We start from the raw sequence: 222,334 nt of genomic DNA on the forward strand, positions 1-222,334 counted from the left end.
CTCGGCCACCGCCGCGACGGGACCGGCTCGTGCGACGCCGCCGGCTCGACCGGCGCCCGCGCCCGCCGTTTCCGCCAAGCCGGCCGGCGCCCCGGCACGCCCCGCCGGCCCGGTGATCACCAAGCCGCCGATCCGCAAGCTGGCCAAGGACCTCGGCGTCGACCTCAGCCAGGTGGAGCCCACCGGCCGGTTCGGTGACGTCACCCGCGAGGACGTGCTGCGCGAGGCCACCCAGGCCAGCGTGTTCCGCAACATCCAGACGCCGGAGTGGCCGACCGACCGCGAGGAGCACATCCCCGTGAAGGGCGTGCGCAAGGTGATCGCGCAGACCATGGTGCGCAGCGCCTTCACCGCCCCGCACGTGAGCCTGTTCGTGGACGTGGACGCCACCCGCACCATGGAGTTCGTCAAGCGGCTCAAGGTCTCCACCGATTTCGCCGGCGTCAAGGTGTCGCCGCTGCTGATCATGGCCAAGGCCATGATCTGGGCCGTGCGGCGCAACCCCACCGTCAACTCGGTCTTCACCGACGAGGAGATCGTGATCAAGCACTACGTGAACCTCGGCATCGCCGCGGCCACCCCGCGTGGGCTGATCGTGCCCAACATCAAGGAAGCCCAGGACATGAGCCTGCTCGAGCTGGCCGGCGCCCTCGAGAAGCTCACCCTCACGGCCAGGGACGGGAAGACCAGCCCGGCCGAGATGGCCAACGGCACCATCACGATCACCAACATCGGCGTCTTCGGCATGGACACCGGCACCCCGATCCTCAACTCCGGCGAGGCCGGCATCGTGGCGCTGGGCACGATCAAGCTCAAGCCCTGGGTCGTCGACGGCGAGGTGCGCCCGCGCTTCGTCACCACCATCGGCGCGAGCTTCGATCACCGGGTGGTCGACGGCGACGTGGCCAGCCGGTTCCTGGCCGACGTGGCCAGCATCATCGAGGAGCCGGCGCTGCTCCTGGAGTAGTTCACCTGGCGAGATCGCTGGGGCCGGTGACGGACTCCGGTCACGCCGAACGGATGCCGATCACGACGGTGGCATCCAGCGCCCGGGAGCGTGTGACGTGCGGGGTGAGGCCGTGCCGGGCGAAGATCGCGAGGGTCTCCGGCGCCTGCCCGGCGCTGGTCTCCACGAGCAGCCGGCCCCCGGGGGACAGCCACTCCGGGGCCGCCGCCACGAGCCGGCGCTGAACGTCGTGGCCGTCGTGGCCGCCATCGAGAGCGACCCTGGCCTCGTGCAGCCGAGCCTCGGGCGGCATCCGAGTTATCGCATCCGTGGGCACGTAGGGGGCGTTGGCCACAATGACGTCGACCCGGCCGAGCAGGGTGCGCGGCAGTGGGGAAAACAGGTCGCCGGTGAGGGCGATACCGCCCAGCGGCTCGATGTTCTCCCGGGCACAGTTCGTCGCCGCCGGGTCGATGTCTACGGCGTAAAGCGTCAGCCCCGGCTCGCCAGCGAGCAGTGCGGCCCCCACGGCTCCTGTGCCGCAGCACATGTCGACCGCCACAGAGCCGGGCCGGAGGAGCCGGGCCGCCCGCCGCACCAGCAGGCCGGTGCGTCGACGCGGCACGAATACGCCCGGCCGGACGATGATCCGCAGGCCGCAGAACTCCACCCAGCCGAGCACCTGTTCGAGCGGCAGACCGGATTCGCGCAGGCCGAGCAGTTGCTCCAGTTCGGCCGGTGTTCCGGCGGCCGCCGTCAGCAACTGGGCCTCGTCTTCGGCGAAGACGCAGCCGGCCGCGCGCAGGCGTTCGATCACTTCAGGCGGGGCGGCGCGGCGCGGCGACATCGCGGCTCAGACCGTGCGGCTCTGTCGCCAGCTGCGCAGGGTGGCCAGCTCGGTGTCGGTGATGCCCGCCGCGGCGAGCACTGCAGGCAGGTCGAGGCCCGCCAGGGCCGTGCGAAAGGCGCCCTCCGTTGTGGTGCCGAAGGATCGGCAGAGCGCCTCGCTTTCGGCCTCCTCGTGTGCCCGGCCGGATGCGACGGCCCGTTGGTCGCCGCGGCGCACGGTCTCCAGGTAGTCGTCCACGATGGCCTCGGGCTCGGCGCCGGCGATGGTGAGCAGCAGGAGGGCGATCTGCCCGGTGCGGTCCCGGCCCGCCGCGCAGTGGAAGAGCACGCCGCCCGGTGCCGCCCGGGCCAGCGCCGCCAGCGCGGCCCCCGACCGTTCCGGCATCGCGGCCAGGTGCGGCAGGTAGTACAGCGCGGTGCCGACCAGGCCGTTGTCCCAGTAGTCCGCCCAGAATGCGGTGTTCTCCAGCCCGTCGAGGTCGATGGGCACCGTGGTGAGCCAGCCCGGTCGCGGTTGGCTGTCTTGGGCGCGCTCGCCGGGTTGGCGCAGATCGACGACGGTACGGATGCCCGCCGCGTAGAGCTGATCCCAGCCGGCGCGGGTGGTCTGGTCCAGGTTCTCCGACCTGAAGAACACGCCCGCCGCGGTCGTACCGCCGGTGCGGTACGGGATGCCGCCCAGGTCGCGGGCGTTCGCCAACCCAGCCACCGCCAGGAGCCGGTCGGCCGCGCGGGCAGGTGCCGGTGCTGACGGCGGTGTTGACGACGGCTCGTCCATCGACCCGGCCTAGAAGGTGACGGTGGACAGGAGGCGGACCGGGGGACGCGGATCGGTGCGGAGCCGGGCGTGGGTCTCCACATCGAAGCGCTCGGTGCCGTACTTCAGTTTCTGCCGCTCGATGCCTTCGGCCGCGAAACCCGCCGTGGTGGCGACCCGGCAGGAGGCCGGATTGTTGGTGCGGTGGCCGAGCTCCAGCCTGTGCAGGCCCTGCTCGGTGAAGGCCCAGTCGGCGATCGAGGCGAGGGCGAGCGTCGCCAGGCCCTGGCCCCTGGCCTCGGCCGAAACCCAGTAGTAGACCCAGCCGGTTCCGTGCCGGTGTTCCATGCTGCCCACACCCACGTTGCCCACCGCGACGCCGTCGAGGCTGATCGCGAAGTTCTGCCGCGAGACCGTCGCGGGGGCGAGGTTCTCGGTGATGAAACTCTCGCAGCGCGCGACCGTCGACAGCTCGATCGCACCGACCTGGGCGGCCAGGTCGCCGCTCACTGTGAAGGCGGTCTGCAGGCTGGCCGCGTCGTCGAGCCGCCACGGGCGCAGCATCGCCACCGGGGCGGGCGGCACCGACCGGTCAGCACGGCCGGCCCGGCTGGTCCGACCGAGGCGAGTGCGTGCGGGCAGGCTCCCGGCGGGCGGGGCGGTGCCCTTGGCGGGGCGTGCTCTCATGGCAACAGAGTAGACGGCGGGCGTCGCCACCGCGACTTGCCGCAATATCCCCCTGTGCGGGCTCTGAAACGGGAGTGTGCCCGATGTCACCGTCGGGCGCAGCGCCCGAGTTGCCGCAGAATCCCCCTTCGACACCGCTGACGGGGGTGTTTGCCGCAAGTCGGGGCCGCCGCACGGCGGCGAACCGGATGCGCGAATCGCGGCACGGCGGGGGAGGATGGGGCATGGCCTTCGAGAGCACACCTTTGCGTCGGATCGAGGAAGACCCGCAGCATCCGCTGACCAGGAACACCTGGCCAGCCACCCTGCCGCCGGTGGCCCAGCTGCTCGAGACCGGAATCGACCTGGGGCCGGCCACGGTCTTCGTCGGAGAGAACGGCGCCGGCAAGTCCACGCTCGTGGAGGCCATCGCCCTGGCCTGGGGTCTCTCCCCGGAGGGTGGCTCCACCGGCGCACGCAACTCCACCCGGCCCAGCGAATCCTCGCTCCACGACCACCTGCGCCTGGTGCGCAGCGGCGGTAGCACCCGCCGCGGCTACTTTCTGCGCGCCGAGACCATGCACGGCTTCTTCACCTACCTGGAGGAGAACCCGGGCAGTGGGCCTGAGCCGCGCTTCCACGAGATCTCGCACGGGGAATCGTTCCTCGAGCTGGCTATCGACAAGTTCCGCGGCCGGGGCCTGTGGGTGCTCGACGAGCCGGAATCCGCGCTCTCGTTCTCGGGCTGCCTGGTGCTGCTCGGCCACCTCAAGGAGCTGCTGGCCGCGGGCGGTTCGCAGGTGATCATGTCGACGCACTCGCCGTTGCTCGCCGCGCTGCCCGGTGCCCGGATCCTCGAGGTGGGCGAGTGGGGGCTGCGCGAGATGGCCTGGCGCGATCTCGACCTGGTCACCAACTGGGCCGGCTTCCTCGACGCCCCGGAGCGGTACCTGCGGCACCTCTGACCCGCCACCATCGGCTCTAATGGTTTTGACAATCATTATCAATAGGCGTAGCGTTTCGATCGTGAAGACCCCCAGACTCCTCCTCCCCGCCCTGGCCGCCTCCGCCGCCCTCGTGCTGGCCGGATGCTCGACGACCGCCACCAACGCCGCGGGATCGGACGGTGACCTCAAGGTCGTCGCCACGACCACCCAGATCGCCGACCTCACCCGCAACATCGTCGGCGACGCCGACGGCGTCACGATCACCCAGCTGATCCAGCCCAACCAGAGCGCGCACAGCTACGACCCGTCGGTCGCCGACCTCACCGCCCTGGGCGCGGCGGATGTGCTCGTGATCAACGGCGTCGGGCTCGAAGAGTGGCTCGACGACGCCATCGAGGCTTCCGGCTTCGACGGGGTCACCATCGACTCCGATGAGGGCATCACCATTCAGGGTGTCGAGGCCGGCCACGAGGAGGAGGCCGCTCACGAGGATGAGGCCGCGCAGGAGGAGGAGGCCGGCCACGAAGATGAGGCCGAGCACGACCACGACCACGCCGGCGGCAACCCGCACATCTGGACCGACGTGAAAAATGCCGAGGCCATGGTCGCCACCATCGCCGATGGCCTGGCCGGTGCCAGCACCAGCCACGCCGCCGACTTTGAGGCCAACGAGGCCGTCTACACCGCCCAGCTCGCCGAGCTGGATGGCTGGATCCGCGAGAACGTCGACGCCGTCCCGTCCAGCGAGCGCCTACTGGTGAGCAACCACGACGCCTTCGGCTACTTCACCGCCGCCTACGGCATCACCTATGTCGGCAGCGTCATCCCCAGCTTCGACGACAACGCCGAGCCGAGCGCCGCCGAGATCGACGCCCTCGTGGCCGCCGTCAAGACCACCGGTGTCAAGGCCGTCTTCTCGGAGGCGTCAATCAACCCGAAGGCGGCCGACACCATCGCCGCAGAGGCCGGCGTCGCGGTGTACTCCGGAGACGACGCCCTTTACGGCGATTCGCTGGGCCCGGCCGACAGCGCCGGCGCCACCTACATCGCCAGCCAGCTGCACAATGTGCGCCTCATCCTCGAGTCCTGGGGTGTGACGCCCAGCGCCGTACCCGCCGACCTGCAATAGTTGAACAGTGAACGAGAACCCTTCTCAGCAGCGGATGCCCGCACCGCTCGCCCTCCGCGTCTCCGGGGCCTCGTTCGCCTACGCCCAGACCCCGGCTCTGACCGGCATCGACTTCGATCTGCATCCCGGTGAGGCCGTCGCGCTGATCGGGCCGAACGGCTCGGGCAAGTCCACCCTGCTCAAGGGCATCCTGGGCCTGATCCACCGCACCGAGGGCACCGTCGAGGTGCTCGGCCACGCCACTGCCCCGGCCGGCACCGTCGGCTACGTGCCGCAGACCGACGAGCTCGACCCCGAGTTCCCGGTCAGTCTCGAACAGGTGGTCATGATGGGCCGCTACCGCGAGCTCGGCTGGCTGCGCCTGCCCGGCAGGAAGGACCGCAAGGCCGTGGCCGCGGCGCTGGAGACTGTCGGCCTCAACCACCTCGCCAAAACCCGGTTCGGCGAACTCTCCGGCGGCCAACAGCAGCGCGGCCTGCTCGCCCGCGCCGTGGCGGCCGGCCCCCGGCTGCTTCTGCTCGACGAACCCTTCAACGGGCTCGACCAGTCCAACCGGGAGGCCCTCGTCGGCACCGTCGAACGGCTCAAAGCCGAGGGCGTCGCCGTGCTCGTGTCCACCCATGACCTCGAACTGGCCCGCGCGGTCTGCGAGCGAGTGCTGCTGCTCAACGGCAACCAGGTCGCCTTCGGACCACGCGAGAGTGTGCTCACCCTCGACAACGTGCAGCGCACTTTCCACGAGGTCGGCGTCGAGATGGACCAGCACACGCTCGTCGTTCCCGGCCACGAAGGCCACTGAATGGCCGACCTGCTCGGACCCCTCTTCACCGCGTTCACCCTGCCGTTCATGGCGCGGGCGCTGGTGGTGCTGCTCGCCCTCAGCCTGGTCGCCGGCATCGTCGGCGTGCTCGTCAACCTGCGCAGCCTCGAATTCATCAGTGACGGTCTCACCCACTCGGTCTTCCCGGGCATCGCCATCGGCTTCGTCTGGGGCGGCCGCGAGGGACTCTTCGTCGGCGCCATGATCGCCGCCATCCTGGCCGCGGTCGTGCTCACCGTGATCACCCGGCGCGCCGTGTCGGGGGATGCGGCGATCGCGATCGTCTTCACGGCCATGTTCAGCATCGGCATCCTGGTCGTCTCCCGGCAGACCAACTATGCCGGCCAGCTCGAACAGCTGCTCTTCGGCAGGCTGCTCACGGTCACGGCCGCCGAGGTGACCCAGACGCTGGTCATCTGCGCGATCGCCCTGCTCCTGGTGGGCCTCACCCTCAAGCAGCAGGTGTTCCGGGCTTTCGACCGCACCGCGTTCGCCGCGGCCGGCTACCGGCCGCTGCTGCTCGACCTGATCCTGAACGTCGCCATCGCGCTCGTGGTGGTCGCCGCATCGAGCGCCGTCGGCAATCTGCTCGTCCTGGCCGTACTCATCGTGCCCGGCGCCGTCGCCCGGCTGGTCACGGTGCGGCTTTGGGCTCTCTTCCCGCTCGCGGCCGGCTTCGCCGCCCTGTGCGCCTGGGTGGGCTTGACGCTCGGCTTCGAAGCCTCCGTCTCGGCCGGCATCGACCTTCCCAGCGGCGCCACCGTGGTGCTGGTACTCGTGGCCGGCTACCTGCTGGTGCTCCTCGGCCGCCTCGCGGTTGACCGGATGCGCCGCCCCGCCCAGCCGGCCGTCGATCCGGAACCGGTGACCGCCTGATGGGCTACTTCGAGAAGGCCCTGCTGGCCGCAGCCGTCATCGGCGCGCTGAGCGGCCTGGTCGGCACCCTGGTGCTGCTGCGCCGGCGCACCTTCTTCGCCCAGGCGCTCACCCACGCCACGTTTCCCGGCGCCGTCGCGGCGGCGTTGCTGGGAGTGAGCATCCCGCTGGGCGCCGCCGTCGCCAGCGCCGTGATCGTGGCGGTGATGACCCTCCTCGGCCGGGTGCGCCGCCAGGGCAGCCAGGTGGCGTCGGGCATCATGCTGACCGCAGGGTTCGCGCTCGGTGTGCTGCTTCAGGCACTCAACCCGTCGTTGCCCGTGCACGTGGAGTCCTACCTGGTCGGCTCCATCCTCACCGTCACCGACGGCGACGTGATTCTTGCCGTCTCGGTTCTGACCGCGGCGGTGCTCGCGGCCATTCTCTTCGGCAAGGAGATCCTGTTCTCCACCTTCGACCGCACCGGCTTCCGGGCGGCCGGGTACCGGGAGTGGCCGATTGAACTTCTCACGCTGGTGCTCATCGCCGCCACTGTCGTGACGGCGATGCCCGCGGTGGGCGCCATCCTCGCCATCGCCCTGATCGCCGCTCCCGCCGCGGCCGCCCGACTGGTGATGCGGACCGCGCCGGGCATCGTCCTGCTCGCGCCTCTCATCGGCGCCGGATCCGGGGTCGTCGGCGTGTTGCTGTCCCGCATTCTCGATGTGGCGGCGGGGCCAGCCATCGCGCTCACCGCCGCCGCCTGCTTCCTCCTCGCACTGGGGGCACGCTCACTGCGTGCGCGCGCCGGAGGCGTTCCCACTCCCGTCCGCGCCGGGCTACGGTTGAAATCATGAAGCGAAACACCTGGCAGCGAGAGGCCGTGCGCACCGAGCTCGGCCGCGTCGAGGGGTTCGTCAGCGCCCAGGGCCTGCACTCGGCCCTGCACACCAGCGGTTCCCCGATCGGCCTGGCCACGGTCTACCGTGCGCTCGCCGACCTGGCACTGGAGGGCGACGCCGATTCGCTGCAGTCGCCCGACGGCGAGAGCCTGTACCGGGCGTGCAGCACCACGGATCACCACCACCACCTGATCTGCCGCAACTGCGGACTCACCGTGGAGATCGAGGTGGACGCCATCGAGAACTGGGCCACCGAGGAGGCGGCCAAGCACGGTTTCACCGAAGCCGCCCACGTCATCGACATCTTCGGCCTGTGCGCGGCGTGCACCGCGCTTGCATCAGACCGCCCCACCCCGTAGGCTGGGTAGCTGCTGCGCATATCTGTGCGTGCATTGCTTGTTCGTGACTTTTCCTCCCACCGAATCAGCCGCTGAAACTCACCTTTCGGCAGGCCGCTTCAGGGTGGAATCCAACGCGAACCGGCCGACAAGAGATCTTGGGAAGGGCATTCGCCCTTCGGTATTGGAGGAAAACCATGGCAGCAACCTGCCAGGTGACCGGAGCCGTTCCCGGCTTTGGACACAACATTTCGCACTCGCACCGGCGCACCAAGCGTCGTTTCGACCCGAACGTGCAGACCAAGAAGTACTTCGTGCCGTCGCTTCGCCGCAACGTCACGTTGACCCTCTCGGCAAAGGGCATCAAGGTTATTGATGCTCGCGGCATTGAGTCGGTCGTCAAGGACCTGCTCGCACGTGGGGAGAAAATCTAATGGCTAAGGCTCAGGACGTACGTCCGATCATCAAGCTGCGTTCGACGGCAGGAACCGGTTACACCTACGTGACCAAGAAGAACCGTCGCAACAACCCCGACCGTCTCGTACTCAAGAAGTACGACCCCGTAGTGCGCAAGCACGTTGACTTCCGTGAGGAGCGCTAAAAATGGCGAAGAAGAGCATGATTGCCAAGAACAACCAGCGCAAGGTCATCGTTGAGCGTTACGCCGCGAAGCGCCTCGAGCTGAAGAAGGCTCTTGTCGACCCGGCCGGCACCGACGAGTCCCGTGAAGAGGCTCGCAAGGGCCTCCAGAAGCTGCCCCGCAACGCCTCGCCGGTTCGCCTGCGCAACCGCGACGCGGTTGACGGTCGTCCCCGTGGCCACCTCTCCAAGTTCGGCATCTCGCGCGTACGTTTCCGCGACATGGCGCACCGCGGCGAGCTGCCCGGCATCACCAAGTCCAGCTGGTAACCAGCTACTGATCGCGTAACCGCGAACAGCGCAGTATCAACAGGGGATGCCCGACTTCGGTCGGTCATCCCCTGTTCTGCGTCTGCGCCCGAACGGCACCGTCGTCCCCGTACGGGGGCGCACAGTTCGCGCACAGCACAAACACACCCCAATCCGCCGGGCAAAGCGTCCCGAAACGCCGTAAATCCGCGGAATCTCGCGGATCAATGCTAGATTCAACGCGGTCGAACCGACCAACGGAGGCGTTGTCTCAACGTCGCCCGCTTCACGTGAATACCTGTTTTTTTACAGACGAAGGTCCGAGGAGGACACTCAATGGCTGACAAGTCGCTGAACAAGACCGAGCTCGTTGCCAAGGTTGCCGCAGATTCTGGCCAGAGCCAGGCTGCTGTCGACGGCGTTCTGAACGCTTTCTTTGCAACCCTCGCCGACACCGTTGCGAACGACGGCAAGGTCACCATCCCGGGATGGCTCGGCGTCGAGCGCACCGCAACCGCCGCTCGCACCGGCCGCAACCCGCAGACCGGCGAAGAAATCGCCATTGCTGCCGGCCACCGCGTCAAGCTGACCGCTGGTAGCAAGCTCAAGGCTGCCGCCAAGTAGGTTTCAGCTTTTGTAGTGCCGGTGGGCGTCGACTTCGGTCGGCGCCCACCGCTGGTTAACCGGCGTCGCCCGAAGGCGCCCGGCTGCGCGGTGGCCGGCCACGGCGGGTTCGGCTTCCCCCGCCGGTTAAGCTGGAGTGGTGTCCCGTTATGTGCGAATCATCGGGCCGGCAGCCCTGCTGTTGGCCGCGATTGTGGCGACGGTGGCGGGCCTGGTCTACGGCGGCGGTGCCGAGGCCCAGCTGCTCGCCGATCCCGGCGCTGTGGTGCGATGGGGCCTTCCGGTGGCCAAGCTGCTCGTCAACCTCGGCGCGGCCGGCACCATCGGTGCCCTGGTCCTGACCTGTTTCGCCCTGAGCCCGAAGGAACGTGAGTACGGCACCGCCATCGACCTGGCCGCCGGCTCCGCCGCCTTCCTCACCATCGCGTCGGCGATCACCGGCTTCCTCACCTTCCTCCAGGTGACCAACGCGACGATCAGCTTCAACGACACTTTCAGCGCCACCGTCGGTCAGTTCTTCAGCCAGATCGAGCTCGGCCAGGCTTGGCTGTCCACCACCCTGATCGCCGCCGCCGTCACCGTGCTCTGCTTCGCCGTGCGCAACCAGACCGCGCTGGTCTTCGTCACCGTGCTCGCCCTGCTCGCGCTGCTGCCGATGGCCCAGCAGGGCCACTCCGCCGGCGCCGAGGGCCATGACGCGGCCATCACGGCGCTGGGCCTGCACCTGGTCTTCGCAGCCGTATGGTTGGGCGGAATTCTCACCATCATCCTGCTGCACAAGCAGCTGTCGTCCGCGCGCCTGCGTGAGGTCGTCGGCCGGTATTCCACCCTCGCGCTGGTCAGCTTCGTGGTCGTCGCCGCCTCCGGCTACGTCAGCGCCGAGCTGCGCGTGGGCAGCTGGGACCGGCTGCTCACCGGCTACGGCATCCTGGTGCTCGCCAAGGTGGCGCTGCTGCTCGTGCTCGGCGGCTTCGGCGTGCTGCAGCGCCGGTACCTGATCGGCCGGATGCGCACCGGCGCCGGCCGCACCGACACCTTCTTCTGGTGGCTCGTGGTGGGCGAGATCGCGTTCATGGGCCTGGCCAGCGGCGTGGCCGCTGCCCTCGCCCGAACGGCCACCCCGGTCGCCCAGGTGGTCACCACGGCGATCCCCACCGCCACCCCGGCGCAGATCCTCACCGGCGAGCCCCTGCCGCCCGAGCTCACCTTCGCCAGGTACTTCACCGAGTGGAACTTCGATCTCGCCTGGGTGCTGTTCTGCGCGTTCGGCATCTTCTTCTACCTCGCCGGGGTGCGGCGGCTGCGCCGCCGCGGCGACAGCTGGCCGCTGCACCGCACCATTTTCTGGACGCTGGGCATGGTCACCCTGTTCTACATCACCAACGGCGGCGTGAACGTGTACGAGAAGTACCTCTTCTCCACCCACATGCTCGCGCACATGGCCCTGACGATGCTGGTGCCGGTGCTGCTGGTTCCCGGGGCTCCGGTCACCCTGGCGGCCCGCGCCATCCGGATGCGCCGCGACGGCAGCCGGGGCCCCCGTGAGTGGATCCTGCTGGCCGTGCACTCGCGCTTCGCCGGCATCATCTCGAACCCGATCGTGGCCGCGGTGCTTTTCGCCGGGTCGCTGTGGGTGTTCTACTACACGTCGCTGTTCAGCTGGGCGACGACGGACCACATCGGCCACCAGTGGATGATCGTGCACTTCCTGATCACCGGGTACCTTTTCGTGCAGTCACTGATCGGCATCGACCCGGTGCCGTTCCGCCTGCCGTACACGTTCAGGCTGCTGCTGCTGCTGGGCACCATGGCGTTCCACGCCTTCTTCGGCCTGGCCCTGATGACCGGCACCGGTCTGCTCCTCGCGGACTGGTACGGCGCCATGGGCCGCGACTGGGGGCTGAACGCCCTGGCCGACCAGCAGGCCGGCGGGGGGATCGCCTGGAGCGTCGGCGAGATCCCCACCATCGCATTGGCCATCATCGTGGCCATCCAGTGGGGCCGCAGCGACGACAAGGAAACCAAGCGCCGGGACCGCAACGCCGACCGCACCGGCGAGGCCGAGCTCAACGACTACAACGACCGCCTCGCACGCCTGGCAGCGCACGACAGATAGCGCCGGACCGGGCCCGGAGCCGGCACCCGCCGCTAGCGCAGCTGGATGGCCAGGGCGCCGTCGGGCTGGATCGTGACGGAGAGGGCCACCGAGAACGGGACATCCTCATCGCGGGTGCTCAGATCGCCGTCGTACAGGGACTGCACGTCGACCACGATGTGAGCCTGGCCGCCGGTGCTGGGCATGTCGAAGGCCGTCTCGCCGGCGGTGAGTACGACCTCCGGGTACTGCGCGATCGACCATGCCGGGGCGGACTTGACCCTGTTGTCGATCTCGATGCCGAAGGGGCAGTTCGACGGTTGCAGCACCTGCTGGGTGGCGCACTCGTCGAGGAACTCATTGAGCTTGGTCTGCACCTGGCCGGTGAAGGTCGTGTTGGGCACCGCGTCCACCGTGACGTCGGCGGCACCGGAGGCCACGACGGGCACACTCTGCACGGGCGCGGTCAGTAACGTCGAATCGTGGGAGATGTCGTAGACCGCCGGAGCGAAGGCCAGGTACGCACCCCGGTTCGAGAACGTGATCGGTGCGTCGGCCGCCGCATGGGCCCGGGTATCGAGGGTGAGTCCGTTCACCGAGAAGTCGGCCTCGTGCAGCACCGTCACCTGCAGCACCGCCAGGGGACTCGCGGCGAAGCCCCAGGTGCTGAACAGGCCGGCAACGGTGCCGAGGCGTTCCACGGTGAACTCCATCGAGGTCTCGGTGCCGTCCAGGCGGAAGTCGAACACCACGGTGTGCTGGCTCTTCTGGCCCACCTCGCTGTCCGCGGAGCTGGCCGTGTCGCTGACGAATTCGATGTCGGTGATCGAGCCCAGCACCGACGGACGTAGCAGAGTGCGCGGCAGGTCTTGGGGGAGACCGGCCGCTTCGAGGTCGGCATCCGTCGGTTCGGCGCCGGGAAGTGCCAGCGCGGTGTCGGTGTTGTGCGTGGCCAGCGCGTCGAGGTACTGCCGCACGAACCCGCCGGCACTGTACAGATCGCGGTTGAGAGCGCCGATGGTGGCGACCAGGGCGGCGCCGAGCAGGGCGCAGATAACGCAGACCGCAAGCGTGGCACGCAGATAGCGCGCCCGCCGCACCCCGTTACCGACCCCGTAGCTCACCTCCACATCCTACGGGGACCACCTCCAAGCTCGGTGCGGCTGCGCCGCCTGATGCGGGCCGGGCTGACCGGTGCACCGGGCCGAGCTCGGTGAGTTATCCACCGGCAGGCCGGGGCGCGGGTTGTGGGCCCGGCCGGACGGTTACAGTGGAAGGGAAACGCGATGCTCCTCGTGCCTTCGCGCCGCATCGCCCCGCATCCCACCGAAAGTTCCCTGTGACCGCGCTTCCCCCCGAAATTCCGCTTTCGCGCGAGCAGGCCGAGGTGTTCGCCGCCATCGAGGGCACCAAGCAGAACGTCTTCGTCACCGGTCGGGCCGGAACCGGTAAGTCCACGCTGCTCAACCACCTCTCCTGGAATACCAGTAAGCAGATCGTCATCGCGGCGCCGACCGGCGTTGCCGCCCTGAACGTGGGCGGTCAGACCCTGCACTCGTTGTTCCGGCTGCCGATCGGCGTCATCGCCGATCACGCGATCGACCAGAACGATCAACTGCGCAAGCTGCTCAACACGATCGACACCGTGGTCATCGACGAGGTCTCCATGGTCAACGCCGACCTGATGGACGCCATCGACCGCAGCCTCCGTCAGGCCAGGCAACGCCCGCACGATACCTTCGGCGGCGTGCAGATCGTGCTCTTCGGCGACCCGTACCAGCTCGCTCCGGTGCCGGGGGATCCCGAGGAACGTGCCTACTTCGCCGACACCTACCGCTCGATGTGGTTCTTCGACGCGAAGGTGTGGCAGAGCGCCGAGCTGAAGATCTTCGAACTCACCGAGATCCACCGCCAGCACGACGCCGGCTTCAAGACGATGCTCAATGCGGTGCGCTATGGCCAGGTGACGCCCGAGATCGGTGGGGCACTCAACGGTGCGGGTGCCCGCACCCCGCCGAGCGAGGGAGTCATCACGCTGGCCACCCGCAATGACGCGGTCAATCGCATCAACGCTGCCGCGCTCAAGCGGCTGTCCGGCAAGTCCCTCTCGGCCAAAGCCGAGGTCACCGGCGACTTCGGTGGACGCACCTACCCGGCCGACGAGGTTCTCGAACTCAAGGTCGGTGCCCAGGTGATGTTCCTCCGCAACGACAACCCGCTCGACGGGGGTCCGCGCTGGGTGAACGGCACCATCGGCACCGTGACACGGGTCGACTCCACCGTGTACGTCGACATCGACGGCACCACCCACGAGGTGGAGCCCACGGTGTGGGAGAAGTTCAAGTACACCTACAACGCGGCGACGAAGAAGCTCAGCAAGGACGTCGTGGCCGAGTTCACCCAGTTCCCGCTGCGGCTGGCCTGGGCGGTCACGATCCACAAGTCGCAGGGTGCCACCTACGAGCGGGCGATCGTCGACCTCGGCACCAGGGTGTTCAGCCCCGGCCAGACCTATGTGGCGCTGAGCCGGCTGACCAGCCTGAACGGCCTCTACCTCACCCGGCCGTTGCGCCCGAGCGACATCATCGTCGACGAGAACGTGCTCCGTTTCATGGAGGGCCTGCGCGTCACCCCCGCCGTCGAGGGCGCCTGACCCCCTCCCGGACAACCCATCGATTCGGCCCAACCATATGAAGGCCACGGGTGCTCACTGCGTGGCTGGGTTCTTGCTGGGCATTTCGATGAGTGTTTGGCCGGGGTCGATGGTTGCCGGTGGTCGTAGCCAGTATTGGTCCTGGTGTTCGAGGATTTGCCAGCCTCGGGTGTGTAGTAGTCGGTGGTGGGGGTTGCAGAGCAGGATGCCGAGCCGGAGGTCGGTGCTGCCGTGGTCACGGGCCCAGTGTTGGATGTGGTGGGCTTCGGTGAGGGTGGGTGGTTTGTCGCAGTCGCCCCATCGGCAGCCGCCGTCTCGGGCGGCTAGGGCGATGCGTTGTGCGGGGGTGAAGAGGCGTTCTTCGCGGCCGACGTCGAGGGGTTGGCCGGTGGGGTCACGGAATGAGCGCGGGCTAGAAGACCACCGGACTCGCTGCGAAGGCGCCGGTTCGCGCGAGCTGGATGGCGGGGTCTGCGCAGCCGTCGATGGGGTTGGGGGTGGCGACCCGGCTGCTCTGGTCGGTGTTCGGCGGCGTCACGGCGAGCTCGGTGACCGGGATGAGTGGGCAGCCGTACACTCCGGCCCGGGTAAGGTGCAGCAGGCTGAACGCCGAATCGCCCGGCTGCAGCAGCACGGCGGATGGCGCCGCACGCGGTTCCAGGCCCGAAGCGGCACCAATGGGCTGACCGGTGTCTGCGGACACCAACTGCACGCGGGGATATCCATTGGCGGTGCAGGCGACGGCGCCGGAGTTGGTCACGGAGAGGTCCCAGAAGAAGCTGCCCGCGCCGCTGTCGGCCGGGCGTTCCTGCAGGGCGAAAGACAGCCTGTCGGTGGTGCACGCGGATGCGGCACCCGGTTCACCCGGCGACCCCGGCGAACCGGGACCGCCGGTCGGCTCGGGCGAGGGGACGCTCGACGGCGTGGGCGTGGGCGTGGGCACCGGGGCTGCGGAGGGGAGGGCGGTGGGGGTGTCCGTCGGGTCAAGGGTGGGGATCAGCGGTACTCCGCAGGCGGTCAGCGTCACGGCGGCGCCGACCATTACGAGAAACACTGTGCCGAGTCGTCGGGCCGTGAAGCCGCGCGAGCGACCCGTCCCTACGCGGATCATGCGCCCAGTATTGCACCGACTGGGCTTCTAGGCGCCGCGGGCGCGACGGGCGCGCGCCCTGGGTACACTCCCGGCAATGGGCTCTTCCGGCATTCCCCGCGGGGGTGGAATGCAGGGGGCACGGGATGGGCAGCGGGTCGTCATGACAGGTCAGAAGGCACGACAGCGGGGAGGACTTCCGCGGAGCCGAACCGGCACCGTGAGCCGGCTGAGCCGGCTGAACGCGCTGGGCCGGCGGCACCGGCGGCCGGGGGTGGCCGCGGTGGCCCTCCTGACGGTGACCCTGGTGCTTCCCCTGCCGGGTTGCGTGGATGCGGCGGCACTGTTTCCCATCGGCCCGGATACGGCGTCGGGCGCACTGGCCACCGAGGCCGTTGCTTCGCTCGACGCCGCACTGGCCGAGGGAATGGACCTGGCCGGCGCGACCGGCGCTATCGCTGGCGTGTGGGCGCCGTGGGCGGGGCAGTGGCTGGCGAGCCCGGGTGCCGAGGGCTCCGGCATCGACCCCACCACCGGCCGTCCGGCCGGCGGCGGGGCGCTCACCACCGACATGCGATTTCGCATCGGCACCCTGACGGGCGCGATGACCTGCACGGTGTTGCTCCGACTCGTGGATGAGAAGCGCGTGGGCCTGGACGACCCCGTGTCGTCATACCTGACCCGCCTGCCCGGGGTGCAGGGCATCACCCTGCGTCAGCTGTGCCAGCACACCGCCGGCCTCGGCCAGCCGAACCTCGAGCCGCAGTTCGTCAACAATCCCACCCGACAGTGGCCGCCCCTCGAACTCGTCTCCGGCGGGCTCGGGTCCACCAGGACCGGACAGCCTGGTCGGGTGTGGAACCCTTCCGACGCCGGCGTGCAACTTCTCGGGATGGCGCTGGAAGAGGCGACGGGCGACAGCTGGCCGGAACTCTACCGGCGGTACGTGTTCGAGCCGTTGGGGCTGCGCGACACGTCGTATCCCGATCCGCAGGACTTCGACCTGCCCGGCGACCACCCGCGGGGATGGGCCGCCGCTCTCGACACCGAAGGCACCCCGGACTGCACGCGTCCGGTCGATGTCACGCAGCTGTCCAACTCCATGAGCGGGGTGGCCGGCGGGGCCGTGTCCACCCTGGCTGATCTCAAGACCTGGTCGCAGGCGCTGGCCACCGGAGGATTGCTCTCCCCAGACGCAGCGGAACAGCAGTGGCGGAGCGTGCGGGAAGAGGGCGCCCCCCAGTGGCGGCGATACGGGCTGGGGGCGGAGCAGCTGGGCCCGATGCGCGGCGGCGGCGGCGCGATCCCCGGTTTCCTGTCGGCGACGCTCTCCGACCCGGAGAGCGGCCTGACCGTGGTGGTGATGGTCAACGATTCCAGCGCGGGTGCGGAGTTAGCCCTGGCCCTGGCGCAGCGCCTGGCGGCGATCGCAGCGGAGATGCCCGTATCGGAGGGGCAATCGGATGCGGGGCTTGAGCTGCCCTGGACGGCGGAGGAAGCGACGGCCCAGATGCGCGTGAACGCGGTCTGTCCGACCGGCACAACCGGGATTCCGGCGGCGCCGGTCGGGTGACCGGTAGGAGCCTACTTCTTGAACGCGTCCTTGACGTTCTCGCCGGCCTGCTTGAGGTTGGCGCCGGCCTGGTCTGACCGGCCCTCCGCGACCTTGGAGTCGTCGTTGGTGACCTTTCCGAGGGTTTCCTTGGCCTTGCCCTTGAGGTCCTGGGCGGTGTTCTCGGCCTTGTCTGATGCACTCATCGTGTTCTCTCTTTCTCTTGGGGGTGGTTCGGGATGGTCGGATTGGTTGTTGGGTCGGTCACAGGTCCATGCGGCGGATCATGACCGTGGGCAGCAGCGTCGGGCGCAACGAGTCGTAGGTGATGGCCTCAACCTCGGGTCGTTCCTGACGCTCGGGCAGCAGCGCCGCCAGCGCGAGCACAGTGCCAACGCCCGCCACCAGGATCACCATGACCGGTGTACTCAGGTTGACCTGGCCCAGGTAGCGCAGGACATCGCCGGGGGCAGCGATCAGCGCGGGCCGGTCGAGCAGCGCGAGGACGAGTTCGGCGCCGAAGTAGAGGCATCCGGCGATGATGACCGAAGCCAGAGCGATGGCAACGACCGACCATGACGAGGGGGTCTCCCGGCGCGGCTGCTGAGTGTACGTGGACCGGGTGGCCCGGCCCGCCGGGTGGCGCAGCTGCAGTGCCGCAACGGCCTGGCGCGCTGCGAGCGTGCCGGGGGCCGAGGAGGGGATCGTGCGGGTCATGGCGTGGTTTTCCTTTGTGGTGTCGTGCGGAGGGAGGGAGGTCAGTCCACCGGTTTGGGCGGTCGACTGCCGGCGCCGGTGAGGCGCACGGTCACCCCGGCGATGTCCGCCCCGGTGAGGGTGGCCACGGTGCCGCGGATGTCGTGCTGGGCGCGTTCGGTCCGGTCGAGGGCATCGTCGACCGACGTATCCGTCTCGCCTCGGTCGAGCGGCAGCAGGCAGAGAGGGGTGCGCACGGTGAGGTCCAGACGGCCGGCCGCGTCGGCCACGTCGACCTTGACCTGGCTGGGCTGCACGGCGAGGGCGTCGGCGGCCACGGCCGAGACCAGTCTGGTCATCGCGCGCGCGGTAATGCGGTTTGCGCCGTGCGGGGTGACGGTCACGCTCGAACCGCTCATGGCTGCGAACCCTCGTCGGTCTCGTCGGCTTCGTCAGGCAGGTGCACGTCGTTGATGGTGACGTTGACCTCGGTGACTTCCAGGCCCACGAGAGTCTCGATGGCGTCGATGATCGCGGTCCGGGCATCGTCGGCGACCTGCTGCAGCGGCAGCGGGTACTCCGCCACGATGCTCAGGTCGACGGCGACGTGCGGCCCGTTGACCTTGACGCTCACGCCCTGGCTGCGGTCGGTGCTGCCGATCGCATCGCGGATGGCACCGAGGGCGCGAGCGGCGCCGCCGCCGAGGGCGTGCACACCGGTGACCTCGCGGACGGCGAGGCCGGCGATCTTGGCGACAACGGCATCGTTGATGACGGTGCTGCCGCGCGATGTGCCGGCGGGCAGATCGGTGCGGACCGAACCGATATCGGGGGTGAGGCTGGTCATGAGGCGGGCTCCTGTGCTCGTCGACCGCGCTGGCGCGGAACTGCTGTGACAATAAAGCTGGATGGTGAGATAGTCACTATGCTGCACGAAGAGTGCGGTGGGCGATTTTTCTCTTGCCGATTCTCATTGATACTGTTCAGACGCATCTCACGGCCGGTTCGTCACGAAATCCGTCGGCGAGATCGGTCGTGAGTAGAGAGAGGTCTCCGGTGGCAGGTACGGGGTCGATGGAGCGTGCGCCCCTCGGCGACGCCGCAGACTCGATACTCGCCGCCCGTGCCGCGGATGGTGACCTGCGCGCCTTCGAGGTGCTCGTCCGCCGCCACGGGCCGCTGATGCGCGCCTATGCCACTCGCATTCTGGGCTCCAACAGCGATTCCGACGATGTGGTTCAGGAGACCTTCATCACCGCCTGGGAACGTCTGCCCGAGTTGCAGGACCCCGCCGCCACGAAGGCCTGGCTCATGAGAATCACCAGCCGCAAGGCGATCGACCGCATTCGTGCGCGTAAGCAGGACCAGCCCCTGGGTGAATGGGATGCGCCGGCACCGGAGTCGGAATCTCCCCACCAGAGGGCCGAAGCGGCATCGCAGCGCGAGCGGCTCACGCGTGCACTCGGTACTCTGAGCGAAGCGCAGCGGCAGTGTTGGACGCTGCGGGAGATTGGCGGGCACAGTTACGCCGAGATCGCCGAGGAACTTGATTTGCCTCCGTCGACGGTTCGCGGTCTCTTGGCCAGGGCCAGGCAGAAGCTGATGCAGGAGATGGAGGAATGGCGATGACATCACGTCACGACGACGACGCCGACAACGACCTCCTCGAGCAGCTCAGCGAAATCATGGACCGCGGCGAGTCGCCGACGGACGCTTTCCTGAACCGGGCGCCGGAAAATCGGATCGCCTTCGACGCGCTCACCCGATTCCGGGCGATGGCCAAGAACATCCTCGACGACGACGTCGCGTCCGAGCCCGAACGCGACGACAGCTGGGTCACCGGCATCCTCAGCAACATCCACCGGGAGGCCAGGGCGGGACGCTCGATCCCGGTCTCGCACCCCTCGCCCAAGGCCGACCTGAGCCTGACCGAAGGCGCCGTCAGGGGCCTGATCCGTTCGGCCGGCGACGCCGTCGCCGGCACCTTCATCGGCCACTGCCGCCTGGAGGGCGACGTGGCGACCCCCGGCAGCCCGGTCACGGTGAACGTCGAGGCGAGCATGTTCTGGGGCGAGCGGATGCCGCAGACCGCGCAGCAGCTGCGGGAGGCCATCACGACGTCCCTGCTGCACCACACCGAGCTGAACATCGTCGCGGTGAACGTCACCATCACCGACGTGCACCTGCGCCGGAATCCGAAGGACGAGGACCGCTCGGCCCCGAACGGCTAGGGGAGCCGGCGGGTTTCGATCAGCGTGCGGTACCAGAGGGCGCTGTCCTTGAGGGTGCGCTCCTGGGTCTCGTAGTCCACCCGAACGATACCGAATCGCTTCGAGAACCCGTAGGCCCACTCGAAGTTATCCATCAGCGACCAGACGAAGTAGCCGCGCAGGTCGACGCCGTTCTGGATGGCACGATGCGCCGCCGTGAAGTGCCGACGCAGGTAGTCCACCCGGTTGTCGTCGTGCACCGCTGCCACGCCCTGGTCGTCGATCGTGACGACATCCTCGAACGCCGCCCCGTTCTCGGTGACCATCAGCGGCAGGCCGGGGAACTCGTCCCGCATCGCCTCGAGGAGTTGCAGAAGCCCGCTGGGTTCGATGTTCCAGTCCATTTCGGTGAACGGGCCGGGCTGGTCGAGCCGGGGAATGTCGTCGGTGCCGGGGAAGGCCGAAGCGCGCGAGGCGGCTCCCGCCGCCGAGTCTGCCGCGTGGGCCGCTCCCGCGGCCGGCCCCACCAGGGTGGTGTTGTAGTAGTTGATGCCCAGCACGTCGATCGGCTGGTGGATGAGCTCCTCGTCTCCGGGCCGCACGAACGCCCAGTCGGTGATGGCGGCGGTGTCCTCGATCAGGTCGGCGGGATAGGCGCCGTGCAGCATCGGACCAGTGAAGATCCGGTTGCCCACGGCCTCGATGCGCCGCACCGAGTCGGCGTCCCCGCGGATCACGTGCAGATTGTGGGTGACCGAGATCTGCGCGGTCGCGGGCACGACCTCCCGCAGCGCGCTCACACCGAGCCCGTGGGCCAGGTTGAGGTGGTGCGCGGCGGTCAGGGCGGCGGCGTTGTCCTGCCGGCCAGGTGCGTGCTCGCCGGAGCCGTGGCCGAGGAAGGCGGAGCACCACGGTTCGTTGAGGGTGGTCCACACCGGCACCCGGTCGCCGAGTGCCGCGCCGACGAGCCGCGCGTAGTCCGCGAACGCGTATGCGGTGTCGCGGTTGGTCCAGCCGCCCTCGTCTTCCAGAGCCTGCGGCAGGTCCCAGTGGTACAGGGTGGCCACCGGGGTCACGCCGCGCTTGATCAGTCCGTCGACGAGTCGTTCGTAGAAGTGAAGGCCGGCCGCGTTCACGGGTCCGCGACCGGTCGGCTGGATGCGCGGCCAGGCGATCGAGAACCTGTACGCGTCCAGGCCCAGGCTCATGATCAAGTCCAGGTCGGCTTCGAGCCGGTGGTAATGATCGTCGGCCACATCGCCGGTGTCGCCGTTCTGCACCGCGCCCGGAGTGTGCGAGAAGGTGTCCCAGATCGAGGGGCCGCGGCCGTCTTCGTCGACGGCACCCTCGATCTGATACGAGGCCGTCGCGGAACCGAAGACGAAGGAATCGGGGAACTGCAGGCCGCTGTCGCGGAAGTCGGGGGAGCCGTCGATCATGATGCGAGTGTTACCGATTCTGTTGGCGGAACGTATGGCGTGGGTCGCGCTGGGTGCGGCTGTGGGGCGCCGGGAACGGCGCGGCAGGTCAGTCTGCCGGACCGCCGGACGCTGTGTCGTCCTCGGTCGGGGAACTGTCGTCGCTCTGCGATCCGTCCGCGAGCTTCTCGGTGCGTTCGGTCTCTTCGCTGCTGACCTCGGTGGAGCCGTCGGGGATCTTCGGGTTCTTCGTGTTGTCGGTAGTCATCCCACCACTATAGGCAGCGACGATGGCACCTGGGCGGGCCGGTGACCCGGCGTCGCCGTATCCGCCCGACCTCTCGCCCGCCTCTAGGGTGGGAGCATGGCGGGGATCGTGCAGCGGCTGGAACACCGCCAGGTGGCGCTGTACCTGGCCGCGATGGCGCTCGGCGCCCTGGTCGGCCGGCTGGCCCCCGTCACGGCCCCCATGCTCTCGGTCGCCATCACCCCGCTGCTCGGGCTGCTGCTGTTCGCCACCTTCCTGGGTGTGCCGCTCGTGAGCGTCGGGCGATCGTTCCTGGACCTCCGCTTTGTGGGTGCCGTCCTCACGGTCAACTTCGTGATCGTACCCGTGGTGGTCTTCGGCCTCAGCCGGTTCGTCGCCGCCGACCGGGCCCTGCTCCTGGGGGTGCTGCTGGTGCTGCTCACCCCGTGCGTGGACTATGTGATCGTGTTCACCGGGCTGGCCGGTGGGGCCCGCGACAAGCTGTTGGCCGCCACGCCGTTGCTGATGCTGCTGCAGATCGTGCTGTTGCCGGTCTACCTGACGCTGTTCGCCGGGCCTGCCGCGGTGGCGCAGATCGAGGTGGGCCCGTTCGTCGAGGCGTTCCTGGCCCTGATCGTGCTGCCCCTCGCCGCCGCGGCGGCGGTGCAGTTCGGTGCCCGCAGGCGACGGGTGGCCGGGGCGGCCCGCGCCATCGTGATCCTCCTGCAGGCGCTCATGGTGCCGCTGATGATGGCCACCCTCGCGGTGGTCGTCGGGTCGCAGCTGGCAGCAGTGGGGGCCCAGGCCGCGGCGTTGCTCACCCTCGTCCCGCTCTACGTCGCCTTCCTGGTCATCCTGGTCGGGGTCGGTCTGGTCGCCGCCCGGCTCGGCGGCCTCGACGTGCCGGCCTCCCGCGCCCTGATCTTCAGCGGCGCCACCCGCAACTCGCTGGTGGTGCTGCCGTTGGCCCTCGCCCTGCCGGCCTCCCTGGCCTTGGCGCCGCTGGCCGTGGTGACGCAGACGCTGGTCGAGCTGGTCGGCATGGTGATCCTGGTGGGGTTGGTACCGCGACTGGTTCCGGGTTCTCCGTCGGGTGCTGACCGCTCGTAGTCTGTGTCGTTCTGTGACGGCACCGGCGTGACAGCCGAAAATCGCGAACCTACACTCGAGGCAACGAACGCCGATCGTGAAGGAGGCTCAATGATCACGCAACCGCTGCACATCCTGCAGTGCAACAGCACGGGTAGCGATGGCTGCGTCAACCACGGAGCCGGCCACGCGACCCAACCCATTCACGTGCGGGTCGCCGAGGCCACCCCGAGCAAGTGGGCCGACGGCATCGTGCTGCGCGCGACGTCCGACGGGTGGATCGGGATCGCCCTGTTCGGCCCCGACGACACCGCCGCCGACAGCGACACCGCCACGGTGTGGGTCTGGAACCACGCCGACCTGACGGCGCACCTCAGCGCCGGAGCGCCGGTGGCGTTGCACTCCGTCTACAACGTGCTCGCGAGCGGCCGCAGCCGTATCAGCGTCGTGCGGCTCTAGTCAGCCCTCCCGCACTCAGCCCTCCAAGCGGCCCACTCGCAGCGGTCGGTTCGGCCACGGGTCAGCTCGTGGGCATCATCCCGGTCATGGCGTCCATCATCTTCTGGCAGGCCATCGCGCACTGACGGCACGCCTCGGCGCACATCCGGGCGTCCTCGCTCATGCCGGCGTGCTTCATACACTCCTCGGCGCAGGCGGTCGCCATCGTCATGGTGGCCGTGTGCATGGATATCATGCCCTCCATGTGCATCCCGTTCGGGCGCAGCATCGCACGCATCATGGTGCCGGCCAGGTCGGCCATGGTGGCGCACAGGCTTCGCCCCGTCGCCATACCCTCACCCATCATCGAGTCCGCGCACATCGTGCAGGCCTGCTCGCAGGCTGAGCACGCCTCGATGCATTCCTGCATCAGCATCATGTCCATCCCCTGCATGGGCATGTCCTTCATGTGCATTTCCATCATCTGCATGGTCGTGTTCGTCATCGTCACACCATTCCTTCGCGGGAGACCGGGCCCGGGCCCATCCCGATGCCGTCAGCGGCGCCCGCCACGGCCGATGCTACGCCGCGGGCGCCGCGAAGTCAGGAGAAATGCACTGCGCGAGCATCCGTAAAATAAGCGCATGGTGGGAATGCAGGACCGAGTCATCCTCGACGTCACCGTTCAGGAATGGGAGGCCTACCTGGCCGGCGAGCCCGATGACGGCGGCGTGCGCCTGAAGCTGCGTAAGAAGAACTCGAAAGCTTCGGGAATGACCTGGTCGGAGGCCCTGGACGTGGCGCTCTGCTACGGCTGGATCGACGGTCAGACCAACCGGCTCGATGACGACTACACTCTCACCGGCTTCTCACCGCGGCGCAAGAACAGCCCGTGGTCGCAGATCAACCGGGAGCACGTGGCGCGGCTCATCGACGAGGGGCGGATGCGGCCGGCCGGGATCGCGGAGATCGAGCGGGCCCAGGCGGATGGCCGGTGGGACGCCGCCTACCGGCAACGGGATGCCGTCGCCCCGCCGGACCTGCAGGCGGCCCTGGATGCCGACCCGGCGGCGGCCGCGTACCTGGCCTCGCTGACGAAGGTGGACCGGTTCCGGATCTACTTCCGGCTGGCCAACATCAAAACCCCCGCGGTGCGGGCCGCACGCATCCGGGACGTGGTGGAGAAGGCCGCCCGCGGCGAACAGCACTACCGCTGACGGCGAGTTGCCCGCGGGTGGCTACGCCGTCCCGCCGGGCACGAGCAGGCCCGACTCGTAGGCGACGATCACCAGCTGGGCACGGTCGTGCGCGCCGAGCTTGGTCATCATGCGGTTCACGTGGGTCTTGGCGGTGTGCGGGGAGATCACCAGCTCCTCGGCGATCGCGCTGTTGGCGTGGCCGCGGCCCACGAGCAGCAGGATCTCCCGCTCCCGCTCGGTGAGCAGTGCCAGTGCCGGCGGAACCGAGAGCGCGGCCGGCTCGACGGGCGCCGTGTACCTGTCGATCAGGGCCTTCGTGGCGCGCGGCGAGAGCAGGGCTTCGCCGCCGTGCACCGTGCGGATGGCGTTCATCAGGTCGGGCGCCTCGGTTCCCTTGCCGACGAATCCGCTGGCGCCCGCGCGCAGGGCCTGCAGCACGTACTCGTCTTCCTCGAAGGTGGTGAGCACGATGATGCGGGTGCCGGCCAGCTCCGGGTCGGCGCAGATCGCCGCGGTCGCCTGGATGCCGTCCATCACGGGCATCCGGATGTCCATCAGCACGATGTCCGGGCGCAGCGCCCGCACCAGATCCACGGCTTCGCGCCCGTTGCCGGCCTGCCCGGCCACGCTGAAGCCGGGCTCGTGCGACACGAGCTCGGCCACGGCTGTGCGGATCAGGGACTGGTCGTCGGCGAGAACCACGGAGATCATGAGGCACCATTCGGTCGGGGGTCTGCGGGTTCTCTCGGAACAGGTGCGTCGGCACCGGCCGGTGTCATGGTGTCGGCGGGATCGGTGGGCAGCCAGGCGGTGAACCTGAAGACCGGGCCGGGGCCCCTGGTGGCGGTGAGCCGGCCGGCCACCGACCCCACTCGTTCCCTGGCGCCGAGCAGACCGTGCCCGGCGCCGCCCGCGGTGTCCGCCGCCGACGATCCGACGCGGGGCTGCGCGGCCACGGTATTGGTCACCGTGATCTCCAGGCCCGCCGGCCGGTAGTCCAGGTGCAGCAACGCGGTGTGGTCGGCGCCGTGTTTGTGCGCATTCGTCAGCGCCTCCTGCACCACCCGGAACGCCACCATGTCGACGGCGCCGGGGAGCGGTCTCGGGGTGCCGGCCAGCCGGTGCTCCACGCGCAGCCCGCTGCGTTCGAAGTCGATCAACAGCGGTTCCAGGTCGGCGAGCCCGGCGACGGGAGCCGACGCCAGGCCGGTTCCGCCGGCATCCGTGGCGCGCAGCACGTTGAGCAAGCTGCCGATCTCGCCGAGTACGGTGCGGGCGGCCGCACGGATGGTGGCCAGCGACGTCTCGGCGTCGTCCGGCCGGTCGGGCAGCGCCTGGGAGGCGACGCTGGAGTGCAGGTTGATCACCGCGATCTGGTGCGCGAGCAGGTCGTGCAGGTCGCGGGCGATGCGCAGGCGCTCCTCCGCCACCCGGCGCAGGGCCTCGGACTCCTTGGTCTCCTCGGCACGGCGGGCCCGCTCGGTGATGCCCCGGATGTAGGCGGCGTGCGACCGGTTTGCATCGCCGGCGGCGGTGGCGAAGCCCACGAACGCCGCCAGCTGCAGCATCGCGCGGGCGTCGTGCCAGGACGAGTCGAGGAAGGCGAGGGTGGCGCCGGCCAGGAGCACCACGGTGCAGCCGGAGAAGAGCAGCGAGGTGCGCCGGGGCATCCGCGCGGCCACGGAGAACACCCCGACCAGAACGGCCAGCAGATACGACACGATCGGCCCGTCCACCGCCAGGCCGAGCACGCAGGCCACCACGGCCACGGATGCGCCGACCAGCGGCGCCCGCCGGCGCAACAACATCGACCCGGCCGAGGCAGCCACCAGCACAGCGGCGGCGGGGCTCGAGAACACGGTGCCGCTGAAGTCGGTGCCCGCGAAACCGGGGCCGAGTACGAGCAGAACCGCGAGCAGGTCGCGCAGCCAGAACGGCAGCCGCGACAACGGCGAAAAGGTGCCAGGGGCCGGATCGGTACTGCCGCGGCGGGGGAGTGGCAGGCCGGGGCCGGTCTCGGATGCACGCGTGCGCTGGCTCGGCATACTGTTCCTCCCGCCCGCGGATCGGGTCAGACCCATTCTGTCAATCGATCCGGGCGGAGGCAGCCCGCGGGCGCGGGCGCCCGGCGTACTGCGTTGGTGGTACGCCGGGGCCGGCACCGGCAGAAACCGTGTCAGCGGCGGTACCGGCAGGTTCCTACGGCCGGAGGACGCCGGGGCCTGGACACGTCCGGGAGACTGGAGTCGTGTCGTTGGGCCGGTCGCGAAGTGGCCGGTTGAACGGCACGCCAACCCCCGCTGCCCGCCGACGCGCAGCCCGCACAACACAGCGGCACCCGCCGCATCCACAGGAGAGCCCAGCCATGACCGTGCCCATTCTCGCCGCCCGCGACATACACAAGTCGTATGGCCGCGGCGCCACCCGGTTCGACGCCCTCAAGGGGGTCTCGCTCGACATCCACCAGGGCGAGTCCATCGCCATCGTCGGCAAGAGCGGGTCGGGCAAGTCCACCCTGATGCACCTGCTGGCGCTGCTCGACAACCCCAGCTCCGGTGCTGTCGAGCTCAGCGGCCGCGATGCCAGCGCGCTGAGCGGCAAGGTCGTCAACCAGACCCGCAACGAGACCTTCGGTTTTGTGTTCCAGCAGTTCTTCCTCACCCCCAACACCAGCGTGCTCGACAACGTGACACTGCCGCTGCAGATCGCCGGCATCGGCGGCGCCGAACGCAAACGCCGCGGGATGGCGGCCCTGGAGCAGCTGGAACTGGCCGACAAGGCCAAGAACAAGGCCACCGACCTCTCCGGCGGCCAGAAGCAGCGGGTGGTGATCGCCCGGGCGCTGGTGAACAATCCCAGCGTGATCTTCGCCGACGAACCCACCGGCAACCTCGACTCCGCCACCGGCAAGGTCGTGGAGGACATCCTGTTCTCGCTGCAGAAGGACAACGGCATCACCCTGATCATCGTGACCCACGACGAAGACCTCGCGGCGCGTTGCGACCGTCGGGTGTACATCCGCGACGGCCTCATCGTCGACAGCCTCCACGCGGTGCCCGCCACCCCGGCCTCGGCCACGAGCACCGGGGAGGTGCGCGCATGAACGCCTTCGACCTGATCCGCTCGGCCGTCAGGAACAGCCTGCGCAGCAAGACCCGCACCACCCTCACGGTGCTCTCGATCTTCATCGGCGCGTTCACCCTCACCCTCACCAGCGGGGTCGGCACGGGAATCAACCAGTACATCGACACGACTGTCGCCTCGATCGGCGCCGACGACGTCATCACGGTCACCAAGGCGGCCGAAGACAGCACGGATGGTCCGGTCGAGTACGATCCCTCCGCGGTCGCCATCGATTCCCCGAACTCGCCACCCGGCGCTCCGGGATCCAGCCTGATCGCGCTCACCTCCGACGACCTCGACACGATCGGCGCCGTTGACGGCGTCCTCTCCGTCCAGCCGCAGCTGAGCGTGAGGCCCGACTTCGTCCAGGTGGCCGACGGCACCGCCTACGAGGCCAACGTGGGGAGCTTCATCCCCGGCATGGCGCTGGACCTCGCCGCGGGCGCAGAACCCGACGCGGAAAGCAGCGACTACCAGGTCGCCATCCCGGTCTCGTTCGTCGCGCCCCTGGGCTTCGCGGATGACGCCGACGCCCTGGGCGCCACGCTCACCCTGGCCATCACCGACGTCACGGGAACCCAGTCCGAGCTGACCGCCACCATCGTCGGCGTCTCAGAGGAAGGCCTGACGGGCTCGACGGCGTTCACGGCCAACGAGGTGCTCACCGAGGCGCTCTACGACGCCCAGAGTGTGGGCCTGTCCGAGACCAGTAAGGACAGCTACGCGCAGGCCGTCGTCCGGTTCGATCCGACCGGTAGCGAGGCAGACCTGGCCACGCTCAAGGCCGACCTGACCGACCTGGGCTACACCGGCACCACGGTGGAAGACCAGATCGGCTCCTTCAAGGCCGTCATCGACGGCATCGTGCTGGTGCTCAACGCCTTCGCCGTGATCGCCCTGCTGGCCGCCGGCTTCGGCATCGTCAACACGCTGCTGATGAGCGTGCAGGAGCGCACCCGGGAGATCGGCCTGATGAAGGCCATGGGCCTGGGCGGCGGCAAGATCTTCGGCCTGTTCAGCCTGGAGGCCGTGTTCATCGGCCTGATGGGCAGCGCGCTCGGTGTCGCCGTGGGCATGCTGGCCGGCACCGGCGCCAACGCGCTGCTGGCCGACACCCTGCTGGCCGACCTGCCCGGGCTCACTCTGGTGGCGTTCGACCCGGCGGCGCTCGCCACGATCGTCCTGGTGGTCATGGGCCTGGCGTTCCTGGCCGGCACCATCCCGGCGCTCCGTGCCGCTCGTCAGGACCCCATCGAGTCGCTCCGCTACGAGTAGCCGCGTAGCCGGCAGCGCTCGGGGCCCGCATCCGCTCACGCGGGTGCGGGCCCTTGCGCGCGCGCCGGCCACGCGCTGAGATGGCCGGTATGAAGGTGACGAGCGTAACCGTAGGCCTGCCCGTTCGCGATCTGCCGGCCGCCGAGCGTTGGTACCGGCGGGTGTTCGAGGTGTCCACTCCCTCGGTGGAACCGGCCCCAGGGGTGATCGAATTTGTGGTCGGTCCCATCGACCTGCAACTCAGCGAGGAGCCGCCGAAGCGCTCGGGCGCCCAGGTCACCCTGCGGCTGGGCGTGCCAGACGCCTCCGCCGAGTACGAACGCCTCACCGGGCTGGGCGTGATTCTCGGCACTCTCGAGCACGTGCCGGGGGCCGTGGACTACTTCGACTTCACCGATCCGGACGGCAACGCGCTCAGCATGTACTCCCTGAACGCCTGACCCGGCCGGCGCCGGCCCGTCGGCGCCGGCCCGTCGGCGTCAGTCGGCCGGGGTGCGGTCGGGTTCGCCCTGCTGGTAGGCATCCGGGATGCCGTCACCGTCGGCATCCACCGCGTCGGCCTGTTCGATGCGGCGGTAGAGGCGATTGCGGGCGCGCAGGATCACCGAGGCGAGCAGGGCGGCGGTGATCGACGCCACGAGGATACCTACCTTGGCGTGGTCGTTGGTGAGAGAGCCGGCACCGAAGCTCAGGTCGGCGATGAGCAGCGACACCGTGAAGCCGATGCCCGCCAGAACCGCCACGCCGATCAGGTCGATCCAGCGGAGCGCCGGATCGAGCTTCACCGGGGTGAGCCTGGTCATCAGCCAGGTGGTGCCCACGATGCCCACGGGCTTGCCGAGCACGAGGCCCACGATGATGCCGATCGCGACGGGGTCGGTGAGGGCGCCCACCAGGCCGTCCCAGCCGCCCACGGTGACGCCGGCGGAGAAGAACGCGAAAACCGGCACGGCGAAACCGGCCGAGAGCGGGCGGAACCGGTGTTCGAAGGTCTCCGACAGGCCGGGCCCCTCCTCGGCGGCCACGCCCGGGCGGGTGCGGCGGTGGATGACCGGCACGGCGAAGCCGAGCAGCACACCGGCCACGGTGGCGTGGATGCCACCGGCGTGGACGAGTGCCCAGGTGGCGAAGCCCAACGGCAGCAGGATCAACCAGGCCGCCCAGGCCCGATCGGCGAAGAAGCGCCGGTACTTCTGTGCCAGGAAGGTGTACAGGGCCAGCGGGATCAGGGCGAGCAGCAGCGGGCCGACCTGCACGTCGTCGGAGTAGAACACGGCGATGATCGAGATGGCCAGCAGGTCGTCGACCACGGCCAGGGTGAGCAGGAAGATGCGCAGGGCGCTGGGCAGGTGCGAGCCCACGATGGCCAGGACCGCCACCGCGAAGGCGATGTCGGTGGCCGTGGGGATAGCCCAGCCCTGCAGGGTCTCCGGGCTGACCAGGTTGACGCCGGCATAGAACAGCGCGGGCACGGCCACGCCGCCCATCGCGGCGGCGACGGGCACGATCGCCCGGGACGGGGAGCGCAGGTCACCGGCCACGAACTCCTTCTTGAGCTCCAGGCCCACCAGGAAGAAGAAGATCGCCAGCAGCCCGTCGGCCGCCCAGGCGCCCAGGCTCAGCTCCAGGTGCCACGGCTCATAGCCGATGCGGAAATCGCGCAGGGCGAAGTAGCTGTCTGCGGCGGGCGAGTTGGCCCAGATCAACGCGACGGCGGCCGCGAAGACCAGCAGGAAACCGCCGACGGTCTCCTTGCGCAGGATCGCGCCGATGCGGAGCTTCTCGCGGTAGCTGCCGCGCGAGGGAACGGTCTGCGGGGCGGAAGGAATGGGGGTGTCGTGTGGCAAGGCACTCCAGAGGGTTTGGGGTCGGTCATGCGAATGCTGACCAGACTTCCCAGCTCACCTCAGGGTAGTTTACCGAAGTCTCCTGATCACCTCATGTAAACGCGGGGCCTCTCGAGTTCGTCCGTGTCGGCAGGGTGAGGATCTCGGCGCCGTCCTCGGTGATCGCGATCGTATGCTCGCTGTGTGCCGTGCGGCAGCCCGTCGCGCTGCGCAGGGTCCAGCCGTCGGCGTCGGTGATCAGCGCAGCCGTGTCCACCATGACCCACGGTTCCAGGGCCAGCAGCAGGCCGGGGCGCAGTCGGTAGCCGCGGCCGGGTCGCCCATCGTTCGACACGTGCGGGTCCTGGTGCATGGTCGATCCGATGCCGTGACCGCCGAATTCCAGGTTGATCGGGTAGCCCGCCGCGCTGAGGACGGAGCCGATGGCGGCGGAGATATCCCCGATCTGCGCTCCTGGCGCGGCGGCGGCGATCCCGGCGGCCAGGGCTCGTTCGGTCGCGTCGATCATCGTGACGCTCTCCGCGGGCTTCGAGTCACCCACGAGAAAGCTGATGGCCGAGTCCGCGGCGATCCCGTTGGTGGACACGGCGAGGTCGAGAGTGAGCAGGTCCCCGTCGGCCAGGGCGTAGTCGTGGGGCAGCCCGTGCAGCACCGCGTCGTTGACTGACGTGCAGATGTAGTGGCCGAACGGCCCGCGGCCGAAGGATGGCGCGTAGTCGACGTAACAGGACGATGCGCCGGCCTCGACGATCATGGCCTGCGCCCACCTGTCGAGGTCCAGGAGGTTGGTCCCCACCGTGCTGCGGCGCTTGAGCGTGTGCAGGATGTCGGCGACCAGGGCGCCCGACTCTCGCGCTCGGGTCAGTTCGGTGGGGGTCAGGATCTCGATCATGTGGCACCTTTCGCGGGAAACCAATAACTATACCGGCCATATTATCCCGGTAGAATCGGTGTCATGGTCAGATTGCCGCTCACACCCGCAGAGCTCGACCGTGGAGCGCGCCTCGGCGCCCTCCTGCGTTCGGCCAGGGGGGAGAGTTCGATGCTGCACACCGCGCTGGCTGCCGGCGTCTCGCCGGAGACCCTTCGGAAGATCGAGTCCGGCCGAATCGCGACTCCGGCGTTCCCGACCATCGCGGCGATCGCCGAGGTCCTCGGGCTCTCGCTGGATGCGGTGTGGGCGGAGATCACTGAGCCCGGACGTGCCGCTGACAGAGTCGGCGCCGGCGCCTCCGAGCGATTGGCGTCCTGAGCCGCTAGTGCTGCTCGTCCTCGTCGACGAGCTCAAGCGCGCGGTGCGCGGCCGGGGTTGCCACGGCCGCACCGATCAGGACGAGGACCACTGCCACGACTGCGGCCGCGAGCACGAGGGGTCCGGTCGTGTCCTCGTCCGGACGCAGCGCGAGGACGGCGGCGCCGGTCAGGAACATGACCAGTCCGGCCAGGCCCACCGGGATCCGGGCGGCCCGGTGGCCGGCGATCCAGGCCGCCTCGGACATCATCAGGGCGCGCGTGCGGATGCCCGCCACCGAGTTGACCCCGAGTCGCCCGCGAGCGGCGGCCTCGCTGACCGCCGCCACCAGGATGCCGCCGAGCATGAGGACGATTCCCGAAACGATCATGCCTGGACACTATCGGCCGGCTCGCTCCGGCGGATCCGCCTAGGGAATGAGACGCTCGGCGCGGTACCTGGCGAACAGGTCCAGGAACGCCTGCTCGGTGTTGCGGTAACCGGTGAAGCCGGCCGCCCGGCTGCGGCCCATGTCGGCGAACACCTCCATGGTGCGACCGAGGTCGGCGTCGCTGTGCCACCAGGACGCCAGCCGGGTCAGGTCGGACTCGACGAGGCCGTGGCTGGCCACGATGCGGTCCCAGACCGGCTGGGCATCCGTCATCTGCGTTTCGAGCGGCCGCGGGGCGCCGGCGAAGCCCTCCGGCGCGACGCCGAAGTGAGCGGCCAGGCGTGGCCAGAGCCAGCGCCAGCGGAAGGTGTCGCCGTTGACGATGTTGAAGGCGGTGTCCGCGGCGGCCGGGGTGGTGGCGGCCCAGACCATCTGGTCGGCGAGCAGGCCGGCGTCGGTCATGTCGGTGACGCCGTTCCATTGGGTCTCGGACCCCGGGAAGATGAACGGGCGATCCAGTTCCTTGCAGATGGCGGCGTAGACGGCCAGCGTGGAGCCCATGTTCATGGCGTTGCCGACGGCGTGGCCGATCACGGTGTGGGCGCGGTGCACCGACCAGGTGAAGCCGCGCGCCCGGGCGGCGGCCCAGAGCTCGTCCTCCTGCGCGTAGTAGAAGTTCTCCACCGACAGGCGCGGTTCGTCTTCGTGGAACGGGGTGTCGGGAACCTCGCCCTGGCCATAGGCCTCGAACGGGCCGAGGTACTGCTTGAGCCCGGTCATCAGGGCCACGTGCTGCACCGGGGCGTCAGCCAGGGCGCTGAGCAGGTCGCGCACCATGGCGGAGTTGACGACGATGTTCTCCGCCTCGGTGTCCTGTCGGAGCCACGCGGTGAAGAACACGTGGGTGGGCGAGTGTGGGGCCAGGGCGGTGCGCAGCGAGTCGACACTGCGGAGGTCGGCGCCGACCGGGATCACACCGGGCCGCGCGGCGACGGGGGTGCGGGAGAGGGCGATGACGCTCCAGCCCTCGGCTGTGAGCAGGTCCACCAGCGCCGATCCGGCTATGCCGCTTGCGCCCGCGACGAGGGCGGTGCGACCGGGCTGGCTCGGGGTGCCGGTGGGGCCGGCGGTGTCGGGATCTGGAACGGGCAGGGCTTCGCTGGAAATAGGCATCGCAGGAGGCAACGTCCCGACCGGTCGGGGAATTCCGTGCCGTGCCGTGCCGTGCCGTGCGGTGCGGTGTGGTGTGGTGTGGTGCGGTGCGGCGGACGGGTCAGCTCCGGCCGGCACCTTGCCGGAGAGGGGGAGCGCGCCTACCGTGTGCGACGTCGGCCGGGGCGCCACGCGGCGCCTGCCGCGGCGTGATGTTCCTCGTTGTGCGGGCCACGCGCCGTTATGCGGGCGGCGCGCCACCCGCATAACGGCGCCTACCCCGCATACTGCAGGCGGGCCGGGCCGGGCCGGGCCGCATCCGCCGCCCGGCTCAGGCCACCGAGTAGCGCACGCTCATCTCGTGGCCGGCGCCCGGCGCCAGGGTGATCGCGTTGTCGCGGACGTTGCAGGTCTCCACGCACACCATGCCGGTGTACTCGTTGTCGCCGAAGTCGGCCATCGCGGCGGCCTTGTCGATCCACGGGTTCCACACGACGGTGCTCGCCGAGCCCTGCTTCATGATGGTGATCTGCCGGCCGGTCGCGGTATCCGTCACCGTCGTGGCGGCCGTGCTGTTCAGGTAGATCCGGTCGGTTTCGGCATCGAAGCGCACCGGCTCGCTCTCGGCGGGGCGCGGGCCGGTGAGGCGGTCGGTGAACGGGGCGCCCTCCAGACCCGACACCTCGGTCTGGCGGATGTCGGCGACGGCGAGGTAGGTGTGCAGGGCCTCCTCGTAGCTCAGCTGCGCCGTGTCGAGGTTGGTGACCTGCAGCGAGAGCGCCAGCTGGGCACCGACCGTGACCGTGTAACGCGCCTCGAACCGGTGTGGCCAGGCCGACGCCCGGGTGGCCTCCGTGTCGGTGAGCACAAAGACCAGCACCACGTCATCGCCGGCTTCGCGCGCCTCGGCGAGCCGCCAGTCGGCCAGGCGGGCGAACCCGTGCGACGGGGCTGTGGCATCCGTGGGGTGCGCGCCGAACCAGGGGAAGCAGATCGGTACCCCGCCGCGGAGCGGTACCCCCGGCGCGTATTCGCTCTGCTCGCTCATCCAGATCACCGGGCTGCCGCCGGTGGGCACCCAGGCGCTCACATGTGCGCCGCGGAGGTAGATCTCGGCGGAGCCGGCGCGGGCGAACACGCGGGCCACGGCCAGGCCGCCCTGACCCATCCCCAGTTCGACGGATGACGGCAGTTCGGGTAGTTGCGAGTCGATGGCAGACATGATGACCTCCGTGGTCGATGGGCGTGATCCCATCCTAGGAACCTGGACCTCTTTGGGCCCCTTGCGGAGGAAGGTAGGATCACCTTTCGAGCGACGGAATGGGCCGTATCGGGTCTCACAACGGGCGCGCCGGAGAATCATCCCGATCGGAAGGATCCCATGCAACTGCTCCTCCTTGCCAACTGCACCAGCCCCGGCCACGGTTACCTCGAGCACGCGCTGCCCGAGATCCTCGCCTTCCTGAACGGGGTGACCGAGATCACCTTCGTGCCCTTCGCCGGCGGTGACCACGATGCGTACACGGCGACTGTGCGGGCCGCATTCGAGCCGCACGGCATCGGGGTGCGCAGCCTGCACGAGGCCGCCGACCCTGTCGCCGCTGTCGCGTCAGCGCAGGCGCTCTTCGTCGGCGGCGGCAACACCTTCCGCTTGCTCGCCGCCCTGCAGCGACTCGGACTGATACCGGTCATCCGCGCGCGGGTGCAGAACGGTCTGCCCTACCTGGGCTCCAGCGCCGGCGCCACCATCACCGCGCCCAGCATCCGCACCACCAACGACATGCCCATCGTGCAGCCGGAGTCGTTCGAGGCGCTCGGCCTGGTGCCGTTCCAGATCAACCCGCACTATGTGGACGCCGACCTGGTCGGGGCCCACGCCGGAGACTCCCGGGAAACCCGCCTGACCGAGTTCCTCGACGAGAACGACGTGCCGGTGCTGGGCCTGCGCGAGGGCACCCACCTCAGTGTCACGTCGACCCTCGCCTGCGCCCTCGCCGTGGTCGGCGGCGGCCCGGCCGGCCTGCTCTCCACCGAGCCGGGCATCGTGTTCGAACGAGGACGCGCGCCGCACAACGTCGCTGGAGACGTCAGCCCACTGTTGGTGCGGCGCCCCCGGTACGACCGCCCGCTGGCGACGGCGGTGAGCTGAGCCGGCTGATCAGGGTGAGGGCGGCGGCGGTGGCGAGGTCACGGTCGTGGGTCAGCACGAACTCGTACGCGCCCTCGCCGTGGTTGTCGGGATCGACCTCGCGGGCGGCCAGGACGGCGGCGAAATCCGCGGTGAGCACCACGATGTCCCACTCGTCGAGCAACGGGTCGGTCGGGTCGATCTGGGCCACGCGGATGCCGTTGGCCCCGTCGAGGCCGGCATCCCCGGCGACGTAGACCGCCACCAAGCCGGCCGTCCCGGCGAGTGTCTCGTAGCGTCGCCGGGTGGCGGGGGTGAGGTTGGGGTGGTGCTGGAACGTCGAGAGCACCACGGCCGAGTCGCCGCTGGCCAGTGCCCGCGATTCCAGGAAGATACTCATCTGCACCAGCAACGCCCGGTTGGACGACCGGGAGGTGCGCAGCGGAGCCACCACACTGTACGGGGTGCCGCTGGTCGGCAGCGACGCCGAGGGGTCACCGGGGAAGCTGATCCCGGCGAGTGCGGCGGCGTTCGGGACCTCGGCCACCGGGCGGCCGAAGAGCCAGCCCTGCCCGTAGGTGGCTCCGAGCGCGCGAGCGGTCACCCGGTGTTCCTCGGTCTCGATGCCCTCGGCAAGCACCACGGCCCCGGTGCGTTCGGCGTGCGCGGCGACGGCGCTCATCACGCGGGCGGCGTCCTGGTCGGGGCGCTCACGGATGAGCGCCATGTCGAGCTTGATCAGGTCGGGCGCCAGCAGCGGCAGCAGGGCAAGCGAGGCCGGATCGGCGCCGAGGTCGTCCACGGCGATGCGGTAACCCATCGCCCGGGCCCGGTCGATGGCGTAGAACAGTCCGGCCGGGTCGTTCATCAGTGCGCGTTCGGTGACCTCGAGCACAGCGGGCGCCGGCGGATGCGGTGCAGTGGTGAGGTCGGCACGGCGCAGCGATCCCGGCTCCACATTGACGAAGAGCGTGTGCGGAGTGGTGAAGCCCTGTTCGGTGGCGGTGTGCACGCTCGACAGCCAGCAGGCCAGGTCGAGATCGCCGACCCTGCCCAGCTCGTGGGCGCGGTCGAAGAGCGCGGCCGGATTGTGGAACTCGGTGTCGACAGGACCCCGGCTGAGGGCCTCATAGGCGACGACGGTGCCGGAGTCGAGCTCGACAATGGGTTGGAACCTGCTGCTGATCAACCTGTCGGCGAGAATCTCGCTAAACAGGGCGTCGGACTCGCGCTCGCTCGTCGTCGTGCCCACAGCATCCCCCATCAGCGCCGGGGCGCATCGTTCTGGCAGTCTACCGACGCGCTGAGCCCCAGGCGCCCTGACCCGCAGATCGCCGCCGCCGGCATCCGCTCGGCTCAGGCGGGTGGCGGCGCGTCGGGCGCGAAACGGTAGCCCATACCGGCCTCGGTGAGCAGGTAGCGGGGCCGGGATGGGTCGGGCTCGAGCTTCTTCCGCAGCTGGGCGAGGTAGAGCCGCAGGTAGCCGGTGTCGGTCATCTTGTGCTGGCCCCAGACCTCGGCGTAGAGCGCCTGCCGGCTCACCAGTTTGCCCGGTGTGCGCAGCAGCAGCTCGAGGATCTGCCACTCGGTGGGGGTCAGCCGCACGTGTTCCGGCCCGGCGGCCGTGGCTCGGGTGATGGTCTTGGCCGGCAGGTCCACCGTGATGTCACCGAAGGTGACCACCGGTTCGTCGCCGCTGGTGGGCATCCGGCGGGTGAGGGCCCGGATGCGCGCCAGCAGCTCGTCGATCGAGAACGGCTTGGTGACGTAGTCGTCGGCGCCCCGGTCCAGGGCCTCCACTTTGTCGGAGGCACCGCTGCGGCCGCTCACCACCAGGATCGGCACGCTGTTCCAGGCGCGGACAGAGTCGATCACAGCGAGCCCGTCGAGGTTGGGCATGCCGAGGTCGAGCATCACCAGATCGGGGTGCTGCTCCACGATCGCGGCCAGCGCGGTACGACCGTCGTGTGCGGTGACGATCTCGTAACCGCGGGCGCCGAGAGTGATGCGCAGGGCCCGCAGGATCTGCGGGTCATCGTCGGCGATCAGGATCTTCATGGGCTGACCTCGTTGCTGGCAGGGACTGCGGTGGACGTGACGGCCGGCAGGGTGATCACCATGGTGAGCCCGCCGCCGGGGGTGTCGTCGGCTTCGAGGGTGCCGCCCATGCCCTCGACGAATCCCTTAGACAGGGCCAGGCCGAGACCCAGGCCGGTGGCGTTGTCGGTGTCACCGAGCCGCTGGAACGGCACGAACACGTCGCCCCGCCGGTCGGCCGGGATGCCGGGTCCCTGGTCCATGATGCGCAACTGCACGGTGTCGGCGAACCGGCTGGCTGACACCCTGGCGGGTGTGCCGGCCGGCGAGAAGCGGATGGCATTGGTGAGCAGGTTGACCACCGCGCGTTGCAGCAGGCCGGGGTCTGCGAGCACCGGTGCGGTCTCGACCGGCAGGTCCAGCTGCACGGTGTCCGGCCCGAGGCCGAGCTCGTCGAGGGCCGGCAGCACCACGTCGGCGAGGTCGACGGGCCCCAGCGCCACGGCCAGCGCCCCGGCCTGCAACCGGCTCACGTCGAGCAGGTTGGTCACCAGCGAGGCGAGGGTGTCCAGGCTTTCGCCGGCCGTGGCGAGCAGCTCGGTGCGGTCGCTGTCGGTGAGGGTGATGTCGGTGGCCCTGAGCCCGCTGATGGCCGTGGTCGCGGCGGCGAGGGGCCGGCGCAAGTCGTGACCGACGGCGGCGAGCAGGGCGCTGCGCATCCGGTCGGCCTCTTCGAGCGGGCCGAGTTCGCTGGCCGTCTGGGCGAGATCGCGGTGCTCGAGGGCTGCATCGATCTGGCTCGCGATCACGCTGAGAAGCCGGCGTTCGGATGCGGCAAGGTCGGGTCCGGAGAGCTCCAGGGTGGCCCGGCTGCCGGTGGGCACCATCGTGGCCGGGGGTGCCGGAACGTCCGAAGCGCCCGGCGCCGCCGCATCCGCCGCGCTCGCCTCGACCAGCACCGCGCCGCCGGCGAGCAGCCGCACCCTGTCGAGGCCGAACGCCTCCCTGGTGCGGGTGACCAACGCCTGCAGGGCGTCCTCCCCGCGCAGCACACTGCCGGCCACGGTGGCCAGCAGCTCGGATTCGGCCGCCGCCCGCCGGGCCGTACGGGTGCGTCGGGCCGCCTGGTCGACGACGTAACTCACCAGCAGGGCGTTGACGAGGTACAGCGAGAGGGCGAAGAGGTGCAGCGGTTCGGCCACGGTGACCGTGTACAGCGGTTGCACCAGGAAGTAGTCCAGGGTGAGGCCGGACAGCAGGGCCGCGAACAGGGCCGGCCAGAGCCCGCCGACAAGCGCGACGACCACCACGAGCAGCTGGTAGCTGAGCACGTCGCTGGTGATCGACTCCTCGCTGCGGAAACTGACCAGCAGCCAGGTCAGCAGCGGCCCGCCGATCAGGGCCAGGGCGAAGCCGGCCAGGCGCCGCCGCACGGTGAGCGACCCGCCGAGCCTGGGCAGCACGAACTTCCCGCCGGCCGCGGAGTGGGTGACGATGTGCACGTCGATATCGCCCGATTCGCGGGTGATGGTGCTGCCGATGCCCGGCCCGGACAGCGCCGCGGTGAGCCGGTTGCGTCGGCTCACGCCGATCACGAGCTGGGTGGCATTGGCGGCGCGGGCGAACTCCACCAGCGCACGGGGGATGTCGTCGCCGACGACCTGGTGGTAACTGCCGCCGAGCTCCTCCACCAGCGCCCGCTGTGTCGCGAGCGCGCCCGGATGCGCCGCGGCCAGGCCGTCCTGGCTGATCACGTGCGCGGCGACGAGCTCACCGCCGGCCGAGCGGGCCGCGATGCGGGCGCCCCGGCGAATGAGGGTGTCGCCCTCCGGCCCCCCGGTGAGCGCCACGACCACGCGTTCGCGGGCCTCCCACTTGGTCGAGATACCGTGCTCTGCCCGGTAGCTCTGCAGGGCGGTGTCGACCTCGTCGGCCAGCCAGAGCAGCGCCAGCTCACGCAGGGCGGTGAGGTTGCCGAGCCGGAAATAGTTCGACAGGGCCGCGTCGATGCGGGCCGCCGGGTACACATTGCCCTCGGCGAGCCTGTCGCGCAGCGCCTGCGGGGCCAGGTCGACGACCTCCACCTGGTCGGCGGCGCGCAGCACCGCATCCGGCAGGGTTTCGCGCTGCGGCACCCCGGTGATCTGCTGCACCACGTCGTTGAGCGATTCGATGTGCTGGATGTTGACGGTCGAGATCACGTCGATGCCCGCCGCCAGCATCGCCTCCACGTCCAGGTAACGCTTGGGGTTGACCGAGCCGGGCGCGTTGGTGTGCGCGAGCTCGTCGACCAGGGCGATCTCGGGCCGGCGGGCGAGCACGGCCGCCAGGTCGAGTTCGCTCAGCTGGATGCCGCGGTGCTGCACGAGCATCCGCGGCACCACCTCGAGTCCCTCAGCCAGGAGCGCGGTGGCCGCGCGGCCGTGGGTTTCCACGATCGCCACGACCACGTCCGCGCCCTCGCCCTGTAGTCGGCGGCCTTCTTCGAGCATGCTGTAGGTCTTGCCGACGCCGGGGGCGGCGCCGAGCAGCACGCGCAATCGACCGCGTTTCATGGGTTACCTCACCTACCGGAATCGAGCGTTGCGAGCTCGAGGTTCAAGTTGAGCACATTCACGGTCGGTTCGCCGAGATAGCCGAGGTCACGGTCCTGTTCGACGGCTTCGACCAGGGCGCGCACCTCGGCCTCCGGCAGGTCGCGGGCCGCCGCGACCCTGGGCACCTGCAGCAGGGCGTAGGCCGGGCTGATGTGCGGGTCCAGGCCGGACGCGGACGCGGTGACGGCATCCACGGGGATCTCGTCGGCCGGCACCCCGTCGAGGTCTTCGATGGCGGCCTGCCGGTCGCCGATCGCCTGGATCAGGTCGGGGTTCTCCGGCCCCCAGTTGCTGCCGCTGGAGCTGTGCGCGTCGTAGCCGTCTCCGGCCGCGGACGGGCGGGACTGGAACCACTCGGGCAGGGCCGCGCCGTCGGCATCCGTGAAGGACTGCCCGATCAGGCTGGAGCCGACCACGGGTGACCCGTCGCCGGCTGAGACGAGCGAGCCGTTGGCCTGCCCGGGCACGCCCAGCTGGCCGACCAGGGTGATGCTCAGCGGGTAGGCCACGCCGAGCACGACGGTGAAGACGAGCATGGCCCGCAGGGCCACCCAGTAGGGCCGGGCCAGGGGGCCGGTGCGGGGTCGGGAGGCGCTCATGAGGTGATCCGTTTCGGTTGGTAGGGCAAAGAGAACGAGAGCATGGTGGTCAGAATCCCGGCAGCAGCGACACAACGAGGTCGATCAGCTTGATGCCCACGAACGGGGCGATCACTCCGCCGAGCCCGTAGATCAGCAGGTTGCGGCCGAGAACGCTCGACGCGCTCGCCGCCCGGTACTTCACGCCGCGGAGCGCCAGCGGGATCAGCACGACGATGATGATCGCGTTGAAGATGATCGCCGACAGGATCGCCGAGGCCGGTGAACTCAGCTGCATGATGTTGAGCACCGCCAGGCCCGGGAACACCCCGGCGAACATGGCCGGGATGATCGCGAAGTACTTGGCGAGGTCGTTGGCGATCGAGAAGGTGGTCAGCGCCCCGCGGGTGATCAGCAGCTGCTTGCCGATCCGCACGATGTCGATCAGTTTGGTGGGGTCAGAGTCGAGGTCGACCATGTTGCCGGCCTCCTTCGCGGCGGAGGTGCCGGTGTTCATCGCCACCCCCACGTCGGCCTGAGCCAGCGCGGGCGCGTCGTTGGTGCCGTCGCCGGTCATCGCCACGAGGTTGCCGCCCTCCTGCTCCCGGCGGATGAGGGCGAGCTTGTCCTCAGGGGTGGCCTCGGCGAGGAAGTCGTCGACGCCGGCCTCGGCCGCGATGGTGGTGGCGGTGAGGGCGTTGTCGCCGGTGACCATGACGGTGCGGATGCCCATCGAGCGAAGCTCCGCGAAGCGCTCCTTGATGCCCTCCTTGACGATGTCCTTGAGGTAGATCACGCCGAGCACGGTGCGCTCGCCGGATGCTGCGGGGGTTTCTGATGCGCCGGTGGCGACCACGAGTGGGGTGCCGCCCAGCCGGGAAATGCGCTCCACCTCGAGGGTCAGCTCGGCTCTCACGCTCGCCGGCACCGGGCCGGCCTCGCCCACCCAGGCCAGCACGGCGGAGCCGGCGCCCTTGCGGATCTGCCCGCCACCAGCGCCGTCGCCAGCCAGGTCGATGCCGCTCATGCGGGTCTGCGCGGTGAACGGCACGATGTCGCCGGCCAGGCTCTCCGGCCGGTGGAAGCCCCGTTCTGCGGCGAGGTCCACGATCGACTTGCCCTCCGGGGTGGGGTCGCTCAGCGAGGAGAGCGCGGCGGCCCGCACCAGCTCGGCCTCGGTCACGCCGGTCAACGGCGCGAACTCGCGGGCCTGCCGGTTGCCGTAGGTAATGGTGCCGGTCTTGTCGAGGAGCAGGATGGTGACGTCGCCGGCCGCCTCGACGGCCCGGCCCGACATGGCTAGGACGTTCCGCTGCACGAGCCGGTCCATGCCGGCGATGCCGATCGCCGAGAGCAGGGCGCCGATGGTGGTGGGAATCAGGCAGACCAGCAGGGCGATGAGCACGGGCAGGCTCACGGTGGCGGCGGAGTAGCTCGCGATCGGGTTGAGGGTGAGCACCACCACCAGGAACACGATGGACAGGCTGGCCAGGAGGATGTTCAGCGCCATCTCGTTGGGGGTCTTCTGTCGGGCCGCACCCTCGACGAGGGCGATCATTCGGTCGACGAAGGTCTCACCGGGCTTGCTGGTGATGCGCACCACGATCCGGTCGGAGAGCACTCGGGTGCCGCCGGTGACGGCGCTGCGGTCGCCGCCGGATTCCCGCACCACGGGGGCGGATTCGCCGGTGATCGCGGATTCGTCGATGGAGGCGATGCCCCAGACGATGTCGCCGTCGCCCGGCACCAGTTCGCCGGCGGTGACGATCACGGTGTCGCCGAGGCCGAGGTCGGCCGAGGAGACGGTCTGCACCCTGGCGCCCTCGGCGCCGGGGTTGGTGTCGGGCTGGTAGTCGAGCACCTGGGTGGCGTTGGTGCTGGTGCGGGTCTGCCGCAGGCTGTCGGCCTGCGCCTTGCCGCGGCCCTCGGCCACGGACTCGGCCAGGTTGGCGAAGATCACGGTGAGCCAGAGCCAGAAGGCGATGCCCACGGTGAACGAACCGGGCACGGCGGAGCCGCCGGAGTCGCCCGGGCCGCCGAGGAACGGTTCGGCCACCGCGAGAACGGTGGTGAGCACCGCGCCGATCTCGACGATGAACATCACCGGGTTCCGCCACATCAGGCGCGGATCGAGCTTTCGCACCGCGCCGGGTAGCGCGGCCACGAGCTGGCCGGAGCTGATCGTCTTCTTGGGTGCCGGCTTGTGCGACGGCTGAGTGGGGGTGTCTATGAGAGTGGTCATGGCTTACTGCAGCCCTTCCGCCAGGGGACCCAGCGCGAGTACGGGGAAATAGGTGAGAGCGGTGATGATGATCGTCACGCCGAGGAGCAGGCCCACGAACAGGGGCCGGTTGGTGGGCAGGGTGCCCGCGGTGGCCGGCACCCGGTCCTGCGCGGCGAACGAGCCGGCCAGGGCCAGCACGAACACCATCGGCAGGAAGCGGCCGAGCAGCATGGCCACGCCCAGCGCGGTGTTGAACCAGGGCGTGTTCGCGGTGAGGCCGGCGAACGCGGAGCCGTTGTTGTTGGCCGCAGAGGTGAAGGCGTAGAGCACCTCGGAGAGCCCGTGCAGGCCGGGATTCCAGATCGACGTGGCCTCCACATCCGCTCGCACGGCGGGGATCGCAAAGGACAGCGCGGTGCCGGCGAGCACCAGGGTCGGCGTGATCAGGATGTACAGGCTGGCCAGTTTGATCTCCCGCGGGCCGATCTTCTTGCCCAGGTACTCCGGGGTGCGGCCCACGAGCAGGCCGGCCACGAACACCGCGATCACGGCGAGGACGAGCATGCCGTAGAGGCCGGAGCCGGTGCCGCCGGGGGCGACCTCGCCGAGCATCATGTTGAGCATCGGCATCATGCCGCCGAGCGCCGTGTATGAGTCGTGCATCGAGTTGACCGCACCCGTGGAGGTGAGGGTCGTCGAGGTGGCGAACAGGGTGGAACCGAGAATGCCGAATCGGGTCTCCTTGCCCTCCATCGCACCCCCGGCCAGCCCGGGGGCGGTGCCGGCGCCGTTCAGTTCGAACAGGGTGAGGGCGGTGAGCGAGACCACGAAGATCGTGGCCATGGTGGCCAGGATGGTGTAGCCCTGCTTCTTGTCGCCCACCATGGTGCCGAAGGTGCGCGGCAGGCTGAACGGGATGGCGAGCATCAGCACGATCTCGAACAGGTTGGTGAAGCCGTTCGGGTTCTCGAACGGATGCGCTGAGTTGGCGTTGAAGAAGCCGCCGCCGTTGGTGCCGAGCTCCTTGATCGCCTCCTGGGAGGCCACCGGGCCGCCGGGGATCGACTGGGTGGCCCCGGTCAGTGTCGTGACATCGGTGAATCCGGTGAGGTTCTGGATGACGCCGCCGAAAAGCAGCACGATCGCGCCGATCACCGCCAGCGGCAGCAGCAGCCGCAGCACCCCGCGGGTGAGGTCCACCCAGAAGTTGCCGATGGTGCCCGAGCGGCGCAGCATCAGGCCCCGCACCAGGGCGATCGCCACGGCCAGGCCCACGGCGGACGAGACGAAGTTCTGCACCGCCAGCCCGGCCAGCTGCACCGTGTAGCCCAGGGTGACGTCGGGGGAGTAGGACTGCCAGTTGGTGTTGGTCACGAACGACACCGCGGTGTTGAACGAGAGGCCTTCCGGCACCGCGTCGAAGCCCAGCGAATAGGGCAGCACGGCCTGGGCGCGCTGGAGCGCGTAGACGAACAGCACTCCCACCAGCGAGAACGCGAGCACACCGCGCAGGTACGCCGACCAGGTCTGCTGGCCGCGCGCATCCACCCCGATCAGCCTGTAGAAACCGCGCTCGACGGCGAGATCCTTGTGCGAGGTGTAGATGGTGGCCATGTAGTCGCCGAGCGGGCGGTGCAGCACCACGAGAACGGCCACGAGGGTGAGGGCCTGCAGGATGCCCAGCCAGAGCGCCATTAGAACCGCTCCGGTTTCACGAGGGCGAAGACCAGGTAGACGATGGCGCCCACGGCGAGTACGGCGGCCACGATGTCGAACACGATCACAGTTTCGCCACCCCCCAGGCCACAAGGCCGATCAGTGCGAACACGGCGATCACGCCGAGCACGTAGACAAGGTCGAGCATGCGATTCTCTCCATCCGTAGGCCGCCGGTGTACCGGTCGGCATCCGCGCTCCGCACGAGCACGAACCGAGTAAACACCCGTGCCGTGCCGCCCCACCGTTTCCTAACGAACCCCTAACGCCCGGCCTGCATCCGGCCGACACCGGCCGGTGTGCGCGGCCCGGCCACGTCCTGACCGTTCACCCGACGCCGGCCCGGCATCGGGCATAACTCCTGATGGATTGCCCCGGCCGGGCCGAACAGGCCGTTTGGTTCACCTCCCGGATCTAGGGTGGGGGCATGAGGATGCCCAGAACGGTGCGGAGGGGCGGCGCGGGGTTGGTCCGCACTGGGTTGGTCCGTGCAGGGTCGGTCTGCATCGGGCTGGTCTGCGTCATGGGCGTGGCCGGCTGCTCGGCGTCGATCGCCGGGTCCGCGTACGACGGGATGCTGCCCGACGAGGCGATCACGACGCCCGCGCCGGCAGATGAGGAGGCCAACCTGCTGGCACCGTTCCCCACCGCGGGTTGGCTCGATGGCGGCGACCGGTTCGCGATCGTCCTGGGTGGCAGCTCGAGCTGCCCCAGCTACCCGGTGTCGATGGTCGTCGATGACAGTCGCACCCTGAGCATCGAGATCGGGCAGAGCGGCGGCCCGGCCTGCACGGCCGACATGAAGCTGCGCACCCACGTGCTCACGACACCGGCCGGGCTGGACCCGACCGGGGAGATCACCATCCGCTACAGCGAGTCGGAAACCGCGGTTCTCCCCGCGCTCTGAGCCCCTGCCTGGCGGGCGGAGGCGCCCGGGCGTAAAAAAGCCCCGGCACCGCTCACGCTTTGGGGGAAAGGGAGCTGGCACCGGGGCCAATCGTTGGAGTGGGGGAACTCCAGGTGTAACCGTACGCCCTGTGCGCTGAATGTGCGCTGCACGCCGCCTTAGAGTTTTCTATGTGCCGGCCGTGGGCGGCACTGCTCCGGCGGTGTTCCCCGGTCGGGTGGGGCTAAATGCCGGTGCCGGCGAGTGAGCCGGTGGTCTTGTTCTCCGCCATGGCGAGGCAGAGAATTTCTCGGTCTCCGCTGTCCCAGCTGCCCTCGCTGGGGGAGAGGTAGTTGAAGTCCAGGGTGGATTCTTCGTAGGACTTGCCGATAAAGGTGGCGAACTCGGCGACACAGCGTTCCTCCGCGATCTGGGCGAGGGCCTCGTCACCGGGGAAGGCGCCATCCTCGCTCACGTCGAAGGCGAAGTAGGCCTCGAAGTCATGGGCATCCGCACACGGAATGGCCGTTACGCTCTCGACCGCGTCGGCGTCCTGGTCGTTGAAGCAGTCGCCGACCGCCAGCGAGAAGACATCGGCCTCACCGGCCTCGCTGATCTCCTGAGTCTCGGCATCCCGTGCCGCTTGCTGGGGAAACAGGTCGCTGATCGCGGTGCACCCGGAGAGGGTCAGCGCGCCGACCGAGAAAGCGGCGATGATTAAACCGGTGCGCAGGCGTGCGGTGGTGCGGGACATAGTGGTGCCTTTCAACCGATGCTGGGGTCCAGAGCGCAGGGCGGTGTGCGCACACAGTCAGAAAATGCCACCCGGTGCGCGAACCCCAAGAAAATTGGCACTGGTGGCGCCTCCATCTTGGCCGACGCCGAAACACCAGCGCAAGCCACACCCGCGGCGCTGACTCGCAGGAATCGCCGAAGCTCTCATCGCAAAAGCCCCGAAAACCCCGGCCGGAACCGAGAGCGTCCTGAGTCGCGGTTTTGTCGGCGACCGCTGCTAGTGTGTGCTCTCAGAACAGGCGGGGCATCGGCCGACCATTCGGCCGAAATCCATTCCCGCCGGTGACGAAGGGAATTCCATGAAGGCATCCGCAGAACTCGGCAGCAACCTGCAGTCGGTCCTGGTCGACCTGATCGAACTGCACGTCCAGGGCAAGCAGGCGCACTGGAGCGTCGTGGGAAAGAACTTCCGCGACCTGCACCTGCAGCTCGACGAGATTATCGACGACGCCCGAATCTTCACCGATGAGCTGGCCGAGCGGATGCGCGCCCTCGACGCCCTGCCCGACGGCCGCACGGAAACCGTCACCAAGACCACGCACCTGCCCAAGTTCCCCGCTGGCGAGGTCGACACCACCGAAACCGTGGGCCTGGTCACGGCGCTGCTCACCGCTACCGTCGACAACATCCGTGAAATTCACGAGGCTGTCGATGAAGAAGACCCGGCCAGCGCCGATATCTTGAACGGCTTCATTCTGAAGCTCGAGCAGTACATCTGGATGGTCAGCGCGGAGGACCGGAAGCCCCGGAAGCCCACCGCGAAGGACTCGACCCGCCCGGTCGGCAAGGCGTAAGTCGCCTCCGGCGGCCGGATTCGGCTAAGAATTCGGCCGCCGCCGTGACGAATGGGCGCGTGAATGCGTCATAGGTAAGACGAACACATCGCACTACCCAGTCCGCCCACCCGGCTGTGACCCGTCCGCCAGACCTGATCGGCGAGACCGAGTCATGATCGGTAAGACGGGGCGCCCGCTCAAGGAATAGAGGATGAATCCCGTGACCCAGGTAATCGAGACAATCGACGTAGACGTTCCCGTGCGGACCGCGTACAACCAGTGGACCCAGTTCGAGTCTTTCCCGCACTTCCTCGACTTCGTCGAGAGCATCACGCAACAGGACGACACCCACACGCACTGGAAGGTGAAGATCGGCGGAGCCGAACGTGAGTTCGATGCTGAGATCACCGAGCAGCACCCCGACGAGCGCGTCGCCTGGAAGAGTATCTCCGGTGACGAGAAGCACGCCGGCGTGGTCACCTTCCACCGACTTAGCGACACGACGTCCAGGGTCACCGTGCAGCTGGACTGGGAGGCCGAAGGCTTCCTCGAGAAGGTTGGTGCCGTGTTCGGCGTCGACGACCACGTGATCCGCAAGGACCTCAAGCAGTTCAAGACCTTCGTGGAGAACCCGGCCAACCAGGCCGGCGGCTGGCGCGGAGACGTTTCGGTCTGACCCACCCGCGGTTCGCTCCATCGTCGACCCTCTGGCCGCGGTTCCCCCGCCAGACTATGCTCCGTGCGAGAGGCCTAGCAGCAAGCTAGATTCCCTCTCGAGCCGTGCAACGGATGGGCCGACCGGTGACCGAACTGCAGCACACGACGGGCATTGCCCGGCATGGACGACTGAAGAGGCCCCACGCCGTGACGGGGGTGCTGAGCGCGGTGGCCCTGGGCCTGGCCGTGCTCCTCGTCAGCGGCGGGGCCGTCACGGCGTTCGCGCTCTGGCAGTTCCGCACTGCGGTGGTCGCCAACTCGATCGACATCGACGGTCCCGACGCCGACGCCGATCCGCCCCCGGGGATCGGCAGCTACGAGAACGGTTTCAACCTGCTCATCGTCGGCGTCGACAACGACTCGGCCCAGGGCGCGACGTACGGCGTGCGGGAGACCACCCTCAACGACGTGAACATCCTGGTGCACGTGTCAGCCGACCACAGCAACGCCGTGGTCGTGAGCATCCCCAGAGATCTCGTGGTGGCGCATCCCGAATGTATCGATACCGCCACCGGCGCGGTGGTCGGCGAACTGGCTGCCGCCCCGGTGAACGAGGCGATGGGCCGCGGCGGTCTGCCCTGCGTGGTCAGCACCGTGGAAGAACTCACCGGGCTGGAGATCCCCTACGCGGGACTGACCTCATTCGCCGGTGTGGTTCGACTCAGTGATGCCGTCGGCGGCGTGCCGATCTGCCTGTCCGAACCCGTCGACGACCCGAAGGCCGGCCTCTCCCTGCCCGCCGGCACCAGTGTCGTGTCCGGCGATACCGCCCTGGCCTTCCTGCGCAGCCGTCACGGCGTCGGCGACGGCAGCGACCTGGCCCGTATCTCGTCGCAGCAGCTGTACCTGGCCTCGCTCATGCGCACGGTGCGGGGCGACGGCACCTTGACCGACCTGCCCAGGCTGTACACCCTGGCCAATGCGGCGGCCGGCAATATCAGTCTCTCCACGAGCCTCGCCCACACCGACACCATGGTGTCGATGGCGCTGGCGTTGGCGGACATCGACCTGGACAGGCTGGTCTTCGTGCAGTATCCGGGCACCACGGAGGATCCGGCCTTCCCCGGCAAGGTGGTTCCGCTGCAGGGCCTCGCCGACACGATGTTCGCCAAGATCGCCGCCGACGAGCCGTTCACCCTCGGTGCAGCCCCGCCCACCGACGAACCGCTCGTCCTCGGACCGCCGGCCGAGACCCCAGAGGCCCCCGGCCAAACGGATGCCGCGGCGCCGCCCGCGACACCGACGCCGCCTCCCGTGGCGTTGGACGGTCTCACCGGGCGCACGGCCGACGACGAGTCCTGCGCAGAAGTGAACGGCGGCTGAGCGACTATCTCAGTTCGGCCGGCTGCACGTGGTCCATGTCGTCGAAGGCCTTGTTCTCGCCTGCCATCGCCCAAACGAATGAGTAACTGCCGGTGCCGAATCCGCTGTGCAGTGACCAGCTCGGGGAGATGATCGCCTCGTTGTTGGCCACGACCAGGTGACGGCTTTCGGTCGGTTCGCCCATCAGGTGGATCACGCGGTGTTCCGGAGCGAGGTCGAAGTACAGGTAGCACTCGGTGCGACGGTCGTGGGTGTGGGCCGGCATGGTGTTCCACATGCTGCCGGTGCTCAGCACCGTGACGCCCATCACAACCTGGCAGCTCTGCACGCCATTGGCGTGGATGTACTGGTTGATGGTGCGCTCGTTGGAGGTGGTGGCGTCGCCCAGCTCGCGCACGGTGCCCTGGCCCTTGCCGACCAGCGTGGTCGGGTACGCGGTGTGGGCGGTGGCGGAGAACAGGTAGAACGCGGCCGGTGCGGCCCCGTCGGCGCTGGCGAATACCACATCCCTCACTCCGCGCCCGATATAGAGGCACGCTCCCGGCTCGAGGTCGTAGGCGGTGCCGTCGACCGAGATGGTGCCGGCGCCGCCGACGTTGACGATGCCCGCCTCGCGGTTTTCGAAGAACGTGTCAGTGCGGAGCGCGTCGTATCTTCCGAGCGTGATCGGGCCGGTCACCGGGCGGGCGCCGCCGAGCACGATGCGATCTTCATGGGTATAGGTGGCGCGGAACTCGTCATCGGCGAAGAGGTCGTCGACGAGGTAGTTCTCGCGCAGGGCCGCGGTATCGAAACTGCGGATTTGGGCGGGATTGGTGGAATGACGCAACTGCATTGTTTTTCTCATTTCCTCTGGAGGTATGGGTCATCTGCTGGCGGATGCCGCGGCAGAGCCTGACGTTCCGTCTCGCGGAACAACCTACCAGTATTTAACCGGGGAGCGGAACTCTTTTTGCGAAAATAGGACTTTAGTCCCGTTTGAATCAGGCGTAGCACACCTACTCTAAGTCTGTACCACGGCCATGCGTTCCGCCCAGCGGAATCCGCTTCTTGGCACTGAAGCTCAACGAGGAGGAACCAGTGAACGCGCACGCATCCACGCCCACCTCGCCGGCGCTCGGCGCCCGCACCAGCTTCGGCTGACCACGTCCTCCCTGCTGCCCCGGCCACGCCGGAGGCCGCGCCTGGAACCCTTCCGGCCTGCCGCTCACGGCAACGTCGCCCGCACTACCCACTGATTGCAACCGAAAGAGTGATAGCGCCCCATGAGTATCCAAGACAACATTGACGTCGTCCCGGACGCAGCGCCCGTCGTCGCAGCTGATGAGGCTGAAGGAACCCTGACCGGGAAGGAGAAGGTGGCTTACGGGGTCGGTGACCTCGGTAACGGGTTCATGTTCGACCTCGGCCAGGTCTATCTGACCAAGTTCTGGATCGACACGGCCGGCATCGGCCCGGCAGTTGTGGCGCTGATCTTTGTTCTGGTCAAGCTCTTCGACGCCGTGATGGACACCGTCGCGGCGCTCTTCATCGACGGCCGCAAGGTCGGCAAGCGCGGCAAGTTCCGCCCGGTCATGATGGTCTCCGCCTGCATCCTTGCCGTGATGACCGTCGTCACCTTCACCATGCCCGACGTGTCGCTGGGCTGGAAGATCGCCTTCGCCGCCGGTTCCTACGCCATCTGGGGCGCTACCTTCTCCTTCGCCAACGGCCCGTACGGTTCGCTCGCCTCGGTGATGACCCGCAACATCAAGGAACGCGCCCAGCTGGCCACCTCCCGCCAGGCCGGTTCGCTCGGCGCCCAGTGGATCTGCGGCATCGCCTTCATCCCGATCATGATGATGCTCGGTGGCATGACCTCCCGGAACTATATGTGGGCCGCCGTCGTCATGGCCGTGCTCGGCATCATCTGCTTCTGGATCTGCTACAAGGGCACCAAGGAACACGTCGTCGTGAACCGGGAAGCCAATAAGGAGAAGACGAGCCTCAAGGACTACGGCCGCGCCGTGCTCACCAACCGCCCGCTTCTCGGCCTGGTGTTGATGAGCCTGTTCACCATCTCCTCGATGAACGTGAACAACATGATGATGATCTTCTTCGCCGAGTTCAACCTGGGCAACATCGCCCTGATGGCCGTGCTCAACTTCGTGATGATCGGTGCCTCCATCGTGGGCATCATGTTCATCCCGAAGCTGGTCGTGCGCTTCGGCAAGAAGCGCACCGTCATGGTGAGCTTCGCCGTCGCGGTTGTCGCCAACGGCTTGAACTTCATCATCCCGACCAACCTGTGGACGTTCATGATCCTCGTCACCATCGGGTACGTCGCGCTGTCGATCCCGAACGGCATCACCTGGGCCTTCGTCTCCGACACCATCGACTACGGCGAGTGGCACACGGGCGTGCGCCGCGAAGGCATGACCTACGCCGCCTTCAGCTTCTCGCGCAAGGTCTCGCAGTCCCTCGCCGCCCTAGTCGGTGCCGGCATGCTGGCCGTCTCGGGCTATGTCGCCCAGGCGACCAGCCAGTCGGAGGGGACACTGCTCGGCATCAAGGCCGTGATGACGCTGTACCCGGCCGTCGCTCTCACCATCGCCGCCGTCATCGTCTACTTCGTCTACAACGTGAGCGATGACAAGTACCGTCGCATCGCCAAGGACCTGAACGAGGGTCGTTGGGAACACGGCATCATCGGCGAGAGCACCCGCGCCACGCTCGCCACGAAGTAACCCAGCACCCATAGGAGGGGCGCCGTGTGCACGCACGGCGCCCTGTTCGTCTTTTCACTCCTCTTTCGGAAAGTAGCTCATGCGCATCGCCAGGCTTGACACCCCCGCCGGCCCCCGTCACGCAGTCGCCCTGGGCGACCGCTGGCACGTGATCGCCAGCCCATTCGCCGCGCCCCTGGTCTACACCGGGGACTCGATCCCGGCCGACGAAGCCGTGCTCCTCGCATCCGTCGACCCGCGCGTGGTGGTCGGCATCGGCCACAACCAGCCGGGCCACCCCCTGCCCATGCAGGCCTGGCACAAGTCGGTGCACTCCGTCGCGGGCTCCGGCGACGACATCTACGCGGTGCGGGACGTGGGCACCGTGAACATCGAGGGCGAGCTCGCCGTCGTGATCGGCACCTCGGCCACGAACCTCACTCTCGAGAATGCCTTCGAGGCCGTACTCGGCTACACGGTGGCCAATGACGTCACCAACGTGGATCAGTGCCCGATCGACCAGCGCAACTTTCAGGGCAAGAGCGGCAAGAACTACACCCCGCTCGGCCCCTGGATCGAAACCGAACTGGCCGACCCGGAGAACGTCGCCACCGAGGTGGTCATCAACGGAGCCGTCGTGGCCAACTCGGGCTCGTTCAACCTACCCTCCTCGGTCGCTGCCACTCTCGTCTACGTGACGAAGTGGCTCACCCTCGAGCCCGGCGACGTGGTGCTCACCGGAGCCCCCGGCACCGACCTCCCCGTGCAACCGGGCGACACCGTCGACATCACCCTCGCCGGCATCGGCACCCTGAGCAACACCATCGCCTGAGCCAAAAAACCCAACTTGCCTGCCGATTCAGCGGGCGACAACAATAAGGAGCACACATGCCCAATATCACCGTTCAACTACTCGCGGGCCGCGACATCAACCAGCGCCGGGCTTTTGTTCAAGACGTCACCAACAGTGCCGTTCTGACCCTGGGCGCTCGTCGCGACGACGTCCGGATCGTTTTCGAGGAGATCACGCCGGACATCGTCGCGAACGGTGGAGTCTTCGCCAGCGAAGACGAAAGCCGCGCAGAGGTCGTCAGTCGTTTCGTCCCCGAGGCCAGCTCGTAGCAACACCCGCCGGCGACGAGTCCTGCGCTCAGGCCTACAACGGCTGAGCGGACCCGCCGCCGCGAGATCGCTAGCCGGTGACGACCGCGATCTCGTTCGGCGTGGTCGGCAGCTCCACAGAGGTGACGACCTTTCCGGTGGTGAGGTCGACGGCGTGCAGCGAGTTCGTGGCCGGTTCGGTCACGTAAGCGGTGCTGCCGATCACGACGAGCGCCGGGTGCGCATCCTGCCACTCGACAGGGCTCTCCCAGGCACCGATCACCGGGAAGGAATCGCCGAGCTCGCCGGTCTCGGGGTCAAGCACGTAGAGCGAGCCGTCCGAGGCCAGGATCAGGGCCTCGTCGTTCGGGCCGCGGGAAACGCCCCGCCAGGTGTATTCCACGCCGGTGGGCAGGTCGATCACCGTGGAGGTCTTGGCCACGGTGTCCACGAGCACCAGCTCGCTCAGCAGGTAGCCCTCGGAGTCGGGGTCGGAGTTGTAGTCACCCACGGCAATGGTGGAGGTCTCGGAAACGTACATATTGCCGGTGCGGCCGTAGGCGTCCGGCGCCGCGATCTTGCTGATCTTGCCGTCGTCGTAGACCAGCACGCCGTCGCTGCAGCCGAACACGGCCACCTCGTTCGCGGCCGCGCCTTCGCCATGTACCGAGGGGCACTCGGCGTTGCGGGCGGTCTCCTCCCGGTCGGCGTTCAGCACGCGGATGCCGGTGCGAGCCTCCGAGGTGCCGACCGTGCTGAGCAGGGTGCCGTCTTCAAGCTCGATGGACACGCCGTGGTGCGCGGCTTCGGCGGGAATGACCTCGGTGGCTGGCAGTTTGTCGGGGGCTTCGAGCAACGCTGTGGTCTCGAAGATCGTGGTGTCGCCGGTGCCGTCGGCGTAGAGGATGGTCTTGTCGCCGTGCCTGACCACATGCCCGGCGGCCGGAGCCTCGAAGACCAGGTCGGTGAGCGCGGGGTCCGCGGTCTGGGCATCGCCGGAGGAATCGGTCCAGGTGCCGGTGTCGAGCACCCGGAAACCGTCGGCGGTGGTGACCAGCACGTGCCGGCCGTCCCCGGCGGTGTTCAGTCTGTTGAACCCGGCCAGGGGCAGGTCGGCTTCGAGGTCCAGGGTGTCGCCGTCGAGCACGTAGAGCCCGCCATCGTAGGTGAGGGCGACCCGGGGTTGCGCGGCGGTCGTGGTGGTGCCGGTGGCCGAGCCGGAGTCTCGCGGGGCGGCATCCGTGGAGGCGCAGGCGGACAGGAGGACGGCCGAGGCGGCGATGACGGCTGCGAAGGCCGTGCTGCGGTGCTGTGGTCTCATGTTTTCTTTTCTGTGTTGGAGGGCGCCCGATTAGGGGGAGAGCCCGGTGGTGATGCGCTCGGTGTTGGTGCGCATCATGGTGAGGTAGCTGTCGGCGCCCGCCCCCGGTTCGCTGAGCGATTCGGTGAACAGTTCCACCACGGCCACGTCGAGGCCGGCCTCGTCGGCGAGCACTTGCACGAGCCGGTCGGGCTGGGAGGACTCGGCGAAGATGGTGGCGACGCCGGCGGTGTCGATCGCGTCGACGAGGCTCTGCAGGTCTGAGGCGCTCGGTGCGGCGAGGGTGGAGCCGCCCGGGATCACGGCGCCCACGACGGTGAAATCGAACCTGTCGGCCAGGTAGCCGAAGACGTGGTGGTTGGTGACCAGGTTGCGGCGCTCGGACCCGATGGTGGCGAAGGCCGTGGTCATCTCGGCGTCGAGGGCCTGCAGCTCGGTCGTGTATGCCGCGGCCTGCGCCTCGATCAGAGCGGCATCGACGCCCGCCACGTCGGTCCGCACGGCCGCGGTGACGGCCTCGACGACCTCGACCATGCGGGCCGGATCGGTCCAGAAGTGCGGGTCGGCCGTGTCGCTGCCGGTGCCGCTGGCGTAGGGCAGCGGGTCGATCACGGTGCCCGCGGCAAGCATCGCCACCCCCGCCGTATCCGCCGCGTCGAGCTGCTGTTGCAGGCCCTCCTCGAGTCCGAGACCGTTGGACACCACGAGGTCGGCGCGCAGGATGCGCGCGGCCTCCTGTGCGGAGATCTCGAACGAGTGCGGGTCGGAGTTGGGGCGCATCAGGGTGAGAACCTCGGCCTGGTCGCCGACGATGTTCCCTACGACGTCGCCGAGGATGTTGGTGGTCACCACGATGAGCGGCCGGTCGCCGGCCGGGGCGGCGCAGCCGGATAGGGCGCCGAGGCCGACGGCGGCGGCGAGAGCCAGGGAGAGGGAGCGGATGGAGCGCATCGGTCTACCGGCCCGTCTCGGCGAGGAAGCGTGGTTCGCCGTCGATGGGGAAGGTGCGGGCGATACGCGCGCCGTCGGCGTAGTCGATCTCGTAGACCAGCCCGTCGGCGGGGGCGTTCAGGTAGGCCCGGCCGGCGTCCACGGTGAGTTCGACGCCGGCGACCAGCGCCTCGGCACCGGCGGCGACGAGGGTGGCGGGCAGCAGCGGCTCGGTCGCGGCAAGGGTGCTGCCGGTCGCCGCCTCAAGAACGAGCACCCGCCCGTCGTCGGCGAGGGCCACGACGTGTTCGGCGGAGTCGTCGACCGCCGACACCTGCAGCAACGGGGTGTCGGTCATCAATGGTGACCAGCGGCGCTCCCGGGTGTCGAGCAGCCAGGCGCCGGTGTCGCCGGCGACGGCGGCCACGGTGGGCCGGCCGGCGCGGTTGGCGAACTCGAGGGCCCGGTCGGTGGCGGCGACGCCGGCGGGGTACGGGATGCGTTCGAAGGTGATCGTGGACTCTGCCGCCCCTTCGCCTGCGCTGGCGGTGTCCGCCGTGGCTAGCAGGGCTCCGTCGGAACAGCCGAACACCACCCCGACGGCAGTGCTGATCGTTCCGGAGAGCTCGGCGCAGTCCGCGGTCGCCCCGGCGATCGGGGCGCCGGACGACGTGAGCACCTGCACGGCGTCGATGCCGTTCGTGGCGCTGCCCGGCGCATCCGTACGCCCGGCGATCACCCGGTCGCCCACCGGCACCAGCATGCCGGGGCCTGGCTCGACATCGATTCGGGCGAGCTCGGTGATCGTGCCGTCGCCGAGGTCGCCGGTGTCAAGGATCACGGCGGTGCCGGAGTCGGCGAAGCGCACCGTGGTGAGGGTGCCGCCGCCGGAGGTGACGCCGGCGCCGCTGCCGGTGACGGTGCCGACCACGGCAGGATCGGCCCGGTAGTAGTGCTGGTGGTCTTCGTGGTCCACGGTCCAGGCGCCGCTGTCGACGATCGTGACGGCGCCCTGCTCGGCGGCCGCGGCGAACACGAAGCGACCGTCGGTGGAGACGCCGCTCACCTGCTCGAGGGTGGTGACCGAGGTGGAGGTCCCGTCGAGCAGATCGAGCAGGTCGAGGCGGCCGGCGGAGTTGACCGTGGCGAGGTGCAGCTGCGGTTCGGCCATTTCGGCGGCGCCGGCCACGTATCCGTGCGGAGCGGTGCTTGCAGTTGGCGCGGGCGCTGTGCTCGCGGCTGGGCTGGAGCAGGCGGTGATGCCCAGCAAAGCGGCGGCGCCGAGCACGGATGCGACGGTTCGGGTGGTCAGGGGAGCGGTTGTCAGGGAACTACTGGGAGGCACTGGCGACTTTCTGGTCGGGCATGGAGGGGGCGATGGCCGGCCGTGCGGCCGTAGGGAAGGCGGAGTGCGCACGGACGAGGCTGACGAGCCGGCGCCCGGCTGCCGAGACGGCGACGAGGCCCACGGATGCGGCGGCGATCGTGGCGCCGGCTGCGGTGCCGGCATGCCAGGAGACGAGGAGCCCGACGACCACGGCTGCCGCGCCGAGCAGGGCGGCGAGCAGCATGATCGCGGGGATGCGGCGCAGCCAGTGTCCTGCGGCGACGGCGGGCGCGAGCAGCAGGCCCACTACGAGCAGGGAGCCGACGGCGCCATAGGAGGCGACCACGGCCAGGGTGACCAGGCCGACCAGCACCAGCTGGGCCAGGCGCGGTCGGAGGCCCAGGGTGCGGGCGAGGCGCGGGTCGAAGGCCAGCGCCACGAAGGCACGGTGGAACAGAGCGGCCAGGACCACGGTGACGGCGAGGGCGATGGCCAGCCCGGCCAGGTCGCCGGCCTGGATGGCGAGCACGTCGCCGAACAGGATCGCGGTGAGGTCCACCGCGAAGCTGCGCGAATGCGACACGATGATCACACCGAGGGCGAGCATCCCCACGAAGAGCAAGCCGATGCTGGTGTCGGAGGAGAGCCGCCCGCGGCGGGTGATCAGGCCGACACCCAGGCTCATCACCAGCGCACTCACGGCGGCGCCCACGATCACCGGCAGGCCCAGCAGCGAGGCGAGAGCCACACCGGGCAGCATGCCGTGCGCCATCGCCTCACCGAGGAACGCCATGCCCCGCACGACCACCCAGGTGCCCACGACGGCGCAGATCGCGGCCACGAGCACACCACCGAGGAGGGCGCGCAACATGAAATCCGCTGAGAGCGGGTCGGTGAGCCAGGTCATGACAGCGACTCTAACTGATAATGGTTCTCATTATTGATAAGGTGGGTGCATGCAACCCACCCGGACCTCCCCTCAGATCCCCGTGAATCCGCCGCGGATCACCGTCCGGAACATCCGGGTGACTCATGGGCACACCGTTGCCCTCGACGGCGTGTCGGCCGCTATCGAGCCCGGCCGGGTGACCGCTCTGGCCGGCGCGAACGGCTCGGGCAAGTCCACCCTGCTCGGGGTCCTGGCCGGAATCCAGCCCTGGCAGGCAGGCGAGCGCCACGCGGTGGGCGCCGGCCGGATCGCGATGGTGGTGCAGCGGAGCGCGGCCCCCGACACGCTGCCGCTCACCGTGTTCGAGACCGTGAGCATGGGGAGGTGGGCACGCCGGGGCCTGTGGCGGCCGCTGTCCGGCGAGGATCGCGCCATCATCGCCGACAGCATCGGCGCCCTCGGCCTGACCGGGCTCGAGCGGCGCTCGCTCGGGGAGCTCTCCGGCGGCCAGCGCCAGCGCGCCCTGGTGGCCCAGGGGCTTGCCCAACGGGCGGATGTGCTGTTGCTCGACGAACCTGCCGCCGGGCTCGACGGTGACGCGCTGCTGCTCATCGACCTGGCCATCCGCGCCGAGGCCGACCGGGGCGTCGCCGTCGTCTGCGCCACCCACGACCCTGCGGTGATTCGCCGAGCCGACCGGGTAATTCGGTTAGCGGCGGGTGTCGTCGTCAGCCACACAGCCACGGGAGAGCTTGGCGAGAGGAGTTGACGCGATGGCGCTCAGCCGGCCTGAGCCCAGGCCTCGCGCAGGCAGGCGAGCACGCCGGGTTCGAGATCGTCCGCGGAGTGCAGCTCGAGATGGTGCATGAAGTGGTTGAGCGTGGGCTCGACCACCTCCTTCCACCGCGACGAGGTGTCGAACCGGTCCAGGTCGACCGTGAGCACGAGCGGGGCCACGCTGCCGGAGAGGTACTGGCCCGGTAGCCAGGTCCACGCGAAGGAGCGTTGCCGGCGGAATGCGATCTGGCTCGTCGTCACGCGGACCTCGGCGTCACCGATCGACAGGACGGCCGCAGAGACCGCATCGAAGAGCGTCCGCGCGAGCGGATCGCGGCCCGCGAAGTACTGCTCGAGCGGGATGGTCTTCGCCAGTGCGGTCATGTGCGCCAGGGTAGCCCCGTCCGCCCGGTTGCGCCCGAACCGCCGGTTGCGCCAGCACCCGCACCTCTGGTTGAGCTTGCACCCGCTGGTTGCGCCTGTCGAAACCGGGTGAGTTGCCCGCCCTGACCCGCCACGGGCGCCCCGACGGGAGTAGCTTGGCCGCGGTAGGGCCGGCGGCCCGGCGCATCCGGGCAGAGCGGGTGCGCATCCACTAGCTGAGGAATGACCCGCCATGTTGCGAAAACTGGGCGTGAGCGTCGCCCGCCACCGTCTCATCGCCCTGCTGTGCTGGGCGGTGGCGCTCGCCGCCTGCCTGGCCACGGCCCTGCTCGGGGTCACCGGGGAGAGTCTCTTCCAACGGCTGTCCAGCGCAGGCCCGTCGGTGGACGGTGAGGCCCAAACCGCCACCGACCTGATCGAGGGCCCGGCCGACCAGCAGACCGAATCACTCTCCTTGCTTGTGCACCCCACCGACCTGGCCTCACCCGACCTCGCCGCGATCCTCGACTCCGCCACCCTGCGACTCGAACAGGTCGACGGGGTCGCCCAGGTGGTCAATCCGCTCGTCATCCCGCCGCTGCCCGACGGAAGCCCCAACCCGGCGGCCGCGCCACTGCTCTCCGCCGACGGCGCGGGGATGCTCCTGACCGTGGCCATGGACACCACAGACGGAACCGTCAGCGATCCGCTGCTCACCTACGTTCAGCGCCGCCTCCAGGTGGCCGCCGACGAGATCGGCCAACTGGACCCCAACGCCCAGGTGGAGGTCGGCGGAGCGCCCCTGATCGTGGAGTCCCTCGTCGCCGTCGCCGAGTCAGACCTGCAGAAGGGCGAACTGATCGCGCTGCCGATCGCGCTGCTGGTGATGCTGATCATCTTCGGCGGTTTCCTCGCCGCCGGCATCCCGCTGGTCGGTGCGATCGCGTCGATCATCGGGGCGCTCGGGATGCTCTACGCCTTCACCTACGTGTCGGACATCGGCATCACGGTGATGAACGTGATCACCGTGATCGGGCTCGGCCTGTCCATCGACTACGGCCTGCTGATGGTCAGCCGGTTCCGGGAGGAGTTCCGGGCCCGGGTGGGCGGCGGCGGCCCCGGCGCCCCGCCGGGCCCGCACGGCGAGCCGTTCGGGGACCTGCCGCCGCTGAAAACCGGGGAGCTGGCCACCCTGCCGCACCACCGGCACAGTCGTCACGAATTGATGCTCCAGGCCGTTGGCGCCACGGTCAACACGGCCGGACGCACCGTTTTGTACTCCGGGCTGACCTTCGCGATCGCCACCGCGGGGCTGCTCGTGTTCGAACCGTCGATCATCCGGGCCATCGCCATAGGCGCCATCTGCGTGGTGCTCATCGCCATCCTCACCGCGCTGGTCCTGGTGCCGGCGCTGCTCGGCTACCTCGGCGAACGGCTGGTGCAGCCCGGCCTGCTCACCCGAATCCCCGGAGTCGGCCGGTGGCTCACCCGCTTCGGTGACATCGCGCCGGCGGAAGGCGTCTTCTCCAAGCTGGCCCGGCTCGTGCAGCGGGCGCCGGTGCTCGTCGCGCTCGGCGGCACCGCCGTGCTCCTCCTGCTGAGCAGCCCCGTGCTGTCGATGACGGTCGCCAACAGCGCCGACGACGCCATCCCGCCCTCGTCCACCCAGTACGACTTCATCACCACCCTGAACGAGGAGTTCCCGCTGGCAACCGCGCCGCGGGTGCTGCTGGTGTCGAACACCGACGAGGCCGCAGCGGTCGCCTGGGCGACCGAGGTCGCCACCCTGCCCGGGGTGACGGATGTGGCGCCGCCGGTCGACCAGAACGGCTACTGGGTGTCCAGGGTGGAGGTCGACACCCACCAGGGCGACGACGTGGTGCGCCAGATCCGCGCCGACCGGCCGGCCTTCGACAACTGGGTCGCCGGCGCCGACGCGCAGGCCGTCGACTACCTCGACTCGCTGGCCGGGGGAGCGCCCTGGGCGGTGCTGATCATCGCGCTCGCCACCTTCGTGCTGCTGTTCCTGATGACCGGATCGGTGATCATCCCGCTCACCGCCCTGGTGATCAGCGCGATCTCGCTGGGCGCGGCCGCCGGCGTCCTGGTCTGGGGGTTCCAGGAGGGCAACCTGTCCGGCCTGCTCAACTTCGACCCCGTCACCATCTCCGGCGTCGACGCCCTCGTGCTCACCCTGGTGCTCACCTTCGGGTTCGGTCTCGCCATGGACTACGAGATGTTCCTGCTCGCCCGGATCAAGGAGCACCACGACCGCGGCGAGAGCACCCGCTTGTCCATCGAGACCGGCCTGCAGAGCTCTGGCCGTATCATCACCTCGGCCGCGCTGATCATCGTGCTGGTCTTCGCGGGCTTCGCCACCGGGGAGCTGATGCAGATGAAACAGATCGGCACGGCCCTGGCCGTGGCGGTGCTGCTGGATGCGACGCTGGTGAGGATCGTGCTCGTGCCCGCCGTGATGACCTCCCTCGAGCGAGTCCTCTGGTGGGCCCCGCGCTGGACCGCCCCCATCCACTCCCGCTTCGGCCTCAGCGAATAGCAACACGTGCCGCGCCCGGGCCCGGGCAGGCCCGGCCGGGCCGGCGTGGTTGACTTGCGGCATGGGTACTCGGGGGCGCACGGCGCAGGACCGCGCCCCGGGCGGTGCCGGTCCGTTCGCCTTCGCGCCGTTCCGCTGGCTGCTCACCGCCCGCACCATCGCCACCCTGGGCAACGCCGCCGCCCCGATCGCCCTCGCCTTCGCGGTGCTCGACCTCACCGGGTCCGCGGTGGACCTCGGCATCGTCGTAGCCAGCCGCTCCCTCGCCAACGTGGCCGTGCTGCTGTTCGGCGGGGTGATCGCCGACCGGCTGCCCAAGCACCTGCTGCTCGTGGGCACCTCCCTCGCGGCCGCGGCCACCCAGGCCGTGGTGGCCGCGCTCGTCCTGTCGGGCTCGGCCACCATCCCGTTGCTCGTGGTCCTCAGCATCCTCAACGGGGCCGTGGCCGCCGTCAGCTTTCCGGCCTCGGCCGCGATCGTGCCGCAGACCGTGCCGGTCACCGAGTTGCGCCCGGCCAACGCTCTGCTGCGGCTGAGCCTCAACGGCGGCGCGATCCTCGGTGCCAGCCTCGGCGCGATCCTGATCGCGGCGGTCGGGCCCGGCTGGGGACTCGCGCTGAATGCCGCATCCTTCGCCCTGGCCGGCATCGTCTTCGCGTTCGTTCGCACGCCCAACGCACAGCGCACCGTCTCTACCGGCGCCGCCGCGCCCCCTGCCAGCGTCTTCCGGGAGCTGCGGGAGGGCTGGCAGGAATTCTCCAGCCGCACCTGGGTGTGGGTGGTCGTGGCCCAGTTCGCCCTCGTGAACGCCGCGTTTGTGGGAGCGATCGCGGTGCTCGGCCCGCTCGTGGCCGACGAGAGCTTCGGCCGCGCCGCCTGGGGCCTGATCATCGCCGCCGAAACCGTGGGCCTCGCTCTCGGCGGGATGCTCGCGCTGCGCTGGCGACCCCGGCACGCCCTGGGCATCGGGGTGGGTCTGGTCGCGGTGACGGCCTTGCCCATCGTGGGACTCGCGCTGGTGCCGTTGGTGCCGCTGCTCGTCATGGCCTTCCTCATCGGCGGGGTGGCCATCGAGCAGTTCGGGGTGGCCTGGGACCAGTCGCTGCAACAGAACATTCCGCAAGGCAAGCTCGCCCGGGTGTACTCCTACGACGCGGTCGGCTCGTTCATCGCCATCCCGGTGGGGGAGATCCTGGTGGGACCGCTCGCGCATGCCTGGGGCACCACGCCGGTGCTGCTCGGCTGCGCCGCGGTGATCGTGGTCGCGAGCCTCGCGGCGCTCTCCGTCCCCAGCGTCCGCCGGCTCACCGTCGGCGTGCCCACGGCCGATGCCCCGCCCGCCCAGGCTGCCGGCACCGATGCTGCTGTGCCTGCCGACCCCGCGCCAAGCCAGCCTTAACTGTTCCCGGTGCGGACATCTGCACCCGGTACGCCGGGTGCAAATGTCCGATTCGGCAACAGTTGCCACCGAGGTCGGCGGGCGGGCGGCAGCAGCGGGGAGGTCGACGGTCAGTCGCCGATGCCCAGGATGCTGACGCCGGCCTCGCGCAGGCCGGCCAGAGTCGGATCGTCGGCCGCGGTGTCGGTGACGAGGCCCGCGATCTCGTCGAACGGCAGCACCCGGTAGGGCGAGGCCACCCCGATCTTCTCGGCACTCGCCAGCACGTAGGTGTCGGCCGCCCGGCCCGCCAGCGCCCGCTTCATCGCGGCCTCCTCCACATCGCCGGTGGTCAGGCCGGCGGTGGGATGCACCCCGGTGACGCCGAGTAGGAACAGGTCGGCGGTGATCGCCTGGGCGGCCTCGACCGCGGCGGCGCCACAGGTCACCGCGGAGTGCTTGAACAGCCGGCCGCCGAGCAGGAAGACCTCGACGCCGTCGTGCGGCACCAGCGCGGCGGCAATGGTGGGGCTATGGGTGATGATCGTGCAGGTCAGGGTCGAAGGCAGCGCCTGCACCACCGCGAGGGTGGTCGTGCCGCCGTCGAGGATCACGGTGCTGCCCGGCATGATCAGCCGGGCCGCACGCGCGGCGACCCGGTCCTTGCTGTCGGGTTCCACGAGCCTGCGCTCGGCATACTGCGCCAGTGCGGGCGACACCGGCAGGGCACCGCCGTAGACCCGCTGGCATAAGCCCGCGGCGGCGAGTTCGCGCAGGTCGCGGCGCACGCTGTCGTCGGAGAGGCCCAATTCCGCGGCGATCTCCTTGGCCACGACCTTGCCGTCCCTGGCGAGGCGGTCGAGCACGAGGGCCTGGCGTTCCGCAGCGAGCATTTCACGTTCCTTCCGAGTTATGCATGTTTCTGCACGTTGTATTACTGTAGCGGACATGACCAGCTCCCTGATGATCCTGATCGCCGGCCCCTACCGTTCGGGCACCGGCGACGACCCCGTGCTCCTTCGCCAGAACCTCGCCCGCCTCGAGGAGGCGGCCTGGCCGATCTTCCAGGCCGGCCACCTGCCGATGATCGGCGAGTGGGTGGCGCTGCCGGTTCTCGCCAGCGCCGGGGTGACGGATGTGGGCCACCCGCTGGCCGCCGACGTGATGTATCCAACGGCCGAGCGCCTGCTCGAGAGGTGCGACGGCGTGCTGAGGCTGCCCGGCGACTCCCGCGGCGCCGACCAGGACGTCGCCATCGCCCGGCGCCGGGGCATCCCGGTGTACACCAGCATCACTGAGATCCCGGGCCTCGCCGAAGCATCGGCGCACCGGTGACCCCGGTCGCACTCGGGCGGCTCGGCGTCGACCTGCCGGACGGTCGGGGGCGTACCGGCCTGGACCAGGCCGGCACCGGCCTGCACGGCAACCCGGCCGTCACGGTCGAGCGGGTGGAGGTGACCTCCGACGGATGGCATGTGCTGCGGCGCACCACCTTCGGCTACCGGCGGCGCAATGGCCAGGTCGTCACCGAGCAGCGGGAAACGTACGACCGCGGCAACGGCGCCACCATCCTGCTCTATGACCCGGACCGGCGCACCGTGCTGCTCACCCGGCAGTTCCGCTACGCCGCCTACGTCAACGGCCACGCCGACGGCATGCTCATCGAAACCGCGGCCGGGCTGCTCGACGACGACGCCCCCGAGGTGGCGATCCGCCGGGAAGCCGGCGAGGAGCTCGGCGTGAGGGTCGGCGCGGTGCGGCACCTCTTCGACCTGTACATGAGCCCGGGCTCGGTCACCGAGCTGGTGCACTTCTATCTGGCCGGGTACGGGCCGGCCGACCGGGTCGACTCCGGGGGCGGTCTCGCCGAGGAGGGCGAAGACATCGAGGTGCTCGAGGTGCCCATTGACGACGCCCTGGCCATGGTGGCCGACGGCCGCATCGTCGACGGCAAGACAGTCATCCTGCTGCAGTGGGCGGCACTGGCCGGCATCTTCCAGGCCTGCGCGAACCCGGCGTCCCGTACGGTGGCGAGGTCCGACTAGTCGGCCGGATGCTGACCGCGCGTGGCCACCTCGGCCTCGGCGAGCTGGGTGAGCTTCTCGAGGCTCAGGGGCCACTGTTCGCCGAACATACCGGCCCACTCATCGTCCACGTCCACATCCACCGTCAGGGTGGTGACCCCGTCGGCCTCGGTGAAGGTGTAGTTCTCGTGGGTGCCGATCAACCGTTTGGCGGCGTCACTGGTGGTGTCCTCGATGCCGTTCACGATCTGCCCGCGGTACTCGATGGAGAGGAACTCGTGCGGGCGGTGCTCGACGATCACCCCGACCATGCCGCCCTCGTCCCCGTCCTCGTCGCTGCCGAAAAACCGGATCTCGCTGCCGGGCAACCAGCTGCCGAGGAAATATGACCCCGGGTTGAACACGCTGGTCCACTGCCGGTAGGTGGCGTCGTCGAGCATCGTCTCCCAGACGATTTCGGCCGGGGCATTGATCTGGGTTGAGAAATGCATGGTTTCCATGGCGGGAGTGTAGCTCCGGTCACGCGTCCGCGCAGCCGGTTCGGCTGCCCGCTGCGCCCAGGCTGCCTCTGCCAGACCCTTGAGCTTGGCCAGCCCCTTTGGCCACAGCTCACCGAACAGTTCGGCGTAGGTGTCCGCGGTGTCCACGTCGATCGTCACCGTCGTCACCCCGTCGACCTCGCTGAAAGAGTAGGCCTCGCGCGCGCCGATCAGTTGCCTGGCCTCCCGGCTGGTGGTGTCATCGACGTCGTTCACGATCTGGCCCTGGTACTCGATCAGCACGAACTCGTACGGACGATGTTCGGTGATCACCCCGTACATGCCGTTCAGGCCGTTCAGTTCACCGCCGGGATTGCTGCCGAGAAACCGGATCTCGCTGCCGGGCAACCAGTCACCCTCGAAGTAGGAGTCCGGGTTGAACACGCTCGTCCACTGCCGGTAGGTGGAATCGTCGAACATCGTCTGCCAGACGATGGCGGCCGGTGCATTCACCACAATTGAGAAATGCTGCGTTTCCATGCGGTGAGTGTAGCTCCGGCCGCATCGCGCTCCTAGGGCTCGGCACCGGACCCGAATACCGGGAGTACGAGATTGTTCGAAAGTACTTTCCCATTCCAACCTGTGGATAACCCTGTGGACAGGGTGTGGAAAACCCCGGAATCACCGCGCTGAGGCTGTGGATTGGGCTGTGGAAAAGCTGGGGAGAGAGCTGTGCACTTCTCTGAAACGGTCCGGCGCGGCGAAGTCCGCCACACGCCTCCCGCGTGCTAGCACTCTCGAAAGCGGATTCGTCTGCGCGCGGTTCGGGGGCCGCCCGGAATTCCGTGGTCACGGCCGGAGGCGTGGAAGGTCTAGCCTGATCCTCAGCGGCACTGTGGCCGCGGGGGGCACGCACCGGCGCGGAGGCCCCGGAAAGCGGCCAGTGAGTTCGACGGATATGACACGATCGGCGGAATTCGATGCCTTCGGCCCCTGGGTGGACCGGGTGCACGACGCCACAGAGGTCCCCGGCCTGTACCGGGACTACCCGGTGGATTTTGTCACCAGCCGGCTTGTGCTCAAGGTGCCCCGCAACATCAGCCGGCGCGATGCGCTGCCCACGATGGACCTGTACGACCACCTGATCATCGCGGCCCCGGAGACGCTCGTCGTGCTGAGCCGTGTGAACGCCGACACCAGCGGGAGCCCCCGCGGCTACACCGAGAGGACCCTCGGCTACGGCGACGTCGCTGCGGTCACCGAAACCATCGACATGGTGGACGGCCGCCTCGACATCCTGGCCCGCACGGGCGAGACCCTCACCGTGCCGTACAACGGGTCGTCGCAACAGGTGATCACCCGCCTCATCGACGTGCTGAGCGAACTCACGCTGGCGGCGCTGCGGCCCACGCCCGCCGTGACGATCCCCGAAGCGGATGCCCCGCCCGCCGACCTCGATCTGCTCGACCTGGGCAAGGAAGATGTGGGCCTGGTCACCTCATACTTCGACGTGATGCGCCACGAGCTCGGGGCGATCCTGCTCGCCGCCCACGGCCGGATGGTCTTACCGCCCCGCGGCGGCCTGGTCAATCGGGCCGTGCACGCTTTCTACCCGATGACCCTGCACGGAGCGGTGCTGTGCCGCACCGACCGTGAGCTGCACATCGTCGGCCGCAAGGGCTGGCTGGTGCGCGGAAGCACCCCCGATCTGTCGCGCTCGCACACGAGCATCCCGTTGGCCGCGATCGATGAGATCGTGCTGGCGCCGCACCCGACCTACCTGGGCGCATCCGTCGTCACCGTCCGTCTGGGCGCGGCGCGGATCGACCTGGTGCTGCCCGAAGGATCGGCCGCCGTGCAGGCGCTCGTCGGGTAGCAGCTGCCCGGCCGAGGTCATTCCCAAGACCCCGCCGCGCGGTTATCGTCGGTGGCATGAAGCTCATCACCTACGCCGGTGGCACCATCCTCACCGGCGACGACGTCGCGGAAGCCTTACTCGACTACGTCACCGCGCACTCCCAGGGTGAGGAGAGCATTGCGGTGGAGATCCAGGTGCTCGAACCCGACGGCAGCACCCGCACGCACACTCTCGTGCTCGGCCCGGCCACCGAATTGAATGTGGCCGATGTCGCGGAGGACTCGCTCGCGGGTGAGATCGCGCTCTTTCCCCTGCCGGTCTTCCCGCCCAGCCACATCCTCGCGGTGAAGGAGCCATCGGCCGAGACCGAGGCAGAGGCCGAGGAGCACGCCGCGGACTTCAACAGGGCAGTCGAGGAAATCGACCAGGGCAGCGACGGGTTGTTCGACCGGTGACGACCGGCGGGTGCCGAGTGTCATAGCCAGCGAAGCCACCTCGGCCTACACTCCGTCGTGAGACACCAGTCCGCGCCGGTCCTCGCATCGTGCGGGCCCTCCGGTCACAACGAGGAATGTGCAAAACGAGGAATGTGATGGGCAAGTTCATCTACGGGACGCCGGCGATCTCGGTAGAGATCGACGACCGCACACTCGCGCACCTCAAGGTCGTGATCGTGGCCAAGCTGCGCCGGGGCGAGAGTTTCGCATTCTCCTGGGAACGGTCCAAGGACTCGGGCAGTGGCCACAGCTCCATCTGGCTGAACCCCGCGGTACCCCTCGATTTCGAGTTCTCCGGCAAGCGGGAGCCCACGCTCAACCGCACCTGGATCGATGAACTCGTGCAGGTGGCGAACACCCCGGCCGGCCTGCGCATCCTCCCCGAACCGCCAGAGCGGACCCCGCGAGCCGAGTGACCCACGCGCCTCAGGTGAGGTCGTCGAAGTCGCCGCGCACCCAGCCCCAGTGCCGGTCGGCCGATCGGCGCACCACGGCGCGGGCATCCGCCGCGATCACGGTGTCGAAGTTGCCGTACAGCCGGTCGAAGGTCAACCGCTCGAGGGTGCGGGCGATCCGCTCCACCACCGGACCCGACAGCGGCAGCCGGTTGGGGTAGCTGCGCATGAAGCTCACCGAGGTGCGGTCGGGGTTGGCGAACACTGTGTCGCCGCTGAGCAGCACGCCGCGCCCCGCCGCGCCGGCCGCCCAGTGCAGTACCCCGCTGCCGGGGAAGTGGCCGCCCACCTGCATCAGCGTGACGCCGGGCAACAGGCGCACCTCGCCCGACCATGCCCGGATCACCGGGTCGGGTCGGGCCACCCAGGCCAGGTCGGCCTCGGCCACCAGCACGGGCACACCGCCGAGCGCCCTACTCCACTCCACCTGCAGGCCGAACATGTGCGGATGGCTGGCCACGATCGCGCGCACCGGCCCGCGTTCGAGCACCCGGCCGGCGATGTCGTCGTCCACGAAGCCGATCGGGTCCCAGAGCACGCTGCCTGTGGGGGTGCAGAGCAACTTGGTCTGCTGGCCGATGCCCACGGTCGGGGTGCTCTCGATGCCGAACAGGTCGGGTTCGAGCTCGAGGAGCTCGGCCCGGTAGCCCGCCTCGTACAGGTCGGCCAGCGTGGTCCACCGCTGGCCGTCGGCCGGCACCCACTGCCGTTCATCGGCGCAGATGGCGCAGACGCCGGTGTTCTCGGCGTGCTCGACGCCACAGGTGGCACAGATCCAGAAGCTCACGGGGTACCTTCCGCAGGTGTCACAGACGGATGTTGCCGTCAGTATGCCGCCGCGGCACCGGGTTGCCCACCCGCGGACGAGCAGCCCCGCCCCACCATGTTGCCGTCCGTCTGGCCGCTCAGCGCGGGGTGAACGCCGCGTGGAAGAGACCCCAAGCCCGCCGGGCCACATCCGGGCGGTCGGCGGCGTCGCTGCGGGCCAGCACCCCGGCCAGCATCGACACCGCGAGGATCACATCGGCGGTACCGACGTGTTCGCCGATCCGGCCGGCCGCCTGCTCGCGCACGAGGAGACGCGCCACGACGATGTCGAGCCGGTCGGCCAGGTGCACCGCGCGGGGATCGTGGGCATCCGCCATCACCAGGTCGATGAGCGCCGTCGAGGCCAGCGCCTGTTCGATCACCCGGTCCAGCAGGTCGTCGAGGGTGCTCTCCGGCCGGTCCACGAAGGTCTCGAGCGCCGCGAGGTTCTCGTCGAAGATGGCGATCGCCAGGGCGGTGCGATCGGGGAAATGCCTGTAGAGACTGCCCTGGCCCACGCCGGCCCGGCGGGCCACCGCGCTCAGCGGCGCGGAGAAGCCGTCGGCGGCAAAGACCTCCCGCGCGGCGGCGAGGAGCGCCCGGCGGTTTTCGGGTCCGGCACTCGGCCCCCGATTCGCTTTGGAATTTGTGCCCACCGAGGTAGGTTACATCCGGACAGTGTTGTCCGGATCGAGGAGGAGTCATGACCGCCCACTGGGATCGCGAAGTTGACGTACTTGTAGCAGGATCGGGCGCCGCGGGATTGACCGCCGCCATCACCGCCGCCGACGCTGGACTCACCGCCCTCATCGTCGAGAGCACCGGCCGCTGGGGCGGCACCACCATGCTCAGCGGTGGCGGCCTGTGGATGCCGAACAACCCGTTGATGAAGAAGCTCGGCATCCAGGACTCCCGCGCCGACGCCCTCGCCTACATGGCAGCGGCAATCGGTGACGCCGGCCCGGCCAGTTCCATCGAGCGTCGAGAGGCCTTCGTGGATGCCGTGCCGCGGGTGTTCGGCCTGCTCGCCGGCCTCGGTGTGCGCTGGTGCGCGGCGAAGGACTACCCCGACTACTACCCGGACCGGCCCGGCGGCAGGGTCGGCCGTGGCATCGAGGTGCAACCCTTCGATGCCAAGCGCCTGGGCGACTGGGTGAAGTCCTCCCGCGCCGATGAGGGCATCCCGGCACCGTTGAAGACCGACGACGTCTGGCTGCTGTCCAGGGCCTGGTCCACGCCGAGCGGCTTCGTGCGCGGCGCCCGCTTCGTCTTCCGCACTCTCGGCGGCATCGTCACCGGCAAGCGCCTGCACGGGCTCGGCGGCGCCCTGGTGATGTCGCTGATGGAGATCGTGCGCAGGCAGGGCACCGAGGTGCTCCTGGACTCCCCGGTCACCGAGCTGGTGCTCGAGGACGGCCGCGTGGTCGGCGCGATCGTCACCACCTGGGCCGGACCGGTGCGCATCCGGGCCCGGGCCGGCGTGGTTCTCGGCGCCGGCGGCTTCGCCCAGAACCAGGAGTGGCGCCAGAAGTACCACGGCATGCCCGGCAACAGCTCGGCGGCCGCCGGCGACCAGGGCACCGCCATCGACGTGGGCGTCAAGGCCGGCGGTGCGCTGGCGATGATGGACGACGCCTGGTGGGGCTCCGCCGTGCCGATGGTCGACGGCACGGCCCAGTTCATGCTCTCCGAGCGGTCGATGCCGTTCGGCATCATCGTCGACCAGGCCGGCTCCCGGTACACCAATGAGTCCGAGAGCTACATCGACTTCGGCCACGACATGATCGAGCACCACCGGCACACGCCGACGATCCCGTCGTGGTTGATCGTGGACGTGCGGCACCGCCGCCGGTACCTGTTCTCGCCGCTGATGACGGGCGGCAAGGCCCTGCGGGCCAACGGCATCGTCGTCACCGCGGACACCCTCGAGGAGCTCGCCGACCGGCTGAACATCGACCCGGGAGCACTGCGGGCCACCGTCGAGAGGTTCAACGGCTTCGCCCGAAGCGGGGTGGACCTGGACTTCGGCCGCGGCCGAACCGTCTACGACAACTACTACGGCGACCCGAGCGTCAAACCCAACCCCAACCTCGGCCCGCTCGAAAAAGGCCCGTTCACGGCGGTCAAGGTGGTGCCGGGTGACCTCGGCACCAAGGGCGGCCTGCTCACCGACGAGAACGGCCAGGTGCTCACCGAGGCCGGCACCCCGATCCCGGGACTCTACGCCGCCGGCAACACCACGGCCTCCGTGATGGGCCACACCTACCCGGGTCCCGGCTCCACAATCGCCCCCGCCATGGTGTTCGGCTACCTCGCCGCCCTGCACGCGGCCGCAACTTCCGTCTCCGTCAACCCCGCGGAGACGGTCATCCCGAAAGAAAAGGAACCACTCGCATGACCCAGAGCATCCTCACCGCCGATTCCTCCGTAGGCTCCTGGCTCGACGACCCGATCGGCGGACCCATCCTGCGCGACCTGCTCGCCCAGGGCGGCCAGAGCGCCGACGCGCTGCGCCCGGTGCGCAAGCTCGCGATCAAGCGTCTGGTCAAGCTCAGCAAGGGTCAGTTCCCGCCCGAGCTGATCGACGACCTGGTGCGCCGGGTCGCGGCCGGTGACGTGCCGGCCTCCGCCGCGGCAACGGATGCGCCGCCCGCCGCCCCGGCAGCCGCCGGCCCCGCCGCCGTCGAACGCCCCGAGTGGGTCGAACGCATCGACGCGGGCCGGTTCACCGGCAAGACCGTCATCGTCACCGGAGCCGGTTCCGGCATCGGCCGGGCCACCGCCGCCAGGGTCGCCCGGGAGGGCGGCCGGGTGATCGCCGTCGACATCTCCGGGGAACGCCTCGACGATTTCGTGGCCGAGCTCGCCGGCGCCGACATCGTTCCGGTGGTGGCGAACATCACCGACGACACCGCCATCGCCGCGATCGTCGAAGCCGCCGGCGGCCAGATCGACGCCCTCGCCAACGTCGCCGGCATCATGGACGACATGACCCCGGTGCACGAGGTGACCGACGCCGTCTGGCAGCGGGTGTTCGCGATCAACGTGGACGGCAGCATGAAGCTCATGCGCGCCGTGGTGCCCGGAATGCTCGAGCGCCAGTACGGCTCCATCGTCAACGTGGCCTCAGAGGCGGCACTCCGCGGCTCCGCGGCCGGCGTGGCCTACACGGCGTCCAAGCACGCCGTCGTGGGGCTGACCAAGAGCAGCGCGTACATGTACGGACCCAGCGGCATCCGGGTGAACGCGGTGGCCCCCGGCCCCGTCATCACCAACATCGAGGCGAAGTTCGCGTCTGAGCTCGGTGCCCAGCGGGTGCGCGCCGGCATGGCGGTGCTGACCGACGCCGTCGAGGCGGATGCGCTCGCCGCGTCGATCACCTTCCTGCTCAGCGACGACGGCGTGAACGTGAACGGCCAGGTGCTGGCCAGCGACGGCGGCTGGTCGGTGGCCTAGCCGCCAGGTCTCGACAAACTCCACCGGACTGGTCGTGACCCCGGATACGTCGCCTGTGGGCGGTCAGGCGGACGCGACCAGCCCGGCGGACACGTCCCACAGCCGGCGGGCGGTGTCGGGGTCGAGCGCGTGGGGGAGCACCCCGTGGATGCCGTCGACGATGGCGGGCACCACGGCCGCCGGGTGGCAGTCCTCGTAGTAGCCCGGCGTTCCCGCGCCGAGCGTCGCCCGGGTGGCTACGAACACCGAGGTCGCGGCTCCCCGCGCAGGGCTCTTGCCCGGATACCGGCTCTTCATCCCCGCCAGCACCTCGGGGTCCCAGTGCCGCTGCAGGTTCGTCCAGATGCCGCCCGGCATCAGGGCGGCTGCGGCGATGCCGTCGTCCGCCCACCTCCGGGTGGCCTCGAGGGCGAACAGCACGTTCGCGGTCTTCGACTGCCCGTACGCCAGCGATGAGTCGTAGGCATCCCGCTCAAAGAACAGGTCGTCGAACCGGATGCCGCTCGAGCCGTGCCCGCTGGAGCTCACCGCCACGATCCGGGCCCCGTCGGCGGCGGCCAGCGCCGGGTGCAGCGCCGTCGCGAGAGCGAAGTGGCCCAGGTGGTTCACCGCGAACTGCATCTCCCACCCGGAGAGCGTCCGCAATTCCGGGGTGTGCATGATGCCGGCGTTGTTGACCAGGATGTGCAACGGGCCCGACCACCCCGCCGCCAACGCCCGCACCGTGCCCAGGTCGGCGAGGTCGAGGTGGGCCACCCGCACGGCACTGTTGCCGGTGCTCGAGCGGATCTCCTCCGCGGTGCGGGCGCCGGCCGCCAGATCCCGCACCGCGAGGGTGACGCTCGCGCCCGCGGCGGCCAACGCCCGCGCGGTCTCCACCCCGATGCCGGAACTGGCCCCGGTCACCAGGGCGGAGCTTCCGCCCAGGTCGAGGCCGCGCACCACGTCGAGTGCGGTCGATTCGGCCCCGAAGGGCGATCGGGAATCGGGGGACAGGGGCTGGGGCTGGGGCTGGGGCTGGGGCTGGAGTTCACTATTGGACTTCACGGTCCATTCGTACCACACCCTGGACCGTGCGGTCCAGTACGCTACGATCGACGCATGGAGGAGACGAAGATCACCGCGCGGGGCCGGGCCACCCGCCAGCGGATCATCGAGGCCACCGGAGAGCAGATCCTTGCCGCGGGCATCGGCGGCACCACCCTGGACACCGTTCGCGCCGCCACCCTCACCAGCAAGAGCCAGCTCTTCCACTACTTTCCCGGCGGCAAGACCGAACTGGTGCGCGAGGTCGCGACCTGGGAAGGCCAGCAGTTGCTCGCGGCGCAGGAGCCCTACATCCACGACCTGAGCACCTGGGAGTCTTGGAACGCGTGGCGCGCCGCGCTGGTGGATTACTACCTCGGCCTCGGCCGGTGGGCGTGCCCGATCGGGTCGCTGGCGACGCAGGCCGCGATGACCGACCCCGACCTCGAAGCCTTCTTCAGCGCCAGCATGGCCCAGTGGCGGGACACCCTGGCAGCGGGCGTGACGAAAATGCAGGCCGGCGGGCTGATCGACCAGGCGGTCGACCCCCAGCGCATCGCCGTGGTGATCCTCGCCGCGATCCAGGGTGGCCTCGTGCTCAGCCAGCCGATGCGCTCGGCCTGGCCGCTGGAAGCGGCCCTCGACTCCGCGCTCGAGCCGTTGCATCAGGCGGCAACCTAGTCCGGCCTCCCGGTGCCGCGTCGACGCCGAGTGGTCGCACAGTGCCGCATGGTGAGCGTCCAAGGGGCGCTTCGCCCGAAGTCGCCGAGCGGAATCTTCGCCAGTTGCCGAAAACACCTCGTCGGGCGTCCCGAACGGGGAATGTGAAGCAACTCGGGGTGGCGCGCGAACCGGCAGCGTTACCTCGCTGAGCCGGCACCGACGGTGCTCGAGCGGCGGAGCCGGTACCGGCCCGAGAGCACGCCGATCAGCCACTCGATCGGGCCCTTGCCCACAAACCGCCACCAAAGGATCCCCACGATCGGCACGCCGATCACGAGCACAAGCCAGGCGACCGGGTCGGTGCTGCCGTAGCTGATCCCGTTGCCGGCCATCCACCCCACCACGGCCACCTGGAACACATACAGCGACAGCGAGATCGAGCCGATCGCCTCGAACGGCAGGAACACCGCACGCACCACGGCCGCGGTTCGCCGCCCCCGCAGCGACGCGAGCAGCATGATCACGCCCAGCACCCCGAGCACCAGCCCGGCATCGTGCAGGGTGTCGAGGTAGCTGCCCGACGGGCTGAACTCAGCCCCGGTCGCGCCGCGCCAGAGCGGCCCGAGCCACCAGGCGGGCACGGCGATCGCCATCAGAATCCAGCCCGCCCGGCGGCCACCGAAACGGATGCGGAACAGCAGGGCCCCGAACAGGAACCAGGGCAGCAGATTGGTCACCCGGTAGTGCGGGCTGAGGAAGAGCCACTCGAGGAGGAAGCTCGCCGGGGTGCGCTCACCCAGGGTGATCAGCGGACCGGTGGCGGCCAGCATCAGCTCATTGAGGGGGGCGCCGAGCACCAGCACCGCCGCCAACACGGCGACCAGCGCCCGGGTGCCCAGCAGCACCAGTGGGGTGCCGATGGCGAGCACGATGCCCAGGAAGGAGAGCACTATCGCGATCCAGCTGCCCCAGGTGGACAACAGCAACCCGAGCAGCACCAGGACGGCGCCCCGGATGACGTTCTGCAGGATCACCGTTCGTTGGGCGGACGCGGTGCCGGCCTTGGCGAGCACGATCGCCGCGGCGGCGCCCATGGTGGTGGCGAACAGTGGGGAGGCCACATCGTTCAACTGGCCCTGCAGGAAGGCCGTTGCGGCGGGCTGGTCGAACATCAGCGGGCCGGCGTGCGCGATGAGCATGGCCAGGATGGCGACGCCGCGTGCCACATCGGGCACCAGGAACCGGTCCCGCTGCAGACGGGGCGCGACCGGGGTGACTACGGCGGAACCGGCCATCCGTTCACCTCTCGAGTGTGGTCGTTCGGGAGAACACGCCAACGCGGTCCCGATTGCATGTGCGTTCACCGTACTGCAGGTTGTGGCCCGTGGCCCGAGGTCGCTGGCAGGACCCGAGAGCACCTGCTCCGACAGAGCCTGCACCGATGCCGCACGCGGGCTGTGGCTGGAGACACCCGGGCCACCTCGACGGCGTAGTGATCGCTCCGCCGCGGCTGTTCGCGGCACGGTTTATGCCCGGCGGCAGGGTTTATGCCCGGCGGCACCCGCTACAGCGCGTGCCGCGGGGACGAGCGCGGGCCGGGCCGGGCCGCCCGAGCGGGCCAGGTCAGCCCAGCGCGACGAGCACCGTGAGGCCGGCCAGCACCGCGCAGAGGGGCGCCATGGTCCACCGCTCCGGCTGCGACCGTGAGGCGGCATTGAGCACGATGCCGAGCAGGAAGTAGCCGGCCAGGACCCAGGTCGCAACGATGACGAACCCGGGCCACGGGATGATGTCGGCCAGTCCGGCGCGCTGCACAACGAGCACCCCGAAGATCAGGTAGAGACCGATCGACGTGGCACTGCCCAGGCGCTTCCGGATGGGCAGCACCCGGTCCTGCCCGCCCCAGGCGAACTGCCCCAGTGGTGCACCGGCGATGAGTGCGGCCTGGAAGACAATCAGACTGGCCATGAGCACACAGAACAGCACGGCCGCGCCGGTCACCACCCCGGCGCTCACCGGGGCACCCCCGTCGGCCCGGCCCGTGGGCCTTCTCGCTCACTGCGCGCCAGAAGCAGCGTCAGACCGAACAGCACGGCCGTGAACGGGGCCCAGCCGTACCGTTCCCAGGGGCTGGATGAGGCCAGGTTCATGAGCACGCCCAGCGCGAGATACCCCACCAGCACCCAGGTGCCCCAACGGCTCAACGCGGGTGGCACGCGCATCCCGAGCCCACCCCGAGCGAGCACGATGACCGCGGCGACAACCCAGATCACCGCGCTCACGGCGCTGACCATCCGCAGCTCGGCCGGCAGGGTGCCCGCATTCGCGCCACCGAGCGCGGCGGCGCCGAACGGTGCACCGAGCATCAGGCTGATCTGGAAGATCACGACAACGAGGAACCCGAGTGCGACGGCAATCGCGGTTCGCCGCCGTGGGAAAAGACGGCGCGAGACGGTCGAACCGGCGCTCATGAGTGCTCCCGGGCGGGGGTGGCGGCGGAGTTGGCAGCGGGCGGGGCCGCCGACGCCAGGCCGTCGAGAACACCCAGCGCCTCATCCGCCCAGGCGAGCGAGGCGCGCGCGGCATGCTCGCCGGCCAGCACGGTGAGGAGAATGTACGGCGCATCCGGTCCGGTGTCGGCCTCCAACTCCTCGCGGATGCGGCACATCCCGGCGAGTTCGGCCTCGGCGGTGGCCCGCGTGTCCGCCACCAGTTTCCGGCAGGCCTCCTGACCGAGTTGGCGCCCGAAGAACAGCCGCAGCAGCACACCGTTTCGCGGCTTCACCGGCTGAGGGGCCTCGGCGAGCAACTCGCGCAGGCGCTCAGTGCCCAGCGGGGTGAGGGCGAACGTGGACGAGCCGGCGCGGAGGGCCGCCTGGCGCTCGATGAGCCCGTCGCGCTCGAGTGCGGTGAGCGCGGGGTAGATCTGCCCGAAGCTCTCCGCCCAGAAATGCCCGAGGGCATCCCGGATCTGCTCACGCAGGGCGTACCCGGTCATCGGCGCGATGCTCAGGCCGCCGAGGACGGCCATCCGGGTCTGGTCTGTCGTAGCCATCAATAGACTCCTTATATCTTCTAGTTATATCTATCAGATAGTCGGGCCGAAAACCAGCTTCCGCCGCACATCGATACACTCGTCATAACGTTACGAGCCGTAACGTTATTGGGGAGATGCGTGATGGCACCGGACGACCTGGCCGCCCGACCGCAACGAGGGTCGGCGCGGGAGCGCGGGCGCCCGCGGCATCCCGATGTCGACGCGGCCATCATCGCCGCGGCCGTCGATCTGCTCGGTGAGGTCGGCTACGCCGGCTTCACCATCGCCGGGGTAGCCAGGCGGGCCGGGGTGGGCAAGCCGACCGTGTACCGACGGTGGCCGCACAAGTCCCAGCTCGTCGTCGAGGCGATGGCCACGCAGATGCCGGGGGAGACCGGTGTGCGCGTCGGCAGCGTCGCCGAACAGCTGCTCGATTACGCCACCCGGCTGTCGGTGACGCTCACACACACGCCGCTCGGTCGGGTGCTGCCCGGACTCGTCGCCGAGATGGCGACCGACCCTCAGCTCGCCACGAGCTATCGCACCCTGATCATCGAGCCCACCCGACGGCTGTGGCGGGATGCCGTCCAGCGCGGCATAGCCACCGCTGAACTACTGCCGGACACCGATGTCGAGTTCGTGCTCGACGCGCTGGCCGGTCCGCTGTACGTGCGGGCGCTCATCACCGGGGCACCCGCGAACCCCGATGCGCCACGGCTCGCCGTTCAGCTTGTACTCGCCCGCTACGGGATGGCGCCGGCCCACGGCGCGCCCCGGCACCCGTTCCGCACCGCGAACGCCGGGGCCACGCCGTGACGGCCAACCACGTTCCGGGCGAAGCCCGGCAGGTGAGCGAGGCGTGGCGCCAGCTGGCCGCCCGCCCCAACCCGACCGAGGCCTTCGCGCTTGAGCTCGTGGCGCAGCTGCCCGAACCCGCACGGCGCTGGCTCACTCACGCCATCCCCACGGGAACGCCCCTCTCCAGCTCGGTGCAGCTGACCATGCGCGGCGAGATCAGGCTCGGCGTCTGGCGGAGGTTCTCCGCCCGTCAGATCCTCGCTCCCGGCATCGGCTACATCTGGGCGGCCACGGCCTGGGTGGCCGGGCTGCCCGTGCGCGGCTTCGACCGGTTCACCACCGGCACCGGGGAGATGCGCTGGCGGATGCTCGGGCTCTTTCCCGTGGTCACCGCCGTCGGCGCCGACGTGGCCCGCAGCGCCGCCGGGCGACTGGCCAGCGAGATCGTGCTCGCCCCCATCGGCTTCCGCACGGCGGTCTGGACGGCCGGCCGTTCGGCAGATCACGTCATCGGCACGTGGCAGGTCGACGGCGAAGCGGAATCCGCCGAACTGTGCATCGGGCCGCGCGGTGAGGTGCAGTCCGTGTCCCTGTGGCGCTGGGGGAACCCCGGCGGGGCGCCTTTCGGACGATATCCCTTCGGCTGCACCGTGCACAGCGAGCAGGAGTACGCGGGTCTGACGCTGCCGGCCACGTTCACCGCCGGGTGGTGGTGGGGCACCGGTCGGCAAGGTGAGGGTGAGTTCTTCCGCGCCCGCATCACCGCGGTGGTGCTGGGCTGACGCCGAAGACGGTGAACCTCGGACTGAACTCGGCCAATGATCCGCATTCCCTTGCATTCCCGGCGAATTCCAGTAGCGTATGACGTCAGACGTTCTACATCCCACTGACGAGAGACGAAAATCATGCTTGCAAACCTCACCGGATGGCACATGGTCATCATCCTGGCGATTGTTCTGCTGTTGTTCGGCGCCCCCAAGCTCCCGGGCCTGGCCCGCAGCGTCGGCCAGTCGATGCGCATCTTCAAGAGCGAAGTCAAGACCCTGAAAGACGACGACGGCACGGATGCGCCCGACCCGGCCGCCGAGCTGACCCACCCCGGCACCCTGGTTGCCGAGCCCATCCCGCTCCCGACGCGCGCCTCCACCCGGATCTGACCCATCGTGACCACCGTCACGAAGGTGAAGTCCGCCCGGGACGGGAAGATGACGCTGGGCGGACACCTGATCGAGCTGCGCAAGCGCATCACCCGGGCGGCTATCGGAATCCTGTTGGGCGCCATCGTGGGCTGGATGCTCTCCGAGCCCGTGCTCGACGCGCTTCGTGTTCCGATCGGCAACATCGCCCAGGCCCAGGGCCGCGCCTCCGAGCTGAACTTCACCACCATCTCCGAGGCGTTCGACCTGCGGATGCAGATTGCGGTCACCGTCGGCGTGGTGATCTCCTCACCGATCTGGCTGTACCAGATCTGGGCATTCTTCATGCCGGGCCTGGCGCGCCGGGAGAAGCAGTTCGCGATCGCCTTCGTCGCCTCCGCGGTGCCGCTGTTCCTGGCCGGCTGTTCGGCGGGCTGGTTCGTGCTGCCCAACATGGTGGCGCTGCTGACCTCGTTCGCTCCGGAGGACTCGGCGGCGATCATCAGCGCCAAGGGCTACTACGACTTCGTGCTCAAGCTCGTGGTCGCGATCGGCATCGCCTTCGTGCTGCCGGTGTTCCTGGTGCTGCTCAACTTCGCCGGTGTGCTGAGCGCCACGTCGATCCTCGGCTCGTGGCGGATCGCCATCGTCGTCGTGATCATCTTCACCGCCGTCGCCACCCCCGCCGCCGACGTGATGTCGATGTTCATGCTCGCCGTGCCGATGATCCTGCTGTACTTCGTGGCCGGTTTCATCGCCTGGATCCACGACCGGCGGGCCCGAAAGGCCGCCGACCGGATCGACCAAGAGCTGGCCGGCCTTCGATGACCGGCCGGTCGACAGCAGCGAAGGAGTTCCCGCCATGTTCGGATTGACGTTCGACAAGCTCATCATCATCGCGATCATCGCCGCGTTCCTGCTCGGCCCCGAACGCATCCCGCACTACGCCGCGATGCTCGGCCGGTTCGTGCGCAAGGCCAAGGAAATGGCCGACGGCGCCAAGGACCGTCTCAAGGACGAGATGGGCCCGGAATTCGACGACATCGACTGGAAGAAGCTCAACCCCCGCCAGTACGACCCGCGCCGGATCATCCGCGACGCCCTGCTGGACGAGTCCCCGCACGACCCCGCCACACCAGCCACACCCGCCACACCCTTTATGAAAGGCTCCACCCCGTGAAGATCGCCCGCACCAGCACCCCCGGCCTCGTCGTAGGCATCGGCCACAACGCCGATCCGCAGGCGACCCTGCCCGTGCAGGCCTGGCTCAAGTCGGTGCGCACCGTAGCCAACGACGGTGACCAGATCGTGCTGGCGGCGGATGCGGGCACCGTTGTGGCCGAGGGCGAGCTCGCGGTCGTCATCGGCCGCACGGCCAGCCGGCTGACGGTGGAGAACGCCCTCGAGCACGTGCTGGGTTACACGATCGTGAACGACGTGACCAGTGCCGAGCGCAACGCCGTGGACAACAAGAACTTCGAGAGCAAGGCCGGTACCAACTACACCCCGCTCGGCGCCTGGATCGAGACCGAGATCGCCGACCCCGAGAACCTCGAGATCATCGTGGAGGTCAACGGCCAGGTCGTGGCCAGCTCCGGCACCTTCAACCTGCCCTCCCGGGTGGTCGACACCCTCGTCTACGTCACCCGGTGGATGACCCTCGAGCCCGGCGACGTGGTGATGACAGGGTCGCCGAACACCGCGGCCGAGCTCAGCGCGGGCGACGAGGTGGCGATCACCATCCCCGAAATCGGCACCCTGCGCAACACGGTCCGCTGAGAGCGCCCGCATGCTGTTGGACCTGCCCGAAGCCGAGCTGCACGACTACCGAAGCGCGCAGGTGAACCCAGACGATTTCGACGAGTTCTGGGCCGAGACCCTGCACTCCTCCCGCCGGCATCCGTTGGCCCTCGAGGTGCAGAAGATCGACGCCGGCCTGGCCACCCTCGACGTCTACGACCTCACCTTCTCGGGCTTCGAGGGAGAACGGATCAAGGCCTGGCTGCGGGTACCCGCAGGCACGACGGATGCCCTGCCCACGATCGTTCAGTTCCACGGCTACGGCCGCGGCCGCGGCGATGCCATCGAGAACCTGCTCTGGGCCTCCGCCGGCTACGCGCACCTGGAGCTGGACACCCGAGGACAGGCCTGGAGCGGCTCGCGGGGGAGCACCCCGGACAGGGCGGGCTCTGGGCCCCAGGTTCCCGGGTTCCTCACCCGGGGCATCGACTCGCGGGAGACCTATTACTACCGACGCCTGATCGTGGACGCCGTGCGCCTGGTCGACACCGTGACCGAGCTGCCGACCACGGATCCGGACCGGGTGATGGTCACCGGCATCAGCCAGGGCGGCGGGCTGGCCCTGGCCGTTGCCGGCCTCGTTCCCGGCCTGCGGGCCGTGGCCGCGCGGGTGCCGTTCCTGTGCGACTTCCCGCGGGCGATCATGATCACCGACTCCGACCCGTACAAGGAGATCGCCAACTATCTGTCCTGGTATCGGGGTAAGGCCGACGCCGTGCTGCACACCCTGTCGTACTTCGACGGCGTCAACTTCATCACCCGCGCCACCGCGCCGGTCTGGCTGTCCGCGGCGCTGATGGATCCGATCTGCCCGCCGTCGACGGTGTTCGGTGCCTACAACGCCTACGAGGGCCCCAAGGAGATCACGGTGTGGCCGTTCAACGGCCACGAGGGCGGCGGGGTCGACGACGAGCAGCTGGTGCTCGATATCGCCCGCCGGAGCCTCTCCGGCGACTAGCGGGCAGCTAGCCGGCGACGGTCTGCAGCGCCGCCTTCTCGAGGGAGCGACGCAGCGGTTGGTAGTGCGCGATGACCGCTTCGCGATACGCGTCGAGGTCGCCGGCCTTGGCCGCATCCAGCATCGCGCCGTGCGCACGCGCCGTGTCGTCGATATCGGTGGCCGGGGCGATGCCGAGCTTCGGGTACAGCACGGTGTTGATCTCCCAGAACGCCGTGACCAGCTGGCCGACCAGGGTGTTGTCCAGGTAAGCCAAGAGCCGGGTGTGGAAGGCCAGGTCTTCCTCGGCGAAGGACTCGCCGGTCGCGCTCTTGGCGACCATGGTGGCCACCAGGCCCTCGAGGATCTCGTCGGTGCCGCCGTGCAGCGCATCGATGATCTGCTGCGCCATGACGGTGTCGAGCGCCTCGCGCACCTCGATCACCTCGCGGAGCGCCGCGAAGTCGTCCTGCGGGCGGAGCACGCCCCGGAACACGAGCCCCTCCACCAGGGGAGCCAGCGACAACTGGCCGACATAGGTGCCGTAGCCGTGTTTGACTTCCACGATGTCCAGCGCAGCAAGGGTCCGAATCGCCTCGCGAACACTCGACCGGCTAACTCCCAGTTCAGCGCAAATTTCGGTTTCGGTGGGCATCAGGTCGCCCGATTTGAGCCCTTTGGTCAAGATAAAGTCTTTGATCTGGTCGGTCACGGAACTGCGTTTCCGCGACGTTTCGGATGCGAAAACTCCTGATTTCGACTTGTCATGATTTGGCATCCGATGCTTGACCTTTCACTCGAGTGTGTATAACTTCAGTTTATCACGTAGGACGTCTGACGTCTGATTTAGCTTTCCGAACACAAAAAAACGAGAGGCAATCTGATGCTCCAAGAATCACTTCAGGGGAAGACTAGCCGTAGGGTCTTCCTCCAGGCCGCAGGCGCCATGGGTTTGGTGGCGACACTCGCCGCCTGCAGCGGCCCCGCGTCTACCAACAGCGTGGCACCGACCAGCTCCGAGGGCCCCGGCATTGACAAGAACGGAACCATCGAGGCGGGCATCTCCTACGCCCTCTCCACCGGTTTCGACCCGATGACCACCACCGGCGCCGTCACGGTCGCCGCCAACTGGCACGTGCTCGAGGGCCTGGTCGAACTCGACCCGGTCACCCGCGAGGTGTACGCGGCGCTCGCCGCCGACCTGCCCACAGTGAGCGGCAAGACCGTCACCGCAAAGCTGCGTGACGGCGCTGTCTTCCACGATGGCACTCCGGTAACAGCAGACGATGTCGTCTTCTCGTTCCAGCGTGTGCTCGACCCGGCGAACGCGTCGCTCTACCTCACCTTCCTGCCGTTCGTCGACTCGATCGCCAAGGTCGACGCCAGCACTGTGAAGATCACGCTCAAGCAGGAGACCGCCCTCGCCCTGGAGCGCCTCTCGGTGGTCAAGATCGTTCCCAAGGCACTGGTGGAGGCCGACAAGGTCGCCTTCGACTCCCTGCCGACCGGAACCGGTCCGTACAAGATGCTGTCGGCCGTCAAGGACGACAAGATCATGTTCGAGCGCTTCGACGCCTACACGGGCGCCCGCCCGGCCCTGGCCGCCGCGATGACCTGGAACCTGCTCTCGGATGCCGCAGCCCGCGTCACCGCCGTGCAGTCCGGTCGGGTGCAGGCCATCGAGGATGTGCCGTACATCGACGTCGCCTCGCTGAAGGACGCCACCGTGGAGTCGGTGCAGTCGTTCGGCCAGCTGTTCATGATGTTCAACACCTCGGTCGCCCCGTTCGACGACAAGCGCGTTCGCCAGGCGTTCCGCTATGCCATCGACTACGAGAAGCTCATCAACACGGGCATGCTCGGCCAGGCCACCGCGGCCACCAGCTACCTGCAGAAGGAGCACCCGTCGTACCAGAAGGCCAAGACGGTCTACACGTACGACCTGGCCAAGGCCAAGAAGATGCTCAAGGCCGCCGGGGTCGACGGGCTGTCCATCACGCTGCTGGCCACCGACACCAGCTGGGTGAAGGATGTGCTGCCGCTGATCAAGGAGGACCTCGACGCCGCCGGCATCGCCACCACCATCGACTCCAACCAGTCCGGTGCCCAGTACAAGACCGTCGACGAGGGCAACTACACGGTGATGGTCGCCCCCGGCGACCCGTCGGTGTTCGGTAACGACGCCGACCTGCTGCTGCGCTGGTGGTACGGCGCCGCGACGGTCTGGCCCACCAAGCGGTACCGCTGGGCCGACTCCGCGGAGTTCGCCACGCTGACCGGCTACCTCGACGACGCCATGGCGACGTCGGATGCCGCCGAGCAGAAGAAGCTGTGGGGCAAGGCCTTCGACCTCATCGCCGACGAGTGCCCGGTCTACCCGCTCGTGCACCGCAAGCTGCCGACGGCTTGGAACGAAGACGCCATCACCGGCTTCAAGCCCGTGGCCTTCACGGGCCTGTCCTTCCTGGACGTCGCGCGCACCGCAGAGTAATCCACCCGGGGGCCGGCCGGTGGCCGGCCCCCACCCCATTTTCTTTCTAGAGGAGACAATTGTGACCGCGTTGCTCAGGCTCATGGCCCGACGAATCGCCGTGCTCCCGATTATGATCCTGGGCATCACCGCCCTCGTCTTTTTCGTTATGCAACTCGCGCCGGGAGATCCGGCCATCAACGCTCTCGGGGAGAGCTCGTCGGAGACCGCCAGAGAGGCCTATCGCGAAGACGCGGGTCTCAATGACCCTCTGATCGTGCGCTACCTCACCTTCCTGGCCAACCTGGTGCAAGGCAACCTCGGCGTCACCGTTCCGCCGGCGAGCAAGGTGACCACCCTGATCGGGTCGGCCTTCCCCCTCACCGTGCAGCTGACCATCATGGGCCTGCTGATCGCGGTGGTGCTCTCGCTCACGCTCGGCGTGACCGCGGCGCTGTACCGCGACCGCTGGCCCGACCAGCTCATCAGGGTGGTGTCCATCGCCGGCATCGCGGTGCCGTCCTTCTGGCTCGCCATCCTGCTCATCCAGAACTTCGCCCTGGGCCTGGGTTGGCTGCCCACCGGCGGGTACGTCAACATCAACGACTCCTTCACCGGCTGGCTGGGCACCATGATCCTGCCGGCGATCTCGCTCGGCATCCCCGTCGCCGCCTCCCTCACCCGGGTGGTGCGCACCTCGATGGTCGAGGAGCTCGACCGGGACTACGTGCGTACCGCCATCGGCAGCGGCCTGCCGCGCAGCGTCGTGGTGAGCCGGAACGTGCTGCGGAACGCCCTCATCACCCCCGTGACGGTGCTCGGCCTGCGGGTCGGTTACCTCATCGGAGGGGCCGTCATCATCGAGGTCATCTTCGACCTGCCCGGCATGGGCAAACTCATCCTCAACGGTGTGACCAACAACGACATCAACCTGGTGCAGGGCGTCACCCTCACCGTGGCGCTGGCCTTCGTGGTCGTCAACATCGTCGTTGACATGCTGTACCTGCTCATCAACCCACGGATTCGGACGGTGTAACGATGCGTCGATCACTCAACGCGCGACTGAGCGTGCCGGCCCAGCGCTTCGGCGCCATGCCGCTCGGCTCCAAGGTCGCCCTCGCCTTCTTCGGTCTCGTGGTGCTGCTCGCGGTCCTCGCGCCGGTCATCGCCCCGTTCGACCCGCTCAAGTCGGGCATCCCGGCGCTGCCGCCCTCGTTCGAGCACCTCTTCGGTACCGACCGCAACGGCCGCGACATCTTCTCCAGGCTGCTCTACGGCGCCAGGTTCTCCCTGGCCATCGGCCTGGGGGCCACGTCGCTGGCTCTCATCGCCGGTGCGATCATCGGGTCGATCGCCGCCACCGCGTCCAAGTGGCTGAGCGAGACCATCATGCGCATCCTCGACATCATCATGTCGTTCCCCGGCATCGCCCTGGCTATCGTCTTCGTTGCCGTCTTCGGCAAGGAGCTGCCGATCCTGATCTGCACGATCGCGTTCCTCTACGTTCCGCAGATCGCCCGGATCGTGCGCGCCAACGTGATGGCCCAGTTCGGCGAGGACTACGTCTCCGCCGAGCGGGTGATGGGTGCCCGACTGCCGCACATCCTGTTCTGGCACGTGGCCCGTAACTGTGCGGCCCCGATCATGGTGTTCGTCACCGTGCTGGTGGCCGACGCGATCGTCTTCGAAGCGAGCCTCTCGTTCATCGGCGCCGGCGTGCAGGACCCCGCCCCGTCCTGGGGCAACGTGATCTCCTCCGGCCGGAACCTGCTGCTCAGCGGCGGTTGGTGGGCCACCTTCTTCCCCGGCATGCTCATCCTGATCACGGTGTTGTCGCTGAACATCCTCGCCGAGGGCCTCACCGACGCCCTGGTGAAGCCGGCTGCGAAGAACGCCAAGGCCGTTGCCGCCGTGTCCGCTGCCGACAGCGCCACCACCACGACGGTGTCCGTGGTGGAGACCGCCGCGGCATCCGTGCCCCTCGAGATGCACCTCGCCCAGCTGCGGCTGATCGAATCGACCCGCACCGACCGGCTGGTGTACACCGGTGATGCGGCCCCGCTGCTCGAGGTGAAGAACCTGAGCATCCGCTTCCCGAACCGGCACGGTGACATCGCCATCGTCGACAACGTGAGCTTCTCGGTTCGGCCCAGCGAGACGATGGCCCTGGTCGGCGAATCCGGCTGCGGCAAGAGCATCACCAGCCTCGCCATCATGGGGCTGCTGCCGGACACCGCCGAGATCACCGGGCAGATCCTCTTCGAGGGTCGCGACCTGTTGACCATGCCGCGCAAGGAGCGCCAGGCGCTCCTCGGGCACGAGATGGCGATGGTCTACCAGGATGCGTTGAGCTCGCTCAACCCGTCGATGCTCGTCAGCACCCAGCTCGGCCAACTGATCAAGCGCGGTGGCACCCGCAGCGCCACCGAGCTGCTCGAACTCGTGGGCCTGGACCCCGTGCGCACGCTGAAGAGCTACCCGCACGAGCTGAGCGGCGGACAGCGCCAGCGGGTGCTGATCGCCATGGCGCTGACCCGGGACCCCAAGCTGATCGTGGCCGATGAGCCCACCACCGCGCTGGACGTGACGGTGCAGGCGCAGGTCATCGACCTGCTCAACGACCTGCGCGAGAAGCTCGGCTTCGCGATGGTGTTCGTCAGCCATGACCTTGCCCTGGTCGCGGAGCTGGCGCACCGCATCACCGTCATGTACGCCGGCCAGGTGGTGGAGTCCGCTCCGACCACGGCGTTGCTGATGAGCCCCCGCCACGAGTACACGCGGGGCCTGCTCGGTTCGGTGCTGTCCATCGAGGACGGCGCCACCCGGCTGCACCAGATCCCCGGCACGGTGCCCTCGCCGCGTGACTTCGCCACCGGCGACAGGTTCGCGCCACGGTCGAGGAGCGGCGACGCGGTACGGGCCACCCGCCCGGAGCTGCGGCCGATCACCGGCACCCTGCACCTTGTGTCCACCCACAACGATGCCCTGCTGGCACCGGATGACGAACTGGAGACCACGCGATGAGCACCGGCAACGAGATTCTGCGACTCGACGACATCCACGTCATCCACACCGCCCGCACCGGAACGCTGTTCCGCCGGGACAAGGTGCACGCCGTCAACTCGGTGAGCCTTACCCTGAACCGCGGCGAGACCATCGGCATCGTGGGGGAGTCCGGCTGCGGCAAGTCCACCCTCGCCCGGGTGATGGTCGGGCTGCAGGAGCCGACCAGCGGCACGGTGTCGTTCAAGGGACGCAACATCGTCAAGCGCGACCGGACCACCGCCAGGGCCTACGGCAAAGCGGTGTCCATCATCTTCCAGGACCCGTCCACCGCCCTGAACGCCCGCATGAGCGTGCACGACGTGCTGATGGACCCGCTCCGGGTGCACGGAATCGGCACCCTGGCGCAGCGGGAAGCGCGGGTGCGGGAACTGCTCGACCTCGTCGGGCTGCCCGCCTCCACCAGCGATGTGTTCCCCGGTCAGGTCTCCGGCGGCCAGCGCCAGCGTGTGGCCATCGCCAGGGCGCTCGCGCTCGAACCTGACATCATCATCGCCGACGAACCGACCAGCGCCCTGGATGTGTCGGTGCGCGCCCAGATCCTCAACCTGTTGAGCGACCTGAAGGTGGGCCTCAACCTCGGCATGGCGTTCATCTCGCACGACATCCAGACCGTGCGCTACGTGTCCGACCGGATCGTCGTCATGAAATCCGGACGCGTCGTGGAGGAGGGACCCGCAGAGCAGGTCTTCACCACCCCGAGCGATCCGTACACCCGCACCCTCCTCGGTGCGGCTCCCAGCCTTCTCATCCATAACTAAAGAAATCAGGAGCAACAACTATGTCAGCACCCACCTTCGGCGGAGTCGTTCCCCCTCTCGTCACCCCTCTCACTGCAGACGGAGCCGTCGACCTCGAGTCCTTCGAGCGTCTGGTCAACCACCTCATCGACGCCGGCGTCGACGGCCTGTTCGTCCTGGGTTCCTCTGGTGAGGTCGCCTTCCTCTCCGACGCGGACCGCACCGTCGTCCTGACCGAAGCCGTGCGCATCTCCGCCGGCCGGGTCAAGATCATGACCGGCGTGAACGACATGACCCCGGCCCGCGTCGTGGCACAGATCCGCCTGGCCGAGGCCGCCGGCGTCGACGCCATCGTGGCCACCGCCCCGTTCTACACTTTGCCGAACCAGGCCGAGATCGAGACGCACTTCCGACTGCTCGCCGCCGCGACCACGCTGCCGATCTTCGCCTACGACGTGCCGGTGCGGGTGCACAACAAGCTCAGCCTCGACATGCTCATCCGTCTGGGCGCCGAAGGTATCATCGCCGGCGTCAAGGACTCCAGCGGCGACGACGTCGGATTCCGCCGCCTGGTGATGGCCAACCGGGCCGCCGGCAGCCCCCTGGTCGTCTTCACCGGCCACGAGGTCGTCGTCGACGGCGCTCTGCTGCTGGGCGCCGACGGCGTGGTTCCCGGCCTCGGCAACGTCGACCCGAAGCGCTACGTCGACCTGTTCGCCGCGTCGAAGGCCGGCGACTGGGAGGCCGTGCGCCGCATCCAGGACGAACTGTCCGAACTGTTCGAGATCGTCTTCCAGGCCTCCGGCGTGAGCGGCGAAGCCGCCGGCCTCGGCGCGTTCAAGACCGCCCTGGCGCACCTGGACATCATCTCGACCAACCGGATGTCGCCGCCGGTTCCCGCCCTCGCCGGCGAGACCGTCGAGCGCATCCAAGCGATCGTCGACCGCGCGGGCCTTTTGGTGCGATGACCTTCACACTCGGCGTCGACCTCGGCGGCACCAAAATCGCGGCGGGACTCGTCGCCCCCGACGGCGTCGTCACCCGGCGGATGTCGGCGCCGACGCCGGCCGCCGAGGGCCCGGAGGCTATCCTCCAGACCATCGTCGACCTCGCCACCAGCCTCACCGCATCCGCACCCGGCGCCGCCATCGCCGGGTGCGGGATCGGCGCAGCCGGCGTTATCGACCCGGTGAGCCGCACCGTGCAGTTCGCCACGAACTCCCTGCCCGGCTGGACCGGAACCCGCCTCGGCGCCGAGATCGAGCGCCGGCTGGGTGTGCCGGTCGCCACCGTCAACGATGTGCACGCGCACGCCATCGGCGAGGCCGTGCACGGCGCCGGCCGGGGCGAGCGCACTGTGCTCGTCATCGCCGCCGGAACCGGGATCGGCGGAGCTCTCGTGATCGACGGCGTGCTGCAAGCCGGTCGCCACGGGGCCGCCGGCCACTACGGGCACGTCCCCGCCGCGGAAGCCGCGGGACTGGCCTGCACCTGCGGCGGGGTCGGCCACCTCGAGGTCATCGCCTCGGGACCCGCGATTCTGCAGGCCTATCTGCGCCGCGGCGGAAGCGTGCCCAGGGACACCCAGGAGATCTTCGCCAAGGCCGACGCCGGCGATTCGGTGGCGGCGGAGGTCATCGACGTCGCCGCCACCGCGCTGGGCCGCTCGATCGGCGGCCTGATCAACAGTCTGGACCCCGATCTCGTCATCGTCGGCGGCGGTCTCGCTTCCGCAGGCCCCCGCTGGTGGAACACCGTAGAGAGCCAGGCCCGCGCCGAAGCGATGGGCCTGCTGGCCGGCTGCCGGATCGTGCCGACCTCCCTGGGCGCGGACTCGGCCATCGTCGGCGCGGCGTCCCTGATCACCAGCTCCACACTTCTGACACCACAATCTCTTTGAACTCTTTCTGAACGGATACCCGGAATGACGCATCCCTACCTCGCCGCGCTCGAAGGCGGCCTCATCGTGTCGTGCCAGGCCTACCCGGCTGAGCCCATGCGGCACCCCGAGACCATGACCCAGATCGCCGAGGCCGCCGTGCGCGGCGGCGCCGTGGGTATCCGGGCCCAGGGCATCGCCGACATCCGCTCGATCCACGAGCGGGTGGCCCTGCCGCAGATCGGCCTGTGGAAAGACGGCGCCGATGACGTGTTCATCACGCCGACCCTCGAACACGCCCTGGCCGTGATCGCCGCCGGCGCACAGATCGTCGCGATCGACGGCACCCGCCGGGCCCGGCCAGACGGCCTGACCCTGGCGGAGACCATCGCCCGCATCCACGAGCAGACCAGCGCCCTGGTGATGGCGGATGTTGGCTCTGTCGCCGACGGTATCGCCGCTCACGAGGCCGGCGCCGACTGTGTGGGCACCACCCTGTGCGGCTACACGGGGGAGCGGCCGAAGTCTGTCGGACCCGACCTCGAGGTGCTGCGCGAGCTCGCGTCGACGCTGCCGATCCCCGTGATCGCCGAGGGCCGCGTGCACACTCCGGCCCAGGCGTCGGCCTGCATCGATGCCGGCGCGTTCGCGGTTGTCGTCGGCACTGCCATCACGCATCCGACGACCATCACCACCTGGTTCGCGGATGCCGTTGCGCGGTAGCGCGACAAAAAGGGGTGCCGGGCCTACAAGGGTGCCGGGTCGGCGTCGGCCGTGGGTTCCGCCAGGCTCGTGGGCGAGCCGGTGAGGTAACTCATGCCGCAGCCCGCGAGCAGCGCGCCGGCACCTCCCCAGACCAGGTCGCCTATCGAGTCGTTGTAGCCGACGAAGATCTCCGGATCGAGGTAGGTGTGCCCGAACCACTCGAAGACCTCCCAGAGCACGCCCAGCGCCAGCCCCAGCGTCGTCGTCACCACGGCTGCCGAGAGCATCGGCCGGGGCAGGGTGTCGGCGTCGGCCAACACCCTGAACTGCACGAGCACGATGTAGAGCAGCGCGGCGCAGAGTCCGTTGGTGAGGAAGTGCACTGGCAGGTCCCACCAACGGGTGGTGAGGTAGATCCCCAGCACGCTGCTCCAGACCGCCACGAGCACCACCACGCCGAACGCGATGTCGACGCTCGGTCGCAGTCCCAGCAGCCGGGGGAGCAGCATCCCGCCGGCCACGAGCGCCAGGCTGATCCCGGACAGCGGGCCCCAGCCGACGCCGGCGACCACGATGCCGACCAGGGCCAACGCCCGCAGCGCGTCGGCGGTCGCCTCCGCGAGGCCGGACGGTCGCCGCAGCAATGTGTGGATCATGGCCAGCACACTAGCCGGATCGGCCGCCGGCAGTAGAGCTTGCCGGGCGCAGAACTGCCTGCACGGGCTCGTGGTCGGAGCCGGACCGACCGTCGAACCGTGCCGCGTTGATGCCCGTGCTCGCCACCTCGACGCCCGGCCCCACCAGGACGAAGTCGATGCGCGCCCCGCCCCGGCGCAGGCGCCGATAGCCCGAGAAGGTGCCCCACTGCGGGGTCAACCGTTCGGCGGCCGCCAGCCAGGCATCCCGGAGCGCACCCTCGCCGGTCAGCCGGCGGTAGACGGCGGAATCCACGGTGGCGTTGAGGTCGCCGGTGACCACGATTACGGCGTCGGGTTCCGCGGCGTGGGCGGAATTCACCAGGGTGATGATGAACGCCGCCGAGGTGAGCCGGGACCGCCAGGAGAGGTGGTCGAAGTGGGTGTTGAAGGCCAGCAGCCGGGCGCCGGTGGCGAGGTCGGTGAAATCGGCGGACACCACCACCCTGCTGGTGAGATTGCCCCAGGAGCGCGACCCGTGCACGTGCGGCGTGGCCGACAGCGCCCGTTGCTGCCAGGCGGTGAGCTGCAGGCGCCGGCTGTCGTAGAAGATCGGGTTGTGCTCGTCGCGCCCGGTGGCGTGCCGACCGCGGCCCACCCAGCGGTAGTGCGGGCCGAGGGCGGTGGCCACAAAATGCACCTGGTCCACCAGCGCCTCCTGCGCGCCGAGCAGTGTCGGCTGCTCGGCGACAAGCAGGCGCTTCAACAACAGCTTGCGGTTGTCCCACCGGTCGGCGCTGCCCCGCCGCAAAGTGGGCACCCGGCGACGGATGTTGTAGGTCATCACGTGCAGGTCGGGCGCGCTCACCGCACCGATCAGCGCCGCATCCGTCATGGGGCCCACGGTACCCGCGCGGTGGGGAAAGTGCGCCAGAGGAGGTGGCTGTCCGGTGGTTATCTCGCGGCTATGTGGCTGCTATTTGGCGGCGAGCAGCCGGGCCACGCGGGGCTTCACCTCGGTGGCCAGCAGGGTGAGCGACTCGTGCAGGTGCTCCGGCGGCAGACCGCCGAAGTCGCCCTGCAGGAAGTGCCGCATGTGGCCCAGGTAGCCGTGCAGGTGCACGATGCGCTCGGCGACGTCGTCGGGATCGCCCACGTAGTAGGCGCCGGGCGTCGCGACCTGGGCGTCGAACTGTCGGCGGTCGGGGGCGCCCCAACCGCGCAGCCGGCCCATCTCCACGTTGAGGGTGTGCCAACCGGGGTAGAACCGCTCCAGGGCCTCCGCCTTCGAGGGGGCGACCAGACCGAACGTCGCCACCGAAACCTTCACGTTCTCGGTGTGGTGCCCGGCCTGCGCGGCCGATCGGCGGTAGAGCTCCGTCAGCGGTGCGAACCGGTGCGGTTCGCCGCCGATGATGCCGTAGGAGACGGGTAGGCCCAGCCGTCCAGCCCGGGCTGACGACGCCGCGTTGCCTCCGGTGGCCAACCAGATCGGCAGCCGGCCGTTCACCGGGCGGGGCACCACGGCCAGGGCGTCGATCGCCGGGCGTACGCTGCCCGACCAGCTCACCGTCTCGGTGGGGCTGTTGTTGATGGTCATCAGCAGGTCGAGCTTCTCGGCGTAGAGCCTGTCGTAGTCGGCCAGGTCGTGTCCGAACAGCGGGAAGGTCTCGACGGAGGATCCTCGCCCCGCGGTGATCTCCACCCGGCCGCCGCCGGAGACGGCGTCGGCGGTGGCGAGCTGCTGGAATACCCGCACCGGGTCATCCGTGCTGATGATGCTCGCCGCGCTGCCGAGGATGATCCGGTCGGTCGCGGCGGCAGCGGCGGCGATGAGAGCACCGGGGGAAGACGCGGGCATGCTCACGGTGTGGTGTTCGCCGATGCCGAAGTAGTCCAGCCCCACCCGGTCGGCCAGGACGATGGCGTCGAAGAGGGTGCGGATGCCCTCCGCGGTGTTGCGGAAGCTGCCGTCGGGGTTCAGTGGGGTGTCGCCGAAGCTGTATGCGCCGATTTGCATGGGTCTGTCCGATGTCTGGTGGAACGGGGTGTCTGGTGGTGCGGGGTCTGGCGGAACGGGGAGCCTGCGGAACTGTGCCCGAAACGGACATCTGCGCCCGGTGTGCCGGATGCAGATGTCAGCACGGGGAACAATTAGGCGGCGTCGTCCGCTGCGGCGGCGAACTCCAGCTCGGCCGTCAGCTCGGCCGCGGTGTGCCGGCCGCCGAACACTGTCGAGCCCGGCTCGAACGCCGTCCCGGCCTCGAGCGGGCCGGCGTAGACGGCGTCGAAGCCGAACCGCTCGATGACCTCGGCCACGACGGATGCGGCCTGCGGTTCGCCCGCGATGGCCAGGGCGTGCCGGTCGGGATGCCCGGCCGGCCGGGCGTCGGTCTCCAGGTCGTGGTAGCCGATGTGGTTGAGGGTCTTCACCAGCCGGGCCGTGGCGAAGTGGTCGGCGACGATCTCGCTGCTTCCGCGGGGGTCGGTGGCGACCTCGGGGAGTTCGCCGTCGATGGGCTGCCAGTAGTTCATGGTGTCGATCACGATGGCGCCGGCCAGGGTGGCCGGGTCGACCGAGCGAAACTTGTGCATCGGCACGGCGAGCACCACGAGGTCGGCGGATGCGGCCACCTCCGCCGCCGACATCGCTGAGGCACCGGGGATGACGATGTCAACGATGAGCTGGATGTCGGCCGCGGGCCCGGATCCGGCGATGGTGACCGCGTAACCGGCCTTGAGCGCGGTGCGGGCGATGGCGGAGCCGACGCGGCCCGCCCCGAGGATGCCGATCGTGGTGACCATTGAGGGCCTTTCTGCGGGTGTTCACGGCGCCCGAATTCGCGCCGACATCCCACGATGCCAAACTCCGTCACCATTCGCCATCCGGAGGTAAGCTGCTAATCAATAGTTAGTGAGTCGGTCAGTAAGGAAGCGCAGCCAGTGAAACAAGACGTCAGCGAATCGACCTTCGCCCTCGACGAGGAAGAGTGCCGTCGGTTCCAGATCTCGGTGGAGTTGGCGGGCCGCAAGTGGAGCGCCGCGATACTGATGGCCGGCGCCCGGGGCGCTCGCCGCTTCTCCGAGTACCGCGCCCTCGTCGAAGGCATCTCAGACCGGGTGCTCGCCGCCCGGTTCAAGGAGCTCGAGCAGGAGGGCCTGATCGAGCGTGACGTGCAGCCCACGACGCCGGTGTCGATCAGCTACAGCCTGACGACGTCCGGCCGGCAGCTGATCTCGCTGCTGCATCCGCTGGTCACCTGGAGCCGCACCCGCCAGGGCACGGACACGCCGTAGCCGCCTCGCTGCCGCAACTACTTTGCGCGGCGCACCAACGCGGCCGTCGACCAGAGTGCCCAGGCGATCAGCAGCGGCTGTCCGAAGAGGCGGCCGATCCGCTTGGCGTCGGTGTCCAGCCCGAAGGCATCCTTGTGATGCACGGCCTGGGCGATGTTGCCGGGGAAGATCGCGGTGAAGAAGGCGGCGGCCAGCAGCCCGACCTTGCCGCGCAGGCCGGTCGGGGCGAACAGCAGCGCACTGCCGAGCGAGATCTCGGCGACTCCCGAGAGCAGCACCGTGGTGTCCTCGGGGAGCGGCACGAACTCCGGCACCTGTGCCCGAAAGTCGTCCCGCGCAAAGGTGAGGTGGCTGGTGCCGGCCAGGACCAGGATCGCGCCGAGCGCGATCCTGCCAGCGGTGCGGGCGGTGGAGGCGGGTGTGCTGGTCATGCGTGCTCCTTGTCGATACGTCATGGCCCGGTTCCGGGCTAGCGAATCCCGGCGATTCGCTCCAGGCCGGCGCGCAGGATGAGTTCTTCGGGGTCGGCGAGCAGGTGGTGGTTGAGGTAGAGCCCTTCCAGCCACTCGAGCACCTCTGCCTCGGGCAGGCCCACAGCGTCCCAGTCCACCCGGGGGCGGGCCGAGACGGCCGGCTGGCCGCTGGCCGGGTCGGTCCAGGCGGTGGCCAGGGGCAGGTCGGGCTCCTCGTGCTGCGCGTTCCAGAGCAGCGCGATCGGGTGGTTGGGCCCGTCGATGTGGTCGTGGCCCACGTGGCCGGCGCCCAGCCAGGGCAGCATCATCTGTTCGCCCTCGAGTTCGAGGTCGACGACCTCCAGCTGTGTCGGTTCGGGCGGGCTGGTGGCGTAGACGGTGAGGCCCAGCGCGCTCCACTCGGCAGCTTCGGCGGCATCCATGGTCAGTTCCTCGAGCAGCTCGCTGACATGACGCACGAACGGGCCGGCCCAGGCCAGCAGCTGCGCGGTATCGGCAGCCGGCCACGGGCTGATGTCACTGTCGACGCCGTCGACGTTGTGGAAGTGGTGCTCAATGCCCCGTTCCGACACGTCGAAGTGCAGCTCGCCCTCCTCGAAGCCGATGTAGATCGCGGCCCCGTCCTCGAGCCACTGCGCATCCAGCACCGGCAGGGCGAATCGCGTCGGCAGAGGGGGCGCCACCAGGGGCAGAACGCCGAGGTTGAGCACCGCGCAGAACTGCGTGTTGGGCAGGCGAAGGCTGGGGTCTGACACCGGTCTCATCTCCGTGGATCGTGGCGGGCGGGTGCCCATATCCAAGTATGGGGCAGGCTGCCGACTCCGGGCGATGCCCTCACGGCTGAGCCGGCGAGGTGCCGGCGCGCAACACCGCCTGCACAGGCTCGTGGTCGGAGGCCGCCAGGCCGTTGAACCGCATCGCGTTGATGCCGGTGCGCAGCACGGTCACACCGGGCCCGGCCAGGATGAAGTCGATGCGCTTGCCGCCGGGTGTCGGTCGTTTGTAGTGGCCGAAGGTGCCCCACTGCGGGGTGAGCCGATCGGCCGCCGCGAGCCAGGCGTCGCGCAGGGTGCCATCGATGGTCAGCCGCCGGTGCAGCGCCGAGTCAGCGTCGGCGTTGAAGTCGCCGGTCACCACGATCGCAGCGGCCGGCTCCGCACTCTGTGCCGCGCGCACCAGCCCCAACAGGGCGTCGGCGGCGCGCAGCCGGGAGCGCCAGGAGTGGTGGTCCAGGTGGGTGTTGAACGCGAGCACCCGCCCATTGGTAGCGAGATCGGTGAACTCGGCCGACACCAGCACCCGGCGCACCCGATTGCCCCAGGACCGGGAGCCGGGCACGTCCGGCGTGTCGGACAGCGCGCGTTGGGTCCAGTCGGTGAGCTCGAGGCGTCGGGAGTCGTAGAAGATGGTGCAGCGTTCGTCTCCTCCGTCGGCGTTGCGGCCCCGGCCCACGCCGCGGTAATGCGGCCCGAGGGCGCCGGCCAGCCATTCCACCTGGTCTGCCAGAGCCTCCTGCACGCCGAGCAGCGTGGGCTGCTCGGCGACCAGGATGCGCCGCACGAGCGGCTTGCGGCTCTCCCAGCGGTCAGGATTGCCGGGCAGCAGGTGGGCGAACCGCCGGCGGATGTTGAAGGTCATGACGTGCAGCTCGGGTGCGGCCACCGGGCCGATCAGTGCAACATCCGTCATCAGGCCAGCGTACGTCGTGTCCGACCCGCCAGTGCCGCGACCTGCGGCTCCGCACCTTCTAACGCGCAGCCTCTACCCCGTGATCTCGACCTCCCCGGCCCCGCCCACCACGGTGCGGTCCCCAAGCGGCTGGGTCGGCCGGGCGTTGTGGTCGTGCGCGCCCGCGAGGGTGTCGATCTGCTCCGCCGACATCGAAATCGGTGTGCCCATCACCACCCACTGCACGTCCTCGGTGCACGGCGGGGTGGTCAGGCTGCCCGAGTACTCGTAGTTCTCCAGCGACGCCGGCAGAACGGCGGCCACATCCAGCGTCACCTCGTCCTCGTCGGCCAGGTGGCTGGCCGCCTCGATGAACGGCGTCAACGCGTCGGATGCCGCCCCCTCGGTCACCAGGATCCCGAGCACCAGCAGGTTGCCGTCCGCATCCGCGTGCACCAGGTGCAGCTCGGCCGCGGCGGGCTGTCCCGCCACGGTGTGCTCCGACGGCACGTGCGCGTGCAGTTGCTGCAGGCTGTAGTCATCGTCGGCGAACGTGAGGATCTCGCCCTCTCCGTCGGTCTCGATCTCCACGGCGTGGCCGCTGTCGAAGACGTCCCCCTCCGCTTCTTCGGCGCTCAGCTCGATGCTGGTGCTCGGGGCCGGAACGGCCGCCGGCAGGTCGATCGGGGACTGGTCCGTGCCGGCCTCGCAGGCCTGGAAAGCGTCGTCCAAGCCGGCCCAGGACTCCGGGCCGCTGTCTCCGTCGTACGACCAGTGGGCCGGCTCGGTCACTGGCCTCTCGGTCGGCGCAGTCTCGGCCGGAGCGGCCTGTGCGCAGCCGACAAGGGTGACGGCGGCCACCGTGAGAGCTGAAGCGGTGAGCCAGGATCGTGCGGACATGGGAACTCCTCGTACTGAGTGGACAACGCCACACCGAACATGTGGCGTGGCCGCCCTCTTGCGAGAGCCGCCTCCCCGAATGATCCTCTCGACGCGCACCGCCTGCCGCCGCTGCGCAGGGCCTTCCGACCTACCGCGCCGGGTTCCTTCCTCGTCGTTCAGTGAGCGCGCTGCTCGGGCTTTCGCCGCCGTGACCTACGGGCCGTGAACTACACAGCGGCGAGCTCGGCGCGGGTGGGCGGGTCGGCCCCGGGGCGGGACACCGTGACGGCGGCCGCCTCGGCGCTTCGCCGCATGATGCTCTCCAGTGCCCCCAGCGGCACGTCGCGGAGCGCCGCACGACGGTCGGCCCCGATCAGGTCCGCGTCGATCAGCCCGTCGACGAGAGCGCCCATGAAGGTGTCGCCCGCGCCGACGGTGTCGACCACCGTCACCCGGGGCGCCGACGTCCACACCCGTCCCTGAGCGGTGAGCGCGAACGCGCCCTCCCCACCCTGGGTGACCACCACCACGGCGGGCCCGGCGGCCAGCCAGGACGCGGCAGTGTCGGCGAGTTCGCCGTCGGGGTGTAGCCAGAGCAGGTCTTCGTCGCTGACTTTCACGACGTCGGCGAGGCGCACAAGCTGCTCCAGGCGCGACCGGGCGGCCGCCGCATCGTCGATCAGCGCCGGCCGGATGTTCGGATCGAACGTGATGGTCGCCGTTGCGCGGCGGGCCTCCACCAGGCGTGCCACGTCGGACGCGCCCGGCTCGAGCACCGTGGCGATCGACCCGATGTGCAGCACATCGGCCGGGCCCGCCAGCGCCACATCCACGGCCCAGGCCAGGTCGAACTCGTAGGTGGCCGCCCCCGCGGCATCGAGCAGTGCCGTCGCGGTGGAGGTGTGCGCCCCTGTCGCGCTCCCCGCAGACACCTGTACCCCCGAGTCCTCGAGCCAGGTCCGCACCGCGTGGCCGCGGTCGTCCTCGCCCAGGCTGGTGAGCAGCTGCGGATGCCGGCCCAGCCGCCCCAGCGTCAGCGCCACGTTGGCGGGGCTGCCGCCGGGCGCCTCGTCCCGGGAGCCGTCGGCCCGTTGCACCAGGTCGATCAGTGCCTCGCCGACCACCAGCACTCGGCGCTCGGCCCGGTCGGCGCCGGTCGCCGCGGCGCCGCTCACAGCACCGCCGCTCACAGCACCGCGGCGGCGAAGGCCGGCGCCTCGGCCGAGTCCAGCACCGGCCGGTGCACAAGCCCCCGCACCGGGTCGGCCGTGACCGGGATCGGGTCGCTGAGGGTGCCGACGAACTCGCCGTCGACGATGTTGATGAAGCCGAGCAGCACCCAGCCTCCGTCGGCATCCTGCAGCAGCCGGGCGGCGTAGAGGTCGGTGCGGTCGAACAGCACCGAGCCGGTGAAGTCCACCTGCTCCAGCCGTGCATCCACGGCCACGCTGTAGACGCCGCCCACCTCGCCGGCCGCCTGGCGCTCGGGCGAGAGCTCGGAGACACCGCAGCAGAACAGCAGGATCGGCACCCCGTCGACGATCTCGAACTGGAACACCTCGAGCTGGCCGAAGCCCTGGCCGGGCTGGCTGAGTGGCGGCTGCACCGTCCAATTGAGCAGGTCGGAGCTGGTGGCGTGGCCGAGCACGCCGCGCACCCGCGGGTCACCGGATGCCGCACGGGCGGTGATCAGCATCTGCCAGGTGCTCTCGCCGGGGAAGCGGAACACCCACGGGTCGCGCCAGGCCTGGTCGTGCCAGACGGACAGGTCGAGCGTCTCGTAGAACGCCGGGTCGGCCTCCACGAGCGGCTCGGTCGACACCTTGGTCCAGGTGAGCAGATCGGGGGAGGTGGCGGCGCCGATGCGCTGCACCATGGTGTTCTCGGCGCGGGAGGTGCCGGTGTAGAGCATCCACCAGAGCCCGTCGTCGGCCTGGACCACCGAGCCGGTCCAGGTGGTGGCGTCGTCGAAGGCGGGGGCATCCGAGATGATCAGGGCGTCTTCAACGACGGTCCAGTTGGTGAGGTCGGTGCTGACGGCGTGGCCCACGATCGGGTGCCGGTGCCGGCGTTCGGGGTCTCCGAGGGCCTTGCTGGCGTGCAGGTAATAGGCGTGCGTGAGACCGTCGACCTGAACGTACCAGGAGTCCCAGATCCACTTATCGGGCAGTTGGAGCGACATAAAACCGGCCTAACCTTTCACACCGCTGGACGCGATGCTGTTGACGAATGAGCGTTGGAAAGCGATGAACAGGGCCACCACGGGCAGCGTGATCAGCGTGGAGTACGCCATCACCTCGCCCCAGGAGACGTTGAGCTGGAAGAAGTACTGCACGCCCACCATCACCGGGCGTAGCTCCTCGGTTTGCACCACCATCAGCGGCCAGAGGTAGGAGTTCCAGGCGGGCAGGAAGGTGAGGATGGCGACGGTGGCGATGGCGGGGCCGGAGAGCGGCATCACCACCTGCCGGTAGATGCGGAACCAGCCGGCGCCGTCCATCCGGGCGGCCTCGTCGAGTTCCTTGGGGATCGATTCGAAGTACTGGTGGAACAGGTAGATCGAGAAGGCGTTGGCCACGAACGGGATGATCTGCACCTGGTAGGTGTCGATCCAGCCCTTGCTGAACATGAAGCCCAGCTCGGTCAGCTCGAACGAGGGCAGCTGGTTCACCCACCACACCAGCGGCAGCGCGAGGGTCTCGAACGGCACGATCAGGGTGGCGATGATCAGGGTGAGGATGACGGTCTTGCCGCGTACCCGCATCCGGCTCAGCGCGAACGCGGCGAGGCTGTTCACCAGGATGCCGGCGATGACGGTGATCGCCGAGATGCCGATCGAGTTGACCAGGAACCGGGCGGCGGGCACCCGGTCGAACACGGCGGCGTAGTTGTCCATCGAGATGTTGCCGATGGGCAGGAACGCGGCGATCGACGACAGGTCACCGAAAATCTGCTGGTCGGGCTTCAGCGACGAGACGAACATGAACAGGATCGGGAAGAGGAACAGCACGGCCAGGCCGATCCGGAGGATCCAGCCGCCGATGCCGACCACGCGCTTCTTGCGGGCCGTCTTCTGGCCGAGCACCACGTGCGGGGCGGATGCCGGGGCTACTTCGGGAATCGCTACTTGTGAGATCGCCATGATCAGGCCTTCTCTCTGCTGAGGAAGCGCTGCACGACGGAGATCAGCAGCACGATGACGAAGAACACGAGGGAGATCGCCGAGGCGTAGCCGGTCTCCTGCTGGGCGAAGCCGGATTCGACGGCTTCGTAGACCACGGTGGTGGTGGAGTTGAGCGGGCCGCCCTGGGTCATGACGCTGATCTGGGTGAACAGGCTCAGCGCCTGGATGGTGATGGTCACCAGGATCAGGCTGCGGGTGGCGGACAGGCCCGGCCAGGTGATGTACCTGAATCGCTGCCAGGGTGAGACGCCGTCGAGGTCGGCCGCTTCGTAGAGGTCGGCGGGGATGGTCTGCAGCCCGGAGAGCCAGATGATCATGTGGAAGCCCACGCCCTGCCAGACCGACATCAGGATGATCGCCGGCATCGAGGTGGTGGTGTCGTTGAGCCAGTCCGGCCCGGTGACCAGGCCGAAGGTGACCCGGTCGATGATCACGTTGATCAGGCCGTCCTGGCGGTACATGAACAGCCAGAGCAGCGACACGACGACCATGGAGGTGACCACCGGCAGGAAGTACACGGTGCGGAAGAACGTGGTGCCGCGCACCTTCTTGTTCACCAGGATCGCCATAACGAGGGCGAGGCCGGCCTGCAGCGGCACGACGACCAGGGCGAAGTAGCCGACGTTGATCAGCGCGCGGAAGAACGCGGCATCCGCGAACAGCCTGACGAAGTTGTCGAGGCCGACGAAGGTGGCCGGGTAGGGCGAGATGAGCCGGGCATTGGTGAAGGCGAGACCGAACGCGAGGATGGCGGGGACGAAGATGAACAGGGCCAGCAGCAGCACCGCGGGCGTGAGCATGGCCAGTCCGGCGAGGTTTTCGGTCTTGCTGGTGCGGTCCCGCTTGGGCCGGCTGGGCCGGGCCGGGCGGCCGGCGGCGGGGGCCGCCGGGGGTCGTTCGATCGTGCTGGTCATGAGAGTCTCCCTGAGCGAGGGCGAGGGCGGGGGCGCAGCGTCAGCCGCGCCCCCGCGGTCGACTACTTCTGCGTGTAACCGCCGTTGGACTTGATGTTGGCGTCGATGGCCGTGACCGCCGCGTCGAGGGTGTCTTGCGGGTCGCCGCCGTTGATGATGTCCTGGGTGGCCTTGGTGAACTCCGTCGCGATGAACGGGTACGCCGGGGTCTCGGGGCGGAGCACCGCGCTCTGGGCGGAGAACTCGCGGAAGATGGCGAGGTTGCCGCCCTCTTCGAAGCCGGGCACCAGGGCGGCGGCGGCATCCGTGGCGGGGATGGTGGCGGTGGCCACTGCGACCGCGGCGATGTTCTCGGGGGAGAGCGAGTAGGAGAGGTAGTCCATGGCTGCCTCCGTGTCGGCGCAACCGGTGGTCACGCCCCACTGCCAGGAGCCGCCGCCGATCTTGGTGCCTTCGCCGAGGTCGACGGAGGGCATCACGGCCAGGTCGTCGCCGAGCGCGGCGGCGTTGTTGGCGGCCGCCCAGCTGCCGCCGTACTGGATGGCGGTGACGTTGTTCTGGAAGTCCAGGGCGGAGTCGGCGCCGCTCTTGGTGGCGATGTAGCCGTCGGTGGCGAGGGACTGCATCCACTCGGCCCACTCGAGGGCCTCGGGACCGTTGAGAACGCCCTCGGCCGACTGGTACTCGTCACGCTCGATGAGGTCGCCGCCGAAGGACTGCAGCAGCGGGGAGAACGCGTAGGGGTACCACTCGCCGACATCGCCGGTGCCGATGTCGAGCGGGTTGGTCCAGGTGCCGGTGGCCTTGAGCTTCTCCAGGGCGTCACCGAACTCGGCCTGGGTCCACGGCTGGTCGATGGTGGCCTGGCGGATGCCGTTCTCGGCGAGCACCGACTTGCGGGCGAACATCGCCAGCGCCACGTCGTAGTAGCCCACCGAGTAGGTCTCGCCGTTCCAGATACCCAGGGTGCTGGGCAGGTTCTCGTCCAGGTCCACGCTGAGGTCGAGCGGGGTGAGGTACTTGGCCCAGGCCCAGTTGGGCACGTTGGGGCCGTCGATGTCGACGATGCAGGGCAGCTTGCCGGATGCCGCGGCCGCGATGACCGAGTCGTTGTAGGAGGCCTGCGGGAACGCCTGCAGCTTCACCGTGGTCTTGTCCTGGCTCTCGTTATAGCCGTCGACGATGGCCTGCACCGCGGCGAGCTCTTCGACGTTGCCGCCGTTGTGGGTCCAGACGGTCAGTTCGCCGTTGTTGCCATCGGAGCCGCCGCCGGCGGCGCCGCTGGCGCAACCGGCCATCGTGGCAACGAGACTCGTGGCGACTAAACTCGCTACGATCAGGCGCTTCTTTGCGTGTCGCATCTTCATTCCTTCTTATCGGTTGGGTTGGGGGTGTTTCGGCGGAGGCGCCGATCGTCGCGGCCGTTCCAGCGGTCGCGAAGTAGAGGAGGTCGGCTCGTCGCCGCGTTATCGCGGGGGCGGGCCGACTGACTGCCGCTGAACCAGTGGGCAGTGCATGCGGATCTGCTGCGGTGCCGACTCGGCGTCGCCGGCCAGTTCGGCCGCAAGCCGCTCGATGGCCCAGCGGCCCATCTCGTAGTGCGGCAGCGCGATGGAGGTCAGTCCGGGCAGCAGTGCGTCGGCCAGGACCTCGAAGTTGTCGATGCTCACGATGCTCAGGTCGTTTGGGATCGCCAGGCCGGCCAGCTGCGCCGCCTGGTACGCGCCCATGGCGATGCGGTCGTTGAAGCAGAACAGCGCGGTGGGCCGGTTGGGCTGGGCGAGCATCCGGCTGGCGGCGTCGCGGCCCGGTGCGGTCATCGACTCGCTCATGGTGACGAGGGACTCGTCGAAGGCGATGCCGTGTTCGGTCAGGGCGGCGCGGTACCCGGCCAGGCGGCCGCGGGTGGCGGGGATGTCGTCGATGTTGCCCAGGTAGCCGATGCGGCGGTGCCCGGCCTCGATGAGGTGCTCCATGGCCGTGTGGGCGGCGCCCTCCTCGTCGGGCACCACCGAGGACAGGTCGGTGCGGTCGCTGGATGCGTCGAGCAGCACGGTGGGGATGCCGCTCAGCGCTGCGGGAAGTTCAACGGCCTGGTGGTACATGCGGGCGTAGATGATGCCGTCGACCCGGTGCTGCAGCAGCGCTTCGATGCCGAGGTCTTCGACCTTGGAGTTGCGGTTGGAGTTGACGACCATGAGCACCTGGTCGTTGGCCGCGGCGGCCTCTTGAGCGCCGAGCAGAACGTTGCCGGCGTAGGGCGTGGTGGAGATCTCGTCGCTGACGAAGCCGATGATCTGCGAGCGCTTGCTGCGGAGGCCGCTGGCCAGCCGGTTGGGTGCGTAGTTGAGGCCCTCGGCCACCGACTTGACGCGTTCCCGGGTGGCGTCGCTGAGCTGCCCGCCGCCGCTGAGCGAGTGAGACACGGTCGTCACGGAGACGCCGGCCGCGGCCGCGACCTCTCGAATACCCACACGCTTGCTCATCGTTGAACCCATTCCCAAAAACGTTTTTGTTGATGTGGGTGAGAGCTTACATAAACGTTTTTGTGGATGTCAAGTGCGCAGGGCACATCATTCGATTTGATTGTGCAGGCGGTGGACCCGATGCGACGAACGGCCCCAGCCGGACCCCACTGCCCTCACCGTTCTGCGCGGTGAATTCAGGTCGGAGCTACGTCCGGGGCCGGCTAGGTGGCAGTGAATCAGTCGGTGCCGTGACTGCCGAACCACACAGTGGCCTCGCCCGGCAGCGAGCCCGCCTCGAGGGCGCGGCTGGCGAGCGCAACGTCGTCACGGTCGACCGGGTACGGCTCAGTCCCGAAGTTGGTCACGATCTCCCAACCGTTGGGCCGCCGGTAGCGCAGCACGTCCGAGCGCCCCGTGGGTATCCACTCCAGGTGCTCACCGGTCTGCAGCGTGCGACGCAGCGAGAGAGCGCTGCGGTACAACTCGAGTGACGACAAGGGATCTGTGCTCTGTGCGGCAACGGAGTAGTCCCCGAACCACGCCGGTTGGGGCAGGTGCGACCCGCCGGTGCCGAAGCCGAACGCCGAACCCCCGTCGTTGCCGGTTTCCCACGGCAGGGGAACGCGGCAGCCGTCGCGGCCGAGGTCGGTGCCGGCGCTGCGGAAGAACGTGGGGTCCTGCCGGTCGCCCGCCGGGATCTCCGCGACCTCGTGGAGCCCGAGTTCCTCGCCCTGGTACAGGTAGCTGGAGCCGGGCAGGCCCAGCATGAACAGGGTCGCGGCGCGCGCTCGCCGCTCGCCGGCCGGACGATCGAGCACCGGCGTCACCCCGCCGGAGATCACCCAGTCGGCGCCGTGCTTGCGTGCCGGACGCCCGGAATCGTCCCGTGCAGGCTGCGGAAGTCCGTAACGGGTCGCATGCCGCACGACGTCGTGGTTCGACAGCACCCAGGTGCTCGACGAGCCTGACGTTTCCGCCAGGGTGAGGTTGTCGCGCACCACGGTCTCGAACTGGCCGGCGTCGAAGTCTGCTTCGAGCAGGTCGAAGTTGAAGGCCTGACCCAGGCCATCGGGGCTGGCGTAGAGCGGCACCCGCGCCTTGTCCACCCAGGCCTCCGCCACCGCCGTGCGCGGCGGGTCGTAGGAATTGAACACCTGGCGCCACTCGGCGTAGACCTCGTGCACGTCGTCGCGGTCCACCATCGGATGCATGCCGTCCCGGGGGAGAGCATCCAACTGGGCTTGCGACGGCAGCGGCTCGGTGAGGTCCTTGGTGAGCATGTGGGCCACGTCGATCCTGAAGCCGTCGACTCCGCGGTCCGACCAGAACCGCAGGGTTGTCAGGAAGTCGGCGCGCACCTCGGGGTTGGACCAGTTGAGGTCGGGCTGCTCGATGGCGAAGTTGTGCAGGTACCACTGGCCGTCGGCAACCCGTTCCCACGATGAGCCCCCGAAGGCTGCGACCCAGTCAGTGGGCGGCAGCGCGCCATCCGGCCCGCTGCCCTCGCGGAAGATGTAGCGTTCCCGCGCAGACGACCCTCGACCGGAGGCGAGCGCTTCCTGGAACCAGGCGTGCTGGTCCGAGGTGTGATTGGGCACGATGTCGACGACGACTCGAATGCCGCGCGTGTGCAGGGCGTCGAGCATCGCGTCGAAGTCAGTCAGGGTGCCGAGTCGCGGATCGACGTTGCGGTAATCCGCCACGTCGTATCCGCCGTCAGCCAGCGCCGACGGGTAGAACGGACTCAGCCACACCGCATCAATGCCGAGGTCGTGCAGGTAGTCGGCTTTCGAGGTGATGCCGGGAAGGTCACCCAGACCGTCGCCGTTGGCGTCGGAAAAGCTACGGGGATAGATCTGGTAAACCGCGGCCTGGCGCCACCAGGGTGCCGGCTCGCTGATCGGATGCTGGGCGGGCGCCTGAGCGACGTCGACAATGCTCACGGGTTCTCCTTGTGGTCGAGGTTGGGTAGGGCTGAAGCGGTAGGGGTGGTCCTGGCGGGGTGGGAATTCGGGAGGGGCGTCAGCCCTTCACCGCGCCCTGCGTGACGCCTTCCATCACCCAACGCTGGGTGAAGAGGTAGACGATGATGGCGGGCGCCATCGCCATCAGGTACGAGGCGAAGGAGACGTTGTAGTTGTTGCTGAACTGGGTCTGGAAGATGCTCTGCACCACGGGCAGCGTCTGCAGCGCGGGGTTGGAGGTGATCAGCGACGGCATCATGAAGTCGTTCCAGGAGGCCAGGAAGGCGAAGATACCGACCGTGGCGCTCATCGGTGCCAGCAGGGGAAAGATCAGTCGCCAGAAGGTCTGCCAGGTGGTCGCGCCGTCGAGGCGAGCGCTTTCTTCCAGTTCGGACGGGATCGAGCGGAGGAAGGCCGTGAACAGCAGGATGCTGAAGCTCAGCTGGAACATGATGTGCAGGATCGTGACCCCGACGGGGTTGTCGAGCCCGAGCAACCCGGTCAACTGAATCTGCGGAAGCGCCACCACCGGGAACGGAATGAACATCGCCGCAAGCAGATAGAAGAACGAATAGCGAAACAGCTTGCGGTCCCAGTTGCGCGAGATCGCGTACGACGCCAGGGCGCCGAGCAGGACAGTTCCGATGACTGTTCCCGCCGTGACGACCACGGAGACGCCGAATGCCGCGGGGAAGTTCGTGAGATTCCACGCGGTGACGAATCCGTCCACGCTGAACGGGGCGGGCAGCGAGAAGGCATTGCCGTCGACAGCCTGCGCCTGGGTTTTGAACGCCATCGAGACGGTCACGTAGAGCGGAACGACGACCGTGATGGCGCATAACAGCAGCACGATCATGAGGGACATGCTGGGCTTGTTGCCGCGGCTCCGCACGGCCGAGGCGGGTCTGCGTCGCGCCTTGCCGTCCTCGAGTGTTGCGGTGGCTTCAATGCCCTCGGCGATGAGGGCAGGCTGCGTCGACATTAGATTGCGTTCCTTCCACGAGTGATCCGGAGCTGGAGCAGTGAGATCACCACGACGATGACGAAGAACATCGTTGCGTTGGCCATCTGGTAGGCGTAGTCGCCTCCGGTGAAGCCCGTGACGATTGTCATCGGGATGCTTCGGGTGGCGGTGCCCGGACCGCCGTTGGTAAGACCGACGATGACGTCGTAGGCATTGAGGAAGTTCTTGAAGCCGAGCAGCACGTTGATGATCACGTAGCCGACCACCAGCGGGAGCGTGATCCGCAGCAGCTGCTGCCACTTACTCGCGCCGTCCAGATCGGCCGCCTCGTAGACGTCCCCTGGTACGGCCAGGAGCCCTGCGATGTAGATGAGGAGCGTCCCTGGGATTGCCTGCCAGGCGGTGACGATGACGATGCCGATCCAGGCCAAATCCGGGTTGGCGAGGATGCTCTCGCTCAGGACGCCGATTCCGGTCGCCTGCCCGAACGCCGGGAGCGAATTGGAGAAGAGGAAGTTGAAGACGTAGGCGATGATGATGCCAGACACCACCATGGGGATCACGAACACCGTGCGGAGCGCTGTCTTCAGCCTGATCTTCGCCGTCAGGCCGACCGCGAGGAGAAAAGCGATCGCGTTCACGAGCACCACGGTGACGGCGGCGAAGCCGAAGGTGAAGAGGTAGCTCGACAGGATGGCGGGGTCGGAGAACATCGCGATGTAGTTGATCAGCCCAACGATCTCCCACTCGCCGAAACCGATCGAGTTGGTGAAGCTGAAGAAGATGCCGATGATGGCCGGCACCGTGATGGCGAGAGTGAAGAGCAGAAGACTCGGCACCAGAAAGGCGTAGTAGATGCCTTCAACCTTGCGCCTCGGACGCCGGGGCACAGTCGTCGTTGTCATGGCCAGTTCCTTATCTAGTCGGCTAGCGGCGGAGCGCTAGTCGCGCCCAGTCGGCGTCGAGGGTTTTGAGGGTGCTTTCCACGCTGCTGCCCAGGGCGATGCCCTGCAGGTAGTTCTCCGTGGGAATGGTGAGTGGGATCGCTCGTGACGCTCCTTGGTAGAAGTCAGCGGCCTCGTAGTACTCCTTCATGCCGACGATGCGCGGGTCGGTGACCGGCGCGGCATCGGTCGTAGTGCCGTAGCCGAGTTGAGCCGTGTTGTAGGCATCCATCACGTCCTGCTGAAAGAGATAGCTGAGGAACTCGCGGGCGGCTTCCTGATGCTCCGACGCCTCGGGGATCCAGGCCGCGAGGTCGATGTTCACCCGCACCTGAAGGTCTTCGGGGTCGTCCGTCATCGGCAGGGGGAAGGTTCCGAGTTCCAGGTCGGGGGACGTCTTCGCGATCTCGCCGAGGGCCCACGGTCCCTGCAGGTACATCGCCGCTTCTCCCTTAGCGAAGGCGAGGTTGCCGTCGCCGTAGCCCTTGCTGGCCGCATTCGCGTTGGCGTAGTTGTCGATGAGCAGCTTCATCCGGTCGACAGGGTCGGCGAGCGTCTTCTGGAACGAGACCGGCGACTCGGGACCCACCTCGGTGCCGAGCTCGTTCATCTCCTCGTAGAAGTCGGCCACGTCGACCTCGCCGCCGACGGTGTAATCGAACCAGCCCTGAGCCACGGTCCAGGGATCCTTGAAGGTGCCGTAGAACGGGGTGATCCCCGCGGCCTTGAGCTGGTCGCACACGGCGATCAGCTCGTCGTAGGTTTCGGGGACCTCGAGTCCCTGTTGCTCGAACATCTCGGTGTTGTAGATGACGGATGCCGCCATCACGGAATACGGCAGAACACTGGTGCGACCCGGGTAAGTGGCGTACTGGCCGACGAGGTCTTGAACCTCGGGAAGGATGCGCTCCGCTTCTGGCATGTCGGACAGGTCGCTCAGGGCGCCACGTTCCATGAAACGGGCCATCTCCATGTTGTAGTTGAGCAGACCCAGGTCGGGCGGGTTGCCGCGGAGGAAGCCGGCCTGCAGGTTCGACGACGCGTCGAGGATGACCTCGACGTCATCCTGCGAGGCGTTGTATTCCTTGATCAGTTCCCGGAAGTACGGGATCGCTTCGGGCTTCGTGAGGTGAAAGCTCACGGTCTCGGGTGCATCGCCTGGCGCGCAGCCTGTGAGCGTTGCCCCAGCCAGCAGCAGACCAAGGGAAGCAGCGACCACCCTGGGTGTGCGGCGAGTGGTTCGGTCCACGTCATCGTCCTTTCAAAAACCGTCATTGGTCATCATTCGATTAGTTGGACTATTAGATTTAGCTATCAAATCAATAGGACTGCCACAATAATGCAACAAAGGAATACGAGAGTCAAGAGGTTTTTCGCCATGTTGAACGCCGTCGTCCCGGAGTCACGCGCCAGCCTGCACGCGATGCTTGACTTCGCCTGGGCCGCCGGCGCCTTCGTCAGCACCGACGCCATGGAGGCGACCGGGCTGACGCGGTCAACGGCCATCGCTGCGCTCGACGAGCTCATCAACTTCGGCCTGCTTCGCGAATTACCCAACTCCCGCGCCGTCGGCCAGTACAGCAAGGGGCGGCCAGCGCGCCGATTCGAACTGAGGCCCGAGGCCGCCGTGGTCATCGGCATGGATGCGGGCCGATCGCATCTCACCACGACAGTGGCCGACCTTCGCGGTGTGCCACTCGCCCAAGAAACCACTGAGTTGACCGCCGCGAATGAGGGCACCCACGAGCGCCGAGCCGCCGTGGTCGCCGCCATCGACTCGGCGTTGATCGCTGCGGGTCGCTCCCGCACCGAAGTGCTCGCCGCCTGTGTCGGAGTTCCGTCGCCGGTGGACTCTCACGGCAGGTCGCCCGAGCAGCGTGAGGGCTTCTGGCGCCGTATGAACCCGGACCTGCGCGAGCTGCTCGAGGAATGGGTGCCGATCGTGAGGGTTGAGAACGATGCGTCCCTTGCCGCAGTGGCCGAGGGTGCGACCGGAGCTGCCGTCGGGCTGGAGAACTTTGTGGTTTTGCTGGCCGGTGACCGCTTGGGCGCCGGCGTGGTCGTCGACGGGCATCTGCTGAGAGGCGCACACGGCGGCGTCGGTGAGATGAAGGCGTTCGACTTCGTATTCGGAGTCGAGTCGGCTGCGGGAATCGGCCTGAAACTCACCGACTGGGTGGTGCAGGCTGCAACCTCCGGCCACATCCCGCCGGGGCATCCACTGACCGACATTCCCACCGAGCAGCTCACCGGTCGCGCCGTCCTGGATCTGGCCCGGCAGGGGGACCCGTGGTCGAGATGTCTGGTTGAACGTGCGGGAGCCTTGTTGGCCCGTGTCACGGCGGTCTTCGGCAGCCTCTACGATCCCGAACGGGTGATCGTGTCTGGGGCGGTAGCGGATGGACTCGCCGAGGTGATCGAGGTGGCGCGTGCTCGGTTGCCAACCGAGTTGGACCTCCCCGCGCCCGATCTGAGGCAATCATTGCTCGGCGCATCCGCGGTCGCCACCGGAGCGGTGTCGGCTGCGCTCGAGGCGGCCCGTACGGACGTCCTCCGGCTCAGCGCCGAGGAGCTCCGCTGGCGCGAAGCGGCCAGCTAGGGCTTTCGTGTAGGGCCCTCGAATTAGGCGCCGCCGACGGTGCCGGCTCGTGCACCCACAGTCCGTGGAGAATATAACTATGTATGGGTAACGCGTCGCCAACGCGATATTTGCTGTGTTCTCGGACCGCACGCCGGAGGGATGGGGACGCCGCAGACCCCGACTTCTGGGGGCCCAGGCGAACGAAAAACCCTCGTACAATGATTCGCTGTGGGGGATTCGTCGTTTGAAGAAGAGCTGCGTGCTGCGCTGAGCGAGCAGGCGTGGTCCGCCGCAATCGACTCACTCGCGACGCACTGGGTAGCTCTCACACAGACGAATCAAGCCCTCCTCCTGGAAGTGATTAATGCGCTCCCGGCCGAGGTCCTTGCCGATAACCCGCGGCTCGTTGCGGCGAAGACCTACGTGAACTACCTGCCGGTGAGCGGCGATCGCCGCCCGCTTCGGTTCCAGCATCGGGTGGCACCCGTTCCCCGTGGCCTGCTCGACATCCTCGTCGACCTCACGAGTCGGAGCGTGTCCTCACGGTTCCAGGGCAACATGGCCGAAGCGGTGGCTTTGGTGCGCGAGGCGCACGTGATGATCGCCGACGTCTCCGACGAAGCGATCGCATCCATCCGACCGGTGCTCCCTGACATTCGGCTGCAATGGGCGATCACTCTCGAACTGGGAGGCGAGCTGATCGATGCGAACCGTGCCTACGAACGCACCTTCGATGAAGCGTTGACCTTCGACAACGAGCGGATTGTCACGGAGGCGGCGGGTTCGTTGGCGCTCAACTACGCGCTCTCCGGCAACCGAGGCGTCGCTGAACAGTGGTTGAGTCGCCAGCCGGGAGCCGGGCGTGAGACTCGAGTTGGTCCAGCGGAAGCGACGGCCGTTGACACTGTATTGACGGCGGGCGCACTCGCGCGCGCCCTTCTGGCCGTAAATGATCTTCGTTTCGAAGATGCGCAAGAGGCATTGGATGCCGCGCCATCGGCCGACATCGACCGGGAGTCTTGGGCGTTCAGGCTCTTTGTCGAATCCGCATTGGCCAGAGCCTCCGGTCAAACTCAGCAGCAGCTCGCCCGTGTCGGCGCGACACTGTCAACCCAGCCAGAGCGCCTGCGTTCGAGCGGCCTGAACGGGTGGCTGTCCACGATGGCGGTCGCCGAGTTGCAATTGGCGCTTGGCGATATCGGCTCGGCGACTCAGACGATGTCGCAACTCGACGGTGTCACCCTTCCCGCCGCGATCGATCCGGTGCGCCTCGTTCGTGCGTGGGCTGCTCTCCGGCAGGGAGACGCCCGGGGGGCTCTCGTGCTCGCAGCGCCGGGGCTGTCCCAGACGCTGATCAGTCCTCGCATCACCGTCGAACTGTTGGTGCTCGTCGCCGCGGCGAAGCTCGAGCTCGGCCAAATCGAGGAGGCACGCGGGCACTTCGCAGCGGCAATCGACCTCGTGGCCTCTGAAAAACTTGGCATCGTGCTGCTTCGCCTGACCGCTTCCGAACAAGCGACCCTGCTTTCCAAGCACCGGCCGGCGCTCGAACCGCGCATGCTCCGCGAACTCGACTCTCGAACAAGTGCGGTAACGGCACCTCCGGCCGTGCACCTGAGCGAGCGCGAACGAGTCGTGTTCCGCCACCTCGTGCAACGGCGAAGCGTCGCGGCGATCGCTGCCGCAGAGCACCTGTCACCCAACACGATCAAGACCCAATTGAAATCGATCTATCGAAAACTCGACGTGAACGACCGGGACGGCGCCATCCGAGTCGCTACGACGGCACCCCACCTGCTCGCCTGACCACAAACCGTCAACCGCACCAAAGAAGGCAAGCGCAGCCAAGCCGAATCTCTCGGTTTTGGGCATCGACAGCGCCATGATTCCGAGCCCAGGCGCTGGGGCGACGAGTCGATGAAGGCCACCCCGCCCGGTTCGCCAATGGCCGCTGTGCCGCTGTCGGCGCCTGTTCTGGCCTGTGTCGAGATAATTGCCGCCTCATCAGCCAGATCGCAGATTCCGCGCCCCCAAAGAGGAGGTGTCCGGCCGCGATGCGCGCCACAGACCGCCTGCTGGGCGAAGGGTGAAGTGGCGGGTGATATTCGCAGATTCCGAGCTTGCGCGGGCGAGGGAGAGGCGAGCATTGGGCGGCAGTAACCCAGCTGCCAGGCATGGCCGTTCTCTGTATGTGCTGTGCCATCCGATCGACCATGGAGAACCCGATCACATGAGACGACTACGTCCTGATTCATCCGCACGACACAGAAATAGGCGACATGTCGCGCGCGGGGCGGTGGCGGCAACCCTCGCCTCGGTACTGGCAATCAGCGGTGCCTCGGCAGCATTCGCAGTACAGTCCGCAGTGCCTGCGGCCCCGAACCCGGCCATGGCGGCACAGTGCGAAGTGGATTTCGCCATCAGCCTGGACCTGTCCAACTCGGTAACCGACCCGCAGCTTCAGCAGGCACGTGAAGAGCTCGCCGAGCTCGCGAACGCGCTCGAGGGCTACCCGGTTCGCTTTGCGGTCACCAACTTCGCGTCGAACGCGCCGGCCACCAACGGTGGAGCCAACGCGCCGCTGCCGTTGACGTCTGTGGCCGACGCCGCCGGCGTCGACGCGATCGTGTCCTACGTCAACGCCCTGCAGCGTCCGGTTCCCGCCCAGGGCGGCACGAACTGGGACCGCGGTCTCGCAGCCATTGCCGGGTCGACCGAGACCTACGACGCGCTCTTCTTCCTCACCGACGGCAATCCCACCCAGTACGCTGACCCCGTCCAGGGCCCGGGAAACAGCACCAATCAGGCGACCATCGACGCTGCCGTCCGCAGCGCAAACGTGGTCAAGGGCGAGGGCACCCGGATCGTTCCAATTGGTGTGAACGACAACATCGCGGGCGGTCAGCTGGCGACGTTCCGCGAGCACATCACTCAGATCTCCGGACCGGTCGAGGGCGACGACTACCACCTCGCCGGATTCGCCGCGCTGGCGAGCACTCTCATCGGCATCGTGAACACGAACTGTGCGTCGATCGATCTGGAGAAGACCGGAACCCTCGTGGACGGCGCCACCGGCGCGGTTGGCGACACCGTGGACTATGACTTCACCGTCACCAACACGGGGACCGTTGCCCTCACCGACGTGACGCTGGCCGACCCGAAGCCTGGTCTGTCCTCCATCGAGTTCGGCATCTGGCCCGGCGCTCCGGGTGTTCTGGAGCCGACACAATCGGTGACCGCGACCGCGAGTTACACCCTTACAGAAGCCGATGTCACGGCCGGAGAAGTGTCGAATACTGCGACTACCTCGGGCATCCCACCGGCCGGAACGGCCGTGACCGATGAGGCTCCGGCCCTCGTCACTTTGCCTGAACTCACTCCGGGAATCTCCCTGGAGAAGACTGGTGTGCTGGCTGGCGACACGATCGCCTACTCGTTCACCGCGACGAACACCGGCAACGTGACGTTGACTGCGGTGTCGATCGCCGACGAGCTCGAGGGCCTGTCGCAGATTGCCTACGGCGCGTGGCCGGCCGCTTCGGGCGTTCTCGCCCCGGGCCAGTCGGTCACTGCCACCGCTTCGTATGCGATCACTCAGGCCGACCGTGATGCGGGCACCGTGGATAACACCGCCACCACCACGGGAACGCCGCCGAGCGGTCCGCCCGTTTCTGACGAGGACGACTTCGACCAGCCCCTGGCTGGTGCACCTGCGCTGAGTCTGGTGAAGACCGGCGTGCTCGCTGGCGACACCATCGCCTACTCGTTCACTGCGACGAATACCGGCAATGTGACGTTGTCGGCGGTGACAATTGCGGATGAGCTCGATGGCCTGTCGGAGATTTCTTACGGCGTATGGCCGGCCGCTTCGGGCGTTCTTGCCCCGGGCCAGTCGGTGACCGCAACTGCTTCATACCTGGTGACCCAAGCCGACCGTGATGCGGGCACCGTGGACAACACCGCAACGACGACGGGAACACCGCCGAGCGGTCCATCCGTTTCTGACGAGGACGACTTCGACCAGCCCCTGGGAGCTGCCCCGGCAATCTCCTTGGTCAAGACCGGCGCGCTTGACGGCGACACCCTGGACTACGGGTTCATCGTCACCAACACCGGCGACGTCACCCTCAGCGGCGTCACGATCGTGGATGAGCTGAACGGCCTGTCGGAGATTACCTACGGTGAGTGGCCCGCTGCTGCAGGTGTGCTCGCTCCCGGACAGTCGGTGACTGCCTCGGCATCCTATTCGGTGACGACCCCGGACCGCGATGCGGGTCTCATCAGCAACACCGCCACGACAACCGGAACACCGCCTCGTGGACCGGACGTTTCGGATGACGACGACTTCGACCAGCCCCTGGACTCGAACCCGGGAATCTCATTGGTGAAGATCGGCGCTCTCGACGGGGACTCCATCGAGTACTCGTTCACGGCCACGAACACGGGCCGTGTGACGTTGTCGTCGGTGTCGATCGCTGATGAGCTCGAGGGTCTGTCGGAGATTTCCTACGGTCAGTGGCCGTCCGTTGAGGGTGTTCTTGCCCCGGGTCAGTCGGTAACCGCGACCGCTTCGTACGCTGTGATGCAGGCTGACCGGGATGCGGGCAGCGTTGACAACACCGCCACCACCACGGGAACACCGCCGAGTGGTCCTCCTGTTTCTGATGAGGACGACTTCGACCAGCCCCTCAGCAGCGCTCCTGCGCTGAACCTGGTGAAGACCGGTGTGTTGAAGGGCGACACCATCGCCTACACGTTCACCGCGACGAACACCGGCAACGTGACGTTGACTGCGGTGTCGATCGCCGACGAGCTCGAGGGCCTGTCGGAGATTTCTTACGGTGCGTGGCCGGCCGCCGAGGGAGTTCTGGCTCCTGGCCAGCAGGTGACCACAACCGCAACGTACGCGGTGACGCAGGTGGATCGTGATGCCGGCACCGTGCACAACACGGCGATGACAATGGGCACCCCGCCCGGCGGCGGCATGGTCACCGACCAGGACGAGTTCGACCAGCCCCTCGGCGGGACTCCCTCGGTGTCGCTGGTGAAGACCGGCGTGCTCGACGGAAACACGATTGCCTACACGTTCGTCGCGACGAACTCGGGCACCGTAACCCTGACCTCGGTATCCGTCGAGGACGCCCTCGACGGGCTGTCGGACGTGTCGTACGGCGCCTGGCCGGCTGGCTCCGGTGTGCTTGCACCTGGACAGTCGGTGACGGCCACGGCCAGCTACACCCTGACGCAGGCAGACCTTGACGCCGGCATCGTGTCCAACACGGCCGACGTGACGGGCACGCCGCCGCATGGGCCGGTGGTCTCCGACAAGGACACGTTCGATCTGCTGCTCGTCGACGGCCCGGCGATCTCGTTGGTGAAGACCGGTGTGGTTCGCGGTGACACGATCACCTTCACCTTCGTCGTGACCAATACGGGCAACGTGTCGCTGACATCCGTCTCGATCGCGGATGAACTGCGCGGCCTGTCGGCGATTAGATACGGTGCGTGGCCGAGCGCCCAGGGTGAGCTTGCTCCGGGTGCGTCCGTGATGGCGACCGCTACCTACGCCGTTACGGATGCGGACAAGTCGGCGGGCTTCGTGAGTAACGAGGCGAGCGTCACCGCGACGCCTCCCACGGGGCCGGAGATCACCGACCGTGACGACGTGAGAGTGAACCTGAAGTCGGTGGGTGCACTCGCGCACACCGGGGTGGACTCAGACCGTCTGCGCGGGGCTGCACTCTTCAGCCTGTTGACCATACTTGTCGGTGCCGCCGCCATGTTCATGGTGCGTCGCAAGCGCACCTAATCTGACGGCACAGAAGCGCCCCCGCAGCCAGCTCCCCAGCTGGCTGCGGGGGCGCCTCCGCGTGTGCTGCGGCGGAAGTGCGCGTGCGATCACCCTGCGCGAGCCGGCACCATGACTGAAGCCGTGACCCTCTGCGTATACCTAAGTGCTGGAAGAGAGCGCGGCGATGTCCAGTCCAGGTCGGGCGCCGCCGAGAATGCGGTGACCCGCGCCGCGCTGGGTGAAGACCGGCGGAACAGCTCGAGAAGTTCCTTGGGGTCGGCGACCTCCACAGAGCCCACCGGCACATGGTCCAGCTGGAACTCGGCGCTGGTTTCCACCGTGCTCTGCTCCGTAGTGGCCACACCGCAACCGAATCGACCGTAGATCGACGCCTCCGACGCTGTGAGGGTGGCGATCGTGATGCCCTTGCCCTGTGGCCGGCTGGCCGGTTTGGTTTGTCCTAGGCTGCTGCTTCCGGATAACCGGGCTCGCCGGGGGCTGCCGGCTTGAACCGGCGGATCTCGTGACCTCCTGAGCGGCCTCGGAGGAGATCGGCCCGCACCCGGGAGCGAGTTCGCCTAGACCCGAACCTGACGCCCGCTACGTTGCGACAGAGACCTGCGGGGTGCGGGCGCGTGAACGATAGCTCAGCGGAGATTCACCGACGCGACGCTTGAAGGCGGTGCTGAACGCGCTTTCGGACGAATAGCCGACCTGAAGGGCGAGCGCACGAATCTGAGTGTCCGAGGTGCGGAGTTCACGCTGAGCCAGCAGCATCCGCCAGTTGATCAGGTACGACAGGGGTGGCGTGCCCGCAGCGTCGCGGAACCGCCCTGCGAAAGTGGTGCGAGACATGGACGCCGCGCGCGCCAGGTCCTCCAGGCTCCAGCTCTTGGCGGGTTGTTCGTGGATGAGCGCCAATGCCGGCCGAAGTCGTTCGTCGGTGAGCACCTTCAACCAGCCGGCTGGCATGTCGGGGTCGTGCAGGTATCCGCGGATGAGGTCGAGCAGGAGTAATTGGCCGTACTGGCGGATTGCGAAGTCGGACCCGACGCGGTCGGCCATGATCTCTTCGAATAATCGTTGGATGTGGCCGCGCAGCGCAGCGCCGACGGGGCTCGCCAGACCGACGTGCAGAACCGGCGGCAACGTGCGCAGGAGCAACTCCCGGCCGGTGGGGTTCAGGTCCACGCGCCCGCCGATGAGCACGTCCGCACCATCCGCATTTGCGTCTTCGGCAGACATCACGGAGCCCGCCGACGGCGGTCGCACCTGGATGGGTTCGCCGTCGCCGACCCCGCCCTCGAGCGCCAGCCACGATCGCCCGTTCAGGATCACGACATCGCCCGCGTTGAGCTCGAGGGGCGCGGGCAGGCCATCGGTCGTCAACCGCGCTCGGCCCCGAACCACCGCGATGAACTTGAGGTCGTCGTCGATGTTATTGCGGGTCTGCCAGCGGCCGCGCACGGCCGAACCACCCGACACCACGCTCCTCACCTCGATGAGATCGAGGATGTCTGAGAGCCGGTCGGTCGCCATATCCGAACTATAGGGCAAATAAACCGGACATCACGTTATTCCAAATCCAGCATCCGGTCGGCAGGCTGGGCTGTGCCGCACAAATCGTTTCGGCACTGAAGGAGTACCCATGACCGATCCCATGACCAACCCCATGATCACCCTCGTCACCGGCGGCAACAAAGGAATCGGGCGCGAAATCGCCGCCCAGCTCGCCCACCTCGGCCACACCGTGGTCATCGGCGCCCGGAGCCTTGAGCGAGGCGAAGCGACCGCTGCCCAGCTGCGTGCAACTGGCGGCGATGTCACCGCGGTTGCGCTTGACGTCACCGACCCGACATCGGTCCAGGCGGCAGCCGAGACCATCCAGAGCAGGTTCGGGCGCCTCGACGCCCTGATCAACAACGCCGGCATCAGCCACCGGCCCGGCGCGGATTTCGCCGGCCAGATGCCTCAAACCGCCGATCTCGACCATGTGCGCTACGTCTTCGAGACGAACGTGTTCGGTGTCATCACCGTCACCAGCGCGTTCCTGCCGCTGTTGCGCCGGTCATCAGCCCCTCGAATCGTCAACGTGTCCAGCAGCGCGGGCTCGCTGGCGGCGATTTCCGACTTCGCGAACACCGATCCCATCGCTCTTGGCTACGTACCCTCGAAGACCGCGCTGACCGCCGTCACCATGATGTATGCCAGGGCCCTCGTCGCCGAGCGCATCCTGGTCAATGCCGTCTGTCCGGGCTTCGTCGCGACCGACCTGAACAACCACCGCGGCGTACTCACCCCCGCCGAGGGCGCACGATCGGCCGTGCGCATGGCCACGATCGATGCGGACGGCCCCACCGGCACGTTCACCGACGTTCAGGGACCCGTCGCCTGGTAGCGTCCTTCGGGCCGAAGGCGGATCCGGGTGCGGCTGCCCGGGTTCGCATCCGCTTGCTCGAACCCGCCGCGCCGCGCCTGGTTTGCCTGCCGTACACGCCGTCGTCGCCTGCGAGACTCCCGCGGGTCATCCGTAGGTCGCCCGTCGCCACCAGGCTCGGTGAGCATCTGTGAATGAGTGCAGACCACGTTCGTGACCCAGGGGAAGCCATGCCGATTTCGAGACCAGCCCGCCGCGCCACCCTGATCGTGGGGGCCGCCCTCATGGCCAGCTGCGTGGTCGTCGCACCGGCGGTCGCTGCGGCGCCGGCCCCGACCTCCTCGGCGTTCCACCGCACCGCCACCTACCCCGTCTACCTCAACGCCCCCGCGGGAGCCGACGCGGCTGCCGCCACTGCCGCGGAGATCTCCGGCGTCACCGACGACGGCAATACCGTGATCTACACGGATGCCCCGGGCAAGCGGATCGGCTTCCTCGACATCACCGACGTGAACAACCCGGTCGGCACCGGCAGCATCTCCCTGGCTGACCTCGGCCACGCTGATGACCAGCCCACCTCCGTGGCCGTGTACGGCGACTACGTGCTCGTTGTCGTCGACGAGAGCGGCGGAGACTTCGTGTCGCCCTCCGGCCGGCTCGACGTGATCCGCATCAGCGACCGCAGCCTGGTCACCAGCATCGACCTGGGCGGCCAGCCCGACTCCATCGCCATCGGCGCCGACAAAAAATACGCGGCCATCGCGATCGAGAACCAGCGCGACGAGGAATTCACTCCCACTGCCGGTAAGAAGGGCGACCTGCCCCAGCTGCCCGCCGGGTTCGTGCAGGTCATCGACCTGAACACCGACCCCACCAGCTGGGTGACCACCCCGGTTCCGCTGGTTGCCGCCGACGGCGCCGCACTGGCCTCGTTCGTGGCCGCGGGCCTGGACTCGCCCACCGACCCCGAGCCCGAATACGTGACCATCAACAGCGCCAACCAGCTTGCGGTCACCCTGCAGGAGAACAACGGCATCGCACTCATCGACCTGCCCACCAGGGCGATCACCAAGGTCTTCAGTGCCGGCACTGCCACGGTCACCGGCATCGACACCAAGAAAGACAAGGTGATCAACCTCACCGGTCAGATCACGAATGTCCCGCGCGAGCCCGACTCGATCGCCTGGGTCGACGACACCCACCTGGCCACCGCCAACGAGGGTGACTGGAAGGGCGGCACCCGCGGCTGGACGATCTTCGACGCCAGCACGGGCGACGTCGCCTGGGACGCCGGCAACTCCTTCGAGCACCTCGCTGTGGCCAATGGTGTGTACGCCGACAGCCGCGCCGACAAGAAGGGCAGCGAGCCCGAGGGACTGATGGTCTCCACCATCGACGGCACCAGGTACGGCTTCGTCGCCTCCGAGCGCAGCAACTTCGTGGCTGTCTTTGACCTCTCCGACTCTGTGAAGCCGGTCTATCAGCAGATGGTGTTCGCCACCAACGGGCCAGAGGGCCTGCTCGCCGTGCCGAGCCGCAACCTGCTCGTCGCCTCAAGTGAGACCGACGATGCCGGCGTCGGCGTGCGCGCGTCGGTGGCCCTGTACCAGCTCGGCGTCGGCACGCTCGGTAACGCTTCGGCGGGCCAGCCGAGCATCGTCTCCGACGACGTCGACGGCCTGCCGATCGGCTGGCAGGCGCTCGGCGCGCTCAGCGCCAAGCCCGGCGACACCGCCCACATCTACACGGCGAGTGACTCCGCCGTCTCGCCGAGCACGATCTTCACGGTCGACGTGACCGCCGCGCCCGCGCGCATCGACGACAGCCTGGTGGTCACCGAGAACGGCAAGCCGGCCGTGCTCGACATCGAGGGCCTGCACGCGCGCGAACAGGGCGGTTTCTGGCTCGCCGCCGAGGGCGCCACCGGCCCTGGCAACGCGCTGTACCGAACGGATGCCGCCGGTGCGGTGCAGGAGAAGGTGTCGCTGCCCACGGAGATCTCCGACCACATCTCCAAATGGGGCTTCGAGGGCGTCACCGCGACCACCGACGCGGCCGGAAACGAACAGCTCTACGTTGCCGTGCAGCGTCCGCTCTGGGCAGACCCGGCCGACCCCACCACGACCGTGGACGGCGAGGGCGTCACCCGGATCGGTCGTTACGACGTAACCGAGCAGAGCTGGGCCTGGTTCGGCTACCAGCTGGAGGCAGCCGCCGGCGGCGGCGACTGGATGGGCCTGTCCGAGATCGTCGCGGTCGACGAGAACACCCTCGCCGTCATCGAGCGAGACAAACTCAACGGCCCTGCCGCCGCCGTGAAGCGCATCTACACCGTGACCGTTCCAGAGGCAGACCCGGCCGCAGGCACGCTGCCTATTCTGTCCAAAACGCTCGCCTACGACGTGCTGCCTGACCTTGCGGCCACCAACGGCTGGACCCAGGAGAAGCTCGAGGGCCTCACCGTCGGCGCCGACGGCAACGTCTACGCGGTCACCGACAACGACGGCCTCAAGGACGCCACCGGCGAAACGGTCTTCCTCAACCTCGGAACCGCGCCCGAGGTCTTCGGCCTCGTCACGCCAACACCGACGCCCACCGCCACCCCGGTTCCGACGGCGACGGCGACACCGACCCCGGCTCCGACCGACACCGCAACGCGTAAGCCATCCGTCGCTCTCGCAGACGCCGACCTGCGGGTGGTCGCGGGCAGCACCGTTGGCGTCTCCGGTCGCGACTTCACCGCTGACGCCGAGATCACTGTCGTGCTGCACTCGGCACCGGTGCGACTCGGTGCTGTCACGGCGGATGCTGCGGGCGCCTTCAGCAGAACCGTCACCATCCCGGCCAACACCGAAGCGGGCGTGCACCGCATCGTCGTGACGGCCGCGAACGGAGAGACCGCCGAGATCGCCTTCACCGTGGTGGCGGCCAAGAGCGCCACCGCGGCCCTGGCCAACACCGGGGTCAGCTCGCTGGCCCCCATGATCGGCGGCGCACTCGCGCTCCTGGCTGCCGGAGCCGGCACTCTGCTCATCCGCCGCCGCCAGCGGGCCTAAACCGCACCGGTTGCCGCGCGGCCAGATCGTCGAGGAGGTGCACCGATACGACGGGGCACCTCCTCTGCCTCGTTGTGGGTCGTGCGGGGAACCCGAGAGAATGGCCCCATGACTGAAGCCGTTTCAACCCGCGAGGTGTACCGCAACGCCTGGATGACCGTGCGCGAAGATATCGTGCGCCGCCCGGACGGGTCGCAGGGCATTTATGGCGTCATCGACAAGCCCGATTTTGCCATCGTGGTGCCGTATGTCGACGGCGGGTTCTGGCTGGTCGAGCAGTTCCGGTACACCGTCGGGCGGCGGGCCTGGGAGTTCCCGCAAGGCTCCTGGCCGGGCGAGAACGACGGCAGCCAGGAGGATCTGGCCCGCGCCGAGCTGCAGGAGGAGACCGGGATGCGCGCCGGCGAGGTGCGACACCTGGCGCACTTCTACAGCGCCTACGGGCACAGCAGCCAGGGCTGCGACCTGTATCTGGCCACCGAGCTGACGCCCGGCCCGCCGGAGCGGGAGATCACCGAGCAGGACATGGTGCACCGCTGGTTCAGCGAAGACGACTTCCGGCGCATGATCCGCGCGGGCGACATCGTGGATGCGGCGACCATCGCGGCCTACACCTACGTGCTGCTTGACCGGCAGGCCTGACACGCTAGAAGTGCGTCAGGCAGTGGGCGGGCCGCTCGACGGCGAAGAGCCTGGCGGCCAGGAATGCTGCACCCGACGTGTGTTCGCGCACCTTGTTCGCCGCCGCCAGCGACACGGGGTTCACCGCGCCCAGGTAGATCGAGGAGAGCGCGGCGATGTCCAGTTCCAGGTCGGGCGCCGAGGCTGATTCGGTGACCCGCGCCGTGCCGCCCTCCACCTCCAGTGCGAAGGTGCCCGCCGTGAGACCCAAACCGTCGGTGACTCTCAGCACCACGGCGCCGTCGGTGGCGAAATGGCGCGCTTCGAGTGCCTGGCGCACATCGAGGATGCGCAACCAGAGCAGGTCCCGCGGGTTCGTCGCAGACACACATCGCGGATCAGTCAAGGCCCAAGTGAGCGGGTTGTCCGCCGGCGCCTCGTTCCAGGTGACGCGCTCCACCAGATCGATGGCCGCCAGATACTGCCAGAGCTCCAGGTAGCCCGCCGGGGTGGCGGCCACCAGGTCCACAATCTCCATCGTCGCGGGCGTCTTGTCCCAGCCGCCGAATCTGTACGAGACATAGCCGTCGACCGAACCGTCGGGCGCGTAGTGCAGGGCCGCCTTCACCTTGGCATCGGGGCCGCCCTCGCGGCTCGACGCCCCGGCAGCCAGCTGGCGGTAGAACTCCTGACGGCCGATGGACCCCGGCTGTTCGCCGTGCAGCCGGGCGAAGACCTGTGGCGCCAGCTCGAGAAGGACCTTGGGGTCGGCGACCTCCACAGAGCCCACCGGTAAGTGGTCGAGCCGGAACTTGGCGCTGGTATCCACCGTGATGCTCTGCTCCGAAGTGGCCACACCGAAACCGAAACGGCCATAGATCGACGCCTCAGACGCGGTGAGGGCAGCGATCGCGATGCCGTTGCCCTTGGCCAGGGTGAGGTCTTCGGTCATCATGCGGCGGAGCAGCCCGCGACGGCGGTGGGAGGTGCGCACTGTCACGCCGGTGATCAGATGCGCATCCAGCAACCTGCCGAACCCGATGTTGAGCGTGCTCGGCTGGGTGCCGAACGTGGCCACCGGCACGTCGCTGCCCAGCGAGTGCGGGGCCGGCTGGCCGGTTTGGTAGGCACCCGTGTATACGGCGCCGTCCACACGGCTCCTGGCGATGGACTCCTGCACCCGCTCGTCGCTGCTGCGCTCCTCATGGAACCCGAACGAGACTGCGCTGTCCCAGGCTGTCGCTTCGGGGTATCCGGGCTCGCCTGGGGCTGCCGGCTCAAACCGACGGATCTCGTAATCTGCATTGATCAAGGACATGGATCCGAGTCTAGGGATACCAGCCTTGGGTCATTCGGTGACCGCTTAGAACGGCGGGTTCTCGGGCACCGGCGGGGTCGGCTTCCGACTCGGCCTCGGCCGGGGCATCAGATAGCTGTCATCGGCGGGCCGCCTCCGGGTTTTCGGCCCCATCACCGGCGGCCGTGGCCGGGGTGGGCCCATCGGGTTCGCCGGGTCGGTCCGGTAGCTGCGTTTTCCGGGGGAAGTCCAGACCAAGATCCCGCCGGGTTCCTGCGTCACCCGCCACTGGCTGAGGTGTTTGAGCCGGTGGTGGGGTTCGCAGAGGTGGGCGAGGTTGTCGCAGTCGGTGTTGCCGCCACCGGCCCAAGGGTCGGTGTGATCGACGTCGCTGGTCACCGCGGGACGCGAGCAGCCCGGGAACCGGCAGGTTTCATCGCGGACCCGCAGGTAATTCTTCATGGCCTTGGTGTTCTTGTGTTGGGTTTTGCCCAGTGAGAGCACCACCCCGGTTTCCGGGTGGGTCAGCAGTCGGGTGAAGCTCGGTGCGTGCCCGGCGATCTCCCTTGCGGTCTCGGGGGAGATGGGCCCGTATCCTTCGAGGGTGGCGGGTTCCTCGTCCACGCCCAGCAGGGTGAGCACGGGCACGGTGACCATCACCGTGCCGCGGATGCCGGCGCCCATCCCGTCGGGCGTGATGCCGTCCAGCAACAGGGCGGCGGTGATGTCGGCGCGGAGCTGGTCGAGGGTGCGGGTCGGGAGCTCTTCCGCGGCGTCTGGGCTGAGGCCGAATGCGGTGCCGCTTCCGCTGCCGGCGGTGTCGGACGCGGTGTCGGCCGGCGCCGGGTTGCCGGTCTTCTTCAGCTTCACGGCGATGCCGTTGATCCGGTCGTAGGCGGCCTTGGTGTCGTGGGCGGTGCCGTACCAGTGCAACCAGCCCATCCCGTCCGGGGCGGCCTCCCACCGGCTGTGCCGCTCGGTCAAGGCGTTCGTGCTGCGGGCCACGATCGACTCCGGGTGCAGGCGCTCTCGCAGTCGGCGGGCCTTGTCGCGGAACCGGGACACCGGCAGGCGCTTGGCCTCCGGCAGCACCTTCTCTTCGAACGCCGCCTGGTCCTCCATCGGCAGGGTGCGCATCTGATCGACGAGCACGGTGGCGTGCCGGTAGCTGATCTCTCCGGCGGAGAGGGCCTCGAAGGTCGCCGGGGCGGCCATGAGCCAGAGGGACTGATCCATCAGGTGATCCACGGTGCGCTCGGACAGGCGCAGCAGGCAGGCGGTCTCACTGACAATCGTGCGGCGGGCCACATCCCGGTCGTCCCACCGGTTGTAGGCGGCGGCGCGGGCCTGGTCCTCGGTCAGGGTGGCCGCGTTCACGTCGGCCAACCGGATGCTCTCCGGGTTGCCGTGCAGGCGGGAGGAGACCTGCGGGTCCTCACTCCAGCCCTGCAGGGCGACGAGGAACTCGGCCTGCCGGGCCTGCGCGATCGCGATGGCGCGGGCCTCGACCGCGATCAGCTCGGTGCGGCGGGCCAGCTCCGAGCAGACCAACTCGTCCAGCGCCGGATTGGGGACGTACGGCTCGAAAGCGGCGGGTTCGACTCCGGCGGGCTCGGCTGCGGCAGGTTCGGTCGCGGTGGATTCGGGCGAGCTGGTTTCCGTCGACCCGGGTTCGGTCGGGTCGACAGGGGAGGGGGCGGAGCCAAGTGGGGCGGACCCCGGAGAGCGGTGGTCATCATCCGGAGCGGGCGGTACTGCCTGGTCGGGGTTACTCATGATGAGATCGTCTCACCTACCACCGACACTGCCGAAGGCTCCGCGAGCTGTGAGAAAAGCCCCAGAAATCTCGAGATTCTGGGGCTTGACTCACAGTTCGCGAGAGGGCGTCAGGGGGTCAAAACGACCTTGATGCACCCGTCGTCCTTGGCGCTGAAGGTCTCGTACATCTCCGGGGCGCGATCCAGCGGCACCCGGTGGGTGACGAGGTCCATCACGCCGAGCGGGTCGGTGGGGTCCTCCACCAAGGGCAGCAGATCGCCGACCCAGCGCTGCACGTTGCACTGGCCCATCCGCAGCTGGATCTGCTTGTCGAACATGTTCATCAGCGGCATCGGGTCGGCCACACCGGAGTACACGCCGCTCACCGAGACCGTGCCGCCGCGGCGCACGAGGTCCAGCGCCATGTGCAGCGCGGCCAGGCGGTCAACACCCACCGTGGTGAAGACCTTCTTGGCCACCGCATCCGGCAGCAGCCCTGCGGCGTACTGGGTGAACGCGGCGGCGGGGTTGCCGTGCGCCTCCATTCCCACGGCGTCAACGACGGAGTCCGGGCCGCGACCGTCGGTCGTCGCCCGCAGCATCGCGACGATGTCGTCGTCGAGGTCGAACACCTCCACACCGTGCCGGGCGGCCATCTCGCGGCGCTCCGGCACCGGGTCCACACCGAGCACCCGGAAGCCCAGGTGGCGTCCGATGCGGCTGGCGAACTGGCCCACGGGGCCCAGGCCGATCACGGCGAGGGTGCCGCCGGCGGGCACATCCGCGTACTGCACGCCCTGCCAGGCGGTGGGCAGGATGTCGCTGAGGAACAGGTAGCGCTCGTCGGGCAGGTCCGCGCCGACCTTGACCGCGTTGAAGTCCGCGAACGGAACCCGCAGGCGCTCGGCCTGGCCGCCGGGAACCGATCCGTAGAGCTCGCTGAAGCCGTAGAGGCTGGCGCCGGTGCCGGAGTCGCGGTTCTGGGTGGTCTCGCACTGGGTCGTGAGGCCCTGGTTGCACATGAAGCAGTCACCGCAGGCGATGACGAACGGGATGACGACCCGATCGCCCACCGAGAGGGTGGTTACCGCGGCGCCGACCTGCTCCACGATGCCCATGTTCTCGTGGCCGAGAACGTCGTTCTTGGCCAGGAACGGCCCCATCACGTTGTACAGGTGCAGGTCTGAACCGCAGATGGCCGCTGACGTGATGCGGATGACCACATCCGTGGGCTTTTCGATGACGGGATCGGGGACCTCGATGACCTCTACCTTTTTGGTGTTCTGCCAGGTGAGTGCTTTCACGGTGTCCTCTTCTTTGTACGATCGGGCCGCGGTTGCGGTGCCGCCCGGGTGGGGCGAATCTCACCAGCCTTGTTCAGGCAGAGGAGAAACTCAAGGAAGCTGGACGTATCTCCAGGCTTGGCGCCGAGGCGTGACGAATCGGGAAATTCCCCGTCGCACCAACGGGTGTGCGCGGCCGCAGCCGGGCAGAGGTCGCTTTTATCCCTATACCTAGAACTGCTAGGGTTCATGCATTGCAGCTCTAGGTATAGGAGGCGCCATGCGCATCGAGAAAGACCTGGTCGCCGCCGCGGCCACCCCGCTGGTGCTGGGGATTCTGATGGACGGCGACCTCTACGGTTACGCCATCCTCAAGCGGGTGAGCGATCTCAGCGGCGGCAGCATGCAGTGGACCGACGGGATGCTCTACCCGTTGCTGCACCGCCTCGAACGGCTCGGCTACGTGACCTCGCTCTGGGGCACCTCTGACGCGGGCCGCCGGCGCAAGCACTACGCCATCACCGACCTCGGCCGGGAACAACTGGCCGAGCGGCAGGAGCAGTGGACCGTCGTGGCGGATGCCCTCCGCCAGGTCTGGCAGGACCGGCCCCGGCCGACGGCCGTGACGGAAGGGTGGGCCTGATGAACCTCGACGCCGACCTGGAAGCCCAGATCGATAGCTGGCGCGGCTACGTGCAGCGACGCCAGGCCATCGCCACCGCCGACGTGGAGGAGCTGGAAGATCACCTGCGCGAGCAGATCGAAGACCTGCTGGCCACCGGGCTCGACCACGACGAGGCCTTCCTCGTGGCGATCAAGCGGCTGGGCAACCTCGACGCTGTGTCCCGCGAATTCGCCAGGGAACACTCCGACAGGCTCTGGAAACAACTCGTGCTCCTGCCCGACGCCGCCGGCGACAGCCGCGCGCCGGCTTGGCGGGAACTTGCCGTGGTGGTCGGTTTCGCCCTCGGCGCGGGCCTGGCCGTCAAGGCCGGCCTCACCTGGTCCGACGGCGGCACGGGCCTGGTCCGAAACCTCGGCCTGCTGGTGTTCCCGTTCCTCGCCGCCTACTTCGGCTGGAAGCGTCGGCTCACCGTGCCCGTCGCGGCAACCCTCGTCGTCTCGTTCGCCGCCCTCGCGGTGCTGCTCAACGTCTACCCGTTTGCCGCCGGCGGCTCCACCGAGTTGCTCGCCGCGCTGCACGCCCCGGTGCTGCTCTGGATGCTGGTCGGGATCGCCTACGTCGGCGGCCGCTGGCGCTCCGACGCCCGACGGATGGACTTCGTGCGGTTCACCGGCGAGCTCGCGATCTACTACACGCTGCTCGCCCTCGGCGGAGCCGTGCTCATCGGGCTCACCGTCGCGGTGCTGTCCGCCGTGCGCGTCGATCCCGGCCCGGTGCTGACCGGCTGGATCCTGCCGCTCACGATACCCGGCGCCCTCGTCGTGGCCGCCTGGCTGGTCGAGGCCAAGCAGAACGTGGTCGAGAACATCGCCCCGGTGCTCACCCGGGTGTTCACCCCGCTGACGATCATCATGCTCCTGGCCGTGCTCGCGGTGCTGGCCACCGCCGGCGGGCTGGACACCGTCGACCGCTACCTGCTCATCCTGATGAACGCCATCCTGGTGCTCGTGCTCAGCCTGCTGCTCTACTCGATCTCCGCCCGCGATTCCCTCGCCCGGCCCGGCGTCTTCGACGTGCTCCAGCTGGTGCTGGTGATCGTGGCCCTGGCTGTCGACGCCGTGATGCTCACCGCGATGCTCACGCGCATCACCGAGTTCGGCTTCAGCCCCAACAAGATCGCCGCGCTCGGCCTCAACCTGCTGCTCCTCGTGCACCTGGTGCGTGCGGCCTGGCTCGCCATCGGGTTCCTGCGCGGGCGACACCCGTTCGCGGCGCTCGAACACTGGCAGACCCGGTACCTGCCCATCTACGGGCTCTGGGCGCTCGTCGTGGTCGCGGTCTTCCCGCTGGTCTTCGGCTTCGCCTGATTCCGCGTTAGGCGGTGCGGGTGACCGGGCTGGATGACCAGCCGGAGACATGGAGGCGCTCGAAGCCGTCCAGGAGCAGGTCGAGGGCGAATTCGAACTCGAACCTGTCGTCACAGCCGTGCGCCACGACCGAATCGTCGTGGGCCGCCGCAGTGCTGATCTGCAGGATGTGGGGATACCGCTCCGCCATCGCCTGCATTCGGGCAGCCTGCACGGCGGGGTCGACGGGTGGCCGGGCCGGGTCGGCGGATGCGTCGAAGAGCTCCTGGGTGAACCCCCACATGCGGCTGCCCAGGGCGTGCATCACGTGGTGGGTGAGGTCCGCCGAGAACCCGCCGGCCAGGAACATCCCGATCGTCGACTCCAGGTAGTCCAGCACCGCCGGGGTGTGCGTGGTGCGCGACTCGAGCACCGACCGGGCCCATGGATGCCGTAACAACATCTGGCGGGCCGAGAGCACCCGCAGTCGCACCGCGGCCTTCCACTCGGTGTCCGGGGCCGGCGGGTCGATCTCGGCGACGATCACCTCGACCATGCCGTCGAGCAGCTCGTCCTTGTTCGCCACGTGCTTGTACAGAGCCATCGGCACAACGCCGAGCTCCTCGGCCAGCCGGCGCATGCTCAGCGCCTCGATGCCGGCCTGATCGGCCAGCCCGACGGCGGCCTGCAGCACCCGATCACGGTTGAGGCGCACCCGCGGGACCACCAGAACTTGAGCCATGTGAGCTCCCTATGAACGAGATCAGTCCTGCCCATTGACAGGAGTACAGCGTACACCTTAGAGTCGCTGCATCCGAGTGTACGCCGTACACCTCAACCTTGAAGGAGCTCTCATGTCTCCCATCCGCCGAACCGCAATTCTCGCCGGTGTACTCTTTCTCCTCACCGAAGTCGGCGCGATCGTCGGTCGTCTGCTCTATGCCCCGGTGCTCAACACGCCCGGTTATGTCCTCGGTACCGGCCGCGACCCGATGGTGGCCGTCGGCGTGCTGTTCGAGGTCGTGCTGGTGATCGCCGTGGTCGGCACCGGGGTGGTCCTTTATCCGGTGCTCCGCCGCCAGAGTCCGACGCTGGCGCTGGCCTACGCTGCCGCGCGCATCCTCGAGGCCGCGATCATCCTGGTGGGCACCCTCAGCCTGCTCACGGTGCTGATGCTGCGGCAGCAGCCGCCCAGCGTTGATGCCAGCGCGCTCGAGGCCGTCGCCGCCGCGTTGCTGGCCCTGCAAGACGCCACCCTGCTGTTCGGTCCGGGCTTCGCGCTCGGCATCGGCTCGATCCTGCTGGCCTCCCTGATGTTCACCTCCCGCCTCGTGCCTCGCGCCATCGCGGTACTCGGCCTGGTGGGCGGGGCCATCATCACCATCTCGACGGTGCTGGTGATCTTCGGCCTGTACGGCCAGTTCTCCCCGACCGGGCTGCTCGTTGCGCTGCCCGTGTTCGCTTGGGAGGTGTCGCTCGCACTCTGGCTGATCCTCAAGGGCTTCAACACCGCCGCCGTCGAGCGGATGCCGCAGCGCCGAGTCGGCGCCGACCCGGTTGGGGTGACCTCGTGAGGGCCGCGGTCTACCGGCGGTTCGGCCCCGCCGACGTTGTCTCGGTTGAGGAGATCCCCACCCCGGCGCCCGGGCCCCAGGAGGTGCTCATCCGGGTGCTCGCCAGCACCGTGAGCGCCGCCGACCACCGGGCCCGCTCCCACGACGTGCCGAAGGGACTCGGCCTCCTGGCCGGGGCCGGCCTGGGGTTCTTCAGGCCCCGCCGGCGGGTGCTCGGCATGGACGCCGCCGGGGTCGTCGCAGCGGTGGGGGAGAAGGTCACCAGGTTCGCGCCCGGCGACGAGGTCATCGCCATGCTCGGCGCGAAGTTCGGCGGCCACGCCGAGTATGCCCGGATCGGGCAGGACGGACCGATCACGGCCAAGCCGGCCGGCCTGGGCTTCGACGAATCCGTCGCCCTCGTCTTCGGCGGCATCACCGCGCGGGTCTTCCTGAACCGCGCCGACATCCAGCCGGGCGCGCGGGTGCTGGTCAACGGGGCATCCGGAGCCGTCGGCACCGCGGCCGTGCAACTGGCCAAGAACCTCGGTGCGCACGTGACCGCGGTCTGCGCGGCGCGGAACGCCGCCCTGGTCACCGACCTGGGCGCCGACAGGGTGATCGACTACCAGAGCTCGGACTTCACGACCGGATCCGACACCTACGACGTGATCATGGACTGCGTCGGCAATGCGTCTTTCGACAGGGTGCAGCGGCTGATCACCCCCGGCGGAGCCCTGTTGGCCGTCATCACCGACCTCACCGGTCTCCTGCGCGCGAGGTCCCGCACTCGCAGGAGCGGCAAGCTGGTCAGCGCCAGCGGCGTCGACTACCGGGCCGAGGACCTTCGGTTTCTCGTGGGCCTCGCGGAGCAGGGCAAACTGCGACCGGTCATCGACCGCAGTTACGACCTTGACGAGATCGTGGCCGCGCACCGCTTCGTCGACGCCGGCCACAAGCGGGGCAGTGTTGTGCTGCGCATCGCCGGATCAGGCTAGACCGGCATCAGGCCAACGCGCTCAGGCCAACGCGCTCAGGCCAACGCGCTCAGACCAATGCGGCCAGGGCCTCGCGGGCGCGTTGCATCGACGAACTGAGCCCCCACCTGGCCGACAACTGCTCCAGCTCGGCATTCTGCTCGGGTGTGCTGGGGCGGATGCGGGCGTCGAAGTCCGGCAGGTCCAGGTCACGCACGACGTTCACCACGGTCGGGGCCACCGTGAGGTAGTCCGCGGCGGCGAGGATCTTGGCGCGCACGGAGGCGCCCAGCTTCACATCGGGGTCGGCCGCCGCCGCCACGATCCCGTCGAGGTCGCCGTACTCGGCCAGCAGCGTGGCCGCGGTCTTCTCGCCCACCCCGGCCACGCCGGGAAGGCCGTCGGAGGCGTCGCCGCGCATGGCGGCGAAGTCGGCGTACTGCGCCGGGGTGACGCCGGTCTTGGTCGTCAGCGTCGCGTCGGTCAGAAGCTCCAGCCGGGCCATGCCGCGGCCGGTGTAGATCACCCGAACGTCGCGGGTGTCGTCGACGAGCTGGAAGAGGTCCCGGTCGCCCGTGATGATGTCCACCGGGATCGACGAGTGCGAGGCGAGGGTGCCGATCACATCGTCGGCCTCGTGCTGGGCGGCGCCGATGATCGGGATGCCGAGCGCGGTGAGCACCTCGCGGATGATCGGCACCTGCGGGGTGAGCAGGTCGGGCACAACCTCGATTGCGGGGTCGGCAGCCACCGAGGGCTCGGCGGCGACCCGATGGGTCTTGTAGGTGGGGATGAGATCGACCCGCCACTGCGGCCGCCAGTCGTCGTCCCAGCAGGCCACGATCTCGGTGGGCTGGAACTCGGTGGCGAGTCGGGCGATCATGTCGAGCAGCCCGCGCACGGCGTTCACCGGTTCACCGGTGGGTGCGCGCATCGAGTCCGGCACGCCGTAGAACGCGCGGAAATACAGGGAGGCGGTGTCAAGGAGCATCCGGCGCTCGGGTTGAGTGGTCACGGCCGCATCTTGCCACACCTGAGGAACCGGCGCAGTGGCCGGCCGCGCCGCTAGCGCGCCTGGGCCACCAGTGCCTCGGCGGAGATGCTGCGGTTCACCACACCGGCCGCCGCAGCGCGCAGGGTGACCGCGTGCGTGCGGGCGTAGTCGCGGAGGGCGTCGAAGGCCTCGCTCATGGTGCAGGAGCGCACCTCGGCGAGAACCCCCTTCGCCTGCTCCACCAGAATCCGGGTGTCCAGAGCGAGGTGGAGCTGCGCGGCCACGACCTCGGGCTGCCGGAAACTGCGCTCGTGCAGGATGCCGACTGTCGCGACATCCGCCAAGGCCTGGGCGAGCTGGGCGTCGCGGTCGCTGAGCGCGCCGGCCTCCGTGCTGAGCAGGTTCATCGCGCCGATGACCTCGCCGTGCAGCCGGAGTGGGGTGGCGTGGGCCGCCCGAAAGCCCTGGTCGAGGGCGGTGCGGCGGAACCGCGGCCAGTCGCGGGGGTCGGTTTCGATGTCGGGAACGCTCACCACCGCCCCGGTCTGGTAGCAGTCGATGCATGGGCCGGCGCCGGCGGCGACGATCATGACCTCGACGATTTCAGCCTCTTCGCTGGTCGAGGCCACCAGTTCGAGCATCCCCGTGCCATCAGCCAGGAGGATGCCGCCTGCCTGTACGTCGAGAAGCTGGGTGCAGGTGTAGACGAGGGTGGACAGCAGATCGACGATGTCGTAGTCGGCGACCAGGCTGCCGGCCACGCGCACAAACGCGTCGTTGATTCTTTCTTCACGGGTGTTGTCAGCCGCGTGGTCTATGGCGTGCATGTCATACCTACTCTGGGAGCTCTGCGAAATTGAGGCGCCGGCTGACGACGGCGTGGGCAATCTCTTGGACGGTATATCCGCTAGAAAAAGCGTAGGCCCGGATTCGTGAGAAAGCATCCGTTGCGTTGATATCCAGCTGGCCGAGAACCATCCCGGTGGCCTGGTGGATCTCCCGCCGGGATTCGATCGGTGCCTCATCGTCGGATGATTCGTGTTCGGCGAGGACTATCGCACGGCGGAAGGCGGGCCCGGCGATGGCGCGACACAGGGAGGTGCCCAGTGCGGCGGCCTGGTCATCGAGGGCCCCGGGGGTGGTGCGGTAACAGGTGACAGTGCCGGTGCAGGCCGCTCCCAGCATGAGGGGAAAGGTGAAGACGGCGCCCACGGTCAGCTCGGCAGCGCTCCGCAGGAATGCCGGCCACCGGTCGGTCAGCGCGAGGTCGGGAACCGATATGAGCGATGCGGTCCGAAACGCATCGAACTGGGGACCTTCACCCAGATCGAATTGCATTTCCTCCAACCGGGCGGCCGTGGGGTCGGTGGCGTGGATCAGTGAGGCACGGCGGTCCTGATCCATCACCGAAATGGCCGCACCCGTGATCGGCAGGAGTTCCAGGAACGGGGAAGCCAACTGCCCGCCCGTCATTCGGGGTGTCCCCGAGACTTCACTCATCAGCACCGCCAGCCGTGTCCATAGTGTCAAAAGGGCACGTGTCATCGAAACGAGTCCGAACCTAAGGTCAACGTTAGTCCTGTCTGGCCCGGCTCGACCAGTCCGAACCGGCTGCGATCCCGGATGCCCGGCGGTACTCTCGTGAGTCCCGACCCACGGCGGCCGATGCTGCCGCTTCTCTTCACGGAAGGTTCAGCCCATGTCGCACTCCTCTCCGGTTCCGGACGTACCCGGCGGCGCCCCCGACGGTCGCGGCGAAACCCCGAATGAGCGTCTGGACCGCAACTGGAATGAGCTGCTCCAGGAGCTCAGGGTCATCCAAACTGGAACCCAGATTCTCACCGGCTTCCTCCTGGCCGCGGTCTTCCAGTCCCGGTTCGAGGACCTCGATGCGTTTCAGCGCGACATCTATCTGGTCCTGGTCGCGACCTCGGTTCTGACGACCCTGGTGGGCCTGGCTCCGGTGAGCCTGCATCGAGTGCTGTTCCGCAAGCACGCGAAGAGCCGCATCATCCGATACACCGACTATTTCGTGCAGGCCACGCTCGCCGGGGTCGCCATCACGGTCGCCGGCATCGGGCTGCTCATCTTCGATCTGGTGCTCGGCCGGGCGTGGGGTGTGGCCTTCGCGGCGTTCATCCTCGTCGTTGTCGCGCTGCTCTGGATTGTGGTGCCGCGCATCATCCGTCGTTCGGCCTGACATCCTGGCCGTTCGGCGCCACGAGCGGTACGGTCGAGCCATCATGAGACTAGGACCGCACCTTCACCGCATCGGCAACGACATCGTGGCCGTCTACCTCGTCGACACTCCCGAGGGGGTGACCGTGATCGATGCCGGACTCGCCGGCCAGTGGCGGGACCTCCTCGCCGAGCTGACCGGTATGGGGCGCACCCTCAGCGACGTCAAAGGCGTCATCCTCACGCACGGTGACGGCGATCACGTCGGCTTTGCCGAACGGCTCCGGCGTGATCACGGCGTGCCGGTCTACGTTCACCCGGGCGACGCGGCTCGCGCGAAGGGCGGCCCCAAGCCGGCGAACGGCCGCCAGTCGATGAAGCTGGGCGCCACTCTGGGCTTCGCGGCGTACTCCCTGCGCAAGGGCGGGATGCGCACCACCTACCTGACCGAGACCGTGGACGCGAACGACGGAGACACGCTGGACCTGCCCGGTGCGCCCCGAATCATCGGCCTGCCCGGGCATTCCGAGGGCAGCATCGCGATCCATGTGCCGATTGCCGACGCCGTTTTCGTGGGCGATGGGCTCACGACCCGTCACGTACTCACGGGCAAGACGGGGCCTCAGCCGGCGCCGTTCACGGATGAGCCGGAGCAGGCGATCGCATCGCTTCGCGCCATTCTCCCCACGGGGGCCACCTGGGTGCTGCCCGGACACGGCACCCCGTGGAACGCCGGCGTTGCGGCGGCCGTCACCGCCGTAGAGAAGGCCGCCCGGGTCTGACGCCAACTCAGACACCACCAATGCTTGACGTGACACCATCGTGGTGTCATGATGGTGGCATGGAACTTGGACCGTACGTCAATGACCTTCAGCGTCAGCTGGTGGATGCCGCGGAGAACGGTGCGGAGGACACTCGCGCCGTCGCCGAGCGCCTCGCCGCCGGGCTGGATGCAGCGGCGCGGCTCGTGCTCCTCGACGTGCTGTCGGCCGCGGTGGGCGAAATTACCCGCGACCTCGCCCCCGGCTCCGTCGACCTGCGGCTGCGCGGCCGCGAGATCGAGTTCGTCGTCACCGCGCCGAACACCGAGCCGGAGAGCGACGAGCGGCCCGCCGCATCCGTCGACCTCGACGAGGCGAGCACCTCTCGCACCACCCTCCGTCTGCCGGACGCCCTCAAGGCGCGGGTGGACGAAGCGGCGGCGGCCGACGGTCTGTCGGTGAACACCTGGCTGGTGCGTGCGACGGCGGCCGCTCTGCAACCCAAGCAACGCCGTTCCGTGCAGCGCACCCTGCGCACCGGCGACAACTTCGCGGGCTGGGCGCGCTAACCCGCCCAGCACGCTGAATACTCCAACCACGCGCACCCGCGGGGTCGGTCCGTCGTACCCACATTGCACAGCCCACAGAGAGGGACGCATCAGCATGCCCACCTACAACACCCCCAACCCGATCGACCTCGCCATCCACCTGCCGGTCGGCGCAATCGACGTCGTCGCCAGCGACCGAACCGACACCGTCGTGACGGTGTCACCCACCAGCCCGGCCAGGGCAGTCGACCGCCGCGGTGCCGAGGAGACCAGAGTGGACTTCGACGGCCAGCGTCTCACCGTCACCGGCCCGAAGCCCCGCTTCAGCATCATCGGCCCCAGCGAGTCGGTGGACGTGCTCATCGAGCTGCCGATGGGATCGCGGCTCACTGCCGAGATTTCATCGGGCAATGTGCGCGCAACCGGACGCCTCGGCGCCACCCGGATCAAATGCTCGAACGGTGCGGCGGAGGTCGATACCACCGGCGACCTGTGGCTGCGCGCCGGCAACGGCAACGCCACCGTCGGCGCCGCCGAGGGAGACATCGAGATCACCGCCGATCACGGTCAGCTCCGGATCGGCACTGTCACCGGCAACGCGATCCTCAAGGCATCGCACGGCAACATATCGGTGGGGGAGTCCGGCGGCGATCTCGACGCGAAGCTCTCCTACGGCGACCTCGAGATCACCCGGGCGCTCGCCGCCGTGTCGGCGAAAACCGCCTACGGCAGCATCCAGCTGGGAGAGATCTCGAGCGGGTCGGTGCAGGTCGAGAGCGGCTTCGGCCAGGTCAGCATCGGTGTGCGTCCCGGCGTTCCCGCCTGGCTCGACCTGGCCTCCAAGAACGGCCGCCTGCGCAACGAGCTCGACGGCGACAGTGCCCCAGACCCGTCCGAGCAGACCGTGGCGGTGCGTGCGCGCACCGCGTTCGGCGACATCGGCATCCACCGCGCGCGCTGAGTGCGCGCACCGAAGCGAAGGGTAGAACATCATGACCACCACCGCGATCGCCGTGCAGGGATTGCGTAAGTCCTACGGCAGCAAGACCGTTCTCGACGACGTCGACCTCACCGTGAAGGCGGGCACCGTGACCGCGCTGCTCGGCCCGAACGGCGCCGGTAAGACCACCACCGTGCACATCCTCTCCACGCTCGTGCGGGCGGATGCCGGCACCCTCACCGTCGCGGGATGCGACGTTTCGCGCGACCCCGACGGTGTGCGCGCGGCGATCGGTCTCACCGGCCAGTTCTCCGCGGTCGACGGCCTGCTCACCGGCGAGGAGAACCTCCTGCTGATGGCCCGGCTGCGTCACCTCGGCGCGAAACGCTCGAAGTCGCGGGTGGCCGAACTGCTCGAGCAGTTCGACCTCGTCGAGGCCGCGCGCAAGCCACTCGCCACCTACTCCGGCGGCATGCGCCGCCGCCTCGACCTCGCGATGACCCTGGTCCAGGCGCCGAGCGTGATCTTCCTTGACGAGCCCACCACGGGCCTGGACCCGCGCAGCAGGCACACCGTGTGGGACATCGTGCGTGGCCTGGTGTCGGAGGGCACCACGGTCTTGCTCACCACCCAGCACCTCGAGGAGGCGGACCAGCTCGCGGACCACATCGCGGTGCTCGACGGCGGTCGCATCGTCGCCGACGGCACGCCCGACGAGCTCAAGAGCCTCGTACCGGGCGGTCACATCCGGCTTCGCTTTGCGGATGCCGCGGCGCTGGACACCGCCGCCCGCCTGCTCAAGCAGTCGGCTCGCGATGGCTCTGCTCGTGATGACGCCGGACTGGTGCTCACCGTGCCCAGCGCCGGCGGCGTCGGCGCGCTGCGCGCCGTGCTGGACCGCCTCGACGCGGCCCATCTCGAGGTCGACGACCTCAGCATCCACACCCCGGACCTTGATGACGTGTTCTTCGCGCTGACCGGCACGAAGGAATCGTCCGGCCGGGCCGATTCGAAGGGAACTTAAGTCATGACCACCATCACCGCCCCGCGCCCGACCGTGCAGGGCAGCCGTCATCGGTCCTATGTCGTGACCGACGCGATCACAATGCTGCGCCGCAACCTGCTGCACATGATTCGCTACCCGGGCCTGTCAGTGTTCACCATCGTGGGTCCGGTGGTGATCCTGCTGATGTTCGTGTTCGTCTTCGGCGGCACCCTCGGGGCCGGCCTGCCGGGCGTGGACTCGGCCGGCGGGAGGGCGGCGTACCTCGCCTACGTGATGCCGGGCATCCTGGCGATCACCATCGCCGGCACCGCCGGCGGCACCGCCACGACGGTCTCGATGGACATGACCGAGGGCATCACCGCGAGGTTTCGCACCATGGCGATCTCCCGCGCGGCGGTGCTCGCCGGGCACGTGCTCGGCAACACCATCCAGGCGATCATCGCCGTCGCGCTGGTGCTCGGCGTCGGTGTCCTGATCGGGTTCCGGCCCACCGCCACCCCCATCGAGTGGCTCGCCACCTTCGGCCTGATCGCGCTGATCGCCTTCGCGATCACCTGGATCGCCGTGGGGATGGGCATGCAGGCCAAATCGGTGGAGACGGCGAGCAACCTGCCGCTCCTGCTGGTTTTGCTGCCGTTCCTCGGCAGCGGCTTCGTACCGACCGAGTCGATGCCGGCCGGGCTGCAGTGGTTCGCGGAGTACCAGCCGTTCACGCCGATCGTGGAGACCCTCCGCGGGCTGCTGCTCGGCACCCCGCTCGGTTGGAACGCTGTGCTCGCGGTCGGCTGGTGCGTGGTGATCACGGTCATCGGCTACGCCTGGTCGATGATCATCTACGAGCGCAAGTCGGTGCGTTCCTAGTCACGCCGCCCGGGCTCTCGCGAGTTGACTTGCGGATCGCGATGAACCGCCCCAGTGACCTGGGCCCATGTCGTCCCTCACTCCAGTGTCGCCCGGCGATACGGCCGACCTGACCGACTTCCTCCGCGAGGTAGATCTGACGCTGAGCGGGCTTGACGCTCCCACGGTGCACCTCTGGATCGAACGGGATGCGGTCGGCAGCATCGTGGCGTGCACGGGATTCGAGCTCAGCGATGACCAGGAGCACGCGCTCATTCGGAGCGTGGCGGTTCATCCACTCACCCAGCGAACCGGCGAGGGCACCCGGCTGGCCCTGTTCGCCCTGGCGCGGGCTGCTGAAAGCGGAGCGCAGCGGGCGTGGCTGTTCAGTCGACGGTCCGGGCCTTTCTGGCAGAAACTGGGCTTCGAGGCTGCCGACCGCGACGACCTCGCCAGGGCGCTCGCCGGTACCCACCAGGTGCAACACTTCGTCCAATCCGGCCAGCTCAGCCGTGAGGTTGCGTGGTCTCGCCCGCTCCGAGCCGGGTAGGGACCGGCAAAAATCCGCACCGGCTGTGGCACATCGAGTCGCCAAGCGGCCGTGCCGTAGCCTGAGCGGATGAGCAGAGCATCCGCTGGGGGCGCCATCGGCGCGGGTCACATCGTTGTATGCGGACCGGTGTCGTGGAACACCCTCGTCTACCTCGACCAGCTGCCGGAGCCGCGCCCGCACGTCACGTTCGCCCTCGAGGATTTCCAGACCGTCGGTGGCACCTCCGCGGGAAAGGCGCTGCACCTGACCGGGCTCGGGCGGGCTGTCGAATGCCAGACCCTGCTCGGCGACGACGACACGTCAAGACGGGTGCGTTCCGTTCTCGAGGCGGCGGGAATCCAGGTGACCGCGTCGGTGGTGCCGGGTGCCGGCGAACGACACCTGAACCTGATGACCCGGGCGGGGGAGCGGGTCTCCGTGTACCTCTCGGTGCCGGCGTTCACCGAACCCGACGTCGCCCAGTTCACGGCGTTGAGCCGGGGCGCCGCAGCCCTGGTGATGGACCTCTCCCAAACCTCCCGAGCCCTGCTCCCCACGGCTATCGCGGCCGGCGTCCCCGTCTGGACCGATGTCCACGACTATGACGGCCGGTCCGAGTTCCACGAGCCCTTCATCCGGGCGGCCGACTACATCTTCATGAATGCCGACGGCATGAGCGATCCGTCGGCGTTCATGCGGGCCCGTGTGGCGGCCGGCACCACGGCCGTCGTGTGCACGCTCGGCGCAGAGGGCGCCATGGCCGTCGACGCCGAGGGCCTGCACCGGGTGGCTGCCGTGCCCGTTCAGGTGCGGGACACGAACGGCGCCGGCGATGCATTCTTCGCGGGTTTTCTCGACGCCACCCTGTCAGGCGCCTCCACGGAGGCGGCGCTCGCCGCGGGCGCCGACCAGGCGACAGTTGCTCTGCGCACGAAACACCTGCACCCGGCGTTGGAGACGCTGTTTCCCTAGCTCGCGGGGTCAGGGGGCGATGCGCCTACTCCTTCGAGAAGGCGTTCGGTTCGAGGCCCGCGATGCGACGGGCGTGCTCCTGAAGCGCCTCGTCAGTCACCTGGTGGCCGCCGTCGGCGAAGCGTTGGCGTAATGCAACCAAGACCTGGGCCTCGTCGTGACCGGCCAGGTCCGCTTCCTGCTGCAACAGGATGCCCGCCACTTTGTCGTCCTCGGTTGTGCTGTGCTGGGCCTGAATCGGTTCGTCCTGGGTGTCGCCGGGCATGCTGTCCTCCGTTGGCAGAAACTCGTGGGGACCATTGTGCCTCACGAAGCTCCGAGCGGACGCAGGATTGTGCACCATGACACAGCCAGGCCCATCGACGGAGGTGTGCGAGGATCGACGAAGAGTGCTGAACCGCGGCACGTGAAGCGGGATGGAGGCAGCATGGCAAGGCCACCAGGCATGGTTGATGTCGCCCGGCTTGCCGGTGTCTCCCATGTCACAGTGTCCCGTGTCCTGAACGGGTATCCGCCGGTGCGGCCGGAGACCCGCGAACGAGTGCAGGCCGCCATCGACGAGCTCGGTTACCGTCGCAACAGCATCGCCCGCGCCCTGAAGAGCGGACGGTCGGCGACGATTGGCGTGGTGATCGCGGGCTCAGAGCTCTTCGAGCTGCCCCGGGTGCTGCTCGGCATCGAGACCGAGGCCAAGGCGGCCGGATACTGGGTCAATCTCGCCAGCTGGCACGGTGGCGACACGGCCGACCTCGAAGAGGCGCTGAGCCGGTTGACCGACCAATCCGTGGAGGCGATCGCTGTGATCGCCGACCGTCCGGTCGCGGTGGAGGCGCTCGAGAACGTGAAGATCACCGTTCCGACCGCCGTCGTGATGTCGGGTCAGGTGGAACGGGCCGGTCTCGGCTTCGTGGAGCTCGATCAGCAGCTCGGCGCCCGACTGGCCGTTCGTCACCTGCTCGATCTCGGTCACACCGACGTCGTGCACCTCAGTGGAGCGCTACGTACCTACGACGCCAGGGCGCGCGTCGAAGGCTGGCGGGACGAGCTGGCGAAGGCCGACGTCGCTGCCCCTGTGGTTCTCGAGGGCGACTTCACCGCCGAGAGCGGTTTTCAGCTGGCCAGTCAACTTGTCGAGCGTGGCGGTCCACTGCCGACGGCCATCTTCGCCGGCAACGATCAGATGGCCATGGGCGTGCTCGCAGCATTCGCTCAACACGGCATCCGCGTGCCCACCGACGTTTCCCTGGTCGGGTTCGACGACATGGCGGGGGCCGGCTTCCTGGTGCCGGCGCTCACGACAGTGCGTCAGGACTTCGTGACCCTCGGTGCCCTCTCCATCCGGATGCTCATGGGCATGCTCCAGGGTGAAGCGCCGGCGATCAAGCGGATCCCACCGGATCTGATCGTGCGCGCCAGCACCCTGCCGCCGTCCCGCTAGCAAGCTCCGGCGTAGGTGAACCCGGTGAACCGGGCGGACGCGATCGTCGGTTGCCCGTTCGACGTGGCGTACGGGCCCAGCACGACGCCCACAAACCCGCCCACACGTTCCGTGCTGAGGTGCCGCCCGTCAACCCGCCCTAGTGGGCGCGGTTCCAGGTCATCGACGGTCGCGAACTCCACGACGTAGCCCAGCCCTACGGCGCCGACGACGATTCGCACGGCACCGTCGGGCACGCTCACCCGGTTGCACTCCGTGCGCACGCTTCCGGCGACCACCGTGAGTACGATCTCGCGCCCATCCTGACCTCGCTGCACCGTGACGGTGGCGTACCCGGTTGCCCCCTGATGGATCGCGTAGCCGGCTTCCTCGCCGGTCGCGGTCGGCTCGAAATCGACCACGAGCGACGAGGTGAACTCCGGATGCGCGTGCCGCCGCCCGAGGAAGGCCGGCCGGCCGACGCCAGCCAGGGTGTCGGGCCGAAGCGCGAGGGTGAAATCGCCGGTGGGATCCGCCACGGCGGGCAGTTCACGCAGCGAGACCCAGCCCAGGCCAGGGCGGCTCGGGGCCGATCGAACCGCCGTCACGGCGGCATCCGGTCCGGCCGCCAAACTGATGCGGGGACGTTCGTCGACGCTGCGCACTTCCCCGATTCCGGGCGCGAAGACCGGCCCCCGCGGGGTCCAGTCCACGCGTACCAGGAAGACCTCCCGGCCCAAGAGGTGGTAGCCGGAGACCGGGCGGGTGGCGAGGAGTACCGCCCAGGTCTCGCCATCCGCGGTGTCGACGAGGTCGGCGTGACCGACGTTCTGGATGGGCGTATCGGGGGCCAGGTGACGATGCGTGAGCAGGGGATTGCGGGGGTCACCGAGGTAGGGCCCGGTCACGGTCTCGGCGCGGGCCACGGTGACGGCGTGGTTGCCCTCGGTTCCGCCCTCGGCGGCCACCAGGTAGTACGCGCCGTCCCGCCGGTAGAGGTGCGGGGCCTCGACCCAGGCGCCGCGCATCGCGCCGTGCCACAGGATGTGACTGGGCCCCACCAGCCGCAACGTGGTGAGGTCGAGTTCCCGCATCCAGAGCTCGCCGGGGCCCGTGACCGCCGGTTCGGCCGCATCGCGGCAGCCGGTGAACCAACACCGACCGTCATCATCGAAGAAGAGGGAGGGATCGATGCCCTCGGCCTCGAGCACAACCGGGTCGGACCACGGCCCGTCCGGTTCGGCGGCCGTCGCGAGGATGGTCGTGGCCCCCTGCCGACCGCGGGTGATGGTCGTGACCACGTAGAAGAGCCCGGCGTGATGGCGGATCGTCGGCGCCCACAGGCCGTCCGAGACGTGGAGGCCGGCGAGGTCGATGACGCCAGGCCGGTCGAACACGTGACCGATCGGCTCCCAATCGATCAGGTTCGTGCTGTGGAAGATCGGGATGCCTGGCAGGAACGTGAACGAGGAGACCGCGAGGTAGTAGTCGTCGCCCACCCGGCAGACCGAGGGGTCCGGGTGGAAGCCGGAGATGACGGGGTTCGAGAAGACAGGCATGGGTTCCCTTGGGAGACGAAAAGCAGGCTTGACAGAATGACAACGTTAACATCACTATAGATCTCGGCACCACAAGCCACCCAACGCATCCGGCATCCGTCGGAGCGATGACACGTCGAAGGAGATGTGGGATGTCTATTGCCCAGGCCCAGGGATTGAATGCCCGGAGCGGAATCCGGCCCCGCCGCGCGCTCACAATCGGCGGGATCGTGGCGACCGCCGCGCTCGCATTCATGCTGTCCGGCTGCTCCAGCGCCGCCGAGTCCTCCTCGGACGGACCGGTCACATTGGAGTTCTGGACCTACAGCCTCAAGGGCGGTGACCCCGCCGCGGAGGCCATCATCGACACCTACGAAAAGGCCAATCCCGGCGTCACCATCAAGCTCTCTGAGGTCGGCGGAACCGCCGAGACCTCCTCCAAGCTGCTCGCCGCCGACCGCGCAAACGAGACCCCCGACGTCGTACAGGTCGAGTACCGCGCGCTGCCGTCGCTGGTTGTTGCCGGCGTTGTGAAAGACATCACCGCCGACGTCGCCGACTCGAAGGATGCCGTCGACGAGAACGTGTGGGAGCTAACCACCCTGAACGAACAGGTGTACGGCGTGCCGCAGGACATCGGGCCGATGATGTTCACCTACCGGGCCGATCTGTTCGAGCAGTACGGGGCCAAGGTCCCGACCACTTGGGCCGAGTACGCCGAGGCCGCGGCAGTGATTCGCGCCGCGGACCCGACCGCCTACATCGCGAGCTTCTCGGCGACGCAGTTCGAATTCTTCGCCGCCCATGCCGCCCAGGCCGGAGCCGAGTGGTGGACCAACGACGGCGAGTCCTGGACCGTCGGCATCGACAGCGAGGAGTCCCTGGCCACCGCCGACTACTGGCAGGACCTCGTGGATAGGGATCTGGTCATCGTCGAGCCGCTGCTCACCCCGGAGTGGAACGCTCAGGTCAACTCGGGCAAGATCCTCAGCTGGGCAGCCGCGTCGTGGGTGCCGAGCGTCATCTACTCCGTCGCACCCGACACCGCAGGCAAGTGGGAATCCGCGCCGCTGCCGCAATGGACGCCCGGCGATGCGGCCGTGTCGTTCCAGGGTGGATCCACCTTCCTCGTGCCCGAGAAGTCCAAGAACGCCAAGGCGGCCGCAGAGTTCGCGGCCTGGCTCGGTGCCTCAGACGAAGGCTCAGAGCTCCTGTTGAGCCTGGACATCTACCCGGGCGGAAACGCCGGTCGAGAAGCGACACTTACCGCCGATCCGCCCAAGCTGATGCCGCAACAGACCGACTTCTACGCGGTCGCCGACCAGGTCATCACGGACACAACCATCCCGGTGACCTGGGGACCGAACGTGAACGTGGCCCAGACGGCGCTCGGTGACGCACTCAATGCCGCCGCGCTGAACAAGGAATCGTTCCGTGACGTGTACAAGGCCACCCAGGCCACCGTGGTCGAAGACCTCGAGACGCAGGGCTACACAGTCTCAGAGTGATCCGGTTCCGGGGGCGGGGCCACCGCCCCCGGAACCACCCGCAGCTGCCGCCTCCAACCCCAGATCAGGACCGACTATGACCGTCACCGTCGCCCGGACCCCACCGCTCACCGACCGACCGAAGCCCGCACGCCGGCGCTCCCACCGCAGCTCCCTGGTGCCGTGGATGTTCGCCGCTCCGGCGATCCTGTTTTTCGTGGTGTTTCTGATCATCCCGATCGGGTACTCCATCTACCTCAGCTTCCGCGGCTTCCGCGTCGAGGGCGGCGGGGCATTCGGCCGCCGCGTCGAGACCTGGATCGGCTTCGACAACTACGCCGCGGCCCTCACCGATCCCGAATTCGTGGCAGGGCTCGGCCGGGTTCTCATTTACGGCGTCATCGCCATCCCGAGCGTGCTCGGGCTGGCCCTGCTGTTCGCGCTCCTCCTCGACACGCCCCGAGTGCGCGCCCGCAGCTTCTCGCGCACCGCGATCTTCATCCCGTACGCCGTGCCTGGGGTGATCGCGAGTCTGCTGTGGGGCTTCCTGTATTTGCCCAGCACCAGCCCGGTCAACTTCATCGCACGCGAACTCGGTGCCGGGCCGCTGGACTTCTTCGGCTACCCCGCCCTGTATTTCTCCCTCGCGAACATTGCGCTGTGGTCGGGGGTGGGTTTCAACATGATCATCATCTACACCTCGCTGCGTGCCATCCCGTCGGAGATCTACGAGGCTGCCCGCATCGACGGAGCCAACGAGCTGCAGATCGCCTGGCGCATCAAGGTGCCGCTCGTCTCTCCCGCGCTCGTGCTCACCGGGCTGTTCTCGGTGATCGGAACCCTCCAGCTCTATAGCGAGCCCGCGACGCTGCGCCCGATGACCACCACCATCTCTTCTACCTGGGTGCCACTGATGAAGATCTACCAAGAGGCGTTCATGAACGACAACCTCGGCGGGGCGGCAGCGGCGTCGGTCGTGCTGGCGGGCGGCATCCTGCTGTTCTCGCTCGTCCTGCTCCGCTTCTTCCAGCGTCGAACCTTCGGAGAAAACTCATGAGCACCCTCACTCGCTCCCGCACTGCCCCACCACGGCCAGGCTCCCGCCGCATTGATGGCCGCGGCACGGTCAAGCGACGCGCGTCCACCCCGCGGCTGGCCACCACGGTGCTGCTGCTGGGCGCGCTGTACTGCCTGATCCCCGTCGCGTGGGTGGTGATTGCCTCTTCCAAGTCGCCCCGTGAACTGTTCACCACGTTCTCGTTTTCTCCGGGCAGCGGCTTCATCGACAACCTGGTCAGCCTGAACGACTACGCCGGCGGGCAGTTCTGGCAATGGGGCCTCAACAGCCTGCTCTACGCCGGCGTCGGCGCGCTCGCGTCGACCCTCGTCTCGGCGATGGCCGGCTACGCGCTCGCGAAGTTCCGCTTTGCCGGTCGCGACCTGCTTTTCGCGGTCATCCTCGCCGGGGTGCTGGTGCCCGGCATCGTGCTGGCGGTGCCGCAGTACCTGCTTCTGGCCAGCGTCGGAATCGCCGGCTCGTATTGGTCGGTCTTGCTGCCCGTCATCATCAACCCGTTCGGGATCTTCCTCTGCCGGGTATTCGCCGCGGCGGCCGTGCCCGACGACACCCTTGAGGCAGCCCGACTCGACGGTGCCAGCGAGGTGCGGATCTTCGGTGCGATCGCGCTGCCGATGATGTCTCAGGGGCTCGTGACGGTGTTCCTGCTCCAGTTCGTGGGCATCTGGAACAACTTCCTGCTGCCGTTCATCATGCTTTCCGACCAGAGCAAGTACCCCGTCACACTCGGTCTGTACACGTTCCTTTCCAAGGGCGCGGGCGACAGTGACCTCTACCCCCTGGTGATCATGGGCTCGGCGGTCTCGATCATCCCGCTGATCATCCTGCTTCTGGTGCTGCAGCGATTCTGGCGGGCGGACCTCCTGGCCGGCGGCCTCAAGGGTTGAGCAGTCGGTCCTACCAGCGGTTGCGCACGTCTTCCGCCCAGCCCAACAGATCGTCGACCCGGATGCGTCCCAGGTCGGTGTCGACCCAGCCTGAATAGTGGCCGAAACACTGGTGACCGCGGCTGCCGAAGACCAGAAGCTCGGTCTTGCTGGCATGGTCCCAGAACGGGTCGAAACGCAGGTCGAGGCTCGCTCCGTGAATTCGCCACGGGGCGAGCCAGTCGGCTTCGTCGTAGACCCAGTCGAGTTCATCGCTGACCTTGTGGAGCGTTCCGTCGATGAGCACCGCGTTCTCGGTCGAACCGGTGCCGTCCGTCCAGCGGCCGCCCAGCTGGAGGCCGATGGTGCGTCCGTCGACGATTCCCGACGCCGCGCCCCAATTCCAGGTCATCTTGTACGGCCAGCGACCGCGGCCGTGGTCGAGCACCGCCCAACTGTCGCCGGCCGGAAACTCAAACCGGTCACCCTGGACCTCGACCCAGCCCTCGGCCGGACGGGCCACGTCTTTGACGGTGTACTGGAAGCGGCTCTGGGACCACGGAACCACGACGGCCAGCGCCTCGTGGCCGGCCGGACGCACGGCGGTGATGTCGAAGGCCACCCCCACGGCGCGACCGCGCAGGCGGGTGCCGCCGGGTACCTCGTCGATGTCGATCGTGAGCGACCGGGTGCGCGCCCGGGCGGATGAGGCGCCGAGGGATGCCGGCAGGGTGGCACTGGATCCCAGCGGTGCGACGGCGCCGCGTTCCATCGTCGTTCCCGATACGCGGTCGTAGATCAAGATGTTGTGCACCGCTGCGTAGTCGAGCGAGGACACGGTCAGAGTCACGATGTGGGCGGGCGTGGTGACGCCCCAATACTCCCAGCGCTTATTGCGGCCCCAGCTGCTGCGGCCGTCGATGCCTGCAGTGTCGTGCAGAGGCCTTCTGCTCCAACCGACGGCGGCGGGGTTGAGCCGCCCGTCGGGCAGGCACAGCGAAACCGACTCGGTGATCTCGCGCTCGACGATCGTGCGACTCATGGCGTTTCTCGCGCCAGAGCGGGCTGTCCCAATTCCATCGACACGTCAACTTTTAGGGCAGGGATAAAGGGAATCGCGATCTTCGGATTGACTATTCGGGTGCGTGCCCGCACCACCCCGACGATGGACACAACGAGGTGTCCGATCACAGCCGCCCACAGCAGCAAATCTGCCAGAAGAAGGGCGGGCGACGGCCCGCTCTCGCTTTCTCCAGTCAGAACGAGCCCGATGATCCCGTCGAATACCACAATGGCCGCCCCGATCGCTGCGACAAGCGTCACGGTCAGCACCCAGTTCGCTGCCCATCGGGAATTCTCCCGCACCAGCGAGTCCGGGTGCCGGCGGTTCTGAGCTGCGAAAATGCCAAGCAGAACCGGAGCAAGCAGCGCGCCGAACAACGGAACAAACCAGAGGAAACCGATTCCCCAAAAGCGGCGGCCGGACGCGTCCGGAACGGCCGAGTGCGCGAGTGGGATGTGCTCAGGAGGAAGAGTGCTCATGCCGGATTCTATTGGGCCGACCGAAGTTTGGAGCGGATGACGGGAATCGAACCCGCGCTATCAGCTTGGGAAGCTGAAGTTCTACCATTGAACTACATCCGCGCGTCCAGGCCGCCGAAGCTGAACTGGAACCGCCATCCTACCAAGCCTCGACCGTCAGGCTGGCACCGACTTCCTTGAGCCTCGGCCGCCGAGGTGCGAACATGGGACGGTCCGCCGACGAAAGGGCCCAACGCGATGAGCACCGAACCGAAAACCAGCGGCAACCAGGTCGGCGCCGAGTCGGCGGGAGGCTTCTCTGCGGAAGAGCGCGCCGCGATGAAGGCCCGTGCCGCCGAACTCAAAGCCGACGCCCGTCGCGGCCGTGCCGAGGACAAGGCGGCTGCGGATGAGGCGACCATGATGGCGAAGATCGCCGAGATGAAAGAGCCCGACCGCCAGATGGCCGAGCGTCTGCACGGCATCGTCACCGAGGCCGCCCCCGAGCTGCTGCCCAAGCTCTATTACGGCCAGCCCGGCTGGGCCAAGGCCGGCAAGGTCGTGGTGTTCTTCCGCAGTGGCCAAGACGATAAGGAGCGCTACTCGACTCTCGGCTTCAGCGCCCAGGCCAACCTCGACGACGACGGCGGGATGTGGCCCACCTCCTATGCGCTGCGCGAACTGAACGATCACAGTGCAGCGAGCATCGCGAAGCTGGTCGCGACGGCCGCTGCCTGATCGGCTCGGCGCCGCCGAAAGTCACGCTGGGAAACCACACGCTCCGGGCGGGGCCACGCCGATAGGCTGGCACCGTGCTTCTCTCGGATCGTGACATCAAGGCCCAGATCGACGCGGAACGAATCGCGCTCGCCCCCTACGACCCGGAGATGATCCAGCCGTCGAGCATCGACGTGCGGCTCGATCGGTTCTTCAGGCTGTTCGACAACCACAAGTATCCGTTCATCGACCCCGCCGAAGACCAGCCCGAACTCACCCGGCTGATCGAGGCCAAGGGTGACGAACCGTTCATCCTGCACCCGGGCGAATTTGTGCTCGGCGCCACCTTCGAGGCCGTCACCCTGCCCGATGACGTGGCCGCCCGCCTCGAGGGCAAGAGCTCGTTGGGCCGGCTCGGCCTGCTCACCCACTCCACCGCCGGATTCATCGACCCGGGCTTCACCGGGCACGTCACCCTGGAACTCAGCAACGTGGCCACCCTGCCGATCAAGCTCTGGCCGGGTATGAAGATCGGCCAGCTGTGCTTTTTCCAGCTCAGCTCGCCGTCCGAGAAGCCCTACGGTTCTGCCGCGTACAGTTCCCGGTATCAGGGCCAGCGCGGCCCCACGGCCTCCCGCTCGCATCTGAACTTTCACCGCACCGACGTGGGCACCACGGATGCCGGCAGCCTCGGCGGCTGACCTGGAACGCCATGTTCATGCGCGCGTTACGTGCGCCCGGTAAAATCGAGGCATGACCACCTCAGAGTCCCGTTTTGCCGAGGCGCTGATCGCCGACGGTCCCACCCCGGAATACCCCGGGCGCATGCGCCGATTCGGCCAGCTCGTGGGCACCTGGGCTGCGCACGGCAGCCGGCTCGACGAGGCCACGGGGGAGTGGACTGAACGCGAGTTCACCTGGATCGTGCAGTTCATCCTCGACGGGCGCGCGGTGCAGGACGTGGAGGTCGAGGCCAGCGCCACGCACCCGTCCGGCTTCGAGACCGTCGCCACCGCCGTGCGGGTCTACGACCAGCTGGCCGGTGCCTGGCGGGTGAGCTCCTTCGCCCCGACGATCGGCGAGTACTGCCACCTGATCGCCACCCCGTACCGCAACGGCCTGCGCCAGGACGGCACCGGCACCGACGGTCGCCCGGTGCGCTGGAACTTCACCTCGATCACCGAGGACGGTTACACCTGGGAGGGCTGGGTGAGCGACGACGAGGGCACCACCTGGCACCTCGTGGAGCACAACGAGGCCGTGCGGGTGCACTGACTTTCGCAACACGCCGAGGCGGCTGAGATGCACAAGTGTGCACCCGCACCCGGGGTTGAATCGCGGGGCGTCTTTCCGGCCATCCGTCCTACTCGACCACTACATATAGCGGCGCTAGGGACCAAGGGCACCCAAATGTAGTGATTTCGGCGCCCTGGCGTCCCTATGCTGAAGGCGTGAATCCAAGCATCAGCGCCCCGGCCCAGACCTCCGCCACCCGCGTCGACACCGTCGCCATCCAGGTCGTCAAACGCGACGGCCGCCGGGTGGACTTCGATGACACCAAGGTCTACGAGGCGCTGGTCAAGGCCGCGGTGGAGATTCACACCGAAATGACCCCGCTGGTGCACCGGGCGATCGTCGATATCGTCGCCGCCGTCAACCGGGAGATCGCCGGCCGCTTCAGCACCGACATCAAGATCTACGAGGTGCAGAACATCGTGGAGCACGCGCTGCTCGAAAGCCACGAATATGACCTCGCCGAGAAGTACATCGGTTACCGCACCCAGCGCGACTTCGCCCGCAGCAAGTCCACCGACATCAACCACTCGATCATCAACCTGCTCAGCAAAGACTCCTCGGTGGTGAACGAGAACGCCAACAAAGACAGCGACGTCTTCAACACCCAGCGCGACCTCACCGCCGGGGCCGTGGGCAAGGCCATCGGCCACAAGATGCTGCCGCCGCACGTGTCCAACGCGCACCAGAAGGGCGACATCCACTTTCACGACCTGGACTACAGCCCATACGCGCCGATGACCAACTGCTGCCTGATCGACTTCACGGGCATGCTCAGCCGGGGTTTCCGCATCGGCAACGCCGACGTCGAGCCGCCCCGCTCCATTCAGACTGCCACCGCGCAGATCTCGCAGATCATCGCCAACGTGGCGTCCAGCCAGTACGGCGGATGCTCCGCCAACCGCACCGACGAGCTGCTGGCTCCGTACGCCCGCGCCAACTTCGCCAAGCACCTTGCCGATGCGGAACGGTGGATCGGCGATCAGACCAAGCACCACGCCTATGCGGAGGAGAAGACCCGCAAGGACATCTATGACGCGATGCAGAGCCTCGAGTACGAGATCAACACCCTGTTCACCTCGAACGGGCAGACCCCGTTCGTGTCGCTGGGCTTCGGCCTGGGCACCGACTGGTTCGAGCGGGAGATTCAGCGGGCAATCCTGCAGATCCGCATCGACGGCCTGGGCAGCGAGAAGCGCACCGCCATCTTCCCCAAACTGATCTTCACGCTAAAGCGCGACCTCAACCTCGCTGAGGGCGACCCGAACTACGACATCAAGCAGCTTGCGCTGGAGTGCTCGACCAAGCGGATGTACCCGGACGTGCTCAGCTACGACAAACTCGTCGAGATCACCGGCAGCTTCAAGGTGCCGATGGGCTGCCGATCCTTCCTGCAGGGTTGGACCGACGCTGACGGCAACGATGTCTCCGAGGGCCGGATGAACCTGGGCGTGGTGACGGTGAACCTGCCGCGCATCGCGCTGGAGGCCGCCGGGGACCGGGCGAAGTTCTGGAGCATCCTCGAGGAGCGTCTGTTGATCACCCGCGACGCCCTGGTCTACCGCATCGAACGGTGCAAGCAGGCGACCCCTGCGAACGCCCCGATCCTCTACGTCTACGGCGCCTTCGGCCAACAACTGGCGCGCACCGACTCGGTCGACGCCCTCTTCAAGGACGGCCGCTCCACGGTGTCCCTCGGCTACATCGGCCTCTACGAGGTGGCCGCGGCCTTCTTCGGCGGCGCCTGGGAGGGCGACGCCGAGGCGAAGGCCTTCACCCTCGACATCCTCAAGACCCTCGACGCGCACACCAAGGCGTGGAGCGCCGAGTACGGCTACCAGTTCAGCGTCTATTCGACCCCGAGCGAGAGCCTGACCGACCGGTTCTCCCGCCTCGACAAGGTCAAGTTCGGGTCGGTGGAGAACATCACCGACAAGGATTACTACACCAACAGCTTCCACTACGACGTGCGCAAGAACCCGACCCCGTTCGAAAAGCTCGACTTCGAGAAGGACTACCCGGTGTTCTCCTCCGGCGGTTTCATCCACTACTGCGAGTACCCGGTGCTGCAGCAGAACCCCAAGGCGCTCGAAGCCGTCTGGGACTACGCCTACGACCGGGTCGGCTACCTGGGTACCAACACCCCCATCGACCGCTGCTACAAGTGCGACTTCTCCGGCGACTTCACCCCCACCGAGCGTGGTTTCGCCTGCCCGGATTGCGGCAACGACGACCCGGCCAGCTGCGACGTGGTCAAGCGCACCTGCGGTTACCTCGGCAACCCGCAGGCCCGCCCGATGGTGCACGGTCGCCACCAGGAGATCGTTTCCCGGGTCAAGCACATGGCCGGCGCCACCGGCGTCAGCGGCTCCCTGTAGGCAGCCGTTATGCGGAACCCGAATCCCGGCGAGTGGCTATCCGACAAGCTCAGCCAGGGCTTCATCGGTGACTACAAACCGTTCATGTTCGTCGACGGCGAGGGGGTGCGCTGCAGCCTCTATGTGAGCGGATGCCTGTTCGCCTGCGAAGGCTGCTTCAACGAGGCCACCTGGAACTTCCGCTATGGCACGCCGTACACGGTCGAGCTCGAGGATCGGATCCTTGCCGACCTGGCCCAACCGTACGTGCAGGGCCTCACCCTGCTGGGCGGGGAACCCTTCATCAACACCGGGGTGTGCCTCTCCCTGGTGCGCCGGGTGCGGGCGACCTTCGGCCAAGCCAAGGACATCTGGTCGTGGACCGGGTATTCCTACGAAGAGCTGCTGCTCGACAGCCCCGACAAGCTGGAACTGCTCGACCAGATAGACATCCTCGTGGATGGCCGATTCGACCTCGCCAAGAAAGACTTCAAGCTGCAATTCCGCGGAAGCAGCAACCAGCGCATCATCGACGTGAAGAAGTCCCGCGCCGCGGGTCGCGCCGTGCTCTGGACCAACCTGCTCGACGCCACCCAGACCTATGAGCAGCTCGAGAAGCAAACGCTGATCTAGCTGCGCCTCCCGCCTGTCCGGTTGTGACTTTGTCATCGACCCGCCGACAGGTTTCGAACAATGAAGATAGGAAGCACGATCATGGCACGCACGGAGAATGGAAAAGTCGCACTCATCACCGGTGGCGGACAGGGAATCGGGCGGACGGTCGCGGAGCGGCTGCACGCTGACGGCTTCAAGGTGGCCATCGCCGACCTGAACCTCGAGACCGCCGCCGCCGTCGCCGAATCGCTCGGTGGCACGGCCGGCGGAGCAATCGCGGTGCACGTCAACGTCTCCGACCGAGACAGCGTCTTCGCCGCGGTCGCGCAGGCCGTCACCGAACTGGGTGGCTTCGACGTGATCGTCAACAACGCCGGCATCGCCCCGACCTCTCCCATCGAGGAGATCACCGAGGAGAGTATCGCGAAGATCTTCTCCATCAACTTCAACGGCGCGGTGTGGGGCATCCAGGCTGCCACTAAGGCGTTCAAGGAACTCGGCCACGGTGGAAAGATCATCAGCGCCGCCTCCCAGGCCGGCCACATCGGCAACCCCGGCCTCGCGTTGTATTCGTCGACGAAGTTCGCCCTTCGCGGACTGTCCCAGACCGCCGCCCGGGACCTGGCGCCGTTCGGCATCACGGTCAATACCTTCGCCCCCGGCATCGTGAAGACGCCCCTGATGGAGAACCTGGCGAAGAAGCTGGCGACCGACAACGACAAGCCTGAAGCGTGGGGCTGGGAACAGTTCACCAAGGGCATCGCCCTCGACCGCTTGTCTGAAACCGCCGAGGTCGCCGGAGTCGTCTCCTTCCTGGCCGGCCCCGACTCCAACTACATCACCGGCCAGTCGATCGTGGTCGACGGTGGGATGGTCTTCAACTAGGCCTGAGCGAGCCGGATGGTCCGGGCCTGGTCACGGTACGTTTCAGGTATGTTCGACCGTGACCGGGCGGTCACCGCCCACAGTTGTGTTCTTCGTTCCGCCGGCGATTCGCAAACTCTGAAGGTTTCCACGCATGCCTGACTTCACTCACCGCATCGCTGATGCCCGTGTTCGGCTGGTCGATTCCCAGGGGCGGCCGATCGCCGGCGCGGAAGCGTCTGTCGAGCAGACCCGGCACGCGTTCGGGTTCGGCAACATCGGCTTCGACTTCATCGACTTGCTCGGCGGCCCGCCTGGATCGGGTGACGCACCGCCCGAACCGGAAGCCCTGGCTGAGGCCTGGCTGGGTCTGTTCAACACCATGACGCTGCCCTTCTACTGGCGCGGCTTCGAGCCGGTGCAGGGTCAACCCGACACGACTCGGCTGCGTCGAACCGCCGAGTGGTTCGCCGAGCGCGGGGTCACCGTCAAGGGCCATCCGCTGCTCTGGCACACCCTGGCCCCCGAGTGGCTGCTATCCCTCGACGACGCGGAGGTCGAGAAGACCATCCGGGAGCGCATCCGGCGCGAGGTGACCGACTTCGCGGGTGTTGTGGACCTGTGGGATGCGGTCAACGAGGTCGTGATCCTGCCCGTCTTCACCGCTGAGGACAACGCCGTGACCCGGTTGGCCCAGTGCCGCGGCCGGGTCGGGATGGTGCGGCTGGCGTTCGAGGAGGCACGGGCAGCGAACCCGAACGCCCGGCTCGTCCTCAACGACTTCGACCTGTCCGCCGATTACGAACACGTGATCGAGGACTGCCTGACGGCGGGCATCCGGATCGACGCTATCGGGCTGCAGACTCACATGCATCAGGGCTACCGGGGCGAAGAGCAGGTGTGGGGGATTCTCGAGCGGTTCGCCCGCTTCGGGCTGCCCCTGCAGCTGACCGAGACGACGTTGCTGTCGGGCGACCTGATGCCCCCGGAGATCGTGGACCTCAACGACTTCCAGCCGGAATCGTGGCCGTCGACGCCCGAGGGCGAGGCCCGCCAGGCCGACGAGATCGTGCGGCACTACCGCACGGTGGTGTCCCACCCCGCGGTGGAGTCGCTGACCTACTGGGGCCTGACCGATCACGGGGCCTGGCTCGGGGCTCCCTCGGGGCTGATCCGCCGCGACGGCAGCAAGAAGCCCGCCTACGATGCGCTGCAGGGCCTGGTGCGCGGAGAGTGGTGGCACCCCGAGACGCGCACGACGACGGATGCCGACGGCGTCGTCATGGTGCGCGGCTTCGCCGGTCGGTATCGAATGACGACCCCGGTCGGGTCCGCCGAGGTGGAGCTGGGCGCCGGTGTCGGTTCGGTGACCGTCATGCTGGACTCGGTTCCAGCGGCGCTCGGCAAACTCTGATCCAGACCTCTTGACGGGTCGGGAAAACCCATGATCTGATAATTGCCAGGAGGGGAGTATCCCCGAATCACATCGTCGCCAGTACGGCCCCACGGCTCGGTGATGTGAGCTCGACCCGAGCGGGAAAGACCTCCGAGACGACGCACCGTGCGTCCTCTCGGAAGGGTGCTTACCGTGAATGTTCCGCTCTGGGCTTGGCTTTCCGTCTTTGCCGTCATCCTCGTGATGCTGGCCATCGACCTCGTGGCCCACCGCACCGCCCACGTCATCGGCTTGAGGGAAGCGGCCGGGTGGTCGATCTTCTGGGTTGTCTCGGGGATCAGCTTCGGTGTGATCATCTGGCTGCTCTTCGGCAGCGAGCTGGGTCAGCAGTATTTCGCCGGCTTCCTCATCGAAAAGTCGCTGGCCATCGACAACGTGTTCGTGTGGGCCATCATTTTCGCCAGCTTCGGTGTGCCGGCCAAGTACCAGCACCGCATCCTCTTCCTCGGCGTATTGGGTGCATTGGTGTTTCGCGGCATCTTCATCGCTGCGGGCACCACGCTCATCGAGAGCTTCGGATGGATCCTCTACGTTTTCGCCGCCCTCCTGGTGGTCACCGGCATTCAGATGCTGCGCCGCCGCAACGAACACGCCGACCCCACCCAGTCGCGCATCTACCGAGCCTTCCGCCGATTCGTCCCCACGACCGACGTCTTTTACGGGCAGCGGCTCCTCGTGCGAGCCGGCGGGGCACTCGTGGCGACACCTCTCTTGGCGGTGCTGGTGCTCATTGAGTTCACCGACATCATTTTCGCCATCGACTCGATCCCCGCGATCTTCGCCGTCACCGACGAGGCATTCCTGGTGTTCACCGCGAACGCCTTCGCCATCCTGGGGTTGCGCGCCATGTACTTCCTGTTGGCTGATCTCATCCACCGCTTCATCTACCTCAAGATCGGGTTGGCGGCCATCCTCATCTGGGTCGGCGTCAAAATGGCGCTGCACGACCTGGTCAAGGTCCCCACCACCGTCTCGTTAGCCGTCATCCTCGTGATCCTCGCCACGGCGGTCGGCGCCAGCCTCATCGCCACCCGCGGGCAGGGGCGGCGAGCGGTCGAGCCGACCGGAGCCGAGATGTTCCGCGATGCCACACCGGACGAGGTGGCGAGCCTCAGCCCGGTGATCGCCCGACGGCCGCGATAGCCCCTGGGAAGTGCCAAGATGACCACACGGGCGCGTGACGCCCGCCGGATGCAAAGGAGTCGGCCCATGGCCAAGAGGGACTACACGCCGGACCAGCAGATCGACCGGCTGCGCATCTACAACGTCGTCGCGGGAAGCCTCCACCTGATTCAGGCCATCGGGTTTGCGGTGATTCTCACGATGCTGAGTTCGCAGGTTCTGTTCGCTGTCACCACGGACTACCTGGCCGGCCCGCCCGGGGTGCCGATCCCGCCGGAGCGGGTCACGCTCTTCGAGGTGAACATCGGCGTCGGCGTGGTGGCCTTCCTCGCGCTGAGCGCCTTCTTCCATTTCCTCATCTCCAGCCCCTGGTTCTTCAACCGCTACAAGACCGGGTTGCTGAACAACCACAACTACTTCCGGTGGGTCGAGTACTCCCTGAGTTCATCGATCATGATCTGGCTGATCCTGGCGATCAATGGTGTGACCGATATCGGAGCGCTGTGCGCCGTCTTCGCGGTCAACGCGGCCATGATCATGTTCGGAGCCCTGCAGGAGAAGTATGAGCAACCGGGGACGGGCGGGATGCTGCCCTTCATCTTCGGTTCCATGGTCGGCATCGTTCCGTGGATCCTGATCCTGATCTACTTCCTGCGCCCGGGCAGCGCCAGCGACGTTGCGGCCCCCGGCTTCGTCGTCGGCATCGTCATCTCGCTGTTCGTGTTCTTCAACACGTTCGCCATCAACCAGTGGCTGCAGTACAAGCAGGTGGGCAAGTGGAAGAGCTACCTGCAGGGCGAACGCACCTACATCACCCTGAGCCTGGTGGCGAAAACGGCACTGGCCTGGCAGGTCTTCTCCGGCGCCATCATCCCCGCCATCGCCAGCTAAACCCGCACGAGGAACGCACGCAAAGCCGTGATCCACTCGGCGGATGCGTCGAGATGGGCGTCATGGCTTCCGCCGTCGAAATCGACCCGCGTGACTTGTGGTGAACCACGCGACATGAATTCGTCCTTCGCTGCGGCTGAGAACATCCCCTCGGCACCGAAGACAGCGAGGGTGGGGATATCGAGGCTGCACCACTCCGGCCAGCGCGGGTGCGCGTCCACGTGCGCGATGGTCTCGACCATGACGTCGGGATCGAAGCGTGGCCACAGGCCATCGGGCCGCATCTCGAGATCGGCAATCCACGAGCGTGCGAGCGGGGAGTCACCGAGGAATGCGCGCGCGTGCGCTTCGTTGCCGAACGGTACCGGCCAGGAGGTGAAGAAACGACGCAGGTCGCTTCTGCTTCGATCGTTGCCGTCCCCGCCGACCCCGGCTTCCAGGAGAACGAGGCGTTCCACCAGATCGGGACGGGCACTCGCTACGAGCAGGGCGGTGTGGCCGCCCATGGATTGGCCGACAAGGGAAACGGGTCTCCCGAGCACCGACTCGATCACGAACACCACGTCGGCCACATGGGCCTCCCGCGACACGTCGTCCGGAAAGCGGGTGCTGCGTCCGTGACCTCGAGCGTCAACCGTGACCACTCGGTGATCGCCGAGAGCCGCAGCTGTCGCAGCCATCTCGGTGCTGCTGCCCGCCAGGCCGTGAAGGATTACGACCGGAGGCCCAGAGCCTTCGGTGTCGGTGATGTGGAGGTCGATCGCGCCTCGTCGGATTTTCATCGCCAGTGCCGCAACATCACAAGCGGTCGAGTCTGCGGATTCGGTTTTCGAGACCAACGCGCTTGCGGTTCAGGTTCCACAGTGACGTGACGCCGAGCACGAGGGCCTTGCCTTGCGCTGCGGCACTGGGCAGCCCGCGTTCGGCGAGCGCGACCTCGACGGCATCCTTCCCCGCGTCCCGGTGCTCGGCAACGACCTCACGCGCATCCTTCATCGCGCTGCTGTTGAGTGGGTGGTTGTCGATTCGCACGTTGATGTCGGTGAGCTCGCTCTGAGCCTTTGCGAGCTTTTCGCTGGCGGCCACTGGCATCCTCCTCAGGTCAACCGCTCTGAAAGCCGGACGACGACGACGTCCCCGACCTCTTTGCCGAGCTTCGTGCGGAGCTTGGCGCTGATCGAGAGCATGTGACCACCGGATCCGGTGGGCATCAGGCCAGCCGTCACCGGCTGGTCATCCACCTGCGCCACTACCCGGACGGCCTTACCGGTGCCGAACAGCTCCACCGAACCCGGGACTTCGACACACGACCACATCTCGCCCTTCACCAGTACTCCGATCGGAGCGGTGAAGGAGAACTGCCTCGGGCCTTGTTCGGTGCTCATGACAAGGATCTCCAATCGACACGCCTGGATGGACCGTCCGTTCACAGTATCGGCCACCCGCGGCTCATCCCAGTAGCAGGTGCCCAGCCGGCCAAAGTCTCCTACGGTGGTGGCATGACACTAAAACTGGGTTTCATCGGGATCGTGACGGGTGACATGGCCGCTTCGCTGGCCTTTTATCGAGCGCTGGGCGTGCGGATCGAGGAAGGACTTGACGATGCGCCGCACGTCGACGCGAAACTCGATGACGGCACGAGCCTGGCATGGGACACCATCGCGACCATTCGCGGATTCGACCCCGGCTACATCGCACCCACGGGCGGCCACCGCATCGCGCTCGCGTTCGACAAAGGCACGCCGGCCGAGGTGGATGCGGCCTTCGCCGAGCTGGTCACCGCCGGTTACGTTGCCCATGTCGAACCGTGGGACGCGCACTGGGGCCAGCGCTACGCGACCCTGTTGGATCCCGATGGCAACTCCGTGGACCTCTACGCCGCGCTGTCCGCGAACTGACGAAAACTCCCGCCGACCGTCGGAACTCCCGCGAGACTCGGGGCTGGTCTGGTCCCCGCGCCCCCTGGGGCGGGCAGACGGGGCGCGCTGCTCAGGCGGGCAGCTGCCTGGCGTAGGTGCGGCACACCCTGCGGATGCCGGCCGGGGCGCTGCCCGTGGCATTCGCCCTCGTCGCGCCGATGGCCGGCACGTTCATCGCCTGGCTGGTCGAGGACGGCACCGAGGTCGCGGGCGACCCCGTGGCGGTGATGGAGGCCATCGCGGCGACAGCAGCTGGCCGCGCTCGACTGACCGGGTTCGCACGTCAATAAGGAAATAGTGAGATTTCAAGGATGCTTTTGGCAACTGCGTCCTAGAAAACTCGCTATCTCCTAATATGGCGCGCACCTTAGGGCGCCGGATGCCCGGCGCGGGCCGCCTCTCCGTCCGGGGTGGCGTCGGCGAGCACCTGCAGGTAGTGCGGGTTCGTCATCACGCCGAGCACGTTGCCGAACGGGTCCACCACGGCCGCCGTCGTGAAGCCCTCGCCGCGCTCCCGGATGTCCTCGCGCATCGTCGCGCCCAGCTCGAGCAGCCGGTCCAGAGCCGCCCGGATGTCGTCGACGTGCCAGTTGAGCACCGCCCCACCGGGCACATCCGCTGCCGGCTGAGGGGCGTACCTGGCGTCGATCAGCCCCAGTTCGTGGCCGTAGTCGCCCACCCGCCACTCCGCGTAGCCTGGCATCTGAAAGTAGGGCTCCATGCCCAACAGCTCGGTATACCAGGCCGTCGCGGCGGCGTGGTCTGCGGCCCAATAGCTCACGTTGCTCATGCCGCGCAGGATGCCGGTCGGTGCGTTCATCGGTGCGCCGTTCATCGGTGCGCCGTTCATCGGTACAGTCCTCTCGTCGGAGTGCTCAGGTCGTCCACGCTACGCACGGTGGCACAGAGCGCTAGGGCCGCGAGTCGACACCGGTGGGCATAGTCTGTGCGCATGACGGATGCGTCGCCCGCGAATGCGCCGGCACCCGACCCGGCCCAGGCCGTGGAGCTGGTCCTTGCGGTCACCCGGGGCGCCTGGCCGGCGACGGATGCTGCGGTGGGCGACCTCTTTGCGACGCTGGGGGTGCGGACTGTCGACTCCGACGCTGGCACCGACGACAGCGCCGGCGACGACCCATCCGCCGGCGAGACGTGGCCGAGCCCGGTCGATATCCGGCGCCTCGAGGTGTCGTTCGGCGGCGAGGTCTACGCCAGCTGGACGTCCCACGCGGGTGACTTCCTGGGCATCGACCTGCAGCTGTACAACGCGCCGAGCCCGAACGATCCGGGAACCAGGCTCGGCTATGACCGTATCCTTGCCCTGCTCAGTCAGAATCTGGGAACTCCGACAGAGCCCTGGGACGATGAGGAGATCCCGCCTCGCCAGTGGGAGGTCGGCCGCTGGCGGATTCTGCTGCACCTGTTCACCCTGCGGGACAGCGGCGTGATGCTCAGCGTGGACGACGCCTCAACCGCCGACCGGGCCGAGCGCGAAGCCAGTGCCCGACAGGACGCTGCGCATGCCCAGGCGGCCACGCACCGTCCCTAGGGGGCGTCGCCTCGCAGAATCGTGTTCGCGGCCGTGCGTCCGGCCGCGAACGGGTCGGCGAAGGTGCCCATCCCCACGGTCACCAGGGCGCCCTCGTAGAGCAGCATCAGAATGTCGGCCACCCGGTCCGCACCGGCGATGCCCGCGTCCCGGCAGAGCCGCTCGAACACGTCGCGCATCCACTTCTTCTGGCGAATCGCTTCGACGGCCACCGGATGCGCCGCATCGTCTGTCTCGGCGCGCGCGTTGATGGCGCTGCAGCCCTTGCTGCTGTTGGCGACGGCCCAGCGCGCCGAAATGTCGAACACCGCGAGGACACGGTCCACGCTGCCGGGCGCCTGCAACGCGAGTCCCTGCTCCAGGAACTCCCGCCACCGAGCGTCCCGCCCGCGGAGATACGCCACGGCCAGCGCCTCCTTCGACCCGAACCTGTCGTAGAGCGTCTTCTTGGTGACCCCGGCCGCCGCGGCAATGGCGTCGACGCCCACGGCGTGGATACCCTCCCGGTAGAAGAGGTCGGACGCCGCGGCCAGCAGCCGCTCGGCCCCCGGGGTGTAGTGCGGGATCGCCTCGGGCGAGTTCTCGGTGGTCATGGCCCCACTATACCGTTCTGTATACTCGATCGAATGAGTACACAGATCGGTATACCTCAGCGACTTCTTCTGGTCGCGGCTTCGGCCGCCTTCGTGCTGACCTGGAGTTCCGGGTTCATCATCGCGAAGATCGGCACGGAGGCGGCGCCGGCCCTGACCGTGCTGGTTTGGCGGTACCTCGTCGTCGCGGCACTCCTGCTGGTCGGCATGGTGGCGCTGCGCTTCCGAGATCGTCGGCTTCGAGCTCACCGACGCACGTTCCCGGCCTGGCGCGACATCCGCCCGCACCTCACCATCGGGCTCTTCGCCCAATTCGGCTACATCCTGCCCGTCTATTTGGCCGTCGGCGCGGGAGTCTCGGCCGGGACGACGGCCCTCATCGACGCGATCCAGCCCCTGGTCGTGGCAACCCTGGTCGGACCGCTGCTCGGGCTGCGTGTGCGGGCGCTGCAGTGGCTGGGCCTGGCGCTCGGTGCGGTGGGAGTGGTCCTGATCGTGGCGGCGGATGCTTCGACGTCGATCTCGCCCACCCCCGCCTACCTGCTGCCGTTGGTGGCGCTGGCCAGCCTCGTCGCCGCGACCTTCCTGGAGCGGCGCACCCCGGCCCGGCTCGGCGTCTTCGCCGCCCTTGCCACCCACGCCGCAATCACGCTGGTGGCCGTGACGCTTCTGGCCGCCCTTGCCGGGGCGCTCGCCCCGCCGGCCACCCTGAACTTCTGGCTCTCGACGGTGCTGATTGCCGTGTTCCCCACCCTCATCGCCTACGCGCTCTACTGGTACCTGCTGCGCCGCCTCGGCATCACTGCCCTTAACGCCCTGCTGTACCTGGTGGCGCCGACCACGGCCGTCGCCGGCAGCATCCTCTTCGCCGACCCGTTCACTCCCGCCACCCTCGTCGGACTCGTGCTCGGAGCGGGCGCGGTAGCGCTGGTCATCGCGCCCGAGCGCGCCGCGTCATCCGCAGCCGCGCCCGAATGTAAAGGCGGAGAATCTCGGGAAACGCCGCTCGTTCGGCCCGAAGCCACGGCGAGTCGAGAAGAACTACGCCTTTAGCGACACGGGAGCCGCCCCCGCACTGGTCGCCGCGTCGATCGCGTCGTGCGCGCACCACTAGCCGTGTGCCACGCTGGATTCCCATCGTGCCGCCCACCACCAGGAGCCCTATGCCCTTCGCCGACGAACTCATCGGAGTGCCGACCGCCCGCGCGCTCACCGCGGCGATCCAGGCCGCAGCCCCGTCGGCCGAACTCGCAGCGCTGCCCGCCGCCGCCGACGCCATCGCCACGCTGTCACTCAGGGAACGGAGCGACCTGTTGCGCGATGCGTTGCTGACCGACCTGCCCGGCGACTACGACACGTTCGCCGGCACCATCCGCGCCGCCGCGCAGGGCGCCCTGCCGTTCAGCGGCTGGCTGATCTGGCCGGTAACCAGCGCAGTGGCCGCCAAGGCCATCGACGCCGGCACCGACGCCGCGTTCGACGACGGCATGCGGATGCTCGCTGCGCTCACCCCGCGGCTCACCTCGGAGTTCGCCATCCGGCCGCTGCTCACCCACGACCTCGCCCGGGCGATGCCGATCGTGCTCGGCTGGACAGGCTCGACCGACCCGGCGGTGCGCCGACTGGCCTCAGAGGGCACCCGGCCGTTCCTGCCCTGGGCCATCCGGGTGCCGGGCATCCTGGCCGAACCCACCCTGACCTTGCCGGTGCTGCACGCCCTGTACCGCGACGAGGACGAGGTGGTGCGCCGCTCGGTGGCCAACCACCTCAACGACCTCAGCCGGCAGCAGCCCGACCTGGTCGTCGCCACCACCGCCGGTTGGCTGGCTGCGCCGGATGCGAACACCGTTCCGCTGGTGCGCCACGCGCTCCGCACCCTGGTGAAGAAGGGGCACCCGCAGGCGCTCGCACAGCTGGGCTTCCACCCAGCAGAGGTCCACGTGGTCGGTCCGGTGCTCGACGCGGCCGACGTGGACTTCGGCGGCACCATCGGGTTCACGGTGAGCATCCGCAACGCCGGCGACGCACCGGCCCGGCTCGCCGTGGACTACGTAATGCACCACCGGAAGGCCAATGGCAGCCTCACCGGCAAGACCTTCAAGCTCACCACGGTGACCCTGGCCGCCGGCGAGACCGTGCAGCTGGCCCGGTCGCACTCGTTCCGGGCCATCACCACCCGGCGCTACCACCCGGGGGTGCACGCCCTCGAGGTGCAGGTGAACGGGGCGGCCTGGGGCCGGGTCGAGTTCACGCTGCTTCCCGGGGACTGAGCATTACCTATAGTCTGTAGTTTATAAACTGCGAGACTTAGGAAATTTGATGAAGCGTCCCGGATTGACCGAAGCCCGGCTGGTCAAGGCCGCCGCCGAACTGGCCGACGAGACCGGACTGTCCGCCGTGACGCTCTCCGCCCTCGCCCGCCGCTTCGACGTGCGCCCGGCGAGTATCTATTCGCACATCTCGGGGCTCGACGACCTGCTCGACCTCACCGCCGCGTTCGCCCTGCAGGAACTCGCGGACGGTCTGGCCGAGGCCCTGCCCGGCAAGGCCGGCCGGAGCGCCCTGTTCGCGTTCGCGAACGCCCACCGCGACTACGCCATCGCCCACCCCGGCCGGTGGGAGGCGGCGCAGCGCCGCGTATCGCCGGAGGCTGCCGCCCAGAGCGCGGGCGGGCTCATCGCCCGCTCAGCCCGGGCCATTGTGAGCGGCTACGGCCTCAGCCCCGACGACGAGGTGCACGGTGTGCGGCTACTCGGCAGCGCCATCAACGGCTTCGTCGCGCTCGAGTCCGGCGGCGGCTTCGACCACTCGAATCCCACTGCGGCTTCGAGCTGGACCCGGGTGCTCGACGCCATCGACACGTCGCTTCGGAACTGGCCCACGGCCGACACGCAGCACCCCGACCACTCAACCGATTGAGACTTCGTATGCTCCCCCTCAGTACCGCTACCATCAAGGCCACCTTCGTGAACGCCTCCCGCAAGGTCGTGTCCGACATCACCCTGCCGCCCGGCTTCGACCAGCTCGACTGGGCGCAGCTGGACTATTTCGGCTGGGTCGACCCCAAGATGAAGCGCCGCTCCTACGTCGTCGTCCCCGTCGACGGCGAGCCTGTCGGCATCGTCCTCCGACAGGCGGATGCCTCCCCACGCCGCCGCGCCCAGTGCTCGTGGTGCCGCGATGTGAAACTGCCCAACGAGGTGGTGCTCTACAGCGCCCAGCGGGCCGGGGCGGCCGGCCGCAACGGCGACACCGTCGGCATCCTGGTCTGCGAGGCGTTCCAGTGCTCCGCCAACGTGCGGAAGCTGCCGTCGATGGCCTACATCGGTTACGACGTTGCCGCCGCCCGGGATGACCGGATCTCGATGCTGCGCGCCCGGTCGGCCGGATTCGTGGGCGAAGTGATTCGCCCCGGCGACTGAACCCGGAGCCGGCCGAGGGAGCCGGCGCGCCGATCAGCTGAACGACGACTCGACGAGTTCCCGCCATCCGGCGAGCCCGCCCGTGCGGAACGCCCGCCGTTGCTGCTGCGCGCCCGTTCCCGCGCGCCGCACCTGCTCCACCAGCTCGGCCACCCGAGGCCGGTCCCCGGTGCTCTCCAACGCGTCGCCGATGGAGCGCAGCAGACTGTCGGTGACCGCCCTGGCCGGGGCCAGCTCCCTGGTGGTGGGATCGAGGAGCCGGCCGCGGATGCCGTCACGGGAGGCGTGCCACAGCGCGGCGTCGAGCAGTTCGGGCTCCACCGCGGGCGGCGGCGCCCCACGATCGCCCGCGGCCACGCCGGTCACGACCAGGGCGCGGGCCACCGCCGCAAGCAGCATCGTGGGCGCCAGGTCGAGTTGGGCGTCGGCCACCCGCACCTCGAGCGTGGGATACCTCTCGGACAGCCGCGCGTACCAAGCCACCGTGCCGGTGTCGACAGTGGCTCCCACACCGACCAGACGCCGGATGCGCCGGTCGTAGTCGTCGGCGTCGGTGAACGCCGGCGGACAGCCGGTGGTCGCCCAGCGGCGCATGATCACCGCCCGCCAGGAATCGAAGCCGATGTCCCGGCAGCGCCAGAACGGCGAATTGCCGGTCAGCGCCAACAACGTGGGCAGCCAGACCCGCAGATGATTGAGGGCGTGCACCCCGGCCTCCCGGGTGGGCACGCCCACGTGCACGTGCGTGGCGCAGATCTGATGGTCCCGCACGACCCCGCGCACTCCGGACCCGATCCGGTGGTACCGGGCCGCGTCGGTGAGGGTCGGCGCCGCCGGGGCGTCGAAGGGCGTGCCGGTGCCGACAGCCAGGACTCCGCGCTTCCTCGCCACCGCAGCCAGCTCGCCTCGAAAGGCGGCCAGGTCGGCCTCGGCCTCGACCAGCTCGGTGAAAACCGCCGAAGCTCGTTCCACCTGTGAGGCCAGGAACTCGTGGGTGACGAGTCCGGGCGCGCGAGCCCGGGGCGGCAGATCGCCCAGGATGGTGTCGGCCATACTGACCGGCCGCAGGGAGCGCGGGTCGACGAGAAAGTACTCTTCCTCGATGCCAAACGTCACCATGTGCAGCCTCCGGGAGCCGGATCGGCGGAGCCGGACAGGAGCATCCTGTCACCGAGAGGCAGCTCAGGGAACACCTCACCGAGCGGACACGAATTTAGGTAAGGCTATACTTACCAAGGCCCGCATCGCGAGGAGCCGTCACTTTCCGCTCAGCACCTTCAGGAGTTCTCATCACTACGAAAAGGACGCACGCCCTCGTGGGCCTGCTCACCGCCGTCGCGCTCGCCACCCTGTCGGGCTGCGGCGCCTCCGAGGAGATCGACTCACCGGCGGCCCTGGCCGTCGCCAGCGACGGGAAGACGGGGTATCCCCTCGTCGTCTCGAACTGCGGCTCCGAGCAGACGTTCGAGGCCGCCCCGGAGCGCGTGGTGTCGTTGGACCAGAACTCGACGGAGATCCTGCTGTCGCTCGGCCTGGAAGAGCGCATGGTCGGCACCGCGTCGTGGACCGACCCGGTGCTCGACTCGCTGGCCACCGCGAACTCGGCGGTGCCGCGGCTGGCCGACAACGCGCCCACCTACGAGGTGCTGTTGGGCACCGACCCCGACTTCGTCACGGCCTCGTTCGGTCGCCACTACGCCGACGCCGGGGTCGCCAGCCGCGAACGGCTCGCCGAGACGGCCATCGGCTCCTACCTCTCGCCCACCGACTGCGACAACGGTGTGAGCGTCAACGGCGGCGGAACCCGCACGACGGCACTCAAGGTCGACGCGTTGTACCAGGAGATCCGCGAGCTGGCCGAGATCTTCGACGTGTCGGACCGGGGCGAGGCGCTGGTCAGCGAACTCGAAGGGCGGGCCGCGGCGGCCTCCGACGGCCTGGACTTCGACGGACGCACGGTCATGTTCTGGTTCGCCGACACGAAGACGCCCTACATCGCCGGCGGCCTCGGCTCAGCGGCGCTTCTGGCCAGCACTACGAACATGACGAATGTCTTCGCCGACACCGCCGACGATTGGCCTGCCGTTGGCTGGGAGAGCGTCGTCGACGCCGACCCGGACATCCTCGTCCTGGGTGATCTGCAGCGCGACCGCTTCCCCGGCGACCGTCTCGACGAGAAGATCCAATTCCTCGAGAGCGACCCCCTCACCAAGAACCTCGAGGTCGTGCAGGAGCAGCGCTACATCGCCCTGCACGGCGCCGAGATGAACCCGTCCATCCGCTTCGTCGACGGCCTCGAGAAGATCCGTGCCTGGTGGGACGAGCACAAGGGCGCGCTCTGAGCACCGTTGCCGCCGCGTCGGTGACCCGCGGGCGGCCCCTGCCGCGCGCCGTGCTCGGCCTGGTCCTCGGCCTGCTCGGCCTGGTCGCGATCGTGCTCTCGGTGGGCGTCGCCGTCACGCTCGGCCCCGCGGATGTGTCCCTCGTCAACGTGCGCGACATCCTGCTGAACCATCTCGCGTTGACCGATATCCCGGTGCGTGTCTCGGAGGATGCGATCGTCTGGCAGGAACGGCTGCCGCGGGCCCTGGTCGCAGCGGCGTGCGGGGCCGGGCTCGGCCTGAGCGGGGTCATTCTGCAGTCGCTGTTGCGCAATCCGCTTGCCGACCCGTTCGTGCTCGGGGTGTCCTCCGGGGCGTCGACGGGGGCGGTGCTCGTCGGGGTTCTCGGCATCGGCGGCGGAGCCATCGGGCTCTCCGGCGGCGCGTTCATCGGCGCCCTGGCCGCGTTCGGCTTTGTGCTGCTCCTCGCCCGGTTCTCGTCCGCCGGCACGGCGGGGGTCATCCTGGCCGGCGTCGCGAGCACCCAACTGTTCTCGGCGCTCACCTCCCTGGTCGTGTTCGCCTTCGCGGACTCCGACGAGACCCGTGGGGTGATGTTCTGGCTCCTCGGCTCGCTCGAAGGCATGCGCTGGGACGACGTGGCCCTCAGCTCCGGCGTGGTCACGGCGGGCGCCCTGGTCTGCCTGGTCTGGGCGCGATCGCTCGACGCCTTCGCGTTCGGTGAGGATGTCGCCGCGTCTCTCGGCATCCACGTCGGGCGCACCCGGCTGATCCTGTTGATCGTCACGGCCCTGCTGACCGCCACCCTGGTGAGCATCGCGGGCGCCATCGGCTTCGTCGGCCTGGTTCTGCCGCACGCGGCCCGCCTGCTCTTCGGCCAGCGCCACTCGAGGGTCATCCCGGCCACGATTGTGCTCGGCGCTGTCTTCATGGTGTGGGTGGATGCCGCGTCCCGCGTCGTCTTCGCCCCCACCCCGCTGCCGGTCGGCGTGGGCACCGCCCTCGTGGGCGTTCCCGTGTTCGTGCTGTTGCTGCTGCGGAACAAGGGCAGGGGCAGGGCGTGACACTCGAAGCGCACCGCGTGAGCTGGCGGCGAGGCGGCACCCTCGTGATCGACGACGTGACCCTCTGCCCGCTGCCCGGCTCGACGGTGGGTTTGCTCGGCCCGAACGGCTCCGGCAAATCCTCCCTGCTGCGCCTCCTCCAGGGCGTGTCGGCACCCGATACCGGCAGGATCACGCTCGACGGGGCCGACCTCACCTCGGTGCGTCGCCGGCACGTCGCCCGAACCGTGGCGACCGTCACGCAGCACGCGGAGACCGAGGTGGACATTCTGGTACGGGACGTCGTGCGGCTGGGCCGCACGCCTTACCGGTCGCTCTTCGGCGGGGACACCGCAGACGATGCGCGGGCGATCGACCGCGCACTGGCGCACGTGGGTCTGACCGACAAGGCGGACCGACTCTGGCGCACGTTGTCGGGCGGGGAGCGCCAGCGGGCCCACATCGCACGGGCTCTCGCGCAGGAGCCGACCGAGCTGTTGCTCGACGAGCCCACCAACCACCTCGACATCCGGCATCAGCTGGAGCTGTTGGCCCTCGTCGCCGACCTGCCGGTCACCGCGATCGTGGCCCTGCACGACCTGAATCTCGCGGCCACCTTCTGCGACAGTGTGCTTGTCCTGCAGGACGGACGCGCGGTCGCCGGGGGCAGCCCGCGAGACGTGCTCACGCCCGAGCTCATCGGCGACGTCTACGGGGTGCGGGCCCGGGTCGCCGAGGACGCGGTGACGGGCCGCTCCCACGTGCTGTTCGATCCCACCCCGCTCTGACGGCCGCGCCCCGCGGCGGCCGGATTCGGAGGGTCTAGGCCGTGTTCGCCGGGCGCCGGTAGAAACCGGCCAGCGCCGCGGTGAACGCCTGCGGCTGCTCCACCCACGGGTAGTGCCCCGCGCCGGCGATGGTCACGGCACGGCCGTTCGTGAACAGGTCCGCGACGGCCAGCACCGGGGCCAGCCCGGTGAGGCCGTCGTCGGCGCCCGCGACCACCAGAACCGGGCAGTGCACCTGCGCCAGGCCGATCAGGATGCCCGCCGGGTCGGCCCCGGCGAAGAACAGGTCCTGCGCCGCGGGATGCCAGGCGCCGGTCGCCTCGTGCTCCCGGGCCTGGGCCGTCCACCGCGACCAGCCGATCGGGGCGAGGTAGGGGAACAGGTGGTTGAGGTAGGAGGCGGTCTTCGCCGCCGTCGCCGCGATCCGGTGCGCGACGTAATCGGCGTACCAGGGCTCGGCGCGGTGCCCCGTGATGATGTGCGAGCTGTCGTCGGGGACGGTCACGAGCCACTGCGCGGGTGGGGTGAGCAGGCACAGGCTTGCCAGCCGATGAGGGTGGCGGGCCGCATAGGCGAGCGCGACGCGGGTGCCGGCCGAGTGGCCGAGCAGCTCGATCTCGGCCAACCCCAGGTGCCGGCGGAGCGCCTCGACGTCGTCGGCCAGGGCGGGCCAGGATGCGGCGGGCGCGGTGGGCGACGGCGACGACGCCCCCACGCCCCGCTGGTGCAGCACCACGAGGGTGCGCAGGCGGGTGAGCCCGGCCAGATCGCCCAGGTACTCCGGATGCCGGGCCGGCCCGCCGGCCAGCACGACCAGCGGCGGGCGCTCAGGCGCGCCCGCCGCATCCGGAGTCAGAACGTCGTAGTGCAGAACGGTCTCATCGTGCGACGCGAAGCTTGGCATGACCCCACCGTACCGAGCCGCCCACGCCGAAGCCGGGTTAGAGCTCGAAGGGGAAGCCGAGGTCGTCGGGGTAATCGCCGAGCGCGGTGAGCTGGGCGGCGGCGCGCTGCAACGCGGCGAGGGCCAGGCCGAGGGTGCCTGGGCCGAAGCTGACCCTGGAGACGCCGAGTTCGGCCAGCCGCGCCAGGGGAACGGCGCCGGGGTTCCCGATCACGGAGATGCGGCCGTTCACCTCGTCGAGGGCGCGCTTGACCTTGTCTTCGTCGCCCAGGCCGAGGAAGAAGATCACGTCGGCGCCGGCGTCGAGATAGGCGTTGGCACGCTGAACGGCCTCGGCCCACTCGCCGCCGCCCGCGAGGGTGTCGACGCGGGCGTTGATCACCAGGGGCACTCCGGCCGCCTCGGCGCCCTCCCGCGCCGCGGCGACCCGGGCGGCCGCGGTGGGGATGTCGAACTGCGGCGCCTTGGTGGCGCCCACGGAGTCTTCGATGTTAATGCCGGCGGCCCCGGCCTCCTCGATCAGGCGGCGCACGTTGCGGGCGACCCCCGCGGCATCCGCCGCGTAGCCCTTCTCGAAGTCGACCGAGACCGGCAGGTCGGTCGCTCCGGTGATGATGCGGGCGGCGATGATGGCCTCGTCGACGGTGAGGCCCTCGCCGTCCGGCAGACCGCGCACGTTGGACACCGAGTGCGAGGCACTGGCGAGGGCTTTCACGCCCGGGGTCTCGGAGACGATCTTGGCGGTGATCGCGTCCCACACGTTCGTGACGATCAGTGGCGTTCCGGGCACGTGCAGGGCGTTGAGGAGTTCGGCCTTGTTCAGCAGTGTGGTTGTCATCGGTCCAGTGTGCCGGGTGCGCCGGTGTAAACGCTGGAGGGTTTCAGACAAAGACACAGCGCTGTCAAGCGTGTATACACGTCGCCGCTTTGGTCTTAGCGTGAGGTCTACACCGAGGGAGATGTCATGCAGGCTCACACCCTCACGGTCGGCGAGCGCCTGTTCCGATTGCGCAGCTCGTGCGACGTGACCGCGCTCGTAGCAGCCCTCACGGCCGCCGTCCGGCAGGGTGGCGGAATGGTCAGGCTACCCGTCGTCGGCGATGTCGGTGTGGAGGCGCTCGTGTCACCCGGCGTCAGCGTGGTGCTGGAGACGTTCGAGGTGGATCCGCTCGCGCTTCTGGACCCGGCGGTGCCGGTGCCGTGGTTCGCCGTCGACGATTTCGACTACTAGTCCGGGTGTGAACAATCCGGCCGCTAGGGTTTCGGTAGTGACACGGGGTGCCCTGCCAAACGGCCGGGGCTGAGAAAACACCCGTTGAACCTGATCTAGTTCGTACTAGCGAAGGGATGTCCCGGATGACCATCCGTCTGACACCAGAGAATGCTGCCCATCTGCTCGACCGTCTGCGCGAGAGCCAACCTCTCGTACAGTGCCTCACCAACGCGGTGGTGACCAACTTCACCGCCAACGTGCTGCTGGCCCTGGGAGCCGCGCCCGCGATGGTGGACGTGCCCACCGAGGCCGGACCGTTCGCCGGGGTGGCCTCCGGAGTGCTGGTGAACGTGGGCACCCCGCACGCCGAGCAGCGCACTGCGATGCTCGAGGCCGCGTCGGCCGCACACGCCGCCGGCACCCCCTGGGTGCTCGACCCCGTCGCGATCGGCGTGCTGCCGGTGCGCACCGGGCTGGCTCGCGAGCTGCTGCACTTCCGGCCCACGGCCATCCGCGGTAACCCGTCGGAGATCATCGCCCTGGCCCAGCTGGGCACCGGCGGCCGAGGCGTCGACGCTACCGACTCGCCGGAGGGCGCCGCCGACGCCGCCGCCCTGCTCGCCCGCAGCACCGGAGCGAGCGTGGCCGTGTCGGGCGCGGTCGACCTCATCACCGACGGTTCGCAGACCATCCGGGTGGCCAACGGTCACGTGCTGCTCACCCGGGTCACCGGCGGCGGATGCGCGCTCGGCGCGGTGACCGCCGCCGTGCTCTCGCTCGTCGACCGGGACGAACCCGGCGCAACGCTCGCCGCGACCGCCGCCGCCACGCTGTTGTACACCGTTGCCGCGGAGCTCGCCGCCGCCGACGCGGCCGGGCCGGGCAGTTTCGCGGCGCACTTCCTCGACCGGCTGCACTCCCTCGACGGCGCCACCGTCATCGACCGGGCGCGGCTGGCGTGAGCGATCTCTCGCTCTACCTCGTCACCGACACCGCCCTGTGCGGTGCCAGGGGCGTGCTGAGAACCGTGATCGACGCCGTCGCCGGCGGCATCACCACCGTGCAGGTGCGCGACAAGACCGGGTCGGACGACGACGTGCTGCGCCTGCTGCTGCAGGTGGCCGACGCGGTCGGTGACCGCGCCACCGTGGTCGTCAACGACAGGGTCGACGTGTACCTGCGGGCGCTCGCCGAGCGCGCCGCCGTGCACGGCCTGCACGTGGGCCAGGGCGACGAAGCCGTGGCCAGAGTGCGCGACAGGGTCGGCTCCGACGCGATTGTGGGCATCACCGCCAACACCCCGGCCGAGCTCGACAGGGTCTTCGCGCTGCCTGCCGGCACCGTGGACTACCTGGGCGTCGGCGTCATCCGGGCCACCAGCACCAAACCCGACCATCCGCCCGTGCTCGGGGTGCCCGGCTTCGCCGCGCTGGCCGCCACGAGTGCGCTGCCCTGCGTCGCGATCGGCGGCATCGGGCTCGCGGACGTCTGGCCGTTGCGCCGGGCCGGGGCCGCCGGGGTGGCCGTGGTGTCGGCCGTCTGCGCCGCTCCGGATGCCCGCGCCGCTGCCAGCGCCCTGCACCGGGAGTGGACCCGATGACCGGGCCGAGGGAGATCCCCCGGGTGCTCAGCATCGCCGGCACCGACCCCACCGGCGGCGCCGGGATTCAGGCCGACCTCAAGAGCATCGCCGCCAACGGCGGTTACGGCATGGCCGTGGTCACCGCGCTCGTCGCCCAGAACACCCGCGGGGTGCGTTCGGTGCACATCCCACCGGTGTCCTTCCTCGTGGAACAGCTCGACGCGGTCAGCGACGACGTCACCATCGACGCCGTGAAGATCGGCATGCTCGGCCAGGCCGACCTCATCGAGGCCGTGGCCGCGTGGCTGGCCCGGGTGCGGCCATCCGTGATCGTGCTCGACCCGGTGATGATCGCCACCAGCGGCGACCGGCTGCTCGACGCGTCCGCCGAGGCCGCGCTCCGCGCCCTGGTGCCGCTGGTGCACCTGGTCACCCCGAACCTGCCCGAGCTGGCCGTGCTCGTGAACGAACCCGAGGCCGCCGACTGGGCAGGGGCCCTCGAGCAGGGCGAGCGGCTCTCCCGCGCCTGCGGCACCCGGGTGCTGGTCAAGGGCGGCCACCTGGCCGGTCCGGCCTGCCCGGATGCCCTCGTCGACGCGGCCGGCACCGAGCCAGGGCGGGCCCGCATCGTGCAGGTCTCCGCGCCGCGCATCAACACCGTGAACACCCACGGCACCGGCTGTTCGATGTCGTCGGCCCTGGCCACGCTGGCGGCCCGGCACCGGGACTGGCCGCGGGCGTTGACCGAGACGAAGGCCTGGCTCAGCGACAGCGTGGCCTCCGCCGACCGGCTCGAGGTGGGCGGCGGGCACGGCCCGATCAACCACTTCCACGCGCTCTGGGCGGCGGCCGGAACGCATCCGGAGCCACCGCCTCGAGGGCTCAGCCCATCTGGTTCTGCCGGGCCTTGACCGGCAGCAACAACAGCAAGCCGATGACAAGCACCAGCACGATGCCCAGGATGCCCCAGTAGGTTTCGCCGAAAATGGTCACGGCCAGTGCGAACGCCGTGGGGGCCAGGAAGCTGGCGGCACGACCGGTGGTGGCATACATGCCGAACACCTCGCCCTCCCGGCCGGCCGGGATGATCCGGGCCAGGAAGGTGCGGCTGGCCGACTGGGCGGGCCCCACGAACAGGCACAGGGCCAGGCCGGCGGTCCAGAAGACGATCTGGCCGCCGTCGTGCAGCAGGAACACCAGGCTGCCGCTGACGATGAGGCCCACCAGGGCGGTGACGATGACGGGCTTGGCGCCCAGCCTGTCGTCGAGCACGCCCACGCTGATGGTGGCGACGCCGGCCACCACGTTCGCGGCGATCGCGAAGATGATCACCTCGCCGGGGGAGAAGCCGAACGCCGACGCGGCGAGGACCCCGCCGAAGGTGAAGACGCCGGCCAGGCCGTCACGGAAGATGGCGCTGGCGAACAGGAAGTAGACCACCTGGCGGTTGGTCTTCCAGAGCTTGGCCACGTCGCGGCCCAGTTCGACGTAGGACTGGAAGAAGCCGACCTTGGCGCGCTTCGCGGCATCCGGCGCCCGGTATTCGGGCACCCGCAACAGCAGCGGCAGCGCGAACAGGCCGAACCACGCGGCGGCGATGAGCATCGTCACCCGCACCGCCAGCCCGTTTTCGCTGGTGACGCCGAACAGGCCCACCTCGGGGCTGATGAAGCCGAAGTACACGATCAGCAGCAGCACGATGCCACCGATGTAGCCCATGCCCCAGCCGAAACCGCTCACCTTGCCGATGGTGCGTGGCGTCGAGACCTGCGCGAGCATGGCGTTGTAGCTGACCCCGGCGAGCTCGAAGAACACATTGCCGGCGGCCAGCAGCACCAGGCCGAGCAGCAGGTACTCCGGAGTGGGCAGCACGAAGAACATGCCGGCGGTGAGGCCAACCACGATGAAGGTGTTCACGCCGAGCCAGAACTTGCGCCGGCCGGAGGAGTCCGAGCGGGCGCCGGTGACCGGGGCGAGCACGGCGATCAGGAACCCGGCGATCGCGAGCGCCCAGCCCAGCTGCGCGGCGACGTCGCCCTCCTCGCCGAATGAGGAGCCGGTGAGGTAGACCGAGAAGACGAACGTGGTGACCACGGCGTTGAAAGCGGCCGAGCCCCAGTCCCACAGGCTCCAGGCGACGACGGCGGCGCGGGCGGGAGTGTGGGCCGCGGGGGCGTGGGCGGCGCCGTTGCCGTCGAGTGTCTCGGTCATGCGTTCACCCTAGGGCCGTGGGGTGAACAATGGGCGACGGATGTTCGGGCAGTTGTCAGGGCAACAGCGATCTGTGCATCACGTGCAGGCCCACATATCCGTGCACCGGATGGCGGAAGGCGCCGGGCACGGTGGCGAGGATGCTGAAGCCCAGATTCTGCCAGAGGCTCACGGCGTTGTGGTTGGTCTCCACCACGGCGTTGAACTGCATCGCGCGGAACCCCGCGTTCGCGGCCTGCTCGAGGACATGCTCGGCCAGGGCGCGGCCGATGCCTCGACCGGCCGCCTGCGGGGCCACCATGAAGCCGGCGTTGCACACGTGACTTCCCGCCGCCGGCTGGTTGGGGTGCAGCTCCGCGGTGCCGAGCACCCGGCCGTGGTCCTCGGCCACGAAGACCCGGCCGCCGGGCTTGCCCAGCCACCACGCCTGAGCGTCGGCCTCGCTGGTGTCCCGTGGCCAGCAATAGGTCTCGCCGGCCGCCACAACGTCCCGCAAAAAGGGCCAGATCGCGCCCCAGTCGCCCTCCCGGGCTTCCCGTATCTCCATTCCCCCAAATTACCGGCCCGCGAGCCGTGACCTAAGCACCGAAAACCCGAGGTTTTGGCGCTCAATTCACAGTTCGCGGAGGGGTGGCGAGGGTGGACTGGCGCAACACGAGCCGGGTCGGCAGCTCGATCCTGTCGAAGTGCTCCCCGCCGCGGGCGCGCATTTCGTGCACGAGGGCCACCGCGCGGGCGGCCATCGCCCCCAGCGGCTGGTGCACGCTGGTCAGCGGAGGTGACGCCACAATGGAGCGCGGTTCGTCGTCGAAGCCGATCACACTGATGTCCGCGGGAATGCGCAGCCCGGCCCGCCGGGCCGCGGGGTACACCGCCAGGGCCATGGCGTCGTTGCAGGCGAAGACGCCCACAGGGGTGCGGTCACCGGAGAACAGGTCGGGGATCGCGGTGCTGAGACCAGCGCCGTCCCAGCCCACGTCCACGCGCGTGACCGGGGCGCCGGGCGCGTGCTCGGCGATCGCGCGGCGGAAGCCCTCCTCGCGAGCCTTGCCGAACCTGAACCGCGGGGTGCCGGTGATCACGGCGAAGCGGCCGAGGCCCGTGGCGGCCAGGTGTGCGCCGGCGTCGTAACCGCCCTGGTGGTCGGTCGTGCCCACGCTGGCCAGCTCGCCGTTGGGGTCGGACCGAGGGTCCAGCAACACCAGGGGGATCCTCAGCCCCCGCAGCTCGGTGAGTTGCCGACGGGTGGGCCTGATGAGGCCCAGGATCACGCCGGACGGCCGGCGGGTGGCGACCCGCGCGGGCCAGTCGTCGGCGGGGTCGTCCCGCTCGAGGGTGAGCACGAGGTCGTAGCCGTGCTCGAAGGCACTGCGCCGCGCACCCGCCGTGACCTCGTCGGTCCAGGCATCGTCGAAGGAGCCGAGCACGAGCTCGATCAATCGCGTGTCCAGGGTGCTGGGCCGTCCGCGCGACGACGTGCCCCGGTCGTAGCCCAGCGCGGTCGCGGCCGCCAGAACCCGTTCCCGGGTGGCCAGACCCAGTTCGCCGCGCCCAGCCAGGGCGCGTGAGGCTGTGGCGATGGACACTCCCGCTCGCTCGGCGACATCACTGAGTGTCACCCGTGCCGTTTCGCCCATCACCCTGCCTCCTCCCACCATTTTTGCGCAAAAAAGTGCCGGGGTGGTGCTGGTGCTGCCATCCTCGCAAAGGACAAGCGTCCGACGATGGTGTCGACTGAAGGAGCGCGAATGGCAGACCAGACCCCGCTGCGGGTGGCGTTGATCGGAACCGCGTTCATGGGCGCGGCCCATTCGCAGGCCTGGCGCACGGCGCCGAGGTTCTTCGACCTTCCCCGAGAACCCGAAATGGCGCTGCTCGTGGGCCGGTCCGCTGACACCACCGCCGCGCAGGCCACAAAACTGGGCTGGCAGGAGTGGTCGACCGACTGGCGCGAAGCCGTCTCCCGCGACGACATCGACGTCATCGACATCTGCACTCCGGGTGACACCCACGTCGAGATCGCCCTGGCCGCCCTCGCGGCCGGCAAGCACGTGCTGTGCGAGAAGCCGCTGGCCAATTCCGTGGCTGAAGCCGTGGCGATGGCCGACGCCGCCGAGCAGGCCGCCCAGTCCGGCGTGCTGTCGATGTGCGGCTTCAGCTACCGCCGCACGCCGGCGCTGGCGCTGGCCCGCCGGTTCATCGCCGAGGGCCGGTTGGGCGCTATCCGGCACGTGCGGGCTGACTACCTGCAGGACTGGCTGAGCGATCCGGCGGCCCCGCTCAGCTGGCGGCTGGACAAGGCCAAGGCCGGCTCCGGGGCGCTCGGCGACATCGGCGCACACAGCATCGACACCGCGCAATGGCTCACCGGCGAGAGCATCACCGAGGTCTCTGCGACCCTGCGCACCTTTGTCACCGAACGTCCGCAGCGCGGCGCGGCGGCCGGACTCGGCGGTGTCGCCGACCCCGACGCGGCCCGCGGGCCGGTCACGGTCGACGATGCGATGGCGTTCACCGCCACCTTCTCCGGCGGGGCCCTGGGAGTGTTCGAGGCCACCCGGATGGCCACCGGCCGTCGCAACGCGAACCGCATCGAGATCAACGGTGAGAGCGGATCGATAGCCTTCGACTTCGAGCGGATGAACGAACTCGAGTACTTCGACGGCCGCGGTACCGACCCCGAGGCCGAGGGTTTCCGCCGCATCGTCGTCACCGATCCCGTGCATCCCTACGTCGCCAACTGGTGGCCCACCGGGCACGGCCTCGGCTACGAGCACCTGTTCACCCACCAGATGGTCGATTTCGTGACCGCCATCGGCGCCGGAACCGCGCCCTCGCCGGGCTTCGGCGAGGCGCTCGATGTTCAACGGGTACTCGCCGCGGTCGAGGCGAGCGCCAAGGCCAGATCCCAGACGACGCCCGTGGAACGGAGAACCGCATGACCCAGCACAACGCCCTGATCGTTCGAGGAGGCTGGGACGGCCACCACCCCGTCGCCGCCACGGAGATGTTCCTACCGTTCCTCGCCGCACACGACTACTCGGTGCAGATCGAGGAGTCACCCGAGATCTACGCCGACGCCGAGCAGATGGCCCGGTTCGACCTCATCGTGCAGAGCGTCACGATGAGTGAGATCAGCGGCGACCAGGTCGCGGGACTTCGCGCGGCGGTGGCCGCCGGCACCGGTCTCACGGGCTGGCACGGCGGCATCGCCGACTCCTTCCGGGCCTCCGCCGACTACCTGCAGCTGATCGGCGGCCAGTTCGCCACCCACCCGGGCAAACCGCCCGCGGACCGGGTCGACGGCGCGCAGGAGAACAACTACCTGGACTACACGGTGCAGATGACGCCGCTCGGCCGGGAGCATCCGATCACCGCCGGCCTCGCCGACTTCGACCTGTGCACCGAGCAGTACTGGGTGCTGCACGACGACCTCATCGATGTGCTCGCCACGACGACCCATCCGGCGCCCGACTGGGAGCCCTGGCACCGGCCCATCACCTCGCCGGCGGTGTGGACCCGGCTCTGGGGCGCGGGTCGCCTATGCGTCAGCACCGCGGGGCACAGCCCGGAGGTTCTCGCCGACCCCAACGTACGCACCATCATCGAAAGGGGCATGCTGTGGGCCACCCGCACCGCCTAGGAATCGTAGGCCTGGGCAACATCTCGGCCGCCTACCTCGACACTCTCGCCGACAGCGCCCAGATCCGGATCACGGCGGTCGCCGACCTCGACACCGCCCGGGCCCGCACCCTGGCCGACCGGCTGCCGCACGCGCGAGCCCTGTCGGTGTCCGAGCTGGTCGCCAGCGACGAGGTCGACACCGTGCTGAACCTCACCATCCCGGCCGCGCACGCCGAGATCGCGCTGGCCGCGATCGGCCACGGCAAGAACGTTTACGGGGAGAAGCCGCTGGCCGCCCGGATGGCCGACGCCCGCGAGATCGTTGCCGCGGCGCTTGCCGCCGGGGTGGGCCTGGGCAGCGCGCCGGACACCGTTCTCGGTACCGGCTTGCAGACCGCTCGTCACGCGATCGACGACGGCCTGATCGGGCGCCCGCTGGCCGCATCCGCCGTCATGGTGACAGCGGGGCACGAACGCTGGCACCCCAGCCCCGACTTCTACTACCAGAGCGGCGGCGGCCCGCTGCTGGACATGGGCCCGTACTACGTGGCCGCCCTGGTGCACCTGCTCGGGCCGGTGCGCTCGGTCACCGGCGCGGCCAGCCGGCTGCGGGGCACGCGCACGATCACGCAGGGCCCGCGGGCCGGCGCGGTGATCCCGGTCGACGTCGACACGCACATCACCGGGGTGCTCGAGCACGACAGTGGCGCCCTGTCCACGATCACGACGAGCTTCGACGGCGCCGCCACCGACGCGGCCCCCCTCGAGGTGCACGGTGAGAACGGCACCCTCTCGGTGCCAGACCCGAACCGGTTCGACGGCGAGACGCGCTTCTTCGAGCTCGGGGCTACCCAGTGGCGGCCCCTGCCGACGGCGGCCGGTTACCTGGACAGCGCCCGCGGTATCGGCCTGCTCGACTTCATCGCGGCCGGCCCCGACCGTGCGGCCCGCGCGAACGGTGACATCGCGCTGCATTCCCTCGACGTGATGACCTCGCTGCTGCAGTCGGCCGCCGAGGGGCGCCGGCTCGAGCTGACCACGACGACCGAGCGCCCCCTCGCGGTGCCGCTGACCGCCCGGGAGGTCTGGTCGCAACGCGAGTGACACCTCGCGGACGGTGAGTCAAGCCCCGAAAACCTCTGGTTTTCGGGGCTTTTCTCTCAGCTCGCGAAACTGGTGGCGGCCAGGACCGTGCGGCCGGCCTCGTGCGTGCGGGGGAGCATGTCCACCAGGGCGACTTGACCGAGGGTGAGGGACTGGCCGGGGTGAAGGCGGGCGGGCGGCTTGTGCGTCACATGGGCGCGGAAACCGTCGCCGGTGAAGGCCGGTTCGTCTGGAGCGGCGGCGAACGGCCGTAGGGTGTCCACCAGGGTGCGGTGCAGTCGGGTGAGTCCCTCGTGCGGGAGCAGCATCGTGACGGGGATGGTGTGCCGCCGCCCGAACAGCGCGTCCTCGCCGGCGACGACGGTGAGCGGCGCCTGGTTCTCGACGGCGAGACGGATGGCGTGGCCGACGTCGCCGGGGTCGGCATCCGTGAGAAACGGCGCCAGCACCGTGACGTGCAGGGGCCATTCGGCCACGGCGAAGCCGGCGCCCACCCGCAGCGGCACCACGGGGAGCACCACCACCAGGCGGGGCATCACGGGCGCCGGGTGCCCGGGGTGGGCAGGGTGACCGTGAAGGCGGTGCCCGCGGGGGAGGACCGCACCCGGATGGTGCCTCGGTGCGCCTCGGCGATCGACAGGGCGATCGCCAGGCCCAGGCCGGTGCTGCGAGGGCCGCCGGACACCTGGGTCCTGGAGGCATCGCCGCGCGCGAAGCGTTCGAAGATCACCGGCAGCAGATCTGCGGTGATGCCCGGCCCGTCATCCTGCACGCTCAGCTGCACCGGCATGCCGGGCGAGCCCACCCGCAGCCGGGCGGTCACGCTGCTGGCGGGCGGGGTGTGCACCCTGGCATTGGAGAGCAGATTCGCCACCAGCTGGTGCAGGCGTTCCCGGTCGCCGCGCACGACCACGGCAGTGTCCGGCACCTCGGCGAGCCAGCTGTGCGACGGCGCGGATGCCCTGGCGTCGTTCACCGCGGTCAGCAGCAGGTCGGCGAGGTCCACGTCTTCCACATGCAGGTCCTGGCCCTCGTCGAGACGGGCGAGCAGCAGCAGGTCGCTCACGAGCGAGCTCATCCGCCGAGCCTCGGATTCGATCCGGGCGAGGGAGTACTCGGTGATCTCGGGCAGCTCGGCGCTGTCCTGCCGGGTCAGTTCGGCGTAGCCCTGGATGGCCGCGAGCGGGGTGCGCAGCTCGTGGGAGGCATCCGTGACGAACCGGCGCATCCGCCGGTCGGTGGCGGCCCGCACGCTGAGGGCGGTGTCGACGTGGTCGAGCAGTTGGTTGAGGGCTTCACCCACCTTGCCCGTCTCGGTGCGGGGATCGGTGTCTGCGGCCGCGAGGCGGGTGGAAATGCCGTGGTCGCCCACGGCCAACGGCAGCGCGGTCACCTCGACGGCGGTCTCGACCACCCGGGCCAGGGGGCGCAGGGCGAGTCGCACGACCAGAATCGTGCCCAGCACGGTTCCCGCCAGCGCCAGCACCGTGAAGACGGCGATGGCCAGGCCCTGGCGCAACAACGCCATCTCGGCGGCCTCGAGGGGTACGCCGGCCACCAGCAGCTCGCCGTCGTTGACGACTGTCGCGACGCGGTAACTGCCGAGGTCGCCCAGGTTCAGGCTTCGGTTCTCCCCGTCCGACTCGAGATCGGTGACGGCAAGCTCGATCGCCTCGATCGCGTCGGTCGAGAGCACAACGGCGCCGGTGCCCGAGAACAGGGCGGAGTCGGCGACCACACCATCAGCGACGACCGCGATCACGGTGCCACGCCCGTGCCCGACAAAATCGACGAAGGACTTGGCCACGCCGCCGCCGTGCCCGTGCCCGCCGACGGCGGGCGGACCCCGGTACTTGTCGACAGACTGGCTCAGCGCCGACAGCGACGCCGTGAGCTGGGCATCGGCCACGGTGTTCGTGGAAGTGCTCAACACGGCGATGCTCAGCAGGCCCATGCCCAGAAGCACCGCTGCCACGACGCCGGCGATTCCCACCACCAGTCGGCGGCGGAGCGTCCAGGGCGCCGCTCCGCGCTCGGGGGGAGCCGTCGATGAACCGACCGCGCTCACTCCGCGGGCCGCAGCATGTAGCCGACACCGCGCACGGTGTGCAGCATCGGGGCGCGTTCCGCATCGATCTTCTTGCGCAGGTACGACACGTAGAGGTCCACGATGCTCCCGCGCCCGGCGAAGTCGTAGTTCCAGACCTCGTCGAGGATCTGCGCCCGGCTCAGCACCCGCATCGGGTTGCGCATGAAGTAGCGCAACAGGTCGAACTCGGTCGTGGTGAGCATGATGTCGGCGTCATCGCGACGCACCCGATAGCTGGTTTCGTCCAGGGTCAGGGTGCCCACCACCAGCGCGGCCTGCTCCTCGGGGACGGCCTGCACGGTGCGGCGCAGCAGCCCGCGCAGCCGGGCCACGAGTTCCTCGAGGCTGAACGGCTTGGTCATGTAGTCGTCACCGCCGGCGGTCAGGCCGATGATGCGGTCGTCCACAGAGTCCCTGGCGGTGAGGAACAGGGTCGGCGTGGTGGAGCCGCCGGAGCGCAGGTGGCGCAGCACGCTCAATCCGTCGGTGTCCGGCAGCATGATGTCCAGGATCACGACGTCCGGCCGGTTGTCCCGGTAGGCCCGCAGGGCGGCCTGCCCGGTGTGGGCGACGTCCACGATCCAGCCCTCATAACTCAGCGCCAGGCTCACCAGATTGGTGAGGGTGTCCTCGTCGTCGACGAGGAGAACCCGGATGGCGGAGCCGTCGAGCCGGGAGATCCGCGGGAGCTTCGCCAGCACGGCGCGTCGGCGTACGGAGTCCGCGGCGGGATCGGGTGAGGTCGAGGGCGGCACACGTTATTGTCCCACTTCTTGTGAGAATGCTGGGAGTTGAGCCTCTCCGACTCAACTTTGGCGACCCCGGCTTGACTTAGGTTTTTGGGCGGTGGCACACTTGAGCCAGCAACACTCAAGTCTTTGAAACAGGCCTTGAACCCAAACTTTGAAGGAGATACTCTCACATGGCTCGTGCAGTCGGCATTGACCTCGGAACCACCAACTCGGTGGTGGCCGTACTCGAGGGTGGAGAACCCACCGTCATCGCAAACGCTGAAGGCTTCCGCACCACGCCTTCCGTGGTCGCGTTCACCAAGGACGGCGAGGTACTCGTCGGCGAGACCGCCAAGCGCCAGGCCGTCACCAACGTGGACCGCACCATTTCGTCGGTCAAGCGCCACGTCGGCACCGACTGGACCGTCGACATCGACGACAAGAAGTACACCCCGCAGGAGATCTCCGCCCGCATCCTCGCCAAGCTCAAGCGCGACGCCGAGCAGTACCTGGGCGACAAGGTGACGGATGCCGTCATCACCGTTCCCGCGTACTTCAACGACGCCGAGCGCCAGGCCACCAAGGAAGCCGGCGAGATCGCCGGCCTCAACGTGCTGCGCATCATCAACGAGCCCACCGCGGCCGCCCTGGCCTACGGCCTGGACCGTGGCAAGGAAGACGAGCTCATCCTGGTCTTCGACCTCGGTGGCGGAACCTTCGACGTCTCCCTCCTCGAGGTGGGCAAGGACGACGACTTCAGCACCATTCAGGTGCGTTCGACCTCCGGCGACAACCGCCTCGGCGGCGACGACTGGGACCAGCGCATCGTTGATCACCTGATCAAGCGCTTCAAGGACTCCACCGGCGTCGACGTCTCCAAGGACAAGATCGCCAAGCAGCGCCTCAAGGAAGCCGCGGAGCAGGCCAAGAAGGAACTCTCCTCGAGCATGTCCACCAGCATCCAGCTGCCGTACCTCTCGCTGACGGAGAACGGCCCGGCCAACCTCGACGAGACGCTCACCCGCGCCCAGTTCGAGAAGATGACCGAAGACCTGCTCGACCGCACCAAGAAGCCCTTCCAGGACGTCATCCGTGAGGCCGGCGTCAAGGTCGAGGACATCGCGCACGTCGTTCTCGTCGGTGGCTCCACCCGCATGCCCGCCGTGTACGAGCTCGTCAAGGCCGAGACCGGTGGCAAGGACCCGAACAAGGGTGTCAACCCCGACGAGGTCGTCGCCGTCGGCGCCGCACTGCAGGCCGGTGTCCTGAAGGGCGAGCGCAAGGACGTCCTGCTCATCGACGTCACCCCTCTGAGCCTCGGCATCGAGACCAAGGGCGGCATCATGACGCGCCTCATCGAGCGCAACACGGCCATCCCCACCAAGCGCAGCGAGACCTTCACCACGGCCGACGACAACCAGCCGTCCGTGGCCATCCAGGTCTTCCAGGGCGAGCGCGAGTTCACCCGCGACAACAAGAACCTGGGCACCTTCGAGCTCACCGGCATCGCGCCGGCCCCGCGCGGCATCCCGCAGGTCGAGGTCACCTTCGACCTCGACGCCAACGGCATCGTCCACGTGTCCGCCAAGGACAAGGGCACCGGCAAGGAGCAGTCGATGACCATCACCGGCGGCACCGCGCTGGGCAAGGAAGACATCGAGCGCATGGTTCGCGAGGGTGAAGAGCACGCGGCAGAAGACAAGCGCCGCCGCGAAGCCGCCGAGACCCGCAACGGCGCCGAGCAGCTCGCCTACTCGATCGAGAAGCTGATCAAGGAGAACGACGAGAAGCTGCCCGAAGAGGTCAAAACCGAGGTTCAGGCCGACGTCGACGCCCTCAAGTCCGCTCTCGCCGGTGACGACGACGACGCTGTGAAGACCGCGTTCGACAAGCTCACCGAGAGCCAGGGCAAGCTTGGCGAGGCCATCTACGCCTCCAGCCAGGCGGATGCCGCGGCCGGCGAGTCCGAGACCGCCGAGCCCACCGCCGAGTCGGGCAACCCCGACGAAGACGTTGTCGACGCCGAGGTTGTCGACGACGAGGACGAAGCGAAGAAGTAATGAGCGACGCCAACCGTCCGGACGAGAACCGTCCCGAAGACGAGTCTGCTGCTGCTGCGGGAGCGCCCGAATCGGGCGCCCCCGCGGCGGGCGGGCCGGACTCCGACGCGGCCGCTCCGGCCGAGTTCGTCGACGCGGCTGACGCCGCGGGCATCGAGGAGGACGAGCTGACCGTGCAGGACATCCTGGACGCGGCCGACCTCGAGGCATCCGACCCCTCCAGCGAGCACCTCGCCGACCTCAAGCGGGTCACCGCGGAGTACGCCAACTACCGTAAGCGCACCGAGGCCAACCGGGAGATCGAGCGCGAGCGCGTCACCGGCGAAGTCGTCAAGGTACTGCTGCCGGTGCTGGACGACCTGTACCGGGCCGAGAAGCACGGCGATCTCGAGGGCGACACCGCCTTCGCGACCATCGCGGCCAAGCTGCGCGCCAGCACCGAGCGCATCGGCCTCAAGCCGTACGGCACCGTCGGCGACGTGTTCGACCCCACCGTGCACGAGGCCATCTTCCAGATGCCCACGCCCGACATCGACGTGGAAACCGTCGGCGACGTCGTCGAGACCGGCTACTACCTCGGGTCCTCGCTGTTGCGGGTGGCCAAGGTCGTCGTGCAGGTACCGAGCGATGGCTAGCCAGGACTGGTTCGACAAGGACTTCTACAAGGTTCTCGGGGTGTCGAAGGACGTCTCCGCGGCCGACCTGAAGAAGGCATATCGCAAGCTGGCCCGCAAGTACCACCCCGACTCCAACCCGGGTAACCCCGCGGCGGAGGCGAAGTTCAAGGAGATCAGCGAGGCCCACTCGGTCATCGGTGACCCCGAACAGCGCAAGGAGTACGACGCCGTGCGCGCGATGGGCGGTGGAGCTCGCTTCACCGCCCCCGGGCAGGGCGGCCAGCAGGGCGGCTTCGACGACGTCTTCGGCGGCATGTTCGGTGGAGGAGCCCGTCAACAGCAGGGCTACTCCTACGAGCAGGCCGGCTTCGACGACATCCTCGGCGGAATGTTCGGCCGTGGCGCCCAGGGTGGTGGTGGCCGGTTCGGCACCCCCACCGGAGGTTTCCGAGGCGCGGGCGGGCCGACCAGGGGGCGTGACGTGGTCGCGTCGACCACGGTCGACTTCATCACGGCCACCCACGGCGACCAGATCACCCTGCAGACGCAGGAGGGTCGGTCGATCAAGGTCAAGATTCCCGCCGGCGTGGCCGACGGGCAGAAGATCAAGCTGCGCGGGCAGGGGCAACCCAGCCCGGACGGCGGCGAGAACGGTGACATCGTGCTCACCGTCACCGTGCGCAAGCACCCGGTCTTCGAACGTGACGGACTCAACCTGCGTGTGAACGTGCCGGTGACCTTCGCTGAAGCCGCCCTCGGTGCCACCATCGAGGTGCCCACCCTGGGCGGGCCGCCGGTGAAGCTGCGCGTGGCGCCCGGCACCCCCAGTGGGCGGGTGCTGCGGGTCAAGGGTCGCGGTGTGGTCACCCCGAAGGGCACCGGCGACCTGCTCGCCGAGGTTCAGGTGGCCGTTCCGTCGCACCTGTCGAAGGACGCCGAGGAGAAGCTGCTCGCGTTCAACGAGGCGCTGCCCAAGGAGAACCCGCGCGACGGACTGCTCGCCAGGGCCAAGGGCTGACACCGGTCATGGATGAGAACACCCGGGTCTTCGTGATCAGCACTGCCGCAGAGTTGGCGGGTATGCACCCGCAGACCCTGCGGCAGTACGACCGGATGGGGCTCGTCAGCCCCGGCCGCACGCCGGGCCGCTCGCGCCGCTACTCAATGCGCGACGTGGCCCGGCTGCGGGAGATCGCGGATCTGGGTGCCGAGGGTGTGAGCCTGGAGGGAATCCGGCGCATCCTCGCGCTGGAAGACACCGTGCGGGCCCTGGAAAGCCGGGTGGGGGACCTGGAAGCGGCCTTGGCCGACGAATTGCTCAACCGTCCGGGCCGCCGCGTCTTCGCGGCCGGCTCGGCCGGTGACGTCATCTCGATGCGCGCCGGCACCCGCACCCGCCGCTCGAACCAAATGGTGATCTGGCGCCCCCTCGACAAGTAACGAGACGTCGAGGCTCTGGGTGCCGCCGCACTGAGTTGTAGGGTTGCTGAATGGAACTGCGTCAGCTTGAACACTTCGTGACGGTCGCCGACGAACGTCACTTCACCCGGGCGGCCGAGCTGCTGCACATCTCCCAGTCGGGGCTGTCCGCGTCGATCCGGGCCCTGGAGATCGAGCTGGGCACCTCGCTGTTCATCCGCAGCACCCGCCGGGTCGAGCTCACGGCCGCCGGTCAGGCTTTGCTGGCGGATGCGCTTCGCACCCTGGCCAGCGCCGCAGCGGCCCAGAACGCCGTCGCCGCGGTACGCGGCCTCATGCGCGGACGCCTCACCGTGGGCGCCGAACCGTGCCTGGGCTCCGTGGACCTGCCCGCCGAGCTCGCCCGTTTCCGCACCGCGAACCAGGGGGTGGAGGTGCGGCTGCGCCAGCTGGGTTCCGTGGAACTGATCGAGGGGGTGGCCAGCGGCACCACCGATGTGGCGCTGGTCGTGGTGACGGGGGACACCCCGCCCGGAGTGCGGCTGCACCGGTTGAGCAGCCAGAAGATGGTGGTGCTCTGCCACCCGGACCACCCCGTCGCGGCCCTGGCCGAGGCCGACCTGGAGACCCTGCGCACAGAACCGCTGATCGGCTTCCAGGCCGGCTGGGGCGCGCACATGCTCGCCCGGCGGGCGTTCGCCGCCGCCGGCTTCGAGTACCGGGCGGCGATGGAGGTCAACGACGTGCATCCGTTGCTCGAACTGGTGGGCTACAACCTGGGCGTGGCCATCGTGCCCACCAGCTTCGCGCTGAAGCGGCCCGACGACCTCATTGCGGTGCCGCTGCCGGCGACCGTGCCCGAATGGGCGGTGGCCGTGGCGGTCGCCGACGAGCCCAGCCCGGCCGCGTCGGCGTTCCTCGAGCAGCTGCTCGAAGACGTCGCCGCCGCGGCCGCTGCCCTCGAGCCCGTCGACGCTGTCGGCTCGGCGGCCTGACCGGCCGGTTGACCGGCTAGAGGGCCAGCGGAATCCGGCCGGAGAAGACCGTCTTCACCGGCGGGGCAGCGAGAACCTCACCCAGACGACTGACACCCTCCGGCGTGGTGCGCCAGGCGGCGTAGGCGTCGTGGTCGGCGGCGGTGGCCCAGCGCTCGACGACGATCACGTGGGCGGGGTCGGCGTCGTCGACGATGACCTCGAGTCCCTCGTTGCCCGGCCACGCGCGGGTCGCGGTGAGGACCTCGTTCAGCAGGGCCGGGACGGTCTCGAGCGCGGCTGGGTCGAGGCGCAGGTCGAGGTGCACGATGGCGGTCATGCCGTCACCGCGGCGTCGTTCAGAGCGGCCGACAGGGTGGCGAGTTCCTCGTCTGACAGGGTCAGGTCGGCTGCGCGCACCGAGTCACGGATGCTCTCGGGTCGGCTCGCACCGGGGATGGGAATCACCCGGGGCGACGCGGCCAGGTGCCAGGCCAGCGTGACGACCTGCGGGCTCACGCCGTGGGCATCCGCCACCCGCTGGAACGGCGCGAAGGCAGTGCCCAGGTCGGCGGCGGACTTGATGCCGCCCAGCGGGCTCCAGGACAGGAACGCGACGCCGAGCTCGGTGCAGAGGTCGAGCTCGGGCCGGCTGCTGAGGAACGCGGGCGAGTACTGGTTCTGCACGCTGGCGAGCCGGCCGCCGAGGATGTCGTAGGCCTCGCGGATCTGCGCCGGGTTGGCGTTGGAGATACCGGCCAGGCGGATGGTGCCGGCGTCGAGCAGGTCCCGGATGGCACCGATCGAGTCGGCGTACGGCACCGCGGGGTCGGGCCGGTGGTGGTGGTACAGGTCGATCGCGTCGCCGCCGAGGCGCTTGAGCGAGGCTTCGGCGGCCTGCTTGAGGTATTCGGGCCGGCCGTCGACGTACCAGGTGCCGTCGCCGGGCCGCAGGTGCCCGCCCTTGGTGGCCACGATCACCTGCGACGAGTCGCCGCCCCACGAGGCGATGGCCTTCGCGATGAGCGACTCGTTGTGGCCCACCTCGTCGGCGTGCAGGTGGTACGCATCCGCGGTGTCGAACAGGGTCACGCCCTCCTCGAGGGCGGCGTGGATGGTGGCGATGGAGCGGGCTTCGTCGGGTCGGCCCTCGATCGACATGGGCATGCCGCCCAGGCCGATGGAGCTGACGGTACGGTCGCCGATGAGTCGGGTCTTCATAGGGTGTCCAATCGAATGCTGCGGATGATCAGGAAAGGGTGGAGTGCGCGGTGACGAGCCCGTCGAGGGTGGCGTTCAGCGCCGCATCCACCACCTGCTGTTCGGGATGCGCGTCGTACCAGGCGATCGCCTCGCGGAAGCCGAGCGCGACCGGGGTGGTGCACACGAAGTCGGGCACGAGCGCGGTGACCTTGCTGTTGTCGAAGATCACCGAGTGAGACCGGTCGCCCAGCAACGGGCCGCTCCACTCGGGGTTGGCCGCCGCCATGGTGTCACTCGCCACGTGCACGATCTGCGGCGCCGGGGCGCCGGCGGCGCGGGCGTACTCGGCGTAGATGGCGTCCCAGGGCAGGTACTCGTTCGAGGTGATGGTGAAGCTGTCGCCCACGGCCTGCGACCGGCCGAACAGGCCCACGAGCGCCTTGGCGAAGTCGGTGCTGTGGGTGAGGGTCCAGAGTGACGTGCCGTCGCCGTGCACCACCACCGGCTGACCGGTGCGCATCCGGTGGATGTCGGTCCACCCGCCGAGCAGCGCGATCTGGGTGCGGTCGTAGGTGTGCGACGGGCGGATGATGGTGACCGGGAAGCCCTGCTCCCGGTGCGCCGCCATGAGCACGTCTTCGCAGGCGGCCTTGTCGCGGGAGTACGCCCAGAACGGGTTGTGCAGGGGAGTGGACTCCCGCACCGGCAGGGCGGCCGGCGGCTTCTGGTATGCCGAGGCCGAGCTGATGAAGAGGTACTGCCCGCAGCGGCCGGCGAACTGGGCGATGTCGGCGCGCACGTGCTCCGGGGTGAACGCCACGAAGTCCACCACCACATCGAAACGACGCTCACCGAGCGCCGCCGCAACCGCGGCCGCGTCCCGCACGTCCACGGTGAGCACCTCAGCCGCGTCGGGAATGCTGCGCAGGGCGGACTGGCCGCGATTGAGCACGGTCAGCCGGTGACCACGAGCCACGGCCAGCTCGGCCGCAGCCGTGCTGATCACCCCGGTGCCGCCGATGAAGAGAACACTCAGTCCGGCGCTCACCAGGCGTAGTCTTCCGGCGCGGTGCGGTAGCCGGGAAAGATCTCGTCGAGGCGCTGGAGCGCGCCCTGGTCGAGCTTCAGGTCCACGGCGCGCAGGCCGGCCTCGAGCTGCTCCATGGTGCGCGGACCGATGATCGGTGCGGTCACCGCGCTCTGGTGCATCAGCCAGGCCAGGCCCAGGTCGCCGGGCTCGGTGCCGAGTTCGGCGGCGAAGTCCTCGTAGGCACCGATGGCCGCGCGGTTCTTCTCGAGCTTTTCGGCGTTGGCCCCGGAGACCCGGCGGCTGCCGTCGCGCTCCTTGCGCAGCACTCCGCCGAGCAGGCCGCCGTCCAGCGGCGACCAGGGCAGGATGCCCATCCCGTTGGCCTGGGCGGCGGGGATGACCTCACGTTCGATGTCGCGCTTGAGCAGGTTGTACAGCGACTGCTCGCTCACCAGCCCGCTGAAGTTGCGCTTGCGGGCCTCGGCCTGCGCGGTGGCGATGTGCCAACCGGCGAAGTTGCTGCTGCCGGCGTAGAGGACCTTGCCCTGCGCGACGGCGGTCTCCATGGCCTGCCAGATCTCATCCCACGGGGTGTCACGGTCCACGTGGTGAAACTGGAACAGGTCGATGTGGTCGGTCTGCAGGCGCTTCAGGCTCTCATCGAGTGAGCGGCGGATGTTGAGCGCCGACAGCTTGCCGTCATTGGGCCGGTCGGACATGGTGCCGTAGACCTTGGTGGCCAGCACGGTGTCCTCGCGCCGCTCGCCGCCCTGCGCGAACCAGCGGCCCAGGATGCTCTCGGTGGCGCCCCGGCCCTGCTTGGAGCCGTAGACGTTGGCGGTGTCGAAGAAGTTGATGCCCGCCGCCCTGGCAGCGTCCATGATGCCGAACGAGGTGGGCTCGTCGGTCTCGGGCCCGAAGTTCATGGTGCCGAGGCACAGGCGCGAAACGGACAGGCCGGAACGACCGAGGTGTGTGTATTCCATACCCTCAGGCTGCTCCGCTCGGAGCCCACTGTCCAACAGGAGAACCGGATGTGATCCAGCACTCCGCCTTCTCAATCCTGGTGAGACCGGTGCTCAGTCGGTGTCGAGGGCCCCGGGGCGGCCGGAATCACTCGCTTGCCGGCTGGCCGTGACGGCGAGCAGGTCGAGCGAGAGCTGCGGGTCCAGGCGCAGGGGCAGGTCGACGACGGCCCGGATTTCCCAGCGCACGTGCAGGTTGCCGATGGACAACGACGGTGCCGGCAGGCCCGCGGGTGTTTCGACCGTGAACGGCAGATCCACCACCGTGCCGGGGGTGAGCATCCCGGCGGGGCCCACCACGACGGCGGCCGTCACGGCTTCGGCGTGCCGGTAGCCCTCGGACTCGCTGGCGTCGGGGTCGGCGACCTGGCCGGGTCCGCCCCAGACCTCCTCGCAGCGCACCAGCTGCACGCGCACGCCCCGGGTCGAGATCTCGTCGCGGGGACGCACCCGCAGGATGCCCGTGAGCGGGGTGCCGGGTTCCAGCACCCGGGAGGACAACGCGATGAACTCCAGGGCGACCTGTCCGAGGTGTTCGCCGACCGGCGGATGGCCGATGTCGGTGGCGCTGGTCTGGCCCCAGGACTGCACGTCGATCAGTCGTTCCCGCTTGATGATCTGACCACCGGCGGCATGCAGGACGCAGCGCACCGACCAGCCCACGTCGATCAGGTCTCCCCGCACCGAGGCCGGGCCGTCGGTGGGAATGCTCAGGCTGCCCGACAACACCCGGGTCTGGCCGGCCGGGATTGCACCCGGCGCCGGCACCGTGACCGTGGTGAGCAGCTCGGTGGTGCGTTCGCGGGCGGGGAACACGCCGCCGTAGATGTTGCCGCGCCCGTAGGTGTAGTTGACCTTGCGGATCAGCGTCAGCTCGGCGTGCTCGATCAACGCCGGCCGGAGCGCGGTGATACGTATGGTGACCCCCAGCGAATTACCCTCGATCACCACTCCATCCGTGGGAGTGAGTTCTACCGAGACTTGCACTGCCGTATCGGTTGTTGTGACCGCCATGTCGCACCAAACTTCCTGTTACCCGTTGCCAGAGACCCACTCAATGGGGACAACGTAGGCACAGTAAAGCCAGGGTCGCTGAAGCGTTCAAGGGGATTGACTTGCCCCACGCTGTCTGCATCGGTGCGGTGGAAGGGGCGGGTCAGCGCGCGAACAGCTCCGCCACCGTGGGCGGGTTGGCGCCCGCACGCGACACCGTGATCGCCGCGCTCGCCAGGGCGGTCTGGCCCAGGCGACCGAGGTCGGCGGCGCCGAGGGTGTTCTGCAGGATGGCCTCCGTGGCATCGTTCACGAGGATCGCGTAGAGCAGCCCCGACATGAACGAGTCACCGGCGCCGATGGTGTCGACCACGGTCACCGGATGCGCGGCCAGCTCGGCCGTGGCCCCGCCGGCCCGCAGCAGGGCGCCGTCGCCGCCTCGGGTGATGGCGAACAGGGCCACCCCGGCCGCCACGTAATCCCGGGCAATCTGGTCCAGGCTCCGCCCCGGATAGAGCCACGCGGCATCCTCGTCGCTCATCTTCACCACGTGCGCGGCCCGGGAGAGCTCTTCGACGGCCCGCACCACGTCGTCACGGCTGCCCATGATGCCGGGCCGCACATTGGGGTCGTAGCTGAGCAGGGTGCCGGCCGGGGCGCCGGTGAACGCGGTCAGCACGGCCCGGCCGCCGGGCTGCAGGATCGCGGCGATCGAGCCCGTGTGGATCAAGGTGCACGGGGCGGGCAGCGCCACCGATGGCAGCTCCCAGCGCAGGTCGAAGTCATAGGTGGCGGCGCCGGCCGCATCCAGGATGGCGGTGGCGCTCGAGGTGGCGCCGGTCGTGACCGACCCCGGCAGCAGGTCGACGCCGGCCGCGCGCAGGTGCCCCGCGATGATCTCGCCGAACGGGTCTGCCCCGATCTGGGTGACCAGGGTGGTCGGCACACCGAGCCGGCCGAGTCCGTACGCCACGTTCATCGGGCTGCCGCCCGCGTGACTCACCGGCTCGGCGCCCGGGCGCCGCACGATGTCGATGAGGGCCTCGCCGATGACGAGGGCGCGGGTGGATGCGGCGATCGAACGGTCAGGAGCACGGTCAGGCGTCATCGTCTGGTCCAATCTGGTGGGGCCGGGGGTGCCGGCGCAGCCCCAGATTATCGTGTGCGGTCAGTGCCGTACGCGATAGCCCAGGTACACCACGCCGTTCCGGAACGCGTACTCGTCCGTCAGCTCGAGACCGAGGTGCAGGCCGTCGGGCACGGCCTTCAGGCCGCCGCCCACCACGACGGGGGAGATGAACAGTTGCACCTCGTCGACCAGCCCGGCCGCGAAGGCCTGCGCCGCCAGGTGCGGACCGCCGATCGACAGGTTGGCGGTGGCCGAAGCCTTGAGCGCCCGCACCGCCTCCGGGTCGAAGCTGCGCTCGATGCGGGTACGCCGGCTGAGTGGTTCGGCCAGAGTCCTGGAGTAGACGATCTTCTCTGCCGCCTGCCAGATCGCGGTGTAGTCGCGCATCACGGCGGGCTGGGCGTCGTCGTTCAGGTGCATGGTTTCCCAGGCCACCATCACCTCATACAACCGCCGGCCGTACAGGTAGGTGCCCACCGAACGTTCCAGGTCATTGACGAAGGTGTGCACCTCATCGCTCGGGGTACTCCAGTCGAAGTTGCCCTCGGTGTCGGCCACATAGCCGTCCAGGGAGGTGATGAAGGTGCAGATCAGCTTGGCCATGGTGTGCTCCTCGCGCGGTGAACGGTCCACGGCGAATGCTCACCGCGGTGTGGCGCATCCATTCTGCGCGCCGGACGCCGTCGGGGCCAGACCCGGCGGCGCTCTGCGCGATAACCTCAATCGCGGTGCACCACCACCGTCTCAGTGAAAGGGCGCCCCATGAACACCGTCGACGTCACGACAACGGCGGGGATCGTCCGCGGCGTCCGGCGCCCCGGGTCGACAGCGTTCCTCGGCATTCCCTACGCCGCCCCGCCGGTCGGGGAGCTGCGATTCGCGGCCCCGGTGCCGCACCCGGCCTGGTCCGGCGTGCGGGATGCCGGCAGCCCCGGCGCCACCCCGCAACGCATCGACGGTGGCGACAGCACTCTGGTGCCCGAGCCCAGCTTCCCGGGCGAGTCGACGCTGAACCTGAGCGTGTTCACCCCCGACCCCGCCCCGGCGCCCGCCGGTGCCGGCCTGCCCGTGCTGGTCTACATCCACGGCGGCGGCTACACCTCCGGGTCGGCGGCGAGCCCGTGGTACGACGGCGCGAGCTTCAACCGGCACGGTGTCGTCACCGTGAACGTGTCGTACCGGCTCGGCTTCGACGGCTTCGGGTGGATCGAGGATGCGCCGCTGAACCGCGGCGTGCTCGACTGGCTGCTGGCGCTCGCGTGGGTACGCGACAACATCCAGGTCTTCGGCGGCGACCCGGCCCGGATAACGATCGCCGGGCAATCCGCGGGCGGCGGCGCCGTGCTCACCCTGTTGACGATGCCGCGGGCGCAACCGCTGTTCGCGCGGGCCATCGTCATCTCCGGGGTGGCCACCTATCTCGCGCCCGACCAAGCGGAGCGGACCGGTCGGCGCCTGGCCGCCCTGGCCGGCGTCGCGCCCACCCGGGCGGGACTCGGGGCGCTCACCGAAAACCAGATCCTCGCCGAGCAGCCGCGGGCGACGGCCTTCGCCGCCGGCACCCCCGCCGGGCCGCTGGGCGAGATCGCGAACGCCCTTGTCGCCGGTCTCCCGTTCGGGCCGGTCGTCGACGGCGACCTGGTCCCGTTGGCCACGGTCGACGCCGTGCGGGCGGGCATCGGCGCCGCCAAGCCGCTGATGCTGGGCAGCACCGACCACGAATTCAACTTCGCCATAGCCGACCTCACCGACGAGCTGGCCGGCGCAGATGCCGCGGAGGTGCTCGGCCGTCTCGGCGTCGCCGCGCCGTCGGCGCGGGCGTACGCCGCGGCGCACGACAGGCTCGGTACCGCCGAACTGCTGGGCCAGTTCGCCTCCGACCGCGCCATCCGCGGCGTCATGCTGCGGGTCACCGAAGCGAGGGCAGAGGCCGCCACAACGGATGCGGCGCCCACCTGGCTCTGGGCGTTCGCGTGGCGCTCGCCCACCTTCGGCGGGGCGCTGCACTGCCTCGATCTGCCGTTCTTCTTCGACGCGCTGGACGCCCCGCGGGTGGCGGCGCTGGCCGGTCCCGCCCCGTCCCAGCGGCTGGCCGACGAGGTGCACGGAACCGCGGTGTCCTTCATCAACGACGGACATCCCGGCTGGCCCGCCTGGACCCCGCGCGCAGGGACCCCGCGCGCCTGGACCACGGAGCCCGGCGACCTTGACGCACAACCGGTGCGCCGCTTCGACGCCGCCCTCGTCGACATCAACGCCGACGCCCCTGGCACTGGCACCGGCACCTGCACCACGACGGTCACCGCCACGTATGCCGACGCCCGCCTGGCCTTCGGTTCCTAGCCGCCCACCTCAACCACTATTGGATGGGGAACACTCGGTGCTCGCTCACGGAGATCCGAGCCCGGGCTTTCAGGCCTCGCCAGGTGGGTTTAGTCTGGCTCGGTCACGTGCCAGGCACGTCAGGGTGGGCCGCGTGTCCGACCTTCTTGATGGGCCCGCCAGAGTTGGGAAGACACCATGGCCACCACTGCGCACACCCTGCAGGTCAAGTCGCACAGCACGCCTGACGAGCGTCGCGCGCCGGAGAAGACGCTGCTGGAACTGAACCACCTGGACGAGTTCTCGGTCGGCCGCATGACGATGCAGCCGGGCTGGACGTGGGCCGACAACATCAAGCCGACGGTGAACACCGATTCCTGTCGCCTCCTGCACGTGGGCTACTGCCTGTCGGGCACCCTGGAGGTCATGCTCGACGACGGGGCCACGGCCACCATCACCGTCGGCGATTCCTACCTCATTCCGTCCGGGCACAACGCCTGGGTGGTCGGCGACGAACCGTATGTGGCCATCGAGATGCACAGCGCGGCGTCCTACGGGGTGCCGACCTCCGAGAACGGTTAGGCGGCGGGCTTCAGCTCCGCCAGGCCGGACTCGATAGCCGCGATGACCTCGGGGGAGTCGGGCAGGGTGGTCGGGCGGAACCGCTGGACCGCACCGGAGGGCGAGATCACGAACTTCTCGAAGTTCCACTTGACCTTGCCGGCCTTGCCCGCGCCATCCGGCGTTTGGGTGAGCTCGGCGTAGAGCGGATGCTGGGAGCCACCGTTCACCTTCGTCTTCTCCATCAGCGGGAAGGTGACGCCGTAGGTGGTGGAGCAGAATTCGGCGATCTTCTCGCTCGATCCGGTCTCGCCGAGGGCGAACTGGTTGCAGGGGAAGCCGAGCACTGTGAAGCCCTGGTCGGCGTACGTGCGCTGCAGCTGTTCGAGGGTCTCGTACTGCGGTGTCAGGCCGCAGCGGGAGGCGACGTTGACCACGAGCACAACCTTGTCGGCGTACTCGGCCAGCGAGGTGGTGGAGCCGTCGGCGGCGGTGAGGGGGATCTCGCGAATGTCCATGCCCACAGAGTACTTCGAAATTGAAGCAGATCGTCGGGCCCTCATCCAACTCTCAGCCTGACTGCGCTGTTCGGCTGTTAGTGCCGCAGGAACGCCGCCCGGGCCACCAGGTACAGTCCGAAAGCGATCAGGCCCGCAGCGACGACGTTGAGCAGGATCGGGCCCGATTGCAGGGTGAGCAGGTAGCGCAGCCCGGCGTCCAGGCCACCCACCCAGCGCACATCGGCGAACACGGCGGCGGCGAGCAGCAGCCCGCCGGTGACCAGGAACGCGATCCCCTTGGTGACGTGACCGAACACTCCCAGGCCGAGCACGACGAGCTTGGTGGGCCCCCAGAGGTAGCGCAGCTCCTCGCGGAAGTTGCGTCGCAGACCACGCCAGACGAGGCCGCCGCCGATGATGGCCACGGTGCTGCCCACGACCAGCAGCAGGAACAGGCCCACGGGGCTCTCCACGATGGCGTCGTCGGCGCGCCGCACCGTCTCGGCGCCGCCGGCCCTGGCGCCGAGCGCGACCGCGAACGTGACGGTGCCCAGCAGTGCGAAGCCGAGGGCCTTGCCGACGTTGAGGCAGCGGCGGAACACGAGGACCCGTCGATTGGGCGCCACGCTGAACGCGGCGTTGGTGCCCTGCCAGAGCGCCAGGCCCCACAACGACACCGTCGACAACCAGAGCACGGCAATGCCGCCGGGGCCGTTGGCGATGGCGCTCAGGGCGCCGAGCTGGTCGGCTTCGCCGGGCTGGCCGTTCGCGATGCGCAGGCCGATTCCTCCGATCAGGGCGTGCACCAGACCGTTGGCGAGCAGCCCGAGCCGGGCGGAGGCCCGCACCGACCGGCTGCGGTGGGCGCGCCGAGCGGCCTGCTTGAGCCGCTCGCGGGCCTCGACGGCATGGTCGACGGCGTGATCGACAGCCTGGTCGGCCGCCGGGCCGGCGGGAATATCGGTCACGTCTGGCGCTACTCGAGCAGTTCGCGGATGTCGGAGGCTGTGAGCCCCTGGCCGGTTCCCTGGGCGCCGCCATCGGTCATGACGCTGTCGAAGAGTTTGGCCTTGACGGCCTTGAGCGCCATCACCTTCTCCTCGATCGTGTCGGTGGCCACCAGACGGTAGACCATCACGTTCTTGGTCTGGCCGATGCGGTGAGCCCGGTCAACGGCCTGCGCCTCGGCGGCGGGGTTCCACCAGGGGTCAAGCAAGATGCAGTAGTCGGCCTCGGTGAGGTTGAGGCCGAAGCCACCGGCCTTGAGGCTGATCAGGAACACCGAGGTGTCGCCGTTCTTGAACCCGTCGATCGCCGCGGCCCGGTTGCGGGTGCGCCCGTCCAGGTACGAGTAAGTCACGCCGGCGGCGTCGAGGCGGGTGCGCACCTTGGCGAGATAGCCGGTGAACTGGCTGAAGATCAGAGTGCGGTGCCCCTCGGCGACGACGTCTTCGAGTAGCTCCATGAGCACATCCAGCTTGCTCGAGGGGATGTCGGCGTACTTGTCGTCGTACAGGCTCGCATCCAGGCTGAGCTGGCGCAGCATGGTGATCGACCGGAAGATCTCGAACCGGTTCTGGTTGAGGTCGCCGAGCAGTCCAAGCACCTTCTGCCGTTCGCGCTGCAGGTGCATCTGATACACCCGGCGGTGGCGCGGGTGCAGTTCGAGTTCGAGCACCTGCTCCTGCTTGGCGGGCAGGTCGCTGGCCACCTGGTCCTTGGTGCGGCGCAGCATGAACGGGCGGATGCGCCGGCGCAGCTGGCCGAGCCTGTCACCGTCGGCTTGCGTCTCGATGGGCCGCTGGTAGTAGTCGGAGAAGCGGGCGGCGCTGGGGAACAGGCCGGGGGCGGTGATCGAGAGCAGCGACCACAGTTCCATCAGGTTGTTCTCCAGCGGCGTGCCGGTGATGGCGAGCTTGAACGGGGCCTGCAGTCGCTTGGCACACTGGTGCGCCCTGGACTTATGGTTCTTCACGAACTGGGCCTCGTCGAGCAGCAGGCCCGCCCAGCTGACGGCGTCGTACTCGTCGAAATCGAGCCTGAACAGGGTGTACGAGGTGATCACGACATCCGCCGAGGTCACGGCCTCGGCCAGAGACGCACCGCGCTTGGCGGTGGTCTCGGTGATCGCGGCGACCGAGAGGCCGGGGGCGAACCTGGCGCACTCGGTGGCCCAGTTGTGCACCACGCTGGTGGGCGCGACGACCAGGAACGGGCGGCGTTCGCTCTGTCGTTCGCGGGCATCGACGATGAGAGCGATGGCCTGCAGGGTCTTGCCCAGGCCCATGTCGTCGGCGAGGACGCCGCCGAGGCCGGTGTCGTTGAGGAAGCCGAGCCAGTCGAACCCGGTCTGCTGGTAGGGCCGGAGCGATGCCAGCACGGCGGCGGGCAGCTCCCGGTGCGCGATCGTGGCGCCGTCGGCGAGGCCGGCGAGGGTGTCACGCCAGGCGGCGGCCTCGGCTTCGGCACTGCCGAGGTCCTGCAGTTCCTCCCAGAGGTCGGACTGGGCCCGGTTGATGCGCAGCGAGTCGTTCGGGGAGTCCTGCAGGCCGCGGGCCTCTTCGATGAGGTGGCGCAGCTGTTGCAGTTCGGGCCGGTCCAGGCTGAAGTAGGTGCCGTCCGGCAGGATCATCAGTTCCTGGCCGGTGGCCAGGGCCCTGAAGACCTCGTCGAAGGGCACATCCTCGCCGTCGACGGTGACCCGCACCGAGAGGTCGAACCAGTCCCGGCTCTCGGCCCGCGCCGAGGTGGCGAAGGTGAGGGTGGGCGGCTCGGCGGCCTCGCGGTACTCCGGGGCGTCGCCGACGAACTGCACGAGCAGGTCGTCCGTGGCCTCGAGCACCGGCAGCACGGCCTCGAGGAACTCGATCATGCGGGCGCCGTCGAGGGTGGCGTCGGCGCGCAGGATGCCCGGGGAATCGGCAGCGCCGGCGGAACCGGTCAGCTCCGCGGCGAACAAGGCCGGCTGGTGGGCGGGGAATCCCACGAATATGCCGCTGACGGCATGCAGGATGCGGGCCTCGTCGGCCGTGTCCCGGTAGCCGGCCGGGGCGTCGTCGGTGGCCGGGCCGCGCAGGGGCGCGATGGCCGGGGCGCCCGAGGCGCCGGCACCGCCGGTGTACTGCCACTCCCAATGCAAGCCGATGCGGGCATCCGCGTGGGCGATGATCGACAGGGCCAGCACCGGGCGGGCGGTGTCGGGCAGGTCGAACGACTCGTCGGTGCTGATCAGCGAGAGCTGGCCGCGCAGGAACGGGTAGAAGTCGGCGAGGAAGACGTTCTCCTCGTCGGGCGGAATCGTGATGGGGGTGTGCGCCGAGGCGAGAACCCGCAGGTCGCGGCCGAGCTGGCGCGCGAGGGGGGCGATGGTGAGGCGCACGTCGGTGCTGGTGGTCGTCCAGGTGAACAGGCCGTGCGCCGGGTCACCGATGTAGCCCAGGGCGCTGCGGTCGAGCAACTGGCCGCCGAGGGAGACGGTGGGGGAGAGGGTGAGGCCGCCGTGGTCGCGGCGGATGTCGAGCGACAGTTCGGCGGGTTCGTCCGAGACCGTCACCGGCTCCTGTCCGGGTGTGGTGCCGATGAAGGGGATGCCGGCCTCTCGGGCCTCGCCGAGCAGACCCCAGAGGGCGCGGTTGGCGAACCCGTCCAGGTGCAGCCACGGGTCGGTGGTCACGTGGTAACGCTGGCCGGAGGAGTAGAGCTCGAAGATGGCGGAGAGCACCCGCAACTGGGCGCGGTTGAGCATGCCGCGGGAGTAGGAGAGGTTGTCCCAGGTGAGGTTGCCGCGGATCCACTTGCCCTTCTTGCCGCGCACCATCGGGCGCACGCCCAGCCGGGCGAGCGACACGCTCGGGGCGGGCAGCCGCGCGGCGCGCGGCGGCGGCAGCAACTCGAACTGCAGGGCGAGGGCAGTGCCCGTCGGTGGCTCGGCCTCCGGCGCCCTGGTGAGCGGTGCCAGGGCACTCTGCCAGGTGGCGGGGGCACTGGTGTGGGGACGCTGGGAATCTGCCGAGCGTGCACGGGCGAGGTCGGCGGCCGTGGACCGGCTGGCCAGCAGCAGTGCGACGACGTGCTTGCAGTTCAGGCCCATCGGGCAGCTGCAGGTGCCGGATGCGCGCACCACGGTGCCGTTGGAATCCTGCTGAAATGTCACGGTGACGTCGTAGGGTCGGGCCTGGGTGCCGCCGACGGTGCCGAGCAGGCGGCTGCCGCCCAGCTGCCAGACCTGGTCTTCGACCCGGCCCTCCTTGGCGTAACGCACCCCACGCGAATATGCCTGTGGCCCGACGAGGCGCGCGATCTGCAGATCGCTGAGGTTGTGGGCCATAAGGTGCGGTGTCCGTGACGGTTGGGTGAAGGGGTCTCTTATTGTCCCACGCCGCACCGGCCTCGCTGAGCCGTTCAAGTCCCTGGCGGCTATTCTGAGCGAATGCCTGACTTTCCTTTCGAGCGCCTGCGCCGCCGGCCCGATGTCGAGGCGACCAATCTTTTCGCCGTCGACGCGAGCGACCGGCTGATCCTGGACGAGGCCGCGGCGGGACTGGCCACGGCCGGTGTCGGCGAGGTCGTGGTGCTCGAGGACCACTACGGTGCCCTGACGCTCGCGGCGGCGGCGCAGCTGACCGCGCGGCTGGGAGCGCAGCCTGAGGTGCGCGTCTACCAGGACGCGCTCTCCGGCGAACACGCCCTCGATCACAACGCGGCCGATCTAGCGAGCAGCGTGCCCGACCTGGCCCGTCTCACCGGGGCGTACCGGCATGTGCCGCTGGGCGCCGAGCTGTTCACCGGGGCCCGCCTGGTGCTGCTGCAGCTGCCGCGCAGCCTGGCCGCCCTCGACGAGCTGGCCGGCACCATCGCCCGCTTCGCCGCCCCCGACGTGACCGTGGTCGCCGGCGGCCGCATCAAGCACATGACCGTGGCCATGAACGAGGTGCTGCGCCGGCACTTCGGCGAGCTGCACGTCACTCCGGCGCGGCAGAAGTCGCGTGTCCTGATCATTACGCAGCCGACGGTCTCGGACAGCACTGACCAGGCCGGCCCGGCGTGGCCGCGTACGGTCGAGCACCCCGACCTGGGTCTCACCGTCTGCGCCCACGGCGCGGCCTTCGCCGGCACCACCATCGACATCGGCACCCGCTACCTGCTCGAATTCCTGGACCGCATGAAGCCGGATGCCGTCACCGCCGTCGACCTGGGCTGCGGTACCGGGGTGCTCGCGGCCGCCCTCGCCCAGCGTCGCCCCGGCCTGCAGCTGGTGGCGAGCGACCAGTCCGCCGCGGCCGTCGCCTCCGCCCTGGCCACCATGTCGGCCAACGGCGTAATGGATCGGGTGCGGGTGCTGCGCGACGACGCGCTGAGCGCGCAACCCGACGCGTCCGCCGAGCTGATCCTGCTGAACCCGCCGTTCCACATCGGGTCGTCGGTGCACGCCGGCATCGCCCTGAAGCTCTTCGAGGATGCGGCCAGAGTCCTGCGCCCCGGCGGTGAACTGTGGACCGTTTGGAACACCCACCTCGGCTATCGCCCCGCCCTCACCCGCATCGTGGGCCCGACCCATCAGGTCGGCCGCAACACCAAGTTCACCGTGACGGTGTCCACCCGTCGCTGACCGGTCAGGCAGCCACACCTGTTGCCTATGCGGACATGTGCGCCCGGTGTGCCGGGACCATTTGTCCGCAGCGGGAACAGTTAGCCGGCGAGGGCCACGGCGTCGGCCTCGAGCGGCTCGTTGTTGATGACGGATGCGGTCCAGCCGGCCTCGGGGCTGAACTGCACGACCGACATTGCCGCGTTCAGGATCGGCGGGATGTCCCGCTCGAGGGCGGCCATCAGGCTGAGGCGAATCAGGGTGCCGTGGCAGACGACGATGATGCGGGCGCCCGGGTAGTCCTCGGCGAGCTGGCGCAGCGCACCAAGGCCGCGGTTGGACACGCTGAGCGCCGCCTCGGCACCACGGAAGCTGCCGGAGTCGCCGTCGACCCGCAGGGCGTCGAGCGTGGGTCCGGCGGAGAGCCCCTCCGCCGGTCCGTAGTTGCGCTCGACGAGGCCGGGCAGGTGGCGGGTCACCTCGAGGTCCAGGTCCGCGGCGATGATGTCGGCCGTCTCGGCCGCGCGGGACAGCGGCGATGCCACGACGAAGTCCCATTCGTACTGCGAGAGCGGTGCGACCGCCTCCGTGGCCTGGCCCCGGCCCACGTCGTTCAGGGGCACATCGGTGGCCCCCTGGATGCGCCCGATGGCGTTCCAATCGGTCTGGCCGTGGCGGACGAGGGCGAAGGTCGTTGTAGCAGTCACCTCCCTATTCTGCCTCGTGTGGCCGGGTCGCCCCGCAAACTGGTGGCGTCAGCGTGTGGCCAGGCCACGCGCTCCGGCGCGCTGACACCCGATACGGATGCCGGCGAGCTCGCGAAGGCCGTGCGCCACAGGGCCAGGACCGACCAGCCGAGCAGCACCACGAGCAGAGCGTTGCGCACGGTGAGCAGCAGGATCGCACCGGCATCCCCGTGCACCAGGGGCAGGTAGAAGATCGGGAAGATCAGGGTGGTCAACCCGCCGATCACGATCGTGAGATAGGCCGGCACCCGCCAGACAACCCAGTCGTGGGCCACCCCGACGGCCACGACCGGGGCGATCCACAGCATGTACTGCGGCGAACCCACCTTGTTGAGCACCACGAACGTGGTCACCAGGGCCAATGCGCCCAGAAGCACCAGCTGGGCGTTGTCGCGGCTGCGACGCAGGGCCAGCAGGAGCAGAACGAAGATGCCGGCGATGACCAGGAACATCAGCGGGGTCATGGCGGCCGCCACGAAGCCGGCGCCGGGGCCGCTCACTTCGCGGGTGGCGATGGCGTGGTTCTGGTAGATCGTGGTGCCGTGCTGGCCCATCGCGGCCAGCCACACCCACGGGGTCGTCACCGGCGCCTCGAGCTGCAGGGCCCGGTCGGATTGCATGGTCACGAAGCCGGTCAGAAACCGCAGGCCCCCGGCCGCCCAGACGGCGCCGGCGATACCGGCCGTGATCACTCCGCCGGTGACGACCACGCTCACCCGGCGCCGGCTCGCCGCCACGACGGCGAGCAGCACCGCGGCCGGCCAGACCTTGATCCAGGTCGCCGCGGTGAGCAGGGCGGCGGCCAGCACGGGGCGGCGGGCCACCAGCACCAGGCCCATGATCACCAGTGGGGCGCTGAGCCCCTCGAGGCGCAGCAGTCCGACGGGGCTGAGCAGCAGGCTGAAGGCCAGCCAGAACCAGGCCGCCCGGTAGCCGGCCCGATCGCGGCCCCAGTCGGTGAGGATGCCGATGGCCGCGGCGTTGAGGGCCCCGGTCATCACGAACCAGAGCAGTTGATACAGCAGCGGGCCGGCCGCATCCGCCAGCACGATCGGCACGATCGCGCCGATGGGATACACCCACTCGACGTCGATGCCCTGCCACACGCCGTTGGCCAGGGCCTGCTCGGCCCAGACCCGATAGAGCGGCAGGTCGCCCAGCACCCGGCCGGTGAGGATGGTGGGCAGCAGCGCGAACAGGAAGAGCAGGTGCAGCCCGAAAAAGCCGAGCAGCAGGGTGCGGGGACTCCGAAGCCAATCCCGCCTGGCGGGGGTGAGCAGCCTGGCCAGGCGGTGATCGACCAGTTCCACAAAATACGACATCGCACACGTCACTTTCCACAGTCAGAACTTGTGAAGCCGATCACTGGGGAGTGTACGAATCGAAGGTGAAAGGGAAACGACCAGAAGCTGTCCGGGAGGGGCGGCCGCCTGAGAGTGCGTTCAGCGAGGTGAGCGGATGGTGCCGGTCGGGCGGCTCAACTCCGCCGCAGCTGACGGCACCTACATCGGAGCATGCTCAGAGAATTCGATGGCCTGCTGCACCGAGTCGATCCCGAGCACCAAGCACAACCAGACAGATGACAGCGCCAGAACCAGGATGACTGTCGCGGTCGCGGTCCGCCGCGCCTCATGTGGTCCGGCACGCGCGGACAAGACCGATGCCGCTGCAGCCAGCGCCGGAATCACCAGCGACACAACCATGACCCCGACAAGGCCGGGAACCCGAGCGGCGTAATAGGAGCTCGGATAATCGTCGGGGTCAAAATTGAACCCGGCGACACCGGCAATGAATGTCGATGCCAGCGACAGGCAGAACAGCACGAGAGCCCAGCCCAGCCAGGTGTCACCGCTCCACTTCCCCATGGCAGACAGTCAACCACGGGCGAAACGGCGCCGATCCCGAGACAAGACTCACGCGTCGCGGGAGGTGCCCTTGGTCAGGGTCTTGCCCTGGAAGAAGGCCGGGTCGACCCTGCGCATGATGAGCATCAGGACAATGCCGGTGAGGAAGAGGACCATCGCGAGGATGAACACCAGGCCGACGCCGCCGATCTCCGAGCCGCTGCCGTAGTCGGGATTGGTGCTGTCGATCAGGGTCGTGGCGAAGATCACGGCCAGGATGATGCCGCCCAGCAGCGGGGCGAGCAGCTTGAGCAGGAACGCCCGGGTGCTGGAGAACACTTCGCGGCGGAAGAACCAGACGCAGGCGAACGCCGTGACGCCGTAGTAGAAGCAGATCATGATGCCCAGGGTGAGGATGGTGTCGGTGAGCACATCGGTGCTCAGCACCCGCATCACCGCGTAGAACCCCCAGGCCACCACACCGGCGATCACGGTCGCGAAGCCCGGCGACTTGAACCGCGGGCTGATCGAGGCGAACCGCTTGGGGAACGCTCGGTAGTGGCCCATCGAGAGCATCGTGCGGGCCGGGCCCACGAAGGTGGACTGCAGCGAGGCCGCCGAACTGGACAGCACGGCCAGTGACATCAGGATCGCGAACGGGCCCATCACCGGGCCGGCTAGCGCCGCGAAGACGTTGCCCTGGATGTCTTCGTTGCCCAGCCCCAGCTCGCCGGTACCGACACCGGAGAACATCAGCGCCGACACCGCGACCAGGATGTACAGCACGAAGATGATGCCCACGGTGAGGGTCGCCGCCCGGCCCGGCGTCCGGGCCGGGTCCTTGGTCTCCTCGTTCATGGTGAGCGTGACGTCCCAGCCCCAGTAGATGAAGATCGACAGCGACACCCCGGCGGCGAATGCCGAGAACGACGGGGTGAGGAACGGGTTGAACCAGCTGGCGCTGAAGCCGAGGGCGTCGAAGGCGGTGCCGTCGGAGAAGTGGATGAGCGCCGCGACGCTGAACCAGATCAACACGAGCAGCTGGAACGCGACGAGCACGTACTGCACCATCTTGGTGGCCTCCATCCCCCGGTAGGAGACGTAACAGGCGCCGACCATGAAGACCAGACAGGTGAAGATGTTGATCCAGACGTTGCCGGCCAGGTCGGCCAGGCCGGGGTTGTCGAACAGCTGCGCGAGCATCAAGTAGAAGAAGTCCACGGCCACCCCGGCGAGGTTGGACAGCACCACCACCGTGGCCACGATCAGACCCCAGCCGCCCATCCAGCCCAGCCACGGCCCGAAAGCGCGGGTCGCCCAGGTGAACGAGGTGCCGGCATCCGGCATGGCGTTGTTGAGTTCGCGGTAGCCGAGCGCCACGAGCAGCATCGGGATGAAGCCGACCATGAAGATCCCCGGCATCTGGGTGCCCACGGCCGCGACGGTGGGGCCGAGCGAGGCGGTGAGAGTGTACGCGGGGGCGATGCAGGAGATGCCGATCACGGTGGCGCCGAGGAGGCCCACGCTGCCGGCGCTCAGGCCCTTGGCAGACAGACCGCCGGCGCTGGATGAGGTGGAGGTGGTGGCCGGCGTGGCGCCGGAGGCGGATGACTGTGCCATGAACCTGTCCTTTGGTCGGATCAGCTACGGGTCGAAATCAGCGAACGGGTTGGATCAGGTGCGGGTGGCCGAGGTCGGCACGACGACGAGCGGCACCGGCAGGGCGTGCAGCATGCGGTGGGCGGTGATGCCGAGGAAGATCGTGCGCGGCGCGGCCAGCCGGCTTGACCCGACGAACGCGAGCTCATCGGGCCGCCAGTCGAGGGCCTCGACCGCGTCTTCGACGCTCTTGCCGGTGCCGACCTCGGTCGTGATGACGCCGTGGCTGGTCGAGTGCCGCTCGTAATAGGCGAGCACGGCGTCGAGGTGCGCGGTGCTGCCGGCGGCGGCCGGTGACTGCTTCTCGCGGGCCGCGTCGACCTCCACCAGGGTCACGAAGCGCAGATCCACGCTCAGCCCGTCGGAGAATGCCACCAGCGAGTCGAGCAGGGCTTCCCAGCCCGGCCGGGTGCCGATGGCGCAGGTGATCCGGGTGAGCTGGGCCGGCGCGCGGTACCCGTGTGGGGCGAGGGCAACGGGTACGGGGGAGGCATGTAAGAGGGCGTTGGCGACGCTGCCGATGGTGAACCTGTTGAACAGTCCGCCGCGGGCGGCGCCCACCACGATCCGGTCGGAATCGAGGTCTGCGCTGGCCTGGATCAGGCCCTCAGAGGTGGAGTCGGCCCAGAGCAGATGGGTCGTGGCCGTGACATCGGCGGGCACCCAGCCGGCGGCCTGCTGGAGCCACTTCGTGGCCTGGTCGGCCAGGAGAACCTCGAAGTCGCTGCTCGCGGCGTGGATCTTCGCCGGGGCCGCGGTGACGCGCTGCAGAACCAGGCAGATGCGCAGTTCGGCCGCGGTGATCCTGGCCATTGCGATGCCCAGCTCGAGGGCCTCGCGGCCTTGGGCGGTGGCCTCGTAGGCCACCACATAGTTCGGTACTCGCGTCACGCTGTTCTCCTTGGTTCCGTGGCCGGCGCATCCGTGCTGTGTTCATCCGTGCTGTGTTCGTCCGTGCTGTGTTCATGGCTGCTGTGCTCGTGTGGGTGGTCGGCCATCCCGCCGTGCTCCATACCCGGGGCGCAGTGCGCGGCGCTCGGTTCCACGTCGAGCGACGGGTTGCGGTCGAAGAAGCCCACCGGCTTCAGCCAGAACGAGACGATGTCGGCCGGCATCACCGGCCATTCCTCCGGCCGGGTGATGTGGTGGATGCCGAAGGTGTACCAGAGCACCACATCGGTATCGCGTACGGCGCGGCCGGCCTGGATCCACTCGGGCAGGCCGTGGTCGACGCCGCTCTGGTTCACGAACTCGCCGCAGGGCCAACGCTGAGCGTCGTCGTTGGGAGTGACCCACACCGTGTGGCCGATCACCTGAGCCCGGGTGAGGGCCGGGGCTTCGGGGTGGAAGAACGACGGGATGGCGCCGCCCGGCACGAGCTTGTACGACACCGGGGTGCCGAGCCCGTTCAGGGTCTGCTCGTTGACCACCTTCCAGGCCCGCTGGGTGTTCCAGTCGAAGTCATCGAAGCCCTCGGTCTCGATCGGGGTGTTCTGTTGGGTGAGTGCCAGCCCGAGCGGGTTGGCAGCGTCGATCGGTTCGATGCGGGTCTCGCTGCGGTACACGGTGTTGGCCGGGCCGTCGATGTCGAGGTCCATCCGGGCCACGATGAAGTGCTGGTGGAACGGCGCGTAGGTGCGCTCGTCGACGAGGGTGCCGTTGGGGTGCGGCTGGCCGGGCTCGAGGTGGGTGACCACCATGATGCCGGTGGCGCGCACCTCACACTCGATGTTGCCGTCCTGGTAGAACCGCCAGTAGACGAGGTACTCGTAGTTGGCCACGGTCACGTGGAAGGACACCACCAGCCGGCGCATCCTGCGCACCTCCGCGCCGCCGTCGTGGTCGACGTGCTTCCACAGCACGGCGTTGTCTTCCTCGTGGATGCAGAAGGCATTGGGGATCGAATACGGCTCGCCGGCGCTGTTGTGCAGCACGGCATCGAGGTAGCGGATCTCGCCCAGGCAGTCGCAGCCGAGCTCCAGCGAGGTGGTCATGAACCCCAGGCCCCACTCGCCGATGTCGAACGCGGTGCGGCGGAAGTGGTCGACGCTCGGGTCGCGGTACGGCACCACCATCTCGGCGAACGAGAGCCGGTTGGCGATCGGGCGCTCGCGGCCGGCATCCGTGTAGGTCACCCTGTGCAGCGTCATGCCCTCGCGGTAGTTGAATCCCACTCGAAGCGACCAGTTCTGCCACTGCACCAGGTTGCCGTCCACGCTGAAGCTCGGGCCCTCCGGCTGCACGATGTCCAGCGGCTTCAACGGCGGCCTCGTGCTCGCGGTGCGGATGCGCTCCGGCACCAGGTGCGGCACGTACTCGCCCATCACGCTCGGCGGGTCCACGGCGAAGGTGTCCTCGATTTCGAGCAGGTTCATGGTGTTCACGTCGATCACGAAGTGCAGCCCGCTGACCGGTCCCGCGTAGGGGTTGGCGCCGGCGCCGCTGCGCACCCAGACGTCGGCCCAACCCAGGCGCAGGCCGCGGTAGACGTCGGGGATCACGGCGTCGCCGTAGGTCCAGGTGTCGATGAAGACGTTCTCGAGGTCATCGATGCCGCGTTTGGCCAGTGCGGCCACGACCTCCGGATGCGCCCGCAGCGCCGCGTCGGCCTCTTCCCACTCATCGACGGTGAAGTTGGCCTGCACACCCACCACCTGACCCCACTCGAGCAGGGCGTCGGTGTGCAGCGACACCACCGCCACCCAGGTGTGGTTCTGGGCGCGATGCAGCACCACCAGGCGCGCCCGGCGCTCCGGGGCGACACCGGTGGCCTCGAATTCGGCGATGGCGGCCTTGGCCGGCTCGAGGAGTTCGATCGAGGCGAATCGCCAGCCAGCACCCACCCCGTGCTCACGGGCGAGCACGGCCGCCGCCTTGGTGAACTCGGGGCCGGTCAGGGGGTCGAGAGGATGGAAGCTCATTCGAGTGCGCTCATCACGTGCTTGATGCGGGTGTAATCCTCGACGCCGTACATGGACAGGTCCTTGCCGTAGCCGGAGTACTTGAAACCGCCGTGCGGCATCTCGGCGGTCAGCAGGATGTGCGTGTTGATCCAGACAGCGCCGAAGTCGAGGTCGCGGGAGACCCGCAGGGCCCGGGCATGGTCGCGGGTCCAGACGCTCGAGGCCAGCGCGTAGCGCACGTCATTGGCCATGGCGATGGCCTCCTCCTCGGTGCCGAAGCTCTGCACCGTGATCACCGGGCCGAATGTCTCGTCCTGCACGATCGCATCCGTCTGGCGCACCTGGGTCACCACGGTGGGTTCGAAGAAGAAGCCCGCCTCACCCACCCGGTGGCCGCCGGTGCTGATCACCGCGTGCGCCGGCAGGCCCTCCACCTTTTCGACCACGTCGGTGAAGTGACGGACGTTGTTGAGCGGCCCGAAGTAGTTGTCGGCGTCGTCGGCGGACCCGGTGACGCGCAGCTCGGCCTCGGCCGTGAACGCGCCCACGAATTCGTCGTGGATCGACTCGTGCACGAGCACCCGGGTGATGGCCGTGCAGTCCTGGCCGGCGTTATAGAAGGAGAAGTCGGCGATCGCCGAGGCGACCTTGGCCACGTCGACGTCACCGAACACCACGGCGGGCGCCTTGCCGCCGAGCTCCAGGTGAGCGCGCTTGAGGGTGTGCGCCGCACCGGCAGCCACGGCCATGCCCGCGCGCACGCTGCCGGTGATCGAGACCAGGCCGGGCACCGGATGCTCGACGATGAACGCACCGGTGCTCGCATCGCCGAGCACGATGTTCATCACGCCGTCCGGCAGGATGCCCTGGCTGATCCGGGCGAGTTCGAGGGTGGATTCAGGGGTGGTGTCGCTGGGCTTGAGCACGAGGGTGTTGCCCACGGCCAGGGCCGGACCGATCTTCCAGATGGCCATCAGGAATGGGAAGTTCCACGGGGTGACCTGGCCCACCACCCCGATCGGTTCGCGGCGCACCCAGGAGGTCATGCCCTCGAGGTACTCGCCGGCCGACTTGCCCTCGAGCAGTCGGGCGGCGCCGGCGAAGAAACGCAGTTGATCGGCCCCGGCGGCCACCTCGTCGGCGGCGATGGTGGCGCGCGGCTGGCCGGTGTTGCGGTGCTGAGCCTCCACGATCGCGTCGCTGTTGGCCTCCACGGCGTCGGCCAGCCGCAGCAGCGCCAACTGCCGTTCGCCCGGGGTCTTCCGGCTCCAGCCGGGGAATGCGGCCTTGGCGGCGCGCATGGCGTCGTCGACGTCGCCCGCTGTGGAGATCGGGGCCCGGGCCACGATCGATCCGGTCGTCGGATCGACGATGTCCAGCAGCGCGGAGCCCGTCGGTGTCACAAAGTGGCCATTGATGAAATTGGACAGTAGCGCGGTGCTCACGGGACTCCTCTTCGATGAGTGGTCATGCGGTGCGCGGCCGCCGGTGGCGTTGGCTCGGTCGGGGCGTTGCCGGGCCAGTATGGCACCTGGCCGGGAGAAAAGGCACCCCCATTCATTCGGAGCCGGCCGCCGCGCCGGCCTCCCCGACCGTCCGCGCGGGTGCAGGATCTTGCACTCCCGCATCGACCGGTGCGGGCGGCTCGAAGATGCTGCGCCGTACCCCTCTGTGACGTCGTGTTTCGTGCAGGGATGTGATCGGGCCGCGAAGAGGTGAGCATTGATCCATGCCCAGACAGATTCGCTTCAATGCCTTCGACATGAACTGCGTCGCCCACCAGTCCTCCGGCCTCTGGCGCCACCCCGACGACAGGTCGCAGAGCTACACCGACCTCGGGTACTGGACCGAGCTCGCCAAGCTGCTCGAGAAGGGACGCTTCGACGGCATCTTCCTCGCCGACGTCCTCGGCACCTACGACGTCTACGGCGGCACCAACGAAGCGGCGATCCGCAACGGAGCACAGATCCCCGTCGCCGACCCGCTCCTGGTCATTCCCGCAATGGCATATGTCACAGAGCACCTCGGATTCGGTGTCACCGCCGGCACCGCATACGAGCACCCGTACCCCTTTGCACGACGCATGTCCACGCTCGACCACCTCACCAAGGGCCGGGTCGGCTGGAACGTCGTCACCGGCTACCTGCCCTCCGCCGCGCGCAACATGGGCAACGAAGACCAGCTCGAGCACGACGACCGCTACGACTACGCCGACGAGTACCTCGAGGTGTTGTACAAGCTGTGGGAGGGGTCCTGGGAGGACGACGCCGTGGTGCGCGACACCGAGACCGGCGTCTTCACCGACCCGAGCAAGGTGCACTCCATCAATCACTCCGGCAAGCATTTCCAGGTACCGGGCATCCACCTCTCCGAGCCGTCGCCGCAGCGTTCGCCCGTGATCTACCAGGCCGGCGCCTCCAGCCGCGGCATCGCGTTCGCTGCAGGCAACGCCGAAGCGATCTTCGTGGCCGCGTCGACCAAGGCCGTGCTCACGGGCACCGTCACCAAGATCCGCGATGCCCTCGAGGCGGCCGGCCGCGACCGGTACTCGGCCAAGATCTACACGCTGCTCACGATCATCACCGACGAGACCAGTGAGAAGGCTCAAGCCAAGTACCTCGGCTACCTCAGCTACGCCAGCGAAGAGGGCGCCCTGGTGTTCATGTCCGGGTGGATGGGGGTCGACCTGTCCGAGTTCGCGCTCGACGAGCCGATCGGCAACGTCAAGAGCAACGCCATCCAGTCGGCCGTGGCCAATTTTCAGGCCGCGAACGACGACGGCTCCGAGTGGACCGTCGGCGACATCGCCCGGGCCGGCGCCATCGGCGGCCTCGGCCCGTTCATCGTGGGCTCCGGTGTGGAGGTCGCCGACCAGCTCGAGGAGTGGGCGGCCGAGACCGACGTGGACGGGTTCAACCTGGCCTACGCCATCACGCCGGGCACCTTCGAAGACGTGGTCACCTGGGTGGTGCCCGAGCTGCAGAAACGGGGCGTCTACCCCACCGAGTACACCGAGGGCACCCTGCGGCAGAAGCTGCACGGCCGCGGCGACCGCCTGCCCGACGAGCACCACGGCGCGAACTTCCGCGTCGGTGTGCCCGTCGCCTGAGCAGGCGCAGCTCGCGAATGCGGCCGTGTGGTCACCTCGTCCAAACGAGGCAACCACACGGCCGCTTTCGTGCGTATTAGGATCAGCGCACCGCGCCCCTCCGCTCTACCGAACGAGGAGAATCCCATGCCGATTCGCATCCACGTCACCAGCATCTTCGTCGACGACCAGGCGAAGGCCCTGGCCTTCTACACCGACAAGCTCGGCTTCCTGCCGAAGACGGATGTGCCGGTGGGCGAACACCGCTGGCTCACCGTGGTCGGCCCGGGCGAGCCCGACGGCGTCGAGCTGCTGTTGGAGCCGGACGTGCACCCGGCGGCGCAGGCGTACCAGCGGGCGCTGGTCGAGGACGGCATCCCGGCCACCTCGTTCGCCGTTGACGATGTGGCCGCCACCGTTCGTGAGCTGGAAGCGAAGGGTGTGAGAATCACCCAGCCGGCCACGCCGATGGGCCCAGTGGTCGTGGCCATGCTGGACGACACCTGTGGCAATCTCATCCAGCTGACCAGTCCGGTCTGATCGCCGAGGAACGTGTTGTATGGTTGTAGCTACAAGCATTTCGTAGCGAGACCGGGAGCCAATCATGAGCGACACAGCACGCGAGCAGATCCTCGACGCCGACACGTCAATGGGGGCGGTAACCCTGCGGGTCGGTGACCTCGAGACCATGTCTGACTACTACTCCCGGGCCTTTGCGATGGAACCCCTCGAGGAGCGCAGTCGCAATCGTGAGGTGCACCGTGTGCTCGGCCGGGGAACGACGCCGCTGGTGCGGCTCATCCACACCCCGGACCTGCCCGGCGTCGACCCGCGCCAGGCCGGCCTGTTCCACACCGCGTTCCTCTTCGAGACCCCGGGCAGCCTCGCGGCGACGGTCTACCGCGCTGCGCAGGACCCGCGCAGCATCTTCATCGGCTCCAACGACCACCTCGTGAGCGAGGCGTTCTACTTCACCGACCCGGAGGGCAACGGCGTCGAGCTCTACACCGACCGGGACCGCAGCACCTGGATCCACGACGGCGAACAGATCCGGATGGCCACCGAGTACCTCGACCCCAACGCCTACCTGCAGGGTCACCTCGATCAGGCGATCGTCGATGCCGGCTCCGCCCTGCCCGGCGCGGTCGGGCACGTGCACCTGCAGGTCGGCGACATCCAGACGGCGCGGGCGTTCTACGTCGACGCGCTCGGCTTCGAGGCCACCCAGGGCAGCTACCCGGGCGCGCTCTTCGCCTCCGCGGGTGGCTACCACCACCACATCGCCATGAACACCTGGAACAGCCGTGGCTCGGGCCCCCGCGCGGCGAGCCTCGGCCTCGGTGACGTGGCCGTGACGGTGCCCGCCATCGCTGACCTGCACTCCCTCACCGCCCGCCTCACCGCCCGGTCGATTCCGTTCGCCGGAGACGGCCGCTCCGTGACGGTCGCCGACCCGTGGGGCACCCAGGTCACCATGGCGCTGCCCGACCTCACCACCGACGAGCTGATCGCCCGATGACCCCGCAGCTGCGGGATGTGCGCTCGTCCGCCTGGCCGGCCGACGGCACCACCGAACCCGCGGTCGCGCTGCTCCTGCACGGCTATGGTTCGAACGAACACGACCTGACCGGCCTGATCCCGGCGTTCGGGCTCGCCCTGCCGTGGGCGTCGCTGCGCGCGCCGCTCGAACTCGGCACCGGCGGCGCGGCCTGGTTCCCGATCACCACGCCCGGAAACCCCGACGCCCGGCCTGTCGCCGAGGCCACCGAGACGATCTGGGCCTGGGTCGATGCGAACCTGGCTCCCGGCACCCGGGTGATCCCGATCGGCTTCTCGCAGGGCGGCCTGATGGCCAGCCAGCTGCTGCGCACCCGGCCCGAGCGAGTGCTCGCCCCCGTCGTGCTCGGCGGCTTCGTTCTGGCTGCAGAGCAGCCCGGCGACGCGACCCTCGCCGAGACGCGCCCGGCCGTCTTCTGGGGTCGCGGCGCCGAGGACCGGGTCATCGCTGAGGCCGCGATCACGCGCACCAGCGCCTTCCTGCCGCGGCACTCCACCCTGGTCGAACGCATTTACCCGGGCCTCGCCCACGGAATCGACGACGCCGAGGCCGGCGACGTGCGCGACTTCCTCGCCCTCCACGCGGCCCGAAAGCCGCCGGCCACCACGAAGGAGGTGCCCTGGTAGCGCATCCGCCACCTCCAGTCTAAACTTGAGCCGAGTCCACTCAAGTATTCGCGGAGGATGATTTTTGATGGCCAACATGCAGGGCGCCCCCGGCACCGACGAGAAGCAGAAGACCGCGCTGGAACAGTACGGCGTGAACCTCACCGACATTGCCCGGAGCGGCAAGCTCGACCCCGTGATCGGCCGTGACGCTGAGATTCGCCGGGTGAGCCAGGTGCTCACCAGGCGCACCAAGAACAATCCAGTGCTGATCGGCGAACCCGGCGTGGGCAAGACCGCCGTGGTGGAGGGCCTGGCCCAGCGCATCGTCGCCGGTGACGTGGCCGACTCGCTCAAGGACAAGCAGCTGGTGTCGCTCGACCTGGCCGCGCTGGTGGCCGGCGCCAAGTACCGCGGCGAGTTCGAGGAACGCCTGAAGGCCGTGCTCAAGGAGATCAACGACGCCGACGGCCAGATCATCACCTTCGTCGACGAGCTGCACACCCTGATGGGCGCCGGCGGTGGCGAGGGCTCGGTGGCGGCATCGAACATGCTCAAGCCCATGCTCGCCCGCGGTGAACTGCGCCTGATCGGCGCCACCACCCTGAACGAATACCGCGAATTCATCGAAAAGGATGCCGCGCTCGAGCGTCGGTTCCAGCCGGTGATGGTGGACGAACCGAGCGTCGAGGACACCGTCGCCATCCTCCGCGGTCTCAAGGAGCGTTACGAGGCGCACCACAAAGTTTCGATCGCGGATGCCGCGCTCGTCGCCGCGGCATCCCTCTCGAACCGGTACATCACCGCGAGGCAGTTGCCCGATAAGGCCATCGACCTGATCGACGAGGCCGCCAGCCGGCTGCGGATGGAGATCGACTCCTCACCGGTGGAGATCGACGAGCTGCGCCGCAGCGTGGACCGGCTCAAGCTCGAGGAAATGGCGCTCAAGAAGGAGAAGGACGACGCCTCCAAGGCGCGCCTGGAGAAGCTACGCGGCGATCTGGCCGAGCGCCAGGTCAAGCTCGGCGAATTGCAGGAACGTTGGCAGAAGGAACGTGCATCACTCAACCGGGTCGGCGATCTGAGGAAGCGCCTGGTGAGCGCCCGCAGCCAGGCCGAGCTGGCCGAACGTCGCGGCGACCTGGAAAAGGCCTCCCGGCTGCTCTACGGCGATATCCCCGTGATCGAGCGTGAGCTCGCCGAGGCCGAGCAGACCGAGCAGGAGGGCGCCCGGATGGTCGGCGATCAGGTCACGGCGGAGGACATTGCCGCGGTGGTCGCCGCCTGGACCGGTATCCCGGTGGGCCGGTTACTGCAGGGCGAGACCGACAAGCTGCTCAACCTCGAGGGGGAACTCGGCCACCGGCTGATCGGCCAGAAGCGGGCCGTGCGGGCCGTGGCCGATGCGGTGCGCCGGTCACGCGCCGGCATCTCCGACCCCGACCGGCCCACCGGCTCGTTCCTGTTCCTCGGGCCCACCGGCGTGGGCAAGACCGAGCTGGCCAAGGCGCTCGCCGAGTTCCTCTTCGACGACGAGAAGGCCATGGTGCGCATCGACATGAGCGAGTACGGCGAGAAGTTCTCCGTCTCCCGACTGGTCGGCGCCCCTCCCGGGTACATCGGGTACGAACAGGGCGGCCAGCTCACCGAAGCCGTGCGGCGTCGGCCCTATTCGGTCATTCTTTTCGACGAGGTGGAGAAGGCGCATCCCGAAGTGTTCGACGTGCTGCTGCAGGTGCTCGACGACGGCCGGCTCACGGACGGCCAGGGCCGTACGGTCGACTTCCGCAACACCATCCTGGTGCTCACCTCCAACCTCGGCTCGCAGTACCTGGTCGACCCCAGCCTCAGCACCGAAGAGAAGGAAGAGGCCGTGCAGCAGATGGTGCGGCAGGCCTTCAAGCCCGAATTCGTGAACCGGCTCGACGACATCGTGGTGTTCTCGTCGCTCTCCACCGACGACCTCGCCCAGATCGTGGAGCTCTACGTCGACAGGCTGCAGCGCCGCCTGGGCGAACGCCGGCTCGAGCTGGCCGTGACCCCGGATGCCCGCTCCTGGCTGGCCGAACGCGGCTACGACCCGATCTACGGGGCCCGGCCGTTGCGGCGGCTGATGCAGACCGAGATCGACGACAGGCTGGCCACGGCGCTGCTGAATGGCAGCATCCGTGACGGTGAGACGGTTCTGGTCGACCTCGCCGAGGACGGCGACTCGCTGACCGTGGCCGTGGCCCCGATCGGGCACGCCTGAAACCCGGGCAGAATTGGTCCCCGAACACGGCTAATTCAGCCTGTCAACCTGCTTGAATTCAGGGGAGGGCTGGCAACTGAGCCTAAGACGCCTCGCGAACGTGAGGATCGTCGAGTGACGCAGGCAATGGGTGGTCTCGTGCCGATGGTTCGGCCGCCGAGTATCCGCGAGTTTCCCTTGGCCCAGGCGCCGTTTCTGGCCGGTGTGGCGGTGCTCCTGGGCTTCGTGCTGGCCGGTCGGCCGGAGGCCCTTCTCGAAACGGGTTTCCAGGTGGGCCTGGGCCTGGCCGTCGTCGCCACCCTGCTGGGCCTGTTGGTGCCCTGGCCGCGGTTCGGGCACGAGTGGCTGGTCATGGTTCCGTTGCTCGACGTCGTGGTGGTCGCGTTCCTCCGTGACGGGGTGCGCGACACCTTCCCCGCCGTGGGGATGCTCATAGTGTTGCCCGTGCTCTGGCTGGCTTACGGCTTCGCCTGGTGGGCGCTGGGCCTGGCCCTGGTCGGGGCGGTGTTCGTGAGCGGCCTTCCGTTGGTGCAGGCCGGTGGCTTTCCCACCGACGCTGTCGGCTGGGGAGCGGTGCTGCTCCTGCCCATCATCACCGCGTTCATCGCCGTCGCCGCCCGCATCGCCGCCAACGCTCTGCGGGCTCAGCAACGCGAGCTGGTGGCGGTGTCCGGCGAGCTGCGCACAGCCCTGCTCGAGGCAACCGACCGGCAGGCCACTTTCGAAGCGGTGATGGAGACCGTGGATGCCGGCATCGAGCTCTACAACCCGCAGGGCGAGGTGATCCTGAGCAACGCCGCCGCCCGCGCCCTCGCCCTGCGCACCGACTCGGCCACCGGCTCCTACGGCCGGGATGCGTCGCTCGTCTTCGACGTGGACCGCACCACCCTGGTCGCCCTCGACGATCAGATCGCCGCCAGGGCCATGCGCGGGGACCTCGTCGCCGGCCGGGTGTACTGGGTCGGCGGTGACGACGACCAGAGCGCCATCATCGCGTCCTCCGGTGTGGTCGAACGTGAGTCAGGGTATCCGCTCGGCACCGTCGTGGTGGCCACCGACGTGACCCCGCTGGTGGAGGCGATCGCCGTGCGGGACGGCTTTCTCGCCACGGTGTCGCACGAGCTGCGCACCCCGCTGACCTCGATCATCGGCTACCTGGGCCTGATCGACGCCGAGAAGCTCGGCATCACCATGGAGGTGAGCGTGATCGAGCGCAACGCCGAGCGGCTGCTCTCGGTGATCGCGCAACTGCTCAGCGCCACCGAAGGCCAGCCGCCGATTCACCTGGTCGACTGCGACCTCGGCGGGATCCTGCGCTCCAGCCTGGGCACCGCCCGGCAGCGCGCGCAGAGCGCCGGCATCACCATCAGCGCCCACGACAACGCCGCGGTGATCGCCAGGGTGGACCCGCTGGCGATCGAGCAGGCCATCGACAACCTGCTCGCCAACGCCATCAAGTTCTCACGGCCAGGGGCTCGGTCTCGCTCAGCGTCGACCACGACGAGACGCATGCGGTGGTGCGGGTCGCCGACGACGGCATCGGCCTCAGCGCCGAGGATCAGCGACAGGTCTTCGACAGGTTCTTCCGGGCCCGCAACTCCACCGAACTGGCCATCCCCGGCATGGGCCTGGGCCTGGCGATCGTGCGGGCCGTGGTGCACGCCCACCAGGGCACCGTGCAGGTCTCCAGTGTGCTCGGCGAGGGCAGCACTTTCACGGTGCGCCTGCCGCTGGTCAGCTGAGCGCGCGGTCCAGGTCGGCGATGAGGTCGGCCACGGCTTCGATACCCACCGAGAGGCGGATCAGGCCGGGGCCGATGCCCAAACGCTGGCGCAACTCCTGACTGAACGAGGCGTGCGTCGACGTGGCGGGGTGCAACGCCATCGACCGGGTGTCGCCGATGTTGGTCATGTGGCTGATCACCCGCAGCCGGTCGAGGAACCGGCCCGCCCCTGCTTCGCCGCCCCGCACGGTGAACGAGAACACCGAGCCGCTCCGGCCGCCGTAGAGCCGCTGGGCGAGGTCGAAAGCCGGATTGCCGGGCAGGCCGGCGTAGTCGACGCTCTGCACACCCGGATGCTCGGCCAGCCAGGCCGCGATGGCCAGCGAATTCGACAGGTGCCGTTCCATCCGCAGCGACAGCGTCTCGATGCCCTGGTGCAGCAGGAACGAGTTGAACGGGCTCAGCGCCGGGCCGATGTCGTTGACGACGGCTTCGCGGGTTGCTCGCGCATAGGCCGTGCGCCCGAACTTCTCGGCGATGGACGGCAGGCCCGCCGCGGACTTCGTGATCAGCGGGTACTCCCGGTCGGCGGCGGCCCAGTCGAAGCTGCCGCCGTCGACGATGGTGCCGGAGATCGCCGCGCCGTGTCCGCTGAGGAACTTGGTCGACGAGTGCACCACGACGTCTGCGCCGTGCTCGAACGGCCGGATCAGGAACGGCGACGCTATCGTGTTGTCGACCACGAACGGGATGCCGTGCCGTTGTGCGACCGCGGCGACCCGGCCGATGTCGACGATGTCGTTCTTCGGGTTGGGGATGGTCTCGCTGAAGATGGCCTTGGTGTTAGGCCGGATGACACGGTCCCACTCGTCGTCGTCGAATTCGTCCCAGACGTAGTCGACCGTGACCCCGAACCGGGCGAAGCTGCGCCCGAAGAGGATGCGGGTGCCGCTGTAGATGCTCGCTGTGGAGACTATGTGATCACCGGACTGCGCGATCGACAGCAGCGCCGCGGTGATCGCGGCCTGGCCGGAGGCCACCACGATGGCCTCGGTGCCGCCCTCGAGCGAGGCGATCCTTCGCTCCGCGACCCCGCCGGAGGGGTTGCGCTGCCGGGAGTAGATGAGACCGTCGGCCTCGCCGGCGAAGCGGGCCTTGGCATCCGTGAAGGAGTCGAACCTGAACCCCGCGGTCATGTTGATGGGCGAGATGCGGGCGCCGCTGGTGAGGTCGTCGTACTCGCCGGCGTGCACCTGGCGGGTGTCGAAGGCGTAGCCCTCCCAGTCGTACTCGGGCTGGGACGGACAGTCTGTGGTGGCGTCGAGGGTCACAGGGTCACTTTCAGTCGGTGCACGGCGACGGCCATCTGCCGCACCGCCTGCTCGAGAAGGGGGCGGGGCATGGCGAAGATCAGACGGGCATGGTTGGCGTACCCGGTGCCGCACAGGGCCCCGTCGGTGAGCGTGACCCCGGCCTCGGTGCGGAAGAAGTCGGCGATGGACCCCTCGAGACCCAACGCCGAACAGTCCAGCCAGGCTATGTAGGTGGCGTCCGGCAGCGAGTACCGCACCTCGGGCAGGTGCTCGTCGAGCAGGTCCCGCAGGGCCGTGCGGTTGCCGTCGAGATAGGTGATCACCTCGGCCAACCAGTCTCTGCCGTCGGCGTACGCGGCGGTGGCGGCGATGACCCCCGGCGTCGACGCACCGTGCACCACGCTGAAGCCGTAGACCTGGTAGACCTCTTCGTCGGCCGGGTTCGAGGTGATGAACTGCGCGGTCTTGAGGCCGGGCAGGTTCCAGGCTTTGGAGGCCGAGGTGGCCGTGATGGTGTGCCGGGCCGTCTCGCGGGAGATCGACGCGTACGGGATGTGCGGGGTATTGCCGTAGCGGAGCGGCGCGTGGATCTCGTCGGCGAAGACCCGGCCGTTGTGCCGCTCGACGACGTCGGCGATGGCTTCGAGCTCCGCCAGGGTCAGGGCCACGCCGGTGGGATTGTGCGGGTTGCAGAGCACGAGGGTGCGGGCGCCGGCATGGAACGCCCGGTCGATGCCGGCCAGGTCGTGACTCCAGCGACCGTCGACGGTGTGGCCGGGAACCTCGAAGATCTTCCGGCCCAGGGTGGGCGTGAAGCTGAGGAACGGCATGTACGACGGGGTGGGGACGATGACGCCGCTGCCGTCCGGCGAGAACCGGCGCACTGTCACGTCGAAGGCCGACATCACGTCGGACACCGGGTGGATGTTCTCCGGGGGCACGACCCAGCCGGAATCCTGCCGGAGCCAGTCCGCGGTGGCCTCGGCCATCAGCCGCGTCGTGGTGGGAGCGAGATAGCCCAGCTCGCCGGCGTTGACGGCTCGGTGCAGGGCGGCGGACACCGCGGGCGCCGTGCCGAAGTCCATCTCGGCCACCCAGGCGCCGATGGTGCCCGGGTGCAGGCTCCACTTGCGGCTGCTGGCACGGCTGAGCTCGTCACGAGTGATCTCGTCGAAACGTGAGTGAGTCATCGGGTACTTTCGCATCGAGCGTGCATGGGCCGTTTTCTGACCCTAGTAACCGGGCGGGGAGGGTGGAGGGACCTTTACGCCATGTGTCAGCGTGCGGGGACCGTCGTGACGTGGAAGGCTCGTCTCATGAGCCTTCTCCCCGCCACCCCCGTCGTCCACGTGCTGCACGAGAACCCGGACTGGTTCGGACCGTTCCAGGCCGCGTTCGAGGCGGCCGGGGTGCCGTACCGGGAATGGCTGCTCGTCGACGGTGTGCTCGACCTCGACGAGGCGCCGCCGGCCGGCATCTTCTGGTCGCGGATCAGCGCGTCGGCGCACACCCGCGGGCACGGCATGTCGAAGGACTACACCCGCAGCGTACTGAACTGGCTGGAGGCGTACGGCGCCCGCACCGTGAACGGCCGCCGCACCATCGAACTCGAGGTGAGCAAGGTCGATCAGCTCACCCGGCTGCGCGCGCAGGGCTTCGACGTGCCACGCACCCGCGTGGTCGTCGGCACGCACCGGCTCGCCGAAGCGGCAGCGGACTTCCCCACTCCGTTCATCACCAAGCACAACCAGGGCGGCAAGGGCCTGGGCGTGCAGAAGTTCGACAGCGCCGCCGAGTTGGCGGCGGCGATTGCGGCCGGCGAGTACGCGGAACCCGAGGACGGCATCTCGCTGCTGCAGGAGTTCGTGGTGTCAGCGCACGCCGAGGTCACCCGGGTCGAGATCGTGGGCGACGAGTTCATCTACGCGATCACCGCCGACACCGCCCGCGGCGGCTACCAGCTCTGCCCCGCGGATGCCTGCGCCATCGACCCGACCACCGGTGCGTTGCTGCTGCCGCCCGGGGCCACCATCATGCCGGAGGCCGGGCAGCAGATCTTCGCGCTGCGGGAGGGGTTCGAGCACCCGATCATCGACCGGTACCGGGACTTCCTGCGCACAGAGGGCATCGAGATCGCCGGGATCGAGTTCATCGAAACCGCCGACGCCCGGGTGGTGACCTACGACGTGAACACCAACACCAACTACAACGCAGAGATCGAGGCTGCAGCGCCGAAAAGCGGCCCTGGCGCGATCGTGGCCTACCTGGCCGGGGTGCTCGCCGCGTCCTACCCGCAGGTCGGCGGCAAGCCCTAACCTGCCCCGTCGTCGGTCGAGCTTGTCGAGACCCAGTGACGTGCGTGTGTGTCGTGTCTGAATCGTGCCGCGGACTGGCTCGGCGGTCAGTAGTCGACTCGGCGGCCGAAGCTGCGCTTGGCGCGGGGGCGTGGTGAGCAGAACGCCTCGCTGCCCAGGCGCACGAGCTCGTGCGGCTGGAGTCCGGCTGTGGCGGCGAAGGCCTCGAGGGAGGCGAAGCCGCCGCGCTTGGTGCGCTCGGCGACCGCCGCCTTGGCCGACCCGCGGTCCATCCCGGCGAGCTTCGCGAGCGTGCGCTGGTTCGCCGTGTTCACGTCGACGAGCTCGGCCGCGGGTGCGGGCGCAGCGGATGCCGGAGCCGGGGTCGAGGCGGCGCCGCGCGCGGCCGCGTCTTCCTCCGCACGGCGCTGGGCACGTGTGGACCGGCGCCGGCGCGGCGCCGCCGGCGCGGCAGCGGAATCGTCGAGGTAGTCCGACCTCGATGTGCCGCCGCCGCCCAGGAGCCGTTCCGCCTCCTTCGGCAGCGCCGCTGCACGCTGCGGCCTGCGCGTCGGTGCGCGCCGCGCCGCTCCGCCGCGGGGGTTGCCGAATATCGTGAGGCCGTTTTCGTTCCGCTCCCAGAGGAGCAGAAGCCAGCCCTGGTTGATGATCAAGCCGTGCAGCAAGACCACGAGGTACAGCGAGCCTTGGGCGATCTCACCCGCGGGATCCTCTGGAATCAGCACGATGATCGCGGCCACCCCGTACACACCGGCAATGATCC

At 68.7% G+C, this 222,334-nt stretch carries 230 protein-coding genes, 1 tRNA gene, 1 pseudogene and 1 riboswitch (1 of these 233 cut by a window edge); of the genes and pseudogenes, 121 read left to right on the forward strand and 111 right to left on the reverse strand.

The annotated features are described in order from the left end of the window. On the forward strand, positions 1–967 hold a 967-nt coding region (locus tag C3B61_RS08060), incomplete at its 5' end, for a dihydrolipoamide acetyltransferase family protein (protein ID WP_103460158.1). Between the two features lie 40 nt (positions 968–1,007). Here the strand turns inward: C3B61_RS08060 and C3B61_RS08065 are convergent. The 3 genes from C3B61_RS08065 to C3B61_RS08075 are packed head-to-tail and all read right to left on the reverse strand — an operon-like array spanning position 1,008 to position 3,239. After that, positions 1,008–1,793 carry a putative protein N(5)-glutamine methyltransferase gene (locus C3B61_RS08065; RefSeq protein ID WP_103460159.1) on the reverse strand — a complete coding sequence of 262 codons (786 nt, stop codon included), beginning with the start codon at positions 1,791–1,793 and terminating at the stop codon, positions 1,008–1,010. A 6-nt stretch (positions 1,794–1,799) separates the two neighbouring features. Continuing rightward, entirely contained in the window at positions 1,800–2,573 is a 774-nt protein-coding gene (locus C3B61_RS08070; RefSeq protein ID WP_103460160.1) for a tyrosine-protein phosphatase, read from the reverse strand. Between the two features lie 9 nt (positions 2,574–2,582). Then, the gene (locus C3B61_RS08075; RefSeq protein ID WP_244285880.1) at positions 2,583–3,239 is read right to left on the reverse strand and encodes a GNAT family N-acetyltransferase; all 657 of its coding nucleotides are present in this window, start codon (positions 3,237–3,239) and stop codon (positions 2,583–2,585) included. 224 nt (positions 3,240–3,463) lie between these two features. Between C3B61_RS08075 and C3B61_RS08080 the strand changes: the two genes are divergently transcribed. The 11 genes from C3B61_RS08080 to C3B61_RS08130 all read left to right on the forward strand — a co-directional run bounded on the left by C3B61_RS08080 (position 3,464) and on the right by C3B61_RS08130 (position 11,837). Then, positions 3,464–4,183, forward strand: coding sequence for an AAA family ATPase (locus tag C3B61_RS08080; protein WP_103460161.1), 720 nt, complete (start codon positions 3,464–3,466; stop codon positions 4,181–4,183). Between the two features lie 61 nt (positions 4,184–4,244). Beyond that, positions 4,245–5,294, forward strand: a complete 1,050-nt coding sequence (locus C3B61_RS08085; RefSeq protein ID WP_244285881.1) for a metal ABC transporter substrate-binding protein — start codon at positions 4,245–4,247, stop codon at positions 5,292–5,294. A 7-nt stretch (positions 5,295–5,301) separates the two neighbouring features. Continuing rightward, complete coding sequence (locus C3B61_RS08090; RefSeq protein ID WP_241990501.1) at positions 5,302–6,093, forward strand: metal ABC transporter ATP-binding protein; 792 nt, start codon at positions 5,302–5,304, stop codon at positions 6,091–6,093. Next, entirely contained in the window at positions 6,094–6,990 is an 897-nt protein-coding gene (locus tag C3B61_RS08095; protein ID WP_103460164.1) for a metal ABC transporter permease, read from the forward strand. After that, positions 6,990–7,826 (forward strand): metal ABC transporter permease, encoded by an 837-nt coding sequence (locus C3B61_RS08100; protein ID WP_103460165.1) that lies wholly within the window; start codon positions 6,990–6,992, stop codon positions 7,824–7,826. The genes C3B61_RS08095 and C3B61_RS08100 overlap by 1 nt, the downstream gene beginning before the upstream one ends. Continuing rightward, entirely contained in the window at positions 7,820–8,230 is a 411-nt protein-coding gene (locus C3B61_RS08105; RefSeq protein WP_103431325.1) for a Fur family transcriptional regulator, read from the forward strand. The genes C3B61_RS08100 and C3B61_RS08105 overlap by 7 nt, the downstream gene beginning before the upstream one ends. Positions 8,231–8,406: 176 nt before the next feature. Then, entirely contained in the window at positions 8,407–8,643 is a 237-nt protein-coding gene (gene rpmB, locus C3B61_RS08110; RefSeq protein WP_066598603.1) for a 50S ribosomal protein L28, read from the forward strand. Beyond that, a complete protein-coding gene (gene rpmG / locus C3B61_RS08115) occupies positions 8,643–8,810 on the forward strand; it encodes a 50S ribosomal protein L33 (RefSeq protein ID WP_066598602.1) in 168 nt (55 codons plus the stop codon). The genes rpmB and rpmG overlap by 1 nt, the downstream gene beginning before the upstream one ends. A 2-nt stretch (positions 8,811–8,812) precedes the next feature. Further along, complete coding sequence (gene rpsN / locus C3B61_RS08120) at positions 8,813–9,118, forward strand: 30S ribosomal protein S14 (protein ID WP_035835254.1); 306 nt, start codon at positions 8,813–8,815, stop codon at positions 9,116–9,118. A 315-nt stretch (positions 9,119–9,433) separates the two neighbouring features. Beyond that, entirely contained in the window at positions 9,434–9,721 is a 288-nt protein-coding gene (locus tag C3B61_RS08125; RefSeq protein ID WP_066598601.1) for an HU family DNA-binding protein, read from the forward strand. 139 nt (positions 9,722–9,860) lie between these two features. After that, positions 9,861–11,837, forward strand: a complete 1,977-nt coding sequence (locus C3B61_RS08130; protein WP_174776365.1) for a bifunctional copper resistance protein CopD/cytochrome c oxidase assembly protein — start codon at positions 9,861–9,863, stop codon at positions 11,835–11,837. Positions 11,838–11,869: 32 nt separating this feature from the next. Here C3B61_RS08130 and C3B61_RS08135 read toward each other — a convergent pair whose 3' ends face one another. Next, on the reverse strand, positions 11,870–12,940 hold the full coding sequence (locus C3B61_RS08135; protein WP_103460166.1) for a hypothetical protein: 1,071 nt from the start codon (positions 12,938–12,940) through the stop codon (positions 11,870–11,872). Positions 12,941–13,155: 215 nt separating this feature from the next. On the opposite strand from C3B61_RS08135, the gene C3B61_RS08140 reads away from it, so the two are divergent. Beyond that, on the forward strand, positions 13,156–14,469 hold the full coding sequence (locus C3B61_RS08140) for an ATP-dependent DNA helicase (RefSeq protein ID WP_240632306.1): 1,314 nt from the start codon (positions 13,156–13,158) through the stop codon (positions 14,467–14,469). 412 nt (positions 14,470–14,881) lie between these two features. Here the strand turns inward: C3B61_RS08140 and C3B61_RS08145 are convergent, their stop codons facing one another. Next, positions 14,882–15,580 carry a DUF4232 domain-containing protein gene (locus C3B61_RS08145; protein ID WP_103460167.1) on the reverse strand — a complete coding sequence of 233 codons (699 nt, stop codon included), beginning with the start codon at positions 15,578–15,580 and terminating at the stop codon, positions 14,882–14,884. Positions 15,581–15,722: 142 nt separating this feature from the next. Between C3B61_RS08145 and C3B61_RS08150 the strand changes: the two genes are divergently transcribed. Then, a complete protein-coding gene (locus C3B61_RS08150) occupies positions 15,723–17,132 on the forward strand; it encodes a serine hydrolase domain-containing protein (RefSeq protein ID WP_165791135.1) in 1,410 nt (469 codons plus the stop codon). Between the two features lie 11 nt (positions 17,133–17,143). Here C3B61_RS08150 and C3B61_RS08155 read toward each other — a convergent pair whose 3' ends face one another. Genes C3B61_RS08155 through C3B61_RS08170 form a run of 4 tightly spaced genes read right to left on the reverse strand, consistent with a single transcriptional unit; the run spans position 17,144 to position 18,654 of the window. Further along, positions 17,144–17,317 carry a CsbD family protein gene (locus C3B61_RS08155; RefSeq protein ID WP_088457734.1) on the reverse strand — a complete coding sequence of 58 codons (174 nt, stop codon included), beginning with the start codon at positions 17,315–17,317 and terminating at the stop codon, positions 17,144–17,146. A gap of 58 nt (positions 17,318–17,375) precedes the next feature. Beyond that, positions 17,376–17,828 carry a hypothetical protein gene (locus tag C3B61_RS08160; protein ID WP_103460169.1) on the reverse strand — a complete coding sequence of 151 codons (453 nt, stop codon included), beginning with the start codon at positions 17,826–17,828 and terminating at the stop codon, positions 17,376–17,378. A 41-nt stretch (positions 17,829–17,869) separates the two neighbouring features. Continuing rightward, a complete protein-coding gene (locus tag C3B61_RS08165) occupies positions 17,870–18,226 on the reverse strand; it encodes a hypothetical protein (RefSeq protein WP_103460170.1) in 357 nt (118 codons plus the stop codon). Beyond that, a complete protein-coding gene (locus tag C3B61_RS08170) occupies positions 18,223–18,654 on the reverse strand; it encodes an Asp23/Gls24 family envelope stress response protein (protein WP_103460171.1) in 432 nt (143 codons plus the stop codon). The genes C3B61_RS08165 and C3B61_RS08170 overlap by 4 nt, the downstream gene beginning before the upstream one ends. A 227-nt stretch (positions 18,655–18,881) precedes the next feature. On the opposite strand from C3B61_RS08170, the gene C3B61_RS08175 reads away from it, so the two are divergent. Together C3B61_RS08175 and C3B61_RS08180 are read left to right on the forward strand one after the other, a co-directional pair. Then, entirely contained in the window at positions 18,882–19,436 is a 555-nt protein-coding gene (locus C3B61_RS08175; protein WP_088457730.1) for an RNA polymerase sigma factor, read from the forward strand. After that, entirely contained in the window at positions 19,433–20,038 is a 606-nt protein-coding gene (locus C3B61_RS08180; RefSeq protein ID WP_165791136.1) for an Asp23/Gls24 family envelope stress response protein, read from the forward strand. Before C3B61_RS08175 ends, C3B61_RS08180 begins: the two co-directional genes overlap by 4 nt. Here the strand turns inward: C3B61_RS08180 and C3B61_RS08185 are convergent. Further along, positions 20,035–21,456 carry a GH1 family beta-glucosidase gene (locus C3B61_RS08185; protein WP_103460173.1) on the reverse strand — a complete coding sequence of 474 codons (1,422 nt, stop codon included), beginning with the start codon at positions 21,454–21,456 and terminating at the stop codon, positions 20,035–20,037. The two genes, C3B61_RS08180 and C3B61_RS08185, sit on opposite strands and share 4 nt — an antisense overlap. An 88-nt stretch (positions 21,457–21,544) precedes the next feature. Continuing rightward, entirely contained in the window at positions 21,545–21,703 is a 159-nt protein-coding gene (locus tag C3B61_RS19660; protein ID WP_165788003.1) for a hypothetical protein, read from the reverse strand. A 96-nt stretch (positions 21,704–21,799) separates the two neighbouring features. On the opposite strand from C3B61_RS19660, the gene C3B61_RS08190 reads away from it, so the two are divergent. Together C3B61_RS08190 and C3B61_RS08195 are read left to right on the forward strand one after the other, a co-directional pair. Next, on the forward strand, positions 21,800–22,792 hold the full coding sequence (locus tag C3B61_RS08190) for a bile acid:sodium symporter (RefSeq protein WP_103460174.1): 993 nt from the start codon (positions 21,800–21,802) through the stop codon (positions 22,790–22,792). A gap of 90 nt (positions 22,793–22,882) precedes the next feature. Then, positions 22,883–23,230 (forward strand): hypothetical protein, encoded by a 348-nt coding sequence (locus C3B61_RS08195; RefSeq protein ID WP_103460175.1) that lies wholly within the window; start codon positions 22,883–22,885, stop codon positions 23,228–23,230. Positions 23,231–23,291: 61 nt separating this feature from the next. Here the strand turns inward: C3B61_RS08195 and C3B61_RS08200 are convergent, their stop codons facing one another. After that, positions 23,292–23,714, reverse strand: a complete 423-nt coding sequence (locus C3B61_RS08200; protein ID WP_103460176.1) for a four-helix bundle copper-binding protein — start codon at positions 23,712–23,714, stop codon at positions 23,292–23,294. 139 nt (positions 23,715–23,853) lie between these two features. On the opposite strand from C3B61_RS08200, the gene C3B61_RS08205 reads away from it, so the two are divergent. After that, positions 23,854–24,426, forward strand: coding sequence for a YdeI/OmpD-associated family protein (locus C3B61_RS08205; protein ID WP_103460177.1), 573 nt, complete (start codon positions 23,854–23,856; stop codon positions 24,424–24,426). Between the two features lie 21 nt (positions 24,427–24,447). On the opposite strand, the gene C3B61_RS08210 is transcribed toward C3B61_RS08205, so the two are convergent. Both C3B61_RS08210 and C3B61_RS08215 read right to left on the reverse strand, forming a co-directional pair. Continuing rightward, entirely contained in the window at positions 24,448–25,119 is a 672-nt protein-coding gene (locus C3B61_RS08210) for a response regulator transcription factor (RefSeq protein ID WP_103460178.1), read from the reverse strand. Next, on the reverse strand, positions 25,116–26,453 hold the full coding sequence (locus C3B61_RS08215) for a sensor histidine kinase (RefSeq protein WP_103460179.1): 1,338 nt from the start codon (positions 26,451–26,453) through the stop codon (positions 25,116–25,118). Before C3B61_RS08215 ends, C3B61_RS08210 begins: the two co-directional genes overlap by 4 nt. A gap of 320 nt (positions 26,454–26,773) precedes the next feature. On the opposite strand from C3B61_RS08215, the gene C3B61_RS08220 reads away from it, so the two are divergent. From C3B61_RS08220 to C3B61_RS08230, 3 genes are all read left to right on the forward strand, one after another. Further along, positions 26,774–27,511, forward strand: coding sequence for an ABC transporter ATP-binding protein (locus tag C3B61_RS08220; protein ID WP_103460180.1), 738 nt, complete (start codon positions 26,774–26,776; stop codon positions 27,509–27,511). Further along, the gene (locus C3B61_RS08225) at positions 27,508–28,806 is read left to right on the forward strand and encodes an ABC transporter permease (RefSeq protein WP_088457721.1); all 1,299 of its coding nucleotides are present in this window, start codon (positions 27,508–27,510) and stop codon (positions 28,804–28,806) included. Before C3B61_RS08220 ends, C3B61_RS08225 begins: the two co-directional genes overlap by 4 nt. An 89-nt stretch (positions 28,807–28,895) precedes the next feature. Continuing rightward, entirely contained in the window at positions 28,896–29,246 is a 351-nt protein-coding gene (locus C3B61_RS08230; RefSeq protein ID WP_088457720.1) for a VOC family protein, read from the forward strand. A 39-nt stretch (positions 29,247–29,285) separates the two neighbouring features. Here the strand turns inward: C3B61_RS08230 and nhaA are convergent, their stop codons facing one another. Next, entirely contained in the window at positions 29,286–30,653 is a 1,368-nt protein-coding gene (gene nhaA / locus C3B61_RS08235) for a Na+/H+ antiporter NhaA (protein WP_103460181.1), read from the reverse strand. Between the two features lie 91 nt (positions 30,654–30,744). Then, positions 30,745–31,545, reverse strand: coding sequence for a type I methionyl aminopeptidase (gene map / locus C3B61_RS08240; protein ID WP_103460182.1), 801 nt, complete (start codon positions 31,543–31,545; stop codon positions 30,745–30,747). A gap of 63 nt (positions 31,546–31,608) precedes the next feature. On the opposite strand from map, the gene C3B61_RS08245 reads away from it, so the two are divergent. Further along, positions 31,609–31,905, forward strand: coding sequence for a helix-turn-helix transcriptional regulator (locus C3B61_RS08245; protein ID WP_103460183.1), 297 nt, complete (start codon positions 31,609–31,611; stop codon positions 31,903–31,905). 4 nt (positions 31,906–31,909) lie between these two features. Here the strand turns inward: C3B61_RS08245 and C3B61_RS08250 are convergent, their stop codons facing one another. The 3 genes from C3B61_RS08250 to C3B61_RS08260 all read right to left on the reverse strand — a co-directional run bounded on the left by C3B61_RS08250 (position 31,910) and on the right by C3B61_RS08260 (position 34,649). Next, positions 31,910–32,275: an SdpI family protein gene (locus C3B61_RS08250; RefSeq protein WP_088457716.1), complete on the reverse strand. Its 366-nt coding sequence runs from the start codon at positions 32,273–32,275 to the stop codon at positions 31,910–31,912. 39 nt (positions 32,276–32,314) lie between these two features. After that, positions 32,315–33,448, reverse strand: coding sequence for an SDR family oxidoreductase (locus C3B61_RS08255; protein WP_103460184.1), 1,134 nt, complete (start codon positions 33,446–33,448; stop codon positions 32,315–32,317). A 310-nt stretch (positions 33,449–33,758) separates the two neighbouring features. Next, positions 33,759–34,649, reverse strand: coding sequence for a D-hexose-6-phosphate mutarotase (locus C3B61_RS08260; protein ID WP_165791137.1), 891 nt, complete (start codon positions 34,647–34,649; stop codon positions 33,759–33,761). Between the two features lie 159 nt (positions 34,650–34,808). Between C3B61_RS08260 and pepE the strand changes: the two genes are divergently transcribed. Next, the gene (pepE, locus tag C3B61_RS08265) at positions 34,809–35,576 is read left to right on the forward strand and encodes a dipeptidase PepE (RefSeq protein ID WP_103460186.1); all 768 of its coding nucleotides are present in this window, start codon (positions 34,809–34,811) and stop codon (positions 35,574–35,576) included. Here pepE and C3B61_RS08270 read toward each other — a convergent pair. From C3B61_RS08270 to kdpF, 7 genes are all read right to left on the reverse strand, one after another. Further along, positions 35,515–36,807 carry a sensor domain-containing phosphodiesterase gene (locus C3B61_RS08270; RefSeq protein WP_165791138.1) on the reverse strand — a complete coding sequence of 431 codons (1,293 nt, stop codon included), beginning with the start codon at positions 36,805–36,807 and terminating at the stop codon, positions 35,515–35,517. The two genes, pepE and C3B61_RS08270, sit on opposite strands and share 62 nt — an antisense overlap. A 104-nt stretch (positions 36,808–36,911) precedes the next feature. Next, complete coding sequence (locus C3B61_RS08275; protein ID WP_103460188.1) at positions 36,912–37,613, reverse strand: response regulator; 702 nt, start codon at positions 37,611–37,613, stop codon at positions 36,912–36,914. Next, positions 37,610–40,147, reverse strand: coding sequence for a sensor histidine kinase (locus tag C3B61_RS08280; RefSeq protein ID WP_103460189.1), 2,538 nt, complete (start codon positions 40,145–40,147; stop codon positions 37,610–37,612). The genes C3B61_RS08275 and C3B61_RS08280 overlap by 4 nt, the downstream gene beginning before the upstream one ends. Positions 40,148–40,155: 8 nt before the next feature. Beyond that, positions 40,156–40,788: a potassium-transporting ATPase subunit KdpC gene (kdpC, locus tag C3B61_RS08285; protein WP_103460190.1), complete on the reverse strand. Its 633-nt coding sequence runs from the start codon at positions 40,786–40,788 to the stop codon at positions 40,156–40,158. Between the two features lie 49 nt (positions 40,789–40,837). After that, complete coding sequence (kdpB, locus tag C3B61_RS08290; RefSeq protein ID WP_103460191.1) at positions 40,838–43,009, reverse strand: potassium-transporting ATPase subunit KdpB; 2,172 nt, start codon at positions 43,007–43,009, stop codon at positions 40,838–40,840. Positions 43,010–43,012: 3 nt separating this feature from the next. Next, positions 43,013–44,686 carry a potassium-transporting ATPase subunit KdpA gene (kdpA, locus tag C3B61_RS08295; RefSeq protein WP_103460192.1) on the reverse strand — a complete coding sequence of 558 codons (1,674 nt, stop codon included), beginning with the start codon at positions 44,684–44,686 and terminating at the stop codon, positions 43,013–43,015. Next, complete coding sequence (gene kdpF / locus C3B61_RS08300) at positions 44,686–44,775, reverse strand: K(+)-transporting ATPase subunit F (protein ID WP_103460193.1); 90 nt, start codon at positions 44,773–44,775, stop codon at positions 44,686–44,688. The genes kdpA and kdpF overlap by 1 nt, the downstream gene beginning before the upstream one ends. 358 nt (positions 44,776–45,133) lie before the next feature. Between kdpF and C3B61_RS08310 the strand changes: the two genes are divergently transcribed. Then, complete coding sequence (locus tag C3B61_RS08310; protein ID WP_133160248.1) at positions 45,134–45,613, forward strand: hypothetical protein; 480 nt, start codon at positions 45,134–45,136, stop codon at positions 45,611–45,613. Between the two features lie 223 nt (positions 45,614–45,836). Here C3B61_RS08310 and C3B61_RS08315 read toward each other — a convergent pair whose 3' ends face one another. Then, a complete protein-coding gene (locus C3B61_RS08315; RefSeq protein ID WP_103460196.1) occupies positions 45,837–46,346 on the reverse strand; it encodes a septum formation family protein in 510 nt (169 codons plus the stop codon). A gap of 340 nt (positions 46,347–46,686) precedes the next feature. On the opposite strand from C3B61_RS08315, the gene C3B61_RS08320 reads away from it, so the two are divergent. The 3 genes from C3B61_RS08320 (at position 46,687) to C3B61_RS08330 (ending at position 49,203) form a co-directional block, all read left to right on the forward strand. Continuing rightward, on the forward strand, positions 46,687–47,181 hold the full coding sequence (locus tag C3B61_RS08320) for a Dps family protein (RefSeq protein WP_088457703.1): 495 nt from the start codon (positions 46,687–46,689) through the stop codon (positions 47,179–47,181). A gap of 202 nt (positions 47,182–47,383) precedes the next feature. Beyond that, positions 47,384–47,839 carry an SRPBCC family protein gene (locus C3B61_RS08325; protein ID WP_103430952.1) on the forward strand — a complete coding sequence of 152 codons (456 nt, stop codon included), beginning with the start codon at positions 47,384–47,386 and terminating at the stop codon, positions 47,837–47,839. A 125-nt stretch (positions 47,840–47,964) separates the two neighbouring features. After that, positions 47,965–49,203 (forward strand): LCP family protein, encoded by a 1,239-nt coding sequence (locus C3B61_RS08330; RefSeq protein ID WP_244285882.1) that lies wholly within the window; start codon positions 47,965–47,967, stop codon positions 49,201–49,203. Positions 49,204–49,207: 4 nt separating this feature from the next. On the opposite strand, the gene kduI is transcribed toward C3B61_RS08330, so the two are convergent. Beyond that, positions 49,208–50,038, reverse strand: a complete 831-nt coding sequence (kduI, locus tag C3B61_RS08335; protein WP_103460198.1) for a 5-dehydro-4-deoxy-D-glucuronate isomerase — start codon at positions 50,036–50,038, stop codon at positions 49,208–49,210. A gap of 430 nt (positions 50,039–50,468) precedes the next feature. Here kduI and C3B61_RS08340 point away from each other — a divergent pair, with 430 nt between their 5' ends. From C3B61_RS08340 to C3B61_RS08350, 3 genes are all read left to right on the forward strand, one after another. Beyond that, on the forward strand, positions 50,469–51,929 hold the full coding sequence (locus C3B61_RS08340; protein ID WP_103460199.1) for a glycoside-pentoside-hexuronide (GPH):cation symporter: 1,461 nt from the start codon (positions 50,469–50,471) through the stop codon (positions 51,927–51,929). 79 nt (positions 51,930–52,008) lie between these two features. After that, entirely contained in the window at positions 52,009–52,740 is a 732-nt protein-coding gene (locus tag C3B61_RS08345) for a fumarylacetoacetate hydrolase family protein (RefSeq protein ID WP_103460200.1), read from the forward strand. 56 nt (positions 52,741–52,796) lie between these two features. Further along, positions 52,797–53,030 (forward strand): tautomerase family protein, encoded by a 234-nt coding sequence (locus C3B61_RS08350; protein WP_103460201.1) that lies wholly within the window; start codon positions 52,797–52,799, stop codon positions 53,028–53,030. 70 nt (positions 53,031–53,100) lie between these two features. Here the strand turns inward: C3B61_RS08350 and aztD are convergent, their stop codons facing one another. From aztD to aztB, 4 genes are read right to left on the reverse strand one after another with little or no spacing between them, the layout of a single operon-like run. Then, positions 53,101–54,330, reverse strand: coding sequence for a zinc metallochaperone AztD (aztD, locus tag C3B61_RS08355; RefSeq protein WP_103460202.1), 1,230 nt, complete (start codon positions 54,328–54,330; stop codon positions 53,101–53,103). 30 nt (positions 54,331–54,360) lie between these two features. After that, complete coding sequence (aztC, locus tag C3B61_RS08360) at positions 54,361–55,281, reverse strand: zinc ABC transporter substrate-binding protein AztC (RefSeq protein WP_103460203.1); 921 nt, start codon at positions 55,279–55,281, stop codon at positions 54,361–54,363. A gap of 4 nt (positions 55,282–55,285) precedes the next feature. Continuing rightward, complete coding sequence (locus C3B61_RS08365; RefSeq protein ID WP_244285883.1) at positions 55,286–56,605, reverse strand: ABC transporter; 1,320 nt, start codon at positions 56,603–56,605, stop codon at positions 55,286–55,288. Next, positions 56,592–57,494, reverse strand: coding sequence for a zinc ABC transporter permease AztB (aztB, locus tag C3B61_RS08370; RefSeq protein ID WP_103460204.1), 903 nt, complete (start codon positions 57,492–57,494; stop codon positions 56,592–56,594). The genes C3B61_RS08365 and aztB overlap by 14 nt, the downstream gene beginning before the upstream one ends. Before the next feature lie 49 nt (positions 57,495–57,543). Here aztB and aztA point away from each other — a divergent pair, with 49 nt between their 5' ends. Next, positions 57,544–58,245, forward strand: a complete 702-nt coding sequence (aztA, locus tag C3B61_RS08375) for a zinc ABC transporter ATP-binding protein AztA (protein ID WP_103460205.1) — start codon at positions 57,544–57,546, stop codon at positions 58,243–58,245. An 11-nt stretch (positions 58,246–58,256) separates the two neighbouring features. On the opposite strand, the gene C3B61_RS08380 is transcribed toward aztA, so the two are convergent. Beyond that, positions 58,257–58,637 carry a DUF5655 domain-containing protein gene (locus tag C3B61_RS08380; RefSeq protein WP_088457692.1) on the reverse strand — a complete coding sequence of 127 codons (381 nt, stop codon included), beginning with the start codon at positions 58,635–58,637 and terminating at the stop codon, positions 58,257–58,259. Between the two features lie 232 nt (positions 58,638–58,869). Between C3B61_RS08380 and C3B61_RS08385 the strand changes: the two genes are divergently transcribed. Both C3B61_RS08385 and C3B61_RS08390 read left to right on the forward strand, forming a co-directional pair. Beyond that, positions 58,870–61,173 carry an MMPL family transporter gene (locus C3B61_RS08385; RefSeq protein ID WP_103460206.1) on the forward strand — a complete coding sequence of 768 codons (2,304 nt, stop codon included), beginning with the start codon at positions 58,870–58,872 and terminating at the stop codon, positions 61,171–61,173. Positions 61,174–61,234: 61 nt separating this feature from the next. Beyond that, complete coding sequence (locus tag C3B61_RS08390) at positions 61,235–62,572, forward strand: MFS transporter (protein WP_103460207.1); 1,338 nt, start codon at positions 61,235–61,237, stop codon at positions 62,570–62,572. 110 nt (positions 62,573–62,682) lie between these two features. Here the strand turns inward: C3B61_RS08390 and C3B61_RS08395 are convergent, their stop codons facing one another. Continuing rightward, a complete protein-coding gene (locus C3B61_RS08395; protein ID WP_103460208.1) occupies positions 62,683–63,444 on the reverse strand; it encodes a DeoR/GlpR family DNA-binding transcription regulator in 762 nt (253 codons plus the stop codon). A 55-nt stretch (positions 63,445–63,499) separates the two neighbouring features. Here C3B61_RS08395 and C3B61_RS08400 point away from each other — a divergent pair, with 55 nt between their 5' ends. Continuing rightward, a complete protein-coding gene (locus C3B61_RS08400) occupies positions 63,500–63,886 on the forward strand; it encodes a DUF4406 domain-containing protein (protein WP_244285884.1) in 387 nt (128 codons plus the stop codon). Then, positions 63,883–64,596: an NUDIX domain-containing protein gene (locus tag C3B61_RS08405; protein ID WP_103460209.1), complete on the forward strand. Its 714-nt coding sequence runs from the start codon at positions 63,883–63,885 to the stop codon at positions 64,594–64,596. The genes C3B61_RS08400 and C3B61_RS08405 overlap by 4 nt, the downstream gene beginning before the upstream one ends. On the opposite strand, the gene C3B61_RS08410 is transcribed toward C3B61_RS08405, so the two are convergent. Beyond that, a complete protein-coding gene (locus C3B61_RS08410) occupies positions 64,593–65,594 on the reverse strand; it encodes an SRPBCC family protein (protein WP_103460210.1) in 1,002 nt (333 codons plus the stop codon). The genes C3B61_RS08405 and C3B61_RS08410 overlap by 4 nt on opposite strands. Positions 65,595–66,012: 418 nt before the next feature. On the opposite strand from C3B61_RS08410, the gene C3B61_RS08415 reads away from it, so the two are divergent. The 3 genes from C3B61_RS08415 to C3B61_RS08425 all read left to right on the forward strand — a co-directional run bounded on the left by C3B61_RS08415 (position 66,013) and on the right by C3B61_RS08425 (position 67,825). After that, positions 66,013–66,930 (forward strand): hypothetical protein, encoded by a 918-nt coding sequence (locus C3B61_RS08415; RefSeq protein ID WP_103460211.1) that lies wholly within the window; start codon positions 66,013–66,015, stop codon positions 66,928–66,930. 56 nt (positions 66,931–66,986) lie between these two features. Continuing rightward, the gene (locus C3B61_RS08420; protein ID WP_088457685.1) at positions 66,987–67,367 is read left to right on the forward strand and encodes a hypothetical protein; all 381 of its coding nucleotides are present in this window, start codon (positions 66,987–66,989) and stop codon (positions 67,365–67,367) included. Positions 67,368–67,504: 137 nt separating this feature from the next. Next, positions 67,505–67,825 (forward strand): DUF7882 family protein, encoded by a 321-nt coding sequence (locus C3B61_RS08425; protein ID WP_088457684.1) that lies wholly within the window; start codon positions 67,505–67,507, stop codon positions 67,823–67,825. A gap of 10 nt (positions 67,826–67,835) precedes the next feature. Here C3B61_RS08425 and C3B61_RS08430 read toward each other — a convergent pair whose 3' ends face one another. After that, a complete protein-coding gene (locus C3B61_RS08430; RefSeq protein WP_103460212.1) occupies positions 67,836–68,651 on the reverse strand; it encodes an MBL fold metallo-hydrolase in 816 nt (271 codons plus the stop codon). Positions 68,652–68,769: 118 nt separating this feature from the next. Beyond that, positions 68,770–69,327: a TetR/AcrR family transcriptional regulator gene (locus C3B61_RS20165; protein ID WP_103460213.1), complete on the reverse strand. Its 558-nt coding sequence runs from the start codon at positions 69,325–69,327 to the stop codon at positions 68,770–68,772. A gap of 47 nt (positions 69,328–69,374) precedes the next feature. Here C3B61_RS20165 and C3B61_RS08440 point away from each other — a divergent pair, with 47 nt between their 5' ends. Further along, positions 69,375–71,069, forward strand: coding sequence for an FAD-binding protein (locus C3B61_RS08440; protein WP_103460214.1), 1,695 nt, complete (start codon positions 69,375–69,377; stop codon positions 71,067–71,069). Beyond that, positions 71,066–72,127 (forward strand): SDR family NAD(P)-dependent oxidoreductase, encoded by a 1,062-nt coding sequence (locus tag C3B61_RS08445; RefSeq protein ID WP_103460215.1) that lies wholly within the window; start codon positions 71,066–71,068, stop codon positions 72,125–72,127. Before C3B61_RS08440 ends, C3B61_RS08445 begins: the two co-directional genes overlap by 4 nt. A gap of 63 nt (positions 72,128–72,190) precedes the next feature. Here the strand turns inward: C3B61_RS08445 and C3B61_RS08450 are convergent, their stop codons facing one another. Continuing rightward, positions 72,191–73,174 (reverse strand): SDR family NAD(P)-dependent oxidoreductase, encoded by a 984-nt coding sequence (locus C3B61_RS08450; protein WP_244285885.1) that lies wholly within the window; start codon positions 73,172–73,174, stop codon positions 72,191–72,193. A gap of 54 nt (positions 73,175–73,228) precedes the next feature. Between C3B61_RS08450 and C3B61_RS08455 the strand changes: the two genes are divergently transcribed. Continuing rightward, positions 73,229–73,834: a TetR/AcrR family transcriptional regulator gene (locus C3B61_RS08455; RefSeq protein WP_103460216.1), complete on the forward strand. Its 606-nt coding sequence runs from the start codon at positions 73,229–73,231 to the stop codon at positions 73,832–73,834. Positions 73,835–74,013: 179 nt separating this feature from the next. On the opposite strand, the gene C3B61_RS08460 is transcribed toward C3B61_RS08455, so the two are convergent. The 4 genes from C3B61_RS08460 to C3B61_RS08475 all read right to left on the reverse strand — a co-directional run bounded on the left by C3B61_RS08460 (position 74,014) and on the right by C3B61_RS08475 (position 76,871). After that, entirely contained in the window at positions 74,014–75,111 is a 1,098-nt protein-coding gene (locus C3B61_RS08460) for a DUF418 domain-containing protein (RefSeq protein ID WP_103460217.1), read from the reverse strand. A gap of 328 nt (positions 75,112–75,439) precedes the next feature. Further along, positions 75,440–75,784: a hypothetical protein gene (locus C3B61_RS08465; RefSeq protein WP_103460350.1), complete on the reverse strand. Its 345-nt coding sequence runs from the start codon at positions 75,782–75,784 to the stop codon at positions 75,440–75,442. A gap of 44 nt (positions 75,785–75,828) precedes the next feature. After that, positions 75,829–76,287, reverse strand: coding sequence for a hypothetical protein (locus tag C3B61_RS08470; protein WP_103460218.1), 459 nt, complete (start codon positions 76,285–76,287; stop codon positions 75,829–75,831). Continuing rightward, a complete protein-coding gene (locus C3B61_RS08475; protein ID WP_103460219.1) occupies positions 76,284–76,871 on the reverse strand; it encodes a PadR family transcriptional regulator in 588 nt (195 codons plus the stop codon). The genes C3B61_RS08470 and C3B61_RS08475 overlap by 4 nt, the downstream gene beginning before the upstream one ends. A gap of 123 nt (positions 76,872–76,994) precedes the next feature. Between C3B61_RS08475 and C3B61_RS08480 the strand changes: the two genes are divergently transcribed. The 7 genes from C3B61_RS08480 to C3B61_RS08510 all read left to right on the forward strand — a co-directional run bounded on the left by C3B61_RS08480 (position 76,995) and on the right by C3B61_RS08510 (position 81,545). After that, a complete protein-coding gene (locus C3B61_RS08480; RefSeq protein WP_103460220.1) occupies positions 76,995–77,669 on the forward strand; it encodes a TetR/AcrR family transcriptional regulator in 675 nt (224 codons plus the stop codon). Beyond that, entirely contained in the window at positions 77,666–78,433 is a 768-nt protein-coding gene (locus tag C3B61_RS08485) for a DUF6544 family protein (protein ID WP_103460221.1), read from the forward strand. The genes C3B61_RS08480 and C3B61_RS08485 overlap by 4 nt, the downstream gene beginning before the upstream one ends. Before the next feature lie 123 nt (positions 78,434–78,556). Continuing rightward, positions 78,557–78,808, forward strand: a complete 252-nt coding sequence (gene tatA, locus C3B61_RS08490; RefSeq protein WP_103460222.1) for a Sec-independent protein translocase subunit TatA — start codon at positions 78,557–78,559, stop codon at positions 78,806–78,808. A 6-nt stretch (positions 78,809–78,814) separates the two neighbouring features. After that, on the forward strand, positions 78,815–79,615 hold the full coding sequence (gene tatC, locus C3B61_RS08495) for a twin-arginine translocase subunit TatC (protein ID WP_241990496.1): 801 nt from the start codon (positions 78,815–78,817) through the stop codon (positions 79,613–79,615). Between the two features lie 34 nt (positions 79,616–79,649). Continuing rightward, on the forward strand, positions 79,650–79,967 hold the full coding sequence (locus C3B61_RS08500) for a twin-arginine translocase TatA/TatE family subunit (RefSeq protein ID WP_103460223.1): 318 nt from the start codon (positions 79,650–79,652) through the stop codon (positions 79,965–79,967). Beyond that, on the forward strand, positions 79,964–80,566 hold the full coding sequence (locus C3B61_RS08505; protein WP_165788001.1) for a fumarylacetoacetate hydrolase family protein: 603 nt from the start codon (positions 79,964–79,966) through the stop codon (positions 80,564–80,566). The genes C3B61_RS08500 and C3B61_RS08505 overlap by 4 nt, the downstream gene beginning before the upstream one ends. A 10-nt stretch (positions 80,567–80,576) precedes the next feature. Continuing rightward, positions 80,577–81,545 carry an acetylxylan esterase gene (locus C3B61_RS08510; RefSeq protein WP_103460225.1) on the forward strand — a complete coding sequence of 323 codons (969 nt, stop codon included), beginning with the start codon at positions 80,577–80,579 and terminating at the stop codon, positions 81,543–81,545. Between the two features lie 7 nt (positions 81,546–81,552). Here the strand turns inward: C3B61_RS08510 and C3B61_RS08515 are convergent, their stop codons facing one another. Continuing rightward, positions 81,553–82,236 carry a FadR/GntR family transcriptional regulator gene (locus tag C3B61_RS08515; protein ID WP_241979902.1) on the reverse strand — a complete coding sequence of 228 codons (684 nt, stop codon included), beginning with the start codon at positions 82,234–82,236 and terminating at the stop codon, positions 81,553–81,555. Positions 82,237–82,524: 288 nt separating this feature from the next. Here C3B61_RS08515 and C3B61_RS08520 point away from each other — a divergent pair, with 288 nt between their 5' ends. The 7 genes from C3B61_RS08520 to C3B61_RS08550 all read left to right on the forward strand — a co-directional run bounded on the left by C3B61_RS08520 (position 82,525) and on the right by C3B61_RS08550 (position 90,399). Continuing rightward, a complete protein-coding gene (locus C3B61_RS08520) occupies positions 82,525–84,015 on the forward strand; it encodes an ABC transporter substrate-binding protein (RefSeq protein WP_341476145.1) in 1,491 nt (496 codons plus the stop codon). Between the two features lie 61 nt (positions 84,016–84,076). Continuing rightward, positions 84,077–85,030, forward strand: a complete 954-nt coding sequence (locus C3B61_RS08525) for an ABC transporter permease (RefSeq protein WP_103430889.1) — start codon at positions 84,077–84,079, stop codon at positions 85,028–85,030. A 2-nt stretch (positions 85,031–85,032) separates the two neighbouring features. Beyond that, complete coding sequence (locus C3B61_RS08530; RefSeq protein ID WP_103460227.1) at positions 85,033–87,018, forward strand: dipeptide/oligopeptide/nickel ABC transporter permease/ATP-binding protein; 1,986 nt, start codon at positions 85,033–85,035, stop codon at positions 87,016–87,018. Further along, positions 87,015–87,818 (forward strand): ABC transporter ATP-binding protein, encoded by an 804-nt coding sequence (locus C3B61_RS08535; protein WP_103460228.1) that lies wholly within the window; start codon positions 87,015–87,017, stop codon positions 87,816–87,818. Before C3B61_RS08530 ends, C3B61_RS08535 begins: the two co-directional genes overlap by 4 nt. A 20-nt stretch (positions 87,819–87,838) precedes the next feature. Further along, positions 87,839–88,765: a dihydrodipicolinate synthase family protein gene (locus C3B61_RS08540; RefSeq protein WP_103460229.1), complete on the forward strand. Its 927-nt coding sequence runs from the start codon at positions 87,839–87,841 to the stop codon at positions 88,763–88,765. After that, complete coding sequence (locus C3B61_RS08545) at positions 88,762–89,697, forward strand: ROK family protein (RefSeq protein WP_103460230.1); 936 nt, start codon at positions 88,762–88,764, stop codon at positions 89,695–89,697. The genes C3B61_RS08540 and C3B61_RS08545 overlap by 4 nt, the downstream gene beginning before the upstream one ends. 24 nt (positions 89,698–89,721) lie before the next feature. Then, entirely contained in the window at positions 89,722–90,399 is a 678-nt protein-coding gene (locus C3B61_RS08550; protein ID WP_103460231.1) for an N-acetylmannosamine-6-phosphate 2-epimerase, read from the forward strand. Between the two features lie 23 nt (positions 90,400–90,422). On the opposite strand, the gene C3B61_RS08555 is transcribed toward C3B61_RS08550, so the two are convergent. From C3B61_RS08555 to C3B61_RS08570, 4 genes are all read right to left on the reverse strand, one after another. After that, complete coding sequence (locus tag C3B61_RS08555; protein WP_133160249.1) at positions 90,423–91,037, reverse strand: DUF2238 domain-containing protein; 615 nt, start codon at positions 91,035–91,037, stop codon at positions 90,423–90,425. 10 nt (positions 91,038–91,047) lie between these two features. Beyond that, positions 91,048–91,911 carry an endonuclease/exonuclease/phosphatase family protein gene (locus tag C3B61_RS08560; protein ID WP_103460233.1) on the reverse strand — a complete coding sequence of 288 codons (864 nt, stop codon included), beginning with the start codon at positions 91,909–91,911 and terminating at the stop codon, positions 91,048–91,050. Between the two features lie 81 nt (positions 91,912–91,992). Continuing rightward, complete coding sequence (locus C3B61_RS08565; protein WP_103460234.1) at positions 91,993–93,036, reverse strand: LLM class flavin-dependent oxidoreductase; 1,044 nt, start codon at positions 93,034–93,036, stop codon at positions 91,993–91,995. A 134-nt stretch (positions 93,037–93,170) separates the two neighbouring features. After that, positions 93,171–93,821 carry an NADPH-dependent F420 reductase gene (locus C3B61_RS08570; RefSeq protein WP_103460235.1) on the reverse strand — a complete coding sequence of 217 codons (651 nt, stop codon included), beginning with the start codon at positions 93,819–93,821 and terminating at the stop codon, positions 93,171–93,173. A 138-nt stretch (positions 93,822–93,959) separates the two neighbouring features. On the opposite strand from C3B61_RS08570, the gene C3B61_RS08575 reads away from it, so the two are divergent. Continuing rightward, the gene (locus C3B61_RS08575; RefSeq protein ID WP_241990495.1) at positions 93,960–94,313 is read left to right on the forward strand and encodes a winged helix-turn-helix transcriptional regulator; all 354 of its coding nucleotides are present in this window, start codon (positions 93,960–93,962) and stop codon (positions 94,311–94,313) included. Between the two features lie 17 nt (positions 94,314–94,330). Here C3B61_RS08575 and C3B61_RS08580 read toward each other — a convergent pair whose 3' ends face one another. From C3B61_RS08580 to C3B61_RS08645, 14 genes are all read right to left on the reverse strand, one after another. Further along, positions 94,331–94,744, reverse strand: a complete 414-nt coding sequence (locus C3B61_RS08580) for a DoxX family protein (RefSeq protein WP_103460236.1) — start codon at positions 94,742–94,744, stop codon at positions 94,331–94,333. Positions 94,745–94,782: 38 nt separating this feature from the next. Continuing rightward, positions 94,783–95,541: a hypothetical protein gene (locus C3B61_RS08585; protein WP_133159846.1), complete on the reverse strand. Its 759-nt coding sequence runs from the start codon at positions 95,539–95,541 to the stop codon at positions 94,783–94,785. A gap of 79 nt (positions 95,542–95,620) precedes the next feature. Further along, the gene (locus C3B61_RS08590; protein WP_103460238.1) at positions 95,621–96,475 is read right to left on the reverse strand and encodes an endonuclease/exonuclease/phosphatase family protein; all 855 of its coding nucleotides are present in this window, start codon (positions 96,473–96,475) and stop codon (positions 95,621–95,623) included. A 72-nt stretch (positions 96,476–96,547) separates the two neighbouring features. Then, positions 96,548–97,354 (reverse strand): carbonic anhydrase, encoded by an 807-nt coding sequence (locus C3B61_RS08595; RefSeq protein WP_103460239.1) that lies wholly within the window; start codon positions 97,352–97,354, stop codon positions 96,548–96,550. Between the two features lie 209 nt (positions 97,355–97,563). Continuing rightward, positions 97,564–98,511 (reverse strand): carbohydrate kinase family protein, encoded by a 948-nt coding sequence (locus C3B61_RS08600; protein WP_244285886.1) that lies wholly within the window; start codon positions 98,509–98,511, stop codon positions 97,564–97,566. An 11-nt stretch (positions 98,512–98,522) separates the two neighbouring features. Further along, positions 98,523–99,518, reverse strand: a complete 996-nt coding sequence (locus C3B61_RS08605; RefSeq protein ID WP_103460240.1) for a glycoside hydrolase family protein — start codon at positions 99,516–99,518, stop codon at positions 98,523–98,525. A 9-nt stretch (positions 99,519–99,527) separates the two neighbouring features. After that, positions 99,528–100,319, reverse strand: a complete 792-nt coding sequence (locus C3B61_RS08610) for a carbohydrate ABC transporter permease (protein ID WP_240632520.1) — start codon at positions 100,317–100,319, stop codon at positions 99,528–99,530. A gap of 161 nt (positions 100,320–100,480) precedes the next feature. Beyond that, positions 100,481–101,434, reverse strand: coding sequence for a carbohydrate ABC transporter permease (locus C3B61_RS08615; RefSeq protein WP_103430874.1), 954 nt, complete (start codon positions 101,432–101,434; stop codon positions 100,481–100,483). A gap of 62 nt (positions 101,435–101,496) precedes the next feature. After that, the gene (locus C3B61_RS08620) at positions 101,497–102,795 is read right to left on the reverse strand and encodes a sugar ABC transporter substrate-binding protein (protein ID WP_341866764.1); all 1,299 of its coding nucleotides are present in this window, start codon (positions 102,793–102,795) and stop codon (positions 101,497–101,499) included. 105 nt (positions 102,796–102,900) lie between these two features. After that, positions 102,901–103,920, reverse strand: coding sequence for a LacI family DNA-binding transcriptional regulator (locus C3B61_RS08625; RefSeq protein WP_103460243.1), 1,020 nt, complete (start codon positions 103,918–103,920; stop codon positions 102,901–102,903). Between the two features lie 218 nt (positions 103,921–104,138). Then, positions 104,139–105,845, reverse strand: coding sequence for a glycoside hydrolase family 13 protein (locus tag C3B61_RS08630; RefSeq protein WP_103460244.1), 1,707 nt, complete (start codon positions 105,843–105,845; stop codon positions 104,139–104,141). A 79-nt stretch (positions 105,846–105,924) separates the two neighbouring features. Then, positions 105,925–106,848, reverse strand: coding sequence for a carbohydrate ABC transporter permease (locus tag C3B61_RS08635; RefSeq protein WP_165788000.1), 924 nt, complete (start codon positions 106,846–106,848; stop codon positions 105,925–105,927). Beyond that, positions 106,848–107,735, reverse strand: a complete 888-nt coding sequence (locus tag C3B61_RS08640) for a carbohydrate ABC transporter permease (RefSeq protein ID WP_103430860.1) — start codon at positions 107,733–107,735, stop codon at positions 106,848–106,850. Before C3B61_RS08640 ends, C3B61_RS08635 begins: the two co-directional genes overlap by 1 nt. A 22-nt stretch (positions 107,736–107,757) precedes the next feature. Next, entirely contained in the window at positions 107,758–109,023 is a 1,266-nt protein-coding gene (locus C3B61_RS08645; RefSeq protein ID WP_103460245.1) for an ABC transporter substrate-binding protein, read from the reverse strand. 129 nt (positions 109,024–109,152) lie between these two features. Between C3B61_RS08645 and C3B61_RS08650 the strand changes: the two genes are divergently transcribed. The 3 genes from C3B61_RS08650 to C3B61_RS08660 all read left to right on the forward strand — a co-directional run bounded on the left by C3B61_RS08650 (position 109,153) and on the right by C3B61_RS08660 (position 116,164). After that, a complete protein-coding gene (locus C3B61_RS08650) occupies positions 109,153–110,373 on the forward strand; it encodes an ROK family transcriptional regulator (protein ID WP_103460246.1) in 1,221 nt (406 codons plus the stop codon). A gap of 210 nt (positions 110,374–110,583) precedes the next feature. Beyond that, on the forward strand, positions 110,584–112,161 hold the full coding sequence (locus C3B61_RS08655; RefSeq protein WP_103460247.1) for a helix-turn-helix transcriptional regulator: 1,578 nt from the start codon (positions 110,584–110,586) through the stop codon (positions 112,159–112,161). A gap of 601 nt (positions 112,162–112,762) precedes the next feature. Then, on the forward strand, positions 112,763–116,164 hold the full coding sequence (locus C3B61_RS08660; RefSeq protein WP_165791139.1) for a DUF7507 domain-containing protein: 3,402 nt from the start codon (positions 112,763–112,765) through the stop codon (positions 116,162–116,164). An 89-nt stretch (positions 116,165–116,253) separates the two neighbouring features. Here C3B61_RS08660 and C3B61_RS08665 read toward each other — a convergent pair whose 3' ends face one another. Both C3B61_RS08665 and C3B61_RS08670 read right to left on the reverse strand, forming a co-directional pair. Further along, on the reverse strand, positions 116,254–116,508 hold the full coding sequence (locus C3B61_RS08665) for a hypothetical protein (protein ID WP_103460249.1): 255 nt from the start codon (positions 116,506–116,508) through the stop codon (positions 116,254–116,256). 238 nt (positions 116,509–116,746) lie between these two features. Continuing rightward, positions 116,747–117,685, reverse strand: coding sequence for an AraC family transcriptional regulator (locus C3B61_RS08670; protein WP_103460250.1), 939 nt, complete (start codon positions 117,683–117,685; stop codon positions 116,747–116,749). A gap of 109 nt (positions 117,686–117,794) precedes the next feature. On the opposite strand from C3B61_RS08670, the gene C3B61_RS08675 reads away from it, so the two are divergent. From C3B61_RS08675 to C3B61_RS08685, 3 genes are all read left to right on the forward strand, one after another. Next, positions 117,795–118,544, forward strand: a complete 750-nt coding sequence (locus C3B61_RS08675; RefSeq protein ID WP_103460251.1) for an SDR family oxidoreductase — start codon at positions 117,795–117,797, stop codon at positions 118,542–118,544. A 209-nt stretch (positions 118,545–118,753) separates the two neighbouring features. Next, a complete protein-coding gene (locus tag C3B61_RS08680; RefSeq protein WP_244285887.1) occupies positions 118,754–121,579 on the forward strand; it encodes an esterase-like activity of phytase family protein in 2,826 nt (941 codons plus the stop codon). Positions 121,580–121,687: 108 nt separating this feature from the next. Next, the gene (locus tag C3B61_RS08685; RefSeq protein WP_088457651.1) at positions 121,688–122,221 is read left to right on the forward strand and encodes an NUDIX domain-containing protein; all 534 of its coding nucleotides are present in this window, start codon (positions 121,688–121,690) and stop codon (positions 122,219–122,221) included. Positions 122,222–122,225: 4 nt separating this feature from the next. On the opposite strand, the gene C3B61_RS08690 is transcribed toward C3B61_RS08685, so the two are convergent. The 3 genes from C3B61_RS08690 to C3B61_RS08700 form a co-directional block, all read right to left on the reverse strand. Then, positions 122,226–123,518 carry a GNAT family N-acetyltransferase gene (locus C3B61_RS08690; RefSeq protein ID WP_103460252.1) on the reverse strand — a complete coding sequence of 431 codons (1,293 nt, stop codon included), beginning with the start codon at positions 123,516–123,518 and terminating at the stop codon, positions 122,226–122,228. A gap of 45 nt (positions 123,519–123,563) precedes the next feature. Continuing rightward, positions 123,564–125,273: an HNH endonuclease signature motif containing protein gene (locus C3B61_RS08695; protein WP_103460253.1), complete on the reverse strand. Its 1,710-nt coding sequence runs from the start codon at positions 125,271–125,273 to the stop codon at positions 123,564–123,566. Positions 125,274–125,383: 110 nt separating this feature from the next. Next, entirely contained in the window at positions 125,384–126,559 is a 1,176-nt protein-coding gene (locus C3B61_RS08700; RefSeq protein ID WP_103460254.1) for an alcohol dehydrogenase catalytic domain-containing protein, read from the reverse strand. Between the two features lie 259 nt (positions 126,560–126,818). Between C3B61_RS08700 and C3B61_RS08705 the strand changes: the two genes are divergently transcribed. Beyond that, positions 126,819–127,181: a PadR family transcriptional regulator gene (locus C3B61_RS08705; protein WP_103460255.1), complete on the forward strand. Its 363-nt coding sequence runs from the start codon at positions 126,819–126,821 to the stop codon at positions 127,179–127,181. Further along, the gene (locus C3B61_RS08710) at positions 127,181–128,530 is read left to right on the forward strand and encodes a permease prefix domain 1-containing protein (RefSeq protein WP_103460353.1); all 1,350 of its coding nucleotides are present in this window, start codon (positions 127,181–127,183) and stop codon (positions 128,528–128,530) included. The genes C3B61_RS08705 and C3B61_RS08710 overlap by 1 nt, the downstream gene beginning before the upstream one ends. A 7-nt stretch (positions 128,531–128,537) precedes the next feature. Here the strand turns inward: C3B61_RS08710 and C3B61_RS08715 are convergent, their stop codons facing one another. Further along, complete coding sequence (locus C3B61_RS08715; RefSeq protein ID WP_103460256.1) at positions 128,538–129,251, reverse strand: TetR/AcrR family transcriptional regulator C-terminal domain-containing protein; 714 nt, start codon at positions 129,249–129,251, stop codon at positions 128,538–128,540. Between the two features lie 112 nt (positions 129,252–129,363). Here C3B61_RS08715 and C3B61_RS08720 point away from each other — a divergent pair, with 112 nt between their 5' ends. After that, on the forward strand, positions 129,364–130,083 hold the full coding sequence (locus tag C3B61_RS08720) for a DUF4386 domain-containing protein (RefSeq protein ID WP_103460257.1): 720 nt from the start codon (positions 129,364–129,366) through the stop codon (positions 130,081–130,083). Next, the gene (locus C3B61_RS08725) at positions 130,080–131,060 is read left to right on the forward strand and encodes an NAD(P)-dependent alcohol dehydrogenase (RefSeq protein WP_103460258.1); all 981 of its coding nucleotides are present in this window, start codon (positions 130,080–130,082) and stop codon (positions 131,058–131,060) included. Before C3B61_RS08720 ends, C3B61_RS08725 begins: the two co-directional genes overlap by 4 nt. Before the next feature lie 49 nt (positions 131,061–131,109). On the opposite strand, the gene C3B61_RS08730 is transcribed toward C3B61_RS08725, so the two are convergent. The 3 genes from C3B61_RS08730 to C3B61_RS08740 form a co-directional block, all read right to left on the reverse strand. Then, positions 131,110–132,030, reverse strand: a complete 921-nt coding sequence (locus tag C3B61_RS08730; RefSeq protein ID WP_103460259.1) for a 5'-3' exonuclease — start codon at positions 132,028–132,030, stop codon at positions 131,110–131,112. A gap of 74 nt (positions 132,031–132,104) precedes the next feature. Continuing rightward, positions 132,105–132,860 (reverse strand): GAF and ANTAR domain-containing protein, encoded by a 756-nt coding sequence (locus tag C3B61_RS08735; protein ID WP_103460260.1) that lies wholly within the window; start codon positions 132,858–132,860, stop codon positions 132,105–132,107. A gap of 7 nt (positions 132,861–132,867) precedes the next feature. Then, positions 132,868–133,533: a GAF and ANTAR domain-containing protein gene (locus C3B61_RS08740; RefSeq protein ID WP_134407901.1), complete on the reverse strand. Its 666-nt coding sequence runs from the start codon at positions 133,531–133,533 to the stop codon at positions 132,868–132,870. Between the two features lie 199 nt (positions 133,534–133,732). Here C3B61_RS08740 and C3B61_RS08745 point away from each other — a divergent pair, with 199 nt between their 5' ends. The 8 genes from C3B61_RS08745 (at position 133,733) to C3B61_RS08780 (ending at position 139,810) form a co-directional block, all read left to right on the forward strand. Next, entirely contained in the window at positions 133,733–134,233 is a 501-nt protein-coding gene (locus C3B61_RS08745) for a DUF6328 family protein (RefSeq protein ID WP_103460262.1), read from the forward strand. Between the two features lie 43 nt (positions 134,234–134,276). Continuing rightward, positions 134,277–134,993, forward strand: coding sequence for an MBL fold metallo-hydrolase (locus C3B61_RS08750; RefSeq protein ID WP_103460263.1), 717 nt, complete (start codon positions 134,277–134,279; stop codon positions 134,991–134,993). Positions 134,994–135,052: 59 nt separating this feature from the next. After that, entirely contained in the window at positions 135,053–135,541 is a 489-nt protein-coding gene (locus C3B61_RS08755; RefSeq protein ID WP_088457638.1) for a type II toxin-antitoxin system HicB family antitoxin, read from the forward strand. Between the two features lie 94 nt (positions 135,542–135,635). Beyond that, a complete protein-coding gene (locus C3B61_RS08760) occupies positions 135,636–136,481 on the forward strand; it encodes a DUF4097 family beta strand repeat-containing protein (protein WP_103460264.1) in 846 nt (281 codons plus the stop codon). A gap of 31 nt (positions 136,482–136,512) precedes the next feature. Further along, positions 136,513–137,484 (forward strand): ATP-binding cassette domain-containing protein, encoded by a 972-nt coding sequence (locus tag C3B61_RS08765; protein ID WP_103460265.1) that lies wholly within the window; start codon positions 136,513–136,515, stop codon positions 137,482–137,484. Between the two features lie 3 nt (positions 137,485–137,487). Continuing rightward, on the forward strand, positions 137,488–138,327 hold the full coding sequence (locus C3B61_RS08770) for an ABC transporter permease (RefSeq protein ID WP_103460266.1): 840 nt from the start codon (positions 137,488–137,490) through the stop codon (positions 138,325–138,327). Between the two features lie 67 nt (positions 138,328–138,394). Beyond that, a complete protein-coding gene (locus C3B61_RS08775) occupies positions 138,395–138,856 on the forward strand; it encodes a GNAT family N-acetyltransferase (protein WP_088457634.1) in 462 nt (153 codons plus the stop codon). A 69-nt stretch (positions 138,857–138,925) separates the two neighbouring features. Then, complete coding sequence (locus C3B61_RS08780; RefSeq protein WP_103460267.1) at positions 138,926–139,810, forward strand: carbohydrate kinase family protein; 885 nt, start codon at positions 138,926–138,928, stop codon at positions 139,808–139,810. A gap of 25 nt (positions 139,811–139,835) precedes the next feature. Here C3B61_RS08780 and C3B61_RS08785 read toward each other — a convergent pair whose 3' ends face one another. Next, the gene (locus C3B61_RS08785; RefSeq protein WP_088457632.1) at positions 139,836–140,075 is read right to left on the reverse strand and encodes a hypothetical protein; all 240 of its coding nucleotides are present in this window, start codon (positions 140,073–140,075) and stop codon (positions 139,836–139,838) included. A gap of 162 nt (positions 140,076–140,237) precedes the next feature. Here C3B61_RS08785 and C3B61_RS08790 point away from each other — a divergent pair, with 162 nt between their 5' ends. After that, on the forward strand, positions 140,238–141,248 hold the full coding sequence (locus C3B61_RS08790; RefSeq protein WP_103460268.1) for a LacI family DNA-binding transcriptional regulator: 1,011 nt from the start codon (positions 140,238–140,240) through the stop codon (positions 141,246–141,248). Here C3B61_RS08790 and C3B61_RS08795 read toward each other — a convergent pair. Beyond that, a complete protein-coding gene (locus tag C3B61_RS08795) occupies positions 141,245–142,786 on the reverse strand; it encodes a glycoside hydrolase family 43 protein (RefSeq protein ID WP_103460269.1) in 1,542 nt (513 codons plus the stop codon). The two genes, C3B61_RS08790 and C3B61_RS08795, sit on opposite strands and share 4 nt — an antisense overlap. A 131-nt stretch (positions 142,787–142,917) precedes the next feature. Here C3B61_RS08795 and C3B61_RS08800 point away from each other — a divergent pair, with 131 nt between their 5' ends. The 3 genes from C3B61_RS08800 to C3B61_RS08810 all read left to right on the forward strand — a co-directional run bounded on the left by C3B61_RS08800 (position 142,918) and on the right by C3B61_RS08810 (position 146,217). After that, entirely contained in the window at positions 142,918–144,273 is a 1,356-nt protein-coding gene (locus C3B61_RS08800) for an ABC transporter substrate-binding protein (RefSeq protein WP_244285888.1), read from the forward strand. A gap of 76 nt (positions 144,274–144,349) precedes the next feature. After that, the gene (locus C3B61_RS08805; RefSeq protein ID WP_103460270.1) at positions 144,350–145,309 is read left to right on the forward strand and encodes a carbohydrate ABC transporter permease; all 960 of its coding nucleotides are present in this window, start codon (positions 144,350–144,352) and stop codon (positions 145,307–145,309) included. Then, complete coding sequence (locus C3B61_RS08810; protein ID WP_103460271.1) at positions 145,306–146,217, forward strand: carbohydrate ABC transporter permease; 912 nt, start codon at positions 145,306–145,308, stop codon at positions 146,215–146,217. Before C3B61_RS08805 ends, C3B61_RS08810 begins: the two co-directional genes overlap by 4 nt. A 10-nt stretch (positions 146,218–146,227) precedes the next feature. On the opposite strand, the gene C3B61_RS08815 is transcribed toward C3B61_RS08810, so the two are convergent. The 3 genes from C3B61_RS08815 to C3B61_RS08825 form a co-directional block, all read right to left on the reverse strand. Further along, positions 146,228–147,238: a DUF2804 domain-containing protein gene (locus tag C3B61_RS08815; protein WP_103460272.1), complete on the reverse strand. Its 1,011-nt coding sequence runs from the start codon at positions 147,236–147,238 to the stop codon at positions 146,228–146,230. After that, on the reverse strand, positions 147,235–147,738 hold the full coding sequence (locus C3B61_RS08820; protein WP_103460273.1) for a magnetosome magnetite crystal formation protein family: 504 nt from the start codon (positions 147,736–147,738) through the stop codon (positions 147,235–147,237). Before C3B61_RS08820 ends, C3B61_RS08815 begins: the two co-directional genes overlap by 4 nt. A 28-nt stretch (positions 147,739–147,766) precedes the next feature. Further along, positions 147,767–147,840: transfer RNA gene (locus tag C3B61_RS08825), tRNA-Gly, on the reverse strand. Between the two features lie 135 nt (positions 147,841–147,975). Between C3B61_RS08825 and C3B61_RS08830 the strand changes: the two genes are divergently transcribed. From C3B61_RS08830 to heR, 9 genes are all read left to right on the forward strand, one after another. Next, complete coding sequence (locus C3B61_RS08830; RefSeq protein ID WP_103460274.1) at positions 147,976–148,455, forward strand: DUF1801 domain-containing protein; 480 nt, start codon at positions 147,976–147,978, stop codon at positions 148,453–148,455. Positions 148,456–148,529: 74 nt separating this feature from the next. Beyond that, positions 148,530–149,135, forward strand: coding sequence for a dCTP deaminase (gene dcd / locus C3B61_RS08835; RefSeq protein ID WP_103460275.1), 606 nt, complete (start codon positions 148,530–148,532; stop codon positions 149,133–149,135). Positions 149,136–149,187: 52 nt separating this feature from the next. Next, positions 149,188–149,709 (forward strand): hypothetical protein, encoded by a 522-nt coding sequence (locus C3B61_RS08840; RefSeq protein WP_088457627.1) that lies wholly within the window; start codon positions 149,188–149,190, stop codon positions 149,707–149,709. A 176-nt stretch (positions 149,710–149,885) separates the two neighbouring features. After that, positions 149,886–152,105, forward strand: coding sequence for an anaerobic ribonucleoside-triphosphate reductase (gene nrdD / locus C3B61_RS08845; RefSeq protein WP_174776352.1), 2,220 nt, complete (start codon positions 149,886–149,888; stop codon positions 152,103–152,105). A gap of 9 nt (positions 152,106–152,114) precedes the next feature. Then, positions 152,115–152,717, forward strand: a complete 603-nt coding sequence (gene nrdG, locus C3B61_RS08850; RefSeq protein ID WP_103460276.1) for an anaerobic ribonucleoside-triphosphate reductase activating protein — start codon at positions 152,115–152,117, stop codon at positions 152,715–152,717. Positions 152,718–152,798: 81 nt separating this feature from the next. Continuing rightward, positions 152,799–153,584 (forward strand): (S)-acetoin forming diacetyl reductase, encoded by a 786-nt coding sequence (locus tag C3B61_RS08855; RefSeq protein ID WP_103430833.1) that lies wholly within the window; start codon positions 152,799–152,801, stop codon positions 153,582–153,584. Between the two features lie 133 nt (positions 153,585–153,717). After that, positions 153,718–154,977, forward strand: coding sequence for an endo-1,4-beta-xylanase (locus C3B61_RS08860; RefSeq protein WP_103460277.1), 1,260 nt, complete (start codon positions 153,718–153,720; stop codon positions 154,975–154,977). Between the two features lie 174 nt (positions 154,978–155,151). Further along, positions 155,152–156,162 carry a TerC family protein gene (locus C3B61_RS08865; RefSeq protein WP_103460278.1) on the forward strand — a complete coding sequence of 337 codons (1,011 nt, stop codon included), beginning with the start codon at positions 155,152–155,154 and terminating at the stop codon, positions 156,160–156,162. A gap of 66 nt (positions 156,163–156,228) precedes the next feature. Continuing rightward, positions 156,229–157,032, forward strand: a complete 804-nt coding sequence (gene heR / locus C3B61_RS08870) for a heliorhodopsin HeR (RefSeq protein ID WP_103460279.1) — start codon at positions 156,229–156,231, stop codon at positions 157,030–157,032. Here heR and C3B61_RS08875 read toward each other — a convergent pair. The 3 genes from C3B61_RS08875 to C3B61_RS08885 are packed head-to-tail and all read right to left on the reverse strand — an operon-like array spanning position 157,029 to position 158,474. Continuing rightward, positions 157,029–157,814 carry an alpha/beta fold hydrolase gene (locus tag C3B61_RS08875; RefSeq protein WP_103460280.1) on the reverse strand — a complete coding sequence of 262 codons (786 nt, stop codon included), beginning with the start codon at positions 157,812–157,814 and terminating at the stop codon, positions 157,029–157,031. The two genes, heR and C3B61_RS08875, sit on opposite strands and share 4 nt — an antisense overlap. Positions 157,815–157,830: 16 nt before the next feature. Then, positions 157,831–158,118, reverse strand: a complete 288-nt coding sequence (locus tag C3B61_RS08880; RefSeq protein WP_103460281.1) for a hypothetical protein — start codon at positions 158,116–158,118, stop codon at positions 157,831–157,833. A gap of 11 nt (positions 158,119–158,129) precedes the next feature. Further along, on the reverse strand, positions 158,130–158,474 hold the full coding sequence (locus C3B61_RS08885; RefSeq protein ID WP_244285889.1) for a DUF1905 domain-containing protein: 345 nt from the start codon (positions 158,472–158,474) through the stop codon (positions 158,130–158,132). A 57-nt stretch (positions 158,475–158,531) separates the two neighbouring features. Between C3B61_RS08885 and C3B61_RS08890 the strand changes: the two genes are divergently transcribed. Together C3B61_RS08890 and C3B61_RS19420 are read left to right on the forward strand one after the other, a co-directional pair. Beyond that, a complete protein-coding gene (locus tag C3B61_RS08890; protein WP_103460283.1) occupies positions 158,532–158,930 on the forward strand; it encodes a VOC family protein in 399 nt (132 codons plus the stop codon). A 116-nt stretch (positions 158,931–159,046) separates the two neighbouring features. Further along, entirely contained in the window at positions 159,047–159,241 is a 195-nt protein-coding gene (locus C3B61_RS19420; protein WP_133160250.1) for a biotin/lipoyl attachment domain-containing protein, read from the forward strand. A 77-nt stretch (positions 159,242–159,318) separates the two neighbouring features. On the opposite strand, the gene C3B61_RS08895 is transcribed toward C3B61_RS19420, so the two are convergent. Further along, on the reverse strand, positions 159,319–159,801 hold the full coding sequence (locus C3B61_RS08895; RefSeq protein WP_244285890.1) for a VOC family protein: 483 nt from the start codon (positions 159,799–159,801) through the stop codon (positions 159,319–159,321). Between the two features lie 102 nt (positions 159,802–159,903). Between C3B61_RS08895 and C3B61_RS08900 the strand changes: the two genes are divergently transcribed. Beyond that, positions 159,904–160,500 (forward strand): hypothetical protein, encoded by a 597-nt coding sequence (locus C3B61_RS08900; RefSeq protein ID WP_103460284.1) that lies wholly within the window; start codon positions 159,904–159,906, stop codon positions 160,498–160,500. On the opposite strand, the gene C3B61_RS08905 is transcribed toward C3B61_RS08900, so the two are convergent. Beyond that, entirely contained in the window at positions 160,497–161,093 is a 597-nt protein-coding gene (locus C3B61_RS08905) for a TetR/AcrR family transcriptional regulator (RefSeq protein ID WP_103460285.1), read from the reverse strand. The genes C3B61_RS08900 and C3B61_RS08905 overlap by 4 nt on opposite strands. 33 nt (positions 161,094–161,126) lie before the next feature. On the opposite strand from C3B61_RS08905, the gene C3B61_RS08910 reads away from it, so the two are divergent. The 4 genes from C3B61_RS08910 to C3B61_RS08925 all read left to right on the forward strand — a co-directional run bounded on the left by C3B61_RS08910 (position 161,127) and on the right by C3B61_RS08925 (position 164,515). Continuing rightward, on the forward strand, positions 161,127–162,146 hold the full coding sequence (locus C3B61_RS08910; RefSeq protein ID WP_103460286.1) for a DMT family transporter: 1,020 nt from the start codon (positions 161,127–161,129) through the stop codon (positions 162,144–162,146). Between the two features lie 110 nt (positions 162,147–162,256). Further along, the gene (locus tag C3B61_RS08915) at positions 162,257–163,363 is read left to right on the forward strand and encodes a DNA alkylation repair protein (protein ID WP_103460287.1); all 1,107 of its coding nucleotides are present in this window, start codon (positions 162,257–162,259) and stop codon (positions 163,361–163,363) included. A gap of 49 nt (positions 163,364–163,412) precedes the next feature. Continuing rightward, entirely contained in the window at positions 163,413–164,012 is a 600-nt protein-coding gene (locus tag C3B61_RS08920; RefSeq protein ID WP_103460288.1) for a TetR/AcrR family transcriptional regulator, read from the forward strand. Positions 164,013–164,020: 8 nt separating this feature from the next. Then, positions 164,021–164,515: an FBP domain-containing protein gene (locus C3B61_RS08925; RefSeq protein WP_103460289.1), complete on the forward strand. Its 495-nt coding sequence runs from the start codon at positions 164,021–164,023 to the stop codon at positions 164,513–164,515. A 33-nt stretch (positions 164,516–164,548) separates the two neighbouring features. Here the strand turns inward: C3B61_RS08925 and C3B61_RS08930 are convergent, their stop codons facing one another. Further along, positions 164,549–165,634: a carboxylate-amine ligase gene (locus C3B61_RS08930; RefSeq protein WP_103460290.1), complete on the reverse strand. Its 1,086-nt coding sequence runs from the start codon at positions 165,632–165,634 to the stop codon at positions 164,549–164,551. 197 nt (positions 165,635–165,831) lie between these two features. Here C3B61_RS08930 and C3B61_RS08935 point away from each other — a divergent pair, with 197 nt between their 5' ends. The 3 genes from C3B61_RS08935 to C3B61_RS08945 are packed head-to-tail and all read left to right on the forward strand — an operon-like array spanning position 165,832 to position 168,688. Beyond that, positions 165,832–166,857 (forward strand): ABC transporter substrate-binding protein, encoded by a 1,026-nt coding sequence (locus tag C3B61_RS08935; RefSeq protein ID WP_244285891.1) that lies wholly within the window; start codon positions 165,832–165,834, stop codon positions 166,855–166,857. Next, complete coding sequence (locus tag C3B61_RS08940; RefSeq protein WP_103460292.1) at positions 166,830–167,921, forward strand: FecCD family ABC transporter permease; 1,092 nt, start codon at positions 166,830–166,832, stop codon at positions 167,919–167,921. The genes C3B61_RS08935 and C3B61_RS08940 overlap by 28 nt, the downstream gene beginning before the upstream one ends. Continuing rightward, positions 167,918–168,688 carry an ABC transporter ATP-binding protein gene (locus C3B61_RS08945; protein WP_103460293.1) on the forward strand — a complete coding sequence of 257 codons (771 nt, stop codon included), beginning with the start codon at positions 167,918–167,920 and terminating at the stop codon, positions 168,686–168,688. Before C3B61_RS08940 ends, C3B61_RS08945 begins: the two co-directional genes overlap by 4 nt. A 34-nt stretch (positions 168,689–168,722) precedes the next feature. Here C3B61_RS08945 and C3B61_RS08950 read toward each other — a convergent pair whose 3' ends face one another. Both C3B61_RS08950 and C3B61_RS08955 read right to left on the reverse strand, forming a co-directional pair. After that, positions 168,723–169,592, reverse strand: coding sequence for an alpha/beta fold hydrolase (locus C3B61_RS08950; RefSeq protein WP_103460294.1), 870 nt, complete (start codon positions 169,590–169,592; stop codon positions 168,723–168,725). Positions 169,593–169,629: 37 nt separating this feature from the next. Beyond that, complete coding sequence (locus C3B61_RS08955) at positions 169,630–170,430, reverse strand: isocitrate lyase/PEP mutase family protein (protein WP_103460295.1); 801 nt, start codon at positions 170,428–170,430, stop codon at positions 169,630–169,632. 126 nt (positions 170,431–170,556) lie between these two features. Between C3B61_RS08955 and C3B61_RS08960 the strand changes: the two genes are divergently transcribed. The 4 genes from C3B61_RS08960 (at position 170,557) to thiD (ending at position 173,298) form a co-directional block, all read left to right on the forward strand. After that, positions 170,557–170,823 carry a hypothetical protein gene (locus C3B61_RS08960; RefSeq protein WP_088457608.1) on the forward strand — a complete coding sequence of 89 codons (267 nt, stop codon included), beginning with the start codon at positions 170,557–170,559 and terminating at the stop codon, positions 170,821–170,823. 33 nt (positions 170,824–170,856) lie between these two features. Next, a riboswitch (TPP riboswitch) is annotated at positions 170,857–170,957 on the forward strand. Beyond that, positions 170,949–171,767 (forward strand): hydroxyethylthiazole kinase, encoded by an 819-nt coding sequence (thiM, locus tag C3B61_RS08965; protein ID WP_103460296.1) that lies wholly within the window; start codon positions 170,949–170,951, stop codon positions 171,765–171,767. Its footprint overlaps the riboswitch before it by 9 nt. Beyond that, positions 171,764–172,405 (forward strand): thiamine phosphate synthase, encoded by a 642-nt coding sequence (gene thiE / locus C3B61_RS08970; protein WP_088457606.1) that lies wholly within the window; start codon positions 171,764–171,766, stop codon positions 172,403–172,405. The genes thiM and thiE overlap by 4 nt, the downstream gene beginning before the upstream one ends. Continuing rightward, positions 172,402–173,298: a bifunctional hydroxymethylpyrimidine kinase/phosphomethylpyrimidine kinase gene (gene thiD, locus C3B61_RS08975; protein ID WP_244285892.1), complete on the forward strand. Its 897-nt coding sequence runs from the start codon at positions 172,402–172,404 to the stop codon at positions 173,296–173,298. Before thiE ends, thiD begins: the two co-directional genes overlap by 4 nt. Here the strand turns inward: thiD and C3B61_RS08980 are convergent. From C3B61_RS08980 to C3B61_RS08990, 3 genes are all read right to left on the reverse strand, one after another. After that, positions 173,270–174,598, reverse strand: coding sequence for an MFS transporter (locus C3B61_RS08980; RefSeq protein WP_103460297.1), 1,329 nt, complete (start codon positions 174,596–174,598; stop codon positions 173,270–173,272). The two genes, thiD and C3B61_RS08980, sit on opposite strands and share 29 nt — an antisense overlap. Before the next feature lie 55 nt (positions 174,599–174,653). After that, positions 174,654–175,145: a GNAT family N-acetyltransferase gene (locus C3B61_RS08985; protein WP_103460298.1), complete on the reverse strand. Its 492-nt coding sequence runs from the start codon at positions 175,143–175,145 to the stop codon at positions 174,654–174,656. Positions 175,146–175,206: 61 nt separating this feature from the next. Next, on the reverse strand, positions 175,207–176,235 hold the full coding sequence (locus C3B61_RS08990; RefSeq protein ID WP_103460299.1) for a LacI family DNA-binding transcriptional regulator: 1,029 nt from the start codon (positions 176,233–176,235) through the stop codon (positions 175,207–175,209). 111 nt (positions 176,236–176,346) lie between these two features. On the opposite strand from C3B61_RS08990, the gene C3B61_RS08995 reads away from it, so the two are divergent. Genes C3B61_RS08995 through C3B61_RS09005 form a run of 3 tightly spaced genes read left to right on the forward strand, consistent with a single transcriptional unit; the run spans position 176,347 to position 179,326 of the window. Continuing rightward, positions 176,347–177,540, forward strand: a complete 1,194-nt coding sequence (locus C3B61_RS08995) for a Gfo/Idh/MocA family protein (RefSeq protein ID WP_103460300.1) — start codon at positions 176,347–176,349, stop codon at positions 177,538–177,540. Further along, positions 177,537–178,241, forward strand: a complete 705-nt coding sequence (locus C3B61_RS09000) for a ThuA domain-containing protein (RefSeq protein ID WP_103460301.1) — start codon at positions 177,537–177,539, stop codon at positions 178,239–178,241. Before C3B61_RS08995 ends, C3B61_RS09000 begins: the two co-directional genes overlap by 4 nt. Further along, entirely contained in the window at positions 178,220–179,326 is a 1,107-nt protein-coding gene (locus C3B61_RS09005; RefSeq protein ID WP_103460302.1) for a Gfo/Idh/MocA family protein, read from the forward strand. The genes C3B61_RS09000 and C3B61_RS09005 overlap by 22 nt, the downstream gene beginning before the upstream one ends. A gap of 56 nt (positions 179,327–179,382) precedes the next feature. Here the strand turns inward: C3B61_RS09005 and C3B61_RS09010 are convergent, their stop codons facing one another. Genes C3B61_RS09010 through C3B61_RS09020 form a run of 3 tightly spaced genes read right to left on the reverse strand, consistent with a single transcriptional unit; the run spans position 179,383 to position 182,116 of the window. Next, a complete protein-coding gene (locus C3B61_RS09010) occupies positions 179,383–179,862 on the reverse strand; it encodes a 2'-5' RNA ligase family protein (RefSeq protein WP_103460303.1) in 480 nt (159 codons plus the stop codon). Continuing rightward, positions 179,862–181,394 carry a sensor histidine kinase gene (locus C3B61_RS09015; protein ID WP_198416856.1) on the reverse strand — a complete coding sequence of 511 codons (1,533 nt, stop codon included), beginning with the start codon at positions 181,392–181,394 and terminating at the stop codon, positions 179,862–179,864. The genes C3B61_RS09010 and C3B61_RS09015 overlap by 1 nt, the downstream gene beginning before the upstream one ends. Beyond that, positions 181,391–182,116: a response regulator transcription factor gene (locus C3B61_RS09020; protein WP_279327056.1), complete on the reverse strand. Its 726-nt coding sequence runs from the start codon at positions 182,114–182,116 to the stop codon at positions 181,391–181,393. The genes C3B61_RS09015 and C3B61_RS09020 overlap by 4 nt, the downstream gene beginning before the upstream one ends. Before the next feature lie 221 nt (positions 182,117–182,337). Here C3B61_RS09020 and dnaK point away from each other — a divergent pair, with 221 nt between their 5' ends. The 5 genes from dnaK to C3B61_RS09045 are packed head-to-tail and all read left to right on the forward strand — an operon-like array spanning position 182,338 to position 187,237. After that, entirely contained in the window at positions 182,338–184,206 is a 1,869-nt protein-coding gene (gene dnaK / locus C3B61_RS09025) for a molecular chaperone DnaK (protein WP_103460304.1), read from the forward strand. Further along, positions 184,206–184,841: a nucleotide exchange factor GrpE gene (locus C3B61_RS09030; RefSeq protein WP_103430804.1), complete on the forward strand. Its 636-nt coding sequence runs from the start codon at positions 184,206–184,208 to the stop codon at positions 184,839–184,841. The genes dnaK and C3B61_RS09030 overlap by 1 nt, the downstream gene beginning before the upstream one ends. After that, positions 184,834–185,841 (forward strand): DnaJ C-terminal domain-containing protein, encoded by a 1,008-nt coding sequence (locus C3B61_RS09035; RefSeq protein ID WP_103460305.1) that lies wholly within the window; start codon positions 184,834–184,836, stop codon positions 185,839–185,841. The genes C3B61_RS09030 and C3B61_RS09035 overlap by 8 nt, the downstream gene beginning before the upstream one ends. An 8-nt stretch (positions 185,842–185,849) precedes the next feature. After that, complete coding sequence (locus tag C3B61_RS09040) at positions 185,850–186,263, forward strand: heat shock protein transcriptional repressor HspR (protein WP_103430802.1); 414 nt, start codon at positions 185,850–185,852, stop codon at positions 186,261–186,263. 50 nt (positions 186,264–186,313) lie between these two features. Then, the gene (locus C3B61_RS09045) at positions 186,314–187,237 is read left to right on the forward strand and encodes a LysR family transcriptional regulator (protein WP_103460306.1); all 924 of its coding nucleotides are present in this window, start codon (positions 186,314–186,316) and stop codon (positions 187,235–187,237) included. Between the two features lie 16 nt (positions 187,238–187,253). Here the strand turns inward: C3B61_RS09045 and C3B61_RS09050 are convergent, their stop codons facing one another. The 7 genes from C3B61_RS09050 to C3B61_RS09080 form a co-directional block, all read right to left on the reverse strand. Beyond that, complete coding sequence (locus C3B61_RS09050; RefSeq protein ID WP_103460307.1) at positions 187,254–187,556, reverse strand: putative quinol monooxygenase; 303 nt, start codon at positions 187,554–187,556, stop codon at positions 187,254–187,256. Further along, a complete protein-coding gene (locus tag C3B61_RS09055) occupies positions 187,553–188,437 on the reverse strand; it encodes an aldo/keto reductase (RefSeq protein ID WP_103460308.1) in 885 nt (294 codons plus the stop codon). The genes C3B61_RS09050 and C3B61_RS09055 overlap by 4 nt, the downstream gene beginning before the upstream one ends. Before the next feature lie 28 nt (positions 188,438–188,465). Then, on the reverse strand, positions 188,466–189,467 hold the full coding sequence (locus C3B61_RS09060) for an NAD-dependent epimerase/dehydratase family protein (RefSeq protein WP_244285893.1): 1,002 nt from the start codon (positions 189,465–189,467) through the stop codon (positions 188,466–188,468). Further along, positions 189,464–190,435: an aldo/keto reductase gene (locus C3B61_RS09065; RefSeq protein WP_103460309.1), complete on the reverse strand. Its 972-nt coding sequence runs from the start codon at positions 190,433–190,435 to the stop codon at positions 189,464–189,466. The genes C3B61_RS09060 and C3B61_RS09065 overlap by 4 nt, the downstream gene beginning before the upstream one ends. Positions 190,436–190,528: 93 nt before the next feature. Continuing rightward, positions 190,529–191,488 (reverse strand): hypothetical protein, encoded by a 960-nt coding sequence (locus C3B61_RS09070; RefSeq protein WP_133160251.1) that lies wholly within the window; start codon positions 191,486–191,488, stop codon positions 190,529–190,531. Between the two features lie 142 nt (positions 191,489–191,630). After that, the gene (locus tag C3B61_RS09075; protein WP_103460311.1) at positions 191,631–192,575 is read right to left on the reverse strand and encodes a carbohydrate kinase family protein; all 945 of its coding nucleotides are present in this window, start codon (positions 192,573–192,575) and stop codon (positions 191,631–191,633) included. Positions 192,576–192,635: 60 nt separating this feature from the next. Beyond that, positions 192,636–193,199 carry a dihydrofolate reductase family protein gene (locus tag C3B61_RS09080; RefSeq protein WP_103460360.1) on the reverse strand — a complete coding sequence of 188 codons (564 nt, stop codon included), beginning with the start codon at positions 193,197–193,199 and terminating at the stop codon, positions 192,636–192,638. Positions 193,200–193,358: 159 nt separating this feature from the next. On the opposite strand from C3B61_RS09080, the gene C3B61_RS09085 reads away from it, so the two are divergent. Further along, on the forward strand, positions 193,359–194,939 hold the full coding sequence (locus tag C3B61_RS09085; RefSeq protein ID WP_103460312.1) for a carboxylesterase/lipase family protein: 1,581 nt from the start codon (positions 193,359–193,361) through the stop codon (positions 194,937–194,939). A 177-nt stretch (positions 194,940–195,116) separates the two neighbouring features. Next, positions 195,117–195,500 carry a cupin domain-containing protein gene (locus tag C3B61_RS09090; protein ID WP_103460313.1) on the forward strand — a complete coding sequence of 128 codons (384 nt, stop codon included), beginning with the start codon at positions 195,117–195,119 and terminating at the stop codon, positions 195,498–195,500. On the opposite strand, the gene C3B61_RS09095 is transcribed toward C3B61_RS09090, so the two are convergent. The 3 genes from C3B61_RS09095 to C3B61_RS09105 form a co-directional block, all read right to left on the reverse strand. After that, entirely contained in the window at positions 195,497–195,997 is a 501-nt protein-coding gene (locus tag C3B61_RS09095) for a glutathione peroxidase (RefSeq protein WP_088457584.1), read from the reverse strand. The two genes, C3B61_RS09090 and C3B61_RS09095, sit on opposite strands and share 4 nt — an antisense overlap. A gap of 77 nt (positions 195,998–196,074) precedes the next feature. Then, the gene (locus C3B61_RS09100; RefSeq protein ID WP_103460314.1) at positions 196,075–196,947 is read right to left on the reverse strand and encodes a DUF1206 domain-containing protein; all 873 of its coding nucleotides are present in this window, start codon (positions 196,945–196,947) and stop codon (positions 196,075–196,077) included. A gap of 8 nt (positions 196,948–196,955) precedes the next feature. Then, complete coding sequence (locus C3B61_RS09105; RefSeq protein ID WP_103460315.1) at positions 196,956–200,306, reverse strand: DEAD/DEAH box helicase; 3,351 nt, start codon at positions 200,304–200,306, stop codon at positions 196,956–196,958. A gap of 102 nt (positions 200,307–200,408) precedes the next feature. On the opposite strand from C3B61_RS09105, the gene C3B61_RS09110 reads away from it, so the two are divergent. After that, on the forward strand, positions 200,409–201,587 hold the full coding sequence (locus C3B61_RS09110) for a class I SAM-dependent methyltransferase (protein WP_103460316.1): 1,179 nt from the start codon (positions 200,409–200,411) through the stop codon (positions 201,585–201,587). A gap of 80 nt (positions 201,588–201,667) precedes the next feature. Here C3B61_RS09110 and C3B61_RS09115 read toward each other — a convergent pair whose 3' ends face one another. From C3B61_RS09115 to C3B61_RS09145, 7 genes are all read right to left on the reverse strand, one after another. Further along, entirely contained in the window at positions 201,668–202,273 is a 606-nt protein-coding gene (locus C3B61_RS09115; protein WP_103460317.1) for a histidine phosphatase family protein, read from the reverse strand. Continuing rightward, positions 202,270–203,634, reverse strand: a complete 1,365-nt coding sequence (locus C3B61_RS09120; RefSeq protein ID WP_103460318.1) for a glycosyltransferase 87 family protein — start codon at positions 203,632–203,634, stop codon at positions 202,270–202,272. Before C3B61_RS09120 ends, C3B61_RS09115 begins: the two co-directional genes overlap by 4 nt. Before the next feature lie 180 nt (positions 203,635–203,814). Next, on the reverse strand, positions 203,815–204,177 hold the full coding sequence (locus tag C3B61_RS09125) for a hypothetical protein (RefSeq protein WP_103460319.1): 363 nt from the start codon (positions 204,175–204,177) through the stop codon (positions 203,815–203,817). A 48-nt stretch (positions 204,178–204,225) separates the two neighbouring features. Next, complete coding sequence (locus C3B61_RS09130; protein WP_088457577.1) at positions 204,226–205,776, reverse strand: APC family permease; 1,551 nt, start codon at positions 205,774–205,776, stop codon at positions 204,226–204,228. A 54-nt stretch (positions 205,777–205,830) separates the two neighbouring features. Beyond that, positions 205,831–206,706 carry a universal stress protein gene (locus tag C3B61_RS09135; RefSeq protein WP_244285894.1) on the reverse strand — a complete coding sequence of 292 codons (876 nt, stop codon included), beginning with the start codon at positions 206,704–206,706 and terminating at the stop codon, positions 205,831–205,833. Next, a complete protein-coding gene (locus tag C3B61_RS09140) occupies positions 206,703–208,736 on the reverse strand; it encodes a primary-amine oxidase (protein ID WP_103460320.1) in 2,034 nt (677 codons plus the stop codon). Before C3B61_RS09140 ends, C3B61_RS09135 begins: the two co-directional genes overlap by 4 nt. Then, complete coding sequence (locus C3B61_RS09145; protein ID WP_244285895.1) at positions 208,733–210,163, reverse strand: aminobutyraldehyde dehydrogenase; 1,431 nt, start codon at positions 210,161–210,163, stop codon at positions 208,733–208,735. Before C3B61_RS09145 ends, C3B61_RS09140 begins: the two co-directional genes overlap by 4 nt. Positions 210,164–210,447: 284 nt before the next feature. Here C3B61_RS09145 and C3B61_RS09150 point away from each other — a divergent pair, with 284 nt between their 5' ends. From C3B61_RS09150 to C3B61_RS09170, 5 genes are all read left to right on the forward strand, one after another. After that, entirely contained in the window at positions 210,448–211,827 is a 1,380-nt protein-coding gene (locus tag C3B61_RS09150; protein WP_103460322.1) for an LLM class flavin-dependent oxidoreductase, read from the forward strand. Positions 211,828–211,953: 126 nt separating this feature from the next. Beyond that, positions 211,954–212,346, forward strand: a complete 393-nt coding sequence (locus C3B61_RS09155) for a VOC family protein (RefSeq protein ID WP_103460323.1) — start codon at positions 211,954–211,956, stop codon at positions 212,344–212,346. Positions 212,347–212,410: 64 nt separating this feature from the next. Further along, complete coding sequence (locus C3B61_RS09160; protein ID WP_103460324.1) at positions 212,411–213,325, forward strand: VOC family protein; 915 nt, start codon at positions 212,411–212,413, stop codon at positions 213,323–213,325. Beyond that, positions 213,322–213,990 (forward strand): alpha/beta hydrolase, encoded by a 669-nt coding sequence (locus C3B61_RS09165; protein WP_103460325.1) that lies wholly within the window; start codon positions 213,322–213,324, stop codon positions 213,988–213,990. The genes C3B61_RS09160 and C3B61_RS09165 overlap by 4 nt, the downstream gene beginning before the upstream one ends. A gap of 67 nt (positions 213,991–214,057) precedes the next feature. Continuing rightward, entirely contained in the window at positions 214,058–216,220 is a 2,163-nt protein-coding gene (locus C3B61_RS09170) for an ATP-dependent Clp protease ATP-binding subunit (RefSeq protein ID WP_088457570.1), read from the forward strand. Between the two features lie 30 nt (positions 216,221–216,250). On the opposite strand, the gene C3B61_RS20030 is transcribed toward C3B61_RS09170, so the two are convergent. Both C3B61_RS20030 and C3B61_RS20035 read right to left on the reverse strand, forming a co-directional pair. Further along, positions 216,251–216,871: a hypothetical protein gene (locus tag C3B61_RS20030; protein ID WP_103460326.1), complete on the reverse strand. Its 621-nt coding sequence runs from the start codon at positions 216,869–216,871 to the stop codon at positions 216,251–216,253. Positions 216,872–217,125: 254 nt separating this feature from the next. Then, positions 217,126–217,368 carry a hypothetical protein gene (locus tag C3B61_RS20035; protein WP_244285896.1) on the reverse strand — a complete coding sequence of 81 codons (243 nt, stop codon included), beginning with the start codon at positions 217,366–217,368 and terminating at the stop codon, positions 217,126–217,128. On the opposite strand from C3B61_RS20035, the pseudogene C3B61_RS20270 reads away from it, so the two are divergent. Together C3B61_RS20270 and C3B61_RS20170 are read left to right on the forward strand one after the other, a co-directional pair. Next, positions 217,331–217,417: pseudogene (locus C3B61_RS20270) on the forward strand (histidine kinase dimerization/phospho-acceptor domain-containing protein); the annotation flags it as partial. The gene C3B61_RS20035 and the pseudogene C3B61_RS20270 sit on opposite strands and share 38 nt — an antisense overlap. Before the next feature lie 95 nt (positions 217,418–217,512). Continuing rightward, on the forward strand, positions 217,513–217,962 hold the full coding sequence (locus tag C3B61_RS20170) for a sensor histidine kinase (protein ID WP_103460327.1): 450 nt from the start codon (positions 217,513–217,515) through the stop codon (positions 217,960–217,962). On the opposite strand, the gene C3B61_RS09190 is transcribed toward C3B61_RS20170, so the two are convergent. After that, positions 217,955–219,274, reverse strand: a complete 1,320-nt coding sequence (locus C3B61_RS09190) for an O-acetylhomoserine aminocarboxypropyltransferase/cysteine synthase family protein (RefSeq protein ID WP_103460328.1) — start codon at positions 219,272–219,274, stop codon at positions 217,955–217,957. The two genes, C3B61_RS20170 and C3B61_RS09190, sit on opposite strands and share 8 nt — an antisense overlap. Beyond that, on the reverse strand, positions 219,271–220,446 hold the full coding sequence (locus tag C3B61_RS09195) for a MalY/PatB family protein (RefSeq protein ID WP_103460329.1): 1,176 nt from the start codon (positions 220,444–220,446) through the stop codon (positions 219,271–219,273). The genes C3B61_RS09190 and C3B61_RS09195 overlap by 4 nt, the downstream gene beginning before the upstream one ends. A gap of 126 nt (positions 220,447–220,572) precedes the next feature. Between C3B61_RS09195 and C3B61_RS09200 the strand changes: the two genes are divergently transcribed. After that, the gene (locus C3B61_RS09200) at positions 220,573–221,571 is read left to right on the forward strand and encodes an ATP-grasp domain-containing protein (protein WP_103460330.1); all 999 of its coding nucleotides are present in this window, start codon (positions 220,573–220,575) and stop codon (positions 221,569–221,571) included. 86 nt (positions 221,572–221,657) lie between these two features. Here C3B61_RS09200 and C3B61_RS09205 read toward each other — a convergent pair whose 3' ends face one another. Next, positions 221,658–222,334, reverse strand: partial view of a ComEA family DNA-binding protein gene (locus tag C3B61_RS09205; protein ID WP_103460331.1) — the 3' portion only. 178 nt of this gene lie beyond the right edge of the window; 677 of the gene's 855 nt are visible here — the last part of the coding sequence; the start codon falls outside the window, past its right edge — the gene reads right to left on this strand; its stop codon occupies positions 221,658–221,660.

The organism is Cryobacterium zongtaii, assembly GCF_002909375.1.
GTDB classification, from domain to species: Bacteria; Actinomycetota; Actinomycetes; order Actinomycetales; family Microbacteriaceae; genus Cryobacterium; species Cryobacterium zongtaii.

Coding starts and splice junctions, on each gene's coding strand:
- C3B61_RS08065 (WP_103460159.1), bottom strand. CDS start 1,793: ATGTCGCCGCGCCGCGCCGCCCCGCCTGAAGTGATCGAACGCCTGCGC.
- C3B61_RS08070 (WP_103460160.1), bottom strand. CDS start 2,573: ATGGACGAGCCGTCGTCAACACCGCCGTCAGCACCGGCACCTGCCCGC.
- C3B61_RS08075 (WP_244285880.1), bottom strand. CDS start 3,239: ATGAGAGCACGCCCCGCCAAGGGCACCGCCCCGCCCGCCGGGAGCCTG.
- C3B61_RS08080 (WP_103460161.1), top strand. CDS start 3,464: ATGGCCTTCGAGAGCACACCTTTGCGTCGGATCGAGGAAGACCCGCAG.
- C3B61_RS08095 (WP_103460164.1), top strand. CDS start 6,094: ATGGCCGACCTGCTCGGACCCCTCTTCACCGCGTTCACCCTGCCGTTC.
- C3B61_RS08100 (WP_103460165.1), top strand. CDS start 6,990: ATGGGCTACTTCGAGAAGGCCCTGCTGGCCGCAGCCGTCATCGGCGCG.
- rpmB (WP_066598603.1), top strand. CDS start 8,407: ATGGCAGCAACCTGCCAGGTGACCGGAGCCGTTCCCGGCTTTGGACAC.
- rpmG (WP_066598602.1), top strand. CDS start 8,643: ATGGCTAAGGCTCAGGACGTACGTCCGATCATCAAGCTGCGTTCGACG.
- rpsN (WP_035835254.1), top strand. CDS start 8,813: ATGGCGAAGAAGAGCATGATTGCCAAGAACAACCAGCGCAAGGTCATC.
- C3B61_RS08125 (WP_066598601.1), top strand. CDS start 9,434: ATGGCTGACAAGTCGCTGAACAAGACCGAGCTCGTTGCCAAGGTTGCC.
- C3B61_RS08145 (WP_103460167.1), bottom strand. CDS start 15,580: ATGATCCGCGTAGGGACGGGTCGCTCGCGCGGCTTCACGGCCCGACGA.
- C3B61_RS08150 (WP_165791135.1), top strand. CDS start 15,723: ATGACAGGTCAGAAGGCACGACAGCGGGGAGGACTTCCGCGGAGCCGA.
- C3B61_RS08155 (WP_088457734.1), bottom strand. CDS start 17,317: ATGAGTGCATCAGACAAGGCCGAGAACACCGCCCAGGACCTCAAGGGC.
- C3B61_RS08160 (WP_103460169.1), bottom strand. CDS start 17,828: ATGACCCGCACGATCCCCTCCTCGGCCCCCGGCACGCTCGCAGCGCGC.
- C3B61_RS08165 (WP_103460170.1), bottom strand. CDS start 18,226: ATGAGCGGTTCGAGCGTGACCGTCACCCCGCACGGCGCAAACCGCATT.
- C3B61_RS08170 (WP_103460171.1), bottom strand. CDS start 18,654: ATGACCAGCCTCACCCCCGATATCGGTTCGGTCCGCACCGATCTGCCC.
- C3B61_RS08175 (WP_088457730.1), top strand. CDS start 18,882: ATGGAGCGTGCGCCCCTCGGCGACGCCGCAGACTCGATACTCGCCGCC.
- C3B61_RS08180 (WP_165791136.1), top strand. CDS start 19,433: ATGACATCACGTCACGACGACGACGCCGACAACGACCTCCTCGAGCAG.
- C3B61_RS08185 (WP_103460173.1), bottom strand. CDS start 21,456: ATGATCGACGGCTCCCCCGACTTCCGCGACAGCGGCCTGCAGTTCCCC.
- C3B61_RS19660 (WP_165788003.1), bottom strand. CDS start 21,703: ATGACTACCGACAACACGAAGAACCCGAAGATCCCCGACGGCTCCACC.
- C3B61_RS08190 (WP_103460174.1), top strand. CDS start 21,800: ATGGCGGGGATCGTGCAGCGGCTGGAACACCGCCAGGTGGCGCTGTAC.
- C3B61_RS08195 (WP_103460175.1), top strand. CDS start 22,883: ATGATCACGCAACCGCTGCACATCCTGCAGTGCAACAGCACGGGTAGC.
- C3B61_RS08200 (WP_103460176.1), bottom strand. CDS start 23,714: ATGACGAACACGACCATGCAGATGATGGAAATGCACATGAAGGACATG.
- C3B61_RS08205 (WP_103460177.1), top strand. CDS start 23,854: ATGGTGGGAATGCAGGACCGAGTCATCCTCGACGTCACCGTTCAGGAA.
- C3B61_RS08210 (WP_103460178.1), bottom strand. CDS start 25,119: ATGATCTCCGTGGTTCTCGCCGACGACCAGTCCCTGATCCGCACAGCC.
- C3B61_RS08215 (WP_103460179.1), bottom strand. CDS start 26,453: ATGCCGAGCCAGCGCACGCGTGCATCCGAGACCGGCCCCGGCCTGCCA.
- C3B61_RS08220 (WP_103460180.1), top strand. CDS start 26,774: ATGACCGTGCCCATTCTCGCCGCCCGCGACATACACAAGTCGTATGGC.
- C3B61_RS08225 (WP_088457721.1), top strand. CDS start 27,508: ATGAACGCCTTCGACCTGATCCGCTCGGCCGTCAGGAACAGCCTGCGC.
- C3B61_RS08230 (WP_088457720.1), top strand. CDS start 28,896: ATGAAGGTGACGAGCGTAACCGTAGGCCTGCCCGTTCGCGATCTGCCG.
- map (WP_103460182.1), bottom strand. CDS start 31,545: ATGATCGAGATCCTGACCCCCACCGAACTGACCCGAGCGCGAGAGTCG.
- C3B61_RS08245 (WP_103460183.1), top strand. CDS start 31,609: ATGGTCAGATTGCCGCTCACACCCGCAGAGCTCGACCGTGGAGCGCGC.
- C3B61_RS08250 (WP_088457716.1), bottom strand. CDS start 32,275: ATGATCGTTTCGGGAATCGTCCTCATGCTCGGCGGCATCCTGGTGGCG.
- C3B61_RS08255 (WP_103460184.1), bottom strand. CDS start 33,448: ATGCCTATTTCCAGCGAAGCCCTGCCCGTTCCAGATCCCGACACCGCC.
- C3B61_RS08260 (WP_165791137.1), bottom strand. CDS start 34,649: ATGTCTGCCATCGACTCGCAACTACCCGAACTGCCGTCATCCGTCGAA.
- pepE (WP_103460186.1), top strand. CDS start 34,809: ATGCAACTGCTCCTCCTTGCCAACTGCACCAGCCCCGGCCACGGTTAC.
- C3B61_RS08275 (WP_103460188.1), bottom strand. CDS start 37,613: ATGAAGATCCTGATCGCCGACGATGACCCGCAGATCCTGCGGGCCCTG.
- C3B61_RS08280 (WP_103460189.1), bottom strand. CDS start 40,147: ATGAAACGCGGTCGATTGCGCGTGCTGCTCGGCGCCGCCCCCGGCGTC.
- kdpC (WP_103460190.1), bottom strand. CDS start 40,788: ATGAGCGCCTCCCGACCCCGCACCGGCCCCCTGGCCCGGCCCTACTGG.
- kdpB (WP_103460191.1), bottom strand. CDS start 43,009: ATGACCACTCTCATAGACACCCCCACTCAGCCGTCGCACAAGCCGGCA.
- kdpA (WP_103460192.1), bottom strand. CDS start 44,686: ATGGCGCTCTGGCTGGGCATCCTGCAGGCCCTCACCCTCGTGGCCGTT.
- C3B61_RS08310 (WP_133160248.1), top strand. CDS start 45,134: ATGAGGATGCCCAGAACGGTGCGGAGGGGCGGCGCGGGGTTGGTCCGC.
- C3B61_RS08315 (WP_103460196.1), bottom strand. CDS start 46,346: ATGTCCCGCACCACCGCACGCCTGCGCACCGGTTTAATCATCGCCGCT.
- C3B61_RS08320 (WP_088457703.1), top strand. CDS start 46,687: ATGAAGGCATCCGCAGAACTCGGCAGCAACCTGCAGTCGGTCCTGGTC.
- kduI (WP_103460198.1), bottom strand. CDS start 50,038: ATGCAGTTGCGTCATTCCACCAATCCCGCCCAAATCCGCAGTTTCGAT.
- C3B61_RS08340 (WP_103460199.1), top strand. CDS start 50,469: ATGAGTATCCAAGACAACATTGACGTCGTCCCGGACGCAGCGCCCGTC.
- C3B61_RS08345 (WP_103460200.1), top strand. CDS start 52,009: ATGCGCATCGCCAGGCTTGACACCCCCGCCGGCCCCCGTCACGCAGTC.
- C3B61_RS08350 (WP_103460201.1), top strand. CDS start 52,797: ATGCCCAATATCACCGTTCAACTACTCGCGGGCCGCGACATCAACCAG.
- aztD (WP_103460202.1), bottom strand. CDS start 54,330: ATGAGACCACAGCACCGCAGCACGGCCTTCGCAGCCGTCATCGCCGCC.
- aztC (WP_103460203.1), bottom strand. CDS start 55,281: ATGCGCTCCATCCGCTCCCTCTCCCTGGCTCTCGCCGCCGCCGTCGGC.
- aztB (WP_103460204.1), bottom strand. CDS start 57,494: ATGACCTGGCTCACCGACCCGCTCTCAGCGGATTTCATGTTGCGCGCC.
- aztA (WP_103460205.1), top strand. CDS start 57,544: ATGCAACCCACCCGGACCTCCCCTCAGATCCCCGTGAATCCGCCGCGG.
- C3B61_RS08380 (WP_088457692.1), bottom strand. CDS start 58,637: ATGACCGCACTGGCGAAGACCATCCCGCTCGAGCAGTACTTCGCGGGC.
- C3B61_RS08385 (WP_103460206.1), top strand. CDS start 58,870: ATGTTGCGAAAACTGGGCGTGAGCGTCGCCCGCCACCGTCTCATCGCC.
- C3B61_RS08390 (WP_103460207.1), top strand. CDS start 61,235: ATGGGTACTCGGGGGCGCACGGCGCAGGACCGCGCCCCGGGCGGTGCC.
- C3B61_RS08395 (WP_103460208.1), bottom strand. CDS start 63,444: ATGCTCGCTGCGGAACGCCAGGCCCTCGTGCTCGACCGCCTCGCCAGG.
- C3B61_RS08400 (WP_244285884.1), top strand. CDS start 63,500: ATGACCAGCTCCCTGATGATCCTGATCGCCGGCCCCTACCGTTCGGGC.
- C3B61_RS08410 (WP_103460210.1), bottom strand. CDS start 65,594: ATGGAAACGCAGCATTTCTCAATTGTGGTGAATGCACCGGCCGCCATC.
- C3B61_RS08415 (WP_103460211.1), top strand. CDS start 66,013: ATGACACGATCGGCGGAATTCGATGCCTTCGGCCCCTGGGTGGACCGG.
- C3B61_RS08420 (WP_088457685.1), top strand. CDS start 66,987: ATGAAGCTCATCACCTACGCCGGTGGCACCATCCTCACCGGCGACGAC.
- C3B61_RS08425 (WP_088457684.1), top strand. CDS start 67,505: ATGGGCAAGTTCATCTACGGGACGCCGGCGATCTCGGTAGAGATCGAC.
- C3B61_RS08440 (WP_103460214.1), top strand. CDS start 69,375: ATGACCGCCCACTGGGATCGCGAAGTTGACGTACTTGTAGCAGGATCG.
- C3B61_RS08445 (WP_103460215.1), top strand. CDS start 71,066: ATGACCCAGAGCATCCTCACCGCCGATTCCTCCGTAGGCTCCTGGCTC.
- C3B61_RS08455 (WP_103460216.1), top strand. CDS start 73,229: ATGGAGGAGACGAAGATCACCGCGCGGGGCCGGGCCACCCGCCAGCGG.
- C3B61_RS08460 (WP_103460217.1), bottom strand. CDS start 75,111: ATGGCCGGTTCCGCCGTAGTCACCCCGGTCGCGCCCCGTCTGCAGCGG.
- C3B61_RS08465 (WP_103460350.1), bottom strand. CDS start 75,784: ATGGCCAGTCTGATTGTCTTCCAGGCCGCACTCATCGCCGGTGCACCA.
- C3B61_RS08470 (WP_103460218.1), bottom strand. CDS start 76,287: ATGAGCGCCGGTTCGACCGTCTCGCGCCGTCTTTTCCCACGGCGGCGA.
- C3B61_RS08475 (WP_103460219.1), bottom strand. CDS start 76,871: ATGGCTACGACAGACCAGACCCGGATGGCCGTCCTCGGCGGCCTGAGC.
- C3B61_RS08480 (WP_103460220.1), top strand. CDS start 76,995: ATGGCACCGGACGACCTGGCCGCCCGACCGCAACGAGGGTCGGCGCGG.
- tatA (WP_103460222.1), top strand. CDS start 78,557: ATGCTTGCAAACCTCACCGGATGGCACATGGTCATCATCCTGGCGATT.
- C3B61_RS08500 (WP_103460223.1), top strand. CDS start 79,650: ATGTTCGGATTGACGTTCGACAAGCTCATCATCATCGCGATCATCGCC.
- C3B61_RS08510 (WP_103460225.1), top strand. CDS start 80,577: ATGCTGTTGGACCTGCCCGAAGCCGAGCTGCACGACTACCGAAGCGCG.
- C3B61_RS08530 (WP_103460227.1), top strand. CDS start 85,033: ATGCGTCGATCACTCAACGCGCGACTGAGCGTGCCGGCCCAGCGCTTC.
- C3B61_RS08535 (WP_103460228.1), top strand. CDS start 87,015: ATGAGCACCGGCAACGAGATTCTGCGACTCGACGACATCCACGTCATC.
- C3B61_RS08540 (WP_103460229.1), top strand. CDS start 87,839: ATGTCAGCACCCACCTTCGGCGGAGTCGTTCCCCCTCTCGTCACCCCT.
- C3B61_RS08545 (WP_103460230.1), top strand. CDS start 88,762: ATGACCTTCACACTCGGCGTCGACCTCGGCGGCACCAAAATCGCGGCG.
- C3B61_RS08550 (WP_103460231.1), top strand. CDS start 89,722: ATGACGCATCCCTACCTCGCCGCGCTCGAAGGCGGCCTCATCGTGTCG.
- C3B61_RS08555 (WP_133160249.1), bottom strand. CDS start 91,037: ATGATCCACACATTGCTGCGGCGACCGTCCGGCCTCGCGGAGGCGACC.
- C3B61_RS08560 (WP_103460233.1), bottom strand. CDS start 91,911: ATGACGGATGCGGCGCTGATCGGTGCGGTGAGCGCGCCCGACCTGCAC.
- C3B61_RS08565 (WP_103460234.1), bottom strand. CDS start 93,036: ATGCAAATCGGCGCATACAGCTTCGGCGACACCCCACTGAACCCCGAC.
- C3B61_RS08570 (WP_103460235.1), bottom strand. CDS start 93,821: ATGGTCACCACGATCGGCATCCTCGGGGCGGGCCGCGTCGGCTCCGCC.
- C3B61_RS08580 (WP_103460236.1), bottom strand. CDS start 94,744: ATGACCAGCACACCCGCCTCCACCGCCCGCACCGCTGGCAGGATCGCG.
- C3B61_RS08590 (WP_103460238.1), bottom strand. CDS start 96,475: ATGACGGATGTTGCACTGATCGGCCCGGTGGCCGCACCCGAGCTGCAC.
- C3B61_RS08595 (WP_103460239.1), bottom strand. CDS start 97,354: ATGTCCGCACGATCCTGGCTCACCGCTTCAGCTCTCACGGTGGCCGCC.
- C3B61_RS08605 (WP_103460240.1), bottom strand. CDS start 99,518: ATGTCGCTCCAACTGCCCGATAAGTGGATCTGGGACTCCTGGTACGTT.
- C3B61_RS08610 (WP_240632520.1), bottom strand. CDS start 100,319: ATGTTCGTCTCGTCGCTGAAGCCCGACCAGCAGATTTTCGGTGACCTG.
- C3B61_RS08615 (WP_103430874.1), bottom strand. CDS start 101,434: ATGACCAGCACGATCGAACGACCCCCGGCGGCCCCCGCCGCCGGCCGC.
- C3B61_RS08620 (WP_341866764.1), bottom strand. CDS start 102,795: ATGCGACACGCAAAGAAGCGCCTGATCGTAGCGAGTTTAGTCGCCACG.
- C3B61_RS08625 (WP_103460243.1), bottom strand. CDS start 103,920: ATGAGCAAGCGTGTGGGTATTCGAGAGGTCGCGGCCGCGGCCGGCGTC.
- C3B61_RS08635 (WP_165788000.1), bottom strand. CDS start 106,848: ATGTCGACGCAGCCTGCCCTCATCGCCGAGGGCATTGAAGCCACCGCA.
- C3B61_RS08640 (WP_103430860.1), bottom strand. CDS start 107,735: ATGACAACGACGACTGTGCCCCGGCGTCCGAGGCGCAAGGTTGAAGGC.
- C3B61_RS08650 (WP_103460246.1), top strand. CDS start 109,153: ATGTTGAACGCCGTCGTCCCGGAGTCACGCGCCAGCCTGCACGCGATG.
- C3B61_RS08670 (WP_103460250.1), bottom strand. CDS start 117,685: ATGGCGACCGACCGGCTCTCAGACATCCTCGATCTCATCGAGGTGAGG.
- C3B61_RS08675 (WP_103460251.1), top strand. CDS start 117,795: ATGACCGATCCCATGACCAACCCCATGATCACCCTCGTCACCGGCGGC.
- C3B61_RS08680 (WP_244285887.1), top strand. CDS start 118,754: ATGCCGATTTCGAGACCAGCCCGCCGCGCCACCCTGATCGTGGGGGCC.
- C3B61_RS08685 (WP_088457651.1), top strand. CDS start 121,688: ATGACTGAAGCCGTTTCAACCCGCGAGGTGTACCGCAACGCCTGGATG.
- C3B61_RS08690 (WP_103460252.1), bottom strand. CDS start 123,518: ATGTCCTTGATCAATGCAGATTACGAGATCCGTCGGTTTGAGCCGGCA.
- C3B61_RS08695 (WP_103460253.1), bottom strand. CDS start 125,273: ATGAGTAACCCCGACCAGGCAGTACCGCCCGCTCCGGATGATGACCAC.
- C3B61_RS08705 (WP_103460255.1), top strand. CDS start 126,819: ATGCGCATCGAGAAAGACCTGGTCGCCGCCGCGGCCACCCCGCTGGTG.
- C3B61_RS08710 (WP_103460353.1), top strand. CDS start 127,181: ATGAACCTCGACGCCGACCTGGAAGCCCAGATCGATAGCTGGCGCGGC.
- C3B61_RS08715 (WP_103460256.1), bottom strand. CDS start 129,251: ATGGCTCAAGTTCTGGTGGTCCCGCGGGTGCGCCTCAACCGTGATCGG.
- C3B61_RS08720 (WP_103460257.1), top strand. CDS start 129,364: ATGTCTCCCATCCGCCGAACCGCAATTCTCGCCGGTGTACTCTTTCTC.
- C3B61_RS08730 (WP_103460259.1), bottom strand. CDS start 132,030: ATGCTCCTTGACACCGCCTCCCTGTATTTCCGCGCGTTCTACGGCGTG.
- C3B61_RS08735 (WP_103460260.1), bottom strand. CDS start 132,860: ATGCACGCCATAGACCACGCGGCTGACAACACCCGTGAAGAAAGAATC.
- C3B61_RS08740 (WP_134407901.1), bottom strand. CDS start 133,533: ATGAGTGAAGTCTCGGGGACACCCCGAATGACGGGCGGGCAGTTGGCT.
- C3B61_RS08745 (WP_103460262.1), top strand. CDS start 133,733: ATGTCGCACTCCTCTCCGGTTCCGGACGTACCCGGCGGCGCCCCCGAC.
- C3B61_RS08750 (WP_103460263.1), top strand. CDS start 134,277: ATGAGACTAGGACCGCACCTTCACCGCATCGGCAACGACATCGTGGCC.
- C3B61_RS08755 (WP_088457638.1), top strand. CDS start 135,053: ATGGAACTTGGACCGTACGTCAATGACCTTCAGCGTCAGCTGGTGGAT.
- C3B61_RS08760 (WP_103460264.1), top strand. CDS start 135,636: ATGCCCACCTACAACACCCCCAACCCGATCGACCTCGCCATCCACCTG.
- C3B61_RS08765 (WP_103460265.1), top strand. CDS start 136,513: ATGACCACCACCGCGATCGCCGTGCAGGGATTGCGTAAGTCCTACGGC.
- C3B61_RS08770 (WP_103460266.1), top strand. CDS start 137,488: ATGACCACCATCACCGCCCCGCGCCCGACCGTGCAGGGCAGCCGTCAT.
- C3B61_RS08775 (WP_088457634.1), top strand. CDS start 138,395: ATGTCGTCCCTCACTCCAGTGTCGCCCGGCGATACGGCCGACCTGACC.
- C3B61_RS08780 (WP_103460267.1), top strand. CDS start 138,926: ATGAGCAGAGCATCCGCTGGGGGCGCCATCGGCGCGGGTCACATCGTT.
- C3B61_RS08785 (WP_088457632.1), bottom strand. CDS start 140,075: ATGCCCGGCGACACCCAGGACGAACCGATTCAGGCCCAGCACAGCACA.
- C3B61_RS08790 (WP_103460268.1), top strand. CDS start 140,238: ATGGCAAGGCCACCAGGCATGGTTGATGTCGCCCGGCTTGCCGGTGTC.
- C3B61_RS08795 (WP_103460269.1), bottom strand. CDS start 142,786: ATGCCTGTCTTCTCGAACCCCGTCATCTCCGGCTTCCACCCGGACCCC.
- C3B61_RS08800 (WP_244285888.1), top strand. CDS start 142,918: ATGTCTATTGCCCAGGCCCAGGGATTGAATGCCCGGAGCGGAATCCGG.
- C3B61_RS08805 (WP_103460270.1), top strand. CDS start 144,350: ATGACCGTCACCGTCGCCCGGACCCCACCGCTCACCGACCGACCGAAG.
- C3B61_RS08810 (WP_103460271.1), top strand. CDS start 145,306: ATGAGCACCCTCACTCGCTCCCGCACTGCCCCACCACGGCCAGGCTCC.
- C3B61_RS08815 (WP_103460272.1), bottom strand. CDS start 147,238: ATGAGTCGCACGATCGTCGAGCGCGAGATCACCGAGTCGGTTTCGCTG.
- C3B61_RS08820 (WP_103460273.1), bottom strand. CDS start 147,738: ATGAGCACTCTTCCTCCTGAGCACATCCCACTCGCGCACTCGGCCGTT.
- C3B61_RS08830 (WP_103460274.1), top strand. CDS start 147,976: ATGAGCACCGAACCGAAAACCAGCGGCAACCAGGTCGGCGCCGAGTCG.
- C3B61_RS08840 (WP_088457627.1), top strand. CDS start 149,188: ATGACCACCTCAGAGTCCCGTTTTGCCGAGGCGCTGATCGCCGACGGT.
- nrdG (WP_103460276.1), top strand. CDS start 152,115: ATGCGGAACCCGAATCCCGGCGAGTGGCTATCCGACAAGCTCAGCCAG.
- C3B61_RS08855 (WP_103430833.1), top strand. CDS start 152,799: ATGGCACGCACGGAGAATGGAAAAGTCGCACTCATCACCGGTGGCGGA.
- C3B61_RS08860 (WP_103460277.1), top strand. CDS start 153,718: ATGCCTGACTTCACTCACCGCATCGCTGATGCCCGTGTTCGGCTGGTC.
- heR (WP_103460279.1), top strand. CDS start 156,229: ATGGCCAAGAGGGACTACACGCCGGACCAGCAGATCGACCGGCTGCGC.
- C3B61_RS08875 (WP_103460280.1), bottom strand. CDS start 157,814: ATGAAAATCCGACGAGGCGCGATCGACCTCCACATCACCGACACCGAA.
- C3B61_RS08890 (WP_103460283.1), top strand. CDS start 158,532: ATGACACTAAAACTGGGTTTCATCGGGATCGTGACGGGTGACATGGCC.
- C3B61_RS08895 (WP_244285890.1), bottom strand. CDS start 159,801: ATGAACGGCGCACCGATGAACGGCGCACCGATGAACGCACCGACCGGC.
- C3B61_RS08900 (WP_103460284.1), top strand. CDS start 159,904: ATGACGGATGCGTCGCCCGCGAATGCGCCGGCACCCGACCCGGCCCAG.
- C3B61_RS08905 (WP_103460285.1), bottom strand. CDS start 161,093: ATGACCACCGAGAACTCGCCCGAGGCGATCCCGCACTACACCCCGGGG.
- C3B61_RS08910 (WP_103460286.1), top strand. CDS start 161,127: ATGAGTACACAGATCGGTATACCTCAGCGACTTCTTCTGGTCGCGGCT.
- C3B61_RS08915 (WP_103460287.1), top strand. CDS start 162,257: ATGCCCTTCGCCGACGAACTCATCGGAGTGCCGACCGCCCGCGCGCTC.
- C3B61_RS08920 (WP_103460288.1), top strand. CDS start 163,413: ATGAAGCGTCCCGGATTGACCGAAGCCCGGCTGGTCAAGGCCGCCGCC.
- C3B61_RS08925 (WP_103460289.1), top strand. CDS start 164,021: ATGCTCCCCCTCAGTACCGCTACCATCAAGGCCACCTTCGTGAACGCC.
- C3B61_RS08930 (WP_103460290.1), bottom strand. CDS start 165,634: ATGGTGACGTTTGGCATCGAGGAAGAGTACTTTCTCGTCGACCCGCGC.
- C3B61_RS08950 (WP_103460294.1), bottom strand. CDS start 169,592: ATGCCAAGCTTCGCGTCGCACGATGAGACCGTTCTGCACTACGACGTT.
- C3B61_RS08955 (WP_103460295.1), bottom strand. CDS start 170,430: ATGACAACCACACTGCTGAACAAGGCCGAACTCCTCAACGCCCTGCAC.
- C3B61_RS08960 (WP_088457608.1), top strand. CDS start 170,557: ATGCAGGCTCACACCCTCACGGTCGGCGAGCGCCTGTTCCGATTGCGC.
- thiM (WP_103460296.1), top strand. CDS start 170,949: ATGACCATCCGTCTGACACCAGAGAATGCTGCCCATCTGCTCGACCGT.
- thiD (WP_244285892.1), top strand. CDS start 172,402: ATGACCGGGCCGAGGGAGATCCCCCGGGTGCTCAGCATCGCCGGCACC.
- C3B61_RS08980 (WP_103460297.1), bottom strand. CDS start 174,598: ATGACCGAGACACTCGACGGCAACGGCGCCGCCCACGCCCCCGCGGCC.
- C3B61_RS08985 (WP_103460298.1), bottom strand. CDS start 175,145: ATGGAGATACGGGAAGCCCGGGAGGGCGACTGGGGCGCGATCTGGCCC.
- C3B61_RS08990 (WP_103460299.1), bottom strand. CDS start 176,235: ATGGGCGAAACGGCACGGGTGACACTCAGTGATGTCGCCGAGCGAGCG.
- C3B61_RS08995 (WP_103460300.1), top strand. CDS start 176,347: ATGGCAGACCAGACCCCGCTGCGGGTGGCGTTGATCGGAACCGCGTTC.
- C3B61_RS09000 (WP_103460301.1), top strand. CDS start 177,537: ATGACCCAGCACAACGCCCTGATCGTTCGAGGAGGCTGGGACGGCCAC.
- C3B61_RS09010 (WP_103460303.1), bottom strand. CDS start 179,862: ATGCCCCGCCTGGTGGTGGTGCTCCCCGTGGTGCCGCTGCGGGTGGGC.
- dnaK (WP_103460304.1), top strand. CDS start 182,338: ATGGCTCGTGCAGTCGGCATTGACCTCGGAACCACCAACTCGGTGGTG.
- C3B61_RS09030 (WP_103430804.1), top strand. CDS start 184,206: ATGAGCGACGCCAACCGTCCGGACGAGAACCGTCCCGAAGACGAGTCT.
- C3B61_RS09035 (WP_103460305.1), top strand. CDS start 184,834: ATGGCTAGCCAGGACTGGTTCGACAAGGACTTCTACAAGGTTCTCGGG.
- C3B61_RS09040 (WP_103430802.1), top strand. CDS start 185,850: ATGGATGAGAACACCCGGGTCTTCGTGATCAGCACTGCCGCAGAGTTG.
- C3B61_RS09045 (WP_103460306.1), top strand. CDS start 186,314: ATGGAACTGCGTCAGCTTGAACACTTCGTGACGGTCGCCGACGAACGT.
- C3B61_RS09050 (WP_103460307.1), bottom strand. CDS start 187,556: ATGACCGCCATCGTGCACCTCGACCTGCGCCTCGACCCAGCCGCGCTC.
- C3B61_RS09055 (WP_103460308.1), bottom strand. CDS start 188,437: ATGAAGACCCGACTCATCGGCGACCGTACCGTCAGCTCCATCGGCCTG.
- C3B61_RS09065 (WP_103460309.1), bottom strand. CDS start 190,435: ATGGAATACACACACCTCGGTCGTTCCGGCCTGTCCGTTTCGCGCCTG.
- C3B61_RS09070 (WP_133160251.1), bottom strand. CDS start 191,488: ATGGCGGTCACAACAACCGATACGGCAGTGCAAGTCTCGGTAGAACTC.
- C3B61_RS09075 (WP_103460311.1), bottom strand. CDS start 192,575: ATGACGCCTGACCGTGCTCCTGACCGTTCGATCGCCGCATCCACCCGC.
- C3B61_RS09080 (WP_103460360.1), bottom strand. CDS start 193,199: ATGGCCAAGCTGATCTGCACCTTCATCACCTCCCTGGACGGCTATGTG.
- C3B61_RS09085 (WP_103460312.1), top strand. CDS start 193,359: ATGAACACCGTCGACGTCACGACAACGGCGGGGATCGTCCGCGGCGTC.
- C3B61_RS09090 (WP_103460313.1), top strand. CDS start 195,117: ATGGCCACCACTGCGCACACCCTGCAGGTCAAGTCGCACAGCACGCCT.
- C3B61_RS09095 (WP_088457584.1), bottom strand. CDS start 195,997: ATGGACATTCGCGAGATCCCCCTCACCGCCGCCGACGGCTCCACCACC.
- C3B61_RS09105 (WP_103460315.1), bottom strand. CDS start 200,306: ATGGCCCACAACCTCAGCGATCTGCAGATCGCGCGCCTCGTCGGGCCA.
- C3B61_RS09110 (WP_103460316.1), top strand. CDS start 200,409: ATGCCTGACTTTCCTTTCGAGCGCCTGCGCCGCCGGCCCGATGTCGAG.
- C3B61_RS09120 (WP_103460318.1), bottom strand. CDS start 203,634: ATGTCGTATTTTGTGGAACTGGTCGATCACCGCCTGGCCAGGCTGCTC.
- C3B61_RS09125 (WP_103460319.1), bottom strand. CDS start 204,177: ATGGGGAAGTGGAGCGGTGACACCTGGCTGGGCTGGGCTCTCGTGCTG.
- C3B61_RS09130 (WP_088457577.1), bottom strand. CDS start 205,776: ATGGCACAGTCATCCGCCTCCGGCGCCACGCCGGCCACCACCTCCACC.
- C3B61_RS09140 (WP_103460320.1), bottom strand. CDS start 208,736: ATGAGCTTCCATCCTCTCGACCCCCTGACCGGCCCCGAGTTCACCAAG.
- C3B61_RS09150 (WP_103460322.1), top strand. CDS start 210,448: ATGCCCAGACAGATTCGCTTCAATGCCTTCGACATGAACTGCGTCGCC.
- C3B61_RS09155 (WP_103460323.1), top strand. CDS start 211,954: ATGCCGATTCGCATCCACGTCACCAGCATCTTCGTCGACGACCAGGCG.
- C3B61_RS09160 (WP_103460324.1), top strand. CDS start 212,411: ATGAGCGACACAGCACGCGAGCAGATCCTCGACGCCGACACGTCAATG.
- C3B61_RS09165 (WP_103460325.1), top strand. CDS start 213,322: ATGACCCCGCAGCTGCGGGATGTGCGCTCGTCCGCCTGGCCGGCCGAC.
- C3B61_RS09170 (WP_088457570.1), top strand. CDS start 214,058: ATGGCCAACATGCAGGGCGCCCCCGGCACCGACGAGAAGCAGAAGACC.
- C3B61_RS20035 (WP_244285896.1), bottom strand. CDS start 217,368: ATGATCGAGGTCAGCGGGGTGCGCAGCTCGTGCGACACCGTGGCGAGA.
- C3B61_RS09195 (WP_103460329.1), bottom strand. CDS start 220,446: ATGACTCACTCACGTTTCGACGAGATCACTCGTGACGAGCTCAGCCGT.
- C3B61_RS09200 (WP_103460330.1), top strand. CDS start 220,573: ATGAGCCTTCTCCCCGCCACCCCCGTCGTCCACGTGCTGCACGAGAAC.